General features: G+C 41.2%; 201 protein-coding genes, 1 tRNA gene and 1 riboswitch (1 of these 203 cut by a window edge). Of the genes, 139 read left to right on the top strand and 63 right to left on the bottom strand.

The genetic code is table 11. The features are described from left to right. On the bottom strand, positions 1-441 hold the 5' portion of the coding sequence (locus tag ACSLUK_RS12320) for a LysR family transcriptional regulator (RefSeq protein WP_448548955.1). Its footprint begins 390 nt before the window's first position; the window shows 441 of its 831 coding nt (coding positions 1-441); its start codon is at positions 439-441; the stop codon falls past the left edge of the window. Between the two features lie 173 nt (positions 442-614). Here ACSLUK_RS12320 and ACSLUK_RS12315 point away from each other — a divergent pair, with 173 nt between their 5' ends. From ACSLUK_RS12315 to ACSLUK_RS12285, 7 genes are all read left to right on the top strand, one after another. Next, positions 615-1,802, top strand: coding sequence for an acyl-CoA dehydrogenase (locus ACSLUK_RS12315; RefSeq protein WP_448548954.1), 1,188 nt, complete (start codon positions 615-617; stop codon positions 1,800-1,802). 60 nt (positions 1,803-1,862) lie between these two features. Next, positions 1,863-4,088 carry a dehydrogenase E1 component subunit alpha/beta gene (locus ACSLUK_RS12310; protein ID WP_448548953.1) on the top strand — a complete coding sequence of 742 codons (2,226 nt, stop codon included), beginning with the start codon at positions 1,863-1,865 and terminating at the stop codon, positions 4,086-4,088. Continuing rightward, positions 4,085-5,128 (top strand): ACP S-malonyltransferase, encoded by a 1,044-nt coding sequence (locus ACSLUK_RS12305; RefSeq protein ID WP_448548952.1) that lies wholly within the window; start codon positions 4,085-4,087, stop codon positions 5,126-5,128. Before ACSLUK_RS12310 ends, ACSLUK_RS12305 begins: the two co-directional genes overlap by 4 nt. A gap of 238 nt (positions 5,129-5,366) precedes the next feature. Further along, entirely contained in the window at positions 5,367-5,840 is a 474-nt protein-coding gene (gene argR, locus ACSLUK_RS12300; protein WP_448548951.1) for a transcriptional regulator ArgR, read from the top strand. Positions 5,841-6,008: 168 nt separating this feature from the next. Continuing rightward, positions 6,009-6,503 carry a hypothetical protein gene (locus ACSLUK_RS12295; protein WP_448548950.1) on the top strand — a complete coding sequence of 165 codons (495 nt, stop codon included), beginning with the start codon at positions 6,009-6,011 and terminating at the stop codon, positions 6,501-6,503. Positions 6,504-6,506: 3 nt separating this feature from the next. Next, positions 6,507-6,842 (top strand): helix-turn-helix transcriptional regulator, encoded by a 336-nt coding sequence (locus ACSLUK_RS12290; protein WP_448548949.1) that lies wholly within the window; start codon positions 6,507-6,509, stop codon positions 6,840-6,842. Positions 6,843-6,890: 48 nt separating this feature from the next. Further along, positions 6,891-7,022 (top strand): hypothetical protein, encoded by a 132-nt coding sequence (locus ACSLUK_RS12285; protein WP_448548948.1) that lies wholly within the window; start codon positions 6,891-6,893, stop codon positions 7,020-7,022. 286 nt (positions 7,023-7,308) lie between these two features. Here ACSLUK_RS12285 and ACSLUK_RS12280 read toward each other — a convergent pair whose 3' ends face one another. The 3 genes from ACSLUK_RS12280 to ACSLUK_RS12270 form a co-directional block, all read right to left on the bottom strand. Next, on the bottom strand, positions 7,309-8,886 hold the full coding sequence (locus tag ACSLUK_RS12280) for a sodium/sugar symporter (protein WP_448548947.1): 1,578 nt from the start codon (positions 8,884-8,886) through the stop codon (positions 7,309-7,311). Positions 8,887-8,993: 107 nt separating this feature from the next. Further along, a complete protein-coding gene (locus tag ACSLUK_RS12275) occupies positions 8,994-10,088 on the bottom strand; it encodes an aldose epimerase family protein (protein ID WP_448548946.1) in 1,095 nt (364 codons plus the stop codon). 174 nt (positions 10,089-10,262) lie between these two features. Beyond that, positions 10,263-11,321 (bottom strand): ketoacyl-ACP synthase III, encoded by a 1,059-nt coding sequence (locus ACSLUK_RS12270; RefSeq protein ID WP_448548945.1) that lies wholly within the window; start codon positions 11,319-11,321, stop codon positions 10,263-10,265. 281 nt (positions 11,322-11,602) lie between these two features. On the opposite strand from ACSLUK_RS12270, the gene ygjK reads away from it, so the two are divergent. The 23 genes from ygjK to lpxC all read left to right on the top strand — a co-directional run bounded on the left by ygjK (position 11,603) and on the right by lpxC (position 38,984). Further along, the gene (ygjK, locus tag ACSLUK_RS12265; protein WP_448548944.1) at positions 11,603-14,077 is read left to right on the top strand and encodes an alpha-glucosidase; all 2,475 of its coding nucleotides are present in this window, start codon (positions 11,603-11,605) and stop codon (positions 14,075-14,077) included. A 45-nt stretch (positions 14,078-14,122) separates the two neighbouring features. Beyond that, entirely contained in the window at positions 14,123-14,920 is a 798-nt protein-coding gene (locus ACSLUK_RS12260; protein WP_448548943.1) for an SDR family NAD(P)-dependent oxidoreductase, read from the top strand. An 80-nt stretch (positions 14,921-15,000) separates the two neighbouring features. Beyond that, positions 15,001-16,020 carry a collagenase gene (locus ACSLUK_RS12255; RefSeq protein WP_448548942.1) on the top strand — a complete coding sequence of 340 codons (1,020 nt, stop codon included), beginning with the start codon at positions 15,001-15,003 and terminating at the stop codon, positions 16,018-16,020. Between the two features lie 143 nt (positions 16,021-16,163). Continuing rightward, on the top strand, positions 16,164-16,652 hold the full coding sequence (locus ACSLUK_RS12250; protein ID WP_448548941.1) for a YcxB family protein: 489 nt from the start codon (positions 16,164-16,166) through the stop codon (positions 16,650-16,652). Positions 16,653-17,176: 524 nt separating this feature from the next. Next, positions 17,177-18,190, top strand: coding sequence for a Fe(3+) ABC transporter substrate-binding protein (locus tag ACSLUK_RS12245; protein ID WP_448548940.1), 1,014 nt, complete (start codon positions 17,177-17,179; stop codon positions 18,188-18,190). Further along, a complete protein-coding gene (locus ACSLUK_RS12240; RefSeq protein WP_448548939.1) occupies positions 18,187-19,815 on the top strand; it encodes an ABC transporter permease in 1,629 nt (542 codons plus the stop codon). The genes ACSLUK_RS12245 and ACSLUK_RS12240 overlap by 4 nt, the downstream gene beginning before the upstream one ends. After that, a complete protein-coding gene (locus tag ACSLUK_RS12235; RefSeq protein WP_448548938.1) occupies positions 19,812-20,852 on the top strand; it encodes an ABC transporter ATP-binding protein in 1,041 nt (346 codons plus the stop codon). The genes ACSLUK_RS12240 and ACSLUK_RS12235 overlap by 4 nt, the downstream gene beginning before the upstream one ends. Before the next feature lie 318 nt (positions 20,853-21,170). After that, positions 21,171-21,629 carry a division/cell wall cluster transcriptional repressor MraZ gene (gene mraZ / locus ACSLUK_RS12230; RefSeq protein ID WP_448548937.1) on the top strand — a complete coding sequence of 153 codons (459 nt, stop codon included), beginning with the start codon at positions 21,171-21,173 and terminating at the stop codon, positions 21,627-21,629. Positions 21,630-21,660: 31 nt separating this feature from the next. Further along, positions 21,661-22,602 carry a 16S rRNA (cytosine(1402)-N(4))-methyltransferase RsmH gene (gene rsmH / locus ACSLUK_RS12225; protein WP_448548936.1) on the top strand — a complete coding sequence of 314 codons (942 nt, stop codon included), beginning with the start codon at positions 21,661-21,663 and terminating at the stop codon, positions 22,600-22,602. 2 nt (positions 22,603-22,604) lie between these two features. Then, a complete protein-coding gene (gene ftsL / locus ACSLUK_RS12220; protein WP_448548935.1) occupies positions 22,605-22,919 on the top strand; it encodes a cell division protein FtsL in 315 nt (104 codons plus the stop codon). Further along, entirely contained in the window at positions 22,916-24,652 is a 1,737-nt protein-coding gene (locus tag ACSLUK_RS12215) for a penicillin-binding transpeptidase domain-containing protein (protein WP_448548934.1), read from the top strand. Before ftsL ends, ACSLUK_RS12215 begins: the two co-directional genes overlap by 4 nt. Further along, positions 24,645-26,177, top strand: coding sequence for a UDP-N-acetylmuramoyl-L-alanyl-D-glutamate--2,6-diaminopimelate ligase (locus ACSLUK_RS12210; protein WP_448548933.1), 1,533 nt, complete (start codon positions 24,645-24,647; stop codon positions 26,175-26,177). The genes ACSLUK_RS12215 and ACSLUK_RS12210 overlap by 8 nt, the downstream gene beginning before the upstream one ends. Beyond that, the gene (murF, locus tag ACSLUK_RS12205; RefSeq protein WP_448548932.1) at positions 26,174-27,571 is read left to right on the top strand and encodes a UDP-N-acetylmuramoyl-tripeptide--D-alanyl-D-alanine ligase; all 1,398 of its coding nucleotides are present in this window, start codon (positions 26,174-26,176) and stop codon (positions 27,569-27,571) included. The genes ACSLUK_RS12210 and murF overlap by 4 nt, the downstream gene beginning before the upstream one ends. Beyond that, positions 27,571-28,653 (top strand): phospho-N-acetylmuramoyl-pentapeptide-transferase, encoded by a 1,083-nt coding sequence (gene mraY / locus ACSLUK_RS12200; RefSeq protein WP_448548931.1) that lies wholly within the window; start codon positions 27,571-27,573, stop codon positions 28,651-28,653. The genes murF and mraY overlap by 1 nt, the downstream gene beginning before the upstream one ends. Before the next feature lie 12 nt (positions 28,654-28,665). Further along, positions 28,666-30,027: a UDP-N-acetylmuramoyl-L-alanine--D-glutamate ligase gene (gene murD / locus ACSLUK_RS12195; protein ID WP_448548930.1), complete on the top strand. Its 1,362-nt coding sequence runs from the start codon at positions 28,666-28,668 to the stop codon at positions 30,025-30,027. After that, the gene (ftsW, locus tag ACSLUK_RS12190) at positions 30,024-31,223 is read left to right on the top strand and encodes a cell division protein FtsW (RefSeq protein WP_448548929.1); all 1,200 of its coding nucleotides are present in this window, start codon (positions 30,024-30,026) and stop codon (positions 31,221-31,223) included. Before murD ends, ftsW begins: the two co-directional genes overlap by 4 nt. After that, entirely contained in the window at positions 31,220-32,308 is a 1,089-nt protein-coding gene (murG, locus tag ACSLUK_RS12185; protein WP_448548928.1) for an undecaprenyldiphospho-muramoylpentapeptide beta-N-acetylglucosaminyltransferase, read from the top strand. The genes ftsW and murG overlap by 4 nt, the downstream gene beginning before the upstream one ends. An 11-nt stretch (positions 32,309-32,319) precedes the next feature. Further along, positions 32,320-33,768, top strand: coding sequence for a UDP-N-acetylmuramate--L-alanine ligase (murC, locus tag ACSLUK_RS12180; protein ID WP_448548970.1), 1,449 nt, complete (start codon positions 32,320-32,322; stop codon positions 33,766-33,768). Next, on the top strand, positions 33,768-34,697 hold the full coding sequence (locus ACSLUK_RS12175) for a D-alanine--D-alanine ligase (protein ID WP_448548927.1): 930 nt from the start codon (positions 33,768-33,770) through the stop codon (positions 34,695-34,697). The genes murC and ACSLUK_RS12175 overlap by 1 nt, the downstream gene beginning before the upstream one ends. Positions 34,698-34,701: 4 nt before the next feature. Continuing rightward, a complete protein-coding gene (locus tag ACSLUK_RS12170; RefSeq protein WP_448548926.1) occupies positions 34,702-35,475 on the top strand; it encodes a cell division protein FtsQ/DivIB in 774 nt (257 codons plus the stop codon). A gap of 5 nt (positions 35,476-35,480) precedes the next feature. Continuing rightward, complete coding sequence (gene ftsA / locus ACSLUK_RS12165) at positions 35,481-36,716, top strand: cell division protein FtsA (protein WP_448548925.1); 1,236 nt, start codon at positions 35,481-35,483, stop codon at positions 36,714-36,716. A gap of 74 nt (positions 36,717-36,790) precedes the next feature. Further along, the gene (gene ftsZ, locus ACSLUK_RS12160; RefSeq protein WP_448548924.1) at positions 36,791-37,954 is read left to right on the top strand and encodes a cell division protein FtsZ; all 1,164 of its coding nucleotides are present in this window, start codon (positions 36,791-36,793) and stop codon (positions 37,952-37,954) included. 112 nt (positions 37,955-38,066) lie between these two features. Further along, positions 38,067-38,984: a UDP-3-O-acyl-N-acetylglucosamine deacetylase gene (gene lpxC / locus ACSLUK_RS12155; protein ID WP_448548923.1), complete on the top strand. Its 918-nt coding sequence runs from the start codon at positions 38,067-38,069 to the stop codon at positions 38,982-38,984. A 64-nt stretch (positions 38,985-39,048) separates the two neighbouring features. Here lpxC and ACSLUK_RS12150 read toward each other — a convergent pair whose 3' ends face one another. Then, a complete protein-coding gene (locus tag ACSLUK_RS12150; RefSeq protein ID WP_448548922.1) occupies positions 39,049-39,519 on the bottom strand; it encodes a DUF721 domain-containing protein in 471 nt (156 codons plus the stop codon). Between the two features lie 86 nt (positions 39,520-39,605). On the opposite strand from ACSLUK_RS12150, the gene ACSLUK_RS12145 reads away from it, so the two are divergent. The 3 genes from ACSLUK_RS12145 (at position 39,606) to mutT (ending at position 43,923) form a co-directional block, all read left to right on the top strand. Further along, positions 39,606-40,457: a M23 family metallopeptidase gene (locus ACSLUK_RS12145; protein WP_448548921.1), complete on the top strand. Its 852-nt coding sequence runs from the start codon at positions 39,606-39,608 to the stop codon at positions 40,455-40,457. 88 nt (positions 40,458-40,545) lie between these two features. Further along, positions 40,546-43,221: a preprotein translocase subunit SecA gene (gene secA, locus ACSLUK_RS12140; protein ID WP_448548920.1), complete on the top strand. Its 2,676-nt coding sequence runs from the start codon at positions 40,546-40,548 to the stop codon at positions 43,219-43,221. A 303-nt stretch (positions 43,222-43,524) separates the two neighbouring features. Continuing rightward, positions 43,525-43,923 carry an 8-oxo-dGTP diphosphatase MutT gene (gene mutT, locus ACSLUK_RS12135; protein WP_448548919.1) on the top strand — a complete coding sequence of 133 codons (399 nt, stop codon included), beginning with the start codon at positions 43,525-43,527 and terminating at the stop codon, positions 43,921-43,923. Positions 43,924-44,016: 93 nt separating this feature from the next. Here the strand turns inward: mutT and yacG are convergent, their stop codons facing one another. The 10 genes from yacG to ACSLUK_RS12085 all read right to left on the bottom strand — a co-directional run bounded on the left by yacG (position 44,017) and on the right by ACSLUK_RS12085 (position 52,746). Next, positions 44,017-44,253, bottom strand: a complete 237-nt coding sequence (yacG, locus tag ACSLUK_RS12130) for a DNA gyrase inhibitor YacG (RefSeq protein ID WP_448548918.1) — start codon at positions 44,251-44,253, stop codon at positions 44,017-44,019. 105 nt (positions 44,254-44,358) lie between these two features. Next, a complete protein-coding gene (zapD, locus tag ACSLUK_RS12125; protein ID WP_448548917.1) occupies positions 44,359-45,105 on the bottom strand; it encodes a cell division protein ZapD in 747 nt (248 codons plus the stop codon). A 112-nt stretch (positions 45,106-45,217) separates the two neighbouring features. Beyond that, the gene (coaE, locus tag ACSLUK_RS12120) at positions 45,218-45,832 is read right to left on the bottom strand and encodes a dephospho-CoA kinase (protein WP_448548916.1); all 615 of its coding nucleotides are present in this window, start codon (positions 45,830-45,832) and stop codon (positions 45,218-45,220) included. An 18-nt stretch (positions 45,833-45,850) separates the two neighbouring features. Further along, positions 45,851-46,735 carry a prepilin peptidase gene (locus tag ACSLUK_RS12115; protein WP_448548915.1) on the bottom strand — a complete coding sequence of 295 codons (885 nt, stop codon included), beginning with the start codon at positions 46,733-46,735 and terminating at the stop codon, positions 45,851-45,853. Between the two features lie 148 nt (positions 46,736-46,883). Then, the gene (locus ACSLUK_RS12110) at positions 46,884-48,134 is read right to left on the bottom strand and encodes a type II secretion system F family protein (protein WP_448548914.1); all 1,251 of its coding nucleotides are present in this window, start codon (positions 48,132-48,134) and stop codon (positions 46,884-46,886) included. A 56-nt stretch (positions 48,135-48,190) separates the two neighbouring features. Further along, positions 48,191-49,897, bottom strand: a complete 1,707-nt coding sequence (pilB, locus tag ACSLUK_RS12105; protein WP_448548913.1) for a type IV-A pilus assembly ATPase PilB — start codon at positions 49,895-49,897, stop codon at positions 48,191-48,193. 101 nt (positions 49,898-49,998) lie between these two features. Continuing rightward, on the bottom strand, positions 49,999-50,373 hold the full coding sequence (locus tag ACSLUK_RS12100; RefSeq protein WP_448548969.1) for a pilin: 375 nt from the start codon (positions 50,371-50,373) through the stop codon (positions 49,999-50,001). Between the two features lie 93 nt (positions 50,374-50,466). Further along, positions 50,467-50,907: a pilin gene (locus ACSLUK_RS12095; protein WP_448548912.1), complete on the bottom strand. Its 441-nt coding sequence runs from the start codon at positions 50,905-50,907 to the stop codon at positions 50,467-50,469. A gap of 398 nt (positions 50,908-51,305) precedes the next feature. Next, a complete protein-coding gene (nadC, locus tag ACSLUK_RS12090; protein ID WP_448548911.1) occupies positions 51,306-52,205 on the bottom strand; it encodes a carboxylating nicotinate-nucleotide diphosphorylase in 900 nt (299 codons plus the stop codon). A gap of 22 nt (positions 52,206-52,227) precedes the next feature. Further along, positions 52,228-52,746, bottom strand: a complete 519-nt coding sequence (locus ACSLUK_RS12085) for a retropepsin-like aspartic protease family protein (RefSeq protein ID WP_448548910.1) — start codon at positions 52,744-52,746, stop codon at positions 52,228-52,230. A gap of 154 nt (positions 52,747-52,900) precedes the next feature. On the opposite strand from ACSLUK_RS12085, the gene ampD reads away from it, so the two are divergent. The 9 genes from ampD (at position 52,901) to acnB (ending at position 67,323) form a co-directional block, all read left to right on the top strand. Beyond that, the gene (gene ampD / locus ACSLUK_RS12080) at positions 52,901-53,449 is read left to right on the top strand and encodes a 1,6-anhydro-N-acetylmuramyl-L-alanine amidase AmpD (RefSeq protein ID WP_448548909.1); all 549 of its coding nucleotides are present in this window, start codon (positions 52,901-52,903) and stop codon (positions 53,447-53,449) included. An 18-nt stretch (positions 53,450-53,467) separates the two neighbouring features. Further along, entirely contained in the window at positions 53,468-54,304 is an 837-nt protein-coding gene (gene ampE, locus ACSLUK_RS12075) for a beta-lactamase regulator AmpE (protein ID WP_448548908.1), read from the top strand. Positions 54,305-54,774: 470 nt separating this feature from the next. Continuing rightward, positions 54,775-55,545: a pyruvate dehydrogenase complex transcriptional repressor PdhR gene (gene pdhR, locus ACSLUK_RS12070; protein WP_448548907.1), complete on the top strand. Its 771-nt coding sequence runs from the start codon at positions 54,775-54,777 to the stop codon at positions 55,543-55,545. A 125-nt stretch (positions 55,546-55,670) separates the two neighbouring features. Then, entirely contained in the window at positions 55,671-58,346 is a 2,676-nt protein-coding gene (aceE, locus tag ACSLUK_RS12065; protein WP_448548906.1) for a pyruvate dehydrogenase (acetyl-transferring), homodimeric type, read from the top strand. Between the two features lie 22 nt (positions 58,347-58,368). Beyond that, on the top strand, positions 58,369-60,033 hold the full coding sequence (gene aceF, locus ACSLUK_RS12060) for a dihydrolipoyllysine-residue acetyltransferase (RefSeq protein ID WP_448548905.1): 1,665 nt from the start codon (positions 58,369-58,371) through the stop codon (positions 60,031-60,033). 209 nt (positions 60,034-60,242) lie between these two features. Further along, complete coding sequence (gene lpdA, locus ACSLUK_RS12055) at positions 60,243-61,673, top strand: dihydrolipoyl dehydrogenase (RefSeq protein WP_448548904.1); 1,431 nt, start codon at positions 60,243-60,245, stop codon at positions 61,671-61,673. Positions 61,674-61,832: 159 nt separating this feature from the next. Further along, entirely contained in the window at positions 61,833-63,782 is a 1,950-nt protein-coding gene (locus ACSLUK_RS12050; protein ID WP_448548903.1) for an alpha/beta hydrolase family protein, read from the top strand. A gap of 306 nt (positions 63,783-64,088) precedes the next feature. Continuing rightward, entirely contained in the window at positions 64,089-64,427 is a 339-nt protein-coding gene (locus ACSLUK_RS12045) for a hypothetical protein (RefSeq protein WP_448548902.1), read from the top strand. A gap of 307 nt (positions 64,428-64,734) precedes the next feature. Next, on the top strand, positions 64,735-67,323 hold the full coding sequence (gene acnB / locus ACSLUK_RS12040) for a bifunctional aconitate hydratase 2/2-methylisocitrate dehydratase (protein WP_448548968.1): 2,589 nt from the start codon (positions 64,735-64,737) through the stop codon (positions 67,321-67,323). A 113-nt stretch (positions 67,324-67,436) separates the two neighbouring features. Here the strand turns inward: acnB and ACSLUK_RS12035 are convergent, their stop codons facing one another. Next, positions 67,437-68,198: a hypothetical protein gene (locus ACSLUK_RS12035; protein WP_448548901.1), complete on the bottom strand. Its 762-nt coding sequence runs from the start codon at positions 68,196-68,198 to the stop codon at positions 67,437-67,439. Positions 68,199-68,429: 231 nt separating this feature from the next. Here ACSLUK_RS12035 and ACSLUK_RS12030 point away from each other — a divergent pair, with 231 nt between their 5' ends. From ACSLUK_RS12030 to ACSLUK_RS12015, 4 genes are all read left to right on the top strand, one after another. Continuing rightward, a complete protein-coding gene (locus ACSLUK_RS12030) occupies positions 68,430-68,807 on the top strand; it encodes a YacL family protein (protein WP_448548900.1) in 378 nt (125 codons plus the stop codon). 107 nt (positions 68,808-68,914) lie between these two features. Continuing rightward, a complete protein-coding gene (locus ACSLUK_RS12025) occupies positions 68,915-70,186 on the top strand; it encodes an efflux RND transporter periplasmic adaptor subunit (protein WP_448548899.1) in 1,272 nt (423 codons plus the stop codon). A 5-nt stretch (positions 70,187-70,191) separates the two neighbouring features. Continuing rightward, positions 70,192-73,341, top strand: a complete 3,150-nt coding sequence (locus ACSLUK_RS12020; RefSeq protein WP_448548898.1) for an efflux RND transporter permease subunit — start codon at positions 70,192-70,194, stop codon at positions 73,339-73,341. Beyond that, positions 73,338-74,459 carry a PQQ-dependent sugar dehydrogenase gene (locus ACSLUK_RS12015; RefSeq protein ID WP_448548897.1) on the top strand — a complete coding sequence of 374 codons (1,122 nt, stop codon included), beginning with the start codon at positions 73,338-73,340 and terminating at the stop codon, positions 74,457-74,459. The genes ACSLUK_RS12020 and ACSLUK_RS12015 overlap by 4 nt, the downstream gene beginning before the upstream one ends. Positions 74,460-74,532: 73 nt before the next feature. On the opposite strand, the gene ACSLUK_RS12010 is transcribed toward ACSLUK_RS12015, so the two are convergent. Beyond that, a complete protein-coding gene (locus tag ACSLUK_RS12010) occupies positions 74,533-75,369 on the bottom strand; it encodes an HDOD domain-containing protein (protein ID WP_448548896.1) in 837 nt (278 codons plus the stop codon). A 219-nt stretch (positions 75,370-75,588) separates the two neighbouring features. Between ACSLUK_RS12010 and ACSLUK_RS12005 the strand changes: the two genes are divergently transcribed. Further along, positions 75,589-76,659: a beta propeller repeat protein gene (locus ACSLUK_RS12005; RefSeq protein WP_448548895.1), complete on the top strand. Its 1,071-nt coding sequence runs from the start codon at positions 75,589-75,591 to the stop codon at positions 76,657-76,659. Between the two features lie 122 nt (positions 76,660-76,781). Here the strand turns inward: ACSLUK_RS12005 and ACSLUK_RS12000 are convergent, their stop codons facing one another. Further along, complete coding sequence (locus ACSLUK_RS12000; RefSeq protein ID WP_448548894.1) at positions 76,782-79,679, bottom strand: M16 family metallopeptidase; 2,898 nt, start codon at positions 79,677-79,679, stop codon at positions 76,782-76,784. Between the two features lie 352 nt (positions 79,680-80,031). Between ACSLUK_RS12000 and ACSLUK_RS11995 the strand changes: the two genes are divergently transcribed. The 3 genes from ACSLUK_RS11995 (at position 80,032) to ACSLUK_RS11985 (ending at position 84,409) form a co-directional block, all read left to right on the top strand. Continuing rightward, positions 80,032-82,671: a reprolysin-like metallopeptidase gene (locus tag ACSLUK_RS11995; protein ID WP_448548893.1), complete on the top strand. Its 2,640-nt coding sequence runs from the start codon at positions 80,032-80,034 to the stop codon at positions 82,669-82,671. After that, positions 82,664-83,017: a hypothetical protein gene (locus ACSLUK_RS11990; RefSeq protein WP_448548892.1), complete on the top strand. Its 354-nt coding sequence runs from the start codon at positions 82,664-82,666 to the stop codon at positions 83,015-83,017. The genes ACSLUK_RS11995 and ACSLUK_RS11990 overlap by 8 nt, the downstream gene beginning before the upstream one ends. A 90-nt stretch (positions 83,018-83,107) precedes the next feature. Then, positions 83,108-84,409, top strand: coding sequence for a sensor histidine kinase (locus tag ACSLUK_RS11985; protein WP_448548891.1), 1,302 nt, complete (start codon positions 83,108-83,110; stop codon positions 84,407-84,409). 147 nt (positions 84,410-84,556) lie between these two features. Here ACSLUK_RS11985 and ACSLUK_RS11980 read toward each other — a convergent pair whose 3' ends face one another. Beyond that, positions 84,557-84,925: a PAS domain-containing protein gene (locus ACSLUK_RS11980; RefSeq protein ID WP_448548890.1), complete on the bottom strand. Its 369-nt coding sequence runs from the start codon at positions 84,923-84,925 to the stop codon at positions 84,557-84,559. 326 nt (positions 84,926-85,251) lie between these two features. Further along, complete coding sequence (locus ACSLUK_RS11975) at positions 85,252-86,217, bottom strand: hypothetical protein (RefSeq protein WP_448548889.1); 966 nt, start codon at positions 86,215-86,217, stop codon at positions 85,252-85,254. 312 nt (positions 86,218-86,529) lie between these two features. Between ACSLUK_RS11975 and ACSLUK_RS11970 the strand changes: the two genes are divergently transcribed. Further along, positions 86,530-87,657 (top strand): S8 family peptidase, encoded by a 1,128-nt coding sequence (locus ACSLUK_RS11970; RefSeq protein ID WP_448548888.1) that lies wholly within the window; start codon positions 86,530-86,532, stop codon positions 87,655-87,657. A gap of 410 nt (positions 87,658-88,067) precedes the next feature. Next, a complete protein-coding gene (locus ACSLUK_RS11965) occupies positions 88,068-88,238 on the top strand; it encodes a hypothetical protein (RefSeq protein WP_448548887.1) in 171 nt (56 codons plus the stop codon). On the opposite strand, the gene ACSLUK_RS11960 is transcribed toward ACSLUK_RS11965, so the two are convergent. Further along, positions 88,239-89,051 carry a hypothetical protein gene (locus ACSLUK_RS11960; RefSeq protein ID WP_448548886.1) on the bottom strand — a complete coding sequence of 271 codons (813 nt, stop codon included), beginning with the start codon at positions 89,049-89,051 and terminating at the stop codon, positions 88,239-88,241. Positions 89,052-89,252: 201 nt separating this feature from the next. Here ACSLUK_RS11960 and ACSLUK_RS11955 point away from each other — a divergent pair, with 201 nt between their 5' ends. From ACSLUK_RS11955 to ACSLUK_RS11915, 9 genes are all read left to right on the top strand, one after another. Then, entirely contained in the window at positions 89,253-89,582 is a 330-nt protein-coding gene (locus tag ACSLUK_RS11955) for a hypothetical protein (RefSeq protein WP_448548885.1), read from the top strand. 163 nt (positions 89,583-89,745) lie between these two features. Beyond that, positions 89,746-90,666 (top strand): LysR family transcriptional regulator, encoded by a 921-nt coding sequence (locus ACSLUK_RS11950; RefSeq protein ID WP_448548884.1) that lies wholly within the window; start codon positions 89,746-89,748, stop codon positions 90,664-90,666. Between the two features lie 30 nt (positions 90,667-90,696). Then, positions 90,697-92,250, top strand: coding sequence for a glycerophosphodiester phosphodiesterase family protein (locus ACSLUK_RS11945; protein WP_448548883.1), 1,554 nt, complete (start codon positions 90,697-90,699; stop codon positions 92,248-92,250). Positions 92,251-92,259: 9 nt separating this feature from the next. Beyond that, a complete protein-coding gene (locus tag ACSLUK_RS11940) occupies positions 92,260-93,216 on the top strand; it encodes a uracil-DNA glycosylase (RefSeq protein ID WP_448548882.1) in 957 nt (318 codons plus the stop codon). 359 nt (positions 93,217-93,575) lie between these two features. After that, entirely contained in the window at positions 93,576-93,902 is a 327-nt protein-coding gene (locus ACSLUK_RS11935) for a hypothetical protein (protein ID WP_448548881.1), read from the top strand. A 289-nt stretch (positions 93,903-94,191) separates the two neighbouring features. Next, the gene (locus ACSLUK_RS11930) at positions 94,192-94,839 is read left to right on the top strand and encodes a hypothetical protein (RefSeq protein ID WP_448548880.1); all 648 of its coding nucleotides are present in this window, start codon (positions 94,192-94,194) and stop codon (positions 94,837-94,839) included. Between the two features lie 132 nt (positions 94,840-94,971). Continuing rightward, positions 94,972-95,361: a hypothetical protein gene (locus ACSLUK_RS11925; protein WP_448548879.1), complete on the top strand. Its 390-nt coding sequence runs from the start codon at positions 94,972-94,974 to the stop codon at positions 95,359-95,361. Positions 95,362-95,485: 124 nt separating this feature from the next. Next, positions 95,486-96,013 (top strand): hypothetical protein, encoded by a 528-nt coding sequence (locus tag ACSLUK_RS11920; protein ID WP_448548878.1) that lies wholly within the window; start codon positions 95,486-95,488, stop codon positions 96,011-96,013. A gap of 124 nt (positions 96,014-96,137) precedes the next feature. After that, complete coding sequence (locus ACSLUK_RS11915; protein WP_448548877.1) at positions 96,138-97,391, top strand: DUF3644 domain-containing protein; 1,254 nt, start codon at positions 96,138-96,140, stop codon at positions 97,389-97,391. A gap of 165 nt (positions 97,392-97,556) precedes the next feature. Here ACSLUK_RS11915 and ACSLUK_RS11910 read toward each other — a convergent pair whose 3' ends face one another. The 3 genes from ACSLUK_RS11910 to ACSLUK_RS11900 form a co-directional block, all read right to left on the bottom strand. Then, on the bottom strand, positions 97,557-98,003 hold the full coding sequence (locus ACSLUK_RS11910; RefSeq protein WP_448548876.1) for an integrase arm-type DNA-binding domain-containing protein: 447 nt from the start codon (positions 98,001-98,003) through the stop codon (positions 97,557-97,559). Positions 98,004-98,175: 172 nt separating this feature from the next. After that, positions 98,176-98,252 (bottom strand) — tRNA-Ile (locus ACSLUK_RS11905). A gap of 159 nt (positions 98,253-98,411) precedes the next feature. After that, positions 98,412-101,171 (bottom strand): choice-of-anchor B family protein, encoded by a 2,760-nt coding sequence (locus ACSLUK_RS11900; RefSeq protein WP_448548875.1) that lies wholly within the window; start codon positions 101,169-101,171, stop codon positions 98,412-98,414. A 193-nt stretch (positions 101,172-101,364) separates the two neighbouring features. Between ACSLUK_RS11900 and ACSLUK_RS11895 the strand changes: the two genes are divergently transcribed. Further along, positions 101,365-102,174 carry an MbnP family copper-binding protein gene (locus ACSLUK_RS11895; RefSeq protein WP_448548874.1) on the top strand — a complete coding sequence of 270 codons (810 nt, stop codon included), beginning with the start codon at positions 101,365-101,367 and terminating at the stop codon, positions 102,172-102,174. Between the two features lies 1 nt (position 102,175). Further along, the gene (locus tag ACSLUK_RS11890; RefSeq protein WP_448548873.1) at positions 102,176-103,318 is read left to right on the top strand and encodes an MbnH family di-heme enzyme; all 1,143 of its coding nucleotides are present in this window, start codon (positions 102,176-102,178) and stop codon (positions 103,316-103,318) included. A 21-nt stretch (positions 103,319-103,339) separates the two neighbouring features. Here the strand turns inward: ACSLUK_RS11890 and ACSLUK_RS11885 are convergent, their stop codons facing one another. From ACSLUK_RS11885 to rpsU, 5 genes are all read right to left on the bottom strand, one after another. Beyond that, complete coding sequence (locus ACSLUK_RS11885; RefSeq protein ID WP_448548872.1) at positions 103,340-103,942, bottom strand: outer membrane beta-barrel protein; 603 nt, start codon at positions 103,940-103,942, stop codon at positions 103,340-103,342. Between the two features lie 120 nt (positions 103,943-104,062). Next, on the bottom strand, positions 104,063-105,913 hold the full coding sequence (gene rpoD, locus ACSLUK_RS11880) for an RNA polymerase sigma factor RpoD (RefSeq protein ID WP_448548871.1): 1,851 nt from the start codon (positions 105,911-105,913) through the stop codon (positions 104,063-104,065). 153 nt (positions 105,914-106,066) lie between these two features. Next, positions 106,067-107,824: a DNA primase gene (gene dnaG, locus ACSLUK_RS11875; protein WP_448548870.1), complete on the bottom strand. Its 1,758-nt coding sequence runs from the start codon at positions 107,822-107,824 to the stop codon at positions 106,067-106,069. 176 nt (positions 107,825-108,000) lie between these two features. After that, the gene (locus tag ACSLUK_RS11870) at positions 108,001-108,447 is read right to left on the bottom strand and encodes a GatB/YqeY domain-containing protein (protein WP_448548869.1); all 447 of its coding nucleotides are present in this window, start codon (positions 108,445-108,447) and stop codon (positions 108,001-108,003) included. A 40-nt stretch (positions 108,448-108,487) separates the two neighbouring features. Further along, complete coding sequence (rpsU, locus tag ACSLUK_RS11865; RefSeq protein WP_448548868.1) at positions 108,488-108,703, bottom strand: 30S ribosomal protein S21; 216 nt, start codon at positions 108,701-108,703, stop codon at positions 108,488-108,490. Positions 108,704-108,918: 215 nt separating this feature from the next. Here rpsU and tsaD point away from each other — a divergent pair, with 215 nt between their 5' ends. Continuing rightward, the gene (tsaD, locus tag ACSLUK_RS11860) at positions 108,919-109,932 is read left to right on the top strand and encodes a tRNA (adenosine(37)-N6)-threonylcarbamoyltransferase complex transferase subunit TsaD (RefSeq protein WP_448548867.1); all 1,014 of its coding nucleotides are present in this window, start codon (positions 108,919-108,921) and stop codon (positions 109,930-109,932) included. A 22-nt stretch (positions 109,933-109,954) separates the two neighbouring features. Here tsaD and plsY read toward each other — a convergent pair whose 3' ends face one another. After that, positions 109,955-110,572 (bottom strand): glycerol-3-phosphate 1-O-acyltransferase PlsY, encoded by a 618-nt coding sequence (gene plsY / locus ACSLUK_RS11855; protein WP_448548866.1) that lies wholly within the window; start codon positions 110,570-110,572, stop codon positions 109,955-109,957. Between the two features lie 175 nt (positions 110,573-110,747). Between plsY and folB the strand changes: the two genes are divergently transcribed. The 3 genes from folB to ACSLUK_RS11840 are packed head-to-tail and all read left to right on the top strand — an operon-like array spanning position 110,748 to position 112,516. Next, positions 110,748-111,104, top strand: coding sequence for a dihydroneopterin aldolase (gene folB / locus ACSLUK_RS11850; protein ID WP_448548865.1), 357 nt, complete (start codon positions 110,748-110,750; stop codon positions 111,102-111,104). A gap of 2 nt (positions 111,105-111,106) precedes the next feature. Further along, complete coding sequence (folK, locus tag ACSLUK_RS11845) at positions 111,107-111,670, top strand: 2-amino-4-hydroxy-6-hydroxymethyldihydropteridine diphosphokinase (RefSeq protein WP_448548864.1); 564 nt, start codon at positions 111,107-111,109, stop codon at positions 111,668-111,670. Between the two features lie 33 nt (positions 111,671-111,703). Beyond that, on the top strand, positions 111,704-112,516 hold the full coding sequence (locus tag ACSLUK_RS11840) for an undecaprenyl-diphosphate phosphatase (protein WP_448548863.1): 813 nt from the start codon (positions 111,704-111,706) through the stop codon (positions 112,514-112,516). An 85-nt stretch (positions 112,517-112,601) separates the two neighbouring features. Here the strand turns inward: ACSLUK_RS11840 and ACSLUK_RS11835 are convergent, their stop codons facing one another. The 3 genes from ACSLUK_RS11835 to ACSLUK_RS11825 are packed head-to-tail and all read right to left on the bottom strand — an operon-like array spanning position 112,602 to position 114,083. Beyond that, a complete protein-coding gene (locus ACSLUK_RS11835; protein ID WP_448548862.1) occupies positions 112,602-112,997 on the bottom strand; it encodes a DUF6463 family protein in 396 nt (131 codons plus the stop codon). Continuing rightward, the gene (locus tag ACSLUK_RS11830) at positions 112,994-113,554 is read right to left on the bottom strand and encodes a TetR/AcrR family transcriptional regulator (protein WP_448548861.1); all 561 of its coding nucleotides are present in this window, start codon (positions 113,552-113,554) and stop codon (positions 112,994-112,996) included. Before ACSLUK_RS11830 ends, ACSLUK_RS11835 begins: the two co-directional genes overlap by 4 nt. A gap of 28 nt (positions 113,555-113,582) precedes the next feature. Then, positions 113,583-114,083 (bottom strand): DUF2867 domain-containing protein, encoded by a 501-nt coding sequence (locus ACSLUK_RS11825; RefSeq protein WP_448548860.1) that lies wholly within the window; start codon positions 114,081-114,083, stop codon positions 113,583-113,585. 162 nt (positions 114,084-114,245) lie between these two features. Between ACSLUK_RS11825 and ACSLUK_RS11820 the strand changes: the two genes are divergently transcribed. The 3 genes from ACSLUK_RS11820 (at position 114,246) to ACSLUK_RS11810 (ending at position 116,232) form a co-directional block, all read left to right on the top strand. After that, a complete protein-coding gene (locus tag ACSLUK_RS11820) occupies positions 114,246-115,094 on the top strand; it encodes a tetratricopeptide repeat protein (protein ID WP_448548859.1) in 849 nt (282 codons plus the stop codon). Positions 115,095-115,233: 139 nt separating this feature from the next. Continuing rightward, positions 115,234-115,695, top strand: coding sequence for a DUF1810 domain-containing protein (locus ACSLUK_RS11815; protein ID WP_448548858.1), 462 nt, complete (start codon positions 115,234-115,236; stop codon positions 115,693-115,695). Positions 115,696-115,719: 24 nt separating this feature from the next. Continuing rightward, on the top strand, positions 115,720-116,232 hold the full coding sequence (locus ACSLUK_RS11810; protein ID WP_448548857.1) for a SixA phosphatase family protein: 513 nt from the start codon (positions 115,720-115,722) through the stop codon (positions 116,230-116,232). Between the two features lie 17 nt (positions 116,233-116,249). Here ACSLUK_RS11810 and msrA read toward each other — a convergent pair whose 3' ends face one another. From msrA to ACSLUK_RS11795, 3 genes are all read right to left on the bottom strand, one after another. Beyond that, a complete protein-coding gene (gene msrA, locus ACSLUK_RS11805; RefSeq protein WP_448548856.1) occupies positions 116,250-116,786 on the bottom strand; it encodes a peptide-methionine (S)-S-oxide reductase MsrA in 537 nt (178 codons plus the stop codon). Between the two features lie 279 nt (positions 116,787-117,065). Continuing rightward, positions 117,066-118,178, bottom strand: a complete 1,113-nt coding sequence (locus ACSLUK_RS11800; RefSeq protein WP_448548855.1) for a DUF3083 family protein — start codon at positions 118,176-118,178, stop codon at positions 117,066-117,068. Positions 118,179-118,282: 104 nt separating this feature from the next. After that, complete coding sequence (locus ACSLUK_RS11795; RefSeq protein ID WP_448548854.1) at positions 118,283-120,166, bottom strand: GGDEF domain-containing protein; 1,884 nt, start codon at positions 120,164-120,166, stop codon at positions 118,283-118,285. A 124-nt stretch (positions 120,167-120,290) separates the two neighbouring features. Here ACSLUK_RS11795 and ACSLUK_RS11790 point away from each other — a divergent pair, with 124 nt between their 5' ends. Together ACSLUK_RS11790 and rmf are read left to right on the top strand one after the other, a co-directional pair. Then, the gene (locus ACSLUK_RS11790) at positions 120,291-120,509 is read left to right on the top strand and encodes a DUF3820 family protein (RefSeq protein WP_448548853.1); all 219 of its coding nucleotides are present in this window, start codon (positions 120,291-120,293) and stop codon (positions 120,507-120,509) included. Positions 120,510-120,797: 288 nt separating this feature from the next. Further along, positions 120,798-120,974: a ribosome modulation factor gene (gene rmf / locus ACSLUK_RS11785; RefSeq protein WP_448548852.1), complete on the top strand. Its 177-nt coding sequence runs from the start codon at positions 120,798-120,800 to the stop codon at positions 120,972-120,974. A 148-nt stretch (positions 120,975-121,122) separates the two neighbouring features. Here rmf and ACSLUK_RS11780 read toward each other — a convergent pair whose 3' ends face one another. From ACSLUK_RS11780 to moaA, 7 genes are all read right to left on the bottom strand, one after another. Next, positions 121,123-121,869, bottom strand: a complete 747-nt coding sequence (locus ACSLUK_RS11780; RefSeq protein ID WP_448548851.1) for a HesA/MoeB/ThiF family protein — start codon at positions 121,867-121,869, stop codon at positions 121,123-121,125. Between the two features lie 7 nt (positions 121,870-121,876). Then, positions 121,877-122,335 carry a molybdopterin synthase catalytic subunit MoaE gene (moaE, locus tag ACSLUK_RS11775; RefSeq protein WP_448548850.1) on the bottom strand — a complete coding sequence of 153 codons (459 nt, stop codon included), beginning with the start codon at positions 122,333-122,335 and terminating at the stop codon, positions 121,877-121,879. A 1-nt stretch (position 122,336) separates the two neighbouring features. Beyond that, entirely contained in the window at positions 122,337-122,585 is a 249-nt protein-coding gene (gene moaD / locus ACSLUK_RS11770) for a molybdopterin converting factor subunit 1 (protein WP_448548849.1), read from the bottom strand. 14 nt (positions 122,586-122,599) lie between these two features. Further along, positions 122,600-123,091, bottom strand: a complete 492-nt coding sequence (gene moaC, locus ACSLUK_RS11765) for a cyclic pyranopterin monophosphate synthase MoaC (RefSeq protein WP_448548848.1) — start codon at positions 123,089-123,091, stop codon at positions 122,600-122,602. A 2-nt stretch (positions 123,092-123,093) separates the two neighbouring features. After that, positions 123,094-123,615, bottom strand: coding sequence for a molybdenum cofactor biosynthesis protein B (gene moaB, locus ACSLUK_RS11760; RefSeq protein ID WP_448548847.1), 522 nt, complete (start codon positions 123,613-123,615; stop codon positions 123,094-123,096). A 3-nt stretch (positions 123,616-123,618) separates the two neighbouring features. Beyond that, positions 123,619-124,176, bottom strand: coding sequence for a molybdenum cofactor guanylyltransferase (gene mobA, locus ACSLUK_RS11755; RefSeq protein WP_448548846.1), 558 nt, complete (start codon positions 124,174-124,176; stop codon positions 123,619-123,621). A 4-nt stretch (positions 124,177-124,180) separates the two neighbouring features. Beyond that, positions 124,181-125,152, bottom strand: coding sequence for a GTP 3',8-cyclase MoaA (gene moaA / locus ACSLUK_RS11750; protein ID WP_448548845.1), 972 nt, complete (start codon positions 125,150-125,152; stop codon positions 124,181-124,183). Continuing rightward, a riboswitch (molybdenum cofactor riboswitch) is annotated at positions 125,139-125,343 on the bottom strand. Its footprint overlaps the gene before it by 14 nt. A gap of 240 nt (positions 125,344-125,583) precedes the next feature. On the opposite strand from moaA, the gene moeA reads away from it, so the two are divergent. Further along, positions 125,584-126,789 carry a molybdopterin molybdotransferase MoeA gene (gene moeA / locus ACSLUK_RS11745; RefSeq protein WP_448548844.1) on the top strand — a complete coding sequence of 402 codons (1,206 nt, stop codon included), beginning with the start codon at positions 125,584-125,586 and terminating at the stop codon, positions 126,787-126,789. Between the two features lie 16 nt (positions 126,790-126,805). Then, complete coding sequence (locus ACSLUK_RS11740) at positions 126,806-127,510, top strand: alpha/beta fold hydrolase (protein WP_448548843.1); 705 nt, start codon at positions 126,806-126,808, stop codon at positions 127,508-127,510. A 57-nt stretch (positions 127,511-127,567) separates the two neighbouring features. Here ACSLUK_RS11740 and ACSLUK_RS11735 read toward each other — a convergent pair whose 3' ends face one another. Then, entirely contained in the window at positions 127,568-127,906 is a 339-nt protein-coding gene (locus ACSLUK_RS11735; RefSeq protein WP_448548842.1) for a DUF3718 domain-containing protein, read from the bottom strand. Between the two features lie 402 nt (positions 127,907-128,308). Between ACSLUK_RS11735 and ACSLUK_RS11730 the strand changes: the two genes are divergently transcribed. The 10 genes from ACSLUK_RS11730 (at position 128,309) to ACSLUK_RS11685 (ending at position 139,533) form a co-directional block, all read left to right on the top strand. Next, positions 128,309-128,620 (top strand): YebG family protein, encoded by a 312-nt coding sequence (locus ACSLUK_RS11730; RefSeq protein ID WP_448548841.1) that lies wholly within the window; start codon positions 128,309-128,311, stop codon positions 128,618-128,620. Between the two features lie 24 nt (positions 128,621-128,644). After that, the gene (locus ACSLUK_RS11725) at positions 128,645-129,325 is read left to right on the top strand and encodes a M48 family metallopeptidase (protein ID WP_448548840.1); all 681 of its coding nucleotides are present in this window, start codon (positions 128,645-128,647) and stop codon (positions 129,323-129,325) included. A 695-nt stretch (positions 129,326-130,020) separates the two neighbouring features. Next, positions 130,021-130,386, top strand: coding sequence for a response regulator (locus ACSLUK_RS11720; RefSeq protein ID WP_448548839.1), 366 nt, complete (start codon positions 130,021-130,023; stop codon positions 130,384-130,386). Then, entirely contained in the window at positions 130,383-130,991 is a 609-nt protein-coding gene (locus tag ACSLUK_RS11715) for a chemotaxis protein (RefSeq protein ID WP_448548838.1), read from the top strand. Before ACSLUK_RS11720 ends, ACSLUK_RS11715 begins: the two co-directional genes overlap by 4 nt. After that, entirely contained in the window at positions 130,991-131,947 is a 957-nt protein-coding gene (locus ACSLUK_RS11710; protein WP_448548837.1) for a GGDEF domain-containing protein, read from the top strand. Before ACSLUK_RS11715 ends, ACSLUK_RS11710 begins: the two co-directional genes overlap by 1 nt. A gap of 330 nt (positions 131,948-132,277) precedes the next feature. After that, positions 132,278-134,734, top strand: coding sequence for a bifunctional aspartate kinase/homoserine dehydrogenase I (gene thrA, locus ACSLUK_RS11705; protein ID WP_448548836.1), 2,457 nt, complete (start codon positions 132,278-132,280; stop codon positions 134,732-134,734). Further along, on the top strand, positions 134,734-135,717 hold the full coding sequence (thrB, locus tag ACSLUK_RS11700; RefSeq protein WP_448548835.1) for a homoserine kinase: 984 nt from the start codon (positions 134,734-134,736) through the stop codon (positions 135,715-135,717). The genes thrA and thrB overlap by 1 nt, the downstream gene beginning before the upstream one ends. Positions 135,718-135,739: 22 nt before the next feature. Next, positions 135,740-137,026: a threonine synthase gene (gene thrC, locus ACSLUK_RS11695; RefSeq protein WP_448548834.1), complete on the top strand. Its 1,287-nt coding sequence runs from the start codon at positions 135,740-135,742 to the stop codon at positions 137,024-137,026. A 67-nt stretch (positions 137,027-137,093) separates the two neighbouring features. Next, positions 137,094-137,780: a uracil-DNA glycosylase gene (ung, locus tag ACSLUK_RS11690; RefSeq protein WP_448548833.1), complete on the top strand. Its 687-nt coding sequence runs from the start codon at positions 137,094-137,096 to the stop codon at positions 137,778-137,780. Between the two features lie 241 nt (positions 137,781-138,021). Next, a complete protein-coding gene (locus ACSLUK_RS11685) occupies positions 138,022-139,533 on the top strand; it encodes an aminotransferase class V-fold PLP-dependent enzyme (RefSeq protein ID WP_448548832.1) in 1,512 nt (503 codons plus the stop codon). 60 nt (positions 139,534-139,593) lie between these two features. On the opposite strand, the gene ACSLUK_RS11680 is transcribed toward ACSLUK_RS11685, so the two are convergent. Further along, positions 139,594-140,169, bottom strand: coding sequence for a GNAT family N-acetyltransferase (locus ACSLUK_RS11680; RefSeq protein ID WP_448548831.1), 576 nt, complete (start codon positions 140,167-140,169; stop codon positions 139,594-139,596). Between the two features lie 393 nt (positions 140,170-140,562). Here ACSLUK_RS11680 and ACSLUK_RS11675 point away from each other — a divergent pair, with 393 nt between their 5' ends. Continuing rightward, positions 140,563-141,900 (top strand): NAD(P)/FAD-dependent oxidoreductase, encoded by a 1,338-nt coding sequence (locus ACSLUK_RS11675; RefSeq protein ID WP_448548830.1) that lies wholly within the window; start codon positions 140,563-140,565, stop codon positions 141,898-141,900. 102 nt (positions 141,901-142,002) lie between these two features. Here ACSLUK_RS11675 and ACSLUK_RS11670 read toward each other — a convergent pair whose 3' ends face one another. Further along, on the bottom strand, positions 142,003-142,962 hold the full coding sequence (locus ACSLUK_RS11670) for a D-2-hydroxyacid dehydrogenase (protein ID WP_448548829.1): 960 nt from the start codon (positions 142,960-142,962) through the stop codon (positions 142,003-142,005). A gap of 15 nt (positions 142,963-142,977) precedes the next feature. Further along, positions 142,978-143,220, bottom strand: a complete 243-nt coding sequence (locus ACSLUK_RS11665) for a DUF2164 domain-containing protein (RefSeq protein ID WP_448548828.1) — start codon at positions 143,218-143,220, stop codon at positions 142,978-142,980. A 306-nt stretch (positions 143,221-143,526) separates the two neighbouring features. Between ACSLUK_RS11665 and iscX the strand changes: the two genes are divergently transcribed. From iscX to ACSLUK_RS11605, 12 genes are all read left to right on the top strand, one after another. After that, entirely contained in the window at positions 143,527-143,727 is a 201-nt protein-coding gene (gene iscX / locus ACSLUK_RS11660; protein WP_448548827.1) for a Fe-S cluster assembly protein IscX, read from the top strand. Between the two features lie 176 nt (positions 143,728-143,903). Next, a complete protein-coding gene (locus ACSLUK_RS11655) occupies positions 143,904-145,595 on the top strand; it encodes an NAD-dependent malic enzyme (RefSeq protein WP_448548826.1) in 1,692 nt (563 codons plus the stop codon). 170 nt (positions 145,596-145,765) lie between these two features. Then, entirely contained in the window at positions 145,766-146,197 is a 432-nt protein-coding gene (gene ndk, locus ACSLUK_RS11650; protein WP_448548825.1) for a nucleoside-diphosphate kinase, read from the top strand. A 264-nt stretch (positions 146,198-146,461) separates the two neighbouring features. Beyond that, entirely contained in the window at positions 146,462-147,610 is a 1,149-nt protein-coding gene (gene rlmN, locus ACSLUK_RS11645; protein ID WP_448548824.1) for a dual-specificity RNA methyltransferase RlmN, read from the top strand. Between the two features lie 26 nt (positions 147,611-147,636). Continuing rightward, a complete protein-coding gene (pilW, locus tag ACSLUK_RS11640; protein ID WP_448548823.1) occupies positions 147,637-148,836 on the top strand; it encodes a type IV pilus biogenesis/stability protein PilW in 1,200 nt (399 codons plus the stop codon). A 5-nt stretch (positions 148,837-148,841) separates the two neighbouring features. Next, a complete protein-coding gene (locus ACSLUK_RS11635; RefSeq protein WP_448548822.1) occupies positions 148,842-149,807 on the top strand; it encodes a RodZ domain-containing protein in 966 nt (321 codons plus the stop codon). A gap of 34 nt (positions 149,808-149,841) precedes the next feature. Further along, positions 149,842-150,960 carry a flavodoxin-dependent (E)-4-hydroxy-3-methylbut-2-enyl-diphosphate synthase gene (gene ispG, locus ACSLUK_RS11630; protein ID WP_448548821.1) on the top strand — a complete coding sequence of 373 codons (1,119 nt, stop codon included), beginning with the start codon at positions 149,842-149,844 and terminating at the stop codon, positions 150,958-150,960. 117 nt (positions 150,961-151,077) lie between these two features. Continuing rightward, complete coding sequence (hisS, locus tag ACSLUK_RS11625) at positions 151,078-152,358, top strand: histidine--tRNA ligase (RefSeq protein ID WP_448548820.1); 1,281 nt, start codon at positions 151,078-151,080, stop codon at positions 152,356-152,358. Positions 152,359-152,360: 2 nt separating this feature from the next. Then, complete coding sequence (locus ACSLUK_RS11620; RefSeq protein WP_448548819.1) at positions 152,361-152,993, top strand: YfgM family protein; 633 nt, start codon at positions 152,361-152,363, stop codon at positions 152,991-152,993. 55 nt (positions 152,994-153,048) lie between these two features. Beyond that, positions 153,049-154,260 carry an outer membrane protein assembly factor BamB gene (gene bamB / locus ACSLUK_RS11615; protein ID WP_448548818.1) on the top strand — a complete coding sequence of 404 codons (1,212 nt, stop codon included), beginning with the start codon at positions 153,049-153,051 and terminating at the stop codon, positions 154,258-154,260. Positions 154,261-154,347: 87 nt separating this feature from the next. Continuing rightward, on the top strand, positions 154,348-155,820 hold the full coding sequence (der, locus tag ACSLUK_RS11610) for a ribosome biogenesis GTPase Der (protein ID WP_448548967.1): 1,473 nt from the start codon (positions 154,348-154,350) through the stop codon (positions 155,818-155,820). Between the two features lie 183 nt (positions 155,821-156,003). Next, positions 156,004-156,687 (top strand): flagellar brake protein, encoded by a 684-nt coding sequence (locus ACSLUK_RS11605; RefSeq protein WP_448548817.1) that lies wholly within the window; start codon positions 156,004-156,006, stop codon positions 156,685-156,687. A gap of 117 nt (positions 156,688-156,804) precedes the next feature. Here ACSLUK_RS11605 and ACSLUK_RS11600 read toward each other — a convergent pair whose 3' ends face one another. Genes ACSLUK_RS11600 through xseA form a run of 3 tightly spaced genes read right to left on the bottom strand, consistent with a single transcriptional unit; the run spans position 156,805 to position 159,074 of the window. After that, positions 156,805-157,164, bottom strand: coding sequence for a VOC family protein (locus ACSLUK_RS11600; RefSeq protein ID WP_448548816.1), 360 nt, complete (start codon positions 157,162-157,164; stop codon positions 156,805-156,807). A 35-nt stretch (positions 157,165-157,199) separates the two neighbouring features. Then, entirely contained in the window at positions 157,200-157,709 is a 510-nt protein-coding gene (locus ACSLUK_RS11595) for a GNAT family N-acetyltransferase (protein WP_448548815.1), read from the bottom strand. Between the two features lie 33 nt (positions 157,710-157,742). Beyond that, entirely contained in the window at positions 157,743-159,074 is a 1,332-nt protein-coding gene (xseA, locus tag ACSLUK_RS11590) for an exodeoxyribonuclease VII large subunit (RefSeq protein WP_448548814.1), read from the bottom strand. Between the two features lie 263 nt (positions 159,075-159,337). Here xseA and guaB point away from each other — a divergent pair, with 263 nt between their 5' ends. From guaB to ACSLUK_RS11565, 5 genes are all read left to right on the top strand, one after another. Then, positions 159,338-160,807 carry an IMP dehydrogenase gene (gene guaB, locus ACSLUK_RS11585; protein WP_448548813.1) on the top strand — a complete coding sequence of 490 codons (1,470 nt, stop codon included), beginning with the start codon at positions 159,338-159,340 and terminating at the stop codon, positions 160,805-160,807. Positions 160,808-160,898: 91 nt separating this feature from the next. Continuing rightward, positions 160,899-162,476: a glutamine-hydrolyzing GMP synthase gene (guaA, locus tag ACSLUK_RS11580; protein WP_448548812.1), complete on the top strand. Its 1,578-nt coding sequence runs from the start codon at positions 160,899-160,901 to the stop codon at positions 162,474-162,476. A gap of 75 nt (positions 162,477-162,551) precedes the next feature. Further along, positions 162,552-162,899, top strand: coding sequence for a RidA family protein (locus ACSLUK_RS11575; protein ID WP_448548811.1), 348 nt, complete (start codon positions 162,552-162,554; stop codon positions 162,897-162,899). Between the two features lie 98 nt (positions 162,900-162,997). Further along, positions 162,998-163,720 (top strand): glutathione S-transferase family protein, encoded by a 723-nt coding sequence (locus ACSLUK_RS11570; protein WP_448548966.1) that lies wholly within the window; start codon positions 162,998-163,000, stop codon positions 163,718-163,720. Between the two features lie 16 nt (positions 163,721-163,736). Next, positions 163,737-165,671, top strand: coding sequence for a RecQ family ATP-dependent DNA helicase (locus ACSLUK_RS11565; RefSeq protein ID WP_448548810.1), 1,935 nt, complete (start codon positions 163,737-163,739; stop codon positions 165,669-165,671). Positions 165,672-165,764: 93 nt separating this feature from the next. Here ACSLUK_RS11565 and ACSLUK_RS11560 read toward each other — a convergent pair whose 3' ends face one another. Both ACSLUK_RS11560 and ygfZ read right to left on the bottom strand, forming a co-directional pair. Continuing rightward, positions 165,765-166,253 carry an FKBP-type peptidyl-prolyl cis-trans isomerase gene (locus ACSLUK_RS11560; protein ID WP_448548809.1) on the bottom strand — a complete coding sequence of 163 codons (489 nt, stop codon included), beginning with the start codon at positions 166,251-166,253 and terminating at the stop codon, positions 165,765-165,767. Positions 166,254-166,269: 16 nt separating this feature from the next. Next, on the bottom strand, positions 166,270-167,241 hold the full coding sequence (gene ygfZ, locus ACSLUK_RS11555) for a tRNA-modifying protein YgfZ (protein ID WP_448548808.1): 972 nt from the start codon (positions 167,239-167,241) through the stop codon (positions 166,270-166,272). A gap of 238 nt (positions 167,242-167,479) precedes the next feature. Here ygfZ and ACSLUK_RS11550 point away from each other — a divergent pair, with 238 nt between their 5' ends. Together ACSLUK_RS11550 and ACSLUK_RS11545 are read left to right on the top strand one after the other, a co-directional pair. Further along, complete coding sequence (locus tag ACSLUK_RS11550; protein ID WP_448548807.1) at positions 167,480-167,731, top strand: FAD assembly factor SdhE; 252 nt, start codon at positions 167,480-167,482, stop codon at positions 167,729-167,731. 22 nt (positions 167,732-167,753) lie between these two features. Then, positions 167,754-168,164, top strand: a complete 411-nt coding sequence (locus tag ACSLUK_RS11545; protein WP_448548806.1) for a hypothetical protein — start codon at positions 167,754-167,756, stop codon at positions 168,162-168,164. Between the two features lie 21 nt (positions 168,165-168,185). Here the strand turns inward: ACSLUK_RS11545 and nadB are convergent, their stop codons facing one another. After that, positions 168,186-169,787, bottom strand: a complete 1,602-nt coding sequence (nadB, locus tag ACSLUK_RS11540) for an L-aspartate oxidase (protein ID WP_448548805.1) — start codon at positions 169,785-169,787, stop codon at positions 168,186-168,188. A 206-nt stretch (positions 169,788-169,993) separates the two neighbouring features. On the opposite strand from nadB, the gene rpoE reads away from it, so the two are divergent. From rpoE to ACSLUK_RS11480, 12 genes are all read left to right on the top strand, one after another. After that, positions 169,994-170,572 (top strand): RNA polymerase sigma factor RpoE, encoded by a 579-nt coding sequence (gene rpoE, locus ACSLUK_RS11535; protein ID WP_448548804.1) that lies wholly within the window; start codon positions 169,994-169,996, stop codon positions 170,570-170,572. A gap of 70 nt (positions 170,573-170,642) precedes the next feature. After that, positions 170,643-171,242 carry a sigma-E factor negative regulatory protein gene (locus ACSLUK_RS11530; protein WP_448548803.1) on the top strand — a complete coding sequence of 200 codons (600 nt, stop codon included), beginning with the start codon at positions 170,643-170,645 and terminating at the stop codon, positions 171,240-171,242. Continuing rightward, positions 171,239-172,195 carry a MucB/RseB family sigma factor regulatory protein gene (locus tag ACSLUK_RS11525; RefSeq protein ID WP_448548802.1) on the top strand — a complete coding sequence of 319 codons (957 nt, stop codon included), beginning with the start codon at positions 171,239-171,241 and terminating at the stop codon, positions 172,193-172,195. Before ACSLUK_RS11530 ends, ACSLUK_RS11525 begins: the two co-directional genes overlap by 4 nt. A 2-nt stretch (positions 172,196-172,197) precedes the next feature. Continuing rightward, the gene (locus tag ACSLUK_RS11520; protein WP_448548801.1) at positions 172,198-172,674 is read left to right on the top strand and encodes a SoxR reducing system RseC family protein; all 477 of its coding nucleotides are present in this window, start codon (positions 172,198-172,200) and stop codon (positions 172,672-172,674) included. Between the two features lie 88 nt (positions 172,675-172,762). Next, positions 172,763-174,553, top strand: coding sequence for a translation elongation factor 4 (gene lepA / locus ACSLUK_RS11515; protein WP_448548800.1), 1,791 nt, complete (start codon positions 172,763-172,765; stop codon positions 174,551-174,553). Between the two features lie 9 nt (positions 174,554-174,562). Beyond that, complete coding sequence (gene lepB, locus ACSLUK_RS11510; protein ID WP_448548799.1) at positions 174,563-175,483, top strand: signal peptidase I; 921 nt, start codon at positions 174,563-174,565, stop codon at positions 175,481-175,483. Continuing rightward, positions 175,483-176,175, top strand: coding sequence for a ribonuclease III (rnc, locus tag ACSLUK_RS11505; protein ID WP_448548798.1), 693 nt, complete (start codon positions 175,483-175,485; stop codon positions 176,173-176,175). Before lepB ends, rnc begins: the two co-directional genes overlap by 1 nt. 2 nt (positions 176,176-176,177) lie before the next feature. Beyond that, a complete protein-coding gene (gene era, locus ACSLUK_RS11500) occupies positions 176,178-177,086 on the top strand; it encodes a GTPase Era (protein WP_448548797.1) in 909 nt (302 codons plus the stop codon). Positions 177,087-177,124: 38 nt separating this feature from the next. Continuing rightward, positions 177,125-177,808: a DNA repair protein RecO gene (gene recO / locus ACSLUK_RS11495; RefSeq protein WP_448548796.1), complete on the top strand. Its 684-nt coding sequence runs from the start codon at positions 177,125-177,127 to the stop codon at positions 177,806-177,808. Between the two features lie 2 nt (positions 177,809-177,810). After that, complete coding sequence (pdxJ, locus tag ACSLUK_RS11490) at positions 177,811-178,545, top strand: pyridoxine 5'-phosphate synthase (protein ID WP_448548795.1); 735 nt, start codon at positions 177,811-177,813, stop codon at positions 178,543-178,545. A 4-nt stretch (positions 178,546-178,549) separates the two neighbouring features. After that, a complete protein-coding gene (acpS, locus tag ACSLUK_RS11485; RefSeq protein ID WP_448548794.1) occupies positions 178,550-178,933 on the top strand; it encodes a holo-ACP synthase in 384 nt (127 codons plus the stop codon). Positions 178,934-179,086: 153 nt separating this feature from the next. Further along, positions 179,087-179,335, top strand: a complete 249-nt coding sequence (locus tag ACSLUK_RS11480; protein ID WP_448548792.1) for a hypothetical protein — start codon at positions 179,087-179,089, stop codon at positions 179,333-179,335. A 43-nt stretch (positions 179,336-179,378) separates the two neighbouring features. Here ACSLUK_RS11480 and barA read toward each other — a convergent pair whose 3' ends face one another. Beyond that, a complete protein-coding gene (barA, locus tag ACSLUK_RS11475; protein ID WP_448548790.1) occupies positions 179,379-182,279 on the bottom strand; it encodes a two-component sensor histidine kinase BarA in 2,901 nt (966 codons plus the stop codon). A 271-nt stretch (positions 182,280-182,550) separates the two neighbouring features. Between barA and relA the strand changes: the two genes are divergently transcribed. From relA to ACSLUK_RS11460, 3 genes are all read left to right on the top strand, one after another. After that, positions 182,551-184,746 (top strand): GTP diphosphokinase, encoded by a 2,196-nt coding sequence (relA, locus tag ACSLUK_RS11470; RefSeq protein ID WP_448548788.1) that lies wholly within the window; start codon positions 182,551-182,553, stop codon positions 184,744-184,746. A gap of 3 nt (positions 184,747-184,749) precedes the next feature. After that, positions 184,750-185,544: a nucleoside triphosphate pyrophosphohydrolase gene (mazG, locus tag ACSLUK_RS11465; RefSeq protein ID WP_448548786.1), complete on the top strand. Its 795-nt coding sequence runs from the start codon at positions 184,750-184,752 to the stop codon at positions 185,542-185,544. A 68-nt stretch (positions 185,545-185,612) separates the two neighbouring features. Further along, positions 185,613-186,434, top strand: a complete 822-nt coding sequence (locus ACSLUK_RS11460) for an enoyl-CoA hydratase-related protein (protein WP_448548784.1) — start codon at positions 185,613-185,615, stop codon at positions 186,432-186,434. 74 nt (positions 186,435-186,508) lie between these two features. Here the strand turns inward: ACSLUK_RS11460 and ACSLUK_RS11455 are convergent, their stop codons facing one another. From ACSLUK_RS11455 to ACSLUK_RS11440, 4 genes are all read right to left on the bottom strand, one after another. Then, positions 186,509-187,234, bottom strand: a complete 726-nt coding sequence (locus ACSLUK_RS11455; RefSeq protein WP_448548782.1) for a YebC/PmpR family DNA-binding transcriptional regulator — start codon at positions 187,232-187,234, stop codon at positions 186,509-186,511. A gap of 161 nt (positions 187,235-187,395) precedes the next feature. Continuing rightward, on the bottom strand, positions 187,396-187,884 hold the full coding sequence (locus tag ACSLUK_RS11450; protein WP_448548780.1) for a GNAT family N-acetyltransferase: 489 nt from the start codon (positions 187,882-187,884) through the stop codon (positions 187,396-187,398). Between the two features lie 24 nt (positions 187,885-187,908). Beyond that, complete coding sequence (locus tag ACSLUK_RS11445; RefSeq protein ID WP_448548778.1) at positions 187,909-188,550, bottom strand: hypothetical protein; 642 nt, start codon at positions 188,548-188,550, stop codon at positions 187,909-187,911. A gap of 533 nt (positions 188,551-189,083) precedes the next feature. Further along, a complete protein-coding gene (locus ACSLUK_RS11440) occupies positions 189,084-189,491 on the bottom strand; it encodes a VF530 family protein (protein ID WP_448548776.1) in 408 nt (135 codons plus the stop codon). A 686-nt stretch (positions 189,492-190,177) separates the two neighbouring features. On the opposite strand from ACSLUK_RS11440, the gene ACSLUK_RS11435 reads away from it, so the two are divergent. Both ACSLUK_RS11435 and ACSLUK_RS11430 read left to right on the top strand, forming a co-directional pair. Continuing rightward, entirely contained in the window at positions 190,178-191,029 is an 852-nt protein-coding gene (locus tag ACSLUK_RS11435; RefSeq protein WP_448548774.1) for a choice-of-anchor L domain-containing protein, read from the top strand. A gap of 449 nt (positions 191,030-191,478) precedes the next feature. Next, the gene (locus ACSLUK_RS11430) at positions 191,479-194,289 is read left to right on the top strand and encodes a TonB-dependent receptor plug domain-containing protein (RefSeq protein ID WP_448548772.1); all 2,811 of its coding nucleotides are present in this window, start codon (positions 191,479-191,481) and stop codon (positions 194,287-194,289) included. A 54-nt stretch (positions 194,290-194,343) separates the two neighbouring features. On the opposite strand, the gene ACSLUK_RS11425 is transcribed toward ACSLUK_RS11430, so the two are convergent. After that, positions 194,344-195,333: a substrate-binding domain-containing protein gene (locus ACSLUK_RS11425; protein ID WP_448548770.1), complete on the bottom strand. Its 990-nt coding sequence runs from the start codon at positions 195,331-195,333 to the stop codon at positions 194,344-194,346. Positions 195,334-195,544: 211 nt separating this feature from the next. Here ACSLUK_RS11425 and ACSLUK_RS11420 point away from each other — a divergent pair, with 211 nt between their 5' ends. Together ACSLUK_RS11420 and ACSLUK_RS11415 are read left to right on the top strand one after the other, a co-directional pair. Next, entirely contained in the window at positions 195,545-196,273 is a 729-nt protein-coding gene (locus ACSLUK_RS11420; RefSeq protein ID WP_448548768.1) for a hypothetical protein, read from the top strand. A 162-nt stretch (positions 196,274-196,435) separates the two neighbouring features. Then, positions 196,436-198,772, top strand: coding sequence for a S9 family peptidase (locus tag ACSLUK_RS11415; protein ID WP_448548766.1), 2,337 nt, complete (start codon positions 196,436-196,438; stop codon positions 198,770-198,772). Between the two features lie 80 nt (positions 198,773-198,852). Here the strand turns inward: ACSLUK_RS11415 and ACSLUK_RS11410 are convergent, their stop codons facing one another. Both ACSLUK_RS11410 and ACSLUK_RS11405 read right to left on the bottom strand, forming a co-directional pair. Continuing rightward, entirely contained in the window at positions 198,853-199,614 is a 762-nt protein-coding gene (locus ACSLUK_RS11410) for a class I SAM-dependent methyltransferase (protein ID WP_448548763.1), read from the bottom strand. Continuing rightward, the gene (locus ACSLUK_RS11405; protein WP_448548761.1) at positions 199,592-201,010 is read right to left on the bottom strand and encodes an MATE family efflux transporter; all 1,419 of its coding nucleotides are present in this window, start codon (positions 201,008-201,010) and stop codon (positions 199,592-199,594) included. Before ACSLUK_RS11405 ends, ACSLUK_RS11410 begins: the two co-directional genes overlap by 23 nt. A 232-nt stretch (positions 201,011-201,242) precedes the next feature. Between ACSLUK_RS11405 and ACSLUK_RS11400 the strand changes: the two genes are divergently transcribed. The 14 genes from ACSLUK_RS11400 to ACSLUK_RS11335 all read left to right on the top strand — a co-directional run bounded on the left by ACSLUK_RS11400 (position 201,243) and on the right by ACSLUK_RS11335 (position 217,770). Further along, positions 201,243-203,711, top strand: a complete 2,469-nt coding sequence (locus ACSLUK_RS11400) for a S8 family peptidase (protein WP_448548759.1) — start codon at positions 201,243-201,245, stop codon at positions 203,709-203,711. A gap of 164 nt (positions 203,712-203,875) precedes the next feature. Continuing rightward, positions 203,876-204,712 carry a DUF6689 family protein gene (locus ACSLUK_RS11395; protein ID WP_448548757.1) on the top strand — a complete coding sequence of 279 codons (837 nt, stop codon included), beginning with the start codon at positions 203,876-203,878 and terminating at the stop codon, positions 204,710-204,712. 100 nt (positions 204,713-204,812) lie between these two features. Continuing rightward, on the top strand, positions 204,813-205,715 hold the full coding sequence (locus ACSLUK_RS11390) for an FHA domain-containing protein (protein ID WP_448548755.1): 903 nt from the start codon (positions 204,813-204,815) through the stop codon (positions 205,713-205,715). An 18-nt stretch (positions 205,716-205,733) separates the two neighbouring features. Continuing rightward, positions 205,734-209,069 (top strand): protein kinase domain-containing protein, encoded by a 3,336-nt coding sequence (locus ACSLUK_RS11385; protein WP_448548753.1) that lies wholly within the window; start codon positions 205,734-205,736, stop codon positions 209,067-209,069. Continuing rightward, entirely contained in the window at positions 209,059-209,766 is a 708-nt protein-coding gene (locus ACSLUK_RS11380) for a sensor histidine kinase (RefSeq protein WP_448548751.1), read from the top strand. The genes ACSLUK_RS11385 and ACSLUK_RS11380 overlap by 11 nt, the downstream gene beginning before the upstream one ends. Before the next feature lie 5 nt (positions 209,767-209,771). Beyond that, positions 209,772-210,410 (top strand): response regulator transcription factor, encoded by a 639-nt coding sequence (locus ACSLUK_RS11375; RefSeq protein WP_448548749.1) that lies wholly within the window; start codon positions 209,772-209,774, stop codon positions 210,408-210,410. 134 nt (positions 210,411-210,544) lie between these two features. Continuing rightward, a complete protein-coding gene (locus tag ACSLUK_RS11370) occupies positions 210,545-213,010 on the top strand; it encodes a S8 family serine peptidase (protein WP_448548747.1) in 2,466 nt (821 codons plus the stop codon). Between the two features lie 152 nt (positions 213,011-213,162). Beyond that, a complete protein-coding gene (locus ACSLUK_RS11365; protein ID WP_448548745.1) occupies positions 213,163-213,921 on the top strand; it encodes a substrate-binding periplasmic protein in 759 nt (252 codons plus the stop codon). Between the two features lie 288 nt (positions 213,922-214,209). Then, positions 214,210-214,437, top strand: a complete 228-nt coding sequence (locus ACSLUK_RS11360) for a hypothetical protein (RefSeq protein WP_448548743.1) — start codon at positions 214,210-214,212, stop codon at positions 214,435-214,437. Between the two features lie 171 nt (positions 214,438-214,608). After that, entirely contained in the window at positions 214,609-214,743 is a 135-nt protein-coding gene (locus ACSLUK_RS11355) for a hypothetical protein (protein WP_448548741.1), read from the top strand. A 14-nt stretch (positions 214,744-214,757) separates the two neighbouring features. After that, complete coding sequence (locus ACSLUK_RS11350) at positions 214,758-214,880, top strand: PEP-CTERM sorting domain-containing protein (protein ID WP_448548965.1); 123 nt, start codon at positions 214,758-214,760, stop codon at positions 214,878-214,880. A gap of 308 nt (positions 214,881-215,188) precedes the next feature. Further along, a complete protein-coding gene (locus tag ACSLUK_RS11345) occupies positions 215,189-215,848 on the top strand; it encodes a PEP-CTERM sorting domain-containing protein (protein WP_448548739.1) in 660 nt (219 codons plus the stop codon). Between the two features lie 178 nt (positions 215,849-216,026). Next, entirely contained in the window at positions 216,027-216,398 is a 372-nt protein-coding gene (locus ACSLUK_RS11340) for an aminoacyl-tRNA deacylase (protein WP_448548737.1), read from the top strand. A 700-nt stretch (positions 216,399-217,098) separates the two neighbouring features. Then, positions 217,099-217,770 (top strand): PEP-CTERM sorting domain-containing protein, encoded by a 672-nt coding sequence (locus tag ACSLUK_RS11335; protein ID WP_448548735.1) that lies wholly within the window; start codon positions 217,099-217,101, stop codon positions 217,768-217,770. A 568-nt stretch (positions 217,771-218,338) separates the two neighbouring features. On the opposite strand, the gene ACSLUK_RS11330 is transcribed toward ACSLUK_RS11335, so the two are convergent. Beyond that, entirely contained in the window at positions 218,339-221,191 is a 2,853-nt protein-coding gene (locus tag ACSLUK_RS11330; protein ID WP_448548733.1) for a M14 family zinc carboxypeptidase, read from the bottom strand. 214 nt (positions 221,192-221,405) lie between these two features. Between ACSLUK_RS11330 and ACSLUK_RS11325 the strand changes: the two genes are divergently transcribed. After that, positions 221,406-223,469 carry a winged helix-turn-helix domain-containing protein gene (locus ACSLUK_RS11325; protein ID WP_448548731.1) on the top strand — a complete coding sequence of 688 codons (2,064 nt, stop codon included), beginning with the start codon at positions 221,406-221,408 and terminating at the stop codon, positions 223,467-223,469. Positions 223,470-224,774: 1,305 nt separating this feature from the next. Here the strand turns inward: ACSLUK_RS11325 and ACSLUK_RS11320 are convergent. After that, positions 224,775-228,521, bottom strand: a complete 3,747-nt coding sequence (locus ACSLUK_RS11320; protein ID WP_448548729.1) for a hypothetical protein — start codon at positions 228,519-228,521, stop codon at positions 224,775-224,777. A gap of 266 nt (positions 228,522-228,787) precedes the next feature. Here ACSLUK_RS11320 and ACSLUK_RS11315 point away from each other — a divergent pair, with 266 nt between their 5' ends. Then, a complete protein-coding gene (locus ACSLUK_RS11315; protein WP_448548727.1) occupies positions 228,788-230,137 on the top strand; it encodes a hypothetical protein in 1,350 nt (449 codons plus the stop codon). The last annotated feature ends 549 nt before the right edge of the window (positions 230,138-230,686 follow it).

Below are 230,686 nucleotides of genomic sequence, written 5' to 3'. Positions count from 1 at the left end.
AGGTACATACTCTTCAGTAGTCTTTAACTCTTCTCGGGTAATTATTCGGGCTTCGCATGTGTCATCTGGCGGTACGAGCGTTAATTCAAGCTGTTCCGCATTATTGGTGAAGTCTTTGAGCAGCAAACTCATGCGCTGTACGCCTAACCCTTTAGTGACGCCGAGTTTAAAGTGACGTTTTTGCTTATCTTTAGCAAACAGGGTTTTAATGGCTTCGGTTTGCCCAACCAGTTGAGTCGCCAATGGATAGAGTTGTTTGCCTTCTTCTGTGGGAAGTACGCCGCGGGCATGACGCTGAAAAAGCTCTTGTCCCAACTCTTGTTCTAAATGCGCAACAGCGGCAGAAATAGAAGGCTGCGCGACAAAACAATGCTTGGCGGCTGCGCTAAAACTTTGTTGTTCATAAACACTGATAAAATAACGTAGCGATCGAATATCCACTCAAATTCCTACTAAATCTTCGTTTTACCAATTGGCTGCAATTGACAAATCAATTGCGAATTTAGATATAGCTTAAATCTATAGCTGTTCAAGTTAAAGTATATTTTACCTTTGTATTGGCGTTGGATAATCTGTGACCACTTTATTTTTGGTTTAATTGAATAGGACTTGGTATGACTACTTCGCAATCTCGCCCAAGCTTTAACTGGCAAGACCCATTATTACTAGATTCATTGTTATCTGAAGAAGAGCGAATTATTCGCGACAGTGCTCACCAATACTGTCAAGAAAAGCTGATGCCTCGCGTACTTGAAGCCAACCGTAATGAGCATTTTGATGTAGAAATCATGAAAGAGCTTGGCGCACTTGGCTTGCTAGGCGCAACGATTGAAGAGAAATACGGTTGTGCAGGCGTTAACTATGTAACGTATGGGCTTGTAGCGCGTGAAGTAGAGCGAGTTGATAGCGGTTATCGTAGTGCCATGAGTGTGCAGTCTTCATTGGTGATGCACCCAATTCACGCATATGGTAGTGAAGAGCAGAAAATGAAGTATTTGCCGAAGCTTGCTACGGCAGAGTACATCGGTTGTTTTGGCTTAACTGAGCCTAATTCGGGGTCTGATCCAGCGAGTATGGCAACCAAAGCGGTGAAAGTAGACGGTGGCTACCGTGTTACTGGCACTAAAATGTGGATTACCAACTCACCAATTGCCGATATTTTCATTGTTTGGGCGAAACTTGACGATGTGATCCGTGGCTTTATTCTTGAAAAAGGCATGGAAGGACTGTCAGCCCCTAAAATTGAAGGAAAATTCTCATTACGTGCGTCTATTACAGGTGAAATTGTCATGGACAACGTATTCGTGCCTGAAGAAAACATGCTACCACATGCTAAAGGGTTATCAGGGCCGTTTGGTTGTTTAAACAAGGCACGATATGGCATTGCATGGGGCGCTTTGGGGGCGGCTGAGTTTTGTTGGCATGCAGCTAGACAATATACGTTAGACCGTTGCCAATTTGGCAAACCATTGGCGTCGACTCAACTTATCCAGAAGAAATTGGCTGACATGCAAACTGAAATCACTACTGGCTTGTTTGCGTGTTTACAGGCTGGTCGTTTAATGGATGCGGGTCAACTCGCACCAGAGGCAATTTCACTAATTAAGCGCAATTCATGTGGTAAGGCATTAGATATAGCCCGTGTTGCTCGCGATATGCACGGCGGTAACGGTATTGCTGATGAGTTTCATGTGATCCGTCATGTGATGAACCTTGAAGCGGTAAATACCTATGAAGGAACACATGATATTCACGCCCTTATTTTGGGGCGTGCGCAAACTGGCATTCAGGCGTTCTTTTAAAGAACGCCTTGGCTTCCTAACACTTCGCTAACGACAATAATTAAAGGTAGAGGAAACTTGATGTCAGACCGCAATCAATTGGTAAAAGATAACTTTATTCGCTATGTGCTTTCAGGCGAATTACCTGTTGCTACAAACGATTTAACCCCAGAGGAAATTGGCTTAAGTCATGAAGCAATCATTGACTTATTTGAGTCGCAGGTGATGAGTCGTCATCTGGATTTGCATTCACGGGTTATGCAAAAGCAGGGGGAGAGTTTCTATACTATCGGTAGCTCAGGTCATGAGGGCAATGCTGCGGTGGCTAAAGCGTTTCGTGTGACTGACATGGCATTCTTACATTATCGTAGCGGTGCTTTTGTGGTGCAACGTAGCAAGCAAGCTGATGGCGAAACACCACTGCATGATATGTTGCTGTCATTTGCCGCCTCTAGCGAAGACCCAATTTCTGGCGGGCGTCATAAAGTGTTAGGGAGCAAGTCGCTTTATATTCCACCGCAAACCAGCACCATTGCTTCTCATATTCCAAAAGCAATGGGGGCTGCCTTTAGTATCGGTTTAGCGCAGCGCACAAAAATCAAACCGAAATTGCCACTCGACAGTGTGATCGTTTGTAATTTTGGCGATGCGTCATCGAATCATTCAACTGCTCAAGGTGCGATTAACAGTGCAGCGTGGGCGGCGTATCAATCTATTCCTATGCCTATTGTTTTTATTTGTGAAGACAATGGTATTGGCATTTCAACTGCGACTCCTCACGACTGGATAGCCGCAAACTTCAAAAATCGTGCTGGGCTTACTTATATTGCTTGTAATGGTCTTGATGTATTAGATACCTATCAAGCCAGCCAGAAGGCAGCAGCTATTGCTCGTGACAAACAAATGCCGGTGTTCTTACACATTAAGGTGGTTCGCTTGCTTGGTCATGCGGGTTCTGATGCTGAATTTGTCTATCGTAAAATGGAAGATATAGAAGCAACGGAAAAACAAGATCCATTGCTACATACTGCTGCTACGATGATAAGACACGGCATTATGACAAATACTGACATAATCGCCCTCTACCAGCAGATTGCTGAACGTGTGCAGAACATTGCGCAAGATATTGTGACGCGGCCTAAGCTCGAAACGGCTGAGCAGGTCATGGAAAGTTTATTGCCAGATTCATTGCCAGTGCATCAGGCAACCGCAGTAAGTAATGAACGCCGATTAGAATTGTTCAAGCACGATAAGCATAATCTAGATAAAAAACAACACTTAGCTAAGCTGATTAACTGGACCTTGTTGGACTTGATGGCCGAGCATGAAGAAATTGTGATGCTTGGCGAAGACATCGCCCGCAAGGGGGGTGTATATAACGTAACCACTAAATTATGTGAGCGATTTGGTAAAAATCGCGTGCTCAACACTTTGCTTGATGAACAGTCAATTTTAGGTGGCGCGATTGGTTTAGCGCATAACGGCTTTTTACCGATGCCTGAAATTCAATTCCTCGCGTATGTGCATAATGCGGAAGATCAAATTAGAGGAGAGGCGGCAACACTGTCCTTTTTCTCTAACAAGCAGTACACCAATCCAATGGTTATTCGAATCGCAGGTTTTGCTTATCAAAAAGGTTTTGGTGGCCACTTTCATAACGATAATTCGTTTGCTGTTTTCAGGGATATTCCTGGCATTGTCATCGCTACACCGTCAAATGGTGGCGATGCGGTGGAAATGCTGCGTACCTGTGTACGTTTAGCCAAGGAGCAACAACGTATCGTGGTCTTTTTAGAGCCGATCGCCTTATATATGACTAAAGATTTATTAGAAGAAGGCGATGGGCAGTGGACACATCAATACCCAACACCTACTGAACGCCCTGCGACACTTGATATGTCTGTGTCTTGTTATGGAGAGGGCGAAGAAGTATGCCTATTGACATATGGCAATGGTTATTACTTATCTCGACAAGCAGAAGTTACGTTAAAACAAAAAGGCATCAACTGTAGAGTCGTTGATTTACGCTGGTTAGCACCGTTAGATGAGCAGGGCATTATCGAACACGTTGCCGCGTGTAAGAATGTACTCATTGTAGATGAATGTCGTGAAACTGGATCTATTAGTGAAGCGTTGATGACACTAATGGCAGAAAATTCTTTGATAACGAAAGAGCGTCAAATACAGCGATTATGTGCCAAAGACAGCTTTATTCCGTTAGGCAAAGCGGCGTACCATGTGTTGCCTTCTAAGCAAGACATTATTGATCGCGTGATTGAAATGACAACAGGGGAGGTGCAAGCATGAGTGAATCAAAACAAAGAGTAGTAGTGATATGTCCTGGACGTGGTACATATAACAAAGAAGAGTTAGGTTACTTGCAGCGCCATCATGCTGATCGTACAGATATCATTGAATTGGTAGACGCTTATCGTGCCTCAGTAGATCAACCGTCTATTTCATCGCTCGACAGCATGGAAAAATTTAGCATGCGCTTGCATACGGCTGGCGAAAACGCGTCTGCTTTGATTTATGCTTGTGCATTGGCCGATTATCAGGCTATCAATCAGGATAAATACGACATTGTAGCGGTGACAGGTAATTCAATGGGCTGGTATATCGCATTGGCGGTGAGTCAGGCACTTAATCAAAACAATGCGATTAAACTTATCAATACTATGGGGTCAATGATGGCTGACGGCGTGATTGGCGGCCAGCTTATCTATCCGATTATTGACGATAATTGGCATATTGACCCAGATAAAGAAAAACTGGTGCTTGATGCGCTTGCTAAAGTCACCCAAGAAACTGAACACAAAGTGTATGTATCAATTTATCTTGGTGGCTACATCGTGTTGGGCGGTGAACAAGAAGGGCTTAAAGTGCTCGCAGATTTATTGCCAATGGTACAAGATCGATACCCAATGAACTTGTTTAATCATGCGGCATTTCACACACCTTTGTTGCGGGAGGTGTCTGAAAAAGCACAAACTATGTTAGCTAAAGATATGTTTGATAAGCCTAGCGTGCCTTTGATTGATGGTCTTGGCAATATCTGGCAGCCTTATTCTGCTGACACTCATGCATTGTATCAATATACTTTAGACACCCAAGTTGTAGAGCCTTATGATTTTTCAACCGCAGTGGAAGTTGCGATTAAAGAGTATGCGCCAGATAAGTTGATTATCTTAGGTCCAGGTGCCACGCTTGGCGGCTCAGTCGCACAAACTTTAATTAAACATCAGTGGCGCGGATTGACGGATAAAGCTGCTTTTATCGCGCAACAAAAGTCTGAACCACTCATTCTGGCAATGGGGTTAGAAGATCAACGTCAGTTGGTGCTGTAAGCTAGTATTCATAATTTATCGCAGGATTAACCTTTCTGTTAAGCCAGTGTTAAACGAATTGTATAAATATTCGTCTTTAATGGCTAGTTATACTAAATTTATGAATGACCAACATATTTTTGGGAAGTGTAGCTTAGCCATTCGTATTCGTTAGTGAATAAAATTGATAGGCGAATATGGGAAAAATGAGTAGAATAGCTTGGTTGCAAACCCGCATTGAACAGATTAAAGAGAGATTATGACATCTATTCGTAAAAAAAATGAAGCTGAACTAATTATTGCCTTTAAAGCATTGCTGCACGAGCAGTGTTATGGCTCACAAAGTCAACTTGCTGAAGCACTATCAGAGCAAGGCTTCAAGAATATGTCGCAGGCGAAAATTTCTCGATTACTTTCAAAACTTGGTGCGGTTAAAATGCGCAATGCAAACAACCAAGTTGTATATATCTTGCCGGATGAACTTGCTATTCCAAAATCCAAACAAGCAATACAATCAGTGGTGATGAGCGTTAAACATAACAACATGCAAATCATCGTGAAAACAGGTATTGGTGGTGCGCCACTCATTTCAAGAATGTTAGACAGCCTAGGTGAATCAGCAGGCATATTAGGTACACTTGCTGGCGACGATACCATCTTTATTGCCCCTATTGATGTCAATCGCATTGACCAAATTTGTGAAGATATTCATAAATTGCTTGGTTTGTCTTAGAAATTCGTATTTAATAATATTTAATATAAAACAACGTGTTATCGTGATGTGACACCTGCTGTCATATGACAATTAGGGGGCAGTAAGGGTAACTGTCACATCACTGACGCCGCAATGATTCAAAAAACTTGATTAACTGAGTGCACTTAACAACACGAGGTTAGTTTCATGACAAATAATAATCACATCACAGATCAACAATTAGACGAAAGCATGCCATTAACAGATGACAATATTCAGGAAGACGCGCTAGAAAGCAATGTGACATTTGCAGACGGATATACATTTACCTTTCATCACAAAGGACATGAAATTGTTGCGTATGGTTCTGCTAAGTCAGGCAAAGAGTCGCTCACTATTGACGGCAAGCTATTATCTGAGAAAAGAAGTTTTGGTCGTCGCTCTACACATTCATTTACGTTAGACGGAGTCAATTACGAAATAGAATTCTACATGGCCAATATGTTCACGGGCGAGTTGCATTGTATGTTGATTGAAGAAGGCACACACGTAAGCACGCAAAAGAAAGCCTTGAAGAAAAGTAACCAAGTAAGTTCACTAAAAGGATTGCTAATAATGCTTTTCGCTTTTATTGGTGGTGGCATTGTGGGATTTGTTTCAGTATGGCAGGGCTTTGATTTGTTAAGCAAGTTTTGGGGTTAAGTGATGGAAGTAAACGCCCAAAAAATAAAAGCAATGCGATCAGATAAAGGTTGGACACAACAGCACCTTGCAGACGCTTGTTCGATTAGCTTGCGCACGGTACAACGTGTTGAGCGATACGGCACTGCATCTAATGAAACGGCTATGGGATTATGTGCAGTATTTGAAGTGGATCGCGGTGACATTGTGTTGCCAGAAATACCGGTTGAAGCTATTGTTTCTGAGTTTAACAACGAGCACACATACCACACTAAGTCACACGTAACCGCATTGGCAATTGGCATGGGCATAGGTTCACTCGTTACATTGGTTATTGTATTTCTACTAGCGTGGCGCTAGGTAGGTACTATCAAGCGAAAGTATGAGAATTAAATTGAGGAAATTAACATGAGTATTAGAACATGGTGGGCAAATGTGCCTAAAAAAGAAAAGCCGGGCCTTATTGTATTAGGTGGAATTGTTGGATCAATTTTACTATTTGGGCTAGGTTTTCAGCTTGGCCAGTTGATGTATAGCTAACGGTTTTTCTAAACAAATCCATCCGTTCATACTTCGACTATATTCGCTCATCCTGAGTTTATCGAAGGGCGCGCTCAGCACGTATATGGTCTCCATAGTGAACCAAGAGAATGACGTGCTCAGCATAAATGTTAAAATACTCCGTTCGCTCTGAGTGCGAGGTACGAGCAATCGAAGCGTGTAAACCTGAATTATAGCACCTCGGTTGGCACTTTGAATGGTGATCAATGTATCGGGAAATAAGGGATAATATCATATTATCCCTTTTTCTTTTCTTACCCGTAACTTACCACCAGCTAATATAAAACGCTGACAAAATCGCAGTTACCGCTATGGTTGCATAATTATACGATGCGGTGGTTGCAAAGCTGATACTCGACAACTCAATGGATTTAGGCTTGCTGATCTCATGACCATCACCTTGGGTAACTATGGACACAACTATGGCAAGCAATGCACATGCAATAAATACATAGCCCACACGATCCATAAACGGTAATTCTGGCAACCATAGCCAAAAAGCAAATGACAACACCGCCGAACCTAGGGCTGCAGCCAACGCACCGTTGGCATTAGTTTTCTTCCAGAACATACCAAGTACGAATAGTACAACAATGCCTGGGGTAAAGAAGCCGGTGAATTCCTGAATGTATTGGAATGCCTGGTCAAGTTCACCTAGTAGTGGACGAGCCGTAATAACTGCAATGATCATGGCAGTTAAGCTCACGATGCGGCCAACTTTTACGTAATGAGCATCACTCTTGTCTTCGCGATAGTTCTTGTAGATATCCATAGTAAATATGGTTGATATACTGTTTGCCATTGAGCCAAGAGACGACACGATTGCTGCTACCAGTGCTGCAAAGACTAATCCCTTAATGCCTACAGGCATTAAATTCATCATGCTTGGATAGGCTTTATCGGCAGGGTCAAGCCCTGGCATAAGAATAAAGGCAGCAATGCCCGGTAACACGACGATTACCGGCATCAGTAATTTTAAGAACGCCGCAAATATAATACCTTTTTGTGCTTCCTTGGTATTTTTGGCGGCTAGCGCGCGTTGGATGATATATTGGTTACAGCCCCAATATGAAATATTCATGATCCACATGCCACCAATTAGCACAGATAAACCAGGTAGGCTGGCGTAATGTTCATTATCTGGCGACAGAATCATATCGAACTTTTCAGGCGCTTGTTGTATTAGCTGACTAAAGCCTTGAACAACACCATTACCGTCACTAATCATGTTTAAGGTAATGTAGCTCAAGAATAAACCACCAAAGACCAAAAGTACGACCTGAATAATGTCGGTATAGGCAACCGCTTTTAATCCACCATATAGCGAGTAAGCAATCGCAAATAAGGCAAGAAATACCGTGGCAACCGACATATCGACACCTGTTACCGTATTTATTGCCAAAGCGCCTAACCATAAAATGGCGGTAAGATTGACGAACACATAAACACCTAGCCAGAAAAAGGCGAGAATCATGCGCACACGATGATCATAACGCTGTTCTAAAAACTGCGGCATGGTATATATTTTGTGCTTGAGGAATATAGGCAAGAAATACTTACCCACCAAAATCAAGGTGATTGCAGCCATCCACTCATAAGAAGCGATAGCCAGACCCATGGCGTAACCTGAACCTGACATACCGATGATTTGCTCTGCTGAAATATTGGCAGCAATGAGTGATGCGCCTATCGCCCACCAAGGAAGTTGGTTACCTGCGAGAAAATAATCGCTCGTGTTTTTCTGATGGCCTGCTTTTTCTCTGGAAATCCAAAAAGCCAGAGCAATTAGGGCAATCACGTAGACCGCAAATACCCCAGTATCGAGGGAAGACAATTGATTCATTATACGCTCTTTATAATCATTATTGTTCATTCGAGAATCAACAAAAGCGTTAAATTACCGTTAGTTATTCAAGTGCTAATGCAATTACTCAAATTGTATATTGTTTATCAATCTTTGATAGTAACATCAAAATGATATGAAGTTTTACTATAAAAAGCTGAATTCGATTGCAAAAGGGTGGTCGTAAAGTTGTTTTTGCCATGGATATCCACAGCGCGTTGGGGTTCCAAACAAAGTGCGGCTCGTTTTTGGTAGCAATAGTTGTCTTTGCCAACATGGTTACCGTCTATATAGTTGGCGGTGTATAAAATAATGCTGGGCTGATCGGTAAATATGGTTAATCGACGACCCGAATGAGGGGCGACAACCTGTGCAGCAAACTGATTTTCGTAATCAAAATTGTCTTCAAACACCCAATAATTATCGTATCCGTGACCAATGATGGTTTGTGGGTGCTTACTATCGATGTTGTTGCCTATTATTCTTGGTGTGTTGAAGTCGAACGGGGTGTTACGTGTATTGCAAACTTCGCCTGAAGGATACGCTTGTTCGTTCATGGGCAAATAGTATGGTGTATTAATTTGCACCTGGTGGTCGTGAATATTGCCGCTGGCATGACCATTCAAATTGAAATAACTATGCTGCGTTAAGTTAATCACAGTGTCTTGGTCGGACTTTGCAAAATACTCGACCGACAAACAGCTATGGTTATCTAGTGTATATATCACTTCAAAATTTACAGTGCCGGGAAAGCCTTCTTCACCATCTGGGCTGGTATAGCGAAGTATTAGCTGAGCTGCATCTGGCAGCGGTTTGCATTCTGCCTGCCATAATTGTTTATTAAGCGCTTTCTTACCACCATGCAATTGGCTATCGGGGGCATTCAACTCGAGTTGAATTTGTTCACCGTTTATGGAAATTTTGCCGTGCTTGATGCGTCCAGCGTAACGGCCAATAATAGCGCCCAAATAGTATGTGTCTTGTTCATATTGCGCCACGTTATCATAGCCAAGAACAATGTCAGCCATCTTGCCTTCATGATCTGGGGTGATAATTGAAGTAATTATGCCGCCATAGTTGGTGATAGCAACAGTGCAGTTTTTACTACGCAGTGTGAACAAGTCGGCATGTCGGCCGTCACTTAGTTGACCAAAATTACGTTTTTCGATGGAAACAGAAGAGTGGCTTCTTACGCTGGACATACAACACCTTATTTTTGGGAACGTGGCGGCACCGAGCCTAAACAAATCAAACGCGTTTAGGTTGTCAGAATTATGGCGAGTTTTCAATGAAATGTAGAGAGCAGGCTGTTATAAGATATGCTTAGACTATTTGTCATTAGCAACAGCCTGCGTTTGGTATGTATGATTAGACAACTATCTACGGTAGTCTGCAATAATCTCTAAACCTGATTTATCACATTGTGGCAGTGTAGCTTGAGATGTTTCTAGCGCATGAACGCGTTCGCCCCACTTGATCAAGTGAGCACTCCAGGTTAACCCACCACCGAATGCAGGCATCAATATCCATTGATTGGCTTGGATTTTTCCTTCTTCTACCGCTTCAACCAATGCGACCAACGCCGTTGCCGCTGACATATTGCCGTAGCGTTCAATGTTGACGAAAACGCGCTCTTTGTCTAATTGTAGTTTTTTCGCAAGCGTATCAATAATGCGCAAATTCGCCTGATGCGGCACGATAACATCAATTTCATCAGCCGTTTTTTCTGCCTTAGAAAGAGTTTTTTCGCAGGCTTGCGCCATACCTGATACAGCCTTTTTGAAGATTTCTTGACCTAAAAAGTCCCAAGACGTATCACCAGAAAGTTGTCCTTGATGCATATACTTAGCACCCCAGCCTTTAACCGCTAGTATATCGCGTGATTCGCCATAGCAGCCAAGAGATTCTGCTACAACGCCAACGGCTTCACTGCATGCTTCAAGATAAAGTGCAGCTGCACCATCGCCAAATAGCACGGCAACGTCGCGATTGTCCCAATCCATAAGCCTAGATACACACTCTGCACCAATAACAATGGCTGATTTCACCACTCCACTTTTAATCATCGAAGTGGCAACGGATAGGCTGTACATGCCACTTGTACAGGCGGTGTTAACGTCCATACAAGCTGCCTTATGTGCACCTAATAATCGTTGAATGTTAGACGCGCCATTAGGACATATTTCATCAAATGTTGTGCTGCCAAATACGATCAATTCGACATCTTCTGCTGATTTTCCTGCCGCTGCCAGCGCATTTTCTGCTGCAATGTGCCCCAATTCTGACACATTAACGTGGGAAATTCGGCGCTCTTTCATACCTGTACGTGTAGTGATCCATTCATCATTGGTATCTAAAAAGGTTGCCAAATCATCGTTGGTTAGCTTGGCTGGAGGCATACACTTTCCCCAGCCGGTAATTTTTGCGTAAGTCATTTTATTCTCTAATTCATGTCACTGTCCGTGGTTTAACATGAATATTAATGTAATCAATGTGCGTTTATTCAGTGCAATAGACCTTTACTAAACATCAAAGATCAGCACGTATTAGTATAGGCACAAATTCACTAGCCGTCCTGACGGTGGAATTACTGCTTGTCTTAATGGCTATTAGCATAATTATACTGGTCGGGCTTGTCTATAACCCACGGGCTTCTTTTACATTAATTCGAAAAATGATAGTTTATACAATATACAAAGTTTAGGTGGGAATTTACGTGAAGCTAATTAGAGAGAGTCTTGTTATTTGTTTGCTAATGCTATGTGCTGAATCTGCTATAGCGTCAGATTCAGCACAACTTTGTAAAGCAAATAGTGAGCAGGTCGACAGAGAGTGGCAAATAAACGCCATTGATAGGTTCGGTACGCCATCTGCTTATAAAGACTATGATGAGTATCAAAATCAACGCTTCAACCCTTTTATAGATAGTGGCGCTTGGCATGGCTTTTTGTTACCTGAACAGGCACGTCATTTTGGCAGTTTTAATGGGCCATTAATTATTGCGGAAGAATATGGTCTATATCTAGCAACACAATTAGAAACACTAACGCTGTCCGATACGCAAACAGGGAACATACATGATTGGTCAACAGCGCGTTCGATTCGCTATGCCACGCCTAGCAAACTAGTTCAGCGCTATTGTTTTGAAACTTTTAGTGTCGAATTAACATTGGCTTTTATTAGTGCTAGAACCGCAATTGTGACCACGAATATCGTTAACTTAAGTGATTCGCCATTAGCGCTAAATGTACAGTGGCAAGGTCAACTCCAATCTAAATGGGACAGTAATACCCCGATCAAGCAAATTGACTTCCTTGACAAGCGTGAATTACTCAGCGAACCAACAGGGATTCGAATTAAACACGGTGAAGTGCGACAACCATGGCATATGATGTCAGCAGCAGGTGCGGAGTATCAGTTGAAACGTTCAATCAGTGCACGTGTTGAAAGAATGCCTGCCGTTAATGATGCTTATATTCATCATGCAAACCTGACAATCCCTGCTCACAATTGCAAACGAATTTACACCACGCATTCATACTTTCATTCAGCAAAAGAAAAACACGAAGAACAGCCCCTCATCCAAGCTGCTCTTAACCAGCCCAGCCCTTACATTTTCGCGACAGAGAAACGGTGGCATAGACATTTAGACACGATTAAGAAACTAGAAGATAAGGACAAACGCATAGCCGTTAAGGCTATCAGTACCTTACTGACGAACTGGCGCAGCCCGGCGGGAGCTGTTAAACACCAAAGTGTAAGTCCATCGGTTACTGCACGCTGGTTCAACGGCTTTTGGGCGTGGGATACATGGAAACATTCATATGCTTTGGCTCAAATTGCCCCAGAAATTGCCAAAGATGGCATTCTTGCAATGTTTGACTATCAGATTACTAAACATGATTCTGTGAGGCCACAGGATGCAGGGATGATTGTTGATGCCATTTTTTACAATAAAGATGAAGTACGTGGTGGAGATGGCGGCAATTGGAACGAACGCAATACTAAACCAGCGCTTGCCGCTTGGGCTGTATGGCAAATCTATCAAAAAACGCATGATGTTGAGTTTGTTGGTGCGCTGTTTGATAAATTACTTAAAGCACACCTTTGGTGGTATCGCAATCGCGATCATAATCAAAATGGCCTCGTAGAATATGGTGCGACTCGTCATAGATTTCACAACACTGCTGACGGTGAGCTGACGTTTAAGATCAATACTGAATTTAGCGAACTGCCTAATCACATAAAGCAATTTTGTCCGGATAACAGTAGCCAATGGTTGTTATGTCAGGGTGATATTGCATATCAATGGGCGCTAGGCTCGCTTTCATTAAACAACATTGATATAGGGGCGCAACATGGCGCAGGTTGGGAATCTGGCATGGATAACGCGGCGCGCTTTGGTTTTATTAACGCCAAGCAACTATCCAGCTACGCTAATCAACACTATCACGGAGATACATTACGAGCGGCCCAAGACTGGCAAGTCGCCTTTCTCAAAAATGAATCTGCTAGTGGCGAACTACTCGGTTACTCGATCAATCAGGAGTCGGTCGATTTGAATAGCTATTTAGCATATGAGAAAACCATACTCGCAAAAATGGCTGCGCTGCTAAATAGAAAAGCATTGGCTAAACAGTTAACAGATGATGCTACTAAGTTGGCCCAACGAATCAATGCGTGTTTTTACGATAAGTACAGCGGTTATTATTACGATAGGCAGATTTCCATAGAATCTAACGTTGAATTAGGAGCCAGCGCTAAGACGTGTGCAGGTAAATCACTTGTGGCTAGGGGTAAAGGGCCAGAAGGTTGGACGCCATTATGGGCAAAAATTGCAACCAAGGAACAAGCGGACCGCGTTATCGCGAATATGCTATCTTCGCAAGGGTTTAATACGTTCGTACCGTTGGCCACTGCAGCGCAAGACAACCCTGCTTATCACCCTGATATTTATTGGCGTGGTCGAGTGTGGTTAGATCAGTTTTATTTTGGCGTTAAAGCATTGAAGAACTACGGGTACGATGAACAAGCAGCACAATTTACGCAGGCGTTATGGCACAATGGTTATGGACTCCTGACTCGGGATGCCATTCGTGAAAACTATCACCCTGAAACGGGTAAACAGCAAGGCGCAACAAATTTTAGCTGGAGTGCTGCCCATATTTTAATGTTACTCCAGAATGATTGAGTTAGTATCTAGCTTACACATTTAAGTAACATACTGAAAATCATCATGGACCTAAAAAATAAAACAATGTGGATTACTGGCGCGTCTTCTGGCATAGGTGAAGCTGTGGCAAGAGTTTGTGCTGCAAAAGGCGCTTTTTTAATTCTTTCAGCGAGAAACGAAGAAAAACTAGCTGCGTTGAAAGCTGAGTTACCAAATAGCGAGAAGCATCTCGTTGCTCCACTTGATTTAAGTCGCGCTGAAGACATTCCTAGCCGTGTAGCAGCTGTGTTGAAGAAAATAGAGAAGGTTGACGTGTTGCTTAATAATGGTGGGATTGGACAACGCGGTCCAGCAAGAGAAACCATATTAGATGTACAGCGTAAAGTGATGGAAGTGAACTACTTTGGAACAATTGCGTTAACACAAGCCATATTACCTAGCATGATTAAAGCCAAATCAGGCATGATAGCAACAGTTGCTAGCGTCGCGGGACTCGTTGGTGGAAAAAGTATGGCGGGCTATAGTGCATCAAAGCACGCCATCGTTGGCTATATGGACTGTTTACGTGCAGAAGAAGCGGAGCATGGTATTAAAGTGCTTAATATCTGCCCGGGATTTGTACAAACCCAGATATCGGTTAACGCTATGAAAGGGAACGGCGAGCAGTTTGCTGCAATGGCGAGTTCGATTAAAAATGGTATTCCTGTCACTGAGTGTGCTGACAAAATTGTTGCTGCAATTGAAAAAGAAAAAGCCCAAGTGATAATTGGCAAAGGAATCAGTTACTGGGCCCCCACCATATATAAATTATTCCCTCATTTATTTAGAAAGATGGCTGCTGCTAAGAACTATCGGGAATAACATCATAGAACTTTGTTCTTTACATTTAATATCTATGACCATATATTGTATACATTATACCGATGTGACTATGTAAAATAATGATGTTTGAATATACTTCGCAACACAAAGTATTGTCGTTGTTAACGCAATCAATTGCTAAGGCAAGCAAAAGAGGGTTGCCACTATTGGCTTCATCAGTTTTGTTTGCATGCAGTCCTTTGGCTACTGACATATCGCAAAAGAGTCAAAACGCTAATGCCGCTAATGTAGCAAAGACCAATACTGCGGTAGTTGCGGTAGATTCTATTAACGATCAAGTTATTGCAAATGTTGATGAAGTTCTGTCTCAGTTGACCGAATGCAACGATACCATCGTCATTCGTTCGCAAGATTTATCTCAAGAGCAAGTAAAGCAAGCATGTGAGATGCTGATTGCACAAGAGCAAAAGTTTCATCAAATTTTTAATAGCGAAGGTAAGCCTGTTGCTGATGACAATAACGTGAAAATGCGCGCTAATGTTTATGCGCATCGTGATGAATTTGTTAAGTACGCTACGGCACATTTCAACATGCCGACTAATAATGGCGGCATGTACTTAGAAGGTTATCCAGACCGTCCTGATAATCAAGCCGAATTTGTTGCATATGAACGTAATGATCAAATCTGGAATCTACGTCATGAATATGTTCATTACCTTGACGGTCGCTTCAATAAATATGGTGACTATTGTAATGGTCTTCATGATGACCATGCTGGACCTGAATTTTGTCCAACACCACATCGAGCGTATCCACATATCGTTTGGTGGGCTGAAGGCGTCGCAGAATATATAGCCCATGGCGAAGATAATCCAGCTGCGATTAAATTAGCCAAAGAACAAACTTACACTTTATCATCGCTTTTTAATACCAGTAGTAACGAGAACACGGGCGCAGATAGGGTTTATCGTTGGGGGTACCTAGCGGTGAGATTTATGATGGAAAACCAACGAGATGAAATTGAAAAAATGCTAAGTCTTGTTCGCCAAGGCGATTGGGATGGTTATCAAACGTTGGTTAAATCGTGGGGTAGTAAATTCGATCAACAGTTTTCTTCTTGGTTGTTATCGCTTTCTTAAGCTTTGGCAAACTTTGACCGTTGGCCGCACTTAACGTTTGTTAATGTGCGGCATTTTTTTTCGTATACCTTTTTGGCAATATTAAACTAGCGGAGTTTGAAACTTTTGCTAGAATAGCGGTTTTTGCTGTTTAAAATTTGTCAATGACTCACGAATTCTCATATACCGCTACTTTCACACTAGACAAAGCACATTTTATTGAGTGTTTTGAACAATCGGTTAGTGGCAAGCCTCAATTAAAAGATTATCAAAAAGCAGGCTTCATGATGCTAATTGGTGCACTGTTAGTAATTTTTACAAGTGTTAATCCATATGCGTCTTGGTTTATTTTTGCTTTAGGTGTTATTGAAGCGCTCAGTGTTCACTATCGAAGAGGATGGTGGGTGGCTCGCCAGTTGCTGAGCAAAGCGGCGAACAGTGAAGTTACGCTTACCATTAATGACAAACTCATTAGTGCGAAATCTTACTATGGTGAATCAACATTTGAGTGGAGCGATAATCCGCTTGTAGTGGCAACAGAAAAGGGTTGGATCATTCAGCGTGGCGAACTTAGGAACTATATTTCAAATAGTTGTTTATCGGAGGATGCAAAAGCATATGTAGCGACTCACGCAAGTGACATTAAACTATAGAAAAATATGGTATTAGTTCAATGAGTAAATGCGCGTGTTAGTTAGCGACCAACGTTGGTAATAGCCCTTGCGTTATTTATATAACGGCTTTGCATCACACTTCTGACACTTTACTCATGTAACCTAGCTAAAACATACGGTGTTTTCAGTGGATAGGTATTTAATGGCGTTCACGCTGTGACAACAGACTTTCCTCAGTGCTTAAACTGCTATTGCTCACCATACCATGCAGCATTCGATGCATGTTGGAAGTGGTTATTTTTGCTGGGCTAGGTGCTGTTGTAGGCGGAATATTGGCCAAATAACTTGTGACGCATTCATCTACCACGAAGCTCAAAATGTTCTGTTTGCTTGTTGGTTACAGACCATTAATTCTATTGGTATTACTTAGTAACATTTTTTAAATGAGAATAGTTCTCAAAAACCTTGACACAAATGGTGAACTTAATTAGGCTAGCGTGCAGTTCTAATAGGTACTAGTAGGCGTTTCGTATTAGCCTAATACTTTCATTCGTAGGTAAATTATGATTAACAAAAAACTGATTGGAAAAATCATCATTGGCTGCGCAGTACTGCCAGCAATGTTTGCTCAAGCAAGCGAAGAGGTTAATGTCTACTCTTATCGTCAACCATTTTTAGTAAAACCACTTTTTGACGAGTTCACTAAAGAAACGGGTGTTAAAGTTAATGTCGTTTTCGCGAAAAAAGGCATGGCTGAGCGTCTGGCACGTGAAGGCAAACATAGTCCGGCAGACGTGCTACTTACTACAGATATTAGCCGATTGATTGAACTGCATGATAAAGAATTGTTACAGCCAGTAGCTTCACAGGTAATTGAAGCTGCTGTGCCAAGTCAATATCAGGCGAGTGACGACACCTGGTTCGCATTAACAACGCGTGTACGTAATATCTACTCAGCGAAATCGCTTGGTGACATTGAATTCGACTATGAAGATCTTGCTGATCCAAAATGGAAAGGTCGCATTTGTACGCGAAGTGGCAAACATCCTTATACGGTGGCACTTGTTGCGTCAATGATCGCTAAACATGGCGAAGTAAAAACATTGGAGTGGCTGCAAGGATTTAAGCAAAATCTAGCGCGCAAACCGCAAGGAAATGATCGTGGCCAAGTGCAAGCAATCCATCAAAAATTGTGTGATTTGTCATTAGGTAATAGCTACTACTTTGGCAAAATGTTAACAGATGACAAGCAAAAGGCTTGGGCTGAAGCGGTTAATATCAACTTCCCAAATCAAAAGAACCGTGGTGCGCATGTTAATATTTCAGGTATGGCAATGGCGAAGCATGCACCAAATGCTAAGCATGCTCGTGCATTGATGGAGTTCCTGGTGTCAGAAAAGGCACAGGAATTATACGCGACCACTAATATGGAATATCCGGTTCGAGAAGGCGTTAAGCGCTCGTCACTTGTAGCATCATGGGGCGAATTTAAGGCTGATTCATTACCACTTGAAACGATTGCTAAGAATAGAGAGCTAGCAATCAAACTTCTGGACAGAACGCAATTTGATTTGTGATAACGGGTAACAAAAGTAAGTCATGGACGACTCTCAGTTGGATAACTGCAACAGCGCTTACTGTGCCTGTTGCAGTTGTTTTATGGGCAGGGCTTAGCGCATCTGGCGACTTGTTTGGTCATTTATGGCAAACGGTACTGCCTCACTATATCCTCAATACCATACAATTAGCGATAACTGTTGTCGTTCTTTCTCTTGTTTTTGGTGTTCCAGCCGCTGCACTAATCAGTCATACCAACATCTTCGGCAAGCGTTATTTGCGTTGGTTGCTAATGTTACCATTAGCCATGCCTGCTTATTTGGTAGCGTATCTTTATACCGATCTGTTTGACTATGCTGGGCCAGTTCAACGATTTCTAAGGCAAATTTTTAACTGGCAGTCACCCGCTGACTACTGGTTTTTTGATATTCGCACTGTCACAGGGGCTGGCGTGATGCTGGCCTTAGTGTTGTTCCCTTATGTGTACATGCTGGCACGAACAGCATTTGAGACACAAGATGTTAACTTGGGACGTGCTGGCCGCACTTTAGGGCTCTCAACTAAACAGACCTTCTTTCGGATTACGTTGCCATTAGCGCGCCCTGCGATTGCCATTTCTGCGACGTTAGTATTAATGGAAACACTTGCTGATTTTGCCACTGTGCAATATTTCGCGGTTAATACGCTCACGACTGCAATTTATGATACTTGGCTCGGCTACAGCAATTTAGCTACTGCCAATGCTTTAGCGAGTGTATTGATGTTGTTCGTCTTGTTCGCAGTGATCGCGGAACAAAAGGCGAGAAGCAATCAACGACATCAATCAAATCGTGTTAATCGTCAATTAACTGTTGTGCCACTAAGTTTTTCGGGTCAGTGCGTTGCAATTGCTTTTTGTAGTTTATTAATAATTGCAGGCTTTTTATTGCCATTAGGTATGTTGCTAATGATGGCGTTTGAATACGCGGACGTATCACAGTTAGATGCATTACTAAACTATGGCATCAACAGTGTGGAAGTTTCATTCTATGCAGCGACAATAGCGACGTTGATCGCGATTGCACTCGCATTGTATAAGCGGTTGCATGCGTCGCGTTTTAGTGGTGTTCCTATACAGATGTCTGGTTTCGGGTATGCTGTACCAGGAACGGTACTAGCGATGGCAATGTTAGCAACGTTTGGTCCGGTAGATCATTGGCTTAACGATATTGCAGTGGCATTGTCATGGGAAGAGCCTGGACTAATTTTATCGGGGACTATTTTTGCTATTGTTTTTGCCCTCGTGGTACGATTCTCTGCAATTGCGAATGGCAGTATCGTCAGTGGATTAGCGCAGGTGCCACGTTCAATTGATCAGGCCCCTCAGAGCTTAGGAGTTCCATTGCGCCGCAGTGTATTGACCGTTCATGTGCCGATACTGAGGTCTGCTATTTTTAGTGCATGGTTATTAGTCTTCGTTGAATCGATGAAAGAACTACCTGCGGTATTGCTACTTAGACCATTCAATTTTGAAACGCTGGCAACATCGATATATCAACTTATTTCTGATGAAATGCTAGAACAAGGTGCTTTGGGGGCACTGCTTATTGTTGTATTTGGTTTGATCCCCATTATTTACTTAAACAAGAGTGAGAACAAAGGTTGAACAATCTGCTCGAAATAAAGGGCCTCGAAGTAATCCTGCAAGACAAGTCTATTTTACAAGATGTAAATTTTACTCTAGCAGAAGGCGATATTTTGGGGCTTGTCGGTCCAAGCGGTTGCGGCAAAACAACGCTCTTGCATGCGATAGCGGGCTTCATTGAACCGCACCAAGGCAGCATTTCATTGGCTGGATTGGAAGACATAACAGCGAGAAACATGATTCCGCCTGAAAAGCGCCACATCGGAATGATCTTTCAGGACTACGCATTGTTTCCTCATCTTACTGTGCGAGACAACATCGCGTTTGGTATTCACAAGTTAAGTAAAACGGATTGTGATACGCGAATACATGAGCTACTTTCACTACTTTCTTTAGACGAATTGGCTGATAGATTTCCTCATCAGTTGTCTGGAGGACAGCAACAGCGTGTGGCAATAGCCCGCGCATTGGCGACACGTCCTAAAGTGATCTTATTTGATGAGCCATTTTCAAATATTGATGCAAGACTGAGAAATGAACTGATCCAAGAAATTCGCCGTTTGCTTAAGTTACTTAACATGACGGCAATATTTGTTACTCACAATAAGGATGAAGTGTTTAGCTTTGCTGATCAAATGGCGGTGATGCATCAAGGCCGAATCCTACAATTTGACAAGCCTAGCCGCATCTTTCAGCAACCTAATAGTTGGCAAGTGGCTGACTTTCTTCAGGTTGGAAGTTGGTTACCTACAGCCATGATAAATGGCGAGGTTACCACTGGACTTGGTGTAATTGAGACAACCCAACCTATTGCAAATAATGCACAATTGCTGATTAAGCCTAAGTATTTAACATTGGATGATAAAGCTATCGCCAATGCAACGGTGAGTGCGGTAACGGCCACTGAGCATGGCTTTCATTATTTCCTTGATAGTCACAAGGTTGAGGGGCATGTACAATTCACAAACTTGTCATTTTTTAGTGCGCAATGTTTTGCTTTAGGCGAAAATATTGCCCTGAAAATTGAACCTCATGAATTCTTATTCTTCACGCCTTGAATTGTAGCTGGTAGTTGAATGATTTATTACGGTTTGGGCGCACACCCCATTGCTTGCCACACAAAAGGTTTAATTTGTCCGTCTCTTGGATAGATCTGGGCGAATTAAACAAAATTTACTTAAATTACGGGATAGCGATCCACAAATTCCCACAAATTCATCAACTTCCTTATAAGCCCTAATTTTATTGGTGATCCAAGCGATCAAAATCACAATTCTTTCCTTGACATAAGTTTGCATAACTCACTAAACTGTATCAATGTGGGAAAAAGTGGAGAATTGTGGATCGTAAAGATTCATCGTTAAATAAAAAGGGTTATGTTTAGAGGCACCAGCGCAATCACGCTAGATAGCAAGAATAGAATCACGATACCAACTAAGTATCGCGAAGAGCTATTGGATGATTGTAAAGGCAAAATGGTGTGCACAGTTGACATTCAACACCCTTGTTTATTGCTCTATCCCTTACCCGAATGGGAAGAAATTGAATTAAAGCTGTGTGGGTTATCAAGTATGAATCCACAGGAAAGAATTTTACAACAAGTATTATTAGGCAATGCGTCAGATTGCGAGATGGATAAGAGTGGCCGCTTATTGATCAATGGACCGCTACGACAACATGCCAGTTTAGAAAAAAGCATCATGCTTGTTGGACAACTAAAGAAGTTTGAAATTTGGAGTGAGAGCGCTTGGCAGGCACAAATGCAGCAAGGTATTGCGAAGATCCAGTCAGGCGAAATTGAACTTAACGACAGGTTACTTGACCTAGCACTGTAAGTGCGAAATAACATAAACGACATATAATAAGATGAAAAAAGATACGTCCCACATCTCGGTGTTGCTTGACGAAGCAATCTCCGGACTCGCGATTAACCCCAACGGTATTTATATCGACTGTACGTTTGGTCGCGGCGGCCACTCGGGGCTTATCTTGTCTTCACTTGGTGAAAATGGTCGTTTAGTCGCGATAGATCGCGATCTTACCGCCATCAAAGCTGCCGAAAAGTTTGCAGATGATAAACGATTTTCTATTGAGCATGAGGGTTTTTCTTCACTGGCTGAAATAGCGGAGCGTTTGCAACTTGTCGGCAAAGTTGACGGAATCTTACTTGATCTTGGTGTTTCTTCCCCGCAACTCGATGAGGCTGAACGTGGTTTTAGCTTTATGAACGATGGTCCATTAGATATGCGAATGGATATCACGCGTGGACAAACAGCGGCCGAGTGGTTAGCGGTTGCTGATGTTGAAGATATTAGCTGGGTCTTGAAAACGTTTGGCGAAGAGCGTCATGCCTGGCGCATTGCCAATGCGATTGTCGAAGCGCGTGAAGAATCGCCGATCACTCGTACAGGGGAGCTTGCAAAAATTATCAAGCAAGCAGCTCCACAACGAGATATCAAAAAGCATCCTGCTACACGGAGTTTCCAAGCTATTCGAATCTATATCAATAGTGAACTAGAGCAAATTGAAAAGGTATTAAATGCCTCATTAAATGTGCTTAAAACTGGCGGCAGGCTGGTAGTGATCAGTTTTCATTCACTGGAAGATCGAATGGTTAAGCAATTCATGAATAAGCACTCCAAAGGTAAAAAAGTGCCGCGTGGTTTGCCAATCAGTGAAGAAGAGATCAATAAAGGTAAGAAATTGCAACTTATTGGGCGAAAACAAAAACCCAGTAAACAAGAAGTTGAAGAAAACGTTCGGTCTCGAAGCTCAGTGATGCGTGTTGCCGAGCGTTTAGGAAGCTAAGTATGTCTACGCCAAAGGTTATCTTGGCATTCGATATTTGGCATGACATAAGACGACATCTACTTGTGTATGTGTTGTTAATTTTGGTTGTTGCTTCGTCGTTTGCGGTGATTTATTTCACCCATGTAAATCGGCAAACAACCAGTGAGCTGGAACAGTTGCTCACAGAGAGAGATGAATTAGATATTGAATGGCGAAATTTGTTGCTAGAGCAAAACAGTTTGGCTGAACACAGTGCAATTGAAAGTAAAGCGGAGCAGAAACTCAATATGAAAAGGCCAACGGCCGATTCGGAAGTGATTGTGCATTTACCATGAATAAACGAGTGAAGAAACAGTCTAAACAGGTATTGAATAACACTGTAGCGTGGCGTTTTTACGTCGTGCTAGGTGCGATTGTGCTTGTTTATGCGAGTATTGCCGCTCGCGCTGCTTACATTCAAGTTATTGAGCCCGACATGCTGAAAAAGCAAGGGAACATGAGAGCACTAAGAACAGCAGAACGCACTGTTCATCGTGGCACAATTACTGACCGTCATGGTGATCAATTAGCCGTTAGTGTGCCCGTTGAAACGGTATGGGCAGATCCTAAAGTCATCATGGACAACAATGCATTATCTATGGTGGAGCACTGGCAAGCGCTAGCAGATGTACTAGATAAAGACGTTAATAAGATTAAAGAAAGGGTGAGTAAGAATCCTGCTAAACGTTTTGTATATATTGAACGTCAGGTGTCGCCTGCTATGGCGGGGTATATTCGTCAGCTCAAGATTCCTGGCGTACATCTGCGCAAGGAATCTAAGCGTTTCTATCCAGCGGGCGAGATAAGTGCACATGTAGTTGGCTTTACTAATGTTGACGATCGCGGCATCGAAGGCATAGAGCGTGTGTATGACACTTTGCTTACTGGTGAGCATGGCTCGAAGAAGTTTATTAAAGATGCCAAAGGACGAAAAGTCGAAATATTAGATGTTGAGGAATCAACACCACCACAAACACTCGCATTGAGCATCGATCAGCGTATTCAGGCACTGGCATATCGTGAACTCAAAGGAGCCGTGCGTGCGTTTAAAGCGACATCAGGTTCTGTTGTTGTGACTAATGTTCACACAGGAGAAATCTTAGCGCTTGTTAACAGCCCATCTTATAACCCAAACAATCGTCGAAATACGGCAATTCACCGTTTTAGAAATCGCGCCATAACAGACATGTATGAGCCGGGTTCTATCTTAAAGCCGCTAACGGTACTAACAGCGTTAGAGTTTGGCAATGCAACGGCTGATATGATTGTTGATACGCACCCTGGTTGGATGCGACTCGGTGGTAGTCGTGTAAGTGACCCTATAAATCGTGGCAAGTTAAGTCTTGAAGAGATTTTGATTACCAGTTCTAACATGGGAACAACAAAATTAGCACTTGATATGCCTAAAGAGTTCTTACTGGATAAGTTCTTTGAATCTGGATTTGGTAGCGATACTGGCACTAATTTGATAGGTGAAAGTGTTGGTGTAATGCATGACCGTTCACGTTGGTCAGAGTTCGAATTAGCCACATTGTCGTGGGGCTACGGTTTAGCAGTAACACCGCTTCAATTGGCTAGATTGTACAGTGCTATTGGCAATGGCGGTGTGAAACGTCCGTTGTCGATTGTTAAGGCTGATAAGATTGCTGAAGGTGAAAGAATATTCTCACAGCAAAATACGCGAAGTCTGCTCACAATGCTTGAAGGTGTTGTTGAAGAAGGGGCGAAAAAAGCAAGAGTTCCAGGTTATCGTGTCGCTGGTAAAACGGGGACTTCACGGAAATCAGTTGTTGGCGGTTATGGTAACGATTATGTTGGTTTGTTTGGTGGTGTAGCACCAGTGAGCAACCCTGAGCTTGCGGTAGTGGTTGTTATTAATGAGCCGGGAGGTGACGTTTATCACGGTGGAGAGATTGCGGCACCCGTTTTTTCTCGTGTCATGAAAGGCGCGCTTCACTTGCTAAACATCGCACCTGACGCCCACGAACAAGTCGTCACACAAGCGAAAAAGGAGCGTAGCAATGTATAAGACTAACGCTCTCCAGCTTAAATCCGCGCTCGAACTATTCAGTATTGTTCTTCCAGACACTGTATCGGTAACTGAGTTTGGTGAGCTGGTTAACGATTCTCGTCAAATTGAACATGGTGATATTTTTTGTGCGGTCATTGGTACACAAGGTGACGGTAATGACTTTATTGTTAGTGCATTAGAAAGAAACTGCAGTTTAGTGCTTGCAGAGTGCACTGAACTGACCGAGCACGGCGATATTACGTGGTTGTCTAATAATGCAGGGCAAGCCGTAGCTAAAATCAGCATATTTCAATTAAACCAGCGTTTATTTGAATTTGCTGAAGTTTACTACCAGTCGCCGCAATCGAAGTTAAAAGTCATTGGTATAACAGGCACTAATGGTAAAACTAGTACTAGTCAGTTAATTGCGCGTTTAATGGACGAATGCAACCATTCGTGTGGCATTATCGGTACCAACGGTGCAGGTTTTTGTGGTGATTTAGTTCCCGTGTTGAATACAACGCCAGGAGCTAGTGAACTTCACCAATTGTTTAATCAGTTTATGGTGAAAGGTGCTTCGCATGTAGCGATGGAAATTTCATCACATGCGCTTGATCAAGCACGTATTAAAGCATCGGCACTTGATATCGCTGTTTTTACTAATTTATCTCGAGATCACCTAGATTACCATGGCAGTATGGCCAGCTATGCAGATGCCAAATTTCAGATCTTTACACAAGATAGTAGGCAGCTAGCCGTCATCAATGGTGACGATAATCATGCGAAAGTGTGGTTGAACAATTGGCCGAGTGAACAGCCCGTACTTGTTTATGGGTTTGATGATTCAATTGCATGCTACCAAGGCTTTATTCAAGCGAAAGACGTTTGTTACACAACTACTGGTGCGAGCTTCACGCTTGTTACTCATCTTGGTGATATTCACATTAATAGTCCTTTACTTGGGGCATTCAACGTAGAAAATTTACTTGCAGCAATAGCCGTTTTGATTGCTGAAGACATACCTTTAACTGAAATTGCTCGCGCAATAACGCAATTGACTCCTATCGAAGGTCGAATGGAGTCTTTTTCTTTAATTAATAAACCGTTAGCTGTCGTTGATTATGCCCATACCCCAGATGCACTGGAAAAAGCGCTGATCGCTTGTCGTAATCATTGTCAGGGACAGTTATGGGTTGTGTTTGGCTGTGGTGGTGACCGTGATAAAGGTAAACGCGCGCTTATGGGAGAAGTTGCACAACGTCACGCCGATCATATTTTTATTACTAATGATAATCCCCGTACCGAAGAGCCTGAGGCTATTGCCACAGATATTGCAAAAGGCATTACAAAACAAGGTGTTTACACCATTCTTTTAGATCGCGAAAACGCTGTGAAAACGGCTTTAAACGAAGCGAATGCAGGCGATGTGGTTTTGTTAGCGGGTAAAGGGCACGAAGATTACATTGTTATTGGTACAGAAAAACAAGCATACAACGAACGAGAACTTGTGAAGAACATTTATACATTACAGGTGCCAGCATGATTGAACTTACACTCTCAAAAATTGCTGAAGTAACGAATGGACAGCTCATTGGTGATGACTTAACTATCAATAGTCTGAGTACTGATACAAGAACAACGAAAACTGGTGATCTTTTTTTGGCGCTTCGTGGTGCTAATTTCGATGGGCATAAGTTCGTTAGCCAAGCTGAAACAGCGGGTTGTGCAGCCCTTGTCGTTGATCATCAGGTGGATTCTGCACTGCCACAACTAGTTGTAGAAGATACCCTAAAGGCACTAGGTCTCATCGGTGCGTATGTGAAACAAAGCATAGCACCAAAAACTGTCGCAATAACAGGAAGTTCTGGCAAAACAACAGTTAAAGAGATGGTAGCGGCTATTTTATCGCGTTTAGGCAACGTATTAGCAACGCAAGGGAATTTCAATAATGATATTGGTGTGCCACTGACGTTATTGAGATTAGCACCTGAGCATGATTATGCGGTGATTGAGTTGGGTGCTAACCATTTGGGTGAAATCGCATACACTACTTCATTAGTAAAGCCTGACGTCGCTATTATCAACAATATTGCAGCTGCTCATTTAGAAGGGTTCGGTGATTTATGCGGGGTCGCACGAGCTAAAGGCGAAATCTACCAAGGGCTTGATGAGCAAGGCGTCGCTATTTATAACCAAGACTGCAAATATGCCAGTAAATGGTTATGGCGTCTTGAAAATAAAAAAGTGAAACGTTTTTCATGTCAGGGAGAATCCAACTGTTACAGCACAGATGTAGTGTTAGATGATAACGGCTATGCCAATTTCACGTTGAATACAGATATTGGCCATACCTATATCAACTTAAAACTCCCTGGGAAACATAATGTCTGCAATGCGGTTGCAGCTGCGGCTATTACGTTGGAATTTGGTGCCAGTTTGCAAGATATTCAATTGGGCTTGGCAGACATGACGCCAGTTAAAGGGCGCACTAACCTTCATCAATTAGGTGACCAGTGGAAGCTTATTGACGATACCTATAATGCAAATGTTGAGTCAATCAAGGCAGCAATTGATTTGTTGGCGAGCTATCCGGGGCGAAAAGTACTTATTCTTGGTGACATGGGCGAACTCGGTAGCGAGGCGCGTAGTTATCATCAGGAAGTGGGTGAGTATGCGGCTAATAGCGATATTGATGAGCTCTTAACAATTGGCGTATTGAGTCAAAATACGTCTGATGCATTTACCAGAATTAGAGAAGATAAAGGCCTGCATTTTAGTGACAGAGCTAAATTAATGAACACTTTACAAACACTTTTACAAGACGAAGAGCAACAAGTCTCGATACTAGTGAAAGGATCACGCAGTGCACACATGGAATACGTAGTTAACGACATTTTAGCATGGCGTGATTGCCAAATAACAGAGGAAAACAACTAATGTTACTTTGGCTTGGAGAGTTTCTTACGCAGTATTTTAGTGCGTTTAACGTTTTTTCATACTTAACGTTTCGAGCGATTGTCAGTACGTTAACCGCGCTGGGTATTTCACTATATTTTGGGCCCAAGCTCATTAGAGCATTACAAAAAATGCAAATTGGCCAAACGGTCAGGGATGATGGTCCTGAGAGCCATTTATCTAAATCAGGCACGCCAACAATGGGCGGTATCCTTATCCTGGCGTCAATCATTGGTACTGTTTTACTTTGGGCTGATCTCAGTAACGTCTATGTATGGGTTGTACTCTTTGTTGTTGCAAGCTTTGGCTTGATTGGCTTTGTAGATGATTACCGCAAAGTAATTCGCAAAGATTCAAAAGGGCTTATTGCCAAGTGGAAGTATTTTTGGCAGACCATTATCGGTTTTTCTACGGCGTTGTTTCTGTACTGGTATGCACAAGGTCCAAACGAGACAGCTTTGATAATTCCTTTCGTCAAAGATGTTATGCCGCAACTCGGCCTGCTTTATATTTTTCTCACATATTTCGTGATTGTTGGTACGAGCAATGCGGTAAATCTGACAGATGGATTAGATGGCTTAGCGATTGTGCCAACGATAATGGTTGCTGGTGCATTTGCGGTATTTGCTTACATGACTGGCAACGTAAATTTTTCTGGCTATCTACATATTCCACATATTCCAATGACGAGTGAGCTTGTTATCGTGTGTACAGCAATAGTGGGTGCAGGGCTAGGCTTCTTGTGGTTTAACACTTATCCAGCACAAGTGTTCATGGGCGATGTTGGCTCACTGGCATTAGGTGCTTCTCTAGGTGTTATTGCCGTGTTAGTACGTCAGGAACTGGTGCTGTTTATTATGGGCGGTGTTTTCGTGATGGAAACGGTGTCTGTCATATTGCAAGTGGGATCCTACAAATTACGTGGTACGCGTATTTTTAGAATGGCGCCAATCCATCATCACTACGAATTGAAAGGCTGGCCAGAGCCTCGCGTTATTGTGCGATTCTGGATTATTTCACTAATGTTGGTACTCGTTGGATTAGCAACGTTAAAACTTAGGTAAAAGAGCATATTGATGACTAAACAGCAGCAAGTAATTGCGCGTTTGAAACAACAGTCAGTATTAATTTTGGGGGCAGGGCTTTCGGGTCTGTCTTGCCTAGAATTTTTACATGCTCAAAAAGTGACCTGTGCACTGAATGATAGCCGTGAAAATGCGGTTGATCGTGAACAGTTCGCTAAGCAATATCCTGAGGTTAATCTTTCGCTAGGTGCTTGGAATAACGAGCTGATAGCAAATGCCGATGTGGTTATTATAAGTCCGGGCATTGATCCCAATGCACCTGAACTTGTTAATACATTGCAGCAACATGACAATGTGATTGGTGATATCGAGTTATTCTGTCAGATGGTGGATGCGCCCATCGTGGCTGTCACAGGCTCAAATGGTAAATCTACTGTAGTGTCTGCGTTAGCGCATGTAGGACAAACACTTGGCCATAATGTGGTATTAGGCGGAAATGTTGGTTTACCGATCTTATCGCAGATGGCAGACGATGTAGATTGCTATATTCTCGAGCTATCGAGTTTTCAACTTGAGACAGTCAAAAGCCTAAGAGCGCGTGCAGCATCTGTTTTGAATGTTTCAGACGATCACCTAGATAGACATCAAACTATCGAAAACTATGCAGCAGTAAAACAACGTATTTACCAAGGTTGTGAGTTGGCGGTTACTAACGCTGATGACCCGTTAACTAAGGTTAAGAGCGAACAAAAACAAGTGTCGTTCGGTGGAATCAACAGTGTTGCTGATTATGTAATTGCGCAAGATGAAAATGAATTTAAGCTAGTCGTTAACGGTGAACCTATTGCGTTATTGTCAGAGTTACCGCTGGCGGGCATTCATAACGGTTTGAATTATTTAGCTGTATTGGCGTTAGGCAACGCTTTGGGCTGGAAATCCTCAGATATGTTGCCGTACTTGAAAACGTTCAAAGGCTTGGCTCATCGTTGTCAGGTGGTAGACACAGACGATGGTGTGTTATGGATCAATGACTCCAAGGCCACAAATGTCGGGGCGACCGTCGCGGCCATAGAAGGCATTGGACCGACAATTGGTAAAGAAAATAGACTAATCGTTATTGCCGGTGGTGATGGCAAAGGAGCTGATTTTTCTCCGTTGAAATTGCTATTCCAACAATATGTATCCCAACTTATTGTACTGGGTAAAGACGCATCGCTAATTGCGCCTTTAGCTGCTTCAGCTATTCGAGTTGAAACATTGGAGCAAGCGGTTGATTTGGCAAAAGGAACTGTTAGTCCCGGTGATGTCGTCTTGCTGTCGCCTGCATGTGCAAGTATTGACATGTTCAAAAACTTTGCAGAACGTGGCGATAGGTTTGCTAGTGCTGCTTGTGCTTCGGAGAAACGAGTATGATGTTCTCGATTTCTCAGCCTTTTAAAGCAATTCAGTTACCAACATGGTTAACACAAAGTAGCCATAGCGTAGATACGTTTGATCGTTCATACGTTGTGCTTGCGATTCTTATGTACATGATTGGTCTGGTGATGGTGGCAAGTGCCTCAATTCCGGTAGCAGAACGCTTATTTGATAACCCGTTTCACTTTGTGATTCGCCACTGTATTTATATTGTGTTGAGCATCATCATTGCCGTTTTTGCAATGCAAATTCCGTTATCTCGTTGGCATCAGCATAGTGGCATTTTCTTATTGATGGCGGTTGGCTTGCTAGTAGTGGTGTTATTGATTGGTTCTACACGTAATGGTTCTACCCGTTGGATTGTGTTGGGTCCAATCACGGTTCAGGCAGCAGAGCCCGCTAAGTTGTTCTTTTTCTGTTATTTATCTGCTTATTTGGTTCGCCGACGTGATGAAGTAAAAGAAAACGTCAAAGGATTCATAAAACCGTTAGTCGTGTTGGCAGTTTTGGCTGGTTTACTATTACTCCAACCAGATCTAGGCACGGTCGTGGTGATGTTTGTTACGACGTTTGGCTTGCTATTTTTGGCAGGCGCTAAGCTTTGGCAATTCATAAGCATTGCATTGGTGGGTATTTCTGCATTGTCAGCACTTGCGTATTTTTCACCATATCGCTGGGCGCGTGTAACCGGATTCTTAGACCCGTGGAAAGACCCTTTTGGGAGTGGCTATCACTTAACTCAATCCTTAATGGCGTATGGAAGAGGTGAATTGTCTGGTCAAGGATTAGGAAACAGTATTCAAAAATTAGAATACCTACCCGAAGCACACAACGACTTTGTTATGGCGGTAGTTGGTGAAGAGTTTGGCTTTGTTGGCGTTGGCTTTATTTTACTTATTAGCTTGGTAGTCGTATTGAAGGCGATGAAATTAGGCCGGGCGGCGATTGCGAAAGAAAAGTTTTTTGAAGGGTTTTTCGCTTACTCCATCGGTATTTGGATGGCCTTTCAAACTGCGGTAAATATTGGTGCTACGGTTGGTATCGTCCCAACGAAAGGCCTAACTTTGCCGCTGATTAGTTATGGCGGTAGCTCTATGATTATCATGACCATTGCGATGGTCGTACTGATTCGAATTGATCACGAATTGAGGTTAAGTAGTATTCAAGCAACAAGTAAAGGAGGGCGAAAATGAGTGAAGTACGTCGTCCGACAATATTAGTTATGGCTGGTGGCACTGGTGGACACATATTTCCAGGGATCGCAGTAGCAGAGTCATTGGCGAAACAGGGGTGGAAAGTTCATTGGTTGGGAACTGCTAAGCGTATGGAGTCAACGCTCGTTCCAGAGTACGGCTACCCTATATCTACTATCAACATTGCAGGTTTACGTAATAAGAATTGGAAAGCCTGGGTGAAGCTGCCCTTTAAGATGATGCAATCTGTCTGGCAGTCAATAAAAGTGATTAGAGCCGTTCAACCTGATGTGGTTTTAGGTATGGGCGGATATGCGAGCGTGCCCGGTGGCTTTGCGGCATGGCTGTTAAGAAAGCCCCTAGTACTCCATGAACAAAACGCCGTGGCGGGTTTGAGCAATCGATTGCTCGCTCGAATAGCAACGGTTGTTTTAAGTGCTTTTCCAAAAGCATTTAGCGACACGGTAAAGCATCAAGTTGTTGGTAATCCTTTACGTGAAGGCATTGTTAATATTAACACTGATATTTCTCAAGAGCCGAGTCAGAGTAAAAAGGTGTTAGTTCTAGGTGGCAGCCTAGGCGCCAAAGTGTTGAATGACACGGTACCGCAGGCGATCAATCAGATTAAATTGCAGAATATAGACGTGTGGCATCAGACAGGAAAGGACAATCAGCAAACGGTACTCGCAAACTACCAAAGCTATGGATTACCCGAAGAAAAAGTGAAAGTCGCTGAGTTTATTGATGATATGAGCGCAGCCTATGAATGGGCTGACGTGGTGGTTTGTCGTGCTGGTGCGTTAACGGTATCGGAACTGGCGATGGCAGGCAAACCCGCTATTTTTGTGCCGTTACCACATGCTGTTGACGATCATCAAACTAAAAATGCTATGTATTTAGTTGAGCGCGGTGCTGCTAAGTTGATTAAGCAACAAGAATTTAATGGAACCAGTCTAGCACAGACTTTAAACAGCTTGTTTATCTCAGACAAGGTTGTGCAGTCAATGTCAAAAGCAGCGAAAGACGCTGCGCATGCAGAGGCAACAAATACCGTTGCCAACTTATGTAAAGGATTGGTTCGCTAATGAGTAAGTTAATGAGTAAGAAAGAAGAACATTTAGCGCCGATTAAAGTGCCAGAAATGCGCCGCGTAAAATCGATTCATTTTGTCGGTATTGGCGGGGCAGGCATGGGCGGAATTGCCGAAGTATTATTAAATGAAGGCTACGCTATTACTGGCTCAGATATTGGTGAAAATCAAGTGGTTAAACGCTTGAGAAAGTTTGGCGCCAAGGTGTCAATTGGACACGCTGCGGAAAATGTAGAAGGTGCGAGCGTTATCGTAGTATCTACCGCGATAGATACGTCAAACCCTGAATTATTGCGTGCTGCAGAACTGAGAATCCCTGTTGTTCGTCGCGCAGAAATGTTGGCAGAGCTCATGCGTTTTCGTCATGGCGTGGCGATAGCCGGTACCCATGGTAAAACTACAACGACTAGTCTTATTGCGAGTATCTTTGCTGAGGCGCAACTAGACCCAACGTTTGTCATTGGCGGTTTATTGAATAGTGCTGGCACCAATGCAAGGTTAGGTTCGAGTCGCTATTTAATTGCCGAAGCCGACGAAAGTGATGCATCTTTCCTTCACCTACAACCTATGGTTGCCGTTGTTACAAACATCGATGAAGACCATATGGAAACATACCAAGGTGACTTTGAAAAACTAAAAGATACGTATGTTGAGTTTCTACATAACCTACCTTTTTACGGTGTTGCTGTGGTATGTATTGATAACCCAGTGGTGCGAGAAATTATTCCACGTATAGGTCGTCAGGTTATTACTTATGGCTTTTCAGAGGATGCTGATGTAAGAGCGTCCAACTATGAGCAACATGGTGGCAAGAGTTATTTTACCGTAGAGCGTCAAGGCCGAGACTCAATGAAACTGAGTGTTAATCTGCCTGGACAACACAACGTGTTGAATGCTTTAGCTGGGATTGCGGTAGCAACAGATGAAGGTGTCGATGACAGTGCCGTTATGGAAGCGCTTCAGAGCTTTGCCGGCATTGGTCGTCGCTTCGAACAATTAGCAGATCTTACGACAGACAAAGGTGACATGGTACTCGTTGATGATTATGGACATCATCCGCGAGAAGTTCAGGCAACGATTAAGGCGATGCGTAATGGTTGGCCGGAAAAACGGTTGGTCATGGTTTTTCAACCTCATCGCTATTCACGTACCCGTGATTTATACGAAGATTTTGTTGAAGTGTTGTCTGAAGTAGATGTGCTTTATTTACTGGATGTTTATGCTGCGGGCGAACAAGTGATTACGGGGGCTGATAGTAAGAGTCTTGCTCGTAGTATTCGCCAGCGTGGGCAAATTGAACCGATTTATGTGGGTGATCACACTAAACTTTCCGCGTTGTTACATACACAGCTTCAAGACGGTGACATGGTAATTACTCAAGGCGCTGGAAACATTGGCGCTATTGCGCGCTCACTGGCAACAGATGCCTTACTCACGGCAAAGGAGGCGCGTTGATGGCTGTGACGCAAAAGACTATTGCCGTTTTGTACGGTGGCACCTCTGCCGAGCGAGAAGTGTCGTTGAGATCTGGTCAAGCTATTGCCAAAGGTTTGGAAGCTTCGGGTTATGCGGTCAAGCTAATCGATACTCAAGATTACTGCTTATCAGAGTTGGCAAATGAAGCTGTGGATCATGTTTTTATCGCGCTACATGGACGAGGTGGAGAAGATGGCTGTGTGCAAGGAGCATTAGAATATTTAGGCATTCCTTACACTGGGTCAAATGTACTGGGTTCGGCATTATCCATGGACAAAATAAGAAGCAAAAAAGTGTTTGCTGCCAGTGATATACCAACTGCACCTTTTGCTGTTTTTGAAGCAGGCAAATATGACGAGTCTGCGTTGCAATTGGTCATGAATCGTTTAGGCGGCAAAGCCATGGTAAAGCCTGCTAACGAAGGCTCAAGTATCGGTATGTCGATTGCTGATAGCGCTGAGGCATTAGCTGAAGCATTGAATAATGCATTTAAATACGACAATGAAGTGCTCGTTGAAGCGTGGATAAATGGGCCCGAATACACGGTAGCTATTCTAGGTGAACAAGCTTTGCCTGCTATTCATATGGAAACACCGCGGACTTTTTATGACTATGAAGCAAAGTATCAGTCAACAACGACGCAATACCATTGCCCTTGTGATCTACCACTAAGTGAAGAGCAGGAACTTAGAGACATTGCACTAAGAGCGTTTAAGGCTACTGGGGCGTCAGGTTGGGGACGCGTAGATGTGATGCGTGATGAAAACAATCATTGGCAGGTGTTGGAAGTTAATACAGTGCCAGGGATGACGGAAACTTCACTTGTGCCAAAAGCTGCGAAAGTGCACGGATTATCTTTCAGTGAACTGGTAAGTGAAATTGTTAAATTAAGCGTAAAGGGGGCGTAGTTAAGTGTCAACTGAGCAAAGGCATCCACAACGATTACAGCTTAATCAACTGCACTGGTCTTTTTGGCTCGGTGTGAGTTTTTTTATTGCTGTCATTATTGGCATGTGCAGTCTTGCTTGGTATCTCACAGAAACTATGTCTGCAGAAGAGTCGGTACCGGTAACGTCTATCGTTATCAGTGGCGAAATGAATTATACCGTACAGCGTGACATTGAAGCGGCAATTGAAACCATTAATCTGGGCAACTTCTTTACTGTCGATGTTAATACGGTTCAAGAGCAAGTTTCTGCTTTGCCTTGGGTATATTCAGTTTCGGTCAGAAAGAAATGGCCAAACGAACTAAAGATATATGTGGTGGATCAAATACCCGTTGCATTTTGGAATGGTGATTTCCTGATCAACCATTTAGGCGACGCCTTTCAGGCTGACAAAGCTAGGGTAACGCATGCATTACCTGCGTTGTATGGTCCTGAAGGAAGTGAAAACGTTGCATTGAAAAGCTATCGAGATTTCAACCGACTGCTTGATTACGCATCGCTTAGCATTGATGAATTGGTATTGTCTGAGCGTTATTCGTGGCAACTAATTTTGAACGATGGCGTGACATTGAATTTAGGAAGAGAGAAAGGCGGTGAACGTATTCAACGCTTTATCGATGTGTATCCGGAAATTAGAGCACAAAAAAAAGAAACAGAGCAAGTTGATTATGTTGACTTGCGTTATGACACGGGACTAGCCGTTGGCTGGAAACCTCAAGAAAGTAAAGAAAGAGCTTAGAATTGATGCCCAAAGCAACTGAAAGAAATTTAATTGTTGGATTAGATATAGGCACTTCAAAAATATCGGTAGCGGTAGGTGAAGTTACGCCAGATAACCAATTGTCCATCGTCGGTGTAGGTAATCAACCTGCTAGAGGAATGGATAAAGGTGGCGTCAATGATTTGAATTTGGTTATTCAATCAATTCAACGCGCTATTAGTGAAGCTGAACTGATGGCTGATTGTCATATCACTTCGGTTTATCTGGGTATTTCTGGTAAACACATAAGTTGCCAAAATGAAAATGGCATGGTGCCCATTAATGACAAAGAAGTGGTACAGGAAGATGTTGACAATGTGATTCATACCGCTCGTTCCGTACCAATTTCGGCTGAACGCAGAATGCTGCATGTTTTGCCACAGGAATACAGCATTGATTGCCAAGATGGTATCAAAAGTCCGATAGGCATGTCTGGTGTGCGAATGGAAGCCAAAGTACATATTGTGACTTGTGCCAATGACATGGCGAAAAACATCGTTAAATGTGTTGAACGTTGCGATCTGAAAGCTGACCAATTGATATTTTCTGCGTTGGCATCAAGTTATGCCGTACTGACAGACGATGAAAAAGAACTCGGCATCTGTGTCGTTGATATTGGCGCAGGCACGATGGATATCGCTGTATTTACCGGTGGCGCATTACGACATACCGCGGTTATTCCGGTTGCTGGTAATCAAGTGACGAGTGATATTGCGAAAATATTCAGAACGCCATTAAGCCACGCGGAAGACATTAAAGTGCAGTACGCCTGTGCATTACGCCAGATGGTGAGCATGGAAGAAAATATTGAAGTGCCGAGTGTTGGGGGGCGTCCAGCACGGTCAATGTCTCGTCATACACTTGCAGAGGTTGTCGAGCCACGTTATCACGAACTATTTGAACTTATTCAAGAAGAGATTCGCGAGTGTGGTCTAGAAGACCAGATAGCTGCTGGTTACGTATTGACTGGCGGTACGTCAAAAATGGAAGGGGTAGTTGAGTTTGCAGAAGAAGTTTTTCAAATGCCCGTCCGTGTAGCACAACCAAAAGATATTTGTGGGTTAAAAGAGTATGTAAATGACCCGACATACGCAACGGTCGTTGGCTTATTGCATTACGGTATGCAGGCTAACGAACAAGCAGTGAATGAAACTAAACCAAGTGAAGGTGTTGCCGGGATAGGTTCACGAGTATTAGCTTGGTTTAAAGGTGAATTTTAGGCTAGTGAATAGCCATGTTAATTTTGTAAAACAATGTTTTGGTGGAACAAAACAAGTAAATCGGAGAGAGAGATATGTTTGAACTAATGGAAGATCATAACGAAGAAGCGGTGATTAAAGTCATTGGCGTTGGTGGCGGTGGCGGTAACGCTGTTGAGCACATGGTAAGCCAGACGATAGAAGGCGTTGAGTTTATTACGGCGAACACAGATTCTCAAGCGTTGAGAAATTCGTCTGCTAACGTAACGTTACAGCTTGGTAGTGATGTGACAAAAGGCTTAGGTGCAGGTGCTAACCCAGAAATCGGCCGTCGCAGTGCAGAAGAAGACCGTGAAACGATTAAAGAAACGCTTCAGGGCGCTGATATGATCTTTATTGCTGCTGGTATGGGGGGTGGCACAGGTACTGGTGCTGCGCCAGTTGTTGCAGAAATTGCTAAAGAAATGGGCATTCTGACAGTTGCTGTGGTAACTAAACCATTCCCATTCGAAGGTAAAAAACGCATGAACTATGCCGAGCAGGGCATAGAGTTCTTGGCTAAAAATGTTGACTCGCTAATTACGATTCCAAATGAAAAACTACTTAAAGTACTAGGCCCAGGCACAAGTTTATTGGACGCATTTAAAGCGGCTAATAATGTTTTATTAGGTGCTGTACAAGGTATTGCGGAACTTATTACGCGTCCGGGACTCATAAACGTGGACTTTGCTGACGTTAGAACGGTAATGTCTGAAATGGGAACGGCTATGATGGGGTCTGGTATAGCATCTGGTGAAGACCGCGCTGAAGAGGCGGCAGAAGCAGCAATTTCTAGTCCACTACTGGAAGACGTTGATTTAGCGGGTGCACGCGGCATTCTTGTTAATATCACTGCTGGTATGGATATTAGTATTGATGAATTTGAAACTGTAGGTAATGCAGTTAAAGCATTCGCTTCTGAAAACGCTACAGTGGTTGTTGGTGCGGTAATCGACCCAGAAATGACAGACGAATTGCGTGTTACTGTAGTAGCAACAGGTATTGGGGCTGAAAGAAAGCCTGATATTACATTGGTAAATCCAGCGCCAGTGGTTGAACAGCAAGTTGTAGGTGGTGATTACATCCCTTCTCCGCAAAGCGAAGTAAGTGTGTCACCAGCGGCAATGCCTGAAGTGACGGCACAGCCACAAAAAGTGACGGCGAATGATTTGGATAATTATTTAGATATCCCAGCGTTCTTAAGAAAGCAAGCTGATTAATTGCTAAAACGCTAGAGGTTTTGATCTTACAGGGCATTTTTGCTATATTATGCGCCCGCTCGTTTGTGGCGGGGAAATCATATCGCAAGATAAATGCTCCAGAAGGCTATTTATGATTAAACAACGTACGATTAAAGAAAGTGTTTCAACTACAGGTGTGGGTCTACATAAAGGTGAAAAAGTTCATCTTACTCTCCGTCCTGCGCCTGCAAATACGGGGATTATTTTCCGTAGAGTTGACCTTGAACCAGTAGTTGATATTAAAGCAACGCCTGAGTCAGTGGGTGAAACAACTATGTGTACCTGTTTGGTGAATGAGCAAGGTGTGAAGATTTCCACCGTCGAACATCTGTTATCTGCGGTAGCAGGCTTAGGAATTGATAACCTAGTTATTGATGTTGATTCTCCTGAGATTCCAATTATGGATGGCAGCGCTTTACCGTTTGTTTATTTGATTCAATCGGTAGGTATTGAAACCTCTAACGTTGCGAAAAAGTTTATTCGTATCAAGAAAACGATTCGTGTTGAAGAAGGTGATAAGTGGGCTGAACTTAAGCCTTATGAAGGATTTCGTGTAAATTTTGCGATTGATTTTGAGCACCCTGTTATTTCTAATACGTGTCAAACCATGACAATTGACTTATCGTCGTGTTCTTTTATCAAAGAAATTAGCCGTGCAAGAACGTTTGGCTTTATGCGTGATATCGAGTTCTTACGTTCTCATAACTTGGCCTTAGGTGGTAGCTTGGAAAATGCCATTGTATTGGATGACTACCGCATGCTGAATAAGGATGAGTTACGTTATGATGATGAGTTCGTTAAGCATAAGATTCTAGATGCCATTGGTGATTTATACATGGGCGGCGTGAGTATTTTAGGTGAATTGAATGCCTATAAGTCGGGCCATGCGTTAAATAACATATTACTACGCGAAGTGTTCAAGCAAACTGATGCGTGGGAATGGGTCACTTACGAAGATACTGCAGACTCTCCGATCCAGTATCAAGAAATCGTTTCGAAAGTTATTTAATTCGCTGAAATTTTAGTGAAAGCAAAAACCAGTCAAACGACTGGTTTTTTTGTACCTTGATTTTTTAATCTTGTTTTTTGTCTGCAAGTGCGGCCAGCTTCAGTAGCATTGCCTTTAATTTGTCAGGCGCACGCTCGGCCACTTCTCGTAGGTTTTCAGCGGTTTGTTGAGAAATAAATTGTGTTTTGTCGGGCATCACTTGTTTAATGACTTCCCGTTTGTTTCTATAAGGGGAAACTTTGATCTCAATCGATGTTAATTCGCCTTTAGTTATTTTTTCGAGTTGACGCGCAATGTTATTTTTTTCGAATTGAAGACGTTGGCTCCAAGCACTAGATGTCACTTCGATAACGACGATGTGCTGTTTGACGTTTGCTACCCACCACACATCTTCTGGCAGGTCAGGGCATATTTGACGTACAATAGTAGATATTTTAGATAAAGAGTTGGTTTTTTTTGCTATTTGTGCCAAAGTGCCCTGCGTTGAATGCAGAAGCGTAGACATATCTGAAGGTTTTTCGGTGCGTCTTTTCATCTCTGGATCACAAATAAGTTTGATAACAAGTCAGTCATAGCATGAGTTTAACATTACTATACCGCGGAAAAAACGTTAGATTTTCAATGAAGCTAAGTAAACTTCGTTGGTTGTCCGCATTGGCAATATTTGCTGCGATATCGGGCATCATTGGCCATCTGCTCATAACGGATGACGCACAATATAAAGCAACAGAAATTGTTGCTGAATCGCCTACAGAACCGGTCATTATAGAAGCCAAAGAGCAACAAATTGTTGCATTAACGATCAAGCTCGCTGATCTGCAAAGCCAGATATTGAGGTTGAATGCGCTTGGCGATCGCCTAGCTGAAGAAGCGAATATTCCGCAAAAGGAATTCAATTTCGATGAGATGCCGCCCAGTGGGGGACCTACAGAGCACACGCAAGCAAGTAATCTAAGAAGCTTAAACGAATTAGTCAATGACATTACGCTTCTTGAACAAGATATTAATTTCGAAGAAAAACAGCTGAAATTACTTGAATCTATTACATTAGGTCACCATATAGAAAATTCGAGCTACTTATCGGGGCGCCCGATTACGAAAGGCTGGCTGTCTTCGTATTTCGGTATGCGAAAAGACCCGTTTCATGGTCGCCCAGCTATGCATAAAGGTGTTGATTTTGCGGGTAAAGAAGATGCACCGATTATTGCTACAGGTGCGGGCGTAGTAACTTGGTCGAGCGAACGTTATGGATATGGTCAATTAATTGAAATTGATCATGGCAAAGGGCTAAAGACTCGATACGGTCATAACAAAAAGATTTTAGTAAAAGTTGGTGATGTTGTACGTAAAGGACAAATTATAGCAAAAATGGGCAGTACGGGGCGCTCTACAGGTCCTCATGTTCATTATGAAATTTTACGTAACAATGTTCACATTAATCCGATAAAATACGTTTATCGAAAAGCCAAGTAACGAGCTTGCTAGTTTTATTGTGATCGGTTTAAGCCGATCACTTTTATTTTTAGGTGCAGAGATTTTCTGCTAAAGATGGTTTAACAAGATGTTTGTAAAGTTAATGACAAAATTGTTTGGTAGTCGAAATGATCGCCTTATCAAACAAATGCAAAAAGAAGTCACAAAAATCAATGCAATGGAACCTGTTTTTGAGGCATTAAGTGACGAGGAATTGAAAGCAAAAACCTCGGAGTTTAAAGAGCGTGTCGAACAAGGACAAACACTCGAATCAATTTTACCTGAAGCATTTGCAGTTGTCAGAGAAGCAAGTAAACGTGTATTTGGTATGCGTCATTTTGATGTTCAGCTTATCGGCGGCATGGTATTAAACCAAGGTAAGATTGCAGAAATGCGCACCGGTGAGGGTAAAACTCTTACCGCAACTTTACCAGCATATTTAAATGCACTAACTGGCAAAGGTGTTCATGTTATTACTGTGAATGATTACCTAGCTAGCCGTGATGCTGATTGGAGCCGTCCATTATTTGAATTCCTTGGTCTTACCGTTGGCTGTAATATTCCTGGCATGCCACCTCAAGCAAAGCAAGAAGCATATCAGGCGGATATTACGTATGGTACGAACAATGAATTTGGTTTTGATTATTTACGCGATAATATGGCTTTTTCACCAGCTGAACGTGTGCAAAAACCACTTCACTATGCGGTTGTTGATGAAGTAGATTCAATCTTGATCGATGAAGCGCGTACTCCACTTATTATTTCTGGCGCTGCAGAAGATAGCTCTGAGCTATACAAAGCGATAAACCAAATTGTCCCTAGCCTTGTGCAACAAGAAGAAGAAGACAAAGAGGGCGAAGAAAGTACGGGTGATTTTACTGTAGACGAAAAGTCAAAACAGATATATCTCACAGAACGTGGTCAAGTTGTTATTGAAGAGATCTTTCAAAAGAAAGGCTTGATTCAAGAAGGTGAGTCATTATTCTCTGCGAGCAATATAACCTTGCTGCACCATGTGATGGCAGCATTACGTGCGCATAAATTATTCCAAAAAGATGTGGATTACATCGTTAAAGACGGTGAAATCATCATCGTTGATGAGCACACTGGCCGTACAATGGAAGGTCGTCGTTGGTCTGAAGGATTACACCAAGCGGTAGAAGCTAAAGAAGGTGTAAATATTCAGAATGAAAACCAAACATTAGCATCAATAACTTTCCAGAATTACTTCAGAATCTACGAAAAACTCTCAGGTATGACAGGTACTGCAGATACTGAAGCATTTGAATTTAACCATATCTATGGATTGGAAACCGTTGTAATTCCAACGAACAAACCTATGGTTCGTAATGATATGGCTGACCTTATTTACCTTACGGCTGAAGAAAAGTTTGAAGCAATATTGGAAGACATCAAAGATTGCGTTGAGCGAGGGCAGCCAGTATTAGTTGGTACGATCAGCATCGAAACATCTGAATTCTTATCAAACTATCTTAAAAAGGCGAAAATCAAGCATAAGGTACTTAATGCTAAGTTCCATCAACAAGAGGCGGAAATAGTTGCAGAGGCTGGGAAAGTCGGTGCGGTAACTATTGCTACTAACATGGCGGGTCGCGGTACAGATATCGTGCTAGGTGGTAACCTTGATGCAGCAATTGCCAAGTTAGACAACCCTACTGAAGAGCAGATTGAAAAAGCTAAAGCCGCGTGGAAGGAAGAACACGATAAAGTGCTTGAACTTGGCGGATTGCACATAGTTGCAACAGAACGTCACGAATCACGCCGTATCGATAATCAGTTACGTGGTCGTTCAGGGCGTCAGGGTGATCCAGGTTCTACTCGTTTCTACTTATCCATGGAAGATGGCTTAATGCGCATTTTCGCTTCAGAGCGAATCACAAACATGATGCGAAAGCTTGGCATGGAGCGCGGTGAAGCGATTGAACATGCATGGGTTACTAAAAGTATTGAAAATGCACAGCGTAAGGTTGAAGGTCGTAACTTCGATATTCGTAAGCAACTACTTGAATTTGATGATGTTGCCAATGACCAACGTAAGGTCATTTACGAGCAACGTAATGAGTTGATGGAAGAAGCTGATATTAGTGAAGTGGTTGATAATATACGTCAAGATGTTGTGACGAGTATCATAACTCAGCATATTCCACCGCAATCACTCGAAGAAATGTGGGATATTCCAGGTTTGGAAGAGCGCCTGAAAGGTGATTTAGCAATTGAATTACCAATTGCAAAATGGCTTGAAGAGGACAGTAAACTACATGAAGAAACGCTTCATGAGAAAATCTTGGAAGAAGTGACTAAAGCCTACAAAGAAAAAGAAGAAATGGTTGGTGCTGACGTTTTACGCCAGTTTGAGAAAGCCGTCATGCTTCAAAGTTTAGATTCTCATTGGAAAGAGCACTTGGCGGCAATGGATCATTTACGTCAAGGCATTCACTTACGTGGCTATGCACAGAAGAATCCTAAGCAGGAATATAAGCGTGAATCATTTGAGCTGTTTTCTGAATTGCTTGAAAACTTAAAGCACGATGTAATTGGAATTTTGAGTAAGGTTAGAATTCAGGCTGAATCAGATGTAGAAGCCGTTGAAGAGCAACACAGAAAATCTGACGAGACACCAAAATCTTTTAGTCATGAAGCTTCGGAGCCAGCAGGCGGAAATATGGCACGAGTTGGGCGTAACGAACCTTGCCCATGTGGTTCTGGTAAGAAATACAAGCAGTGTCACGGTAAGTTGACTTAATCAATACGCGCTAGTGTTGTAGCTATATTAAAAGACGAAATGCCAATCATTGATTGGCATTTTTTATGTCCATGGAAGGACGGTATGACGTGGTGCCATGGATGGCAAGGAACGTCGATGTCCATGGAAGGACGGTATGACGTGGCGCTGTGGATGGCAGTGAGCGTCGATGCCCATGGAAGGACGGTATGACGTGGCGCTGTGGATGGCAATGAGCGTCGATGCCCATGCCTCTTCGGTTACTGAATACAAAAGAACAGAAAATCTTGTCATATTATTAAGTTTAAGCAAGTAGAGGAATAGATGAATAAAGTTGTCCATGTCGCGGTAGGTGTTATTGTTAGCGGTGAGCAAGTATTTCTAACAAAAAGGGCTGACGATGCTCATCAAGGGGGAAAGTGGGAGTTTCCTGGTGGAAAAGTGGAGCAAGGGGAAGGGGTTGCAGCCGCTCTGCATCGGGAACTACAAGAAGAGGTGGGTATTGATGTGCTGTCTTGCATTCCGCTTATTGATATAACTCATGATTATAGCGACAAGGTTGTCAGACTTGAAACATTCATAGTAGATAATTATCAAGGTGAACCGAGCGCACAGGAAGGGCAAGAAGAGGCTTGGTTTGAAATTAACGCCATCGATAGCTTAGACTTTCCTAAAGCCAATGTAGCGATTGTAGAGGCTTTACAGGCGTACTATACGCAGTAGATCTAGCTGTCTTAAGGAACTAATTAGGGTTGAAAAGGCGAGAACAGGTGATTCGCCAAGTTCTCGCGCGTTTCATCAAATTACGAATGTAGATTATTCTGGTTCGACAAAAAACTTGTTATGTTGGATGAATTGTCCTTCTAATTCGTCTAACATTTCTTCTGTAAATTCAATATCTTCTTGAATTGGTTGAGAAATTGAATGATTTTCTTCAGCCCAATCGCCTAAATCTATTAATTGACACCTTTTTGAGCAGAATGGACGAAACTCATTATCTGCTACCCATTGAACATCTTTAGAACAAGTTGGGCATTTTACTGTTAAAGCCATGTTGTCAAATACCTCTGATTTATTTGGCAGAGATTATAACAAAATATTTGGGATGAATGATATTGTTCTTAAGTGTGAGAGGAGTTGGTACTAAGAAAGTGTGTATTAACACCGAGCTAATTCAAAGCTCACATCATCGCTCGTAAATCGTTTACCTTGAGACTCACATGGCAGCATGAAACGAATAGAGTATCGGAATTTGTTGCCACTTACTGTAGGAAAATACTTGGCGTTAGCCGCTAATTGCATTCTCAATAATACAATGCCTTCACCACTATCTTGAAAAAAGCCATTAGGTGCCGTAATCGCTGAGAAAGTGGCTCTTTGCCTTATAAATTTGAGTATGAGTATAAGTGCATCACGGATCTGGTTGAGTTCAGCTAACCAGCTAATAGCGTCGGTTTTTTGTTGATTATCCGGTTGTGACAGCCAGTATTGAAGTTGTGGAAGGTCAAATGTAGAGCTGCCGCCTTGAATTGCAAAGCGCTGTTTTAATCCGGCTAAAAACTTGTTGTCCTTTAAGACTAGCCAATTAGGTGCACTAGTTCTGAGTTGAGAAATGAGTTCTACAGTGCGCCTTAGGTTTTCTTGCAACACACTATTGTCAATATCAGGCGATTTTGACCATAAAACGAGGCTTTGTTCAAGCTTTTCGAGTTCCTTGATTAAGTCACCCCGAATATCGTTTCTTTCTAGCATGTCCAACATGGTGAACAAGGCGTTAAAATAAACTTGATGACTCACCGTTAAATTGCATGTCAAACTATCATCTGTTTGAGCTAGTAATTGCTCAATTTTCAAATAGTTACGTATACGCTCGTTGAGCGGATGTTCATACAATACAGTGGTCATAATAAAAAAACTTTAATACCTATCTAGTCTATACTACATAGCAAATATTGAAATGGCGAATTTTTTTAACAAAAAGTTTGATTTTTATAGATTTTTGTTATCAAAAACGCTATTAGTTGCGTGTGATTCTTAAATATTGTTCATGAAGTTGTGCTATCGTCGTCGATAATAAATCGCTATTATCTACCGAGTTATCGATAACGTCATCGGCTTTTGAAAGCCGTTCGTCGCGAGAAATTTGACTGGCCATTATCGCTTTGACTTCGTCGGCAGCGCGTTTATCTCGATGCGATGTGCGGGCAATTTGTTGTTCTTCGTTAGCGTCGATAACTAATACGCGATCAACTAGCTTATCCAAACCATTTTCTAGTAATAATGGGGCAACGAGAATGACATAGTTATCGCATGGGGCAGAAATTGCGGTAACTATTTCTTGCCGGATTAGTGGGTGCGTTAATTGATTAAGCCATTTCTTATCTTGTTCGCTCTGGAATACAATACCGCGAAGTTGTGCACGATCAAGTTGTCCATTGGCAAGTAAAATACCTGTGCCATATTTTTCAGTGATTTTTTGTAAGGCAACTGAGCCAGGTGCAACAATGTCGCGGGCGATAATATCTGCGTCGACAATTGTCGCCCCTAATGCTTTAAATCTATCGGAAACCGTTGTTTTTCCGCTGCCTATTCCGCCAGTAAGTCCAACCACCAAGTGTTGATAATTTTTCATGAATATCTCACTTTATACTTAAACGAGTAACCCGATATACCAATCCCAAATACGTTGCCCCCATAGTAATGTTATCCAGCCTGCAACGGCTAGATAGGGGCCAAATGGGATCGCTTGGCCACGTTTGTGTCCCTTAAATACCATGAGAGAAATACCAACAATCGCTCCAACTGCCGAAGCCATTAAAATAAGTAATGGGAGGAGTTGCCAGCCCATCCATGCGCCAAACACGGCTACGAGCTTGAAGTCCCCATGACCCATTCCTTCTTTGCCAGTAAGTAACTTAAATAGCCAAAATACCGAATATAAACTCATGTATCCAACAGCAGCACCTATAACTGCTTGGTCTAACGGTACTATTAGACCGTTAATGTTAATAAGTAAGCCCAGCCAAAGTAAGGGTAATGTTATTTGATCGGGTAACAGCATATGATCAAAGTCAATCATGGTGAGTGCAACCAGACCCCAAGTTAAAATCAACACGAAACAGGTGTCCATCGTCACACCGTATTCTGTTGCGACAACGAGACTTAGTAGCGCTGTAACCGTTTCAATCATAGGATAGCGAACAGAAATTTGGTTCTTGCATTGGCTACATTTACCGCGCAAAGCCAACCAACTCACAACAGGAATGTTCTCATAAAATCGAATTCGGTGTCCGCATTTAGGGCAGGTAGAACTAGGTTTAGACAAAGTAATCTCTGACTGTTCCTTAGCGGGAATATCTTTTATTTCATCCGCTAAAAATTCACGACATTCGTTATACCAGCCTTGATGTAGCATCTTTGGAAATCTTAATATCACCACATTTAGAAAGCTTCCAATGGCAAGAGAAACAAAAAGAACGGTTAGATAGAAAAACAGGGGGTATTGTTCAAAAGATAGGGTCAGGTCACTTAGCATAAGAGTTTGTTCTTAGTTATTGTTAGTTGGAGTGTATTAAAATTCTATGTAAATTGATATTACTGCGTTTTCAAACTGAGTGAATGCTGAGTTCAAATAACCAACGCGCGTTCAGCCTAACTATTGTTTACTGAACGCATGATGGCATCTACACTACTTGCCCGATTTGGAATATTGGTAAGTACATCGCAATAATAAGACCACCAATGACAACGCCTAGCACTGACATAATGAGTGGCTCTAATAAGGCTGTGAGTGAATCAACCGCATCATCAACTTGTTGTTCATATACTGTGGCAACTTTAGCTAGCATATCATCGACAGCACCTGATTCTTCACCGATTGCGACCATTTGAATAACCATATCAGGAAAAATATTACAGTTGCGCATCGCAAGGTTCATTTGCATACCTGATGATACTTCTGAGCGAATCTCTAAGATCGCGTCACGAAATACCGCATTACCTGAAGCTCCTGCAGCGGATTCTAGTGCGTCTGGAAGTGGGACACCTGCGGCAAAAGTAGTAGATAGTGTTCTAGCATAACGAGCTACAGCTGCTTTTTTAAGTAAATCGCCAAGCACAGGAAGTTTTAGAATTTGCTTATCGACCTTATCTCTAAAGTCCTGGCTATTTTGGTGGGCTTTTTTGAATAAAAATCCTGCGACAAAAATGCCAGCAAGAGCCAAGTACCAATATGCCTGCATAAATTCAGAAATACCAATGACCATTTGAGTAAATGCTGGCAGCTCTGCCCCAAAGCTATTAAAGATTTCTTGGAAAACGGGGACGACAAAAATTAACAAAATTGAAGTTACGATAGCTGCAACAACTAATACGGCAATCGGATAGGTCATTGCTTTTTTGATCTTGGCTTTTAATGCTTCTGCTTTTTCTTTATATGTTGCTATTCGTTCGTATATAGTTTCAAGGGCACCCGATTGTTCACCAGAATTTACCAAGTCACAATATAGACTGTCGAAATAACGAGGGTGTTCGCGTAAACACTCTGAAAGTGGAATACCTGCTTGTAATTTGTGGCTAATATCACCAAGCAACTTTTGAATATTACCGTTACTGTCACCCTTCCCAATCATTTCAATGGTTTGTACTAATGGCACACCAGCTCCTAACATTGTCGCGATTTGTCGCGTGATTACAGCAATATCAGCAGGCTGGATTTTTTTATCACCGCCTAATCCAAATAACGGCTTAGGTTTCTTCTTAATCTTGCCTGGGGTAATCCCTTGTTTTCTAAGTTGCGCTTTTAATTCTAAAAGATTGGCAGCAGATAATTCACCGCTAATTTTTTTCCCTTTACGATTGAGTCCCTGCCATTGAAATACATCTAATGGTTTGGTGCTTGTTTTTTTCGTTGCCCGTGCGGTAGAAGCTGCCATTGTTTATACCTGCTGTTGTAAATACCTGTACTATCTCAAGTTTAGGTGAATAATTATTAAGAGCTAGTTACTCGATTAATTTCTTCCAAACTTGATACGCCTTGCATGGCTTTTTGTAGGCCCGATTGCCTAAGGTTCTTAAATCCTTCTTTTTGACATTGTGCGGCAATGTCTAAAGAATTGCCACCTTGCATAATAATGCTAGATATTTCTTCTGAAATTTTAACGACTTCATAAATACCAACACGTCCCTTGTAGCCACCGGTACACTGATCACAGCCAACAGGTTTAAAAAGCTCGAAGGTTCCTATTTTATCTGGTGGAAAGCCTTGTTTTATAAGTTCTTCTCTAGGCACTTCTTCTACCGCCTTACATTGGTTACAAAGACGGCGGGCAAGGCGTTGTGCGATAATAATGGTTACTGAACTGGCAACGTTATAAGAAGGAACGCCCATGTTGAGTAAGCGCGTTAAAGTCTCAGGAGCAGAATTTGTATGTAATGTTGACAGGACTAAGTGACCTGTTTGTGCGGCTTTGATAGCAATTTCAGCGGTTTCTAAATCACGTATCTCACCAACCATGACAATATCAGGATCTTGACGTAAAAATGAGCGCAATGCACTAGGAAAGGTCAATCCGGCTTTATTGTTTATTTGTACCTGATTAATGCCTTCTAAGTTTATTTCTACTGGATCCTCTGCGGTAGAAATGTTTCGCTCAGCCGTGTTTAAGATATTTAAACCGGTATAAAGTGATACAGTCTTCCCTGAACCTGTTGGACCAGTTACCAGAATCATCCCTTGCGGTTGAGCTAGCGCATCCATATATATCTGCTTTTGCTCCGCTTCATAGCCTAGCATGTCAATACCGAGCATAGCGCTGGAAGAATCTAATATCCGCATTACAATTTTCTCCCCCCACATGGTAGGAAGGGTGCTTACACGAAAATCGATGGATTTCTTGCGAGAAAGTGCAAGCTTTATTCGGCCATCTTGTGGCACGCGACGTTCGGCTATATCAAGTTTTGACATAACTTTGAGTCGTGCGGCCATTCTTGACGCCAATGCAATTGGTGGTTTAGCAACTTCGGTTAAGATGCCATCTACCCGAAAGCGAATTCGATAGGCTTTTTCATAGGGTTCGAAATGCAAATCGGAAGCGCCTTTTTTTATCGCATCAAGTAAAATTTTATTGATATATACGACGATCGGGGCATCTTCTTTATCACCAGCTGCGCCGTCATCATCGTCTTGGCGTTCCTCTTGAACATCTATACCTGAAAGTTCTTCGGTATCAATATCGCTTATATCTAAAGCGTCTGATTCTTCTTCTAGTACCTTTTCAATACACTCGTTTAATGTCTTTTCATTAGCAATAACAAGTTCTGTTGAAAAGCCGGTATTGAATTGAATTTCTTCAAGAGCATCCAAATTGGTGGGATCTGACATCGCAACAAATAGCACTTTACCGCGCAAAAATAATGGAAGTGCATTATGTTTTCGGATGAGTTTTTCGTTGCGAATGCCTTCAGGTACTAGCGTGGTGTCAAATACACTAAGATCAATCAAGGGGTAACCGAAGCTTTTTGATAATATTGCAGCTATGTGCTGCGCATTGAAGTGTTTATCTTCTACTAAATAGCGAACAAAAGGTTTTTTTTGCTGGATGAACTCAGCACTAATTGTATCAACAAGTTCTGTTGGGACGAGATCGTGCTTAGATAATGCCGATAAAACACTTGATTGCTGATGTAGTCCTTTCATAACGCCTTGGTTACATTAAATAATTTTGCTTCAAATTACAGTGTAACGCATTTTAGCAAGGAAACACAAAAGAACTCTAAAATAACGGAATAATTATATTGTTAGCATAAGCTAGAAGATTTACAACCGCTTGTAGAGTCATCCCAACTAATAGTGCCATTCGCCACTGTGCCCACTAATATATATGTGTCTGTTCCAGTTATACCACCGACGGCAGTAGGTGTTGTTGTTATTGTTATGCTTGTCGCTGTTCCTGAGAAAGCAATCGTATCAACTAAAGCATTGGAAGACCAAATCGCCATAACGGGGACATTTACGCAGTTGGCTAGAGCGCTTGTTTGGATACACTCGTCAATAGCTTTTCTGGCTGGGCTAGCCGCTGCTATAACGGTAGCAAACCTAGCACGGTCTGAATATTTCTGGTATGCAGGGAGAGCGACAGAGGCCAAAATGCCGATAATGGCTACTACAATCATCAGCTCAATTAAGGTAAAGCCTTTGTGTATATTCATCATGACAGGCGAATCAGTATAGCCTTGCATATGCAAGGCTTTACTTTTAGGTGTTTATTAACATAAACCTGAGGTTTTACAGCCACCACCTTCAGTCCAATCAACAGTACCGTTAGCCACAGCTCCTGTTAACGTATACGTGTCAGTAGCAGCAATATTACCCGCTGCGACAGGCGTTACAGTAATAACCGGTGCTGCGGCTGTACCTGAGATCGCGACAGAAGTTATCATATCTGATGCGGCCCAGCCATTATCTACACCATCATTGCCATCATCTAAAGCTCCACAGTTAGCTAAAGCTGTTGTTTGTACACAAAGCTCCACAGCTGTTTTGGCTGGAGTCGCACCTAATACCACTTCAGAGAAGCGTGCGCGATCAGAGTATGTTTGATAAGCCGGTAATGCCACTGCCGCTAAAATACCGATAATAGCAACAACGATCATTAATTCAATTAAGGTAAAACCTTTCGTATTCTTAAGTGTGTTCAAATTTTTCATAATAAGTATTTTCCATACTAGTTATTACGGGGGCTAACTTCATAGTGCGACAAAAATTCGAAAATGTAAAACATTGTGTCGCATTTTTTTCCAATTATAGTGAATAATTTAAATGTTGGTTAATAAATGACAAAAAATACGTTGAATTTTCGTCAATTATGTTAAAAGTCAACTAGTCGGTCAAGAATGTTGAATAGGCTCAACGATATAACTTTAAACGGGTTTGAGAGGAGTTTTTACTGTTTTGCATGATAAATAACCTAAATTGCATTAGGTAGTAACAGTGCTGAGCAAAAAAGTGAATAAAAAGCTGGATAATTGAATAACCGTTCTTGATAGAAAACAGTGAAGCTAGAAGCTCGTCTCATTCCAATTGACGAGCTTCTTGATGCTACGCCTTAAACAAATCGCATTGATAAGTCGACTGCATGTACGTGTTTAGTTAAAGCGCCGACAGAAATAAAGTCGACACCCGCTTTCGCAAATTGCTGCATTTTCTCTAACGTCATATTGCCAGATACTTCTAGCTTGGTATGGGCATTATTAATGTTATCTCTATACGCAACTGCTTGTTCAATCATTTCTGGCGTAAAATTGTCGAGCATAATGATATCTGCATGGGCATTCAGCGCTGTAAGCAGTTCATCAAGGTTTTCAACTTCAGCTTCCACAGTGCGGGCAGGGTGATTTTGTCGTGCGGTTGCAATCGCTTGTTCAATGCCTCCGCATGCCGCGATGTGATTTTCTTTTATCAAAAATGCATCATATAAACCTACACGGTGATTCTGACCACCACCACAAGTGACCGCATATTTTTGCGCAAGTCGCATGCCGGGAATGGTTTTTCTGGTATCGAGTAATTTCGTTTTGGTGTTGGCTAACCGCGTCACATAGTCAGCTGTCACTGTCGCGGTACCCGATAATGACTGTAAAAAGTTCAATGCACTTCGTTCACCCGTTAAAAGCACCCGTGCATTACCAGAAAGCTCAAATAATGTAGTATTTGCTTTTACCGATTGTCCATCGTTAACAAACCAAGTGATTTTGGTCGCGTGTTCTTCTTTCAAGCCATAGGCTTTATCGAGAAGAGAAAATACTTCATTTACCCAATTTACACCGCAAATTACGCAGTCTTCACGACTAATGATGTTGGCAACGGCTAAACGTTCTTCAGGAATTAACTCTGCGGTAATATCTTTTGAATTGTCGAGTTGGCTAATGTCAGACAACCCCAAATCTTCACAAAGGGCTTGGCTTACGGCTCGTTGAATATCTTGTTGTATATGCTCAGATAACATGAAATAGGTTTCTCTTCTCTATTTATCGTTCTTTCAATATCAGGCGATTGCCACGTTGCGAGAATTCTACCCTTTTTAGGGCGCTCATGCCCAATAGAATTTCATCGCTACGCATGCCTGGGTTGATATGCGCATCAACGTTACGCAGCGTAATATTGCCAAATTGCAATTGTTCGATTTGGGTTTGTCGTACCATTACCGTGCCATTTGCCGTAGAAACGGGGTATTGACCATATAATGGCAAATTCAATTTTCGTGCAATATGCTCTGGAATTGATACTTGTGTGGCGCCAGTATCTAATAGAAATGTAACTGGGAAGCCATTGATTTCACCATTGACCAAATAATGTCCTTGACGATTTTGCTCCAAAACGACTTCTGCCATTCCTTCATTGTTATATGAAGACTCTGGTGATGTATTCGGATTGTATTGGCGATCTAAGTAGTCTTGAAAAACGAAAATCAATATAGCAAAGACAAAGATCCATGCAATCCATACAAAATAACGGCCGAGTTGTTGTGTTGAATCGGAATCACTCACAGTGTATTGCTCAGAAAATTTTGTTTAATCTAAACATATGTTGATCGCATGTGCCTAGATTGTCACGTATTTTTTTGTGTGCACTTATTGCTGGCAGTTTTATCAACGTTGGGTATTATGTGATTATTAATTCTAATGTCAGGCCAAAAACAATATGAAATTAGAATCAGGTTGGCTTACTTCGGTAGAGCGACAGCCTTCGCCTCATTTTGACGAAAGAGAATCAACAGCACCTATCTCTTTACTTGTTGTGCACAATATATCTCTGCCGCCGGGGAAATTTGGCGGACCTTATATAACTGACTTGTTTTTGGGGCAGTTGTCACCTGACGATGATCCATTTTTTAAAGATATTTATCAGCTGCGTGTCTCAGCGCATTGTTTAATCCGTCGAGATGGTCATGTTATTCAGTACGTCCCATTTGATAAACGTGCTTGGCACGCGGGCGTATCGAATTACCAAGGTCGAGAAAAATGTAATGATTTTTCTATCGGAATAGAGCTGGAAGGGACGGATGATATTCCTTATACTGGCAAGCAATACGATAAATTAACTGAGATAACTGCCTTAATTCAAAGGCATTATCCTCATGTTGTAAACAATATAGTTGGCCATTGTGATATTGCGCCAGGTAGAAAAACAGATCCCGGGGCGTCTTTTGACTGGGACCGTTTTCGTCAATCTATTAATAAATGCTCCTAAATAAGAGCAGGGAAAACTATGAGCTTAATAAGTTTGTTGATAGCACTCGCCGCAGAACGTTATTTGTCGGCACCAGCATGGCAGTTTAATACCTATTTCTTAAAATATGTGAAAATGTTTAATGGTTTCAGTCCTGTAGGTAAGGTGAATGCGAGCTTTCCTGCCAATATCGTGTTTGTATTGATTCCTGTTGTCGGTTGCTATTTTTTGTTGGAAGCTGTTAGTGATGGGTTACTACATCTAGTCATTTCGACGCTAGTTTTGATTGTCTGTTTCGGTTGTGTAAAAACACGAGATAGTTATAAACAGTACCTAATGGCGGCTTTTCGTGGTGAACCAACCACCTGTGATTTACATCATCAAGCACTAATGCAAGATAAGAACCTCAAAGACATGGGCTTCGGTCAAACACTTATATGGCTAAATTACCGTTATTTTATAGCGATAATGATCTTCTTCGTGATTTTTGGCGCCGCTGGTGCACTGTTCTACCGACTGCTAACCAAACTCAATGAAACGCCATGTCAGGAAGCGGCAGAATCTGAAAATGCGGTTGCTAATAACCAATTAGTATTGTTTTGGGTTGATTTTATTCCCGTTAGGTTGGTTGCGTTTGGCTATATGTTAGTGGGTCACTTTTCTCGTGCGTTACCTGTTTGGTTGGAAAACGTTTTTGATTTCACGCGTGTTCCTAGCAAAATCCTATCCTCTGTCGCGCAAAAATCGGAAGATTTCATGGTTGATGCGGAAGATTGTACCGCGGAGCCTTGCTTGCTAGTTCGTCTCGCAAAACGTACCTTGTTGTTGTTCTTAGCATTAAATGCGGTCTTGATATTAACAGGCACAATTAGCTAGTCATCACTAAATAGTTCATTATCACCAAAGAGCCAGTCATTTTGATTGGCTCTTTTTCTCTGTGTTCCGTCCTGAAATGCCTTCATACTTCGATTAAACTCACTCTTCTTGAGTTTATCGATGGACGCGCTTAATTCGAACGAAGTAAGTCATAATGACCTACAAGCTTGACATAGGGGCGCTAAGTGAGAACGCTTAAATACCCGTTCGCCTTGAGTAGGAGGCACGACGTATCGAAGGGTGATTAAGTTCGCTAACCAATCGCAAAGAAATCAGTAATTCTTGTTGAATTATTATTCATCTGAACTATGTTCTATTTACAAAATTTGAATATTTTGCTATTTTTACGCCAGTTTTATAAATGGTAATACCAATTTACCTTTGTTGCTTGTCTGGTCTAATCAGTGGGTTAGGCCAGTACTGTTAAGGCACAGATAAGGTAAAAGGACCAATAACGAGAAGATAACGAAGTGGCATTTACCAGCGTTAAACAAACGGTGAAACAACCAAAACTTTCCGATGTGATTCAGCAACAGCTCGAGTCAATGATATTGGAAGGCAGTTTAAAGGCCGGTCAAAAACTACCACCGGAGCGTGAACTGGCTAAGCAGTTTGATGTGTCACGTCCTTCATTGAGGGAAGCGATTCAGAAGCTTGAAGCAAAAGGGTTGGTTAATCGCAGGCAAGGTGGCGGCACGTTTGTGAGTTCGAAAATTTTGTCAGGGCTATCGGATCCGTTGTTTGAATTGATGTCGCAAAGTAATGAAACGCAGTTTGATTTACTTGAATTTCGTCATGGTGTTGAAGGGATGTCGGCTTATTATGCAGCGATGCGCGGCACTCAGGCAGATTTTGACGAAATACGCACCAAGCATGATGCCATTGGAACGGCGCAGTTAGAAAATGACTACCGGCAGGAAGCACAAGCGGTATTCGACTTTTACCTAGCGATTTGTGGTGCGTCGCACAATGCGGTGATTTTGCATTTAGCACGCAGCATGGCGAGTGTCATTATTGATAATATTGAACAGAACTTAACGATTCTAGCACAGAGGCCTGATATCTTTGCCAAAATTGCTGAGTATCGTAAACAACTTATGGCGACCATTATCAGTGGACAGCCACAGAAAGCGTGGGGAGCAAGTCATCGCCACCTCGCATTTATTGAAGAAGTACTGTTAAACCTAACAGAAGAACAAAGTCGCATGGAACGCTCTATGCGACGAATGCAACGTATATAGTGAGTAGCCAGTATTTTAAAAGCTTCTTACACGGAAATTTGGCAGATAAAAGCGAACTAGTCCTTTAGCTTTCTTTCATCTACAAATTTATAAATTTCATAACAATTGGAGACTAAGTAAATACTATGTCAGAGCTCCCTAATTTAGATATTGATTCGTTAGAAACCCAAGAATGGCTTGAATCAATGGAAGCAGTTCTTGAAAACGAAGGTCCAGAACGCGCACATTATTTATTAGAAAAGTTAATTGATCATGCCCGTCGTAGTGGCACACATTTACCGTTCGATGCAACAACTGCATATGTAAACACGATTCCTCCTGGACAAGAACCACACATGCCGGGCGACCAAACAATTGAAGCACGTATTCGTGCGGCGATTCGTTGGAATGCGTTGGTACTTGTACTTCGTGCTTCTAAGAAAAATCTAGAGTTAGGTGGTCACATTGGTAGTTTCGCCTCATCAGCAATGTTATACGATGTGGGTTTTAACCATTTCTTCAAAGCGGCTTCTCCAGAAGATGGCGGCGACTTTATCTTTGCTCAAGGCCATATTTCTCCAGGTATCTACGGCCGTGCGTTCTTAGAAGGGCGTTTAACTGAAGAGCAAATGAATAACTTCCGTCAAGAATGTGATGGTAATGGCTTGTCTTCATATCCGCACCCACATTTGATGCAAGACTTCTGGCAATTCCCTACAGTTTCTATGGGTTTAGGTCCATTACAAGCAATTTATACTGCTCGCTTCCTTAAATACTTGACTGATCGCGGTATCAAAGACTGTTCAGGTCAACGTGTATACTGTTTCCTCGGCGATGGTGAAACGGATGAGCCAGAATCACTAGGTGCAATTGGCTTAGCTTCTCGTGAAGGATTGGATAACTTAACGTTTATCATCAACTGTAACTTACAGCGTCTTGATGGCCCAGTACGTGGTAACGGCAAAATCATCCAAGAGCTTGAAGGTACCTTCCGTGGTGCTGGTTGGGAAGTGATTAAGGTGATCTGGGGTAGCTACTGGGATCCATTAATTGCCCGTGATACGTCAGGTAAGTTACTTCAGTTGATGAACGAAACCGTTGACGGTGAGTACCAAAACTGTAAAGCGAAAGGTGGCAAGTACACGCGCGAAAAATTCTTCAACAAGTACCCTGAAACTGCTGCTATGGTAGCGAACATGTCTGACGAAGACATTTGGCGCTTAAACCGTGGTGGTCACGATCCTGTTAAAGTTTACGCGGCATATGAGCGTGCAATGAAGACTAAAGGTCGTCCAACAGTCATCTTAGCAAAAACGGTAAAAGGTTTTGGTCTAGGTTCTGCGGGTGAAGGCTTAAATATTGCGCACAACGTGAAGAAAATGGATGTCGAGTCGGTTAAATACTACCGTGACCGTTTTAACATGCCTATTTCTGATGATGAAATTGCAGATTTACCATTCTATAAATTCCCAGAAGACAGCCCTGAATATAAGTACATGAAAGAGCGTCGTGAAGCTCTTGGTGGCTCATTACCTGCACGCCGTGTACAAGCAGACGAATCTTTGGAGATTCCACCGTTAAAATCGTTTGATGCGATTCTAAAAGGCTCAGGCGATCGTGAAGTTTCTTCAACAATGACCTTCGTACGCGTACTAAACAGCTTACTTAAAGATAAGAAAATTGGTAAGCGCATTGTGCCAATTATTCCTGATGAAGCACGTACCTTTGGTATGGAAGGCTTGTTCCGTCAGGTGGGGATCTATGCGAACGAAGGCCAGAAATATATTCCACAAGACGCAGACCAAGTCGCATACTATCGTGAAGACAAGCAAGGGCAAGTGCTTCAGGAAGGTATTAATGAATTAGGTGCAATGGCGTCATGGGTTGCTTCAGGTACATCGTACTCTACGTGTAATGCGACAACTATTCCATTCTACATCTACTATTCAATGTTTGGTTTCCAACGTGTTGGCGACTTAGCGTGGGCAGCAGGTGATAGTCAGGCACGTGGTTTCTTACTTGGTGCAACGGCTGGTCGTACGACGCTTAACGGTGAAGGTCTACAGCATCAGGACGGTCATTCTCATGTTCAAGCAGGTTTGATTCCAAATTGTGTTACATACGATCCAACGTATGGTTATGAAGTTGCGGTCATCGTTCGTGACGGTTTACGTCGTATGTACGAAAATAATGAAAACATTTTCTACTACCTAACTCTAATGAATGAAAACTATCAGCATCCGGCTATGCCAGAAGATAAAGATATTGCTGATCAGATCATCAAAGGTATCTATAAGCTTGAGTCTGTAGAAAGTGCTTCAGCTAAAGCGAAAGTACAATTGATGGGCTCTGGCACTATCTTATTGCAGGTACGCGAAGCGGCTCAAATTCTTGCTAATGATTATGGCGTTTCGTCAGATGTATACTCAGTTACTTCGTTTAATGAGCTAGCACGTGAAGGTCAGGAAGTTGTACGTAAGAACATGTTAAATCCTGAAGGTGAACAGCAAGTACCATACATTGGTCAAGTGATTACTAAGGAAAACGGTCCTGCAATTGCTGCTACTGACTATGTTAAAGCGTATTCAGATCAGGTGCGTGCATTCATTGATACAGAATACCGTTGTTTAGGTACCGATGGTTTTGGTCGTTCAGACAGCCGTGCAAACTTACGCCGTCACTTTGAAGTCAATGCTGCTTATGTTGTGGTTGCTTCATTATTTGAACTGGCTAACCGTGGTGAAGTAGAGCGTAAAGTGGTTACAGAAGCTATTAAGCGTTTTGACATTGATACCGACAAACTTAACCCGTTATACGCGTAATTAAGGACTAGAGGAAAAAAATATGTCTGACATTCAAAAAATCCTAGTCCCAGATGTGGGCGGTGATGAAGTTGAAGTTATAGAGATTTGTGTTGCCGTAGGTGACACATTAGATGCCGATGAAGGCATTGTGACAGTTGAAACAGATAAAGCGTCAATGGACATTCCTGCGCCAATCGCTGGCGAGCTAGTCTCGCTTAGCGTTAACGTAGGTGACAAAATTAAGGAAGGCGATTTAATTGGCGAAATGAAAGCTGCTGGCGCGGCTGAAAGCGTTGATGTTGCAGAACCTGCACCAGTAGCAGAGCCTGAAGCGGCAGATGTACAGCCTGAACCTGATGCTCCAACAGCTCCACAAGTAGTAGCACCAGCAGGTGGCAGCGAAGTGATTGACGTTGTTGTTCCTGACATCGGTGAAGACGGTGAAGTAGATGTTATCGATGTACTCATTGCCGTTGGCGACGAAATTCAAGAAGAAGATGGCCTGATAACTCTTGAAACGGATAAAGCAACCATGGATGTGCCTTCTTCACATGCTGGTATCGTAAAAGAAGTATTAGTTTCAACTGGCGATAAAGTGAAGCAAGGCTCGTTAGTGATTAAACTAGAAACTAACAGCGGTGCCCCCGCGGCAATTGAGCAGCCAGCAGCCCCAGCTGAAAAACCAGCGGCTGCCAAAGTGGAAGCGCCAGCACCTGTTGCACCGACAAAATCCGCACCAGTACCACATCATCCAAACGCGGGTGAATTTAAGTCGGGTAAAATCTATGCTTCTCCATCAATTCGACGCTTAGCGCGTGAGTTTGGTGTTGATTTAAGCCTAGTAAAAGGCACGGGTCACAAAAAACGCATCCTAAAAGAAGACGTACAATCATATGTGAAATATGAATTGTCTCGTCCAAAAGCCAATGCTGGCAGTTCTGTTGCTGGTGGCGCGGGTGGCCTACAAGTTATTGCACAACCAAAAGTAGACTTTACTAAATTCGGTGAAGTTGAAGAAGTTGCATTAACACGTATTCAAAAGATTTCTGGCCCTAACTTACATCGCAACTGGGTAACGATTCCACATGTTACACAATTCGATGAAGCCGATATCACTGAAGTTGAAGCGTTCCGTAAAGAACAGAACGTTATTTGTGAAAAGCAAAAAATGGGCTTCAAGATCACACCATTAGTATTCATCATGAAGGCTGTAGCTAATGCATTAGCGGCTTATCCAGTGTTTAACTCTAGCTTGAGCGAAGATGGCGAACACTTGATCATGAAGAAATACTTCCACATTGGTGTCGCGGTGGATACGCCAAATGGCTTGGTTGTACCTGTTGTGCGTGATGTTGACAAGAAAGGCATTTACGAATTATCTAAAGAGTTACTAGAGATCAGTGCTAAAGCTCGTGACGGTAAGCTTAAAGCAGCTGATATGCAAGGCAGCTGTTTCACAATTTCGAGCTTAGGTGGCATTGGTGGTACAGCATTTACACCAATTGTAAATGCGCCTGATGTCGCTATTTTGGGTGTATCAAAATCTGAAATGAAACCTAAGTGGAACGGTAAAGAGTTTGTTCCTCGATTAATGTTGCCATTGTCACTGTCGTACGATCACCGTGTGATTGACGGTGCAGTCGCTGCAAGGTTCTCAGTACATTTATCGTCGGTAATGACTGACATTCGTAAATTAGTCTTATAGCAAGAAGTTACAACAAGCGTAGGCTGTATTATGTCGGTAATAATGAAACCATCTAAGTAAGTTTCTATTATTACCGACATAAATTGATTAAAAGATAGCGATTTTTATTCAGTTTGAGTAAACTTCGTGCCATAAAAAATGATTCGAATTTAGTGTTTAGCGCTCTTTCTTAACAAACACTAAATAAACTAAATTAATTTGAGGTTAGCATGAGCAACGATATTAAAACTCAGGTAGTAGTTTTAGGTGCAGGTCCTGGCGGATATTCAGCAGCATTCCGAGCAGCAGATTTAGGTTTAGATGTTGTATTGGTAGAAAGCCGTAAAACATTAGGTGGTGTATGTTTGAATGTGGGTTGTATCCCTTCAAAAGCATTACTACACGTTGCTAAAGTTATTGATGATGCGAAAGAGATGGCATCACACGGTGTAACATTCGGTGCACCTGAAATTGATTTAGATAAAATCCGTGACTGGAAAGACAGCGTAATTGGTCAGTTAACTGGTGGTTTGGCTGGCATGTCAAAGCAACGTAAAGTAAAAACTGTTACGGGTTTTGGTAAATTCACTTCAGACAAAACACTAGCAGTTGAAGGTGAAGACGGTACAACAACAATCACATTCGATAATGCAATCATTGCGTGTGGTTCTTCAGTGGTTGATTTACCTTTCATTCCAAATGACGATCCTCGCATCATTGACTCAACAGGTGCACTTGAACTTCAAGACGTACCAGAAGAAATGTTAGTACTTGGTGGCGGTATTATCGGTTTAGAAATGGGTACGGTATACAGCTCTTTAGGTTCTAACGTATCTGTTGTTGAGTTCGCAGACCAACTAGTTCCAGCGGCTGATGCTGACATTGTTAAAGTCTACACTAAGCACGTTAAGAAGCGTTTCAACATCATGCTTTCTACGAAAGTGGTTGCTGTTGACGCAAAAGACGACGGCTTATACGTAACGTTTGAAGGTAAGAACGCACCTGAAGGTCAGGTTCGTTACGACAAGATCTTAGTTGCAGTTGGTCGTAAGCCAAATGGTCACTTAGTTGCCGCTGACAAAGCAGGTGTTAATGTTGACGAGCGTGGTTTCATTAATGTAACTAACGAATTACGTACTAACGTTCCACACATTTTTGCGATTGGTGATGTTGTTGGTCAACCAATGCTTGCACACAAAGCAGTACATGAAGCACACGTAGCTGCTGAAGTTATTGCTGGTAAGAAACACGTATTTGACCCTCGTTGTATTCCTTCAATTGCTTATACTGACCCTGAAATGGCATGGGTTGGTGTTACTGAGCGTGAAGCGAAAGAACAAGGCTTAAACATTGAAGTAGCTAACTTCCCATGGGCTGCTTCAGGTCGTGCGATTGCTTCTGCACGTACTGAAGGTAAAACGAAATTAATCTTCGAAAAAGAAACGGGTCGTGTATTAGGTGGTGCATTAGTTGGTATCAACGCTGGTGAAATGCTTGGTGAAGTTTGTTTAGCGGTTGAAATGGGCGCTGACGCTGAAGACGTTGCATTAACGATTCATGCTCACCCAACGTTGAATGAGTCAATTGGCTTAGCAGCAGAAATCTTTGAAGGTTCAATCACTGATTTACCAAATGCAAAAGCAATGAAAAAGAAGAAGTAATTTTTCTAAGTTATTTGAAGAAGCCGGCTAAATTAGCCGGCTTTTTCGTTTATGCTGTTTTTAATTGGAGCTTATGCAATTTGTCATTTCTGAACAATGTCTAGAAAATTGTAAATAAATCTTTAAAATACCTCCCGAATTAATAAAAATGGATTTAACATGAAATACTTAACTCTACTAATCACCTATTTGTGGTTATCAATTGCTTGCGCAAATGCTGCCAATTTGTCGCTTGGATATGAAAAGTTTGGTCATTTGCCCATGATTCAATCTCCTGTAATCTCCCCTGACGGTAATAAAATAGCAGCGGTATTTAATTCGCCAGATGGGCCGAGCGTTGTGCTTAGTGATTTTGGTTCGGATGAATTAACTACCATTGTTAAGCTGAAAAAATCACAAGACCGCATAGAGTACATCTACTGGGTAAATTCAACACGACTATTAGTCGCAGCTAGTTACTCTCAACGCATTGCAGATCGTAGATTTAGAACAAATCGAATTTTCTCGGTAAACACCGATGGTTCAGAACTCATTGAACTGAAATATAAAATGCCTAAGCAAATTCCTGACTGGGAGCGCCGTGCATCTGCTGATATTACGTTAACATCCCTTCTTAAATCGGATGATAAGCACGTTATATTGCAAGTCTTTGATCGTAGAGATCAAGGCCAAGCTGTCTTTAAAGTGAATGTCTATGAAAACAAGTTCACAAAATTATTCACCAATAAATACAATGTGCATACATGGGTAGCCAATGATAAAGGTGAAGTAACATTTGGCTACGGTACTGATGAGCATGAACCTGATGTGAATACCATATGGGTACGAGAATCAGGTAACGCTCCTTGGAAACTAATCAGGAAGGAAAAAGCATTCCAATCTGACAGTTTCTCGCCAATTTTCGTGAAAGGTGACGAGTTGTTCGTTATTTCAGACTATAAAACTCGTCGACAATCGCTTTGGAAGTACAATATTAAGACAGGGGAGTTCAAAGAAAAACTATTTGGTCACGACACGTATGACGTTAAAGGTGTTATTTACAATGCTGATCGGAATGACGTAATAGGTGCAATTTATTATGATCATCATAAAAAGGATCATTATTTTAATGCAGAACATAGTAGAACGTCGATATTAGTTAAAAATAGTTTTAAGAATTATCACACTAGCATATATACGAGAAGCAAAGATAACAAAAGAATGTTGATCCTTGCTTCAAGTGACAACAGTCCAACTAAGTTCTTCTGGCTGGATCTTACTGCTAAAAAAGCGGGAATGTGGTTTAGCCAATACCCATATCTAGAAGGCAAAGTGTTGCCACCTGTATCGCCAATTGAGTTCAGCGCGAAGGACGGCACTAAGTTAGCTGGATATTTAACATTACCTAACACCGAAGCTGATGAAAAGCCTCCGTTGATTATTTGGCCGCATGGCGGACCAATAGGTGTTCGAGATTACCAAACATTTGATCCATATGTTCAATTTTTTGCGAGCAAAGGGTTTGCTGTTTTACAGGTGAACTATCGTGGCTCTGGTGGTTTTGGATCAGACTTTGAAACTAGCGGATATCGTCAATGGGGCAAACTAATGCAAACGGACGTTTATGATGGTTTAGAGTATGTTAAATCGCTGAATTTGATCGACACAAACAAAATGTGCTTTGCTGGTTATAGTTACGGTGGTTACGCGGCGCTAACAGCTGCATTTCAGCGTCCAAATGAATTTAAATGTATCGTCAGTATTGCAGGCATAGCTGATTTATACGAACTAGCTGACAATGATTATCAGTGGAGAGGTAACATTCGGGCTCATATTGTAAATACGATTGGTGATCCAAATGATGAGAAGATAGAGTCAGAATTAAAATCACTGAGCGCATCATATAACATTGATAAAATTGTGGCGCCAATGTTATTAATACATGGTCGCTACGATACTCGGGTACGCGTATCGCAGTCATCTGAATTTTACGATTTAGCGAAAAACAGCGGTAAGACAGTCGAGTATATAGAATTTGAGCATGGAACTCATTTTTTAGATGAAGGAGATAATCGACTTGCGGCTTTTAAAGCGCTAGAGGAGTTTTTAATAAAACACCTTGGTGAATAAAGTTACATTGCGAATAGTTATAAAGCTAGCCGACATACTGTCGGCTTTTTTCTTTCAACTTTCTTGCGTGATTTGGATATTGAATTTTTTGATTAAGGTTGCTATTTGCTAATAATACGATTTAGCAGCTTGGGGCAAAACGTATTGTAAATGAGTGTAGATTGGCGTTCGTATTTTGATGTATGAATACTCGCAAACGCTAATCACTTCATAAAATTATGAATCAATACTACCAAACAACTCTTTGCTGCTATTTTTGAATAAGTGCGTGCTAGAATTAAGATAATTTAACTAAGGAGTGTTTTTATGTATAAGTTGTTAGCTTTGTCGGTGCTTTTTACTTTGGTTGGTTGTGCAACACCTACGATCTCAACTAATCAAAGCGAATGGGATTTTGATCATGAAGTACGCTTTGAACAGAAAAAACTATCAGAGAACAAATATCATTTAGTGGTTATTTCTAATGACAAGACACATTTTAGTCGCTTGGCTACCTTCTTGGTGCGCAAATCAATGAAACTGTGTAACCAATACGGCTTCAAGATTGAAATATTGAGCGGTATAGAAGAAATTGATGATCGCAAAGGTTTACCCAATATGATCATGCCATCACTCGCTGCTAATGTTGAGTGTCCGTCAAAATAGACTATGGTTAATAGATATCCTCGAACGGTCAAAAATTTAGACTGAAGTTTAAACTAGTATTTAAACGAAACTATCGAGGGACGTGAGCAAGATTTATTGGCAGCTGTTTAAAACAAGGTTGTAATTGTATGAATTTAATTGACTATTCATATTCCTTATATCAACTATAAGTTGTGTGATTGTCGGTTTTATTCTAATTGAAAAGTGAATGCCGTATAATCTCGGCGAAATTTTCTAATCAATGACTTTCAATGAGCTAAATGGGCTATTTGGTTTGTTGGAATCACATATCACAGAGGTGAATGCCGTGCTTCAAGAATATCGTAAACACGTAGAAGAACGTGCTGCTGAAGGAATTGTACCTAAACCATTGGATGCAACACAAACTGCTGCATTAGTTGAATTGGTAAAAAATCCGCCAGCAGGTGAAGAAGAGCTCCTAATTGATTTATTAACAAACCGTATCCCTGCGGGTGTTGATGACGCTGCATACGTCAAAGCAGCATTTTTAGCCGCTGTTGCTAAAGGTGAAGCAAGCTCTCCGATTTTATCAACTGAAAAAGCAACTGAGCTATTAGGCACTATGCTAGGTGGCTATAACATTCAACCAATGATTGATCTTCTTGATGATGCCAAGCTTGCAAATACTGCTGCAAAAGGTCTATCACATACATTGCTAATGTTTGATGCGTTTTTCGATGTCAAAGAAAAAGCTGACGCAGGCAATGAAGCTGCAAAGAACGTGATGCAATCATGGGCTGACGCTGAGTGGTTCACGTCTAAGCCAGCAGTAGCTGAAAAAATCACTGTTAAAGTGTTCAAAGTGACAGGTGAAACTAACACTGACGATTTATCGCCAGCACCTGACGCTTGGTCACGTCCTGATATCCCATTACATGCAAAAGCTATGCTTAAGATGGAGCGTGAAGGAATTACTCCTGACGAGCCAGGTGCCGTTGGCCCAATTAAGCAAATAGAAGCACTTCAAGAAGATGGTATTCCATTAGCTTACGTTGGTGACGTTGTTGGTACTGGTTCTTCTCGTAAGTCTGCAACTAACTCTGTACTTTGGTTTATGGGTGATGACATTCCATGCGTACCAAACAAACGCTCTGGTGGCGTATGTTTAGGCGGTAAAATTGCGCCAATCTTCTATAACACTATGGAAGACTCAGGTGCGTTACCGATTGAGTTAGACGTACAAAAAATGAATATGGGCGACGTAATCGACATTTACCCATATGAAGGTGTTGTTAAAAAAGGCGATGAGGTTATCGCTGAGTTTGAATTAAGCCCTGTACTTTTAGATGAAGTACGTGCTGGTGGTCGTATTCCATTAATCATTGGTCGCGGCTTAACAGGCCGTGCACGTGAAGCATTAGGTTTAGGTGAAACTGATTTATTTGCAAAACCAGTTGACGCTGTTGACACTGGTAAAGGTTACACGCTTGCTCAGAAGATGGTCGGTAAAGCGTGTGGTGTTGCTGGTGTACGTGCTGGTCAGTACTGTGAACCTAGAATGACGACTGTTGGTTCGCAAGATACAACAGGACCTATGACACGTGACGAGTTGAAGGATTTAGCATGTCTAGGCTTTTCAGCTGATTTAACTATGCAGTCTTTCTGTCATACATCTGCTTATCCGAAGCCAGTTGATGTACAAACGCATCACACATTACCTGATTTCATTATGAACCGTGGTGGTGTATCACTTCGTCCAGGTGACGGTGTTATTCACTCTTGGTTAAACCGTATGTTATTGCCTGATACAGTTGGTACAGGTGGTGACTCTCATACGCGCTTCCCATTAGGTATTTCATTCCCAGCAGGTTCTGGCCTTGTGGCATTTGCTGCTGCAACAGGTGTTATGCCATTAGACATGCCTGAGTCAGTGCTTGTTCGCTTTAAAGGTGAAATGCAGCCAGGTATTACCCTACGTGACTTAGTACATGCAATTCCTTACTACGGCATCAAGAACGGTCTATTGACTGTTGAAAAAGCAGGTAAAATCAACGAATTTTCTGGCCGTGTGTTAGAAATCGAAGGTCTTAAAGGCTTAACTGTTGAGCAAGCGTTTGAATTATCTGACGCATCTGCTGAACGTTCTGCAGCTGGTTGTACTATTAAGCTTGAAGATGACGCTGTTAAAGAATACCTAGAGTCTAACATTGTTATGCTTAAGTGGATGATCAGTGAAGGCTACGGTGATGTACGTACAATCGAACGTCGTATTCAAGCGATGGAAGCGTGGTTGGCTAACCCGTCATTGATGGAAGCTGATGCAGATGCAGAATATGCTCACGTACTCGAAATTGATTTGGCTGAAATTAAAGAGCCTATCGTTTGTTGTCCAAACGACCCTGATGATGCGAAGTTATTGTCAGACGTTGCTGGTACAGAAATCGATGAAGTATTCATTGGTTCTTGTATGACTAACATTGGCCACTTCCGCGCTGCTGGTAAATTGATCGATAACTTTGGCGGTGTATTGCCAACACGTTTGTGGGTTGCTCCGCCAACTAAGATGGACCGCGACCAACTAACGGATGAAGGTTACTACAGCATTTACGGTAAAGCGGGTGCGCGTATGGAAACTCCGGGTTGTTCACTTTGTATGGGTAACCAAGCACGTGTAGCTGACAAAGCAACGGTTCTTTCTACGTCAACGCGTAACTTCCCTAACCGTTTAGGTACAGGTGCTAACGTTTACCTAACATCAGCAGAGCTTGCAGGTGTTGGTGCAATCGTAGGTCGTTTACCAACGGTTGAAGAGTACATGAAGTATGCGAAAGAGATTGATGCGACAGCAGCTGACACATATCGTTACTTGAACTTCCACAAAATGGAACAGTACACGAAGAAAGCTGCACAAGTAATTATTCAAGAGCCAGCTTAATCGCTGAACTTATTTGAATATTAACTAAAAGCTAATATTGTAAAAACGCCGCTAACTAGCGGCGTTTTTTATTGGGGGGAGTCATTGTAATCATTGATGTCGAAGATAGGTTGCTATTTCGCTTTGCCATACCTTTCCCTGAATTTGGCCATATGCGCTTTAAAGGCTTTTTCCTGTTTTGTTAGCCCACACCTAAAGCCTTCAACAGAGGTAACGCCTGCCATACCAACGTGTGATAAGTCGCGTGTAATCGTACAGCTGCCATTGTCGCCTTTGACAACAGTAGCTCCACCGCCAACATCCTGACTGCGAGAGTTGATTATTTCTTCTTGTGTTGGCCTAACAACTGAGTGTGGGACGAAAGTAGGTTCACCGTGCATCACCGAGCCTGTATTCGGCCGAGTGCGGTTATATTCTTGAGATTGGAAGTATGCCTTATCCTGTTCTTCATTCAGTGCTTCAAGCATTTGCCAAGCATTAGCATTAGCATTAGATTCTTTGACAGGTTGCTGCGATGTACTCTCAATTTGTGGCGTTGATTCAACGGCTACTTCGTGCGTGACCGGCTCATTCGATTGATCACTGCTTATTATTTCATCTTGAGTCATTGAAGGCTTTGGCGGCTGTATTGACGAGACGGTAGAGTCGGCTACGTCTTGCGGTGTGGTGTTAGGCTCGATTTCAGAGTCAGGTTGCTGTTCTGGTTGAGGCTCAGGCTCAATTCGGGGGGGAGGCGAATAAATGTAACTATTGAGCGGTACTGGTTTTTCATCGGTACTTAGCGATGGAACGATCGTAGTTTTTGCCAAAAACATTAAAATCAATACATGAATTACAATCGAGATGATAATGGCGTTAAAACGTCCTGTAAGCACTTAACTGCGGCTCCTAGTTTTTTATTTCCACACAATAGACCTTGCTATCGTTCAATAGTTCAATTGCCCTCAGTAACAGCGATAAAGGATTGAAATAAATATGGTAAATTAGCAGGCGTAAAACGTAATTAATTATATCTGTATAAAATTGCGCCAGCCCTTTATTTTACAAGAGATTAAAACAATTTTCTTCTATAATAAATAGAGAAGAATTGACTAATTGGTTTACCCATGGAATACGAATTTATTCATGATACAACTACCGGAAACGCCAGCGCAAAGTTTTCGTTTGAACATCAGGCCATTGGCCCGTGGCTGGAAACAGAAATTGGACACGATACTGAAAAACTCACACAAATACTTACCGCAATAGACGATGTGGAAAAAGGCAAGCTGCTTGATGTGCTTATTGCTGGCAGAGAATATAGCCTGTCTTTAGAAGAGGGGGATGTTGTTGTTCAAGCAAACGTACTGTTTAACGGAGTACAAGGCATACCGGATGAGCTTATTGAAAACGAGTTATCAGTAGATGAGCATATGAGTGCTTCTTGTGGTGTTGATGATTTTAGAGAGCTGCTTTTAGCTTGGGCGCGATTTACTAGGTCTTAGACAATATTAAGTGCTAAGCTTTACTTAGTTAATTGACAATTCTTTACTGTAAGTTATTAATTTCAGTTGCTATATTCTTTATTGTCTTACCTCGTTACAGGATCACTATGACAATGCCAACACACAAAGTCGACCCCGCCTCCACGAATATTCATCCCAAAAAACGCGGAAAGCGCATGGTACCATTGCGATATGTGTTGATGCCCTTTGCCTTCATTTTTGCAGCGATCACCGTACTAATTATTATCGGTGCCTTTGCACCTAAACCAGCTAAAAAGCCCATTGATATAAAAGCGCCACTTGTCGAAATCAAACAACTCGTTAGAGGAGACGTTACTTTGCGCGTGAAATCACAAGGGAGTATTTTGCCTCGCACAGAAACCAATATTGTCGCTGAAGTATCAGGGCGCATTATTTTTGTCGCTGAACAATTTAATGCAGGTGGTTTCTTTCGTAAAGGAGACGTATTACTTAAGATCGATCCGACTGATTATGAACTAGCAGTACAACAGGCAGAAGCTAGACTAGATACGGCAAATGCGAATTTACTTGAAGAGCAGGCACGTACTGAACAGGCAAGAGAAGAGTGGTTGTTGTCGGGAAAGCAAGTTGAAGATGCCCCAATAATGGCACTACGTAAACCGCAAATGCAAAAAGCACAGGCGGACGTTAATTCTGCCAAGGCTGAACGACAAAAAGCTCAGGTGCAATTATCCCGTACGACGATTAAATCACCTTACCATGCTATGGTGAAGGTTAAACAAGCTGACATAGGGCAGTACGTAACACCAGGCTCCGTATTGGCGGGTACATTTGCCATTGATTATGCTGAAGCCAGATTGCCTATCAAGCAAAACGATATGCCTTATATTAATTTGCCTGATTTTTCCGAGGAAAATAACAAGGGCGATGAAGTCACCTTGTCAATGAACGTTGGTGGCAAGAAGCGTGAGTGGATCTCTTATATTTCCCGCTACGAAGGTGTAGTAGACACATCGAGCCGTGTACATTACGTCATTGCGAAAATTGATGACCCATACGCTTATAAGCGCGACGACTTTAAACATCCACTGCATATTGGCAGCTTTGTCAAAGCCGAAATAAAGGGAAAGATGATCAAAGATATTGTCGCTATTCCGCACAATGCAATTTATGGCGCAAACGAAATATATCAGGTATCTCACGATAACAAGCTTGTTAAAACGTTAATAGAAAGCGTTTACAGTGACAGCGAATATTTGTATACCGAACAGTCATTAGATTTAACTATGCCACTAGTTATGACCAAGCTTGAGACGCCTGTCGAAGGCATGTCACTTCGTATAAAAGGAAACGATAACGAGCAAATAGCCTTAAATACTAAAAACCAAGAGGAATAGTTACCGTGCAAACACAACAACCGTTAACGGGAATAATTGCTTGGTTTGCGCGTAATAGCGTGGCAGCCAATTTACTCATGGTTTTTATTTTGGCTGGTGGTTTCATTTCATACCAAAACCTAAATAAAAAAGCATTTCCAGACTTTAATCCTAATAGCATTCGTATCACTGTACCTCATCTTGGTGCGTCGCCTGAAGAAGTTGAAGAAGGCGTGTTGCTCAAAGTAGAAGAAGCGTTAGAAGACCTAGATGGTATAAAGCGCATGACTGCCGTGGCAAATGAAGGTGTCGGTATAGTTACACTTGAGCTGCAATCGGGCGTCTCGCTCGGTGAAAAACTCGACGAAGTACAAATGGAAATTGGTGCTATCACAACTTTTCCTGAACAAACGGAACGACCAAGTATCACCAAGTTAGAATTCAAATCACAAGTTTTGTGGTTGTCGTTGAGCGGTTCTATGGATCGCCGTACCCGTCAAAAATTGGCCCAAAATATTCGCGATGAAATACTCTCGTTACCGAGTGTCAATCACGCTGAAGTTGTCGGTAATCGAGACTATGAAATCAGTATTGAAGTTTCAGAACATAAGCTACTTAAGTACAACTTAACATTCGACGATGTTGCTCGGGTGGTACGCAATTCATCTATCGACCTACCCGGAGGTACCATCAAAACTGAAGGTGGTGACATTTTGTTGCGCACTGAAGGACAGGCGTATACCGGAGTGGAATACGGTAGTATTGTGTTAAAAACGGCGGCCGATGGCACTCGTATTTTGGTGTCTGATGTGGCCAATGTAGTTGATGGTTTTGTTGAGCAAGAAGACTTTGCTCGATTCGACGGTGTGAATACCTCTAGTATAATGGTGCAATCAAAAGGGGATCAGAACGATTTGGAAATCGCGGAAGCAGTAAAAGCATTTGTTGCCGAGCGTAACCAATCATTACCAGACGGCGCCAAGCTCGATGTCTGGGGAGATTCGTCTTATTACCTCGCTGCGCGGCTCGACATGATGCTCACCAATCTGTTAATGGGCGCAGTGCTTGTGTTTATTGTTCTGGCCTTATTTTTAAGGCTTCGTGTCGCTTTCTGGGTCATGTTGGGCATTCCGATTAGTTTTTTTGGCGCGTTCCTACTAATGCCCTTATTTGGAGAATGGAACGTCACCATTAACATGCTCAGCCTGTTTGCCTTTATTATGGTGCTGGGGATAGTGGTTGATGATGCCATCGTTATTGGTGAAAGTGCTTATGCTGAAGTAGAACAATATGGCCACTCAACCGAAAATATTATTCGCGGTACGATGCGTGTTGCAATGCCTGCCACCTTTGGTGTACTGACAACCATCGCAGCATTTGCGCCGTTGTTGTTTATTGATGCAACATTTTCTTCCTTTTTCCGAGCGATATCGCTCGTTGTAACCTACTGCTTAATATTCTCGCTAATCGAGTCAAAATGGATTCTACCTGCGCATTTGGCGCATATGAAATATCAACCACTGACTGAAGAAAATACTAACGCATTCGAACGTTTTCAAATGCGATTCCAAAAGGCGTTTGAGCGATTTGTTCATCAGCGATACAAACCATTCTTACTGAAAGCGCTAAAGATGCGCTACAACACGGTTGCTATTTTTATTTCGATATTAATCTTAGCCATATCCTTGTTAGTGGGCTCTTTGGTAAAAACCGAGGTGTTTCCTAATGTACCCAGTGACTTTGTTCAGGGTAATCTAGTAATGGTTGACGGCACTGCGCCAAAGGAACGTAACAAGGCGGTTGAACATATTTATCAGGCTGCGTTGGCAATTGCAGAAGAAAATAAACATCAAGGGGAAAGCTTTCTGAAGCATTCGATGGTATTTACCTCGGGGAATACGCAAGCGAGCTTTATTCTAGAGTTAGTTAAACCAGAGCATAGAAAGTTAACAGCGTTTGATATTGAAAAAATGTGGCGTGAACGAATAGGTGAAATACCCGGAACAAAAGAAGTGCGCTTTTATTCGGGCACCAATATTTCAGGCGATGCCGCATTAGAGTTTCAACTGTCCGGTAAAAACGATATGGAGCTAGAGGCCGCAGCAGAAGAAATTCAGCAACGACTAACAGAGTATGACGGTATTTATGATATTCGTAATTCGTTTAGTCGGGGCAGTCAGGAGATCCGTTTAGCCATTAAACCTGAAGCTGAAGCGCTGGGATTAACACTTAATGATTTAGCCCGACAAGTACGACAAGCATTTTATGGCGAAGAAGCCCAGCGAATTCAGCGTGGTCGTGACGAGCTTAAAGTCATGGTGCGTTATCCTAAAGAAGATCGTTTATCTGTTACCGATTTAGAGGGCATGTGGATAACGACTGCTCAAGGTAATAAAGTCCCATTTTATGACGTGGCCGACATTACTTTTTCTCAAGGTTTTTCTTCTATTACCCGTATCAATCAAAAACGAACTATCACCGTGTCGGCAGACATCGATCCAGACAAGGTTGAGACACGATTGGTTAATGAAGAAATGAACAACCGCCTTATTCCTGAAATACTAAGTCACTACCCCAGCGTTAGTTATGGCATGGAGGGAGCGTCGAAAGAGCAAGCAGATTTCATGCGACAAATTGGTATTGCAGCAATCGGCGCATTGTTTCTGATTTATGGTTTGATTGCGATCCCGACTAAGTCATATGTGCAGCCATTAGTGATTATGTCAGTCATTCCTTTTGGGGTCATTGGGGCAATAGTTGGTCATTGGTTACTAGGACGAACGGTTAACATGATGTCGATATATGGTTTTATTGCCCTCACTGGCGTGGTGGTTAATGACAGCCTCATATTGGTAGATTTTATTAACAAAGCGAAAGATAAAGGGATGGCGATGATTGACGTTGTCGCACAAGCCGCAACACAAAGGTTTAGGGCGATTGTATTAACCTCACTAACGACTTTCTTTGGTATTTTTCCACTGTATTTTGAAGGGAGTTTACAAGCGCAGTTTATTATCCCAATGGCGATATCATTGGGTTTTGGTATTGCATTTGCGACAGTAATCACGTTGTTTCTCATCCCTGCGCTTTACCTCATTAAGGAAGACTTGCTTAACTTACTTGGTTTAAGTAAAAAAGAAGTAATCCAATATCAGGAAGGAAACCCAAAATCATGAAGCAAGTAATCATCCTAGGGATATTGTCGTTCATTTTTTTCGCTGCACAGGCTAGAGATTCTCACCCATTAGATGTTCGTAGCCTTAGCCGCACATATTCGAGCGAATTGGTGGCAAAAGGTGTGGTTGTTCCGTGGGCCATGGTTCAATTACCTAACAATGATATTTTGGTAAGTGCGCGTAGTGGCGCGTTGCGTGTGATTCGCGACAACCAATTATTACCCGAAGAAGTTGCAGGATTGCCTAATATTGAGAGTCAAGGGCAAGGAGGGTTACTCGATTTAGCGTTACATCCTAAGTTTGCTGAAAATCATTGGTTGTATTTCACCTATGTAACTAAAACAAATGTAGGTATGAATACCGCATTGATGCGTGCCAAACTAGACATTGCTAATATGCTCTTGATAAATCAGGAACAGCTCTACGTGGCAGATGTGGAGGCTGGTAGTAGTCGTCATTTTGGCAGTAGAATTGCGTTTGATGACCAAGGGTTTGTCTATTTTTCTGTTGGTGATCGTGGTGAACGAGATGAATTTCCGCAAGATATAACTAAAGACGCTGGCAAAATATACCGACTTCATGATGACGGTAGCATCCCTAAAGATAACCCCTTTATACAACAGCCGAAAGCTAAGCCTGCCATATACTCCTTTGGTCATCGAAATCCGCAAGGCATGTTATTTGATCATGAAAGCAAAACGTTATGGATACATGAACATGGACCACGAGGTGGTGATGAAGTAAATCTTATCCAAGAAGGTGCTAACTACGGCTGGCCTGTGATTAGCTATGGAATAAATTACAGTGGTACACGTTTTACGGATTTGACGCATAAAGCAGGAATGGAACAACCTGCACTTTATTGGGATCCATCAATCGCCCCTTCCGCCATGATAAAAGTCACCAGTGACAAATATCCCAAACTCAAAGGTAAGTATTTGTTAGGTTCATTAAAGTTTGGCTATATCGTTGCGCTAGATGTTGACGGCAAACGCATTACTAAACAAACGCAAGTACTAAAAGGCTTAGGCAGAGTAAGAAGCTTAATGCAGGGACAGGACGGCTATATTTATATGGGATTAGATGGTGGCGGCATTCGTAAACTCGTTCACCAATGATTGAAAGTTGACGAGTGACTGTGTACACAAAAAGCTTCGTTAAAATAGATACTATTGCTGGCTATGTTTTACGTTAAATTGCCAGACAATCTTCCATCAAGTCGCACAAGTCGTCGTCATCAAAATCGAGCAATGTAAACACGGAATCTTTCACATAAGACCAATCAGCACTATCACGAAAATGTTTGTGATTGTGGACAATATTTTCAGCGAGCTTCAATACGGCAAAGTAGAGTTGCTCAGGCTTATTGTTGATGATATCAATAAATTGTCGGTCATGGTGGCTTAGCACTATTTGACAAATATCTTTCGGCAGGCGCCAAGAAGAAGCTACGTAGTAGCCGATTGTGGCATGATTAACCTGATAGACACTTTCTTCAATGTCAGTTAACGTTTCGCTAGGTGTTTGCAATGCATGCTCATAGGTATCTGTGTAATCAGCAAACTTACTGGCCATGACGGGAATCCCGCAATCATGAAACAACCCAATGGAAAACAACTTGTCTGAAGAAAGTGGTTGTTTCACTCTTTTACCAACCGTTACACAAGCATTAGCAATATTAGTCGCGTTATCCCAAAATTCTTCCAAAGCAATGCTGCAATCATTTTGATCAAAGCTTTGTCTAATAAGTGTATTGGTAACCAATGAAAGTACGCCGTGAATACCTATATAGCGAGTTGCTTTATGAATGTCTGAAATAGAACGAGATAGTCCATAAACGGGGGAGTTTATGGTTTTTAAAATCATGGCTGATACCGATACATCTTTGACAATGGTATCGGCAATCTTGTTGATGTCGGACTCTTTGCTAGTAATCAGTTGGCGCAATTCTAAAAGCAATTTAGGTTGAGGTGGAACCGAAAACCCGCGGCCAATATCGGCGAGTACTTTTTCATCAACAGTTAACATAGGTACAAATTTTTTCTAGGTTAATATTCAATTAGCCACTTATCGGCCAACTTCGGAACAGTTTCAAGTTTCTTCAAATACTATCGCTGATTATGCGACAAGATACAATGTTTAGCTGATTAATACTTGACCATAATGGGATAGTAGTTATTTTTACTTGTGAAATGACACTATTTATTGAATAGTTAGTTTTTCTTAATATTGTCAAAGGGTTGGCTAATGAATTTTCAACAAAGGTATAGACAAGTAGTACGGTGCGCAGTCATAGCTGGTGCGTTAAGCTGTACGGCAATGGCGGTCGAGGCGAACAACAAACCCATCGTCCCAACATTGAACACGTCTGTACTGCCCGGCGAACCATCATTGCGTGGTAGTGCGATGACAGCACAATCTATGTGGGTGACAGGTAGCAAAAATTCGGTATTTGTGAGCAATGATGGCGGAAAAAACTGGATTAATCGCTCTCCTAAACTAACAGAGGGAAGTGATTTTCGTGACATCGAAGTATTTAGTGATAAGCATGCAATTGTGATGTCGGTGGGTACCGGAGATGCGTCAAAATTACTCGAAACAAAAGATGGTGGTGTAAGTTGGCAGATACTCTATCAAAATACGAATGACCAAGGTTTTTTTGATTCAATTGGCTTTTGGGATGAAAACGTTGGATTGTTGTTAGGCGACCCTGTTGACGGCTACTACGTTGTTGAAAAAACTGAAGACGGTGGAAAAACGTGGCGTCGCATTGCTAAAACCAAACTGCCTGTAATGTTAGACAAAGAAGCGGCTTTCGCAGCAAGCGGCAATACTTTAATTGTTGGTGAGAAAGGGAACGCTTGGATCACAACAGGCGGATTTTCAGCATCTATCTATGTGAGCCATGACTATGGTGAATCATGGCAGCGGCAAACAGTGCCCTTATACAGTGAAACGCAAACAGCTGGTGGCTATGGTTTGGCGCTTAATAGCCAACAACAAGTTTTTGTACTCGGTGGTGATTACCAACAGCGTCCTAAAAATTATGCCAACATAGCGGCATTGTCTGGGAATGATTGGCAGGCCGTTAATGCCGGTAATCGTGGCCTACGCACGGCCATGTCGTGTTTACCTAATGTATGCTTAGCAACGGGAAAAACAGGCAATGACATTTCATACGATCAAGGGAAAACGTGGCAAGCATTTGACGCTAGTGAAGACAAACAAGGTGATAAAGGATTTTATACAGCGGCTACAGATGGTCAAATTCTGCTAACTGCTGGAGCCAATGGGCGAGTGGGGGTTTGGCGCTTTTAGCATACGTCTAGCTGTTTCCTCCTAAAATGACAAAGGGCTAACTAAATTGGTTAGCCCTTTTAATATGCTTACTGTCCTGTCCTCAAAGTGTTAACACATTTCAGGACGGAACATACAACTTGCTATTGGGTCGTCATTGGTTGTTCGATACGATTCCCATTATTGTCGAGCAGTATTGGCTCGCCTAGCCCTAACTCCTGCATACGAGGTAATTGCGTCTTAGCATCACCAACAACTAAGTACACCATCTTGTCAGGGTTGATGTAATTATTAATTGCAGCCTGTGCTTCTTCAATAGTGAGCGCATGCAATTGCTGCTGTTGCTCTTTAACGTAATCTTCGCTTAGGTCATAGCTACTGATATTTTCAAGCACGTTCAATAGGCTACCTGTGGTTTCAAATGCTCGCGCATTAGACTTTTTCAATACAGATTTCGTATTTTCCAGAGCGTCCTCATCAAATGCCTTGCCGTAGTTACCTAAGATTTCTCTAAAGGTTTGTAACGATTCTAATGTTACATTGGCACGAACACTTGAACGAGCGACGAAAGTACCGCCAAAATTACTGCGATTTAGACCTGAATACGCGCCGTAAGTATATCCTTTCTGCAAACGTAAAATTTGGAACAACTGTCCGGAAAAGCTTCCTCCTAAATTATGGTTTACCGCAACCGCATTATAGTAATCTTTGGCATTTGCTTTCATCGCTGGGCTACCAATGCGTATAAACGATTGCTTGGCATCTGGTACATCAACGAAGTAAAGAGTTGGCTTGTCGTAGCTGAGTACACCTGCATCTAGCGGTAGTTCAACTTTGCCATTTTTCAGCTTGTTTCCTAAGGCGCTTAATTGCTTCACTACCTCTTGTTGTTTAATATCGCCAGCCACATGAACTGTGGTGAGGTCAGCGATAATATTGTCATGATAGTAAGCCTTAACATCGTCAAGTGTAATGCTATTTACTTCGTCAATGTTGCCTGTTACAGGCGTGCTAAGCTTGTTGCTATTGGCGTACATTAACTTGGCATATACGTTATGTGCGATTGCACCAGGATTGGCTTGAGCTTGTTGTATCTGGGCAACGGTTTCAGCTTTTACACGATCCCACTCCGCTTCATCCCAACGCGGTGATAGCAGCACTTCTTGAGCTAAAGCAACTGCTTTACCAAAGTTCTTTGACAAAGTACTGCCTTCTAAGGTGATGAATTCTCCGTTGGTTGAGAAATGTAATTCAGCACCAATATCGCCCAACGCTTGTTCTAGCTGCTCAGGCGTCTTATCTTTTGTTCCTTCCATCATGATAGACGTTAGCAAGTTTGCGACGCCATTCTTATTGTCTGGGTCAAGTGAATGTCCGCCCATCACGCGAATAGAAAATGAGACAAGCGGCAATTCGTTATGCTCAATTCCTAGAACTTGTACACCATTAGCTAAGCTTGATTGCCAAATATCCGGCAGTTCAACAGCCTTACTTTTACCCGGTGCAGGCATTACTGAACGATCAAAAGAAGAAGGCGCTTGTGCAATTGGTGTTAGCGGCTCTTGCTCTGCGTTTCCTGCCATTTGCTGCTCAGCGCCTTGAACAATTTTTTCTTCCACTACATCAGCTTTAATCGCGCCAGTTAGGGCAAGATCTTTTTGGCCTTTAGGAACAAAACTGGTGGCAACGTAATGTTTGTTTTTCACATATTTTTGATAGACCGCCACCACGTCTTCAAGTGTCACAGCTTGATAGCGTTCGATTTCTTTTGTCACTAAACTTGGGTCACCGCCAAGTTCATTGTGTTGTGCGATAGCTGATGCTTTGTTAAATACACTGGTAAGATTGCGATAGAATTCTGTTTCTCGTCGAGTCTTAGCGCGAGCTAACATGCCTTCAGTTAGTGCATTTTCTTCAATTGTTTGCAGTGACTTTTCAATGCTGCTCTTGACCTTATCCAATGGCGTATTTGGGAATGCGCGTACTGTGATACTGAACGTGCCTGCAATTTGTGCACTATGATTGCTAGCACGAACATTCGGTGCCAATTTATCATTGATCACGATAGACGAGTACAGCGGACTATTCTTGCCATCAACTAATAACTCAGCCAATAAGTCTAATGCATAGGCATCTATATGATATTGCTCAATGCTAGGGAAAGTGAGCGTGAGCTCAGGTAATTGCGCGAAATTGTCTTCGTGGTAGAAAGACTTATTTGCTTTCAATACAGCTGGCATTGGTGGTAATTTTTTAATTTCATTACGTGGTTGCAGCTCACCAAAGTATTTTTCTACCCATGCTTTAGTGTCTTTTGTTTCAAAATCACCGGCGATAACTAAAGTTGCATTGTTAACCCCGTACCATTGCTGATAAAAGTCTCGTACATCTTGCAACGTGGCATTTTGTAAGTCTTCCAAACTTCCGATAACATCCCAATTATATGGGTGATTTTCAGGGTATAGCGCTTTTAACACCACATAGTCTGTGTGGCCATAAGGTCGGTTGTCGACACCTTGACGCTTTTCGTTTTTTACCACCTGTTTTTCGTTTTCTAGACCTTCTTGCGTTACGGTGTTAATAAAGTAACCCATTCGATCTGACTCCATCCACAACACGCTTTCAAGACCGTCGCTCGGAACTACTTCATAGTAAATGGTGCCGTCTTGCCATGTACCGCCATTCAAGGTGCCACCCATATCGCCGATGTTTTTAATGAAGTTACCTGGGCCGACATTTTCTGAATTCTGAAACAACATATGTTCGAAAAAGTGTGCAAAGCCTGTTTTACCTTGTTTTTCTCGGTTTGAACCAACATGGTATTGAATGGCAACGGCGACCACTGGATCGGATTTGTCTTGGTGTAAAACAACCTCTAGTCCATTTGCTAACTGATACTTCTCAAATGGAATAGAAAATTGAACTTGGCTGTTTTCTGTTACAGGAGTTAATTGTGTTTGCGTTACCGAGTTATCGCTAAGGCACCCTTGTACAGCGAGTGTAATTGCGCTAATGGCAAATAATTGGCTTAACTTTTTCATAGTAAGTTCTCTTTATTATGTTTGAACGAACACGCGCCCCCGGCATTGATAAAACGAACGATTGGAGGTGGGTTGTTAGAAAATAATAATCAAGTTGTAAACAAATGGAAACTAAACGGGAGGATAAGAATGTAACACACTGTGACTGCCGTAAATATAGTGATACTGTTATTGGCAAGAATTCCTAACAACTGCGATATTATCGCGGCTTCGGGCTAATTGTATCCGTTTGTATCCAAAAAATAGGATGTTGATACCTTTCGAATAAGAATTAATCGGCATTCTCTAATACACTTATTCCATATTGAAAATCATCGAAATCGACACCGATTGGTGCAAGTGAGAAATATGTATGAAAAAATCAGTGCTTAATATGACAGGAATTGTTGGTTTAGCGGGCTGTTCATTCTTGGCGTTCGCCAATGAAGGAATTGAATTGGGATGGCAAGCACTCCAAGCAAAAACAGCAATTAACGCACAAAGTAGAGTATCGTCAGGCGCTATGATGAGATTGTCAGAAGGACAACTAGCTATTTTGTTACAGACATTCGACGGTAATATTGAGCTAGATGTCCCGTTACCTAATGGCCAACTAGTGACATTTTCATTAACGCCTAATAGTGCAATGTCACCTGAACTAGCACGTAAATTTCCAAGTATTAGAACGTTTAGTGGTGTTCAGGTTGATAATCCTCAGAATTCTGGACAATTTGATGTAACGCCGAATGGTTTTCATGCCATGTTTTCTCATGATGGACAAACAGTCTTTGTTGACCCGCAACAGCAAGGCGACCGTGCTAATTATGTTAGTTATTATCGAAAAAATGCCGCATTGGGGTCGGCAAGTGCACCATTTAAGCAGTACTTACCTAAAAAGCTGATAGATAGCAGCTTGAAAGACGTGGCTCAAACGAGTGACAAACACCACCGTCAAAAGGCGCTTCAACAAATAAAAACATACCGCCTTGCCATATCAGCAGCAGCAGAATATACCGCATTTTTTGGAGGCACGAAAGAAGCGGGATTAGCGGCCATTGTTACAATGGTTAATCGACTGAATCAAGTTTATCTACAAGATATGTCTTTGCAGTTTGAACTTGTGGCAAACAATGACGCTATCGTATTTACTGATGCGAATACCGATCCATTTAACAACGATGGTGATGATGGCTCGTTAAATACCGGCGTCATTAATGATGCCATAGGTGTGGATAATTATGACTTAGGCCATGTAGTCAATACTGATGGTGGTGGACTGGCTGCATTTGGTGTGGCTTGTGATGCCAATTACAAAGGCGATGGTATGACTGGTGACTCTAACCCTGTAGGTGATGCCTTCCATATTGATTACGTTGCACACGAAATTGGTCATCAATTGCGTGCAGATCATACGTTCAATGGTCAACAAGGGGCATGTGACGGAAATAGAGCGAATGATTCTTCATATGAACCTGGCAGTGCGTCAACCATTATGGGTTATGCGGGAATTTGTGGTGAACAAAACCTACAAAATAACTCTGATCCGTTTTTCCATATTCATTCAATTGATCAGATGTCTGCATTTATTAATTCAGGCGACGGCGCGTCATGTGGCACAACATCGAACTCTTCCAATAATGTCCCGACAGTAGATGCAGGTAATGATTATACGATTCCAGCGCTTACGCCATTTGTTTTAACTGGACAAGGGAGCGATACCGATAGCAACGCTACCTTGAGTTATAGTTGGGAACAGTTTGATCTTGGACCTGCAACTGCTACGAAATCAGATGACGAAACGGATTCAGGCCAAGGACCATTGTTTAGAGCGCTGTCGCCCACTTCAGAACCTGTGCGTTATTTACCGAAATTAGCTGATGTTTTATTGAATCAGGTAAGTTACGGGGAAACGTACCCCGCAACATCGCGAGAGTTGAATTTTAGACTCATAGTGCGTGATGCATTGGGCGGCGTAGCTGATGATGCAATGAAGATTAATGTAGTGGATACTGGGTCAGCGTTCGCCGTTACCGTGCCTAATGGCAACGAAGCTTATACTACAAACCCGCAAAACATTACTTGGGATGTAGCTAATACGAATATTGCACCAATTAATTGTGCTTCGGTCGATATCAAAATGTCGACAAACAATGGCCAATCGTTTGAACATTCACTTGCGAATGGCGTTGCTAATGATGGTGAACATGCAGTTGAGTATCCTGAAGGAAATTTCCCGCAGAGCCGCGTTATGGTGTCGTGTAGCGACAACATCTTTTACGCGATGAATAAAGGAACTTTTACCAGTAATATAACGGGAGACGTTTCTTATAGTATTGTTGGTCAACAACCCATTAGCGTGAACGAAGATGACTCAATTGAGTTAACAAAGGCACTGTTTATTATCAGTGGTGATGCAGTATCGATCAAAGTTGCAACAGGTAATAACTATACCGTAGATAATACTTTGGTAACACCAGACGCTAATTTCAATGGAGAGCTGACTGTAAATGTAACTGCAGTATTTAGCGATCGCGAGAGCGAACCATTCCCAGCTAAGGTTTCGGTCAATGCGGTAAATGATGCGCCAGTTTTACAGAATGATTCGCTTAGTATCACACAAGATACGCAAAACCATACGGTTGACGTACTAGCAAATGATAGCGATGTTGATGGTGATACATTAACGATACAAAGCGCTACAACTAATGCGAGTGGTACCGTGTCATTAAGTGATAACAAGTTAGTGTATACCCCACAAAGCGGGTTTACCGGTACGGAAACAGTAAATTATGTTGTGACAGACGGCACTGTTACCGCCAATGCAAACTTAGTTGTGACGGTAAATGCTGCTTCTGGAAACTCGGGCAATGGTAATTCTTCGAGTAGTAGTTCAGGTGGCGGATTATATTATGGTGTTTTCTTGTTGCTACTTGCAGGTGTGTCACGATTATTTCAACGTGGAATGCGTCAGCAAAAATACCTTAATGTAAAAGGAGGTAATCGCAATGTTTAACAAGCGCATAGCTGCATTAGTGTCTGTGATTTTGATTACTGCGTGTCAGCCCAGTTCACCGAGTCAAACGACGGCTGTGGTATCGCCCGTTGACACCGAGGTTTTTCAGGCACGTAAGAATAATGATTTTCGGGTGTATGGAACGTCTGGCCGAAATATCACAATTCCAGGGATATCCAGTGAAGATAGAAGCTTTGCTGTAGAGCAGTGTGGCATCAAATTCATGAAGGGCACGGGTGATGTAATCAAAACCCCTGAACAGCGCCAAGAAAGAAAGGAAAAAGTGGCTTACATGAAATCTTATAATCAGCGTATTTTTGTGCTGTGTAAGCAGAAAAAAGCGTAGCGAATAAGCTAGATAGTGACAACGGGCATATTCTACGGCGTGAGAGCGGGTTACTATTTAGCTTGGAATGTTTGAGTATAGCGAGAGTATATGACTAATTTGGTAAAAGTGTTGGCAACGTTAACGTTAGGGTTTGTGTTTGTTTCGTTGCTAAGTTTTACGCTTTTGTACGATGTTGTAGACCGTGTTAGTTATGCACATGTTCAGCAGCAGTTGATTGATGCTAAAGAACAAGTCAATGAAACTTTAGAACAGCGAAAAAACGATGATTGGCATGAGATTTCAACACGCTTATCCGTAGAATTAGGTATTCCCGTTTACGTTGATGGGCGTAATACAGATACATTTACACTGGAGCAATTGGAAAACTTCGGATTGGAAAGTGCAAAGACGGGGCTAATTGACTCCTCTTCACTGCAACTCTACTTCCCAGTTTCAGAAAACTTTGTGTTAACTGTTGATGGTGTATCGAGTAATACTTGGATTGCGTACGCATCAGAGGGGGCAGCTTGGTTTCTTGGCTTTCTCATCAGTATTATTGTCGTGGTTTATTTTCATCGACAAGATCAAAAGAAATTGCGTGCATTAGCGGACGTATTTCAGTTGAATGTTTCTAGCGCTAATGTTTTACAAAGAGAGGTGGTGATAGAAGATATCGTCGAACTTGCAGCTAACTTAGTTAAGCAACAGCAGCAAAAGTCTCAATCCATCGAACAATTGTTAATGACACAGCGAGATTTATTGCATGGCGTCGCGCATGAGTTTAGAAGCCCGTTAGCACGTATGGAGTTTTCTATCGAATTGTTAGTTGCTGCTGATCAAGCTGAACGCGCCAAATTAGCTAAGCAACTCGAAACATCAATCCACGAACTTGACGAACTTGTACAGCAATTACTTAAATACTCCCGCCTTAAGCATGATAATTCTCCATTGTCACTTTCAACGTACAATTTGCTTGAATTGGTCAATGCTTCCATAAACAAAGTGCAATCATTTTATCCTCACATAAATTATCATCATCAAGACGATGCTGATTGTAGTATTGACTGCGACGAAACATTAATTGTGTTGGCGTTGGTGAACATCTTGCGTAATGCTGGTCGTTTCGCCAAATCACAGTGTTGTATTAATTGGCATACCACAGATGATAAGGTCATTATTCAAATTGAAGATGACGGGCAGGGATTACCTCCGGGAAGAACGAGCGATATATTCGAGCCCTTCATGCGGCTTGATCCTAGTCGCTCGCGTGACTCAGGAGGGCATGGTTTAGGCTTAGCGATAGTCAAAGCAATTGTTGAGCGGCACGACGGTTTAATTAGTGCGGATGATAGTGAGCTCGGCGGTGCTCGATTCACCTTGTCATTCAGCAACCGCCTGGAAAGTAATTAATGAGTAAACTGGCACTTATGCTCAATAACTAGCAGCTCAAAGTTAGAATTGCGTTTACCAATTCATTTACGTAGCAGCGGCTATCGCGTATGGCTAGACAAACACTAATTTACCGACGCTTGATGGCGAACTGTTAACACGAACTAACTAATGTTGAGCTTTTACACAAAGCCACTGTCGATCATCCTGTTTAAGTAATCGTAGCTTAACGCTCGTTGGTTTTAGTTGATAGGTAAGCACATAGTCTATGGTTTCATCGATAGGCAGGCAGGTATTTGCAACTGCTCGGTATTTGTGAGAAACCATATAGTTATCGGTACTTGGAACTAACTGAGTAAACAGGTTTTTATCTTTGACTTCACGTTGCGATAGTCCCGTGTTTTTCAGTTCGTGCTGATTGTAAAACAGCACTTCACCCGAAGAAGACAACTCGATGATGCCAAAGTCTGCGTTATTTAATAGTGCGGGTTTTGCTTGAGATAATGCGCTTGCTAAATCTTCCTGATTAAATTTCATTGTGGCCTCCATGTTTGCATTTGAGCTTGCAAAGTAAAATGCGAATAAAATCTAGCGCTTTCCCGATAAATTGTAGCTGAAAAATATCAAGTTGCTAAATCGATTTTCAATGAAATTCTATAAATTTTTTTTATTTAAATTTGGCGCAGGGAAATGCCGGCACTAGTGGCACTCACTGCTATAGCTTTGTATGCTCGCCAAAGTTATCTCATTAATCTTTCTTTGTATTTCATTAGCGACCGTCAATTACCCATAAACAATAAAAATAATTTATGGTTGGATGGTGCTAACTTTACTCTTACGCCTAATACCTGAATACGTTGCTGCTAAGCAATATTGTTGTTCATCTTTTCAATTGTATTTGTTAACTGTTGTTGTGCTTTTACACTGTCACCAAGTGCTAAGCTCGTTTCCATTGATTTTAATTCGCCAATTATATTGGCGTGAATCGTTTGCTTATGCTGCTCTAATTCCCGTTGCTGAAGTTGAGCTTCCGCTCTTTTAAGTGTTTGTTGGTCACCTTTAACCAGTGACTCAGCCGCCTCAACAAATCGTTGAAGTATGCGATATACCATGGTGGCAGAAAATCCCCCTAACATCGCAATAGCGGGCTTACCAAAGCTATTGAGTACATTGTTGCCATTCGCCTGAAAAATACTCGGTGGAATTAATTCCACAATGAATAGCCCTGCAATTACGCCAAGTAATAGCCGTATCCAATAAGTTGAATCGAATTTCGGATCATAATTGGCGTTGATGATGAAGCGATTAAGCCGAAAAAGTGCTGAAAAACAACCGCCAAGCCCTGCGCAAGCGAGAATAAACAACAAGTTTAAAAAGAGCTCGAGCCCTTGTGAGTTCAAAAATCCTTTGTTGATATTATTTACGTTTACCTCAGGGTGAAGTCCTACAGCAATGACCAAAAACAATAATAAAAGAGAGGTAAGTGTGAGGTGGCGCACCAAAGGTACTGGTCCCAAAAAATTAAGTGGGTGTTTTCGCGCTTTCTCTCTTTGTATTTGCAAAATGCCATTGGGCGTAGCGGGAGCGATAGCACGTGATAATTTTTTATGAATTGTTCCAAGTGTCCTGATTTCATCGTTCGTGTATTGATGGTTTTCTCGACACAGTAAAAGATGAAGGGCTTCAATTTTTGCCGGTTCAATAGATATACCTGACGACATTGAAAATTCAGCCATAGCCTGGCATTCGTCAATTAGGCCAAGAACTAACGCGCTCGGTTTATTTTCTGATTTTGATAGTGGACTGCTATCAATTGCACTTAATGTCATATTCAAATCCTTTTGTATACACTAATTAGTTGAGATTCACCTATATCCTCATAGGTGGATTGTTATTAAGTGTGTGCCATTCCATTGGCTTACGCAAGTACGGTTATTTTAAATAATATTTTTAACTTAAATATCGCAATTGAGGCTGATAGGGCATTCAACCTAGTTAAAAGTTACGTCATGTCGCACTCGTTCGAAAAACTGTCGGAATCTCTTTAATCCCTCCTTAATCTCGTGACTAGACTCTAAAAGGCCTGCTGTTAATGGCACAAAGCACAGATAAATAACAACAATTATTTTGGAGCAACACCTATGAACAGTAAAAAAACTTTTATCGTATCGGCAATTGCTATCGCAATTTCAGGAAACTTGTATGCCGATGACGGTGAACCCACCTATCAAACAAATGCAGATCTAATGGATATACAAAATAGCTGCATCGTTCGTTTCGATGACGCAACAGAGGGTGAAAAAGTCACAGGGTTAGCGCGCGCTATGGCTGCTCGCGCAAACGCAAATGTTAAGCACGTTTACAAGCATTCAATTAAAGGCTTTGCGCTCAACATGCCGTGTCATGCAGCCGAAAAAGCGTTTGGTGACGATGCCACTATTAGCTCGTTAACACCGGATAGTATTGTCTCTATAAGCAAAGGCAAGCCTGTAAAGGGTGGTGGTCCACAACAGGCATCTTACGGTACCACTCGCGTAGGTGGTCCAGTTGATGGCACAGGTTACACCGCATGGGTTATCGACAGTGGCGTTGACCTAGACCATCCAGACCTCAATGTCGACGCAAGCCGTGGTTTCAGTTCGATAAGTCGCGGTAGCATGGATGATCAAAATGGCCATGGAACGCATGTAGCGGGAACTATCGGCGCAATTGATAACTCGATTGGCGCGTTGGGTGTTGCTCCTAATACCACTATTGTGCCTGTTCGCGTGCTTGACCGCCGCGGTTCAGGGAGTACGTCAGGCGTAATTGCGGGCATTGATCATGTTGCTGCGAATGCCAATCCTGGCGATTGTGCAAATATGAGCTTAGGTGGTGGCGCAAGCTCCGCGTTAGATGATGCCGTAGTTGCTGCATCTCAAGCTTCTGGCGCATTTTTTGTTGTGGCAGCGGGCAACGACGGCAGCCACGCGGGCAATTACTCGCCTGCAAGAGCCAATGGTTCTAAGGTTTGGACTATTTCGGCAGTGGACTCCAATGACAATATGGCTTCTTGGTCAAACTATGGAAATCCGCCAGTCGATTATGCTGCACCGGGCGTTAGCATATTCTCACTGTGGAAATCAGGTGGAACCAACACCATTTCTGGCACATCAATGGCAGCTCCACACGCCTGCGCCGTAATTATGATGACCAATGGCCATCCAAGCACCAGTGGAAAGGCGAACAATGACCCTGATGGCAATGCAGATTCGATAATTCACCTCTAAATGCACGCAATCGTGCTAGCACACCAATAGCATGTAGATGAAAATTGGGGACATATACAAATGTACTTGTCCCCAAGCCTTTTTCTATCAGATTCTTTGGCAGACATAGCTAAAAGTGGTTGTGAGAAATGATAATGAGAACCATGTGTCAACGCCCCTATTTTTCTGTGTATTAACTGTTAAAGCAAGATAATAAACAACTCTCCCAAATGTGTCAGCTTGGAACTCTGGAGTGGAATATTTTTCTTCCTTCAATTTGTATCTTCATGATAGATATAATGTAGTCTTCCTTTTATTTAAGGCTATGCCAAGATGGTGGCTAATAACTTCGAAAGTTTGTATTTTTCCTCAAATACTTTAGAATATGTACGACTGTACAAAAAACATACACTTATAAAAGGATTTGCAATATGACGGACGCACAACTTGATCGGATCAAGTTCCTCACCGATATGTTTATTGTTGGCACCATTTCAGAAGACGAGCGTGTCGAGTTAGAAGAGCTGCAAAAAGAGTGGCTGCTCTATACCGACAAAGATTTCTCTGAAAATTACCATGTTCGCCGAAGTTATCAGAAATAGCTACACCTCGTTAATTAACTTTAAGTGCACTGGCGTTAACTGATTCTGGCGGCTAACACTTGCTAGCAAACGTACATCAAGATTATCGCCTGCTTGGACGTCAATCCCCTCATAAGGTACGGTATTGAGTTCGGGAACACTTCTTAACAAAGGCTTATCCGCTAGCATGGGATAGTTAAGCACAGGAGCAAAATAAGGAAAGAGTGATTTGCTAGACTTGGAGTGCTCCCAATACAAAATATAGTCTGCTTCACACACTAAAATGCTGCCGTCTATATCCAAAGCGTTCTGCTTAGACCACGCATCAATGACTGATTTTATATGTTTTGTAAATTCGGCCAATGAAATGTCTGGATGTCGTCTGGCACAATACACCTTTGTTTTTCCGTCACGCCAATCTATCTCATCATCTCTTAAGTAATATGGCGTACCTAATTCCAGTTCACCTTCGTACTTTTGAGGGAATGCAGACTTACTTTTCGGGATCTCACCGCCACGTGAAAAATTAAATACAGCCCCGTGCAAAGCGCCATAGGCACGCCCTGAAGTTGATTCTCTGGATGCGGTCTTGTAATCCTCTTGAGAACCATACAAAACAAGTGCTATCTCATCTGGGAGCTTAAAACCTGTATCCGGCAAAATGGCAGGGAAATAACCAATCAATCCTAACGGTTCCATCATTTGAACGGTTGCCGGAATAAAAAGGGTGCCAAGTTTTTCGACAAAATCATCTCGCCGGTTTAAATACCCCTCTGAGCGGTAGCCTTGCCAAACTCTAAAGCCGGTCGGTTTGCATTTTTTGTGTGCCATCATCTTCCTTCCTAAACATACTGACGCTTCAATCATGTGCGCTTTTATCACGCTTTGCAATGCGAATGCTAAATAATGCTATGCAAAATATTCATTGGCATTAGCAAGCCAATTAGCAGAATATGAATGCTATTGACGGAATGCAGTTTTAAACAAGTTCATTGAGAGATACTTGTTATAATCCATGTCGATAAGGAGAAATAATTGAAAAACAACGCGAAATGTTTTGTTAATAACACCAAGGATGATGTAACGGTGACGCTTTTTATTGCAGCGTTGTGTGAAGGTTCATTTCAAATGAATGAAACCCGCATTGTAACTATTAATGCGGGCGCTGCGGTTGACATTGAATATGGCGATATCCAAACGTCTTTTCTGATAGGTATTGAAATCAGTTCAAAGGTTGATGGGTGTCTGATGACTTCTTGTCAAACTACAGACGATGTCGACAGTGATTTTTGTATGACACTAAACAACAGTCACCTTTTTGAAATCAACAATGTGGTCACGCTAGACGTTGAAATGCTTGCTTGACTTAAGCACATAGAGCTTGATTAACACTCAAGTAAAATATCTATGTTACGTTGGTATCGCGTAACTGTGTTCATAAAGCAGTAAATGAATTTCATGGATGAAACAAGCGAATTTATGTGTTAGAAATACAATAACTAACTAAAACATAGGGATATCATTGTTCATGAAAGTTAATCCGCTCTCAAGTATCAACCCAAGTGTCTTTCCCGCTTTTTTAGCCGTTGCCGAGCATAAGAGTTTTACCACGGCAGCTGAGGTATTGTACAAAACCCAAAGTGGTATTAGCCGACATGTCAGTGAATTAGAAAAACAACTGGGCGTGCAGCTTTTTATTCGAACACAAAAAGAGGTCGAATTAACAGAAATTGGACATTCTTTTGTTGACCTAATAAAGCAGCATTTAGATTCCTTGGATAGACTGTACGACGAGGCACAGAATGAGCGGGAAGGGTATCGGGGAAAGGTGCGGTATGCGATGCCTCCCAGTTGCCTATTATCCCCTCATTTCCCTATCATTCTCGATAAACGCAAAGACTTCCCTGAATTAGAAATCAATGTTGAATTAATGCCAAATGACGATATTTTTGATTTGGTACTAGGTTCACATGCAGATTTTGGTTTTGTGACAGAGCGTATTAATAATCCAGCACTACACTATGAACCATTTTGCCAAGAAGAATATGTATTGGTGGGTTCACCAGAATATGTATCGGGATTGACTTCAGATAATGTGACCGAACAAAAATATGTATCATACCCTGGTATGGATGTGTATTTTGATTTTTGGATAAATCATTTCTTACCATATGAAAAGTTTACCAAGGCGCGTTCCCTTTATTATGCTGGCGCGATCAATGTTATTGAAGGGGCGATCACCATGGTTAAAAAAGGGGTAGGGCTCTCTGTATTCCCTCGACATTGTGTTAGCCAATATCTCGACTCCGGTGAACTAGAAATCTTTCTTCCTAGTGAAACAGGGCCATTGACCAACTGGATTTATATCGTACAACCTAAAAGTAACGCTACACCACGTAGAGTATCTATGGTCATTGAATGGTTTTTAGAAATGCATAGAGACGATTAACTTCTTACACCACATGAATAAGGACATTGTATGTTTAACATTTCAGCGCTTAATGGGGATTGTTGGTCAACACCGGCAAGTACGATAGAGGCATGCTGGTCAGCACTTGGCGCAGGAGCTAATGGCTTAACGCTAACGGTGTATTTGACTAGTGATAATCAGCTTGTTTGCGCACCTGATGAGCAATTGCTTAATTATACTGGCCAAGATGTTTGTATAAGTGACGCATCATTGGCAGATATCCAAAAATTAGATGCGGGGGCTACTTGGCGCTCTACCGAGTTAAAAGACGGACAGCCAACAGGCGCGGTTGGAGAAGATACCCCTTGGGTAGCCCCTAATGATTGGCAACGCGTTTATTTCCCTGAATTAGCACTGGTGCTCCAAACCTTTGGACGAAGAACAAATTTTCAGCTTAAGCTTGCTGACGACGCTAATATTGCAAACCACCTGATCCCTTTACTACAACAATTTGGCTTAATTAATCGAATCAATCTTATTACTAATCAGGCTCAGATAGTACAAATATCGATGCAAGCCAAAGATTGCCGATGTGTGCTTGATATTACAGCCCTTACCAGTGATACCATTTTGCCACAAATAAATGAATCAACTTCCATACGCAGCTTTTGGATTTTATACGAGCAACTTGACACATTGACCTCAGCTGAGCGAGAGGACTTGGCGCAACTCCTCTATGTAAACAATCAGTCTTTACAAGTAACGAGTAATCATATGCCTTATGCGTTAACTCGTATTGCTTACGAAAATTTAAGTGCTTGGAAACTACCTATCGATGTGCTTGTCGCAAAAGGGGCGCTGCCAAGTGTCGAGCAACAAACACCAGCATGTCCTGTCTTTTCAGAAGACTTCAATGGTCCGTCCGTAAACCCAACACAGTGGGCTTTAGGTTACTCACATGATAATGATGATACACAGATTTCGATAAACGATGGGTTAGTGATAGATATTAAGCAGGGCGGACATTATTCAGGTGGCGCTGCGGTGATGAAAATTCCAACCCATGGTGATTTTGATGCACAAGTTGGCTTTAGCGTTGCGCACCCTCACCAGGGAACGACGTTTGAGATGGCCGCAATATCGATTAATCCGAGTTACAAGAAAACAAACTTGACCTTCGATGTGCACGGGGCGCCACCTTATGCGTCGAGCGAGAGAGATGAAGATGATGGCTTTCGTTGTGGCTGGAACAATGGCTTGTCAGTAACCAATTTTATTTTATCCAGTGACGACATCAAAGCGGCTGCCAATTCAGGGAGTGATTATAGCCTTTGGGGGGAGCCATATTCGTCTAACATTTACAATTGCTACGGTAGGGATGTTGGTTACGGCAAGATAGATTCACCAGATGGTTACCTGCGCCTCGTTCGACATAAAGAGGTGTTTAACACTTACTATCGCGATAAATTTAACAAAGCGTGGGTTTGCTCAGGAAGTATGCTCGTGACCAATCTCCCAGATGATGTGTTTATTCGTTTGGCAGCTAAGCACTGGAAAAAGAAAAATCCCGAGCCGCCACGCAATACTGTGGTATTCAAAGAATTCGTGATCAAACAATACTAGGGAAAGCACATGAATATATTACGCGTTACCATAGTCGTCGCTATTTTTTTAGTTGGCGGCTGCGCCAGTCAAACGAACACAGTTACTAATAATACACTAGCGCTCCAAAAAGAATCTTCTCTATGCCACAACCTTGATGGGCTAACTTGGGAAAAATATTCACTTTATGATGTGACCTATACGTGTATGCCAAAGGGATGGGAGCACTTTTTTAATACACCTGAAGTAAAAGCGTCGGTATTAACCATCTCTCAGGAATTGGATAAACAAATTAAAGACGGCTGGGAAATAAGTCCAAGTGTCGGGGCGACGTTTAGAGCATTATATATGGTACCGCCAACGTTAGCTCAAGCTGTCATTTTAGGACAAGATCCAGCACCGCAACCAGGGCTGGCCACAGGATTGTCTTTTTCATTACCACAGGGCACGCCAACGTCAGATGTGGCATCTGTCCAACGGGTATTTTTAGAAGCGAACAATGAAGGTATCTGTACTGATCTTAATGATGGTGACGCATCTCAGTGGGCAGAAAATAATGTGTTATTGCTAAATATGGCGCTGACAATCCCATGTCCGAAAGATGGGTTTTGTAAAATAGCTAAACATGTCCCACTGTGGGAAGATTTTACAGGCTACTTGATGGCTTATATTGATACGTTAGAGCAGCCAATGTCCTTTATCCTTTGGGGTAGTAAAGCCAAAGCCTACGCGAGTACTGTAAAAAATGAATTGCACAAAACTTTCGAAGGTGGACACCCTTCGCCAAAAGCGCATTCATCTAACTTCTTTTGTAAAAACTATTTTAATTGTGCCAACAATTGGCTGGTAAAAAATGAAGCTGATCCCATTAACTGGAATTTAGGTCGTTCATGCCAAGTACAGCCCACCTGTGAGTGGGAATGGGATTCTGAGACGCGCACCTCTTCTTGTACAAAGGTTTGTGAAGAAGTCGCGTGTCCGATCTAGGCTGGGCGTATTTAATAGTTGGACTTAGTTATAGGAAAATGCCAAACAACCCAAATAAAACACTTAAACTCAAAATAGCTCTGTCCAACTCGGTTTGCTGTAGTAAATTATCAAGAGAGCATATTGTACAACGTATGAATACCTACATGTCAGAAAGTATGAAATAAAATTGGCTACTTACTGATGATCTTTGGGGCATTTCTTTATTTACAGCATTTGCCCAAACATACGATGAGACTTCGTATTTTTCAGGCGAAAAAAACTTTTTAAAGATCAAAGATGTAAATCGTCAAAGTGAAGCTTGGGGTAAGTTTTCTGCTATCTATAAAATTACTGCAAATATAGTGAGGAGTAATAGTGTGCAATCAAAACAGTTGTTAGACCTTGCGCGAGGAGCTGAACTAGCGATTGTTATGGCTTATGTGTCCACGTCAATTTCAGATGAAACTAGCGTAGAGCAATTTGACGCAATATGGAAATCTTCAAAAGCTTTTAGTAAGTCTGTCCCTGAGTCTATGTTGACCAGTATCTTAGCTGATGCTGAAAGAATGCCGGACCAAGACAAATTAATTGAAAAACTATCTGAATCAATGAAGGTTTGTAGCGATAATTTAAAAAATCGACAAGACTATATTGATCTTTGGAGAGAGTTATCCAAAAGTTGTATATTAAGCCTTCCTAATTAGAAAAGCGTCCAATAAGCGTCCAAATATTAGCTATAAATGAATCTTTATAACGTTTTTTAAGTTTAAGTTTTTGAGAAATATTTGAAATAAAATGGTGGCCCCTCCCAGACTTGAGTTTATCTGCTAAATATTTGTAATGTAAATGCATTTTTATTATCTTAAAGTGTATGTGTTACGACTCTTGTTACATAAAATAACAGCAATGAGAACTTAGGCGTTCATCTTAAAGTTGTAAATGGAGTTCGTTGACATCGCAACTATTAATCCAACTTTTAGGTATCTAGATAAAATGGAATCAGCATTTAGTATTTTTGAAAAGCACTACAAATCTATACAAGATTTGATTAGGACTGCCGATATTTATACTATTCATGCTTTTGCAAAGCTTAAAGGTACAGAAGCAGATCTAGAGTTAATCAACAATATTATGAATGACCATAATTGTCATAGTACATTAGTAAATGCGTGGTATTTTCATATGTCTAAAGAAGAAAATGATTTGCTTCGCCAAGATCCACACATTAAAACTATTTGTGAACAAATAGTTACTTCGTCTTTTGTTTCAGTTGAGTACTATTTGGTCAATAGATTTAAGGAACTAATTCATAAGAAAGTAACAAATAAGAATATTGCCAATTCGGTATGTAAATTATCTAATGGCACTAGCTTGCAAAAGCTCCATGAAAAATATAAAAATTTTCTTGATATTGATTTGTCGAAATTTGAACAAGATGTATGCTTATTCGAGAATAACTGGTTCAATCCAGATAACTGTTGGCAGGCACTAAATATGATGTCGAAGGTTCGTAATGAAGTAGCTCATACGGGTAGTTCTAATACATATCAGATAACATACTTACTTGACGCATATTCTCCTTATCATTTCATATGGCGCTGGGTAGGATTGTTTGACTCTAAGAGTATGAGTACCGAATAAGAGAATGAATTGTGATTCACTAAAGTTTTTCATTTTTAGTTGCAAACAACGCAATAAAATTGCCAAACTAAGCTCACACAATATTCAAGCTTTTAGTGCCTTTGAGTTCCGCAAATATTAGGAGACTTAGTTATGGATAAACAAGACGAAAAAAATAAGTACGATGAATCTAGTCTTTACATTTCAGCCCCTTGGGGGAATTCAAATATCATGCAGGGGGTTTCACGAGTTTCAAGAGACAATCCAGTTGATCCAAACCTCTTTGTTTCGGAAAGATCTCGAGTTCATGAGGCGTATATTATCGAACAAGAGAAAACCAAACGGCTAAGTTTAATACTTTCAGCTGTATTGCTCTTAGCTGCTTGTTTAATCTTTATCTTCGCGCCAGAGGGCCGAGAACAGGTTTCCACTTGGATTGGAGCTGCCCTTGTCGTAACTGCTGCGGGGGCTGCGGGTTATAAGCGGGTATGGGGTAAATCCAAAATCATCTCTTTTGGCGCAGATAATGGTGCTAATAAATAAGTGCACCTAACCAGTGCCTAAACCAAAGAGGCGCAAAACAGAAGGCTGCGCTCATTCGTCGCTTTGTTTAGCCTGCTATTTTGTGCCAGCCAAGCGTTATAAGTAATCTTAAATTCGGTGTAAAATGTTTGACATTAGTGAGTTATCAATTGCGTTGCAGAAAGAAGACGAGGTCGGCCGTGTTATTCGGACTCATTTACATATCGAAAATTTGATAAATCAATTTTTACATCTTGCCACTCCATGTCCAGATTATTTATCTCCACTAAAATTAGATTATTTTGGTAAAGTTCAGCTTTCTTTATCTTTAGGGTTACCTGAAAAATTTAAACAGCCCTTAAATTTTTTGGGCACAATACGCAATAATTTCGCTCATAAACTTAATCTAAAAATTGATAAAAATATCGTAAATAATTTTTTTGATACATTTGATGAGAAACAAAAAAAAGACATTATTGAATCATCGTCTGTAAATACACTTTCGTGGGTCGCAGAAGGAAAGTCTTGGAAAGCAATATCTCCATCCGATCGGTTTATGATTATGAGCTTCGCTCTCTATTACGGCTTGAAAATGAGTATTGTGGAATTTAAAACTGATATAGATATACGTGCATATCACGAGCAAATTGGAAAGCTAGCTAAAACAGAATAAATTACTTATAACAAACGCATTTAGTACGGACACAAAAAGCTTGGCTTGTGCTCGTGCTTCGCTTAGTTTAGCCAAGCATTTTGTCCCGCTTGTGCAGGCGTTTAATAGCTTATGGAGTATTGTCTTGAATCGGAATCAAAGAGTAGAGCTAGCTTTTAATTTTATGCTAGCAAAGGAGAAAGCCGGAGAAGCTTTCACTATGGCTGAACTTGTTGAAGCATCTGGTTGGGCACTAAGTAGCTGTCAAACGTACCCAACTAAAAGGTGGCACCAATTCGTACAACGGGATGGTAACCAATATACGTCTACAGGCCTTATCTACCTTAGTCTGGAAGAGTTTAGCCTTATACACTCACAAAAACTTCAAGACCCTAATAAACTCTCATCAAAAAGCATACTACTTCACAAGGCTAGAGAGTTTGCTTTATTAGCAGTATCTACATACAACAACCCGTATACAGAGTTCAAGACTTATGGCTTCATCGTTAATATTGTTATCGCCTATACAGCGTTATTTCACGCGATTTTTGAAAAAAAATCACAAAACTATTTTTATCTTGATGATGATGGTAACCCAAGATTGATTGACGGAGAAGAAAAGGCGTGGGAGTTATCTCGATGTTGCTCTGAATATTGGGGGGGACAAGCCAACCCTGAAACTAAGAATTTGAATTTTCTTATCGGACTTAGAAATAAGATTGAACATAGAAGCTTACCGGCAGTTGATCTTGCGACTAGTGGTGAATGTCAATCTGCGCTCAACAACTTTGAGAACTTATTAGTAGAAGAGTTTGGAGATAGCTACGCACTAATGGCGAGGCTAGCTATTGCAATGCAATTAACACGAACGTCGGAACAAGCTCAACTGGAAGCGTTAAAACAATTTCAAACTGAGAATTATCGAGTCGTGCGAGAATACATGGAAACATATAAAAATGATTTGTCAGATGAAGTACTTGAAAGTCAAAAATACAGGATAAGAGCGTTCTTAGTTCCAAAACTCGGGAATCATGCCAAATCCGCTGATTTGGCCGTAGAATTCATTAATGTTAATAAGTTGAACGATGATGAGATGGCTAACTATGAACAGGGGGTAGCTTTTATTAAAGGAATTGAATCACCATTTAAATTGAAACCTAGTAAAGTTATTCCTATCGTAAAAGAGAAAATTAAAGATTTTAATCCAACATTACATACAAAATGTTGGAAGTATTACAATGCGAGGCCACGCGAACTTGTTACTTCATATAAAGGTGAATATGCTGCATATGTTGAAGGATTTGATGGCTATTTATACTCTAAGCGTTGGGCTGAGTTTTTAGTTAGGCAGCTAAGAAATAAAGATGAGCTTGCAAGAGTTCGTAGACAAGCTATTTAACAAGTTGCTCAAAAGGAGGAGTTACAATTACGTGCTGCTGGCATTTTAACGACGTTCAGATATGTTTAATTTATTTAAACCTGATTTGTTAGTTTAAACTAGCGGAGAATTTTTTACTTGAAGTAATTAATGAAGTAGAAGTACATCAATTTATTATTTCTGTGTCTATTTGTCGCAGTCATCTTTAATAAGCTCTAATATGTGCTTTTCTAAAGAGCGATATTGCTTCTCAATTGTTTCTTGTTTGACTTGCTTTAGTTTTAACTCTTTCCATTTAAGCGCATATACTCCAAATGTATTGGTGAGAGCTTCGAGTAATTCGCTTTCTTGCTTTGAATAGTGTTCTTTTGGATCCAGCTTCTGTGCTAAAAGAGATCTCGCCTCCTGCCTCTTTTGTCTTGCTTGGGCTAAAGTTATCTCGGGATAGCAACCAAAGCCTATATTTGTTCTAGATTTGGTGAGTGGTTTAATGTAGTTAAACAAGAATCGCTTTTTGCCATTAGGCATTACCCTTAGAAATAAACCGTTACCATCCGAAAGGTTATATTCCTTTTCTTTGGGTTTAGCTGATTTAATTTTGGTATCAGTAAGTGGTTTAGGTATCTTGGGCATGTAACACTCCTGAACGATCATATTTAACGATGTTAAGAATAATGTTACATAAAACGTGAGCTGTCACTAGAATATGTCAGAATGTTTCGTAGAAAAAATGTAAGAAAATGTGTTAAAAAATAAGCAGTTATTATAAATATTAATTCTGCTAATAATTGTTCGTAAGAAAAAATGGTGGCCCCTCCCAGACTTGAACTGGGGACCTACCGATTATGAGTCGGGTGCTCTAACCAACTGAGCTAAAGGGCCATTTTAGAAATTCTGCACAGATCGTACAAAACGGCGAGCAGTATAAGCATTTTTTATTTTGATGTCACGCGCGTTAAATCAAAAATTATCGATATTTTGCTTGTTCGCTTAATTGTTAGTCAATCCTGAGCACGTTGCGTGCTCAGGATATCAGATTAGTTACTTCCGGCGAAACCTGAATAGGCCTGCAAGTAGTAATAGCGCACCATAGCCGAAGCTTCCACCTCCGCTGCCACCACTATTGTTATTAGGTGGTTCAGTCGGTGTAGGGGGCGTTACAGGCGCCACTACAGTGATGGTAATGCTCTTTGTTGTACTGGCTTCTCTAAAGTCGGTGGCAGTGAAGTCAAATGTTAATGTAGCGGCTTCACTTGGTGCAACAAAGCTAGCATCTAATGTCGTTGCATCTGTTAGGTCAACACTTGGTCCTGAGGTTTGTTGCCAAAGGAAAGTAAGTTCATCGCCGTCCATGTCGCTTGCTTGTGCAGTGAGATTGACAGTTTGTGTGGTATTAACAGAAAAGTCTTCGTTCAATGTCACAGTCGGCGGATTATTGGTATCGTCATCAGCAATATTGACCGTTATTGATGAAATCGCGCCAATCGAAGTTAAGCTCGGATTGGCTAAATTGATAGTAAATGATTCCAGCTGTTCTTCTAGTTCATCGTCTATCAGATCAATAACAATGCTCTTGTTGCTATTGTCGTTAGCGTTCCAGTCTAAACTACCTGATGCAAGTACAAAATCATCACCTTGAGTAGCACTGTCTGCAGTGATGGTGTAATCAATCGAAATCGTATTGTTGGTATTACCGTTGCGAGCTACAGATATGGTAGTTTGGCCACTATTTTCAGCGACGGTAATAGACTGCTGAACAAAGCTCACCGAGCTGTTGTCGGCGTCACCGGTAATATTGACTGTTAAATAACTTGGTGCCGACAAAGACGCGCCACTTTTAGGGTCAAACAAGCGCACAAAGAATTTTTTGGCGGTTTGATCACCGCTATCTAACAATGCGATGTTGATAGATTGGATACCATTACTGTTATCTTGCCAATCTAGTCGTCCAGTTACCGGTGTGTAATCAGTATTGGCTTTGGCACTGCCATCTAAGATTTCATAGCCAATTGAAACTGAACTGGCATTCGCATCAACATTTTGGCGCATGACAGGCAATGAAAGTACTTCACCTGGTAAGCTATCAATCTCGCTTTGGGTAAACGAGATGTGACCTTGCGTATCGTTGTGCGTGTTATCTTTAAGTATGTATAAACCACTATCAATATCGCTTACTAGTATATTGCCTGATGGAAGGAATGGGTAAGTACCCCAAGCACCATCAAAGCCAGCACTATTTCCCGGCGTATAGGTATCGAAGTAACCGATTGTTTGAGGTGTTGTTGGGTCAGTAATGTCGAGTATGGTCAAGCCTTTTTGATAATTCGACATATAGTAACGGTTACCGCGAACAAAACCGTTGTGATCAATAGCTCTTGACGTGCCCGTCCAGCTGCCTACAAGTGTAGGAGTGTTTAAATCTTCAATCGAAAATACCCGAACGGTAGTCGATACCCCAAGGCGAGATTCATCGAGCTCATCATGCAAGAAAACAAACATGTTATCTTCCGTTGACCATCCTGAATGCACGTACTGAGGATTGCTGTAGGTGCCTCTACCAAGTGAGGTAACGTTGTCAGTGTCAGAGATATCCCATAACAACATCTCAGTTTCGTTGAAGTCGATAAACACGGTACATGAGCTATTTGAATTTACACAGTCACGATTTTTGCGCTCGTCATCTATGGTGATTGATGCGCCATCATGAGTGTATGGTCTATTACCAGTATCTACGGTTGTGTTGTAATTGTCAGAAAGTGGTGTCAGCGTGCTTGGCGTTGCTAATGAATAATTTTGATATTGGCCGGTATTGCGTTCAGTCCCTATAAGGTGTAGTACTGGGGTCGCATTAGGTCTGGCGATGTTATAGGTGTAATCAACATTAGAGATGTAAACATTGTGTGCATTATTCACTGTCTCATTGTTTTCAACTACGTTGATAGAATGTGGCAAATTATTTAGGTTAATGATAGTGACGTGATCGGTCACACTCGGGCTAGCGCCATCTAAGGTCACATAGGCATATGCTTGCCATAAATTAAGATTTTCATCGAAATACTGATAAACCTTAATATCGCGCCAAGTTACAGATTGACCAGAGATTGCACCGACCTCTTGAGGCGAGCTTGGATCGGAAACATCAACAACAACTGTACCGTTTCTAAGTCCCATAATGGCATATTCTTTACCAGTATTGAGATCAACGTGACCCCAAATGTCACTGGCTTCAGCTGGCGCTATGCTAATTGCACTTAATGGCATATGGCTAATTAAATCGACATTGTTGCAATCAAACACATCGGCTTTGCCGTCAACACATTCGATGTTGGTGTGCGCTTCATTTAAGCTTGCATAGCTGGCGAGTTTTTTCGCTAGTTTCTTATCGGTTTCTTGAGATTTACCGTCAGCGATTACATTAAAACCTTGATTACTTAGTTCTTTAGCCATATCCATTGGTACGCCAATAAGCGTAGTACGGTTAGAAGCAGGGCTTTGGCTTTGGAAGTGATCAAATCGGTTATAGCCTCCTCGTACAGGTACGATATTGCTCTTTAGGTAAAATATTTCGTCGACATTATTAATGCTATATGTACCGCTGCTTACTAGTACCTTGTCACCTTTATTTGCTCTAAGTACAGCGTAGCCAATTGATTTACATGGACGTAATGGATTGTCGCAGTCGCCTTTGTCTACCCCGTTTTCAGCAACAAATCGTGCTTTGTCGTGTTCAGAATGAGCGGATAAGTTGAAAGTTACTCCCAGCGAAAGCGCTAAAATGGATAACTTCAAAACATTATTCATTGGCAAAATCCTTGTCTAATCGGTCAACGGCACTGGCATAAAATAGTGGCAATGGTGCTGTTTTCATAAAATTTAAGTGTTATATTTGTGTAAATTAACATAGATTCATTTAACAAATATACAAAAAATTGTCTGAAAATTAGCCTGGTAACATAATTGGCTGCTTAGTTTCATGCAAAATAAGAGGTACAGAGTGAGAGTTCTTGTATATTCAATTATTGTGGTACTCACCGTTTTGCTAGCGGCATGTGAAACTCATAAGAAACAGTCAGATATTCCTATGGTGTTGACGTATAAGGGGAAGAACTTAACTTGCGATGCGTTAAATAGTCAATCTGGTTGGCAAGTTGAGCAAATTCAGTTTTTTATTAGCGACTTGTCTATCAAAGATCATCACAATCAATGGCATCAGCTTGAATTTGAATCTGGTCAATTTCAAAGTGAAAATGTTGCGTTGTTGTCGCTGATGTGTGAGCAGGGAAATGTTGCTGAACAAAACCTTCAATTGGCCCTTACTAGCAATATTGTGCCTGCTGATATATCCGAAATCGCGTTTGATTTAGGGGTACCATTTGACCTAAATCATCAAAACCCGCTCACGCAGCCTTCACCATTGAACGAAGCCAGCATGTTTTGGGTTTGGCGTACGGGGCATAAGTTTATGCGCGTTGAAATGAACAATAGCAACGATGCTTGGTGGTTTCATCTAGGCTCTACCGGCTGTAGTTCGGCAAGCCCAGTAAGATCGCCCGTCGAATCTTGTCGACAGCCAAACCGCTTTCGTTATCACATAGCAACTAACACGCATGAGCCAATAAACATCCATTTTGCATTGGATGCTTTATTGTCAAACATGCCGTTAAATGAACGCAATAGTTGCCAGTCTGAACCGGACAATGCAAGTTGCCATGCATTGTTTAGCAATGTTCAACGCGCTTTCAGTATAGGAACTCTCGCGCCAGCGACGAATACTCACGCGAGTCTTGCCGATAATGAAAGCTAGTATGCCCAAACAAAAGTACTTGGCGGGTGTGTTGGCAGTGCTAAGCATTGCATTTGTTGGCGCGTGCTCGGAACAAAAAACACCAACGCCTTATAAATGGCCGGTAGTTGAAGGTTTTCCACTACCACAAGTACCCGCTGACAACCCGATGACGCTGGAAAAAATAGAACTAGGGCGTCATCTCTTTTACGACAAGAATCTATCATTTAATCAAACGCAGTCTTGCGCAAGTTGTCATGAACAGGCATTTGGCTTTGGCGAGAATAAACCTACTTCGGTAGGTAGCACCGGACAAGCCCATCGCCGCAATGCTCAGGCGCTTGTCAATATTGCCTACAACAAAACACTGACGTGGGCGCATGATGGCATCACGTCTCTTGAGCAACAAATATTGTTACCCATGTTTGGTGAGTCTCCGATTGAATTAGGCATTACTGGTCATGAAGCAGAAATTTTACAGCGCTTCAATAGTCCAGAATATCAAGCACTGTTCCAAGCAGCATTTGCTGATCAAGCCATTAGCTACGATTTAATTGTTAAGTCGCTTGCCAGTTTTGTTCGTAGTCTTATCTCGCTTAATGCACCATTCGATCGGTATGCATACTACGGTGAAGACAATGCGCTTAATGCGTCAGAACTTAGGGGGATGAACCTGTTTTTCTCTGAAAAATTAGAGTGTCACCATTGCCATGGCGGCTTTAATTTTACGCAATCAACGAGTCATGAAAAACAGCAACTAGACCGAAGGCCGTTTCACAATACTGGTTTATACAATGTTATTAATGAAAATGGTGAGGCGGGGTACCCCAAAAAGGATATTGGTTTAGCGGAAATCAGTACCTTAGCGCGTGATAATGGACGCTTTCGTGCACCTACGTTAAGAAATATCGCCGTTAGTGCACCGTATATGCATGATGGTAGCATCGCTACCTTGGGTGAAGTAATAGACATGTACGCACGTGGTGGGCGCGATGTTTCCTCAGGTGAATTGACTGGTGATGGCAAGCTAAACGCGCTCAAAAGTCAATTTGTTAAAGGGTTTGAGCTAAGTGAACAAGATAGAACCGATTTGTTGGCGTTTCTGCATACGTTGACGGATGAGCAATTTTTAACGGACGTTAAATTTCAAGCGCCGTCTCAATAAGCGGCGCTCTACAATAACGTGTTAAAAGGTGAAGCTTATGCCGGAATATACTTCACTTTGAATCCACAAATCCCCTGTCACTGAAAGGCTACATTCAGACTCGTTACAGAGAAACTCTCCTTCATTATTAAACAGGGTTGCATAAACACGGCCACCGAAAACAAAGTTGAGATTGTCTGCAAGCTTAACTTTGGTTGACAGCCCTAAATTGCCTGATAATTTCGTTTCACTGTCATAAGTATCGTTACTTGGAGAGAAAAATGTCGCGCCAATTCCCCCCGACAGCAAAATAGGAATGTCACCCGTCGTTAATGGGACATTACCGCCCAAGTGTAGGTAACTAACGCTCAGCTCGGTGTCAATTGCCGCTTGTTTTTCGAATGGCGTTTTGTTGTGACTAAATAAAATTTCGCCCTGACGCGATTGATCGAATGGCCACGCGAAAACTACACCATAACTGGATTGGTCATCTAGGTTTAAGCTTGAGGTGTCACCGTTAATGCTAACGTCGAAATCACCACCAAAACGATAGCCTGCAAATGGCGTTATTTCATATTCAGTTTGCGCAATTGATTGTGTGGAGGTTAACAGTAATATCGCCGATAGTAATAAACCTTTCTGCATCATGCATCCTTAGGTAAGTAAACTTGTATAACAAGCTCGTAAACTATGAGATCCCATTATAAAAAAATCCAGCACAAAGGCTGGATTTTTATTGTTAATAATCGTAACGCTTAGCGCTAATTACTCACCGTCTAAGAAACTCTTAAGTTGTTCAGAACGAGAAGGGTGGCGTAGTTTACGAAGCGCTTTTGCTTCGATTTGACGGATACGCTCACGTGTTACGTCAAACTGCTTACCAACTTCTTCTAGCGTATGGTCGGTATTCATATCAATACCAAAACGCATTCTTAACACTTTCGCTTCTCTTGCAGTTAGGCCAGCAAGTACTTCATGAGTAGCGTGCTTCAAGTTTTCAGACGTTGCTGAATCTACAGGTAATTCACCGCTGCCGTCTTCAATGAAGTCACCTAAGTGCGAATCTTCATCATCACCAATTGGCGTTTCCATTGAGATTGGCTCTTTGGCGATCTTAAGTACTTTACGGATTTTGTCTTCCGGCATTACCATACGCTCAGCTAATTCTTCTGGCGTAGGTTCACGACCCATTTCTTGTAACATTTGACGAGAAATACGATTCAATTTGTTAATCGTTTCAATCATGTGTACAGGTATACGGATGGTACGTGCCTGGTCTGCAATCGAACGAGTAATTGCCTGACGGATCCACCATGTTGCATACGTCGAGAATTTGTAACCGCGACGATATTCAAACTTGTCTACCGCTTTCATCAAGCCGATGTTACCTTCTTGGATTAAGTCCAAAAATTGTAAACCACGGTTGGTGTATTTCTTGGCGATTGAAATTACAAGACGTAAGTTTGCCTCTACCATTTCTTTCTTCGCACGACGTGCTTTGGCTTCACCAATTGACATACGACGGTTGATGTCTTTAATACCGTGTACGTTTAGGAACGTTTCTTGTTCAAGTTGGTTCAACTTGTAAATACAACGCTCAATTTCTGGTTCAACATCTGCTAAGCGTTTTGCATAAGGCTCGCCAGAAGCCATTTGTGCTTCTAACCAGTCTTTCGAAGTTTCATTGCCCGGGAAGATCTTGATGAACGTAGCTTTTGGCATACCTGCACCAACAACACAGTGCTTCATGATCAAACGTTCTTGAACACGTAAACGATCCATTACCTCACGCATGTTCTTCACAAGGCGGTCGAAAACTTTCGGTACTAAACGAAACTCTTTGAAGACGTCAGCTAATTCATCAATAGCTTTTTCGGCGTCTGCATGACCGCGGCCTTTATTACCAATGATTTTGTTGGCGGCTTCATATTTGTCACGTAACGCAGTAAATTTCTCGCGTGCTAGCTCTGGATCTGGACCTGTATCTTCCTCTTCATCACTATCGCTATCGTCATCGCTATCTGCATCATCGTCTTCGTCATCTAAATCTTCTTCAGAGAGTTCAGAGCCGATATGTGTAGCAGCAGCTGGAATTTCGTCTTCTTCAGCGTCAGGATCTTGGAAACCAAGAATAATATCGCTTAAGCGACCTTCTTCTGCTTCAAAGTTATCCCATTGCTCTAGTAAGTAGTTGATGGCAGGTGGATATTCAGCAACTGAGCGCTGAACTTCTTTGATACCTTCTTCGATGCGTTTAGCGATAACGATTTCGCCTTTACGGGTTAACAGTTCAACTGTTCCCATTTCACGCATATACATTCGAACAGGATCGGTAGTTCTCCCAATCTCGCTTTCAACCGTTGCAAGGGCTTGCGCGGCAGCTTCAGCGGCATCTTCATCGGTATTTGCTTCACTCATCATTAGAGTGTCGCTATCAGGTGCATTTTCAAATACCTGAATACCCATATCGTTGATCATGCGAATTATATCTTCAACTTGATCAGAATCGATAATATCTTGTGGGAGGTGATCGTTAACTTCAGCAAAAGTTAAATAACCTTGTTCTTTACCTTTGGTTATTAACTCTTTGAGTCTAGATTGTGGGGCTTGATCCATTGACGAGTGTCCACCTTAAATTGACTTTCAAAATTGGCACAGTAAAGCCGAAAATTTTAGCAAAATGCATATTAAATTACCAGCAATAAAGTGCAGTATCTAATCTTACGCTTGGAACAATTATAGCAGTATTCCTATGTTGCGTATGACTCTTTAAGCGTTTAACAACGCTTGTAGTTCTTGCTTTTCTACTGGGGTTATCTGCCCAGTACGCGCTTTTTGTAATAATATTTCTGTACGTTGCTCGACGAAATTATCCAAAAGCTTTTCAATACTATCTAGAAAGACGCCTTCCGCGGCTTCTTCAACAATGTGGTGTTGCCAACACAGTAATGTTGACAAGTGCTTACCATATTCACTGTCTCTAAAGTATTCAATTATTTGTCCGCTGTTCAACTTTTCGTGTTGCAAACAAAGCGTAATAAGTTGATTTAGCAAGGGAACGCCTGGTAAATCAAGTTCAGCGATCACACGTGGATCGGGTAACGCCTTTACTATATGGGGATACTCTAGCAATAATGCAATAGCTAATCGTATTGGCGTTACTTTGGGTTGTTTTTTATTTGCTAATTGCGCTGGCTGGCTGGGCGTCGCCTGACTTAGTCTAGCAAGTTGCTTTTCGCTGCCTGCACCGAAATTATTGGCTAGTTCGGTGATAATGCCGTCTTTTAGCGTGCCGTCTGGCATTTTATTTAAATAGGGTTGGAAAGATTCAATGAGTGCCGCTTTACCTTCTAAGGAATTCATATCCACTTGTGCAAGTAAGTGCTCGAACAAAAACCTTGAAAGTGGTGTTGCTGAGTCTAATATCTGTTCAAATGCTTGCTGCCCTTGTTGCCTGATCAAAGAATCAGGATCTTCACCGTCAGGTAGAAATACAAACTTCAATGACATGCCGTCTTTGATTAACGGCAAGGCATTTTCCATTGCGCGCCAAGCTGCGTCGCGGCCAGCACGGTCACCATCGTAGCAACAAATCACTTCTTTTACGGTACGAAATAGCACTTGTACCTGATCTTCGGTCGTAGACGTACCTAGCGAAGCTACAGCATAATTAACGCCATGTTGTGCCAACGCGACAACATCCATGTAGCCTTCAACTACGACCAAACGCGTTAATTGTTTATTGGCTTGCTTAGCTTCATACAGACCATAAAGCTCTTGGCCTTTGTGATAGATACGTGTTTCTGGAGAGTTGAGGTATTTAGGCGTGCCGTCACCCAACACACGACCACCAAAACCGAGTACGCGACCACGCTTGTCGCGAATTGGAAACATAATGCGCCCACGAAAACGATCATAGGGGCGGTTTTTGTCGCCTTGAATTGCCATGCCTAAGTCTACTAACTGCTGACATTGCTGAGGCGTGCGACCGAACACTTTCATCATGTTGTCCCACTGGTCGCTGATGTAGCCTATTCCAAATGTTTTCGCGATTTCGCCGCTTAATCCTCGGCCTTTTAAGTAATCAATGGCAACGTGTTTGTCTTCAGCTGTTTTTAACTGTTGTTGATAAAATTTGCTGATGCTCGCCATGATTTCATAGTCATCTTGCTTTTGCTGATAAACTTGCTGTTGCTGTTTTAATTGTGCAGGTGTTTGATGGTTGTTTTCACGCGGCACCTCTAAATTGTAGAGAGAGGCAAGTTCTTCAATAGCATCGGGAAATTCTAAACGATCAAATTCCATTAAAAACGAAATGGCATTGCCATGAGCGCCACAGCCAAAGCAATGGTAGAACTGTTTGTCTTGGCTAACAGTAAAGGAAGGCGATTTTTCAGTATGAAAGGGGCAACATGCCTGATAATTCTTACCGGCTTTTTTCAATGACACACGACTATCTACAATTTCAACGATATCAGCTCTTGCTAACAAGTCATCGATAAACTGTCGAGGGATCATTCCGGCCATTAAAAATAACTACCTACATCAAAATGCACAAAGTACAAGTTTACTATTAGCTTGAAATAATGCGCAATCATATTTGTAATTGCACTCATTCAAGCCGATTAAATTTGCTATATGTCAGACACAAAAAACGCGAGACATCACAAATGGCTCGCGTTTTGGCTGCAACGGTTGTGAACTTAGCTATTTAGTGCTTTACGAACTAAACCGCTAACCGCGCCTAAGTCAGCTTTACCTTGCATTTGAGGTTTTAATATCCCCATAACTTTGCCCATTTCAGCCATTGAACGGGCACCCGTTTCAGCAATAGCCGCTGCAATGAGCTGCGCTATTTCATCATCGGTTAAAGGCGAAGGTAAAAATTCTTCCAATGTTGCAACTTCTGCCGCTTCTTTAGCAGCCATATCTTCACGGCCACCTTCATTAAACATAGCGATTGAATCTTTACGTTGTTTTACCATTTTAGTTAAAACAGCAATAACGTTTTCGTCGGTTGTTTCGACTCTATTATCAATTTCAGCTTGCTTAATAGCAGACAACGCCATGCGAATAGCGCCAAGACGTTCTTTGTCTTTAGCTCGCATAGCGTTTTTCATTTCGTCTTTGAGTTGTTCAAGCAGTGTCATGCTGCAGACTCAATCAATTGTCTAAATTTACTAAGGTAAATTAGTACAAACGAACGCGACGTGCGTTTTCACGAGAAAGCTTTTTAGCAGCGCGCTTAACAGCAGCAGCTTTTTTACGCTTACGTTCCCATGTTGGTTTTTCATATGATTCGCGACGACGTACTTCTGATAAAATACCTGCTTTTTCACATGAACGTTTGAAACGACGTAGTGCTACGTCAAATGGTTCGTTTTCTCTTACTTTAATTACTGGCATGTTGCCTCTTACCTTAGAAATTTATCTATATAAATCGGCGAATATTTTAAACATAAAAACTACTTATACTGTCTAATATTCACCCGCTCTATTAAAAATGGGTGACGCATTCTATTCCTATCATAGTTTATTGTAAAGTCTTAATGTGTTTTTACTGGCGAAAAACTCACAACAACGGTAAAATCGCCGCCGAAATTAACCGGGGTATTAAAAATATGCGAATTTTAGGTATCGAAACATCTTGTGATGAAACGGGTATTGCTATTTATGATGAAGATAAGGGGATTTTATCGCATCGCTTATATAGTCAAATTGCCGTTCATGCTGATTATGGTGGTGTAGTGCCTGAACTTGCGTCTCGCGACCATGTCCGTAAAACCATTCCTTTGATCAAAGAAGTGTTCGCTGAATCAGGGCTATCGCCTCAAGACCTAGATGGCGTAGCTTACACCGCTGGGCCAGGGCTTATTGGTGCGTTACTCGTTGGGTGTTCAATTGGTCGAAGTTTAGCTTATGGTTGGGATTTACCCGCCGTGCCTGTTCATCACATGGAAGGACATTTACTTGCCCCAATGCTTGAAGATGACGTGCCTGAATTTCCTTTCGTTGCGTTATTAGTATCAGGCGGTCACACCATGTTAGTACGTGTTGACGGCATTGGGCATTATGAGTTGTTAGGCGAGTCTGTCGATGATGCGGCGGGCGAAGCGTTTGACAAAACAGCTAAGCTGCTTGGGTTGGATTATCCTGGCGGTCCTGCACTGGCTAAAATGGCTGAATCTGGCACTAAAGGGCGGTTTAAGTTTCCGCGCCCAATGACTGATAGGCCAGGACTTGATTTTAGTTTCAGCGGTTTAAAGACCTTTGCCGCAAATACGATTCGCAAAGAGGAGATGTGTGAACAAACACATGCTGACGTTGCATACGCATTTCAAGAAGCTGTTGTTGACACCTTAGCCATTAAATGTAGACGCGCATTAGAGCAATGTGGCTTAAAGCGGTTAGTCATTGCAGGTGGTGTGAGTGCAAATACGTCTTTGCGGGTCAAACTCGAACAAATCACAGCTAAATTGGGCGGCAAGGTTTACTACCCACGTCCTGAATTTTGTACTGACAATGGCGCGATGATCGCCTATGCGGGAGTGCAACGCTTAAAAGCAGGTGTGAGCGCAGATATGACATTCAAAGCTACGCCTCGTTGGCCGCTCGATACACTTGAAGCCATTTAATTCTGTATATATCGTTTAATGATTAAGACTCATCATTAGGCGAAGTCTTACGCGAAAACTTAATTTTAGTTTCGGTGCCTTTAAGTAACCGCATAATATTGGCGCGATGTCGAACGACGATGAGCGCTGACAACATCAATACCGGATACGTATATAGCGGTTTTAACAGGTAAGTATAAACAGGAGCTAAACTAACGGTAACTATGGCTGCTAAGCTTGAATACCTAGAAGTTTTGGCAACAAGAATCCAAGTTAATACTAGCAACCCTGCTAAATCTAAGCCGATTGGTAACAGTACACCAAAGGCGGTCGCGACTGCTTTGCCCCCTTCAAAATTGAAAAACACTGGGTACATGTGACCTAAGCAAACGGCAAGAGCAATTAACCCTAGCGATAGTGGTGGTAAACCTAGGAAATATGCGCCCCAAACAGGAAAGGTGCCTTTTAATATATCGAAAGCTAACACGCTGGCAGCGGTCAGTTTATTGCTAATACGCAACACATTGGTTGCACCGGGATTATTTGAGCCTGTTGTTCGGGGATCTGGCAGCCCCAACATTCGACAGATCAATATGGCACTGGAAATTGAACCAATGAGGTAGGCAACTACAATCATAACCAGTGTCAAAAAGACTATCATCTATCAAAACTTCCAGGTCGGGTGATAATTCGGATTTTTGTGTATTGTATCGTTATGTAATCTAGTTTTTCCACTCTCACACAGGTAAACTCTGCACTAATTTGTAAATTAATGCCAAATTTGTGCAATCTGGTCGACCTGATCAGCTAACAGCGACCATTTGAGGAAGTAAAAAATGGATAAAGTGTTTATCCAAGGTTTAAGCATACAAACAACAATCGGATTTTATGCGTGGGAAAAAGAAATCAAGCAAACATTGATTTTTGACTTGTCACTGGGCTGGGACATTCGTCCTGCTGCGGCAAATGATGAATTAGCGAAAACACTTGATTACGCTGATGTTTCTCAAGAAATAGAGCGATTCGCCAATGCTAATCCTGTTGACTTATTAGAAACATTAGCCGAACGAACGGCAAGTCATTTAATGGACAAATACCAGATTAGCTGGCTGAAGCTTCGTATTGGAAAGCCTGGTGCGGTATATAATGCGCAATCTGTGGGCGTTGAAATTGAACGCAGTAGGGCAGAATAGTTGTGTCATTGTGTGCAGTTGAAGCCGAACAGGCTATCTGTGAAATGGAGGGGAAACAGATTAATCGCAATCAGTCTCTAAGCACACCTGTCTACGTTTCATTGGGCTCAAATATCGACAAAGAGAACAACCTGCGTGCTGGAATTGCACAAATCAAGCAATTATATGGTGACGTGATTTTGTCCTCTGTATATGAAAGTGACCCAGTTGGCTTTGTGGGCGACGCTTTTTACAACATGGTGTTGCTATTTCACACTGAGCAAACACTTGAACACGTGGCCAAGCAACTCCGTGAGATTGAATTTGCGCATGGCCGTCCAAAACAGGCACAAAAGTTCAGCTCACGTACGTTAGATTTAGATATTTTATTGTTTGGTAATACCGTTTGTCAGACGCCCATTACACTTCCCAGAGAAGAAATCTGTTTTAATGCCTTTGTGCTGTGGCCTTTAGCTGAAATTGCTCCGGAGTTAAAACACCCAACTACCCAATTAACCCTACAGTCAATGTGGCAAGTATTTGATAAATCAACACAAAAATTAAGGAAAATACCGTTCAATTTTTAACATCAATCGATGTCAAAAATTAACCTTTGCATTATGAGTATATTAGAGATTTTTTTACTAGCGCTAATCCAAGGATTAACTGAGTTCCTACCTGTTTCAAGTTCTGCACACTTAATACTGCCTTCGGCTATTTTGGGATGGACTGATCAAGGTTTAAGTTTCGACGTTGCAGTGCATGTTGGTACGTTACTGGCTGTGATGATTTATTTTCGTAAAGAAGTAGGTAGTATGCTAGTTGCTTGGTTAGGCACTATGAACATAGGGCCAGCTAAAAATAAACCAACTTTCGACGGGCAGTTAGCGTGGTGGATCTTGTTAGCGTCAATTCCTTTAGGGTTATTTGGCTATTTGAGCGCCGACTTTATTGAAGCTAATCTTCGCACTGCGGGCGTAATAGCAATTACTACATTACTGTTCGGTGTGTTATTAGGCATTGCTGACGTAAAAGCTAAAGAAAATGTGTCTGTTGAACAACTTGGCTTTAAGGGCGCTATGATGATAGGTTTCGCGCAGATGTTGGCGATAATTCCGGGGACGTCACGCTCAGGCGCAACCATGACACTAGGTTTAATGTTAGGATTGAGCCGTGAGAATGCAGCTCGATTTTCGTTCTTGTTATCAATTCCTGCTGTTGCCATGGCTGGTGGGTACCTTACGTTAAAAGCAATAACTTCTACTGAAGCTTTTGATTGGAATGCGATTGCAATTGGCAGCGTATTATCATTTATTGGTGCCTATGCGTGCATCCATTACTTCCTTATCTTGGTCGCACGTGTAGGTATGATGCCGTTTGTTATCTATCGCCTAGCGTTAGGCGGCGTGTTGCTGTGGTTTATTTATATGTAATGCGGTAATTATTCTGTGATAAAGCCAACTCATTCGAGTTGGCTTTTTTCTTATTCTGTTACTATTTCTTTGTCGATTTAATGCTCTATGGTTGGGAAAGTGCTTGTTCTTTAGTTTCATTTCTCGAATAGAGAATCATCAGGCTTACAACGATAAACAAATAAGCGCCAGAAACCGGCATGATGATAATCATCACGGCGGCCATTCCTAAGAAATTCCAGCCTAAATAACGTGGTAGCTCAACCCCATGCTTAACTAAGGTGATCATTAGCGCACCTAGCAATAACCAAAAGTAGCCAGATAATAAAAACCAAGTTATCGCTTCACGGCTCATATCAAGCTTTCCGTTTACCATCGTACTGGCAAGCCAGCCATCATGATGCATAGCGGTTAGTATTGGCCAACCAAGGACAATACCTAGCGTGCTGTGTATGATAGCGATTGCGATTAATGCGTGTCCTGCATATTTTGATGTCTTCATTCTATATCTCCTAAATTTCCTATTAATTTTTTGCTAGCTAAAGCTGAAATTCGTAGTGCGGTGTCGATGCTTGGCTGTGGGTAAATAAACAACATGCCGAGAAAATTTGAATATGTCAGGGTTGCGATATCGCACGCTTTTTCTGCGTCAAAGCCTAGTCCTTGATAACACTGAGCCAAATACTGACAACGTTGCTCATCGATTTGTTCAAGATGAATAACAATCGAGGGCTCGCGCAATGCCCAAGCCCTAATATGGCGTTCAGCGTCAATATTACTTGCAGCTATCACTTGATCTAATCGTTGCAGTCGCTCTAGCGGAGAGCTGCCTTCATTGGCGATTTTGATGAAATCAAGCGTCGTAGTTTGATACCAATGCGCCATCAATTGGCTGATAAAGTCGTTTCTATTGCTAAAGTGATGGTAAAAGGAACCTTTAGTTACCTTAAGTTGTTCGCATAATTTGGCGATGGTTAACACCGAGGGGCCAAAACTGACTAATTGCTTAAGGGCAAAGTCCAGCCAATCTTCTCGTGTAAATCTGCTATTTTTTTCCATACTAAGGTCTTCTGTAGATTAATGGCCGTTATATCCGGTTATTAGTTAAGGCGTCTTTGATCACTGCTCGGGCAATGAAGTAGTGAAATGGAATGATAAAGTTGACATAGCAGCGACCGATGAAGGTTTTCTTATTAACGAGCGTCGATAATACAATGGCATCGTTGTCGATTTTGGTCGATAGATAAAATGCCATGTGCCTATCTTCAGCATAACTAATAATTTCAGTGTCACTTTTTTTAATCACACGCATGAAGCCCACCTGATCACCGACATTAAGTACATTATTAACGGGTTTAACATTGAGTTGACCTACTTCAAAACCAAAGCTTTTTACGAGGGTATTTCTTACGCGCATCATGGCTGATACCCATTTCGGCATATGTCCAAATATCGCCAGCTGTGCTTGATCTGGTTTAGTGACTGATTTTTTTGGTGTTATGCAAATAGCATCTCTAAAGAATGGTGAACGGGAAACCGAGGCTAAATAATCCTGAGTGGGTGGTGTCATGCTCTTTATTCGTTTCATCACATTCCCTAAATCGATGTTGAGTACAAACATACCATACCTTATGGTATGTTTGTACTCAAGTGATAAGTTCTGATTTTTGCTGTGTATTTATTATTGCGACTTGTTTTTGTTTATTTCATCCCAAAATTAAATGACATATAGATAATTTAGGAAAAACTTGTGGCAAATAATACCATCGCATTAACGTTAGAGAACTTTCAGCAAGTAGTGCTGGAGGAATCGAAAAGCAAACTTGTATTTGTTGATTTTTGGGCTGACCAAGTGCCTGAGAGTGTCGAGCTTCGCGATAAACTAGCGGTTGCTCTTGCACCGTTTGAGAGTGAGTTTGTTCTGGCAACTGTCGATTGCCAAAGCCAACAACAAATCGCAATGCAATTTGGTATTCAAGGTTTACCTACCGCTGTAGTTGTTAAAGATGGTCAACCAATCGACGCAGTTTCGGGTCCACAAACAGATGAGTCGATTAAGAGCTTTCTGGAAAAATATTTACCTAAGCCTGAAGATGGTTTGCTGAACCAAGCGCAGGAGTTATTGGCAAACGGGCAAATCAATGAAGCGTATGCGGCAATAACACAAGCGCATCAAATTGACGAACAACGTGCTGATATTGCTATGGTGTTAATTGATATTAATATTCAATTAGGCAAGATTGATGATGCTAAAGCATTACTGGCTACCATCAAGATGGTTGATCAGGATAGCCAATATGAGGCGCTAGTGGCTAAACTTGCTCTGGCTGAACAAGCCGCAGATTCACCAGAGATTCAACAGCTGGAAGAGCAATTGGCGGCCTCGCCTGACGATGTAGTGCTCAAGCAAAAGCTAGCGGCGCAGTATCATCAAGTGAATCGCAACGAAGAAGCGTTATCGATGTTGTTTTCTTTAGTCACCAGTAATGACCCTGATGGCACGAGCAAACAGCAGTTACTTGATGTGCTAAAAGCACTACCCGATAGTGACCCTCTAGTAAAACAATATCGTAGAAAGCTATATACCCTTATGTACTAACTGGACAATATCGTTCAATCCTGAGTTTATTGCATGAAAATAGACTCAGGTGTCCCTTGCTTCAAATTCCTCATAAGTTCAAACACAAAATAGAAAGAATTAATTATACTTAACATACTCTTGTTTGTTCGGGGTTAGCATGACTGGCGATACATTCAACCTTGTGCGGTTTGAACAAGCTCAAAAAGATTGCTATCAGCAAGTAATTACCGAGTTAACGCGTGGACGTAAGCAATCTCATTGGATGTGGTACATATTCCCTCAGCTGAAACAATTAGGAAGAAGTGAAGTATCACAGTTTTACGGGATCAGTTCACTAGCTGAAGCGCAGGCATACTTAAATCACAACATGTTAGGGACGCGGCTTAAAGAATGTATTGGATTAACGAATCAACATGGCAACAAACGAGTTAGCGATATATTTGGTTGGCCTGATGAATTGAAATTTCACTCTTGCATGTCGTTGTTTTCCATTGCTGCGGAAGCTGAAGATTATGACGGCAATCGCGAAATAGTTGAAGATACTAAACAGGCTTTAGCACTATTTTTTAATGGCACGCTCGATAGGCAAACGATAGAGCTATTGCGCCAACACTATTAACTAGCTCAAAAGCTGTGATTCGCTATGAAAACACTCCATTTACTCCGACATGCTAAATCTAGCTGGAAAGATAAGCAACTAAACGACATTGACAGGCCGCTCAGTCAGCGGGGCAAAGACGCTTGTCATACCGTTGGCAACTATCTCACTGGCATTTCTATAGGGAGTGCGCTGGTGCTATTGAGCCCTGCTAAACGCGCACAACAAACGTGGTCTCTCATTTATTCGCACTTAATTGGAGTCAACCAAGCCGCCAAGCAAAGCCAAACCTTAGCGGCTTTGTATACCTTTGATGCTGAACAATTAAAGCAAGTAATCAAGCGTATAGACAACGCCGTGGCACAAGTAGTAATAGTGGGGCATAACCCTGCCATTAGCGATATTCTTTACCTTCTTACAGGGCAAAACATAGCGCATGTACCCACTTGCTCATTTATTACACTTACGAGCGATATTAGAGAATGGCGAGAAGCAGAAGACGCAACCTTCAAATTAGCTAATATGGTTACGCCTAAATTGCTAAAAAGCTCTCATTAGGCCAAGTATTACAATTGTTATTCAGGCTTTAATAAATGTGAATAGGTCGCCAAGAACTTTTGAATTTTCTTTGCAACAACCAACTGGCAGTATCGGTTTTCAGGGTTATTGTCATAATACTCCTGATGATAGTCTTCAGCAGCGTAAAACTGAGTTAACGGCTCAATTGTTGTAACCACAGGGCGGTCATATTTAGTTGCATTTTTTTCCTTTTCCAGCGCTACTTGTACTAATGCTAATTGTTGCTCATTGTGCGGCATTATAGTAGAACGATATTGTGTGCCAACATCGTCACCCTGCTTATTTAAGGATGTGGGATCATGAATAGCGAAAAACACTGTTAACAAGGTGTCCAGTGAAACCACCGCTGGATCAAAAGTAATTTGAACTACTTCTGCGTGATGAGTTGCACCTGAGCACACCTGTTCATAGGTTGGGTTTTCGTTAGTGCCACCGGCATAACCACTTATAGCGCTTTGCACACCATTTATGCGATTAAAAATATTTTCTACACACCAAAAACAACCGGCGCCAAGTGTTATTGTGTCATTCATTTAAGTGTTCCTAAAGTGGTTGCTAGCAATTGTGCTTTTTTTTCCGCAGAGCTTAGCGATTAAACTACGCTGTATTTGAGAATTTAAGCACTATAGCGTCGATTCTCCAAGGCTACAATTACTTTAGTTGTTGAAAATCCTAACTCATGTTCGAGCGGTTCTTCGTTTGAAAAAAGAAGACCTCTAAAATAAAAAAAATCGTTCAAATAAATGAGCATGAGTAAAGCTACATTACAGCCAGTTTTGGCTGCAATGTAGCAAAAGGGCAAATAAGCGTGACTAGATATCGTAAGCAATATGTTGATGAAATCGCAATGTGAGTTCCTCTCTGGTTGCCGACATTTCCAGTTCAGTAGCCATTAAACGCACCGCTTGTTCAATTTGATTAAGAAAGCGGCCATACCCATAGTCGTCACTGTTTTCAGTGGTGGCGACGAATATCAGCTGAATATTGTCTACTAGTACATTTGCTTGCCATTTGCTTACAAGGCCACAAGGGCTTGCAGCCGGGTTATAACCCAACATTTGTAGTTCACCAACCCGTGAAACAGTTTCTTGCTCACTAAAACGTACAATTGGAACTAATCCGTTGGCAATCAAAGCACCATTATTTAGGTTGAATCGCTTGGCCGCCATTGAAAACGAGTCGGTAAGAAAAGTATACAAAGGGTTGTATGGATCACTCGAATGCGGATCAATTTCAACCATATCTAAAATACGGTTGTTTACGGCTAGATTAATAACCGCATAGGTTATGGCTGAATGTTGCTCGGGTAATTGCGTTTTTTGGCTGGCATACCGTTCTTTAATTGGTCGCATTTTATAGGCATGAGTGCCTAAACAGCCTTTATGTTTGGCAAATAAATCATAGGTAATGTGCTGATGGTCTCTTAAACGAATATCACCCTTAGATAGCCCGAGCTGCTGACGGTAATCTTGTACTAAATTGCGAACTCTTTGGTGGAAAGACGCCGCATTGACACGAATGTCATCGCCAGTTGCCAAAAATAACATAGAAATTTTTTTTGCTTTGATATTTGCATCAAAAAACGAGTTTTGTAGGCAATGTGTATGTGGATCGTAATAGAACAGTATTTGCTGACTGGTTTGCCATTGGTGCATTTCCTGACTATATCGAACACGTACCAACTTGTCGTTGGCGACGAATACGCTGCTTTGAATATTGTAGTCATTACAAAGAGTGGTTAGAAGCTGCGAGAGACTTTGGTAAAAGTGGAAGTAGGCCTGATTATGGTCGAGCGAAAAAGAAGGTGAAATACGTTGAATGAGTTCATCAGTAATTTCAAATTCGGCAAGTAGATATTGATTATCGCGTGCATTTGTTGGCAAGTACGCCTTATGTGCAGCACTGCGCTTACGTACAATAGACATGTGGTTATCCTGCATTTGTCAGTTCATTTCAATTTTTCGGGAATTATAGAAGTGAAGCGTGACAGATTTATGTCATGGATAACCAAAGCGAGGGTTTGTGTGAATTAGAACACCATTTCAGGACTAAAACTTGATAAGCGATTGCGGCCGTTTTCTTTGGCATGATATAGCGCAAAATCAGCATCAATGATTTGTGATTTCAACGAGACGCCATCTTCTGAAGAAACAATTCTTAGTCCTGCACTCGCTGTAACGGGTTTATCGGTACGTAATCGTGAAACAGGAATCTGACTAATTTTGTCGATAACTGTTTGCATTAGCGAATTGATCGACTGGTGATCGTTGCTGGCACTTGCTATTAAAAATTCTTCCCCGCCCATGCGACAAAACACATCATCTTTGCCGATTACTTTGCTTATTTCTGCTGCTGTCTCTATGAGTACCGAATCACCAACATCGTGGCCAAAGGTGTCATTTATTCGTTTGAAATGATCAAGGTCCAATATAGAAACGCCAATAGATACATTTTTGGCTAGTGCCTTTTTAGCGAGCTTTTCAGCTTTTTTCAGACCACATCGTCTGTTATGAATGCCCGTTAATGCATCTCTATTGGCTAGGCGTTTATTTCTTTTTAACAGGTATAGCGACCAAACCATTAATACCACAAGCAATACACAAAATACGGCTAAAATCCGTAAATATTGATTCTTAGCCGTGAGTAATTGATTCGATGTATCTAATGCTTCCGATTTCTCAATATTCTCTTGTGCAAGCTCTTCTACCACTTTAGATTGCTCTTCAGCATGAGCAATTTTGGCTGAGCGTTCCACCCGTCGCTTGCCTTGGTTATCATCATAGTTAGTGATGCGATCAATGAGCTCTTTTGTGGTTTGATATAGCTTTTCGATGTCTTTCTTATTATAGAAAATATCAATGAGTACCTGCTCGGTTTCAAACAATCCAAATTGATTGTTCATTCCGTCATATATTTCTCTACTTTGTTTGATTAATGCTTCTGCTTGCTCGTGATTACCCAGTTCATTGTGTGCCTTGGCCATCATTGACATTAAATAAGCAGATAATCCTGGTGTTTTCTGCACGGGGAGATTCAGGCTTTCCTGTGCGAGATCTATCGTTCGTTGAAATTCATCTGCATTAAAGGCAGCATAGGCGGTGTTATTTAATACGCTCTGATATTTGTCGTGATCTGGCGTGATGGTATTGCTAACTAACAAATCATTAAGGATATCAAAGGCTTCTCTGTGTTTTTCTTGTGCAAGTAGAATGTCAGACTTTAGTTCGATAATACCAATATTCATATTGGCTGCTTCTAGCTTTTCAGCTTCTAGTTTAGCCATGTCTACGGCTTCTGATGCGCCTTCTAAATCTGAGAGATTAAGACGGTAGCGAGCTATGCGAACAAGTACTTCCAATGCATAGTAATATTGTTCTAACTGAATCCATTCTTTTCGGTTAACGATTGCCATATCTAAAGCAAAATCAGGCATACCATTTACTGAGTAAATGAAAAATAGCATATTATGAAAAAAAGCTGTCAGAAAGGGCTCATTCACTGCAATGATTTCTTTTTCGAAAGATTGTAGAACAGGGAGAATGTCTGCAAATTTTCCTTCAATGAGCTGTTGTTGCATTTGAAGCAATTCAATCCAATACTTGTCGCCTTTTTCATTTGTCGACAGCAAGTTGGGAACTGTATCAGCTAGTGTTAGTACGCCTTGATAATTACTGTGATCATAAGCGGCCGTGAGCATAAGTAACAGCCAACGCAGTTTCGTTGTACGGTTACTAGTTTTTATTTCATCGGCTAAGTTGTTCAGCTCGTTAAATGCTCGTCCCGCATCTTGATAGGCTATTTTTTCTAGATCTGTCAACTTGGCAGAGATAGATTGCCCTTTTGTTACAGGCGCGATAACTAATAACAATATGAATGAAATAGATCTTAACTGCAGTAATCGTTTCATTAACATAAAAGTAATTTACCCATTTAAATATTAGCGTTTGAGTCTTTAAGCCAAACCTGTAAAATTCGTATGTATCTATAGCGTTAAGTGTAGTTGTAAAGTAATAAATAGCGATTCGTCAAGCAGTATTATGGAATTAGACCAACAAAAAATGTTATTAGCCATTAACCAAGTCATGCCATTTGGCAAGTATGCAGGGCAAAAGTTACTCACCTTACCTGAACCTTATTTAGTGTGGTTCAAGCAAAAAGGCTTTCCTGAAGGACCTCTAGGCCAGCAATTAGCGCTAGTGTATGAAATTAAACGCAATGGATTAGAAAAAATGCTAATGCCTTTGCTGTCACCATAAAATGATTGGTTGTTTTTAAACCAATTTTTTATATAAAAAATGCGGTTTATTTAGATGCGATCTATAGCAAAATAATTAACGATCTGTTTTGTATACGTATTATAGAATTGTATGAATTTTGAACTGGTGTTCCAATTATTATAACGACATTTTATGACATTTGGATGACACTTTTTCGCTTGCAATGACTTTTCAATTGTTCTTAAATGAGTTGTCGAATGTTTATAACAAACGACCGTCAAGTTTCTAATAAATTTATACTTATCAATAATATATGGAGACTCGCTTATGAGAAGACAAAAAAGAGATCGGTTAGATAGAGCTTATTCGAATGGCTATCAAGCCGGACTGTCTGGTAAGAATAGAGAACACTGCCCTTATCAAGGAAACAATAATGCTAAGTCAGAGTGGTTAGGTGGCTGGCGAGAAGCAATGACAGATCGAAGTATGGGGCTTTATAAGTAATTCACACACGCTAATTCTAATTGCCATTATTTCTAATATATATATAGCAACAAAACCCTTTTAAAAGGGTTTTGTTGTATTTGTACCAATTGAAATGAATATTTAGTTCAATTGATATTATACGGATTGGTATTAGTCGCTAAAACTATTATCTATGACAAACGGGGCAATCACTTTGCTTGTTCACTGCGAAGCTGCGCCATTGATTTTGTAATCCATCATACAGTTGCAATTGGTTCGCTTGTGCAGGAATTTGACATATTAGCTTAATGGTTTGCAGCGCCTGCATACCTGCTATTATGGGTAGGACAGGGCCTACAATACCGTGTGTTTTGCAGTTTGTTACCGGACGTTTCTCAGCTTTAGGAAATAAACATTGATAACAGGCATTTGTTGTTTCTCGAGGATCTATAACAATTTGCTGGCCATCAAACCCAGTAGCCGCCCCAATAACTAAAGGAGTCTGCAGCTCAACACAGGCACGATTCATTAGGTAGCGCGCTTCAATGTTATCGGTGCAATCAACGACAATGTCCACTTGATCAACGTAGTAAGCCATAGACTCATCATCAAGCATTTCGTCAATAACTTCTATTTCTACATCAGGATTGTTTTGTAGTAAACGCTCGCTAACTTGCTGAGCCTTGTTTTGGCCGATATCTTCGGGGGAAAATAGCACTTGCCGTTGTAAGTTTGACAAATCAACGGAATCGCCATCTGCCAAAAATAGCCTTCCAATGCCAGCTGCCGCCAAATACATGCTGACGGGGTTGCCTAAACCGCCCAAGCCAACGATTAGCACGCTGGCGTCTCTAAGAGCAAGTTGTCCGTCTTCACCTATTTGTTCTACGATTGTTTGACGGCTATAACGAAGTTTTTCCTGATGTGTCAGCATGACTTAGTTAGTTTTCCCATTGTTGTGCTTTTTTATGATCTGTCGATTTGGCATCTAACCAACGTGTACCAGCTGTGGTGATTTCCTTCTTCCAAAAGGGCGCTTTGATCTTCAGAAAATCCATGATGAATTCGTTGGCTGCATAGCAGTCGCCCCTATGAGGGCCAGTAACGCCAACAAATACAATGTTCTCACCGACCTTCAAATCGCCAACTCGGTGAATGACAATGACTTTGCCAATTGCCCATTTTTGTCTTGCTAACGACACTATATCTGCAATCGTTTTTTCGGTCATGCCGGGGTAATGTTCAAGTGAGAGACCAACGACATCATCACCGAGGTTTCGTTGTCTTACTTGGCCTGTGAATGTCACTATGGCGCCGTCTGCGACATTACCTTGTTGTAGCTCTTTGTATAGCTCGCTTTGATCAAAGTTGGCTGTTTGGATCTCTACGGTTGTTTGCACATTAGCCTCCTGTAACGGGTGGAAAAAATGCAACTTCATCACCTGATTTTACGGGCGTATTTACATCTACCATTGTTTGATTTACGGCAGCTAACACTTGATACGTGCTTGTTAACTTGTGCCAGTCGTCAAACTTTTCTGCCAAATGCGCTGAAATATCGGCAACGGTACTGAGCTCTTGTGCGTCTAGCTCGATGCGATCGCAATTTAGTTGTTCCCTAAATAGCGCGAAAAAGTGAACTGTGATCATAGTCAAACTCCGACTTATTGCTGGTCAAGCTGCCAGTCGCCAGATTTACCTCCAGCTTTACTGGTTACGTGAATGTTACTTATTGTCATGTGAGGATCGACTGCTTTACACATGTCGTAAAGTGTTAAGCAGGCAACAGAAACTGCTGTTAATGCTTCCATTTCCACGCCTGTCTGGCCCGAAAGTTTACATAGACTCAACACATGAATCTGGTTGTTATCGTGGTCAACTTCAAAGTCGATGGCCACTTTTGATAACATGAGCGGGTGACACAAGGGGATCAAGTCACTGCACTTCTTGGCCGCTTGAATCCCCGCAATACGCGCAACGGCAAATACGTCACCTTTCTTATGACTACCTTCAACGACTAGCTTAAGTGTTTCTGTTGTCATGGTAATCGTGCCCATAGCAGTTGCTGTGCGAGAAGTAACAGCTTTGGTGGTGACGTCAACCATATTGGCATCACCTTGTTCATTTAAGTGGGTGAGTTTGTTACCAGCAGCCATTACTAACCCTTAGCCAAGTTTAAATGTGGAACAAAGTTACATGGGCGATGACTAGCGTCTAGTTGCTCTTGAATTACTTTTTGCCACGCCGTACGACAGGCATTTGTTGAGCCAGGCACACAGAAAATAACAGTTTTATTAGCCATGCCTGCTAATGCACGTGATTGCATCGTCGATGTGCCTATTTCATCGAGCGATACTGTGCGAAATACTTCACCAAAGCCTTCTATCGCTTTATCAAACAGTGGGGACATAGCTTCTGGTGTATTATCTCTGGCAGTGAAACCCGTTCCGCCAGTTGAAATGATGACATTAACGGCAGGGTCAGCAATCCATTGCGAAGTGACCGCTCTAATTTGGTAAACATCATCGATGACAAGTTTCCTTTCATACAAATGATGGCCTGCCGTAGTAAGTTCGTCTATCAGTAATTGTCCCGATGTGTCAGTAGATTCGTCTCGAGTATCAGAAACTGTTAATACTGCGATTGAAAGCGGTTTAAAGTCTGAAATTGGCATCGACATGCGTTAAATCCTCTTGTCGTTAAAATGCGTTTGAATTTGTTGCCACTGAGATGGCGTATTGACATTAGTTAGCGATTTAGGCTGCGTAATTTCAATCGCTTGACTGGGAATTTGCCCTAACATCATTCTAATTGACGGGCCTTTCTCTTGCGAAAATAGACTCTGTTTGGCAAAAAAGTTTTCAACAAATCCGTTAATTGGTAGGTACAAAGGCAAACTATGACCTTGGAAACAAACTGCTTTATTGCTTAGCTCACCAATCGTTTTTAGTTGGCCGATATCTGTTGCTGTTAATAAAGGTAAATCGACAGGCACGATAAGCATGGAATGAGGGCGACACTGTTTGAATACGCTGTATATTCCGCCAACAGGGCCTTGATGATCATAAAGATCGCTTACTTGATCTTTGCTACTGATGACAACTTTGCCCAACCCACAGTCATGCAAAAGCGCTGAAGCACGTTCAAGCAGAGTTTGCTTACCAAGTTGTAAGTTGGCTTTATTGGTTCCCATGCGACTGGATAATCCGCCAGCAAGGACGACGCCTAAACAATCTGCCATGTTACTAACCTCCTAGCATCGACAAATTCGATGTTGCGCCAGTCATACGCTGTTGTAGGAAGTGAGTTGCTTTTTTGTTGGACATAAGCTCGGTAATAGCAGCTTGAACTTGTAGGGGGTCATTAGACGCTAAAGCTTCTTTCAATGAAATGCCATTTTCGGAAAACAAACAAAGATGAAGTTTGCCCAGTGAACTCACGCGTAAGCGATTACATGTTTGGCAAAAATTCTTGTCGTACGGCATGATCAAACCGATTTTACCAGCGTAGTTGGGGTGATAAAATTCTTGAGCCGGCCCTGAAGCGCGATCTCTAATACACGGTAGCCAGCCTTCATTGAGTAACTTTGCTTTGATACTTTGGCCTGACACATGCTGCTGGTCAAAAAATATAGCATTGTCCCCTGTCTCCATCAGTTCGATAAAGCGAAGCGTAATTGGTGTGTCTTTTATCCAATCAATAAACTGGTCAATTTGATTGCTGTTGTGTTGCTTAAGCAAAACGGTATTAACTTTGATACGCGTAAAATCATTACGTAACGCTAAGTCAATGCCCTTCATAATTGTGGCCAGCTTATCTTGGCCTGTAATGGCGTGAAATTGGCGTGCATCTAGACTGTCAATGCTAATATTTAAGGCATCTAAACCTGCATCAATCCAATGTGGCAAGTGGTACGGCAACTTGTAACCATTGCTTGTAAGCGCAACTGTCTTGATGCCAGTGGTTTGCTTACAAGCTGAAATAATTTCCGGTAAGTCTTTGCGCAGTGACGGTTCGCCACCGGTGATGCGAATCTTTTCTGTGCCTAATCCTGCAAATGAGCTTGCTAAACACTTAATTTCATCAAGAGAAAGAAACTCGCGGTCATTAGTGCACTGATAGCCGTCAGGCAAACAGTAATTACACTTGAAGTTACAAACATCAGTAATCGAAAGCCGGAGGTAATAAAACCTGCGACCAAAATTGTCAGTTAACATCTCACCTTTCCAAATATCGGGAGGCTAAGGCGTTTCCACCTATAACCCTGGCAACACGTTAGCGGTTGTTGAACTTTGCTGTACATTTTTGTACCTCAAAGCTCAACAACCCCTAATTAAAGTTATTGTTGCGGCTAAAGCCACATGCTGACAATCAGTTTAGCGACAGAAGCTCGGCGTCATTATCTTTACATAGTAGACTGTGCTTCATAAATCAAGTAATAAAGCAACAAGACACTACAGCGTAGGGTTTTTATACCTAAATTTCATAGTAAAAGCGAATGCTTTGCTGACCAATTGCGAATTAGTTGATTTAGATCACTAAACGTAGGAATTGCCCTGTAATCGGCGTATGCTTTAGCCAATAATATTATTCGTTCTTGGATTAAGTAATAAAGCATATGAGTGATTGTTGTTCCTACGGGAGTTTGATGCCCCACGAAGTTGCTGTAGAGCAGCTACTAAGTATTATTAAACCGCTATCTGATGTTGAAAATGTGTCAATTGCTAATGCCTTAGGTAGAACGCTGGCCACAGACGTTGTAAGTCAAGTCAATGTGCCGCCTTACCATAATTCAGCGATGGACGGTTATGCGTTTGCATTTGATTCGTTAACAGCTGATCAGCCACTTGAAATGGTAGGCACGTCACTTGCAGGTCAACCATTTGATGGGGTTGTACAGCACGGGCAGTGCATAAGAATTATGACTGGGGCGAAAATGCCAGCAGATTGCGACACCGTGCAAATGCAAGAAAAGTGTCAGGCAAATGGCCAGATGATTTCGTTGGAGCTTCCTACAAAAAATGGCAGCAATGTACGCCTGGCTGGCGAAGATATTTCACATGGACAAGTTGTCTTTACTCAAGGCCGTCAGCTTAAAGCCGCTGATATTGGTGTATTGGCTTCATTAGGGATAGCCGAAGTTAACGTTATTCGTCGTGTTAGAGTCGCTGTAATCTCAACCGGAGATGAGCTTACGCCAGTGGGAGAAGCGCTTGCAGAAGGTGCCATTTATGAGAGTAATAGCTATGCGTTAATTGCTTATTTTAAGCAATGCCAGTGTGAGGTGTTTGATTTTGGCATTATTCCAGATGATCCTGATGCGATAGAACGAGCATTTGTTGAAGCAGATGCCAAGGCCGATATTGTTGTTTCCTCTGGCGGTGTCTCTGTAGGGGATGCTGATTACACCAAAGCCGTTTTAGATAAAATAGGTAATATTGCTTTCTGGAAGGTAGCTATTAAACCTGGTAAGCCGTTCTCTTGTGGTCAGCTGACGAATAGTTATTTCTTCGGTTTGCCTGGTAACCCTGTGTCTGCGCTAGTCACTACCGACAAAATTGTTTTGCCAGCGTTGCAGAAGTTGCAAGGGCAAAATAAGGCTGAGCCTTTGCTACTGTCAGCGATTACAACACACGACATCAAGCGAGGGAAAGGGCGAAAGGAGTATCAACGCGCTACACTACACAAAAATGAAACTGGCGATCTCCTAGTCACTGCGACCGGTAGTCAAGGTTCTGGAATCATGACGAGTTTGGCGTATGGCGAGTGTTATATAGTAATTGAAGCTGAGCAGGGGCGGATTGAAGCTGGCTCTCAGGTCAATGTCGAGATGTTTGGGCCACATATGTGCTAACAATCATATGAGTAATATGAAAAAAAGGGTCTATTTTATTCCTGGCACCATGTGTACGAAACAGCTATGGACACAATCGTGGGGGTTACTTGATAACCAAATTTACCGAGAATATGACTTCATTCATTTGCCCATTCCAGATAAAGGATCGCTAGCAGAGGTTATCGATAGGCTAGGCGCTCAGCTTAACCATGCTCCAGGTTATGTTGTTGGCTTTTCATTAGGTGGTTATATCGCCGGGATGCTGGCGTTACAATTTGCAGATGCCATTGAAAAATTGATGATAGTTTCTAACTCCCTTAAAGCTTTACCCGTTAAAGAAATAGAGATACGGCGTAATGTGCTCGATTGGATGGAAGAAAATGAATATCGTGGGGTAACGTCTAAGCGCATTGCGGGGCAACTCCATTCAGATTGCGCAGAAGAACAGTCTATTATTGATTGTATGAAAGCTATGGATAAAGCATTAGGCGCTAAAGTTTTTAAACATCAGTTGTCGGTTTCTACTGAGCGGTCAAACATTTTAGAAGCAGTCTGCCAGAAAACGATTGATTTGACTTTTTTGCTAGGAAATGACGATCCGCTGGTTAATCGCAGGGAGTTGGTTGAAAGCGTTGAGTGTTATCAAGTGCATCAAGTGCTCACAGTGGCTCAATGCGGACATATGCTGCCGTTGGAACATCCATCGGCGTTTGCTCAAGCACTTGCGTCTTGGTTGTAACGCCAATCAAATACGATTATTGTATTTGATTGGCTCGAATCAATTGATCTTGTATATCTAGAAATTTACAGACCATTTGTCTAAAGCGGCAATATCTGTAATGGTTACTTTACCAACACGGCGTTTTAATCTTGCGGCTGTTTTAAAAGCATTATGTTTCTCTGCGAAAGCGATCACGTTATCGCCATTACACATAAGACGATCCACTATCATTTTATCCCTAAACCTATAAGAACGCATTGTGGTTGAATATTTTATTAGTTTGTTTGATTTGACTGCTTTACAGACGTCAATCAAAGATTTTTCTAAGTAGGGATCCATTGCGGCTGATGTATTGAAGCTAGCACCAGCTAAAAATGCAGACGCAATAATAAGAGAAGTCAATTTAGTTTTCATGGTCGATACCTTAGCAGTAGATGCTGCGTTTTCTTACGTGAGTCCTAGTGTAATAGTGGATCATTCCTGCGAAAAAGTGACATCAAAAATTCAGCTGAATGTAAACATTAATGTATGCCTAGTTTGCTTATAAATTCAGGGAGTGCTTGAATAAACTAGTAAATCTGAGAAAGGGAAAATTAAGGCCGTTACGAGCTTTTACATCTAGCGCAAAATAGAAATATTTTGACATGATTTTTTGCTAGATATGTGGCTTTGAACGCATGGCCAACATGGCAGTCCGTACGAATTTTACACACAACACTTGCACTATTTACTAAATGCAGTATCATACTGTATTTGTATACAGCTCTGGTGTTTGCGCTGAGCATTGATCCTGGTGAAATTTAGTAAGGGAAAAGCATGGCAGTTGAAAGTCGATTTGTCGTAATTAGACATGGTGTGGAGGTTGAAACATTTATGGACAAGAAAGCCGCAGATGAATACGATAAAATGCTCGATATGGCGGACAATTTGTCTGAAATGTTTGAGTCTGCTCCGATTGAGTTGACTGAGAGTGCTCGAGAAGAACTGAGTATTTATTTAGCGAAACATAGGGAAGATGTTTTGATCGCTTTACAAGCTAAAAAGCCAAAAGTTGTCAAAAAACCAGTAAAGAAAAAAGCGGCAGTATCAGGTACAGAGCAAGAAACTGATAAAGAAGATGCGGCTTAACTCGCGCATTCAATTTACCACTTAATGGAATATCAAATTGTTCGTAGTGCTCGGCGTAAGAGCATTGCTATTCAAGTACGCAACCAGCAGATTTTTGTGCGGACGCCAGTCAGTATAAGTGACGCCTATATTGCCACGTTGGTGGCAAAAAAGCGCCGATGGATAGAGCAACACCTTAAGTCACAGAGCCAAAATTCACATCTGTATTGCAATTTCTGTGATGGTGATTCAATACTTGTTGCCGGTATTTTCAAAACTCTCCGTATTCAACGGGCTAACAAATCAAATGTTATTGAATTAGCTTCAGAAGTAACCGTATTTATTCGGTCAAATGAAACGAGTCTTGATAAGGAGAAGATCAAAAAGCTACTCGAACGATTTCTGCGAAAAAAGGCCGAAGATTATATCCCTTCAAGGGTAGACGCATTTGCCAAGAGTATGTCAACAAACTATCGTGAAATCCGGATTCGTAAATACAGTGCCCGCTGGGGTAGTTGCAGCAATCAAGGGGTATTGAGTTTTAACTATCTGCTGATGATGACACCCGCGTGGGTAGTCGACTACGTTATAGTGCATGAACTCGCGCATCGGTTCTATTTAAATCATAGTCAGAAGTTTTGGCAAAAAGTCGCTGAATATTACCCCAATTATCAAGAGGCTAAAGACTGGTTTCGTACTCATCGAACCCCATTAAACTGGTCTTGATCAATACAACCCCTACTTAAGCCCCTGTCTCACCCTTTTCAAATTACACATTAATACTGAATTTAACGATTCAGCCGCAGACATAGCATCACATCTGCTATTAATATTGGCTAGCATGGTGACGTTAAAGCAATAGCAAATAAACATTTTTCATGTTTGGCATAAATATTGTTTGATCTTATCTGAATAGGGTAAGTGTCTGTTTATTGACGATTTACCAAATAATGTGAGGGGGAAGTTATGAAGATTAACAGTGATAGCCTTAAAATTGCGGGATTATATATGTTTTCTGCAATGCTTTCGTTGGTGTCGTTGAACATCTTGCTAGGTGCATAGGTATGTATATAAATTTAAACTTAGCATTATCTAATAATACCAACGAGCGATGTTCAAAAGTGAAGCAAGGACGCTTTTGTTTAACCTATTTGTTCCTCTCTTCATTTTATCTCTTCATTTCACAGTGAAATTTTCATCGGCTACTTTTCATCGGCATACGTTATGCAATTCAAACTAGATTGCTAGCGGCAAAAATCCAAATAAGCTATTTTGCGCAAATTTGACAGCAAGCTAACCCTAAATAGCGCAACTTTTACAAAAAAGTGTGTAATTTGTTCGATTTTTCATTAACACTTTCGTAAATTTAAGGTAAATTAAGGCAATCAATAATAATAATAATTGCAAGGACTACCCCCACGATGAGTCTGTCAGTCTTAATTTGCGATGACTCTAATTTGGCTCGTAAGCAAGTCTTAAGAAGCCTCCCGGAATCATTATCTTCTAATGCCCAGCTTGCTACTAATGGTGAAGAAGCATTAGAAGTTCTCAAAAACAACTCCGTCGACCTCTTATTTCTCGATTTAACTATGCCTATATTAGATGGTGTCGGAGTGCTTGAAGGTATTAAAGCAAATAACATTGATGTCAGTGTTTTTGTTATTTCTGCAGACATTCAGCCCGAAATGCAGAGTAAAGTGCTCGACTTAGGTGCGAAAGCTTTTCTAAGAAAACCTGTTCAATTAGATGTTTTAACTAGTCAGTTACAGCAAAATGGATTTCTATGAACTCTCTTAATCTTAATGAAGATCAGCAAGATTGTTTGCAAGAAATAATTAATGTCGCGATGGGGCAAGCGAGTGATCAACTAGCTCGCTATTTGGATACGTTTGTTTATCTTCGTGTGCCCAGTATTGAGCAAGTAGATTCTGAGTCCTTGACCAATACTTTGTTTTCAGAAGAGTGTGAAGTAGCAGTGGTCAGCCAAGGCTTTTTTGGTTATGAAGGCATTCGCGGTGAAGCTTTATTGATGTACCAGCCAGAAGATTCTGACAAACTTGCAGATATTCTGGGGTATGAGCCAAATGAGATTTCGACTGAAGAACAAATTATTGATTTAAGCTCGATACTTACAACGACATTCTTAAATGTGTTTGCGAGTCAAATTGATAATCAAATGTCATATAGCGCACCGCGACTCATTTCAGCATCGGAATTGACATTGTCTCAGCATTTGGCGCAGCAAGCATTTAATTGGGATTTGGCATTGAAAGTAAAAATAAGCTATCAAGTGACTGATTATTCATTCAATTGTGACATGATATTACTTATCCCTGAATCTGCCATTGTTAATATTAAAACGGTGATAGACCGTATACTAGAAGAGTTCTGATGGTAAACGACGAATTTTGCAACATAATCAACAATCAAATTAACACCGGAGTGTTGATTGTTGACTTAGAATATAAAATCGTTACATGGAATCGTTTCTTAGAAATTCATGCCAACAAGTCGCCGAAAGACGCTATTGGCAAGAGCATCTTTAGTGTATTTCCTGAATTACCACAACGATGGTTTGAGCGAAAGTTAAGTAGTGTTGTTCAGTTAAACACTCAGTCATTTTGTTCTTGGGAGCAGCGTCACCATTTATTTGAGCTACCCCATACACGTCCTATCACTACAGACAGCCATTTTATGGCGCAAAATTGTACATTTTTACCTGTACAAAAAAATGGTGAAACAACTCATATTTGCATCATGATTGAAGACGCTACTGACGTTTGTCATTACCAAACGCGACTCGGTAAAGTACTTGATGATTTAGCACAAGCCAATCGTATTGATGGATTAACGCAAATCTTTAATCGCAAACATTGGGAAGAGTGTTTAGCAAAAGAGTTTTCAAGGGCGCGTCGATACTCGCATGGGTTAGCGCTTGTGATGTTTGATTTAGACCACTTCAAAAAATTAAACGACAACTATGGGCATTTATGTGGCGACACTGTGTTGCTTGAAACAGCAAATGCGATCAAGTCGTTGTTACGGTTATGCGATTTATTTGGCCGATATGGCGGTGAAGAATTTGCCGTGATATTGCCTGAAACTGATCTTACTGGTGCGAGTGATGTTGCTGAACGTATCCGTAACGCCATTGAAAAGTTAGTCATAAAGTATCAGCATCATGAAATCAGATTATCAGCCAGTGTTGGCGTTGCTGTTTTGCGTGATGATCAATCACGTTACGAAGATTTAATTAGCCAAGCAGATACCGCACTTTATACGGCTAAAGCTGCTGGCAGGAATCAAGTTTGTTTGGCCCCTTCACTCATTGAGGAATTAGTTAAGTAGGGCGAACACATCAGCTTTTTACTTATGATAAAGGGCAATAGCAAATGAAAGTGGTTATTGCCTGTTATTCCAAATCCTGTTTGATTATTCAATTTTGTTCTTTAGTTATTCACTACGAAGCGCGTTTATGCAAAATAAACGGTTGACAGCTATTTCTCTATCAGGCATTTTAATAGCCATGAATACATTTTCTCGTCAAATCACCATTATTACCACTACCACCCTTATTGGGATGGTGGTTGCTGGCTGACGTGTAAAATAAACAGATTTTTCAAAGCCCGTGACCCATAAAAAGGTCACGGGCTTTTTTCGTTTTTAGGGGAATAAAAAATGCGTGTATTGAAGTTTGGGGGCTCATCATTAGCCAATGCTGATCGATTTAGGCAAGTTGCCGATATCGTCTGTCAAGCGAGTGAAGAATCATCGGTAGCGGTCGTGGTGTCAGCACCGCAAGGGGTGACTAATCATTTGGTTGCAATGGCAGAAAACATTACAGATGAAGCCAAATTGCAACTAGACTTAGCGCATTTTACATCAGCCATAGAAAGCATAATCTCAGACCTTGAGCAAAGTGTTGTGGGCTTTAAGGCAAGCGATGTGGTTGCTACATTAGCCCACTGGCGCGAACAGTTGAGCCGATATTTGCATGGTGCCAACATGCTAACTTACTGCCCAGATCATATACGTGCAATCATTATCAGTATTGGCGAGCGCTTAAGTGTAGCTATGCTCAACGCTTTATTTGCCGCTAAACAACAAGATGTGTCATTGCTTGCACCGGAGAACTTCTTGCAAACTAATGACTCTTCACTTAATGCCGTGGCCGAATTGACTGTTTGCAAATCACGTTTTCAAAAAGCTTATCCGCAACTAGCCAAAATTGCCTTAATGCCAGGGTTTATTGGCGTGAATAAAGCTGGTCAGGTTACTACTCTTGGCCGAAATGGTTCAGACTATTCCGCGGCAGTTCTAGCCGTTTGTGCCGAAGCTGAATGCTGTGAAATTTGGACAGATGTTGATGGCGTTTACAATGCCGACCCGCGTATGATCAAAGATGCAAAATTACTCGATTACTTGTCTTACCAGGAAGCGATGGAACTATCGTATTTTGGCGCTAGCGTTTTGCACCCAAAGACAATTGGACCAATTGCACAGTTTCACATTCCTTGTTTAATCAAGAATACGGGTAATCCAAGTGCGCCAGGCACACTTATTGCCAACGAAAATGATCAGAAAAAGCAGGTTAAGGCGATTTCAAACCTTGATAACCTTACAATGATCAATGTGTCAGGCCCTGGCATGAAAGGCATGGTGGGCATGGCGAGCCGAGTTTTTGCGACAATGAGTCGTGAAAATATATCCATCGTTCTAATTAGCCAGTCGTCAAGTGAATACTGTATCAGCTTTTGTATTCATTCCGCAGATGCTGCATGCGCTGCACAAAGCCTTAATCAAGAGTTTGAATTAGAATTACTTAATGGCTTATTAGAGCCCGTTGATTTAGTGAGTGAACTGTCAATCGTTTCATTGGTCGGTGACGGCATGCATCATCAACAGGGGGTTGCGGCGAAATTTTTTAGCTCCTTGGCACAGGCTAGAGTGAATGTTGTAGCGATTGCACAAGATTCATCAGAGCGCAGTATTTCAGTAGTGGTTGAGCAACGTAAATGCACAGACGCGATGAAGGTCAGCCATCAAAACTTCTTCTCACACAAACCAGCGATCGACGTGTTTATTGTCGGTTGTGGCGTAGTAGGGAGTGAACTAATTGACCAGATTGCACGTCAACAGCCAAAACTTAAGTCTGAACAAATAGCGTTGCGAGTATACGGCGTCGCCAATTCACAAGGTATGGTATTTGATGAAAATGGTATCGATCTTGACAACTGGCGTTCAAAATTAGGCCACAATGCTGTTGAAGTAAATGCAGCCAACGTAAAAGCGTTTGTGCGAGATAACCATCTCATCAACCCTGTGTTGGTAGATTGTACGTCCGATGAACGGTTGGCAATGAGTTATATCGATTTTATCGAAGAAGGCTTCCACGTGGTGACTCCAAACAAAAAGGCCAATACAGATTCATGGGAGTACTATCAAGCATTGCGTAAGGCAATGCGTGAAACCAATCGTCGTTTTCTCTATGAAACAACTGTTGGCGCAGGTTTACCTGTTATCGATACATTACAAGGCTTGATAAAAGCTGGCGATGAACTATTGCAATTTGAAGGGATTCTTTCAGGGTCTTTATCATATATATTTGGCAAATTGGAAGAAGGTATGTCATTGTCTGACGCAACGGCAGTAGCGAAAGAAAATGGTTTCACTGAACCAGATCCTCGTGATGATTTAAGCGGTATGGATGTTGCCCGTAAACTATTAATTATGGCGCGCGAGTCAGGCATGCAACTAGAGTTAAGTGACATCGACATTGAATCAGTATTACCTGCGGAATTTGATGCTAGTGGTGATGTTGGCACGTTCATGGAAAACTTGAAACAGCTAGACGAACAATTTAAAACGCGCGTTGAGCTCGCCAAAGAGCAAGGCAAAGTGTTGCGGTATGTAGGCACAATCGTTGATGGCCAATGTAAAGTATCTATAGAAGCGGTAGACAAGTCACATCCATTGTTTGCAGTGAAAGATGGCGAGAATGCACTTGCAATACATAGTCGCTATTATCAGCCACTACCATTTGTATTGCGTGGTTATGGGGCTGGTGCTGCAGTAACGGCTGCTGGGGTATTTGGTGATTTATTAAGAACATTAGCTTGGGAGCAACAACATTAATGAGTGTTTCAGTATTTGCCCCAGCATCAATCGGCAATGTTAATGTCGGTTTTGATGTGTTGGGGCTGGCAGTTAAACCTGTCGATGGTACGTTTCTCGGTGACGTAATATCGGTAGAAAAAGCTGAACTAGATCAGTTAACAGTAACTGGTGCATTTGCCGATAAACTCCCAAAGGAAAACAAACAGAACATCGTTTGGGATTGTTTATTGCTATTTAACCGACATTTAGCACTCGCAGGGCATCGCACAGTGCCTGTAGCAATTACGCTAGATAAAAAAATGCCTGTTGGCAGTGGGCTTGGATCTAGTGCCTGCTCTGTTGTTGGCGCAATTAAGGCACTAAACGAGTTTTACCGCCAATATTATGATGTGAGTTTTGACCAGCAAACCCTACTGCGGATGATGGGAGAAATGGAAGCGCAAATTAGTGGCAGTTTACATTATGATAATGTCGCGCCTTGTTTTCTTGGTGGCTTACAGCTAATGGTGCCAAATGATAACGTGATAGCCAGAGCACTGCCTATTTTTGAAGATTGCTTTTTTGTGATGGCATACCCCGGTATTAATGTCTCTACCAAAGCGGCAAGAGAGGTATTACCAGACGCCTATCCTAAAAGCGATGTAATTGCCTTTGGTCAAAATCTAGCGACATTTGTTGATGCGTGTCATCGACAAGATAAACAGCAAGCATTTTCGGTATTGAAAGATGTTATCGCAGAACCTTATCGTCAAAACCTTTTACCTGGCTTTAAAGAAGCGTGTGATTACCTTACTGCGGAACAGTGTTTAGCTGTGGGGATCTCTGGTTCGGGACCAACATTATTTTGCGTGACCGACAACCAAGATAAAGCAGAGCAATATGCAGCTTGGTTAGCCGACAATTATTTAGTTAGCGATGCTGAGGGTCATGGAGATGGCTTTGTTCATGTATGCAAAGCAGATGCAGCTGGTGCAGTGTTAATCGAAGCTAGTGCACAATAGAAGAATTAATAGGAAGTAAGTAGTGAATTTTTATAATCTAAAAGATAGTAGTGAAGTTGTCAGTTTTTCCGGTGCTGTAAAACAAGGGCTTGGAAGAAGTCAGGGGCTTTTCTTTCCACAAGAGATCCCTCAATTTGAAGATGTTGAAGCGTTATTAGCTATGCCGCTAGTGGAGCGTAGCGTTACGATTTTATACCCGTTTGTTGAAGGCGATCTTTCTCGTGCTCAGCTTAGCGATATTGTCACTGAAGCATTTAACTTTCCTGCACAGGTTCAGCCTATTTCAGAAAACCGTGCCATATTGGAACTATTTCATGGACCAACGTTGGCGTTTAAAGATTTTGGTGCGCGTTTTATGGCGCGATGCCTACAGACATTTAACCAAAATAAAAAGCTTACTATTCTCACTGCAACTTCCGGAGATACGGGCGCTGCGGTTGCACATGCATTTCACGGTATCGAAAACATTCGCGTGGTTATCATGTACCCTAAAGGTAAAATCAGCTTGTTGCAGGAAAAGATGTTTACGACGTTGGGCGGAAATATCGAAACACTGGCGGTTGATGGCACATTTGATGATTGTCAGGCATTGGTAAAAGCATCATTTGATGATCAGGAACTCAAAGATACTATTGGCTTGAATTCCGCTAACTCTATCAACATTAGTCGTTTGCTCGCGCAAATTTGTTATTACTTTGAAGCCGTAGCACAACTCTACCGCCAAAAAGGCAAAGCAGCCTTACAGGATTTAGTGTTTTCTGTGCCAAGTGGCAATTTTGGCAATTTAACCGCAGGCCTATTTGCTAAAGCGATGGGCTTGCCCATTCAACGTTTCATTGCGGCAACTAATGCCAATGATACTGTACCTCGCTACTTGGAAACAAAGCAGTGGGCACCTAATGACACCATTGCAACGATGTCGAATGCAATGGACGTGAGTAACCCTAACAACTGGCCACGCGTAGAACATATGTTGACGTCGGGAATTGTCCCTAGTGATTGTGTATCGTCAGTATCCATTGATGAGGAACAAACACAAATGACGATGATTCATTTGGCTAAGTTGGGTTATATTTCAGAGCCGCATGCAGCGGTGGCCTATAAAGCGTTGTATTATTTGGCCAAAGAACATGAGTTTGGCGTTTTCTTAGGAACGGCGCACCCAGCTAAGTTTAAAGATGTAGTAGAAAGCACGTTGGGACAGCCAATAGGGTTGCCAAAAGAATTAGCAGATTGTGCAAGTGAAACCATTTTATCTGAAGACATGGCACCAGACTTTGCACAATTGCGAGATTACCTGTTGAAGTAGCGTTGCTAAAGCTTGAATTATTTAAAGGCAGTTTTATACTGCCTTTTTTATTGATGATGACCTAATTATGACTTCAACAAACTGGCGCAACATACTCGAACAGGAAGCTGGCAAAGCTTACTATCAGCAAATGCAATCCATTATTTCGGAGCAAAGACGGGCTGACGAGGTCATTTATCCGGTAGAACAAGATGTATTTAATGCGCTCAGTTTTACCGATGTTGAACAAGTCAGCGTGGTGATCTTAGGTCAAGATCCCTACCATGGTGAAGGGCAGGCGCATGGCCTCGCGTTTTCAGTACCTTATGGCGTTAAAGTGCCGCCTTCGCTGGTAAATATATACAAAGAATTACAACAAGATATTGACGGTTTCGAGATCCCCGATCACGGTTGTTTAGTTGACTGGGCGAAGCAAGGCGTACTTTTACTCAATACAGTGCTTACCGTAAAACAGGGACAAGCTCATTCACATGCCAAGCTTGGATGGGAAACATTTACTGATCGCTTAATAGAAGTAATAAACGAACAAAATCAAGGGTGTGTATTTATTCTTTGGGGGAGTCATGCTCAAAAAAAAGGTCGAGACATTAACAACAATAAACATCTCGTTGTTTCCGGGCCGCATCCCTCACCATTATCTGCTTATCGAGGTTTTTTCGGTTGCCAGCATTTTTCTAAGGCCAACAAGTGGCTAAAAAACAAAGGGCAGCCAGAAATAGATTGGCGTTTATCTCCAATGCAAATGAACTTATAAAAGAATTCGACAATTATTTTTCGATTTCTGTGCCTCAAAAACAATGTGATTTTGAATTCTCTTAAAATGTGAAATAGCATTTTAATTCGCTGTTTGTTCTATGTTAGAAAAGGTGTGGTTTTTTCGTGTTGTTATCGTTTTTGAAATTATATTGCTAGTTTTTTTAAAATTGTAGATTCGTGTTGTGACAGTTTGCGTATTTGCTAGAATCTAACTAGTTTAATTTATCGCAAATAGTCTTATGAAATTAGAATCGCACTTCTTACCTTTTCGCCGTCACATCATTGGACAGCAATTGAGCCATCAAATTGGCGACCAAATGTTAGATATCATTTACGCGGATTGGACTGCAAGTGGTCGTCTATATCAACCTATCGAAGACTACATAAGTGCGACGTTAGGTCCGTATGTGGCAAATACACATACCGAAACTAACTTAACGGGTAGCGCAATGACACATGCGTACCATGAAGCACAACATGTGATCAAAAAACACGTTAATGCCAGCGAAAACGATGTGTTAATCACTGCTGGCGCAGGTATGACTGCGGTAATCAACAAGTTCATTCGCATTTTAGGCTTGCGTGTACCTGAGCGCATGCAAGGGCAAGTGAATTTTGCAGATCAAGAAAAACCCGTAGTTTTCATTACCCATATGGAACACCATTCTAACCAAACAACTTGGTATGAATGTGATGTTACATTGGAAATTGTTGCGCCTGATGAAAATGGCTTACCTTCACTCACACATCTACAAGCATTGCTTGAAAAATACGAAGATCGTAAATTAAAAATCGGTTCATTTACTGCGTGTTCAAATGTGACCGGAATTAAAACGCCTTATTATCAAATGGCAGAGCTTATGCACGAGCATGGTGGTGTGTGTTTTGTTGATTTTGCGGCGTCAGCCCCTTACGTTGACATCGATATGCATCCAGCTAATCCAAAGCAGGCATTAGACGCAATTTTCTTTTCTCCGCATAAATTTTTAGGGGGGCCGGGGTCTTCTGGTGTGTTGGTATTTAATAAAGCCCTTTATCAGAACCGTGTGCCAGATCACCCAGGCGGTGGCACAGTAACGTGGACCAACCCATGGGGGAAACATAGTTTTTTCAGTAATATTGAAATGCGGGAAGATGGCGGTACACCAGGGTTCTTGCAATGTATCAAAACTGCGTTAGCCATAAAATTAAAAAATGCGATGGGTGTTGAAAACATTGCTGAACGCGAGTCAGATATAACGCATTACGTTATGGACGAGTTAGCCAAAAATGATCGCGTAGTAATGCTTGAAGCACAGATGAGAGATCGTTTGGCAATTGTTTCGTTTTATGTGCCTAATGTTCATCATAACCTTGTGGTACGTTTACTAAACGACAAGTTTGGTGTGCAAACGCGCGGCGGTTGCTCTTGCGCCGGTACTTATGGTCATATTTTATTGAATGTTGATGAAGAGACCTCGTCGAAAATTACCCAAAAGATTGATTCTGGTGACTTAGCTGAAAAGCCTGGCTGGATTCGTGCTTCTTTCCATCCGACCATGTCAAACAAAGAAGTGACTAATGTAGTTCACGCCATAAATGAAGTGACAAAGCATGCAGAGGAATGGAGTAAAGATTATCGTTTTGATCCTGCAACAGGCGACTTTACCCACGCTAAAATCGATGTAACATTTCCTAACTTGGCATCATTTGACCCGTTGAGTGCACAACAGCCACCTAAAACATCGCTATTCAAAAGGTTATTGGGTTAATGGCTGAGCATTAATTTGACAGTATATTCGGGTGCAACTAGCACCCGAGTGTTCATCAATTCACTTTACTTCACTAAAATCAATCAACATTTCAGCTGCTGAACAATGACAATCGTGATGACAAATCGGGCAGTCATAGCCTTGAGTACTCATTTCATGCCAGCGGTCAGGGTGAACTTTGATAAGTTCTCCACCACATTTTGTAAAATAGCGAACCGCACTGTTACCCGGACTTTGCATCCAAAGGTGACTTACGCCAGCTTTGGCGCCTTGCTGTCTTAAAGCTGCAATTGAATGATAAAGCAACTTGCCACCAATGGCGTGGCCTCTATAGTTTTCATCGACGGTATTACATTTAAAATAGCTGACTTCATTCGGTGAAAACGGCCATAACTCTGGACTACACCACTCGTCGATTTGCCATTGCTCGGCCGCATAGGTCATGCGAAAGCCAACGAGCTTGTCGTCATGATATGCGACATAGCTGGCGTTTACGCCATTTTTAATGCCTTTATTAAACCAATCAACAATACTATGTTCATCGACATAGCCATTGCCATGCACTTCTGTGGCTAAAATAATTATTGCCGGAAAGTCGTCTTCCGACATTTTTTGATAACGAATTTCAATTGTCATTCGGGTTATTCTATGAAATATTGCTGTTGCTGACTTAATACCAATCCGCATAAGAGATTGCTCACTTAGCGAGAGTTTAAAGGCTTAGAGGCAAGGCATTGATTGCAAAGAATGGTAATTCTCGGTAACTGCGTCCTGCGTTGCCCTACTATCCTACATCCATGTAGGAACCTTGTTTAAATCAATAACGCAGCATATAAGCCTTTAAAACTCGCCCTTTGGGAATGCATGGGCAACATGATAACTGCACAAAATAAGCTTAATGTAGAACGACTATATCTACACTTATTTCGTTTGTTCTAATGGCGCCCATGTCATTCTAAGTGGGTAATTCTTTATACGGATTGGTATAGTAGCATAAATGAATACAACAACAATGATAAGAGAACTTTGATGTACGACCCCCTCCATGATACCTCGCCTGGTGAAAATGAAGTTTATCCCGACAGTTATTGGGCAAGTGTCGCAGGCACGCCACCACCACATGATGGCCCGTTAGAGCAAGACAAGCAGGTTGATGTTGCAATAGTGGGAGCCGGATACACTGGATTGTCGTGTGCGTTGCATTTGGCTCGCGAACATGGGATTAAGGCGCATGTATTTGAAGCCAATCAAGCGGCATGGGGATGCAGTGGCCGCAATGCAGGATTCATATTGAAGTCGTCAGGCCGTAAATCTTTTTCTGCCATGCAGCAGCAATGGGGTGAAGAAGTAATGCGGGGCATTTACGATGAAATGTGTGCAGGTGTTGCTACCGTTAATTCGTTAATTGCTGAAGGCATTGACTGTGATGTGCAAGAAAAAGGCTACATTAAGGTTGCACACAAAGCATCTAAAATGAAAGAGCTGGTGGCACAGGCTGAGTTGCAAAGACGCATGTTTGGCTACGACATTCAAATTCTCGAGCAAGATACATTACGACTTCAATACATGGATGATCGCAATGCATATGGCGCGATACGTTATCAGGATGGTTATGGATTAAACCCGTTAAAACTTGCATTTGGTTATCAAAGGTTGGCGCAACAAGCAGGTGCTAAAGTTCATTGTGGAACGCCTATTCTTTCTATTGAAGAAATTAATGGTAAGCAGGTACTCACTACTCCGAAAGTAAGAATCACAGCTGACAAAGTGGTGCTAGCCACTAATGGCTACACGCCGAAAGGGTTTCATCCACTCATTAATAATCGCACGTTACCCGTACTGTCTCAAATCATTGTGACTGAGCCACTGAGCCCAGCACAACTAGATGCCTGCAACTTTTTAACATCCAATGTCGTGATGGATACCAGAGCGCTAAAATACTATTACCGTAAGTTACCTGACAATAGAATTTTATTTGGAGGACGTGGCGCAATAACAGGTAAAGAGGCAAATAATCCCTACTATGCGCAGCGATTGTTACAGGTGTTAAAAACCAGCTTTCCTGCACTTGCCGATATTAATTATCAATTTGCTTGGTCAGGGTGGATTTGCGTGGCGTTGGATGATTTACCGCACATATACCAAGACGACAAGCATCAGGTATTCTATAGCATGGGCTACTGTGGGAGCGGTGTTTCTTTCTCTGTGCAAGCAGGAAAGCGCTTGGCAGACAAAGTGGCAGATAAGCCAGTGCCTGATTTACCACTTTTTAATAAGGCTTTACCGAAGTTTCCATTCGCACCGTTACGGCGTGTAGGGCAGTGGGGCTATTTTCATTACGGAAAGATTAAGGACAACTATTTTTAAATCTGGCGATGTCTTCTTCAAATTTTCTGTAGGTATGCCACAGGCAGTGTAGGAACAGCTAAACTACATTGCCTGCAAGCGGGGATGATGCTGCCGACGTCACTATTTATCAATTCTATTGAGCGTTCGACCTTGGCAAAAAGCCTCGATGTTGTCAGCAATACCAGATATCAAGCGTTGTTGTGATTGCTGAGTTGCCCATGCAATGTGACCTGTAAGCTTGAGGTTGTGGGTTTTTGTATTGAATACGGGATGACTTTCGCTCGGAGGTTCCTGCTCTAAAACATCAAGCACGGCGTAGGCAATCTGCCCCTGTTCTAAGGCGTTAACTAAATCAATGTGATTGATAATATCACCACGAGCCGTATTGATTAACGTCGCGCTTGGCTTCATTAGCGACAGTGTCTTCTTGTTAATTAAATGCTTAGTGTCGGGAGTAAGCGGACAATGCAAACTGACGATGTCCGACTGTTTTAGCACTTCTTCGAGTGGTAGCCGATCGGCTCTGATAGTCTGCTGGTTATGACGTTCTGCAATTAGTACATTCATATCGAAGGCGCGCGCAATTCGGGCGACACTTTGTCCTAGATGACCGTAACCAATAATACCTATCGTTTGTCCGGCAAGTTCATTACTGCCATTGCCGTGTAAGCAAAAAGAATGATGTGCCTGCCAGAGTCCAGCGGTAGTATTGGCGAGATGGTGACTCGTTTGACTGTAATATTCTAATATCTGCGCGAACACATATTGGGCGACGGCAGTGCCTGTGTAGCCCGCAACATTGGTAACTGCTACACCATGGGCTCTTGCACTTTCAATATCGATGTTGTTGTATCCCGTTGCCGCGACGCAAATTAACTTGAGTTGTTTAAGATAAGGAATGATATGGGCGTCAATGATCACTTTGTTGGTGATAATTATTTCGGCATCAGCACAGCGTTCAATGACTTGTTCTCGCGTGTTGGTTAGTGCATAAGTCGTAAGCTTGGTCGCTGCTTGTTCAATTGACGCGAGCGAGATGCTTGGGGAAAATGTTTGCACATCTAGAAATACGGTGTTCATTGTATGGGATCTCGTTTATAACGGCTTTTCTAGCTCGTAAATTGCGTCGGTGATCAGGTCTACACGGTTGGCAACCATCGCTTGTGCATCATAGAGCCCTTGATTATAAAAGTGTGCGCCAAATTTTTCGCTGATAAAATCAAATAAAAATTCGGCTTCAAATTGGCCAAGCTCTCTGTCTAGTTCTTGTTCGAAATAGCTCTGTAATAATTGAATTAAGTGCTGTTTGTCTTTGTTGTCGAGTGAAATCATTGTCATGTCAGGTGTTTAATTATTTAGCTAGGGCAAAGCCGCTGAATTTTCAGTGGTGATTAGTGTATCCTGAAAACTATGTGCAGGTAAAAGGAGAAAATACGCAATGAAGGAGCGTAAGTGGTATCACAAGCTGCAATTATGGTGGCAGTCAGATTGTGCCATCTGTCTGAAAACCCGTCGATTACTTTTGTGGTTGTTGTTAATGCTACTCGCCGATTATTTTTGGTTTCATCTTCTGTTTAAGTGAATTATCCAGATTTTTGGCTAATATACATTGTAAAGAAACTCGTTACTTGAAAGGTTAAATATATGGGACACCGCTGGACAGATTCATTAGAAATAGCATTAGATTTGATGGAAGAACATCCTGAAGTTGATCCAATGAAACTTCATTTTCCGGAATTGATGAAGTGGGTACTGGCACTTGAGTCTTTTGATGATGATCCAAAACATTGTGGTGAAAAGGTACTTGAAGCCATTCAAATGGCCTGGATTGCTGAAATGGACTAACAAGCGTTATTAACCGCTATTTATTTTGGTGAATAATTATCTATTTTAACTCGATTTTACGTCAATATACGAAGAGCATCTTTTTTGTATTCTCTGCTTGGCTTATACTCTTGGTTATTAACGCGGTGAATTTTCAATATTCATCAAATTCATAAACTTCATACACAGCGTATATTATGACAAACAACAAAAAACGTCCTCTTTATATCCCCTACGCGGGGCCAACCTTATTAGAAACGCCGCTACTTAACAAAGGCAGTGCATTTTCAGCAAAAGAGCGCCAAGACTTTAACCTTACCGGGTTGCTGCCGCCGCGCTATGAAACCATTGAAGAACAGGTTGAACGTGCTTACATGCAATACAGTAGCTTTCATACTAATTTGAATAAGCATATTTATTTACGCGCGATTCATGATAATAATGAAACACTATTCTTCAAGTTAGTACAGGCACATATTGAAGAAATGATGCCGATCATTTATACGCCTACAGTAGGCGATGCCTGTGAACAATTTTCTGATATATATCGTAGTTCGCGAGGACTGTTTGTTTCTTATGAAGAACGCCATCAGCTTGATGACATATTGCGAAATGCCACAAAAAATAAAGTAAAAGTAATCGTTGTTACCGATGGTGAACGTATTTTAGGTTTGGGCGATCAAGGCATCGGCGGCATGGGCATTCCAATTGGTAAATTGTCTTTGTATACCGCTTGTGGCGGCATTAGCCCTGCGTATACACTGCCTGTAATGCTAGATGTGGGTACTAATAACGAGAAGCTACTCAATGACCCTATGTATATGGGATGGCGTCATCCTCGCATTGGGCAAGAAGAGTACAACGAGTTCGTTGACATGTTTATTCAGGCTGTTAAACGTCGCTGGCCTCATGTCATGCTTCAGTTTGAAGATTTTGCACAGCCAAATGCCACACCATTATTGGAAAAGTATCGAGACGAAATTTGCTGCTTTAATGATGATATTCAAGGGACAGCGTCTGTCACTGTGGGGACACTACTTGCAGCGTGTCGCACTAAAGGCGTAAAACTGTCTAGTCAACGTGTCACATTTGTTGGCGCAGGATCTGCTGGCTGCGGCATTGCAGAGCAAATCATTTCACAAATGGTTAGTGAAGGTATTTCAGCTGAACAGGCTCGTAGCCAGGTGTACATGATTGACCGTCATGGATTGCTTACCGAAGGCATGGAAAACTTAAGAGACTTTCAACAGCGCCTAGTTCAAAGTAAAGCCAGTGTCGCGAATTGGTCAGTTGATGGTGAATATGCGTCGTTACTAGAAGTAATGAATAATGCTAAGCCAGATATTCTTATTGGGGTGTCTGGCGTTGCAGGACTCTTTACCGAAGAAGTTATCCGTGCGATGAAATCTCATTGTCAAATGCCGATTGTTTTTCCATTAAGCAATCCGGTAAGGCAAGTGGAGGCAACCCCTGAGCAAGTTATTAGCTGGACTGACGGCGAAGTTATTGTTGCGACAGGTAGCCCGTTCGAGCCTGTAGAGTTTAAAGGTAAGTTATATGCGATTGCACAGTGTAACAACAGTTATATCTTCCCAGGATTGGGTTTAGGCGTAGTTGCCGCTAATGTTAATCGTATTACCGATGAAATGTTGATGGTGGCGAGCAAAACGCTTGCAGAAGCATCGCCGCTTGCCAACAAGGGAGAAGGTGAATTACTACCACCGATTACGGAGATTGCAAACTTGAGCAAAAAGATTGCTTTTGCCGTTGCAAAAGTCGCCATTGAACAAGGGCTAGCATTACAGATTGATGATGAAAGCCTTGTTGCCAAAATAGACCGTAATTTCTGGCATCCAGAATATCGCCAATATAAGCGTATCAGCATTTAATCGCGCTATCACTTCAGATTATTAAGTGCCAACAACTTTTGCGTTGATGGCACTTCTTACAGTAATTCAACCTTTCAATTGGTATAACAGTAGGCTTTTGTGACTAATTGGTCTATAATCGCGCCCAAAATTTTATTGTTAAATTATTTCGAGTTTAAAGAGGGCTTAAAATGGCTATCGAACGTACTTTTTCTATCGTAAAACCAGATGCAGTTGCTAAAAATGTAATCGGTCAAATCTACAACCGTTTCGAAACTGCTGGTCTTAAAATCATTGCATCAAAAATGGTTCACCTTTCTAAAGAACAAGCCGAAGGTTTCTACGCTGAGCACAGCGAGCGTCCTTTCTTTGGTGCTTTAGTTGAATTCATGACTTCTGGTCCAGTAATGGTTCAAGTACTAGAAGGTGAAAACGCTGTATTGAAAAACCGTGAAATCATGGGTGCTACAAACCCTGCTGAAGCATTAGCTGGTACTTTACGTGCTGATTACGCTAATTCAATTGACGAAAATGCTGTTCACGGTTCAGACGCAGTTGAATCAGCAGCACGTGAAATCGCATACTTCTTCAGCGACGAAGAAATCTGCCCACGTACTCGTTAATTTACGGTACGCGTATTTAAATAATACGCTTTGTTTGCATACTTAAGATGGGTATGTGGAACAGTACAAAGAAAGGATTTTGCTTTTCGGGCAAAATCCTTTTCTATTAATTAGTGTTTTTATTCAAGTGATTAGATAATTGCTTTGTTTGAACCTTTAAGTGTTCGTTTGAATAAACGCATTTTGCATTTGTTACCTTTGGTTGAAAAGTGTACAATTTGCGCCCCAGATTTTTAGTGTTATTAGTTTTTTGAGATTTTCTGCATGACCGACGTTGTACAATCGACAGATTCAAAAGTGAATTTACTGAATTTAGATCATCAAATGATGCGTGAGTTTTTTGCCTCAATTGGTGAAAAGCCGTTTCGTGCTGATCAAGTGATGAAGTGGATCTATCACTTTGGTTATGACGATTTCGAAAAAATGACTAACCTCAATAAAAAGTTGCGTGAGAAATTAGAGCGTAACTGTGAAATCAAAGCCCCCGAAATTTCGAAGAAGCAAGTATCGAATGATGGCACAATTAAGTATGCATTAAAGCTTGAAGGTGGTCAGGAAGTTGAGACGGTTTGGATACCTGAGAATAATCGCGCTACTTTGTGTGTTTCATCGCAAGTGGGCTGTGCGTTGGAGTGTAGCTTCTGTTCAACCGCACAACAGGGTTTTAACCGTAATTTATCAATGGCAGAAATTATTGGTCAGGTTTGGCGTGTTGCAAATGATATCGGTGCAACTCGTATTGCCGGTACGCGCCCAATTACGAATATTGTCATGATGGGCATGGGAGAACCTTTGCTCAATATGAAAAATTTGATCCCTGCGCTCGACACCATGCTAAACGATTTAGGGTATGGGTTGTCTAAACGACGTGTAACGGTGAGTACTTCAGGTGTGGTACCTGCGCTAGACATGCTAAAAGAAAAAATTGACTGTGCATTGGCTATTTCTGTGCATGCACCTAATAATGAATTACGTGATGAATTAGTACCAATTAACAAAAAATATCCACTTGAAGACTTCTTAGCTGCGTCACGTCGTTACATTGATGGTTCTAAAGCTAACAAACAAGTGACGGTTGAGTACGTGATGATAGATCATGTAAATGACAGCACAGATCAAGCACATGAACTTGCACATGCACTTAAAGATACGCCAAGCAAGATTAACTTGATCCCATTTAATCCGTATCCTGGGTCACCGTACAAACGTTCGAGCAATTCGCGCATTGATCGTTTTGATAAAGTGCTTCAAAGTTATGGCTTAACTGTAATCACACGACGCACTCGTGGAGATGATATTGATGCGGCTTGCGGCCAATTAGCGGGTGACGTTTTGGATAGAACTAAACGTACGCAAATAATCGCAGGAAAAAAACAGGTGAAAGCTGAGGAAATATCAGTAAAAATAGTTTAAACACCTTAATATAACTTGGAGAGTATATGGATACCAACTCATTTAAGCCAGTAGCAATTGCTGCTATTTTATTTGCAGCAACTGGATGTGTTACGCAGAGCTATGAAAATGATAACTCTACTCCAGTTATACAAAATGAAGCGACCAACAATGAAATAGCCATGACTCGAATTTCACTCGGGTTGGGTTATTTGAAAATGGGAAACACTACCCAAGCTAAGCTAAATTTGGAAAAGGCAAAGCGGTTTGCACCAAACTTGGTGCAAGTGTACACAGCTTTTGCTCATTATTACGACACGGTAAGTGAGACGGAGTTGGCGATAGCGTCTTATGAAAAGGCTTTGTCGTTGAAAAATGATGATGCAGACACGCTGAACAATTATGGGGTTTTCTTATGTAAACAAGAAAACTACCAAGAAGCTGAGCGACAATTTCTAAAAGCGATTGCGGTTCCAAGTTATTTGCTTGTGTCACAAAGTTATCAAAACTTGGCACTTTGTCAGTTAAAGGCACACAAATTTGAAAAAGCCGAACAATATTTGGTAAAAGCGATTCAGCATAGTCCTTCTAGTGCTACGGCGCTGTATCAAATGGCACGTCTTCAATATATAAAAGGTGATTACGAGCAAGCAAAGCTGTACTTTAAACGCTATGAAAAGGCGACGCGTCGCTTTTCTGCCGAAGGATTAACTTTGGGCTATAAAATTCATCAAAAACAGTTTGATAAAAAGACCGCCAAAAACTACGCGACGATGATGGTCAAAATGTTTCCCGCCTCTTTTCAGGCGAAACAATATTTGTTAAATGAATTAGAAGAAATTGAAGCAGATGAAGTTGCAAAGATTTATCGAGCAACATTACATGATGCAAAAGATAAAAAGAAGCGTGTTGTGCGCTTAGCGCCTAAAACAAACAGTGAACCTTTACCAGCTGAGCGTTCAGAATCTCAACGTCAATTAGATAAGCCCAAAAGTGCTGAGACAATCACAGCCAAGAAAAATATCGAGATGAAGCAATCGTCTCAAGCAAATGCAAGTGACAACATTGTTAAGGTACCGATGCACACGGTTGAAAAAGGTCAAAGTTTGTTCGCGATCTCAGTCATGTACAATATTCAAATGAAAACACTAGAGAAGTGGAACCATATTAGTCGAAATGACGTCCTAAGTATTGGTGACATTATCTATCTGGCAGATCCTAACCAGTCAGCTGCCACGCAAGAGTGAGAAAGATGAGTCAAGAAGTAATGACAAGTGAGTCTGTCGAAGATATTGAAGTAAAGAGCCCAGGTCGTTTATTGGCGCAAGGAAGAGAGCTGTTAGGGTTCACACAAGAACAAGTTGCAGAGAAGCTAAACTTTAGAAGTACGCTTGTTAAAGACATCGAAAATGATGTATTTGATCGCAGTTTACCAGCAACATTTAATCGAGGTTATTTAAAGAATTATGCCAAGCTTGTAGGTATAAATATCGATGAAGTGTTGGCAAGCTATGAGTTGTTAGAAGACGAAGAAAAGCAAAATGCTAAATTGCAAAGCTTTTCTAAAGGCACGGAAAAACAAGCACAACATAATCGCATCATGTGGGTTAGTTACCTGATATTGGCTGCATTGTTCGGATTAACACTGTTGTGGTATTTTCAAAATGATGGCACGGTTGAGCCAGTTGTTCCCAGTACATCAGTCGCACCCGAAGTAACAAGTGAGCCGGCGATTGAACAAGATTTATTAGCATCAAATGAGGCGGTGGTTGAAGCAAGTACAGCATCCTCAGAGACTGACTCGGAATTAACCGACGCGAACGACAATGTTGAACAACCTGCAATTGTTGATAGTGACACAGAAATAGTTACTTTAGCGGATACGCTTAAACCACAAACTAATACCGAGCAAGTGGAAATTAATACAAACGATAACGCCAGTTCTGGCACATCGGTTGATAGTACTTCCCCTACGTTAGTGGTGTTTAATTTTAGTGGTGATTGTTGGGTTAATATATATGATGCCACGGGCGAACGTGTTGCCTGGGGCGTTAAAAAATCTGGTTATGAAATGAAAATTGAAGGGGTTGCGCCGTTTCAAATTACATTGGGCAAGCCAGAGTTAGTTTCGATTAATTTCCAAGGTAGTCCGGTTGATTTATCTGCCTTTAGCAAAGGCAACATTGCTAAGTTCACATTGCCATTTAGTGAATCATAATCGTCTATTTTGTAAGTAATAGTAGTGAGAAGTTATGTTTAAAGAATCTCCAATTATCCGCCGTAAATCACGCCAAATCATGGTTGGTAATGTTCCCGTAGGCGGAGATGCACCTATTGCTGTGCAGTCAATGACCAACACGCTAACAACGGATGTCGAAGCAACGGTTAAACAAATCAAGTCACTTGAAGCTGTTGGCGCAGATATTGTTCGCGTAAGCGTACCGACAATGGATGCAGCCGAAGCGTTTAAACAAATCAAGCAACAAGTAAATATTCCGCTAGTGACCGATATTCACTTTGATTATCGCATTGCTTTGAAAGTTGCAGAATACGGCGCTGATTGCTTACGTATTAATCCTGGGAATATTGGTAAAGAAGAGCGAATTCGTGCGGTAGTAGAGTCTGCTCGCGATAAAGGCATACCGATACGTATCGGTGTCAATGGCGGTTCCTTGGAAAAAGACATTCAAGAAAAGTATACGGAACCGACCCCTGAAGCTTTATTAGAATCAGCTATGCGTCATGTTGAAATTTTAGATCGTCTTAACTTCCATGACTTCAAAGTAAGCGTGAAAGCGTCAGATGTTTTTCTTGCTGTAGGGGCATATCGTTTGTTAGCTAAACAAATTGATAATCCACTCCATCTTGGCATCACTGAAGCTGGTGGACTTCGCTCTGGCTCAGTAAAATCATCTGTCGGTCTGGGAATTCTTCTTTCAGAAGGGATAGGTGATACGTTGCGTGTTTCTTTGGCAGCTGATCCGGTTGAGGAAATCAAAGTCGGTTTTGATATTTTAAAATCGTTAAAACTGCGTAGTCGTGGTATTAACTTTATCGCTTGTCCTAGCTGCTCACGACAAGAGTTTGATGTTATCTCTACTGTTAATGAACTGGAACAGCGAGTTGAAGATATTTTAACGCCTATGGATGTTTCTATTATTGGTTGTATTGTTAATGGGCCTGGCGAGGCGACAGTATCCGATCTTGGCCTTACAGGTAGTAGTAAAAAAAGCGGCTTTTACTTGGATGGCATTCGTCAAAAAGAACGGTTTGATAATGACAACCTAGTGAACCAATTAGAAGAGCGTATTCGTGCCAAGGCTAAATTGCTTGACAGCAAAAATAAAATTGACGTGAAAGAAGTTGAATAGGTAAAGGTTGGCACAGTCATCGAGGAAACGTCGACATTGTTTACGTTTTCTCCTAATCTGCCTATAATGCGCCCTGCATTTCCAAATTATGACTATTTTGTAAAGAGAGTTTCTTAAGTGAGTAAAGCTATTCAGGCCGTACGAGGCATGAACGATTGCCTGCCATCTGATACCAATATATGGCAAAAAGTAGAGTCTATTTTACGTCGTGTGGCGAGTAACTACGGCTTTTCTGAAATACGCATGCCAATTGTTGAGTCAACGGCATTGTTTAAACGGTCAATCGGCGAAGTTACCGACATCGTTGAAAAGGAAATGTACACTTTTGATGATCGTAACGGCGATAGTCTAACGTTACGCCCAGAAGGCACTGCATCATGTGTTCGTGCAGGTAACCAGCACGGCTTGCTATATAACCAAGAACAAAGACTTTGGTATATGGGGCCGATGTTTCGCCATGAGCGTCCTCAAAAAGGGCGTTATCGTCAGTTCCACCAATTTGGCATTGAAGCATTTGGTATTGCGACACCAGATATTGACGCAGAAGTTATTATGCTTACCGCTCGATTATGGAAAGAATTAGGTATTGCTGAACATGTCACATTAGAGTTAAATTCTCTAGGGTCGAATGAAGAGCGTGCGGCTTATCGTGATGCGTTAGTGGCATTTCTAAAAGAGAAAGAAGATCTATTAGACGAAGACAGTAAACGTCGAATGCATACCAACCCATTGCGTGTATTGGACAGCAAAAACCCTGATGTACAACAAGCCTTAGAAGGTGCTCCAAAGCTTAGTGAATATTTTGGTGAAGAGTCACAGGCGCATTTTGCTGGCGTATGTCAACGATTAGAAACCGCGGGTATTGCATATCGATTAAATGATAAGCTAGTGCGCGGTCTTGATTACTACAATCGTACGGTGTTCGAATGGGTAACAGATAGTTTAGGCGCTCAAGGTACAGTTTGTGCGGGTGGGCGCTACGATGGGTTGGTTGAGCAACTCGGCGGCAAGTCTACGCCAGCATTTGGCTTTGCTTTAGGCATTGAACGTTTAGTGTTGATGCTGACTAGCCTAGAAAAAACTGGTTTCGTACGTCCACCTGTTGAAGCGTATGTGATCAGTTTAGGTGAAGGCGTTGATACTCACGCGTTGATGCTCGCTGAGCAGTGGCGTGATGCGGTACCTGAAAGTCGCATTCAAAATCATTGCGGTGGCGGTAACATGAAAAAGCAAATTAAGCGTGCTGACAAATCAGGCGCACATGTTGCCATCATTTTGGGTGAAGATGAATTAGCAAAACAAGAAGTCACGGTAAAATATTTACGTGGCCAGCAAGAACAACAGAGTATGGCCTTTTCGCAAGTGCCAGACTTACTAGCAAGTTTAATAAAGGGTTAGTTGTGGATATTAATCAAACAGAAGAACAACAAGTTGAAGCTATTAAAAAGTTTTGGCATGAAAATGGTAATTCGATAATCGCTGGAGTAGTGATTGGTTTAGGTGGCTTTGTTGGCTACAACCTATATCAAGATCATAAACTTGAGCAAGAAACGGCAATTGCTGATGCTTATCAAGCTGTCGTTGAGAAAGCGGCGGAAGATAGCAGCACTTTTACTCAGTCAGCTCGTGAATTTATTGATGCTAACGGTGATTCTGGCTATGTCTCATTGACGGCGCTAGCACTTGCAAAAACTGCGGCTGATGCGAAAGATTGGCCAGAAGCAGCTAAGCAATTAACGTTGGCAGCAGAAAAGGCGCAAGCAGAAGGTATTAAGAGTATCGCATTGGTACGTTTAGCGCGTGTTTTGATTCAACAGGAAAAGTACACCGAAGCTCTTGATGTGTTAGCTAAGCCGATGGCAGCGTCGTTTACTGCAGCTGTTGAAGAATTAAAAGGTGATGTATATCTAGCGCAAGATAAGAAAGAGCTTGCGAGAAACGCATACCAAGCAGCGTTGGGTGTTGAAAGCCAAGCTGGCAATCAAGCGTTACAAATGAAATTGGATGATCTCGCTGAAAGTGTAAACCTTTAGGTAATACTGTGGTCGTACTTGCGTTGTTAAAAAATTCACATAAGCGGAGCTAAAATTGCCAATCTTTAGAAAAACTAGAATAACAAACAAACTTGCGCTTGCTTGCGTATTAGCTTTGGGGATCAGCGCTTGTTCATCAACGGATGAAGAAGATGAAGAAACGTTGGTTGCGGAGCTCACAGAAATACAACAGCAGTTCGAACCCAAAGTTATATGGGACAGCTCTGTCGGCGATGGTGTTGAAGATTACTTCTCTCGACTACAACCAACAATTGCTTATGGCAAGCTATATTCGGCTAGCCGAGAAGGTGAAATTGTTGCGTTGGATGTTCAAACCGGTAAGACAGTCTGGGAAATTGACGTTCGTGATGAGACAACTGAATCCAGCTTTTTCTCTAGTCGACCTTCTGCAAAGTTAGCAGGTGGCCCGTCTACAGGTATTGAAAAAGTCTTTATTGGCTCTGAGCACGGTAAGGTTTATGCGTTTGAAGCTGAAACTGGCAGTTTATCGTGGCAAGGAAAAATCAAAGGTGAGGTTATAGCCGCACCGGGGCACGAAGCAGGAACATTAGTCGTTAACTCTGCGTCTGGTGTATTGAAAGCTTTTAATGCGTCTAATGGTGAAGATGTTTGGCAAATAGAGCAAGACGTACCACCTTTATCGCTAAGAGGTATCAGTGCACCTGTAGTGGCAGCTGGTGGCGCAATTGTTGGTACGGCTGAAGGTACTGTAACTGTTTACATTCTTGAAAATGGTCAACAAGGCTGGACCGCTGAAATTGGTGAGCCTGCTGGTTCTACCGAACTCATGCGTGTTATCGACGTAGATTCAACACCAGTCATCTTTGGCGATAAGGTATATGCGGTATCGTCTCGCGGACATATTGCTGCCATGGATTTACGTACTGGACGAGTATTGTGGAAACGCCAATATTCGTCATACGAAAACATTGCAGTAGAAGGAAACATGATTTTCCTTACCGACATTAAAGGTCATGTATATGCGATTGACCGTTTGAATGGGCTGGAAAAATGGAGTCAACTTGCGCTAACCAATCGCAATGTAACGGGTCCTGTCGTGGTTAAAAACAAAGTGATTGTTGGTGATTTAGACGGTTACTTGCACTGGCTAGATGAAGAAACGGGTCAGTTTGTCGCGCGAATGCAGGTGGATAGCAGTGGTATTTATGCTACGCCAGTTGTGCATGATGACGTGATTTATGTACAGACGAGAGACGGTGAACTAACCGCAATCAAGACGCCTTAAGAATTATAGGCTAGAATTATTAACGGCTCTTAAGCGTTTAGCTTAGGAGCCGTTGTTTGTTATTTGAAAGAAAATTTAGAGGTGTTCATGCTTCCTGTTGTCGCACTTGTTGGGCGTCCAAATGTTGGAAAATCTACATTATTTAATCGGTTAACACGAAGCCGGGACGCATTGGTTGCGGACTATCCAGGTTTAACGCGTGATCGCCAATATGGCCAAGCCTATGTAGATGAACATCCGTTTATCGTCATCGATACGGGCGGAATTGTGGGTGACGAAACCGGCATTGATGCTTTGATGGCTGAACAGTCGTTAATGGCAATTGATGAAGCTGATGCTGTTCTATTTATGGTTGATGCGCGTGCAGGCCTGACATCGGCTGACGAAGGGATTGCTGACTACCTGAGAAAACAAAACAAAACTGTGTTCTTAGTCGCAAACAAAGTAGACGGTATAGATGCAGATAGTGCGGTTGCTGAGTTTTATGCACTAGCATTGGGCGATCAAGTTCATCAAATAGCGGCGGCTCATGGGCGAGGCGTTACACAATTATTAACGCTTGCACTTGCGCCTCATATCGAAGCGTTGGGGCAAGAACGCGAAACAAGTGATGACGAAGCAAATACTGACGTAAGCGAAGCGCTCGAGCAGTCTGACGAAGAAAATATTGCCCAAGCACCAGAAGAAAGTGACAAGATAAAGTTGGCTATTATTGGCAAGCCCAATGTTGGTAAGTCAACCCTGACAAACCGTATTTTAGGGGAAGAAAGGGTTGTTGTTTACGATATGCCAGGAACAACCCGCGATAGCGTGTACATTCCAATGGAGAGAAATGGCCGAGAGTATACGTTAATTGATACGGCAGGTATTCGTCGTCGTAAAAACGTATCTGATGTAGTGGAAAAGTACTCAGTTATCAAAACACTACGAGCCATTGAAGATGCCAATGTTTGTTTATTGATTATCGATGCTCGTGAAGGCATTACCGATCAGGACTTGAGTCTGCTTGGTTTTATTCTTGAAGCTGGTCGTTCATTAGTGCTAGCCGTCAATAAATGGGATGGTATTGACGAGTATGTGAAAGAAAAAATAAAAAGTGAGATTGATCGTCGTTTAGGTTTTATCGACTTTGCCAGAATTCACTTTATCTCAGCGTTACACGGTACAGGTGTAGGCCATCTTTATGATTCAGTTGAAGAAGCCTTTGTATCGGCGACTAAGCGAATTTCAACGTCGATGGTAACGAAAATATTAGATATGGCAGTATTTGATCATCAACCGCCTATGCACAATGGCCGCCGTATTAAATTGAAATATGCTCATGCCGGTGGTTATAACCCGCCTATTATCGTTATTCATGGTAATCAAGTGAAGCATTTGCCTATATCATATAAGCGATATTTGATGAACTATTATCGCAAGTCGCTCAAGATCATGGGAACGCCAATTCGTATCGAGTTTCGAGAAACTTCTAACCCGTTCTCTGGGAAAAAGAAACTAAGCTATACTGAACAAAAGAAACTGGCGCGCAAAACGCAGGGATATAAAAAAGACGATTAAATTGACTGATACAGCTTAGTCTCGGTAAGAGTATCATTACAAATTTGATTTTCATTCCCGCGAAAAATACTAAAGCCAACTGTCGTTGGCTTTTTTTATGTGTTTATTTGCATTTACGTTGGTATTATTCGATTATACCAATTGGTATTATTCAATAACGAATTCATAGCTTTAAGGGATGTCATGCCTCGTGGCCCAATAAAAGTCGATACTTCTGACAGATTAAGCCGAAATTTAGGGCTATTACAGGCTGGTTCAGTGGTGACACTGGATATTGCAACTCCGGCCGGGCAAAGGGCAAAGTTTAAATCGATATTTGTTGGGTATCTACCCAAGCAATATGTACTGGTTCAATACCCAGATGCTAGCAAAATGGGTAGCTTTTCTCAGCATATTAAACAAGGTACCAATGTAACGGTTCGTGGACTCATTGAAGGTCATGAGGGATCAATCGTCGCATTTGCGTCACACATTAAACAGACCTTACAACTGCCTTCTAAATTAATTGCATTAGCGTTTCCTAAATCAGTTAGTTTGCAGCAATTAAGAGCGTCACTTCGTATTGATACCGACATTTCCGCCAAGCTTAATATCTCTAATGAATATTGGGCGTCACATATCACAGATATTTCGATTAGTGGTTGTCAGTTATCTGTTGATAATGGCGACTCGTTAGCTTTGGTCAAAGACAAAGACATCGAAATTGTAATTGAAGATTTTGACGAGATTTCCAATATTAAAATCAAAGCAAATATTTGCTCGGTTAAGCCTAGCTATAAAGGTGTAACCATAGGTGTGAAATTTGTGGAAGGCACAAAAGAAGCTACAGAAAAATTACTTAATCATATTGTCACTTCTGAGCAATGATAAAAACCTCAAAAGAAAAGAAGTTATAGGACTAAAGTCGATGCTTAATTTACTCTAGGACGGTGTAGATTACTGTTAATGAATCCACTCAATCTGTTCAAGTTATTAAAGTGATAACTAAGCAAACCATTCCATCACCTCAAAAACAATGCCTGAAGGATCTTTAAACGCGATGTAGCGACCCCATTGGTTTTGATTGGGCGAAGAGTGAATAAATTCCACTTTATTAGCGCTAAGTCTATTTATTGCTTCGTCTATGTTCTCTACAGGAAAAACGACAGTGGAGCTGGCGTTGTATCCATGCTCATAATCAGCAGCGTCTTTAGAGCCTTGGAAAATAATAAATGTGTGGTTTCCTAATTTCATTTTTAGGCTATGGGTGAATTCTTCCACTAGCTCGAAATTCAAAACATCTAGGTAGAACTTTTTTGAGGCTTGTAAATTACTTACAACCAATAATGTTGCTGGGTTTTTCATTTTCAATTAACTTATGATTGGTATAATGCACAGTTTTAAGCAACATCAGCATCAGGTATTTTGAGCTTGCAATATATATGATTGTCATAAAATTTGTTGCTCTTAAACATAGCCTGTTTGTGTATCGCTTCGAGCGAATAACCGCATTTTTTTAGTACATTTGCCGATGGCGTATTAGCCGAAAATACTGCTGCAAATACTCTAACAATATCAGTGTTCTCAAATATATATGACGTAAATTCATTAATCGCACGAGTTGCGATGCCTTTGCGCCAATAGTCCTGCGCTATCCAATACCCTAGCTCGCCTGAGCGACTGTATTCAAACTCTCCGCGATCTACACTGATGCAACCAACTAATTGACCTTGATACTCGATCGCGCGAGTTATACCAATCTGGCTGCCAGTGGTAATCCACCATTGAGCGTCTTGCTCGGTATACGGCGTGGGTATTTTCGCTGATAAAAATTTGGTGACATTGGCGTTGTTTAAGATTTGGACTAAATCTGATGTATCTTCTTGTTTGAATTCTCTGAGTGTTATCATAAGAATGTTACTGCTCTCAATTATATGGGGAGACTACTGAGTTTGTTGTACTTTGGCAACGATGTTACCTTTGTGCAATTGAATCGAAATTTCCTCTCCAACTTTCACGCATTGGCTGTTGTTAATAATTTTGCCTGCGCTATTACGAGTAACGCTGTAACCACGCGCGAGTGTTGCCAACGGACTCACCATGTGAAGTTGCTCTACAGCATTAACAAACCTCTGAGTTTTTCGTTCTTGGTATCTGTGAATCTGATGTAATAGACGTTCAGTGAGCCTACTCAGTTCGATTTTTCCTTGCTCGACAGCTCTTGCAGGAGAACTTTGGTGGAGCCTTTGGGCTAAATGCCTAAGGCGAAGTTGGGAGTTGGACATTGTTAGCTGTTGTTGTCGCAGTAAGCGACTAGTTAACTCGTCTGCTCGTTGTTGATTAACTTGTATTTGTCTGGTTGGCTCTAGTCGATTCAATCGTTGTGTTAGCGTCTGCCAGTTAAGAGCTTTGTTTTTTACCTCACGCAAAAGTGCTTGCTTGCATTGCCAAGCAAGTTTATCTATGCGCTTGATAATCTCTAGCATATCCTGTGATAGGATTTCAGCCGCAGCAGATGGTGTCGGTGCGCGATAGTCTGCGACATAGTCTGCAAGCGTAGTATCGACCTCATGACCTACTGCGCTAAGGATGGGCAACTCACTATTAAAGATCGCACGCACAACAACTTCTTCGTTAAAACACCATAGATCCTCAAGCGAGCCACCACCACGACCAACAATAAGTACATCACATTCTTGTCTAAGATTGGCAGTTTCGATTTGTTTTACGATATCGACTGCTGCTAGTTCGCCTTGAACTAGGGTAGGGTAAATTACAATGCGTGTTTGTGGGCTACGACGTTTAAATACCGTGAGAATATCGTGTATTGCAGCGCCTGTTGCTGAGGTAACAACGCCGACTGTATTTACCACATTTGGCAGAGGTTGTTTGTATCGTTGGTCAAATACCCCTTCGGCCAGCAATTTTGCTTTAAGTCGTTCGAATTGTTGTTGTAAGAGGCCGACACCTGCGTCATCCATTTGTTCAATAATGAGCTGAAAGTCTCCCCTTGGCTCGTATAGAGAAACGCGCGCTTTCACCAGCACTTGTTGACCATTAGCAGGTTTAATGCGTACAGAACGATTATTGCCCTTAAACATGGCACACTTTACTTGTGAGAATTGGTCTTTAAGTGTCAGATACCAATGACCAGAGCCTGCCGCCATAAAGTTAGAAATTTCACCGCAAAGCCAAACTGTGCGCATTTCGCTCTCAAGTAAAAAACGGACTTTCTTGGTCAACTCACTGACCTGCATTACATGTTGTTGGCTCATTGTTGAGTTTCTTAAGTTGGTTTATTGGTGGAAAAAGGCATAATTCAGCACATTTCAGTTTAATCTATGTGGTTTTCTTTGTGCCAGAATTAAGTGATTCTAACTAAGATATACAAATAAATCATGGCATTGAATCAAAGAATATCTGAAAGAACTATTTTATTCGTAGATTTTTACAAAATTAAGTTTACCTGATTTAATAAAACGGTTAAAATTCTGCCGCAATATTTCCTCCTGAACCCAACTTTTTGTGAGATGTTGCGATGCTACGAATTGCTCAAGAAGCTCTAACTTTCGACGATGTTCTATTAGTACCTGCTCATTCGACGGTACTTCCTCATACGGCTGACTTATCAACGCAATTAACGCGTAAAATTAAGCTTAACGTTCCTATGGTATCTGCGTCTATGGACACGGTTACCGAAGCACCACTTGCAATTACCTTAGCGCAAGAAGGTGGTATCGGCTTTATTCACAAGAACATGACCGCTGAGGAGCAAGCAAAAAATGTTTCTCAAGTGAAAAAGTTTGAAAGTGGTATTGTGACAGATCCCGTTACTGTTTCGCCTGATGCACCTATTGAATCTGTTATCAGCTTGGCGAAAGAACTTGGCTTTTCTGGATTTCCTGTCGTAGATGCTCACAATAATTTAGTTGGTATCATTACGGGGCGTGATTTACGTTTCGAAACAGACCTCAAAAAGACAGTAGCTGAATTAATGACGGGCAAAGATGAGCTAGTCACAGTAAAAGAAGGTGCTGAGCGCGAAGCAATTCTAAGTTTAATGCATGAGCACCGCATTGAAAAAATTCTGATGGTAGATGACGCCTTTAAACTGACAGGCATGATCACGGTTAAAGACTTTCAAAAAGCTGAAAGCAAGCCTAATGCATGTAAAGATGAATTTGGTCGTTTACGTGTAGGTGCTGCGGTAGGAGTTGGTGCTGGCACTGATGAGCGTATTGATGCGCTTGTTGCAGCTGGTGTAGACATTTTGCTTATCGATACTTCTCACGGTCATTCTCAAGGCGTAATTGATCGCGTAAAAGCAACGCGTGCTAAATACCCTGATTTACAGATAGTTGCGGGTAACGTAGCTACTGCAGCTGGCGCAACTGCATTAGCTGATGCCGGTGCTGATGCGGTGAAAGTAGGTATTGGCCCTGGTTCAATTTGTACAACGCGTATTGTTACTGGTGTAGGTGTGCCACAATTGACGGCAATTTCAAATGCGGTTGAGGCGTTGAAAGGACGTGATATTCCAGTTATTGCTGATGGCGGCATTCGTTTCTCAGGTGACATTGCTAAAGCATTAGTGGCTGGCGCACACTGTGTAATGGTGGGTAGTATGCTTGCTGGTACAGAAGAAGCGCCTGGTGAAGTAGAGCTATATCAAGGTCGTTACTATAAATCATACCGTGGTATGGGCTCATTAGGTGCAATGAACCAAAAAGAAGGTTCAAGTGACCGTTATTTCCAAAAATCAAACGAGGCAGACAAACTGGTACCTGAAGGTATTGAAGGACGTGTAGCTTATAAAGGACCTGTATCGGCTATTGTTCACCAGCAAATGGGCGGCCTACGTTCATCTATGGGCTTAACCGGTTGTGCAACCATTGATGAAATGCGCACAAAGCCAGAATTCATGAAGATTACTGCGGCAGGTATGGGCGAGTCGCATGTACATGACGTAACTATTACTAAAGAAGCACCAAATTACCGAATGGGCTAAGCTCTATATAGGTAACTTAGCTATTAAACATAACGAGCAGGCTGATTAAGATAATCAGCCTGCTGTTTTTTAACATTACATAGGGTTTGCTATGAGCAAAGATATCCATGATTCCCGAATACTCATATTAGATTTTGGTTCGCAATATACACAGTTAATTGCTCGTCGTGTTCGAGAAATTGGCGTTTATTGTGAATTATGGGCGTGGGATGTAACTGAAGAACAAATTAAAGAGTTTAACCCAACAGGTATTATTCTTGCGGGTGGTCCAGAAAGTGTTACTGAAGAAAATTCACCTCGTGCGCCAGAGTATGTTTTTAATGCCAATGTACCTGTACTAGGTATCTGTTACGGCATGCAAACCATGGCCGAGCAGTTAGGCGGTGGTGTTGAATGTTCTGATCACAAAGAATTTGGTTACGCAGCAGTTGAAGTGGTTTCTCAGTCTCCATTATTCAAGAACATTGAAGATCATTTAGGTACTAACGGTAACCCACTGTTAGACGTATGGATGAGTCATGGCGATAAAGTGTCAGAAATTCCTGAAGGTTTTGTTACTGTTGCGCAAACATCAAGCTGTAAATATGCGGCAATGGCAAACGAAGAAAAGAATTTCTATGGTGTGCAATTTCACCCAGAAGTTACGCATACTAAACAAGGTATGCGTATTCTAGAACACTTTGTTGTTGATATTTGTCAATGTGAGAAGCTTTGGACATCTGCGTCAATTATTGAAGATGCGATCGCCAAAATGAAGGCGCAAGTTGGCGATGACGAGGTAGTATTAGGCTTATCTGGTGGTGTTGATTCATCTGTTGTAGCGATGCTATTACACCGCGCAATTGGCGACAAGTTGACCTGTGTTTTTGTTGACAATGGCTTATTACGTTTGAACGAAGGCCAGCAGGTTATGGAAATGTTTGGCGACCATTTTGGTTTAAACATTATTCATGTAAGCGCAGAAGATCGTTTCCTCGATCGTCTGGCAGGTGTCGATGAGCCTGAAGCTAAACGCAAGATCATTGGTAACGTGTTTGTTGAAGTCTTCGATGAAGAAGCGAGCAAATTGAAAAATGCTAAATGGTTGGCACAAGGCACTATTTATCCTGATGTAATTGAATCAGCAGCATCTAAAACAGGTAAAGCACATGTCATCAAATCTCACCACAATGTAGGTGGTTTGCCAGAAGATATGGAATTGGGTCTTGTAGAACCATTGCGTGAACTTTTTAAAGATGAAGTGCGCAAAATTGGTCTTGAGCTAGGCTTACCTTACGACATGTTATATCGCCACCCGTTCCCAGGGCCAGGTTTAGGTGTACGTGTACTAGGTGAAGTGAAAAAAGAATACTGTGATTTACTTCGTCGCGCAGACGCTATCTTTATTGAAGAACTGCATAAAGCTGACTTATATCACAAAGTGAGTCAGGCATTTACGGTATTCTTACCTGTTCGCTCTGTAGGCGTGATGGGCGATGGACGTAAATACGATTGGGTGGTTAGCTTACGTGCAGTTGAAACTATCGATTTCATGACCGCACATTGGGCACATTTACCTTATGATTTCCTAGGATTGGTTTCAAACCGTATCATCAATGAAATCGACGGTATTTCACGTGTGGTTTACGATATTTCTGGTAAGCCTCCTGCTACCATTGAATGGGAATAACCCTTTCTAAATTAGAAAGCCCCTTTACCGTGAGGTAAAGGGGCTTTTTCTTTCGTATTGTAAGGAAAAAGAATAATGATTGAACGGATAGAAACTAAAGCTAGAATGAGCAAAATCGTTAAGCATAACGGTACAGTTTATCTCTGTGGGCAAGTATGCGAGGATGCGATTGATGATATTACAGGTCAGACGCAAACCATGCTAGCAAAAGTAGAGTCGTTATTGGAGCAGGCCGGTAGTTCAAAAGAACATATGCTTTCTGCCACCATTTATCTCAAAACCATGGCTGATTTTGCCAAAATGAATGATGTTTGGGATGCATGGGTACCTGAAGGCCATGCGCCAGCTAGAGCATGCGTACAAGCAGCAATGGCTAGAGATGTTTTGCTGGTCGAAATCTCTGTTGTCGCAGCACTTAAGTGACAGTCCGATATTTCAATTTAAAATACTGTAAAAATTGACAGTGTTTTTTGTTTGGTTATACTCAACACTTCAAATTTAGACAGGGAAAAATCTTGAGTATGATTAAATTGCATAGCTTTGGCCAAGGATTTGGCTTGATAGATCCAAGTCCATTTGTAGTGAAAGTGGACTTATTTATGCGTATGAACGAATTACCGTTTGTTTCAGATGCTAACGTTAACCATTTAAAAACGGCGCCTAAAAATAAGTTGCCGTATATCACCGATGGCAATTTAACGATTGGTGACTCTCACTTCATTCTAGAATACTTAACTGACAAATATCAGTTGACGCTTGATGAGCACTTAACCCAAGAGCAAAAAGCGCAAGCGCAGCTTTTTACGAAAGCTATTGATGAAGGATTATATTGGTGTTTAGTTTATTCTAGATGGGTGCATCCAAGCACTTGGCCTCTTATTAAAAACACTTTCTTTGGCGCTCTGCCCATTCCTTTAAAATGGTTTGTACCTGCCATGTTGCAAAGAGGGGTGAAAAAGAATCTTATTGCACAGGGGACAGGCAGACATTCAGAAGACGAAATCTTAAGTTTAACCTCGAGTTATTTTAGCAGCCTGTCGACACTATTAGGAAATAGCACTTATTTTTTTGGTGATAAGCTGTCGAGTTTTGATGCGATAGCCTACTCAACACTTGCGCAATTTATTATTTCGGATATTGATAACGAATTTAACCAAAGCGCAAGAACCTTTGATAATCTCGTCGCGTACTGTCAGCGCCTCGATGTGCAGTTTTATCAGACTGATACGTTAGCAAATGAGTAACTAGGATATTTGATAAATGAATTTAACAGTGCAGTTACAACAGTATTTTGGTTATCCGAAATTTAGAACAGGTCAGCAGGAAACCATAGAATATATTCTTGCTGGACATTCAGCATTAGCTATTTTCCCGACGGGCTCTGGAAAGTCGTTATGTTATCAATTGAGTGCATTAAATTTACCTCACTTAACATTAGTGGTGTCGCCGCTACTTTCGCTAATGCACGATCAGTTATCGTTTTTGCATGAAAAGGGAATTCCCGCAGCGAGTTTAGACTCGAGCCTGTCGAGAGAAGCGTATGCACAAGTGATGGAAGATGTACGTAGCGGGCGGCTCAAAATTCTGATGATTTCAGTCGAACGTTTTAAAAACGAACGATTCAGACAGTTCATTGAGCATGTTGCCATTTCGCTGCTGGTAGTAGACGAAGCGCATTGTATTTCAGAGTGGGGTCATAATTTTCGGCCTGATTACCTTAAGTTACCACATTACATGAAAGCGCTTAATATTCCTCAAGCGCTACTACTGACCGCTACTGCGCCAGTGAAAGTTAAAAAGGATGTCCAGGAAAAATTTAACATTCAAGATAAGCATGTAGTACAAACAGGCTTTTATCGCTCAAATCTAGATATTGCTGTTGAGGCTGTAGAATCTGAAAGCAAACAGCAACGTCTTATTGAAATTGTCCATAGTAATGCTTGTCCCACTATTGTTTATGTTACGCTGCAACAGTCTGCTGAACATGTCGCGCAAGCTCTTATAAATGCTGGCGTTAAAGCAGCTGCATACCATGCTGGTTTAGCGAGTGATTATCGCCAGTTAGTGCAATCTCGATTTATGAACGATGAATTGAGCGTGGTGGTCGCAACAATTGCCTTTGGCATGGGAATAGACAAATCTAATATCAGCCAAGTTATTCATTATGACCTGCCTAAATCGATCGAAAATTATAGTCAGGAAATTGGCCGTGCAGGGCGTAACGGCGGAGCATCGAGATGCGTTGTTCTTGGAGATCTTTCAGGCGTATCAACACTAGAAAATTTCATTTATGGTGACACACCTGAGCCACAAAGCATTAAGTTGGCGTTAGAGCATATAGTTGCCAACACGTGCAATGGACAGTGGGAATACCAAGGAATGGCATTAAGTACGCTGTCTAACATTAGACAATTGCCGCTTAAGACTTTACTGGTTGCATTAGAATTACATGGTGTTGTTGAACCCATGTATAGTTACTTTGCAGAATATCGTTACAAATTCTTAGAAGACAAGTCAGAGATTCTTCAGCGTTTTAATCAAGAGCGTCAACACTTTCTAACAATGCTATTTGAGCAGTCTGTTTGCAAAAAAGTATGGTGTGAGCCACCTTTAGGTGCTAATACCCAAGTACAGTTTTCAGAACGTGAAAGAGCCATTGCTGCGCTAGAATATCTTGATAATCAAGGGTTAATTGAGTTGAGTGCGAAAGGCAGCACAGAAGTTTATCGCGTAAACACTGATTTACTTAGCCAGCATGGGCTGGTAACAGAGCTTGCAGACTACTTTGCCCACAAAGAGCAAGCGGAAATAAACAGAATCAACGAAATGATTTCATTTTTAGGTAATGACTCATGTTTGACCGCAGCCTTGTGTGGTTATTTTGATGATGATAATGCACCGGCGCATTGTGGTCATTGTTCTGCTTGTCGAAATGGTAGGGTATTACTTACCCAGACGAATATGAATGTTGATATTGCCGATTTGGAATTGGCCGAAATCTATCAGGAGTTTAAACAGGCTGTCGAGCAAGCGTCAGAACTAAACGCGTCTCATACTTTGTTTGCCAAATTTTTAACAGGTCTCACTGCACCTTTGTTTACTAAAATTAAAGCGAAGAAAATGCGAGGGTTTGCGCAGTTAGAATTGCACCGATTCCAACAGGTATTGGCAAAAGTTAATGCTGCAATAGCCTAATAGGCCTGCGCTATTTAATTTGGGTATAAAAAAGGAAGGCATAATGCCTTCCCTTGATTATTCAGCTGTTTATATCACTCACATTGCTAAAAATTAGTGATCGTGGCCACAGCCGCCTTCGCCATGTACATGGCCATGTGCCAATTCTTCTTCTGTGGCATCTCTCACTTCGATAATTTCAACATCAAAGTTTAAGTCGATGCCTGCCAGAGGGTGATTGCCATCTACTGTGATTTCATCGTCGCTGATATCAATTACGATAACAGTCTGCTCTCCGTCATCAGTAGACGCTCTTAGTTGAGAGCCAACCTCAAGGTCTTCAATGCCTGCAAACATTTCTTTAGGTAGACTTTGGATAAAACCTTCCTGACGTTCACCGTAGGCATCTTCTGCTTTTACATCGACTTCAAACTTATCGCCAGCTTGGCGATCTGCCAATGCGTTTTCAAGGCCTGGAATTAGGTATCCAGTACCATGAATCACGGCTAATGGCTTGTGATCATATGAACTGTCGATCAATGTGCCTTCGCTATCTGATACGGCGTAGTGTAAAACTACAACTTTATTTGCAGAAATTTTCATTTAATATCCTAGGGTACTACTCTTGAGTACTTATACTGTATGGTAGGTCAACGATTGATAACGACGCCGACTCGTGTTCTTTAACCCGCAATGCTGTGGTGCTATCAATATCGTTGGCAAGTACTGCCTGAACATATAAATCACCAGATGCTGATTGGTAATGACATATTATATCACCGGCTTTACGCCAATTCTCCCCAAGTTGCTTTTCTACGGCACTAATTGATGAAAGTTGCTCATCGCTTTGCCCTTTTAAGCAAAATAAGGCGCGTTTGTTTTTACCCAAATACTGCATGCGCGCGACAGTTTCTTGCCCTAGATAACAGCCTTTAGTAAAACTTATGCCGTTTATCGCCTGTACATTCAGCATTTGTGGCACATATTCACCAATGCTTGAGGTTTGCAATGCAGGAATACCATTAAGAATTTCCAATAAACGCCAAACGTCGGCTGGATATTGCGTCAATGAATCTTCATTTAGGACACTAAGCTCTTGAGAATTGGTGGACACGACAATGTAGCGTGATGAATGTCCCGGCAAATAAAGTATGCTTGTATCTTCATCATGTACTACTGGGGTCAGTGCGTCTGGAAGTCGTGCAAAATGTTTACTTAAAACTTGCTCTATCGCATTGCCGCCAAATCCATAAAGTACATAACTTTTCGCTAATTCAATATTTACTTTCGAGAACACGCCAAACTTTTTAAGTTCTGCGAAAGATGCTTCAGTAGCTGCGCTTGATTGCACTAGACATAATGCGTTGTTCTTTTCAAATAATCGGAAGGTAGAATGAACTTTGCCTTTGGCATTGCAATGTGCACCGTTTAGGAGGTGCTTATCCGCCAAACTCGCCACATCACAAGTAACTTGCCCTTGTAAGTATTTGATATTTTCTTCACCTGCAAGCGTAATGATATCAAAATGCGTGAGGGGAATAGCGTATGCGTCAGCTAAATTGTCATGTTTAGGTAATTGGTCAACCAGCATAAAAACGTGATCAAAGTAAGTGAAAGATGGTTATGTTTATAAGGGCTGATTTTGTAATTTCAAGGTTTTTCTTAAGATGTAACTTTTCTGAGTTTTTTATTTTTTCTGGCAAAAACAGCACGTTTAGCTACAGTTATCTGCTGTTGCTAAAGGGATTTGGGTTTTAAGCTAATTTTGCATGGCTATTCTATGATTCAGTTTGTAGAATACGGCAGTTTTCAAAAAATCTTGGTGATATATGACGCAAATAACGAATAAAGCACGTTTAAAATGGGCTTGCAGACGAGGAATGCTAGAGCTTGATGTATTGTTTATGCCATTTGTTGATGAGGCATATGATGATTTAACTCATGATGATCAAGTGTTATTTGAACGGTTACTTACGTGCCAAGACCCAGAACTTTTCGCTTGGTTTATGGGACATGAAGAGTGTGAAGACAAAGAACTTAACAGAATGGTGCAATTTATTCTCAATCGAGTCAAAGTATAGCGTTATAATCGAGCTTTCGAATTTGCAACGAAAGCTCGTCGCATTCGAGTTATCGCTGATTCTTGCAGCAGTGATTATAGTCATTCTTAAGTACAATCAAGCGTTGCCATATAGTTATATCTTGGCACTAATTGCAACCATACCCACTCATTTTCTCATTGCCAAATTTCTACCACCTCAGCACTATTGCCAAAACTTTGAATTAGATCGCTTTGGTCTGATGCACACTGCCGATAATCAGCTTTATCAGTTAAGTGCGTGCTCAAGAGTGGGGTGGTTCGGTTGCTTGTTAGTCTTTGAAGTAACAGCAAAATATTCAAGTTCGTCTTCAATGTTTATTTATAACGACAGTGTTTGCCCGCAGACATTGTCTCGTTTAAAAAGAACCATTTATTATCTGCAAAAACATGGACGTGCGTCTGAAGCAACATAGTATACTCCATTGTTAACTATATTAGTGTTTTGTATCGCTAGGCGTAAGTATTGTGATATTAGCTGTGTCGTTTGTTTCTGGATAGTCTAACGTATAGTGAAGACCACGACTTTCTTTTCTAGACAATGCACTCTTTATGATTAATTCTGCTACCTGCACTAAGTTTCTTAGCTCTAATAAGTTATTACTCACCCTAAAGTTTCGGTAATACTCATCAATTTCACGTTGTAGCAATTCTACTCGATGCAGAGCACGTTCTAAGCGTTTGGTTGTTCTAACAATTCCAACGAAGTCCCACATGAATAGTCGAAGTTCGTGCCAGTTATGCTGAATAACAACTTCTTCATCAGAATCCGTTACGCGACTTTCATCCCATTCAGGTAAATCGATGATTTTCGCGTTGGGCACTAGTTTTTCTTCTATATCTTGTGCTGCTGCGCGCGCGTATACAACACACTCTAACAAAGAGTTACTCGCCATACGGTTTGCACCATGTAAACCTGTATATGCAACCTCTCCAATGGCGTACAAATTGCCAAGGTCAGTCTTACCTTGCTTATTCACCATAACGCCACCACAAGTGTAATGAGCTGCCGGAACAATTGGCATTGGCTGCTTGGTAATATCAATCCCCAAACTCATACAGCGTTCATAAATGGTAGGAAAGTGCTGCCTTATGAACTCTGCAGGTTTGTGGCTAATATCTAAGTACATGCAGTCTGCACCTAATCGCTTCATTTCGTAATCTATCGCACGAGCGACAATGTCACGAGGAGCCAATTCCGCACGCTCATCAAAATCCGGCATAAATCTAGAACCGTCAGGCCTACGCAATTTTGCACCTTCACCTCTCAACGCTTCAGTCAACAAAAATGTGCCAGCATCAGGATGAAACAAACAAGTCGGATGAAACTGATTAAATTCCATATTGGCGACGCGACAGCCAGCACGCCATGCCATGGCAACACCGTCACCACTGGCAACATCAGGGTTTGAAGTATATTGGTAAACTTTGCTAGCACCACCTGTGGCTAAAATTGTTTTTTGTGCAAATATGCGCTCCACTTTCTCGCTATTTCGGTTCCAAATATATGCGCCAACACAAGCCTTTCCATACTTGTTTTTCTTAGTGATAAGGTCAATTGCGTTATAGCGTTCGAACATGCGTATACGGCTATGTTCTTTTACTCTATCAACAAGCGTGGTTTGAATTGCTTTGCCCGTAGCATCTGCAGCATGCAAAATTCGGCGATGGCTGTGACCGCCTTCACGTGTTAAGTGGTACTTCTTATTGCCAGAGTTCGATTCTTCCTGATCGAAATCAACCCCTTGCGAAATTAACCATTCCATACATGAACGGGCATTTTCAGCCGTGTATTGAACAACGTCCTCTTCGCACAAACCAGCACCAGCGATTAATGTATCCTGTACGTGTGCATCGATACTGTCGCCTTCATCAAAAACTGCAGCGACACCACCTTGTGCGTAGTAGGTAGAACCCTCTGTGATGTGGCTTTTTGACAAAATAACGACATCGGCGTTCTTCGCCAAATGCAAAGCCAGTGATAGACCAGCCGCGCCGCTACCAATAATTAATACATCACAGTTGTGTTGTTGATTCATAAATGTCTAGTTTTGAGGTACTCTATATGGAAATGGATTCTAACGTTTATTCGGCCTTTGAAATAGCCCAAAAAACGAGATTGTCCAATCAATTTTAAATTTTTTTGCATTTTTTTAGAACTTTTTGATACAAGTCTAGTCATACTTGTGCGTTTGCTTTGAGCCAGTTGTAAAAAGTTAAGCAGTAATTAGGAGAAATGGCTCGGATGAGCGAACAGAACGTAGACCAATTGTTGGTAGAAAAAGTACAAGGTGGTGATAAAAATGCTTTTAACCTACTTGTTACTAAATATCAGCATAAAGTGTCCAATTTAGTATCTCGTTATGTAAAAAATCAAAGCGATGTGCCAGATATAGTGCAAGAAGCCTTTATCAAAGCATATCGTGCGTTGCCTAACTTTCGGGGTGACAGTGCATTTTATACATGGCTTTATCGGATTGCGGTGAACTGTGCTAAAAACCATATGGTCGCTAGCGGAAGAAAACCACCGGGATCTGATGTAGAAATTGAAGATGCCGAGATTTACGATGCAGGAGACGCTTTACGCGAAAACGCGTCACCTGAAAAATTATTATTAACGAAAGAAATAAAAAAAGTTGTCTTTAACACGATTGAACAATTGCCTGATGATTTAAGAACAGCAATAAATCTTAGGGAATTGGAAGGGTTAAGCTATGAAGAAATAGCTGCCATCATGGAGTGCCCGGTGGGAACAGTTCGCTCGAGAATTTTTAGAGCAAGAGATGCCGTGGATAAAAAAATTAAGCCGTTACTCCAACGCTAGTTGAGTTATGTCCTTAATTTAATGATGTAAAAGATGACATTTGCGCTAATATTGTGTAATAGGTGTATTTATGAGTGAAGATAAGTTCGAAACAATTTCTTCGTTGGCTGATAATTATCAGCTAAATGATTCCGCTATCAAAGAAATTGTTGATGACCAAGAACAAAGCGAGCAATGGTCACGCTATCACTTGATTGGTGATGTGATGCGTGATGACGTGCCCTCGACTATAGACACAGAGCTATCAATGCGAATTGCTGACGCGATTGCTGACGAGCCGACTGTTTTAGCTCCTGTTCACAAGCCAGGTATTTCACAGCAAGTTAAAGCAAAAGTTATCTCTTTTGTTAAACCTATGGGGCAAGTAGCAATTGCTGCCTCTGCTGCGGGGTTGATGGTACTGGGTGTACAGCAAAATGTGGCGCAAAATGATGTGACTTCACCAAGTCAGATCATGCAAACTCGTCCGCTAATCGGTACTGCACAACCTGTCAGTTTAAATTATCAGCAACCTGATCGTAAGTCACAACAGCAGGTGATGGTTGAGCAGCAACGTAAGTTTCAAGCCTTACTTCAAGATCACAAACAGCAAGTGAAATTCTCTTCAATGAATGAAAAAAGTCATGCCGATGATGCTAAAGAACAAGAGGCATTAGACACGCCTCAATGAGAATTATAATTTTACTTTTGTTGCTAGTATCGCCTTTGGTACTGGCAACATCCGATGAACAATTATCGGCTGAATCTTGGCTCAGTCGCTTATCTAAGTCTCTTAAATCACTAAATTTCAGTACATCTTTTGTCGTTGTGAAAAACAATCAGGCAGAGCCTTATCATTGGTTTCATGGGGTTAATGAGCAAGGGGTTGAACTAGAGATTCTTTCATTGCTCAATGGACCTCGGCGTGATGTCTTGCGTAAAGATAATGTGATTAGCTATATAGAGCCTGAATTACCACCATATTCTGTATTATCAACAGAACTTAAAGGACCTATCCCAAATGTCCTTAGCGGCGATGTAAATGAGATCGCTGCGACTTATGATTTTGTTTCAATTGGCAAGAGTCGCGTCTTGGGGCGAGGTGCACAATTGGTGCGAATCGTACCTAAAGATAATCACAGGTTTGGCCATTGGTTGTGGCTAGATTCCAAAACAGGCATGTTATTGAAGCTCGTCATCGCGACCAAGCAAGGTCAGCTATTGGAGCAAATCCAATTTACACATTTAGAAATTGCGGACAAACCATCAGAGAGTATCTCACAACTAGAATCTACGGAATTGCCGCGCGTATTAGAAATTCCCGAAGGTTATCAGCAACAAGCACTGTCTTGGGAAGTCAACTGGCTGCCTGATGGGTTTAAATCGGTTAACACCAATCGACATCGCTTAAGTGCTACAAAACAAGCGGTTGAATTTATACTGTTTAGTGATGGTTTAGTTGATATTTCGGTTTATGTTAACCCGAGCAGAGAATCACAGCGTGCAACCGATTTTGTTTTTGATGGGGCAACTGTGGCCCTCAATCAAGTGGTCAATGGTATGGAAGTGAGCGTGGTTGGCAAAATACCTTCCGGAACGGCAAAGCGGATTGCTGACTCGGTAGCTTTAGGCAACGGACGTTAGTCATGGTTGAAGAGCAAGCTACCGTAGTTGCAATTGAAAATAATCTAGTAACCGTATCGAGTGATCTCAAAACGGGGTGTTCTGGCTGCCAACAAGTTGATAATTGTGGTACAGGGCAAGTTTCTAAGGCATTTCCACAAAAAAAACTCACCGTGCAAATCACCTCTGACCTGCCGCTTAAAGTTGGTGATAAGGTAGTGTTAGCCATTCCAGAGTCGCCACTCTTAAGTACGGCATTTCAAGTATATATTTTACCCCTCATCGGGCTAATGACATTTGCGTGGTTGGCTCAAATGCTAGTTGAACATCAAGTGCTTTCCCATGAAATTTGGGCTGTGCTATTTGGATTTGTGGGCGGCTTTGCCGGCTACAAATTGGCCAAATATCGCCAGAATCAACCAAATGTTGTTAAGTCTTTGCAACCTGTTATTAAAAAAATCCTTCCACAATCGCTTCCTGTTACACAAATACCGCGCTAATCCGTAACAAAAGATAGCCGAAGAGCGCTAAATTAGCTAAAATCTCGCCATTAGTATTTTGACTTTGTATTTAACTGAATTTTCTTTTATGAAACACATCCGAAACTTTTCAATTATTGCCCATATCGATCATGGTAAATCAACTCTTTCTGACCGTTTAATCCAACATTGTGAAGGTTTGTCGGATCGTGAAATGGAGGCGCAGGTTTTGGACTCCATGGACTTAGAGCGTGAACGTGGGATAACCATCAAGGCACAAAGTGTTACGTTAAATTACAAGGCAAAAGACGGTGAGACATACCAGCTTAATTTTATCGACACTCCTGGTCACGTAGATTTTTCGTATGAAGTGTCACGTTCATTGGCGTCGTGTGAAGGTGCATTGTTGGTAGTAGATGCTGGCCAAGGGGTTGAAGCTCAAACTGTAGCCAACTGCTATACCGCGATTGAAATGGACTTGGAAGTATTACCAATTCTTAACAAGATTGATTTACCTCAAGCGGATCCTGAACGTGTTTGTGAGGAAATTGAAGACATTATTGGCATTGATGCTGTTGGCGCAGTAACTTGTTCAGCCAAAACAGGCATTGGTATTGAAGATGTGTTGGAAACCATCGTTGCCAACGTACCTGCGCCAGTTGGCGATCCTGACGCCAATTTACAAGCACTCATTATCGACTCTTGGTTTGACAATTACCAAGGTGTTGTATCACTAGTACGTGTGATGAATGGTGAAGTACGTGCTGGCGATAAAATGGTTGTCATGTCAACAGGTCAAACGCATATCATCGATAAAGTCGGTATATTCACACCAAAACAAACTGAAACTGGCGTACTTAAGACTGGCGAAGTGGGCTTTATTATTGCTGGTATTAAAGAAATTCACGGAGCGCCTGTTGGCGATACACTAACAATTGCCAAGAAAGAAGCTGCTAAGCCTCTCCCTGGATTTAAAAAAGTGCAGCCGCAAGTGTATGCCGGTATTTTCCCGATCAGTTCTGATGATTATGAGAATTTTAGAGATGCGCTTAATAAACTGAGCTTAAACGATGCTTCGTTGTTTTTTGAACCTGAAAACTCGTCGGCACTTGGTTTTGGTTTCCGTGTTGGTTTCCTTGGTATGTTACACATGGAAATCATTCAGGAGCGATTAGCGCGCGAATATGATCTCGATTTGATTACAACAGCGCCAACCGTAAATTACGAGATTGAAAAAAATAACGGTGAAATACTATCAATTGATAATCCGACGGATCTACCGCCAATTAATGAAATCAACGAAATTCGTGAGCCTATCGTTGTTGCGGACATTTTAGTACCACAAGAGTATTTAGGAAATGTTATTACGCTGTGTATTGAAAAACGTGGTGTACAGAAAGATTTGATCTATCACGGTAATCAGGTAGCGGTAAAATACGAGTTGCCTATGGCTGAGGTGGTAATGGACTTTTTTGATAAATTGAAATCAACCAGTCGTGGCTATGCGTCGCTTGATTATCATTTTATTCGTTTTCAACCTGCAGATATGGTGCGCGTGGATGTGATGATCAATGGTGATCGTGTAGACGCCTTAGCGATGATTACTCACCGCGCCAACTCAGTGCCTCGTGGTCGAGACTTAGTGGATAAATTAAAAGAGCTTATTCACCGTCAAATGTTTGATATTGCAATTCAGGCTGCGATAGGCAATAACATTATTGCCCGTACAACGGTTAAGCAAATGCGTAAAAACGTAACCGCTAAGTGTTATGGTGGTGATGTTAGTCGTAAGAAAAAGCTGTTGCAGAAGCAAAAAGAAGGTAAAAAACGTATGAAGCAGTTAGGTAACGTTGAAGTGCCACAAGAAGCGTTTTTAGCTGTATTGAAGTTAGATAAGTAAAGGAAAATTATGGCTGTATACTTTTCAATATTACTTGTAGTAATAACAGTAGTCACAGGGATTGTGTGGCTAGCTGACAAGTTTTATTTAGCACCGCAAAGACAATTAAAACTCGCTAATGCGCAAGAACAGTGCAATGACAGTTTAACAGAAGAAGCTGCCAAAAAAATCACAGAACCATCCGCAATGGTTGATACAGCAGTGCAAATTTTTCCTGTTATCGCGTTCGTGTTGATTTTGCGTTCGTTCTTATACGAACCTTTTCAAATTCCTTCCGGTTCAATGATGCCAACATTGCTTGATGGCGATTTCATATTGGTTAATAAATATAACTATGGTCTACGTGATCCGGTATTTAGGCACAAGTTTTATGAAAACGGTCAGCCGGAACGTGGTGATGTAATGGTATTCAAGTACCCTCGTGAACCACAGATTGACTATATTAAACGCGTAATTGGCTTGCCAGGTGATCGTGTTATCTATCGTAATAAGCAATTGTATATTAAGCCTGCTTGCCAAGAAGCTGATACTAAGTGCCCAGAGTATCAACAAGTAGAGGCGGAATTTGTAGAGCAAGGCACCTATAGTGATGATACTGGCGTGTTGACACGTTACGTGTCGAAAATGCCTGAAAAAACACACGAAATTTTGGTTAACAATAAAGTTATTCCAAGAACGCCACACTATTTTCCACAAGCGGGTACTCAAAGGGATGAATTTGTTGTTCCTGCGGGTCATTATTTTGTTTTAGGTGATAACCGTGACAATAGCCTAGATGGTCGTTTTTGGGGATTTGTACCTGAAGAGAATATTGTAGGCGAAGCCGTTGCTATTTGGATGAGCTTCGATTTTGATCGACCTAGCGATAGTTTCTTACCACGTTGGATTCCAACGGGCGTTAGATTTGAGCGCTTAGGTGGCATCAATTAATGGTAAAGAATACTCCGATTGCTCTGGCAAAATTGAGCAAAAGACTTGGCTATACCTTTAATAATGAAAAACTGTTACTACGAGCATTGACTCATCGTAGTGCTAAAGGCGCTCACAACGAGAGACTAGAATTTCTGGGAGATTCAATTTTAGGTTTTATTATTGCCCAGGAATTATTTGAGAAATTTCCTAAGCAAAATGAAGGCGATTTAACGCGAATGCGTTCTAGTCTTGTCAAAGGCGTAACACTGGCAGAATTAGCGCGTAATTTTGATTTGGGCGATCACTTGATCCTTGGCCCAGGCGAATTAAAAAGCGGCGGACATCGCCGAGAGTCTATACTTGAAGATGCAATAGAAGCGATTATTGGTGCTGTTTATTTAGACTCAGATATCGAAACCTGTAGAAACTTAGTGTTGGGGTGGTTTGCGAACCGACTGGCTGAAATTAAACCAGGTCAGGAGCAAAAAGATCCAAAAACGCGATTACAGGAATATCTTCAAGGTCGTAAAATTGCTTTACCACAATACGAAGTTATTGATATTAAAGGTCAATCCCATAATCAAGAGTTTACCGTTCGCTGTTCTACTGATGTTATTGATGAGGCTGTGACTACTAAAGGTAGTAGCCGAAGAAAAGCTGAACAGGCGGCGGCCAAACAAGTACTCAAACTCATCTCGGCGGGTAAATAGTTATGTCAGATAAAACATTTTGTGGCTTGGTGGCTATTGTCGGTCGACCAAATGTAGGGAAGTCGACACTACTAAACGCATTACTTGGCCAAAAAGTCAGTATTACTTCGCGTAAACCACAAACAACGCGTCACCGTATTCTTGGCATTTTAACGGAAGGGCAGCATCAAGCGGTGCTGGTAGACACTCCGGGTTTGCATAGTGAAGAGAAACGAGCGATCAACCGACTGATGAACCGCGCCGCTACTAGCTCTATTTCTGAAGTAGAGAGCATTCTATTCTTGGTCGAAGGAACACACTGGACTAAAGATGACGAACTGGTGTTGCAGCGGGTAAAAGAGAGCAATGTCCCATGTGTCTTAGTTATTAATAAAGTTGATAACGTACAAGATAAAGAGGCACTGTTGCCGCACTTGCAAACTTTGTCTGCATTACACGACTTTGACGATATTATTCCTATTTCCGCCAGTAAAGGGGATAACGTTGATAAAATAAAATCGTTATGTCTTTCTAGGCTACCTGAAAGTGAGTTTTGGTTTCCAGAAGATTACATCACTGATCGCTCAAGTCGATTTATGGCGTCTGAAATTATGCGTGAAAAACTCATGCGCTTTACCGGTGATGAATTACCGTATTCTACAACGGTTGAAATTGAACAATTCAAAGTGGATCACAATGGTGTTTTGCACATTAATGCATTAGTACTGGTTGAGCGCAATTCTCAAAAGCGCATGATCATCGGTAACAAGGGTGAAAAACTCAAAACGATTGGTCAAGAAGCAAGACGTGATATGGAAGAGTTGTTTGGTGCTCAGGTCTTTTTGGAAACTTGGGTTAAAGTGAAATCTGGTTGGGCAGATGATGAACGTGCGCTACGCAGCTTAGGGTATGGTGATGATTACTCGGGGTAGTCATTCGATCATAAGATAATAGAGCCAAATTCTGAACCATGATAGCCACATTGCAGCGTGCTTTCATTTTACATACACGACCTTATCAAGAGCATAAGTTGCTAGTAGATTGCTTTACGCGCGAACAAGGTCGGGTTGCAGCAGTGGCTTATTTACCCAAATCTCTAAAAAGTGACAAAAAAGGGCTATTACAGCCCTTTTATCCGTTGAAAATGAGCTTCACCGGACACTCTAATCTAAAGACAATTAAACAGTTAGAAAGTGCCAGTAAATCGATTAAACTATCTGGGAATGCATTGTATAGTGGATTCTACCTAAATGAATTATTGGTTCGTTTACTGCCAGAACAAATGCCATGTGAAGAGTTCTTCATGGTGTATTCGGAGACACTAAAGCATCTAGCACGGGGAGAATCTATTGAACCTGCTCTAAGGCTGTTTGAAAATGCACTATTGTCAGAATTGGGTATGAGTTTGGATTTCTCGGAAATTTTCGCTCAACAGGAACAAGATTGGGTTTACTTAGCTGAGCAAGGGTTTTTTCCAGCTTCGGCATATCCGCATTTACCTTCGTTTAAAAGTGACCACTTAATGGCAATAGCTAATCAACAATTAATCGATAAGCAGGTATTATCCTGTTATAAGGTATTAATGCGACAAATATTTAGCGGATTGCTTGGTGACAAACCTTTAAACAGCCGCGCTTTATTTAAGAGAGAATAACAATGAATGATATTTTACTTGGTGTAAACGTTGATCACATCGCAACGTTGCGACAAGCAAGAGGAACAACTTATCCAGATCCTGTACATGCTGCAGCCGTAGCAGAGCATGCTGGTGCAGATGGTATTACTATTCATTTGCGAGAAGACAGACGTCACATTACCGACCGTGATGTTTATTTGATGAAAGACACGATTCAAACGCGTATGAACTTAGAAATGGCTGTTACTGAAGAAATGCTAAGCATTGCCAGTGAAGTGAAGCCAGCATTTGTTTGTTTGGTGCCTGAAAAGCGTGAAGAGCTAACCACTGAAGGTGGCTTAGACGTTGCGGGTCAACTTAGCAAAATTACCAGTGCTGTTGAACGCCTTTCTGTAAACGGTACACAAACAAGCTTGTTTATAGATGCCGACAAAGCGCAAATAGAAGCAGCAGTTGCATCTAAGGCACCCTATATAGAGATACATACAGGTCAATATGCTGAAGCAACGTCAGAGGCGGAGCAGCAAGCGGAGTTAGTTAAGTTGATTGATGGCATCCAATATGCGCATTCGCTAGGGCTAAAGGTGAATGCAGGCCATGGTCTCACTTATTTCAACGTTAAACCAATTGCAGCAATTCCAGAAATCATTGAACTAAACATTGGTCATGCCATTATTGCTCGCGCAGCGATAGACGGGCTAGAAAAGGCGGTACGAGACATGAAGCGCCTAATGCTTGAAGCAAGACAAGGTTAAGTTCATGTCAGTTATTGGGGTAGGCACCGATATTGTTGAAATTGCCCGCTTAGAGGGAATGCCTGATAAGTCTCTTGATAAGTTGGCCAAGCGTGTACTGACACCAAGGGAACTTGAGCACTTTGAACAGTTGAACTTTCCAATTCCTTATTTAGCAAAAAGATGGGCGGCAAAAGAGGCCGCCTCTAAAGCCTTAGGTACTGGGATTGCAAAGGGAGTTTCATTTCAACATTTTGATATTATTTCAGATATCAATGGTAAACCTGAGTTAAAGATGTCTGGTGAGGCTTTGGCGAGGGCAGAGCAGCTCTGCGCTAATCAGTTTCATTTATCGATTTCAGACGAACGTCATTATGCCTTGGCCTTTGTCATTTTATCAAAAAATTGATAGACCAATTATCAAAGAGTTAGCATCATATAGCCTGTAAAATGAGAAACTAGGGCGCGTATCAGTGAATCGGCAAAGTTAAATTTACCTGTTGAATGTGAATTTATCTTCTATACTAAAAGTAGTACGCCTTATTCATTGGACGGAAGTGTCATGCAGCCTATCAAGCAACCGATAGTTGAAAGGAGAAAGGAAGCTCCAGAAAAATCAGTGTGGTGGAATAAATTGTCACTAGCACAGAAGTTTTCTGCCAGTAGCCTTGGTAAATTTGGTTATGAGTTGTCATTTGTTCGCAATGACAATGGCCGTAGCATAGCTGTATTGATGTGTGATACCGGAATGGCTACTATCACTGAAGATGGCGACATAAATACCTCACCCAATATTCAATTACGCGATTAGGTTACCTATTCTATATTATGCTAATTCGCTAGCATAAGGTGCGTCATGCCATTACTTTCTCTATTTCCGTAAAAACGGCTGGCGCATAACTTATAATGTTATCGATGTGTTCGAATAATTCAAAAAACTCAGGCTCTAAATCATCTACTGTCATACCACGTTTGATTTCAGTTTCAATTTGATGGACAACTTTTCCTAAACTTGGCACACCAGAATAACAGCAAGCACCATTGAGCTTGTGAACCAGTGTCGCTAACTTCTCAATGTCTTCTTGTGTAAGCGCCTCGGTAAGCGCTTCTTTCGTTTCTGGCAGACTGTCAACAAGCCCTACAAGCATATCACGAGCAAGCTCTACTTTGCCGCCTGCACGAGTGATGGCGAGTGGCCAATCAATAATGTTACGGGCATTTTCATGCGGCTTAGGCTTAGTTGGCGGGATTAGCGGAGCTTGTTCGTTAGTTTGACCGGTTTCTGCTGGTGACTCTTGCTTATCAGCGGTACCTGATGTGAGAGGTGTTTGACCAATTAATGCAACAGTCGACTCTTGAGTTTGGTGTGATGCCTCTTTGCCAAGTAAACTAATATCACAATATTCGTAAATCGTATGGCGTAACATTGCTTCATCAATTGGCTTAGTCATATAAGAGTCAAAGCCTTCTTTAAGTAACTTATCTTTTTCTCCGGTAAGCGCATGGGCGGTTACCGCGATAATAGGTACGCTTTCATTTAAAGATTGTGATCTAATATGCTGTAGCGCTGTAATACCATCCATCACTGGCATTTGAATATCCATAAATATCAGCGCAAAACGTTCGCTATTACATAGGTTTACAGCTTCTTTACCATTGGTCGCTATGATTACTTCATCTACTTGTTCAAGTAGTAATGCTTTGATGAGTTTCAAATTTGCATCGTTATCATCAACTGCTAATACTTTAATTGGCACCTTGGCGTTTAATTGGTTTAAGCCTTGAGCATCGAGTTGTGCTTGATCTGGCAGGAACGCTTTTGCTAATTTTTCGCCGGTTAGTGGTTTACTCATACAGTGCTTAGCACCAGCTGCAATCAAGGCTTCTTGTAAATTTGGTGAGTTGCTATTAATTGCTAAGTATATGTATTGAATATTGCGTCTAATCTTTTTAACGATTTCTTTAAGCTGATTTAGGGATGTAGGAGAAACATCGTAACCGATCAAAGCATATTCAAATGACTTGTTTTGAGCGATAACATGATTAAGTTGCTCAAGGCTAGTGACAGGAGTTACTTTCATTCCCCAGCTTTCTAAAATTTCACTACAGGCAACTCGACTATGACTATGTTGTTCATAATAAAGTACATGCTTATTCGCTAATCCTAATGGACCTGAAGGTAAGGCGTCAGGGACAGGGTTAATTTCACATTCAAACGTAAACCAGAATATAGAACCCGCATTCTCTTCACTATTTAATCCTATTTCACCGTTCATTTCTTTTACTAGCCGCTGCGATATCACTAGGCCTAAGCCTGTGCCGCCGTATAAGCGAGTAATACTACGGTCTGCCTGGCCAAACGCTTCAAATAAGGTTTTTTGTTGGTGCTCACTAATGCCGATGCCCGTGTCGTGCACGGTTACCCTAATAATCGCCTTATCATTGTGTACTTGCTCTTCTTCAATATCGATATTTACTGAGCCTTTATCAGTAAATTTTATTGCATTATTTGCGAGATTTATGATGATTTGCTTAATCCGCATAGCATCACCAATAAATGAATCAGGTAAGTCCTGTGCTATTCGTAAAGATAATTCGATGTTCTTCTTATGTGCGCTTGGCGCCAATAATGTCAGCGTTTCTTCTACAGACTCCCTAAGTGAAAATGGTATTTTTTCAATGACCATTTTCCCGGCGTCAAGTTTAGAAAAATCGAGAATATCATTAATGATTGCGAGTAGGTTTCCGGCTGAGCGTTCAATCGTATGAAGGTAGTCTCGCTGGGTATCAGTCAATGGCGTTTTAAGCACTTGGCGGGTGAAGCCAATAACTCCATTGAGCGGCGTCCTTAATTCATGACTCATATTGGCTAAGAATTCTGATTTTACTTTATTAGCTTCTTGCGCTTTGCGCTTGGCAATGTCTAGTTCAACGTTTTGGATTTCAAATTGTTCTAAACTTTCACGTAGGTCAATTGTTGCCTGATCAATGCTGCGCTGCATTTCATCGTGGTAATCGCCTAGTGATTGCGCCATGGCGTTTACACCGTTTTTAAGAAAATTGAGTTCACCAATGAGTTGCCCACTGATACGACTTTCAAGTTTGCCTTCTCTGATGCGATCAACTGCTTGAACCATTGACGAAATTGGGCGGGTAACATTTTTTATCAATCGAATTGAAAAAATGGCGCTAATCAATACTCCAAATACAACGATAGTGAAAGCAACAAGTGCCTGACTTTGTTGATCAAACTGAACACGTTTTTTATCAATTTGCATCGCAATATAACCCACATTTACTTGCGGTAATGGGGCGTTGCCAATAACGCTTAGGTCACTTTCTTCGTGGATAATAGGTGTACGAAATATTAAGTAGTCATCAACTTGTTCAACGGTGGTTGAATTTGGTAGCATTTGCCCGGCTTTTAATCGCATTAAATTGGTATCACCATGATACGCACTGGTTACATACACTTGATTGTCTTTTGTAAATACCGTAATGCTCTTAATGATTGCTGATTGACTTCTGTGGGCAAAACCAACTAAATGACGTAATTTTTCTCGTTGATTACTGATAATGGCGTCGGTACTGGCGATAGCAATGGGCTCAATAATGCTTTGCGAACGCTCGATGAGATATTGGTCAAGCTCGGTATAACGACTGTAAGAAAAATAGCCGGCGATAATCAAGCCGATAATTGCCGTTGGCAATATCGTAATGAGTATAACCCAATCTTTGAGGCTAATTTTTTGCATATATCGTGAGGTTGGCCATGAGAAATTATTAAATTATTGACCGTATCATGGCATATCATTAGCAAAATTTGTAGCGCTGATATGGAATTATAGTTACTCGTTCACTATTTGGCTGGTATTAAACTGGTAGCGCCTTGGGACTTGGTTATATGGATGTGGTGATTGTCATAAGCATAAATCTAAGGTGTTTTATCGAGTGAAGCTGCGATACACTTAAGTTAATCTCTTTTCTTATTTTACGCGCATTCAATTCACGGAGATTGCAACTATTATGGTTTCAGTGAGAAAATCACATCAAATGACAACGACCAACTTTGAAAAATGGTTGGTTAGTTTAGACATATCAGACGCTAAAGCTAAGGCAATTGAATCACTTTGGAACGAGGTGAAGCCTTTCTATAAAGATAACGATGAATGCGTTGTTAAGTCGTTTGAAATGGTTGAGATTTTGGCGTCGTTAAATCTTGATAAAGACTCTCTCTGTGCGGCATTTTTGTTCCCGTTAGTTGAATATCAGTTACTTGATATTAGCTACGTCGAAGAAAACTACAACAAAGCCATTTTCAAACTATGCTGTAGTGTTGGTCAGATGGATGCAATTAGGGCACTTCAACAAACCCATTCCAGCAATGTCGCAGCTAACCAAATCGATAATATTCGAAAGATGCTGCTGGCGATGGTGGAAGATGTTCGTGCGGTAGTGATCAAACTTGCTGAGCGTCTTTGCTATCTAAGAATCGTCAAAAATGCTGATGAAGAAACCCGAGTATTAGCGGCGAAAGAAACCGCAAACATATACGCGCCGCTCGCGAACCGTTTAGGAATTGGTCAACTTAAATGGGAACTTGAAGACATTTCCTTTAGGTATTTACATCCTGATGTGTATAAACAAATCGCCAAGCTACTTGATGAAAAGCGTCTTGATCGCGAACAGTATATGGCTGATTTTGTGAAGCACCTGTCGACAGAGCTTAAATCAGCTGATGTAAAAGGGGAGGTGTATGGACGCCCCAAACATATTTACAGTATTTGGAAAAAAATGCAGAAGAAATCTCTGGATTTCGATCAGTTATTTGATGTTAGAGCGGTACGTGTTGTCGTTGAAAAATTACAAGATTGCTATGCTGCGTTAGGGATTGTACACACCAATTGGAAGCATTTACCCAATGAATTTGACGACTATGTTGCAACGCCAAAACCCAATGGTTATCAATCAATTCATACTGTGGTTCTAGGGCCAGAAGGGAAATCAGTTGAGGTGCAAATTCGTACTCAACAAATGCATGATGATGCTGAGTTAGGGGTTGCGGCTCATTGGCGTTACAAAGAAGGCACCGCAAGTGGAAAGACCACAGGATTTGATGAGAAAGTCAGCTGGCTAAGAAAAATATTGCAATGGCAAGAAGATGTTAGCGAAGGTGGTGAGTTACTAGATGAACTACGTAGCGAAGTCTTTGAAGATCGTATTTACGTATTCACGCCAAATGGTGATGTTATGGATCTGCCAAATGGCTCGACTCCGTTAGATTTTGCCTACTATATTCATTCGAATGTCGGACATTGCTGTATAGGTGCTAAGGTATTTGGAAGAATCGTACCTTTTACACATCGCTTGCATACAGGTGACCAAGTTGAAATCTTAACGAGCAAGAATCCTAATCCGAGTCGAGATTGGTTAAACCCTAACCTTAACTATATACATACTCCAAGAGCGAGAGCGAAAGTACAGCATTTTTTCAAGTTACAGGATAGAGATAAACACATTCTGTCAGGAAAAGAGTCGCTAGAAAATGAGTTAACAAAACACGGGATTGAGCGCTTCGATGTGTCTGAAATAGCCGAACGTTTTAATGTTAAAACAGTCGATGATTTGTATGCAGCGATTGGCTCTGGCAATGCACGGTTACAGCAAGTTGTTAATGCCATACAGCAGAAAGTAGAAAAGCTAAATCCGCCTGAAGAAGTCGATCCGCAGTCGCTAGTTCGCCAAGCGAGTGTATCGTCTAAAACTAACGTAGACAGTAATGGTATTACCGTTTCTGGTGTCGGAAACTTGCTGACGCACATGGCAAAGTGTTGTTCTCCTGTACATGGTGACGATATTTCAGGATTTATTACCCAAGGGCGTGGCATATCAATTCACCGCAGTGACTGTGAGCAATTTTCTCATTTGTTAGTGCAACAACCCGAGCGTGAAGTGGAAGTGCAATGGGGTGAAGCCAACAAACAAGTTTACCAGGTAACACTTCATATATTGGCGTATGATCGCCAAGGATTAATGCGTGATATATCTACGATTATCGCGAATGAGCGTTTATCAATTATTGGTTTAGAAAGTCAGTTCGATCGCGCCAAACAAGTAACGAATATGTCGATTTCATTAGAAATTAGTAATCAAGAAGAATTAACTCGTCTGATTAATAAGTTTATGCAGTTAGACGACGTTATCGATGTAAAGAGAAAATAATTTATGTTAGATGCGCCGGCGTCAATAGAGAAGCTTCAATGGATCATGTCACAGTTGAGAGATCCTGAGCATGGATGTCCATGGGATTTGAAGCAAGATTTTAATTCGATCGTACCTCACACTATAGAAGAGGCTTACGAAGTAGCCGATGCTATTGAACAACAAGATTTTCCTGAGTTGGAAAAAGAGCTGGGTGATTTACTATTTCAGGTCATCTTTTATAGCCAATTAGGTAGAGAGCAACGACTATTTGATTTTGACAAAGTCGTGGCTGCTGTATGTGAAAAACTGATTCGACGTCATCCTCATGTGTTTTCTGACGCTAGTTTAGCGACTGACGAACAAATAAAAGCAAATTGGGAAGCGGAAAAAGCAAAAGAACGGCAAGCACGAAATAGTAACGAACAAGTTAGTGTATTAGCTGATATTCCTAAGAGTTTACCAGCACTATCACGTGCAGCCAAAATTCAAAAGCGGTGCGCCAACGTGGGGTTTGATTGGACTAATATTCACGATGTTGTAGATAAAGTTGAAGAAGAAATACAAGAAGTGAAAGAGGAGCTTCAAGGAGATCGTTCAGGGTTAGCGGAAGAGCTTGGGGATCTAATGTTTGCGGTAGTGAATATTTGTCGTCACGCAAAAGAAGATCCTGAGGCACTGTTAAGGCAAGCAAACGAAAAGTTCACGCAGCGTTTTCATGTGGTTGAAGCCCAAGTAGCACAGTCTGGTCGAGAATTTGAGCACCATTCGTTGGATGAGTTAGAGCAATATTGGCAAGTGGCCAAAGGTAAGCAGTAACTATTGTTTGGCATAGCGTCATTAATAAGTGAGGTTATGTTAGTTGTTTTGCATCAATTGGAAAAAAAATGTTTAAAGCGCCGCTAGTAAAAGATTGTAGTTTAGAGATAAATGATGGCATCGCTTGTTTAACGATGAATCGTCATGACGTTAGAAATGCACTAACCGGAACCGCTATAGTTGATGATATTGTTAGTGTTGTTGATTGGATTAATCAATCTACGGAAATCGCTGTACTTGTGATTACTGGCAATGGCACCGCGTTCTCCGCAGGCGGCAACCTAAAGGATATGCGTGATAAGGTTGGCGATTTTTCTGGCGATGCAATTACGTTGCAAAAGAAATATCAGCAAGGTATTCAACGAATGACGTTGGCGATGGACCGATTAACTGTACCTGCAATTGCTGCCGTTAACGGTCCTGCCATCGGAGCTGGTTTTGATCTTGTTAATATGTGCGATATTCGGATCGCCTCAACGCAGGCTCGATTTGGTGAAACTTTCATAAATCTGGGCCTTATTCCAGGTGATGGTGGCGCGTGGTTGTTACAACGCATTATCGGTTATCAAAAAGCTGCGGAACTTACGTTCACGGGTAGAGTGATTGATGCGGACACAGCGCTAAATTACGGCATTTTGCTAAAAGTCGTGCCCGAAGATAGACTTATGCCGGCTGCGTACCAACTTGCCGAAGAAATTGCCTCTAAGCCTCATTATGCGATTAAAGCGACTAAGCAACTCATGAAAACAGCACAATCGGATAATATTACGGAACACCTACAGTTGTGTGCTCATAAACAAAGCTTATGCCATCAGGAACCTGAACACATCGCAACGGTTTGCAAATTAATCGATGAAATAGAAATGAAAAAAGCGCCTAATAATCGATAGTAGTAGGCGCTTTCATGGCATCGCTTGTATACAAGCTTATGTTAAATTTTCACTTGGTATTACTTGAATAGGTATTATTCGTCAGCAATTTCCGCATTGTGATATACATTTTGTACATCATCGCAGTCATCTAACATGTTAAGAAATTTCTCAAATACCTCAACATCTTCACCTGACAATTCGGTAATTGTTTGAGGAACCCAAGTAATTTCTTCAGAATCTAACGTAACGTCTGGGAAGGCATCTTGTAGCGCGTTTTTCGTGTTATAAAACTCAGTTTGTGGCGCATAAACGGTAACGATACCGTCTTCAACCTTTACATCTGTTACGTCAACATCAGCCATCATTAACGCTTCTAGAACTGCCTCATCGTCATCACCTTTAAAGCTAAATACCGCTAGATGATCAAACATATGTGAAACAGTGCCGGTAGAACCAATCTTTGAATTTGTCTTCGTGAAACATTGACGAACGTCTTTGATAGTACGGTTACTGTTGTCAGTAAGGCAATCAATGATTACCATGCAGTTACCAGGGCCAAAGCCTTCATAACGTGCTGACTCATAGTTTTCACCGCCACCACCATTCGCTTTGTCAATTGCTTTATCTACAACGTGTGCAGGCACTTGATCTTTCTTTGCCTTGTCGATCATGCGGCGTAATGCTAGGTTACTGTCAGGGTCAACACCACCATTTTTAGCACATACGTATATTTCTTTTCCATACTTTGAATAAAGCTTAGTCTTCGCACCTTGCGTTTTCGCCATAGATGCTTTGCGGTTTTCAAAACTTCTGCCCATCTGAAATGCTTCTCATCATATTAACAATCTATTTGCGCTAGATTCTAACAGTGAACGAAAAGGCTTTCTAGTGGGGAGGCAATAATGAAGGACATTTCCTTTAAACAGACGCTTATAGCGTGTCAGTAAATAATATCGTTAGCTTTGCAATTGGTATTACACTAATTGCAAGTTTTCGCCATGTAAATTACGTCAACGTATTTGCCATCTTTAAATGCGTAATCTTTGGCAATGCCTTCTTGTTCAAAACCAAGCTTTTCATATAGAGCAACAGCTGGAACGTTATCGGTATAAACTTCCAATTCTATTCTTCGAATTGCTAGCCAGTTAAATGCTAAGTCTATTGCTGATGACAGTAACTTTTCTCCAATGCCTTGGCGTTGATGTTTATTGTCGACAGCCATGCCTATATTAGCCACATGTCTGCGTCTTGGCGATTGAAAACACTCCATTCCGAGTTGCCCAACTATTTGTCCATCTCGCTCGGCGACCAAACTGTAAAAGTTGTCTGAAGAGGAAGACATAAACTTTTGCCACTTTTCTAGTGAAGGAAAAGGCAACGGCAATGTCTGTGCATAGTTTTCAGGTTGTTCGTAAATTTCTTTGATCTGGAGAATGTCTTCAGTGTTGCTGTGTCTGACTAATATCATGGGATCCTTCTTGAAATACTTACCCTAATTCATATTTTCTTGTAGTTGTTTACTTTTTCTTGTCATGGCAGCATGTTCACTGTGTTTTACCCAGTAAAACAAGTACATCATCACCAATTTTGTTATAGCACTCGTAATTGCTAACACAAGTAAAGGCCAGCCTAAAGATAACCCCATGCTAACGGCGAATGCAATAGTCGACAGATCCATTGCAAAAATAAACTGACTCATTTTAAGGTTTATAGCGCCAGTTTGACCACTTCTAATTATCAACAGAAATTGATGCATATAACCTTGTGCAATCAATGCGCTAATAATGAGAATCATGGCGGTTGATATCGCTTTACTGTCATCTCGAACTGACTCTGTCATTAGAGCACCTGCTCCGCCTAGAACAATGATGAGCAATGTTGTTAGTAGCATTGCATACGAAAGCTTACAGCGTTTATCTCGCCAGATCTCAATAATAACTAGTGTCACGACTAACGCCGCAATCAATCGTGGCCACACGATAAAGTGATTGAATGGCTCAACACTGTAGCCGTAGATAAAAAATGAAAAATACGCCAAGAAGGAAATGAAAAATTGATTCATAGATAGGATTGCTGTCGGGCTATTAGCTGATTGTTGATGCTTTTTGTGCTGGAGTATTGTTCGATATTGCATTATTACCCCAATAATGCTGATTGAAATTAAGCAAGTGTTGAGTGAACCAAAAAAAGTGTATGCCGTCACGTGTATATCCTTAAAAATCATATTGTCGACAATTATTGTTCTAAATTACTCTTGGTGCAACGTTTTACGGCTATTTATTGTCGTTTGTCGACAATGTGCGTGTTGAGTTAATTGGTTATTTGTTGGGAAAATGATGGGGGGGAAGTTTTACAGAAATCCAACAAGTTGTGTGTTGGTCTTGTGCTAGCTTAGTTCAGAAGTTAAATGGAACTAACGTGATTGATTAAGATGGAAAAATGTAATTTGGAGAAGGGCAGCACGCTATTTCACTATTGGCGAGAAATATTGCAGGTGCTGATAGTTGGTCTATATTCGGGTGTACTTTTTAGGATCGGGCTCAAGCAATCGCCATGGAATGATACCTATTTGGGATACTTAATTGACGCCGCCTTATGCGCAGCGGCTACCGCTATAATTGTTTCTTATTTGTTTAATTTCTTGCTAAGTGGGCCCTTAAACGCCCCTTAGCAGTTATCCCATGGGTTTTTAGCTTTTGCTGCAAACTTTCTGGTTGTTTGTGCTCTTTTTTGGCGCAACCTTTCAGCATCTTCTAACGAGAGACTAGCTGGCGTGCCAGGTTTTTGGTGTGAAGGAATTATACGATCACGGGGAGGGCGTTGAAATTGCTCGTTATCGGCTCTAGGTAAGTTCTTGAATTGGTATAAATAAAAAGCTTCAACTTTTTCTCTAGCCCAGTCAGTTTTTTTCAAAAACTTGATACTGGCAGGGATGCTGGGATTTTTATTAAAGCAGTTTAAATTCAAATATGCATGGAGAATTTCAAACCCGTAATGATCAACGAGTTCTGTTAACACCTGTTGTAGGCTTTTTCCATGTAATGGATTGTTCTTATATATTTCTTCTGAAGACATATGGCTAATAGATGTATCTATAGTAGGTAAGTAGTCACTGCCATTATAGTCGAAACATGGTTGAGCATTAAAGGAATTTATCGCAAGTAAAACTAGTGTAAATGCTATTTACATTAGAGCGTGTTGATCTTTGAGGTACAAATTTTGTTCAACTTGAGCGTGCTTTGATCGCGGCGCTCGGTTTGTAGCATAGTTGTTCTACGTAAAAATCGTGCACAGCTACCGCGTCCTGCTATCGCTAAGTACCTACATCCATGTAGGCAACAATTAGCAAAGCGCGCTCAATTGAACCCTTCGGGCAGCGCCCGTTTGGCATTTATACTGTGTTATCGCCTTACTGGAGGACGACTGCATGGATGCAGAAGGTAGGGCGACGCAGGATGCCAAAGCCGAGAATAACTACACGACGAAGGCTCTGCCTAGTCTAAATGCCAAACTGTCAGCTGCAAAAATGAACAGCAAAGGTCAACACGCTCTAGTTTTACTATATCTAATGAAATTGGGGATTGACGTGATTGTCGGGCAATTTTACACAATTGAATCACTTAAAAGTAGCACGTGTTATAGGTTGCTAAAATATTGTTCAATTTTTATTTTGGTATGTTTTTTGTACAAATATCCTCAGTCTCTTTTCGACTATTCAATTAACTAACATTCCTGAGACGTTTATCAGGAGGAGGTGTTCAGTGAATCCTAAGTTAACAAAATCTTTACTTGCAGGTTTGGTTGGTGCAATTGCACTCAACTTAAGCTCCGCCAATGCAAGTTTAATTGTTACACAAAACGATACTGCAACGGATTTAGTGTCGAGTATTCTTGGTGGAGGCATAACCACGTCTGCTGAAACGGTTACTGGCGCCGCGGATGCATTTGGCACTTTTACTGGCGGTATCGCTGCCGGTATAGGTATTGAATCGGGGATCATGTTATCTTCTGGCGACGTAGCCGATGCGCCTGGGCCAAATTCTGCGCCTGGTACAACTACGATACATGGCACACCAGGCGATCCAGATTTAGATGTATTAGCTGGAGTGCCTACATTTGATGCAGCCTTCTTGACTTTTGATTTTGAAAGTGACGGCGGAGATTTATTCTTTCGATTTGTTTTCGCATCTGAAGAGTACAATGAATTCGTGGATTCGGGTGTAAATGATGTGTTTGCATTCTTCTTAGATGGGATCAATATCGGTGTTATACCTGGCACTGCAACGCCTGTTTCAATTGATACTGTCAATCTCGGTGATCATCCTGATTTGTATAACGACAATGAGGGAGGGCTATTTGATATTGAATATGATGGTTTTACCGACGTATTTACCGCTTCTTTCCTTGGACTAAGCCCCGGCATACATACCATTAGAATGGGTATTGCAGATGGTGGTGACGAATTATTGGATTCGACAGTATTTATTGAAGGCGGCAGTTTTTCCGATAGCGAAGATCCTCAAATTGATGTACCTACCAATTCAATTCCTGAACCTTCGATTGTTGTCCTTTTAGCTTCTGGCTTATTGCTACTTGGTAAACGCCACCAATAACTTGCTGACTCTTGAGCGACGCAATCAGTGTCGCTCAATTATTCTTGGTACTACCTATTGTTTGGCAGAAGAATTCTCCATATTTCATCTTTGGTTACAAATTCACCGTTATGCCGCAATTTTATACTTTATAACTAACAAACCAATATCTATGCACATCTGATGGTTTTCTATTTAATCGATTGCCTCCTTAATTTTTCAAATCTTCTTGAATTTACTTAGTTATTTGATGCTCATTAAAAAATTCGAATGAGCATATTTATTATTGTATACATTTCTTAAGGCCATTGGTTACAAGGGCTGCAGTCAATTCTAGATTGACATTAAAAACTTTGTGTGTATTGTATATTGTATATTCTATATTGTGTTCTTATTTGTTTTATGGATAAAAAAATAAATCTTTATGGAAGTTAAGAATAACTAGAAAAGTAAAAATTTAAGGGGATATCATGTTTAAATTAAAGCCAGTCGCATTGGCATTGCTTGCGACGTCTTCGTCAACCTATGCCTACGCGCAGGAAAATGTTGACCAAGAAGCACAAGAAGAAGAGCGAATCGTGGTCACGGGATCGCGAATTGCTCGACCAGGAGTGGAAACTGTTTCACCGGTTGTTTCATTGGATGTAGAAGACCTTGCTATAACAGGCAATATGAATGTTGCACAAGTGCTAGCTACCTTGCCTCAATTTGCGGTGGGAATTGAAGCAAGTGATAATTCATATAATCCAGGTAATGCAGGCTTAGCTACTGCAAACTTGCGTGATCTTGGCTCACACCGTACTTTAGTACTCATCAACGGTCATCGCCCTACGCAAATGGTCGATAGTGGTGGTCGACTGGTTTCAGATTTACAAAACATTCCAGCCTCGCTTATTCAAAATATTGAAGTTCTGACTGGTGGTGCTTCAGCTGTTTATGGTTCAGATGCGGTTGCTGGCGTAGTGAACGTCATTCTAAAGAAAGATTTTGAAGGATTTAACGCCAACCTACAGGGGTTCTCCACAGAAGAAAAGGACGGTGAATCTCAGTCGCTGTCGTTAAGCTATGGTGCGAATTTTAACGACAATAAAGGCAATGTTGTATTTAGCCTTGATTACTATAATCAAGAGGAGTTAACGTACGCATCTCGACCTGGCTCTAATGGACAAACCGCCTACATCGACAACCCTAATGGTGATATTCCAAATCAAGTCATTTTACATAATGTTGGCTGGGCTGATTACAACATTCCCAGCAATCGACCAACGTTTATGTCTGGTTCATCATACGATTACTTCCAGTTTGATAGAAATAGCGATGGTACGTTGGGCGAAGGCTATCGTGCAATCTTAGATTCTGAATTACATGAATACTACATGCAATCTCATGATTTGAATCCAAACATGTACTCAAGCGTTGGGCCACAACAAGCGATGCAACCTTATACACGTTTAAATCTAAACTTGCATGGTGGTTACGAGCTTGCAGATGATATTTATTTAACAGCAGACGTCAATTATAGCCGTGTCGAGACAGAACATACGATTGATCCTGAATTCGTTTTCTCTTGGAATGGTTGGGTTAATGTTTATGATGCGCCATTTGAAGTGCCACAAGTGGTTATTGATGCAGCTGAATCTGACGGTACCAGCTGGATCGCTATTCCTTATACATTTAATGATTTAGGTAACCGAATTGGTGAAGTTGACCGTGAATATGTTTCCGTTTCATTTGCACTAGATGGTGACTTTGATAATGGCTGGAGCTGGGATGCCTATATTGCAGGCGGTAAAACTACAGTTGATGAAACATCGTTAAATAGACTTAATACAGAGCGTTGGGACAACTTTGTTCTCTTTGGAGAGTGTGAAGCCACAAATAGTTGTGCGGTAATGAACCCATTTGAGCCACTTACGCAAGAAGTTATTGATTACATTAAGCTTGATCCATTTACGGATACATCGGAAACCTACCAATATACCCTTGCGGCTAATATTTCTGGTGATGTACTTGAACTTCCTGCAGGTGAGTTAATGTTTTCTGCAGGTTTTGAAATTAGAAAAGAAGGGTTGGAAGTTTCACCATCACAAGTATCACTTGAAGGGACAAACCGCGGTAACACTCGTGGTGCAACTGACGTAGATCGTGATATTCAAGAAGTATACATCGAGTTTATTGCGCCGATTGTGACAGACGCTGTTATGGTTAAATCGTTAGAGGTTGAAGCGGCGTATCGCTATGCAAATTATACTTATGCTGGTAGTAATAATAGTTGGAAATTGGGCGCCAACTGGGCAATTGATGACAACCTTCGTATAAGAACAAATTACTCTAAGGCTGTTCGTGCACCTCAATTGACAGAACTATTTAGGCCTGAGGAAGTCGTTTTTGCTCGCTATATCGATCCCTGTGATAGTGATGAGTTAGACGAAGCAGTAGATGAAAATTTACGTAGAGCTAACTGTGCAGCGTTAGGCTTACCTGCTGATTTTGAATCTGAGATGCGTATTACTGGTGGCTCGTACATTACAGTGAAAGGCAATGAAGATCTCAATGTAGAAACAGCGCACACATTAACTGCTGGCTTCGTTTTTACGCCAACGTTTATCGATGATTTTAGTCTTTCAATTGATTATTTCGATATTGATCTAGAAGATGGGATCACGCGCTTTGGTGCTTATACAACAGCTGCTATGTGTGTAGATGCAAGCAGCATTGACAACGTGTTTTGTCCGCAAGTAACACGTAAAGCTGACGGTAATATCAGTAACATCAATGATACGTACGTTAACGCAAACAAAATGCGTCGTAGGGGTTTAGATATTCAGAGTTACTATCAACAATCCTTAAATGAATATGGCGAGATTGATTATAGTTTATACGTAACACACTTGCTTGAGAGCTCATTTACAGAGTCTGACCTAGCAGGTGCAGATAAACGAGAATGGGTAGGCGTTAATGGAACACCTGAATGGAAGGCTTCATTTATCGTAGCTTATACTCTAGAAGCATTACGTGTTAGCTGGCAAACGAATTATTCGTCTGACGTGTTATATGCACGCGAGGCGACAGCTGAAGACTATGAACGTTTCAACATTCCGTCGTCAGTCCTACACAATTTAAGAGTAGGGTATGACTTATCAGAACAAACCAATATCTACTTCGGTATTAATAATGTAACTGATAAAGATTGGCTAGGTACTCCAGGCGCAAGTCGTGGAGGTTCAACTTACCCGATTGCAGGACGCGGTTACTTTGCTGGTGTTAATGTTAGCTTTTAATAGTTTTTATTAACCCTTAGATTAAATAAAAGCATAAGCACTCGCTTGTGCTTTTTACTTTTGAGTGCAGGTATCAAAATTCTCTGTGTGACAGTAATGGAAATCGAGAAAGTACATGTCTTTTTCCGGTAATGTATTTTGGGTGAGATAATTGAAAAGCAAATCAGCTGATAAGCGACCCATCTCAAACGGATTTTGTCCAATATTAATGGTAGATAGTCGCTCTCTCAGTGCCGATAATTGTAGCGGTTCCGTGTCAGCTGATACAAAAACGACTTCCTCAGTTTCAAGCAATTTTTTATAGGGTTTAATTGCCTCGATATATTTTGGAGAGAATTGCGCAAAGCCTGCAACAGCGATATTAATTGGTACTTTGTTATCAAAGCTATTTATCAGTTGTGACAGCGCCTGGTCTCGCTTACCTAATGAATAGTATGGACACCGCTCTATTTCAAACCAATCGTTTTCGCCATGTAGTCTAGAGGCTGTTTGGTTATTAGAAAGAAAAAGTCTTACGCCTTTGATCCTATCGTTGAGATTAGGAGTTGTGGGATGGCCAGAATAGATGCAGACATGATTAACTCCTGGCCGCTTAAATTTTGTAGCGTATTCGCCCAACGCCTTGCCAAATTCGACATTATTTGTACCAACATAAGTTAAGCGATGATGGTGGTGCGCCGAGAGTAAATCAGAATCAAATGTTATAACGGGAATATTTAATTTAGCTAATTTTGGAAGTATATAGTCGGCTAAATATGCTGAGTCAGTGACGGAAATAATGAGCCCATCAATTCCTTTTGCCAAAACGCGCTCTACAGCAAAGCCTTGCGAGCGAATATCTTGATAATTTAATGGGCCATCATAAATGCAATCAAGGTTTTTTATCGTAGCCGCAAAATGTAAACAACCATCAAATGATTGTTCATAAAAGCTATCGTTTAGGGTTTTACCTATGACAGCAAACGTTAGTTTTTCCTGCGCTGAAGTTAGGTGCGAATACACGATGAAAAATAGTAGCAACAAATGCGGCCGACCTATTGTCAATTTCAGCCCCTTGCAAGACGTTTGTTTTCTATCTTTTAGTATATTGTTTAACTGAGAATTAGAAAGCTATAGGGCTGTTTTACTCATAAAACGTGAATAACACCATTAGCAATAAAAATACAGTTCGCAACTCAATTGATACTCCACTTCACAATGTTTTCACAACCTTTTTGGTAGCGTTTTTGTTCTTTGAATGGATAAGGACAACATAATGTACAAGCCAAATTTTATAGGCTCGCCATTGGCGCTAACACTAGCGTTGATATGTGCCGCTTTTTCTAATGTTTCAATTGCCAAAGAGTCTCAGGTTACTGATATTCAAAAGAATGTTGAGCAGGCGATTTCTCGATTTGAAAATCGTATTCGGGATAAGATTTCCTTTGTTGTTAAACGTTTCGAAAATGAAGAGGGTGATATTAGTCAGCGGGTAGAGCGCTATGATCCAAGTAATAACGGCAATGCAAATTGGCAACTTATCAGCGTGAATGGAAACACGCCATCCACGAAACAACGACAACAATACTTAGAGGAAAAGCTTAATAGGCAAAAAGAAGGCAAGGCAATTTCAATTAGGCTGAGAGAGCTTATTGAGTTTGAAACGTTAACCGTAACTCATGAAAATGGAACTACTTCTACAGCGGCCTTTGAAGTGAATACCAAACCGCTAGGCATAGATGCATCTGGAAAGTTAGCAGGAAAGCTGCGTTATAACAAACAACTTGCCTACATAGAAGCGATTAACATTACGAACAAAGAAACATTCTCGCCAATGTTTAGCGCTGAAATTACAGATCTTGATGTTTCACTTGAATTTTCTTTATTCAATGATGAAGTTGTCATTCAAAAGCAAGCGATGGAAATGAAAGGAAGTTATGCCTTTTTTGCTGAGATAGAAGAAGTATCGACCGCAACCTATTCAGACTACAAGCTACTTTTCTAGTTACCGAGAAAATACGCTCGTATTACAGTTTTACTTACGTGATAAATGGTATACAGTATACATTTATTTGTGTGTAAGTTCGGATATGTTTCGATATATCAAGTGTATTCATCTGGATATGCGCACAAGCAGTTGGTCGTATTTCTAGGTATCAGTGCAAAAATGAAGAATCAAAAACGAGCAGTCGTAACGAAAAATAATTTACAACACTATGGTGGTTTATCGGCAGCATTGGTGCCGCTGATCGGAGCTATGGTAACGTTAACAGGGTGTCAATCACTTAACGATAGCAATGCTATAACCGTTATTGATGTCGAAAGAAAAATTGCTAGAGCGAAGCAATTCGCACCGGAACAACTTCGTCAAAAGGCACATAACATCTGGTTAGAGCCTAAATGGTTGAGTGTTAACGCTAACCAGTTTTGGTTTGAGAGCTACGCTGCTAATAGCGGTCAAACATTTACGTTGGTAAATACAGAAACTAATTCCAAGCAGCCATTGTTTCTTCGAGAAAGACTCACAGAAGCTTTACAAGTGCAACTTGGCATTGCAGATGAGTTATCTTGGGATACGTCACCATTGTCATCTGTGTCATATGATGGGGTAAATTTGGCGTTCTCGACAAAACAACAATCATTTACCTGCAATATTTCTAACGCAGTTTATACATGCGCAGGGAGTGATTCACAAAGTAACGATGTAAATTCGAAGGAAATGCCTCAATATGTGTCACCTAATGGTGAATATTATGTGCGAGTGAAGGATTACAATTTACAATTATGCACAACGGTTAATCACGCATGTAAGCCATTGACACAAGATGGTAATGAACAATCGCCTTATGCGGTTAAGCATCCATATCCTGAGTCAAAGCTGGCGGATCGCCACTATGATGAGCAAACCCAACTGGATGTAGATTGGTCTGAGAATAGCCGCTACTTCGTAAGTTACAAACTGTTTCGTCAAGGTGTAAATAAACTGACGCTCACTGACAGCACAGCCAACGAAAACTATCAGGTGAATACCGTCGAATACTACTATCCACAAGCTGGCGACGACATATTACCTATGGCCCAGCCTGTACTAGTAGATACTGAGTTAAATCAAGCATTCCTGTTAGATGCGCCAAAAGTTATGCAAACGTATTATGGTGGTGCAATTTGGGGGCAGTGGCACGGCGATAATTACTATTATCATGATCGTCGTCGTGGAAACCAAGAGTATTATCTGCGAAAACTGGACGCTAAACAGCGCAAAGTTATTTCATTAGTTAAGGAAACAGATGCTCAGTTTATCGATCCTTGGGTACAAACACTTCATCCACTAACTGAATCAGCGCAAATAATTTGGAGCTCGCAACGTACCGGTTTTCAGCACCTATACTTGTATGATGCTAAAACAGGAAAGTTGCTGAACCCGATCACACAAGGAGAGTTTACCGTACGTGTAATTAGGGGCGTGGACGAAAAAAATGGGGTGTTGTATTTTGAAGCATCAGGACGTGAACCCAATCGCGATCCATATCTTCGCCACCTTTATCGAATTAACTTAGACGGTACAAATTTGATTTTGCTCACACCAGAGCCATTTGAACATAGTACCCAACTATCGCCCGATTATACTTACTTTGTCGACAGTTATTCTGATGCGCAAACACCGACACAAAGTTGGCTAAGAAGTACTTCAACAGGTGAAAAGCTTTTACAGCTTGGCCAAGCTGATGTTAGCGAACTAGAAGCGCTGGGATGGCAACCACCTGAGCCATTCTCAGTGCTAGCCAATGATGGACAAACGTCTCTGCACGGCTTGATCTATAAACCTACAAACTTTGATCCCAGCAAAAAGTATCCGGTTGTCGATGATACCTATACGGGGCCTCATAACTTTTTTACGCCTAAATCGTTTTACACATTTGATAATCAACGACCTGCGTTGGCAGAGCTTGGCTTTATTGTGATTAAAATGGATGGACGGGGTACAAACAAACGTGGCAAAGATTTCCACCGCTTTAGTTATAAAAATCTCGCTGCGGGAACTGATGATCATGTCTGGGCGATAAAGCAATTGGCTAAATCGCGTTCATATATGGATATAGACCGTGTAGGCATTTTTGGTTTTAGTGCGGGTGGATACGATGCGATGCAAGCTATGTTGCGCCACAGTGACTTTTTTAGCGTTGGAGTGAGTGCGTCTGGCAATCACGACTTTCGTGTCGACAAAGCAGGCTGGAATGAAATTTGGATGGGATGGCCGGTCACTAAACATTGGGATGAACAATCTAACTATACCCACGTAGAGCGCTTAAAAGGCAAGCTGCTGCTAGCTCATGGTGAGCTCGACAGTAATGTGCATCCATCGGCTACTTTACGCCTTGCTGAAAAGCTGATTGACGCGAATAAAGATTTTGATTTACTCATCATGCCTAAAATGGGACATGTATTAGATGAAAGTCCGTATTTTGTTGAGAAACGTTGGCGATTCTTTTTAGAACACCTCTAACTCAATTTAAGCTGAGCACGTATAAAATTGTGGCTGCAGGTTATGCAGCCACACCATCTACAATTTAGCTGTTTCTCACATTAAGCTTTTTTAAAACGAAAGACAAAGCGGTCGGTTTTGCCACGCACACTCGGATCAAATACCATTTTGCTGTAGTCGTCTTTTGGGTTTCGTAAGAAGTCGCCTTGCGCTTCTAGAACAAACCCGGCAGCCTTAAAATCTTCAATGACTAATTCTTGGCTGATTCTGTGTAATTCTTTTTGGTTACCATTGGATGATTCCATATCGATCAAGCCGATAACGCCATCTTTTTTAAGTGCTTTCTTCATTTGGCTTAGCACTTTCATGCGGTGCTCTTTTGGGGCGTTTGAATATAAGTCATGATAATTAAGCACGATAGTGATGACATCAATTTGGTTTTCTAAATCAAATTCACCAAATTCTTTTACGTAATGTTTTACGTTACTTAGGCGGTTGTTCTCAAATCTTGCATCAAACTCTTTGCCAAAGCGACCGTCGAAAACGTCTAGTATGAATCGATTGTTTTGTGCGTAGACTTTTCCGGTATCACCAACTTTTTGAGAAATTACTTCTGTGTAGTAGCCTCCGCTTGAGAGTACTTCTAATACCGTCATCCCTGGCTTGATACCAAAGAAGTCCATCACTTTCGCGGGCTGTCTTCCTGCGTCTCTGGTTTTATCTGCTTCTGGTCTGTCACTTGTTGCAAGTTGCTGAGCAAAACTATTAACGTCTGACATTCTTGCTGAAACCTGATAGCTGGTTATTACACTTGAAAGAGCAAGCGCTAACATGGCGCAATTAACGAGAGTAGTTGTTTTCATGGGTGATTCCTTCTGTAAGAATTTGGTTGTTTGAGTTGTCTTGTTTACGTAAGTAGCCAAAACGGCTAAGTAAAAATATAACGGGGATAATGGCGGCTAAGTGGCCTAAAAAAAGTCCTTGATAAAAACCGACATCACTGAAAGTTAGTGCACCTATTGCGGCTAACGGCAATATGAATAATAGGCGATGACTAATCGCTAAAAGGGTGGCTTGCAAGGCTTTCTTTTTCGCATTCAGGCATGATTGAAAAACTATCACAATACCCGCAGTAGCATATCCCCATGGTACCCAATTGAGGTAATTATCCAAATGCTGTGCAATTGCTTCATGTGGGCAAACGAAAGACGACAGATAATGGCTTTGAGTCATTAATAGCACTGCAATAGCAATTTGTATTAGGAATACTGCGCTAAATGCAACTTGGTAGAGCGATTTGACTCGTTCTTTTTTACTGAGCCAGTAGTTGGCGCCTACTAATGCTGGCATAGAAGTAGTGAGTGCCATCGGGACGATAAGGAATATGGCTTCCAAGCGAAATAAAAGTGCAAGAGCTGCTACATAGTCAGTACTTAAGCTAGCTGCAATCGCTGTTAACGCAGCCATGCTTATGGGGGGGATAAATTGCTGAAGGACAATTAACAGGCTTTCAATTCTTATCATTGAAACTGTCAGTGATAATTTGCGAAATTGTGGGCGAACAAAGGCAACTTTTGTAAAGAGGTAAAGGAGGGAGATAACAGCAAATAAAATGTCAGCTAACACATGTACCATCGCTAAATTTGAAAGCCCTTCGGCAAAGAAAGGGCTTTGCGGAGTGAGTACTACAGTGGCTAGAAGTCCCTTAGTCAATGCCCAGCCTAGCATTAGGTAGCTTGCAACTTTCATCCAACCTAAAGCTCTAAGCACCGCATTTATTTGCCAAAAAAGTGCCATGAATATCCAACCTAAATAGCGAAGGTGCATATAAGTAGATTGTTCCTGAATACTTTGCTGGTGTGTAGTTGCAAGTGTCCAGTTGGCATTACCCGTAACAAACAGCAATTGTTCATTTCCTAACATGAATAAAAGTGAGAATACCGCTACGACGATAGTGTTTGTTATTAAGGTGGTTACTATGGTTTGCGCTAACTTTTCTTTTTCTACACAGTTGCAATGCACGGTCTTATTGTTGGCGTGGATGCTTAAACCTATCGCTAAAGCCGTCATTGCAGCTGTAATCGGTAAAGTAAAACCAAATGCAGTTAGCGTGCTTTCATCTTGAAAAGCAAGTAGCGTTGATTCCAGCAATTCGTAGGCAAACAATGCAAGAATTGCGCTTAACATCGGTGCGCTATTGCGCCATAGCAGCAGAGCAACTGGTGCAGTTGTGAAGGATTGACTATTACAGGTGGACATGTTTCCCAGCAAATCATTATTGTTGTTGTCATTAATAGATACCACGCGACATAAAAGTATTTCATCTGAGGATGTAACAATTAGTGTCACTAGCAACGTTATGCTGTTAATGATAGGGAGTAGGGGTTTTCCCCTGTATGATCTGGGGACTGATCCCGATAGTGTCTTCATTGAATTTCTATTCCAATGATTGTGTAAATAACACACTTTCTCAAAACGAGTGGATAGAATCATGAAATCAATTATTAAGAACATGGCAATGACCATGACAATCGCGGGCGTTAGCCTTAGTGCTACTGCTTCAGCGGTTATTGGCTCACAGTTAGAGCAGAAATTAAAAAATATGTCGTTAACTGACAGTGCTATGGTGGTCGTTTCTTACGATCAGCTAGATGCACTTTCAACATCACAGCTACAATCACTTTTGAATTTGGGTATTACACAGGGTGTTCAGTTTAAATCGTTGCCAATCATAGGCTTGGTAGCGAACCCTGCGCAAATTAATCAAATTGCGCAAATGTCTGGAATACGTTCAATTTTCGCTAACCGAGATCTAAGATATTTTAACGCGGAAGCTAGAGAACTTACGGGTGTGGAAAAGCTGCAATCCAATGAATTTGAAGCAAATAATGGCATCAAATATACCGGTAAAGGCGTAACAGTCATTGTCAACGATTCTGGTATAGATGCAACCCTTGAAGATCTGGCGTATGGCACTAAAGTTGTTGAAAATGTTCAAGGAGCAACACATGCTCAAGCCATATCGTTAACTGGCGTTGATGGCGTTTGGATTGAAGGGCAACTTAATACCGATTTGAACGTTGGACACGGAACACACTGTGCTGGAACAGTAGGCGGCTGGGGAACCCATTCAAATGGCAAATATAAAGGCGCAGCCGTTGATGCTGACATTGTTGGCTACGGTTCAGGTGCTGGTTTGTCTATCCTTGATGCATTAGGCGGATACGACTATGCAATAAGCCATATTTGGGATTTCAACTCACCGATTAGAATCATGAGTAACTCTTGGGGTTCTAGTGGTAAGTATGATCCTGCTGGCCCTATTTCACTCGCATCATATAAAGCATACAAACTCGGCATGATTTCAGTGTTTGCTGCAGGTAATGACGGTTCTGGTGAAGATACTCACAACCCTTACGCTCAGATCCCGTGGGGCATGTCAGTTGGTGCCAGTACTAAACAAGGTGACCTTATCGATTTTTCTTCAAGAGGAAAGCGCGGTGAAACTGGCGATTTCACTATGCCAGATGGTACTTCTTGGACGTATAAGAATGAAGTGACTATTGTTGCTCCGGGCGTAGATATAATTTCCACGAGAGCTAAAACGAATTTGGCGTCAAATGGTGGTGCTAATGACGTTGATGCAATTGAAACAGAATATTTGCCGTACTATACAATGATTTCAGGTACGTCAATGGCCACACCACACGTAGCGGGTATCATCGCAATGATGCTGGAAGCGAATCCTAACTTGACTCCATTACAAATCAAACAAATTATTCAAGAAACAGCCACCAATATGCCGGGATATGAATCTTGGGAAGTAGGTGCAGGCCATGTTAACGCTTATGCGGCAGTAGCGGGAGCGTTAGGGTGTGACCAACAAAATCGCACAACAGTCAATAACATCAATAGCTTTAACGCCAATGCAATCGTTGTCGAAGATGGGGCACCGGAAGCCTTTGAATTGTTTTACTCTCCGGTTGGTGAGCCAGAAGTTCATTCATTTACCGTTGGAGAAGACGCCGCATGGGTAAGTGCTTCTTCTGAGACATTGGCAAACACTGCAAAACTTAAACTTGAAGCGCCAGATGGTACGGTTTATTTTGGCAACCTTACGTTACCTGTGCTGGGTACGTCTATGCGTGTGTCTGCGCCAGCGCAGCCGGGAGAATGGAAACTTTCTGTGTTCGGAATGACGTCGCTTTCAGGTGTACAAGCTGATCCAACAGGTGCTACTAACGGTCCTGGTATTCCAGAATTTATTAGCGGCGAAATTTCAATCTTGAAATCAGGTGGATATCAAGGCCTTGATGATATTGCTGGACACCCTGCGCAAAAAGCGATTGAGTACGCTGTGAGCGAACGATTAGTTGACAGCAAAAATGATCGTGTTTATCGCCCTGACGCTAAATTGCAACGAAAAGATCTCGCGAAATTTCTTGTGATGGGGATGTCAATTAGACAACAACGCGACATCTTGAACGAGCAAAAAGTTGTATTTGAGGACGTAAACAGTAGCTACCTACCATTTGTAAATGCTGTAACTGAAACTGGTTCTGCGCTTAAAGATCGTGTTCAAGCGCAAGCACCTGTGATGTTAAGTGCTGATTCTTCATTTTCGCCTAATGCTACAGTTAGCAAGCAAGCGCTGGCTTATTCCCTTGTTCAAGGGCTTGGCTTAGAAGCGCAAGTGGCTGATGCACCTCAACAATTAACTGTAGAGTATAATGGTGAGCGAATTCCTGTTATTGATTCTGACAGCATCGATCCTCAATTTAAAGGTCATGTGCAAGCAGCTATCGATATGTCTCTCATGCAAGTGACATTCGGATTAGAACAAGGGCCTTATGATTTAATGCCTAAGTTAGTCGCCAAATTTAATCCAGAAGTCGCAGTAAAAAGAGGTGACTATGCGGTTATTATTGGTCGCGCCTATGATGGGTACTTACGTAATTAATACTTCAACAACTCAAAAACCAACCTCTGATTAGGTTGGTTTTTTCCGTTAAGGATTTCTTGCAAAACTTGCTTATTTTGTCAGTTCCAAGTAGCTTCTAGATGAATATAACTACAAAAGTATTGTCTAGTTTATGCATTGGACTCAAATACAGAGGATAAAACATGTTGCACTTTAATAAGTTAGTAGTAACAGTCTCGCTAATAGTATTTATGCTCGTTAGTACACTTGTACAGGCTCGCGAAGCAATAACACTCGATGTTCAAGGAAATAAAGTAGAGGCGACTATACATTTAGCCGGAGAAATTTCAGCAGATATTACGCTGGAGTTTGATAATGCAGTAGGCCTAACAGAAGACAGTATTGGAATTAGTGCGGAACTAGTCGATACTTCGGCTCTTTCGTTTATAAGCAGAATGCCAGATTTACTCAATGTATCACCCGCAGCTGCTTTTCCGATGTTGATTACTATAGAGCCATTAGCGTCATCAGGCTTTGCTTTTTCTGGCATGGCGACGATTGATATTCACACACATAATTTGGAATATACTGCTGGTACACCACTTAGATTTTTTAAAGCGCCATTAGATGGTGAGTTTCGTGATATAACAATGACAATGGGATCAGGGAGTTACCGTGCGAGAGGTTCAATTGGGCGATTTTCGCAGTTTATTATTGTCGCAGATTTGCGAGATCCGTTTACGGTGGTGAATCAAAAGCTGGGAGATTTGCAAACAGCGTTAAATGCTTTTTCCCCACAAGTTGAGGCAAGTGTTTTTACTAAGTTGCTACAAGATATCAATCAAGTACAGCAGTTAATCAATAACCAAAATTATATCGCTGCGGGCAATAGACTTAATGAATTTAATCGTTATGTTAATCAACACTCTGGACACTCAATTCCTGATGTTTGGCGCTCGAGCAGAGACATTGATAATGTTGCTGGCGAGCTGATGGCGTACGCGAATACGCTTAGGTTTAGTTTACGTTTGGTAAATTAGATTATGTGGATAAGAACTAGCAATTGGTATTTAAGATCGAATTGTTAGTTCATCTATTAAACAAGATTCATCCAATTAATTATGTGCCAATGGGGGAGTGATGCCAGCTAAAATTACGGTTTGTTATCATGATAGACCCGTGAAAGAAAGAATACTTTGTGAAGATAATGGCTATCGAATGGGGCGCGCGCAAGAGTGTGAACTAATATTAGAGCACCCAACGGTATCGAGAAATCATGCACGAGTTGCACATCAAAACAAAGTCTGGTCGTTGAGTGATGAACGCAGTAGAAATGGTACTAAGGTTAATGGCATTGCGGTTACGCATTCTTCTCTGACAGACGATGCGCTTATTTCTGTTGGCGCACTTGATTGCTTGTTTGAATTCAAAACCAATACACAAATTACAGCTATTACATCTCATGATAAGTGGCGCGAAGAGCAGTGCCAACGCTTTGACTCTCCAACCATTGTTCAAAATTTAAAACAACACTTAACTTCCCAACTTCAAAATATTATCCATATTACCGGAACACAGCGTGGTATTTTATTGCTTGGAGAGGATATCGAATCCATTCATGTGGGTGTTTCTGTAGGAATGCGGGTAACAGATTTTAAGTCGAGTGAGTTTGAAGGAAGCGTAGGTGCCATAAGTCGATGCTTAGTTTCAGAACGGCCAGTAATTGCAATGGATGTTTCTAAAGATAAACTACTTCACTTGAGGAAAAGTATTGAATTAAAAGAAATTTCTGCGCTAGCTTGCATTCCTCTATTCCATGAAGATAAAGTAATTGGTGTGGTTTATACCGATAGTAAAATGTCTGATAAATTACTAACGGAACTGGATATAGAGATATTAAAGGCGATGAGCCAGCAATTTGAAGCTACGGTACAAGCTTTATTGTTACAGCAATCGATAGACGCATTGCAACTTTCGATGAGCGAAGGATTGATAGGGAAATTGGAGAAAAACAGCAATCATTTATTAACTTTGTGCCACTAAATATTCTACAAAGGTGATATGAGCAGACCTGAAGACCAAAACGATTCATCAAATAGTGATGATTCACTTAATGAAACACAAGAATTATCACTTGCTCCCTCATTTGAGCCAGGGGACTATCTTGCTGAGCGATTTCAGATTCAAGATTTTCAGGGAAGCGGGCGATTTGGTACTGTGTACCGTGCCATAGATAAGCAGCTAAATTCCCAAGTCGCCATAAAAGTGCTAAATACAGCGCTTAGCCAACATATTGAAGCCATTAACAGCTTCAAACGTGAATTGCTTCTAGTCCGTCAACTTACTCACCCTAATATTATTCGCGTCCATGAATATTATCAGCATGGTGATATTCATTTTATCACGATGGATTGGATTGAAGGCCAAAGTTTGGAATCTGCACTAGCAGACAATGAACTGATGCCAAACCAAAGAATCAATATCATTAGGCAATTACTGGATGCTGTAGAGTATGCTGAAAGTATGGGCGTCACACACGGTGATATCAAACCTGACAACATCTTACTAGACAAAACAGGTAATCTGTATGTCGCTGATTTTGGCTTGTCTGTGTTATCCACGTCGGATGCTAATAGATCGATTTCTGCCACACCTTACTATGCGCCCCCCGAGTATTTGCAAACAGGGAAAATAAATACCACAACCGATTTGTACGCTATTGGTGTTATTGCTTATCAATTATGTTGTTTGCATTATCCATTCTCTGGTCAAACGATTACCGAATTAATAGGCAATAAATCTCTATCTAAGCTAAAATTTAAACCTTACTTGGCAGAATTGTCATGGCTGGATTCGTGGTGCGTTGCTTTGTTATCGCCTTACCCTGAGGCCCGTCCTCAGAACGCGAAACAAGCAATAGAAGCATTTGTTTCATCTCAAAAAAATGCGACACAAAGTAATAATAAACTTACTTCATTTGCTCTGTTGTCAAGTATTGTGGTTATTTTCGTATTCGTGAGTATCTGGTTTTTCGAAAGTGAAAGTCCAATTAAGCGCAAAGAGCATTATGCCATTGCCGTGTTACCTACCGTTAAAGATGAAAGTCAATTTGATAACCATTTTGCTAGTTATCTCAGTCACCAATTAACGGACGTATCTAGTTTACGTGTGATAAATCATGAACGTATACAGCAGTTGATAAAGCAACTAGGTATTAAATTGCCCGCTTCGGAACCTAAACTTGAACTACTTGCAGACCTATTAAAAGTTGATGTACTGGTTGAAATTGACAAGGTTACTAGTGGTTCTGAGCAAATAGAGGTACATTACGATTTATTATTCATCGACGGTTTCAATATTAAAAGAGAGTCATTTTTAAATGTCGACTTTGATTCTCAGCAATGGCAAAACGTAACAACCCCTTTCATTTCCAAGTTCAAAGCTAAACTCAATGTGACGGAAGAGCCAGAATTAAATTTGTCGGGTGGACAATCAACGCTAAAGGCCCTAACGCCTATAAAATCGAAAATGGCGAATGGCGAATTTTTGTTAGCTCAAGAAATGCTATCTGAGTTATTGCGAGAATTACCTGAAAACCCGCATGTGTGGTTACAGCAAGGTGAATTACATTTGTCTCAAAATAATATCATTGAAGCTGAGCAAGCATATAGCAAAGCACTAAGTTTAAGTGTTCCAAATAGCTATAGTGAATTGTTTGCAAATGCACGATTAAACGATATAGCGGGCAAAATTGATCAAGCGCAAGAAGACTATCTGGCACTTGTTAATACTTTTCCCTATAACATTGAACTTAAGATCATGTTAGCTGATTTCTATATGCTCATTGAACAGCATAAAGAAATGGAATCTATACTCAAGCAAGTAGCAGCAATCGATCCAAATCACCCTAACGTTTGGTTTATGTTAGGGAAAGCTGCATTCTTGCAAGGTAATTTTGATATTGCGTTAAACGAGTACTTTGTTAGAGCTTTAGTTACTGCGAAAAAATTGAAAAATATCTACCAAAAAGGGGAGGCACTAAATGCGCTTGGCGTAGTGTATGGTCAACAGGGAGAAGTTCAATTGGCATTTGATTACTACCAGCAAGCGTTAGAAGTTCGACAAAAAGCGGGTAATTTGGCTGGCGCTGCTACCACCATGACCAATCTGGCGGCCATGCATTTATCTATTGGTGAATACTCAAAAAGCAGTGAATATTTGACGCAAAGTCTCGAGATTTATCAAATGCTCAATGATCAAGAGGGGCTGTCGAATTCTTATAATGAACTAGGTGTACTCGCAGAAGAACAAGCGTTATATCAACAAGCGCTGGAATATTATCGCAAAGCGTTAAACATTCGAATAAATTTGAATCATCAGATGTTACAAGCTGAAAGTATGAATAATATTGGATTTATGTATTTCATGTTGCAGGACACAGAGCATGCTTTGGTATATTGGCGGCAAAGTGAGCAGTTGTATCAACAGGTTCAATTTCCATTGGGCATCGTTCATGTTAGGCAAAGCTTAGGGCAAATGGAATTGGCAAAAGGAAATTGGCGGAATGCTTTTCATTTGTTCAACAATACGCTCAATGATGCGGAGAAACTAGGAAGCATTGAGGAGTCTATCGTTTCAAAAAGTTATTTGGCAAAGCTCGGATTTTTACAAGGGAATTTCAAGCAAAGTATTGCTGACCTTATCTTAGTTTATGAAAAAGCTCAATCTATACAAGACGTACGAGCGATGGCTGAATTTGGTTTGTGGTTAGCTGATTGGTCTATTCAAATTGGTGATAAACAGCAAGCACAACGTTTTCTTCACGACATAAATGATGTGCTCACGGAATACAGTAATCAAGAGTACAAAACTAGATTTAACTACCTTAAGCAAGCTATCGAAAACAATTACCAAACATTGACTGACAATAATCAAAAGACAGATATAGCCCATGATGCACTCTTAATTAGCCAGTTAATTCGTCAGTCGAGAGCAGCATTGCAAAGCGATGAGCGAGATATTAGTTCATATCTTGGATTGCTTGAACAAGTTGATTTTACCTTACATCAATATTTGTACGTTGAATATTTGGAGCTTAAAGGCATTCAACATTTTTTGGCGTCAGACTGGCAAAATTTGCAACAAACGCTTAGACAAGCAGAATTGTTGATGAGAAAGATGGGCGGGTATTGGCGTGGTTTCCAATTTGACAGGTTGCGTGCCCAGCTAGCTATAGCGAATCAACAGCCATCCGATAAATATCAAACAATGATCATACAAAAAGTATCAGGCTTAGTTGATAACTTACCTCAAGAAAAACGTAGCTTATTCTTAAAAGAGCAAAACTATTATCCATTGAATGACGCAATAACGGAGTACATTGATAGTGAACGATAAGGCGGATGTGTCGACGCTTATTGCTGAGCTTAATGAGAAGCAACGCCAGATTTCTCAGCAATTGGATTTAGGGAACGACAAAATGCGAGGGCTTGCAAAAAGAGTTTGGCGTGTTCAAGAAGATGAACGAAAACATATTGCTCGCGAACTACACGATGGTGTTGGGCAATTACTCACTGCGCTAATTAATCAATTACAGCAAACAGAACAATTATCGTCGCATATAGACCTGACAGAAAGTATTACTTTAGCAAGACAAGCACTCTCTGATACACGAACGATTTCGCGTTTAATGCGACCGCGAATACTTGATGATCTTGGTTTGATTCCTGCACTGGAATGGTTAGTAAGAGTCATGTCAGAATCGGCGGAACCACATATCAGTTTTCATCATAAAGTTAATGGTAATATCAACTCTGACATGCAAATATTGGCATTTCGCGTGATTCAAGAAGCGCTGACAAATGCAATAAAACATGCGAGAGCATCACTCATTACTCTTAATGTAATTGCATCTGATAATTTCTTAATGATAAAAGTCAAAGATAATGGCATCGGGCTTGAGGTTCAGCCTGATGGAGCAGGATTTGGCTTGAGTGCAATGGAAGATCGAGTAAACGCATTTGGTGGTCAATTAACGATTGAATCTGAACCCGGTCTAGGGTGCGAGATTAAAGTGTTAGTGTCAGGCAGGTAACTAAAATGATCAATGTACTTATTGCAGACGACCACACGATTTTAAGGCATGGATTAGTGAGTTTGCTAACACGTGACGAACAGATAAGAGTAGTTGCTGAAGCTGCTGATGGATTAGAAGCAATAAACAAAGCGTTAGCAATAAAACCACACGTTATTGTTATAGACATTAGTATGCCAGAGCTCAATGGCATGGAAGCTGTGAAACGGCTTAACGAACAGTTACCTGAGTCTAAAGTTTTAGTGTTAACTATGCACGAAGAGCAGGAATATGTGATTCACATGGTTCGTGCAGGCGCATCAGGCTATTTGCTTAAAGATAGTGCCAGTGACGAACTAATTGATGCAGTTAAAGCGCTGGCACTTGGTAAAACATATTACAGCCAATACGCTGCTAGTGTACTTGCTTCGCAATACAGTCAACCGATGCAAACATGGCAAGATCCATACAAAAATTTAACTAGCCGCGAGCGTGAAGTTTTTCATTTAATCATTCAAGGAAAAACGACCAAAGATATAGCTAGAAGTTTAGATATTAGCGTAAAAACTGCTGAAAACCATCGAGGAAAAGTGCTCGACAAACTTGATGTAGCGAACGCAGCTGAACTTGTAAGGTACGCAGCGAAAAACAATCTATTAATGTAAGGAAGCCTCTAAGTTTCTAATAGTTTCAACCGCTAAGGTTTTTAACCTTGGTATTGTAGGGGATTTCCCTGATTCTTATTTGCCTTGTCATTTGACATGCTCCCTGTGTTGAATATGAATTAAGGTAATCACTCATGCGAAAAATAAAACTAAAGCACAAAGTTTTGCTAGCTAGCTTATTGGGAGCCAGCCTTAGTGTACTAGCGCTAAAATCATCAGCAAAATCAATTGGGCCAGAATTAACGCAGTTATTAAATAAAGCACAAGCTCACGAAGTTTTTGAAGTAATCGTGACATTTAACGGTAATGGCTCTGTTAATAGTGAGCAGTTAACTATTTTAACTTCTGAAGGTATTTTAGGAGGCGTTAGCTTTCGTCAGTTGCCTATAGTTGGGATAACTGCGACTAAATCGCAAATAGAAGCGATATACGCTTCACCATCAGTTCGTTCGGTATGGCACAATGCACCGTTAGCGTTGGAAAACGACGGAGCTAATCAAATTACAGGTGTCGATCGCTTACGTGATGATGCGGAAATGAGACACTTAGGTATGCCGTATTCTGGTCGTGGAATAGGTGTTGTAGTTAATGATTCAGGTGTTGATGGTTCTCATAGTGACATCAAGTTTCCAAACCATGTTGTACAAAACGTCTTAGCGCAAACTAATCTTCATTCATTGTCTGAAATTCTACCGATAACATATCAAGAAGATACCGCCAATACTGATATTGCTGGCGGGCATGGCTCGCATGTTGCGGGTATTATTGGTGGCAACGGTGCAATGTCGAGTGGCAAATATCAAGGTGTGGCGCCTGGCGCTAAAATAGTGGGGTATGGCTCAGGCGCTGGTTTGTTCATACTTGATACGATAGGCGGTTTTGACTACGCATTAACTCATCAGTTCGACTATAACATCCGAGTCATTTCAAATTCATTTGGTAGTACTGGCGATACAGGTACAGACTTTAATCCTGACCACCCAACTAACGTTGCTACTAAAGCGCTGTCAGATAGAGGCGTCATCGTCGTTTTTTCTGCTGGAAATTCGGGGAGTGGAGAAGCAACAATTACAGGGAACTTTAAGAAAGCACCTTGGGTTATAACGGTAGCTGCTGGCGATAAGCATGGGAAACTTGCTGATTTTAGTTCACGAGGTGTTAAGGGTAATGGTGGTGAAGTTACTGTTGATGGCGAAACGTATTATTGGGAGGATAGACCAACGGTAACGGCACCGGGCGTTGATATTATTTCTACTCGGGCTTCGCTTTCGAGCTTAAGCGCACTTAGTATTAGTGATGACAGTGAAGTTATGGATCTGAATCACGTGCCTTATTATACCTCAATGAGTGGAACCTCCATGGCTGCACCACATGTTTCTGGTATTGTCGCTCTTATGTTGGAAGCAAATCCGAACTTAACATGGAAAGAAGTTAAACAAATCCTTCAAGATACAGCTACTAATATGTCTGGACGAGAAACATGGGAAGTAGGGGCTGGCTATGTGAATGCGTACGCAGCAGTAAAATCCGTAGTGGACTCTTCGTTAACTTTTGGTCAAACCGTAAATAGCAATCGCCAATTCAATAGTTACGCAAAAACCTCTGTGCAAGCAGAATATGCCGATAGTGTACCTTTTAGCCCAATAGGTGATAACGAAGGCATCACTATTCCGGTAAATAGTGAAGCTTCAATGCTTATGGTAAGAGCCAATGTGGAAGATAATACTATTGGATTGTCATTAGTGAGTCCGTCGGGAAAGCGATACAGTTCAAGTATTGCTCTACCTGTGCTTGGGCAAAATATTGCAGTTACCGCTCCTGCTGAAGCAGGTGATTGGCAACTTAAAGCGCATGGTATTGGTGGAGTATCGGGCGTTGATGTTGATCCTACAGGTGCCACCAATGGCTATGCAGTACCTGGGGATATCAATGTAACGGTAAAAATAGTGAAAACTGACGGTTATGAAGGGTTAATTGATACTTTGAACCATCCAGCACAGAGTTTTATTGAATATGCCGTTAGTGAATTACTTGTTGATGCCAACAGTAATGGCTTCCAACCTGACGCATTGATGACCCGCAAAGAATTAGCTGATTTTCTTTCACTTGGTGCAGGGGTGCGACAATCACATCAAGCAGCGAACAAGCGCTTTCAAGACGTAAGCGGTTTATATTCGGCAGCGATTAATGCCGTAAGCGAACAAGGAGCAGCACTTCGTGATACTGCCCAAACATTTGCTCCTGTTATGTTAAGTGAAGGCAATTTCTTCAAACCTGAGCAGTTAGTAAGTAGAGCAGAGTTAGCCTATTCACTTGTACAGTCCTTAGCACTACAAGAGCAAACCGAGGCGTTTAATGGTGATGTATCTGTTGTTTATAACAATAAGCGTGTATTAATTGCCGATCAAAATGAGATCCCTGCGCATTTAAGAGGGTACGTGCAATTGGCTTTGGATCTAGGAATATTAAATGCATTTTTCGATATTCACCAATCTCCTTTTGCGCTTGAGCCTGAGATTACAGCATATTTTGATAGTAACTCATCAATTACTAGAGCTGATTATGCCGTTGCAATAACGCGGTTTTTAGCACACCACTAATTTTGACAGTTTCCACTGAGCCTTGCCCACTCGCAGTATAGTGGGCTTTTTTGTTATTGCTCGCTTTTGAGCCGAAATTCTTTTATTGTTAATTACAATTACAATTACAATTACAATTACAATTAAAGTTAAACATAAGGTGGATTAATTTAATGAGGGGACTGGTTAGTTTGTTTCTTTTCATTATTGCAGCATTCTCAGTGTCTGCCCAAACCATTACGGTGGCTTTTCCTGAGCATATTCCACCTTGGGTGATTCAAACTGAAGAGCGTGGAATTAGTATTGATATAGTCAGTCAGGCACTTGCTAGTGAAGGAGTCACCGTTATTCCGTATTATATTCCTTTTACTCGGATGGCCTCTGTCTTAAATCAAGAGAGCGTTGACGCCGTAGCTATGGTAGAAGGGCGGAAAATTAAGAATGGGTGTTATTCCGATATAACCACTTACTTTTCAACGTCATTGATCTCATTAGAAAAAAGTAATTTTCAACTATCTCGTATTGATGAATTGATAGATAAACGTACACTAGCATTTCAGGATGCTAGTAAGATATTTCCTGACTTAAAGTTACTGGCAGAAAAAAGTAGCCAATATCAGGAAATTGCCAATCAAGAGAACCAAGTTGCCTTGTTATTTAAAGAACGCGTTGATTTTATTGTCGTTGACGAAAACATCTTTCATTTTTGGCGTCATGCGCTGACCAAAGTTGATAGCAGTAAACCAGTCGTATTCCATGAGCTCGATCTCATTAGCTCCATTCAAGTAAAGAGTCCAACGCGCGTGGTGTTTAAAGAGCAGTCGTCATGTGATGCATTTAATAATGGATTAGCAAAGCTAGTTGAGAGTGGTGAGTACCAACACATAATTGATAGCTACATAAAACCTTCTGTTCGGTTATTACAACGATAAAAGTGCAACTTTTAACACCAAGCCATGCACGCATCACAATAGTTAATTATGTTATTTAAGGCACTCATGCTTAAAAACTAGTGAATGTCTATAAAATTTACACATGCGTAAACAATGTAACTCGATTTTTATCCAATTCATTGAACTTTAAGACTGTTTCAATTTTGGTTTAAATTTTTCTTTCTGTAGGTAAATTTGAAATTGTCGTTGAATCCCTGAACATAATTTTATGGAAAAGGGCAAAGTAAATATAAATGAAGTCAAAATCATTAAAAGGTTTATTTGCAAGTGTTGCATTGTCAGCTTCTTGCGCCAACTAACGCTGGTTTAATCAATGTAATATATACATCAGATGCATTGGGTTATGCTGATGCCAATGCTGTAATTGCCGCACTAGGAGATACTGTCTTTGAAGCCGATGCAGCATCTTTTAATGCCCTAACGTTGACTGATTTGAGCGCATACGATTTACTTGTTATCGGTTGGTTAGGATCTAGTAGCTTCAGCTTAGACTAGGAAACAGTTTTACTTCCTTAAATTCAGGCTAGCGGTAGCTTGATTTTTGAAGCTCCGAGTGAAATTGGCGACTAAACCAATACAGGTTTTACCATCACTGAATAAAATACTAGAAATGATGTTGCGAGTTATGACAAATTCTTTGGCCCTGCAGTTTTTACAAATACTCATATGTCTATTACTGATATGACAGCAGATTGGGCATGCCATATGTTAAATACCGTGGGTAACTGTAACCTTGCTATAGGTGAGTTTGGTGCTGGTAGAGCGATTATTGGTGGTTATGACTCGTTTACCATGAAGTAGGTTCAACTGATTATATTATCAACCAAGCGAATTGGGTTACTAGTAGTATTACTGATATTCCAGAGCCTTCAACTTTAGCTATTTTTGCTTTAGGTGCGCTAGGATTAGCTTGTCGTCGCATTAAGAAGCAAGCATAAATCGAACTTATTTGAATGCTTCAAAAAGCACCACATTCATTCGTTGGTGCTTTTTTTGCGCCTATAACCTTACGTTTCGACTAACCACATAGCAGTAAATCGTTGTTAATAAATATAATAAATACAATGGAACGTGTCGGTATACTTTACATTAGCTGTTCCTAGGGGGGCTGATTTTTACTGCAAGTTATTGAAAGGTAAGTGTAAATGTAGTTTGGCTTGATTGTTGCTGATGATACGTTTGTTATTGGAACGATAATCATATGATTATTATAAGAAAAATTATAATGGATAAAAAGGATAAAGGTATGAGCGTAAAATTTCTAGGCGCCATTTTGCTCTTAGTTAATAGCTATGCCAGCCAAGCGAGTCTTATAGTTCTTGACTTTGAAGGGGTTGGTGATACTTCAAGTATTAGCAGCTTTTATAACGGTGGAACTGATAGTGAAGGAAATTCAGGAACTAATTACGGTGTTGAATTTAGTCCTAATGCTTTAGGGGTGGTAGATTCAGATGATGGCGGTGCAGGAAACTTTGCTAATGAACCAAGTGGTTCAACGGTTATGTACTTTGTACAAGGTACTGCCATTTTGAATTATGCTGCCGGATTTGATACAGGGTTTTCGTTCTATTATTCTTCATCACAAAGTGCCTCTGTTAGTATTTATGATGGACTAAATGCTTCGGGAAATTTATTGGGACACATATCGCTTAGTGCTAATCATAACGATAACAATTGTGTGGGAGATCCTGATGGCACGTATTGCAATTGGGATAATATTGGTGCAAGTTTTGCCGGTATGGCTAAATCAATTGATTTTGGCGGTACGGTCAATAAAGTCGCGTTTGATAATATTACGTTTGGTTCATCGACTGCGGTAAATGACATTCCAGAACCAACTACATTGGCAATCTTTGCTTTGGGCGCGCTAGGGTTAGCTTCTCGCCGCAGTAAGAAACAAGCATAAATCACAATTTAATTTATCGCTCAAAAAGCACCAACTATTGTTGGTGCTTTTTTGTGCTTGCAACCTTCTGCTTGCCGCATTAGACATTCAATCTTTCTTGAAGTAGCCGTCTTTGACGCATTTGGTCAATAATCAACTAAACTTAGTGGTGCATCAGTACGATTGATGGGAGATTATTATGACCATTGCAATCACACTCGAGGAATTTTTTGCTAGAGAGCATGTCAATTATGAAGTAATAAAACATCGCCCTACAGCAACCGCTTTAGATAGCTCTATATCTGCCAAATTACCGCCTGAACAGGTTGCCAAAGCCGTCATATTAGAAGACTCAGATGGAGGGTTTCTGATGGCGAGTGTACCAGCTAAACGCAGGGTATCGGTTAACCAATTAAATACTTTAACAAATCGCCACTATAAATTATTGAGTGAAACGAGATTGATTGACTTGTTTCCTGACTGCAAGAAAGGGGCGATACCTTGCGTTGGCAAAGCATATAATTTGAAAATGATGGTTGATGATGAGCTACTCAAAGCTCCGTATGTATAAATTGAAGCTGGCGATCACCAACACATGCTGAAAATCAAAGGAAATGAATATCGACAGCTAGTTGCTAAAATGCCACATGGCGAGATTCACAGCGATTTATTAAGCGTTAGGCATGATAAAGCCAAAAGATCAGGTTGGAAATGGATTCCTTAGTTGATAGCCACAGCACAAGTAACAAGTGTCATTGGAGGGAGATAGTTGTTACTGGGCTTGCTTGATATAAATTGTGATTGTCTGGATTTAATCGCTAAACTTCTTAACTAATGATTCTCGCTCCATAGCAGGTAAATTGATGGTACTAATATACTATGCGATAGCGGTGTTGAAGTAATGTATCAGAAAAATTGCAGTTCGGAGTGTTTAAGCTTATACATACCCTTTAAACTCTAATCAATCGGAGCTGTTTCTATAGTCTTACATTGAAATTTAATCACTTAACAGTGTTTTCTGTTTAAAATATAATTCAAACTTAAATTATTAGAAAATAATCCTTATAATTCAACTGGTTGATGAGTTGGTTTGTGTCGGAATGCTTTACAATACCCAAACGTAAATTGTTGCTTGATTCATTGAACTTATTGAAATCATTTTGTTTTTTTGTTTTGGTATGATTTTTGAATATAAGGGCGTTAAATAATAATTTACTATTTTTATGATTAACTATCTAAACTTATGGCAAGTGGTTAAAAGGAAGAGTTAAATGAGTTTCAAGTTTTTAAAGGTTTCTTTTGTTTGGTTAATTCTATCCCTAACGAGTATAGCCAATGCATCTCTGATTACTATTGGTGGCTCCGAAGTAAATACTCCGGACTTCATTTTTGGATTTGAAATGGAATCATTGTCCAATGGAAATTGGGAGCCATTAACTAATCAGTTTTCTTCGAACGGCCTTACCGTGGTGAATAATTCTGGATATGCAAACTTATCTGCTGGCTATTGTATGCCTAGCAAATTCAACGAAACCGGTACAGGTTACTTGATGATAGGGGTATCGCATGGTTGTACTGTGTCAGATACTATTGATGATGTTACATTTATTTTCTCAAGTTTTGTAAATGCTATGTCGTTTGATCTTTATACACACAGTACAACACATCAGTTCGAAATATTTCTTTACGATAATACCACCCAAGTTGGCTACCAACAATTTAACGGAACAAAGGGCGCTACAGAGGTATTTAGTGCGACGGGGGCTGTTTTCAACTCTTTTCAGATAAGAGAGTTTGGCTCTTCTAGAGAGTGGTTATGGCTCGATCAATTAGCTGTTAAATTTGAGCCATCGCAAAAAGTTCCAGAGCCATCAACACTGGCGATATTAGCACTTGGGATGATCGGACTAGCGTCACGCCGAAATAAAAAGCCTGTTCTATAATCCAAATTTATTGAATTGTGAAAAACACTGATCAATGCGGTCAGTGTTTTTTTATTTCAGGTAAATTGATAATGTTACTTTCTATGTAAACAAGCATCTATTTACAGCGCAAATTTAATACTTTTCAACAGAACAATCCAAATTTACTATTTGCATGATTTATTTTCGTCATACCATCTCAAACCTTAACGAGAAAACAAGCTCAAGTAATTTCATTACGCATCATCTTTCTTCGAGCCAAAATTTTCAGCGCATTTTCATATATGCAGCACAGTAAATTGTCACGATTTTTAACACATTCGTATATTGGCTAAGTGGGGGGTACGCAGGGGCCTGAAATTATTGTGTATTTATTGTACGACATGGTTCTTGTGGTGATGCTTGCTCACTGGCATTGGTAGCATAAGTCGCATTTCTGATGTCTTCAGGATAGCAAAACAAGGCACCTGTGTTTTATCGGTTATTACATCATGAACGAGAGGTATTGGAGTATTGGCTGTTCCGACATTACTCCAGTATTCTAGCGTCATTAGGGCTTCGACATTCGTTACCGACCGATTAGTACATTCTAGTATCTTTTCATTTTGATAAATCTTATACAGCAAAAACAAAGCAACGCGATTAATACTAGTCGAGAAGTGCTACCACCAGAGGGTTTATCCTTAGGTTCAATTTCAGGTTGTGGTTTCGCTTTAGTTGCCGCCAATTGGATGCTAATTGTCTTATCTATGCCTCCAGTATCGCTTGCTTGGCCATCCGTATTTTCGTAACCACTCCAGCCACCGTCTAGCCAGTCAACAACGGTTTGCGGATTAGCGTCGAGCTGCATGCCTGCGAGATCTTGCACATTCAACTCAAGATTGATTTGTTGCTCTTGGTCTGAACCAAATGAGCTGGGCAATGAAAATTCAACCAAAAAGCTATCGTCTTGATACCGTTTATAACCTAATGCAGCGTTTGTTGCTTGGTTATTTAGCCATTTACCTGAATTTGTTGATAACGCAATCAGAGAGCCATTTGCTGATCTGACAATAATCTCCGGTAAAAGTGGAATATCAACGCCTGGATGATTGACTATTTCTCCGTTAGTATTGCGATAACGCATTGGCTTATTAAATGACAGCTTTAGTTGGTAATTAGTGTCGGCAGTAATAGGAGTCAGTTGATTGAACTGCCAGCTTCTGTCGTTCGCTGAGCTGGCTTGCCAACTTCCGGTGAAAATATTCTCTTTTGTTTCTGTATTATAAATCTCAACGGATTCGACAATAGCCGGTCCAGCTTGGTGATAAAAAGCCAACAACGTCGTGTTAGTGATTTTTTGTGCCAAAGCGCGTATTTTTGTTTCGGCGAGCATGAAGCCATTGTAAAAAAAGAGATCAGCATCGTAGGGTTCTACTTCCAGAATATAGGAGGGGATTTGATATACTTCGGCGAAATGCTCAGCGGCAAAGCCCGCTTTGCTATAACCTACATCATCAAAATAGTCATAACGACGTGGAGAATCTTCTTGCGCATATGTTGACTCAATCATCAATTGTGCCAAATTTTCGGTGAGTCGATTTCGCCTGTCATTGCTTGTGTATGGCACTGAATAAAAAGAAGAAAATGAATGGGTGTTGGTGTAGTAGCGTAATCGATTCGCTGGGCCTAGTTCCGCAGCGGCTAAAACTGCTTGAGTTTCCGGCTCTGAGTACGCAGATTCTCCCCGATATTTGATATGATCTTTAAGTGGTGAAGACTCTTCACTATCAATTCCCCAGTCAGAGCCAAAATTTCTATTGATATCGACACCGAATCGATTATCACTAAAACTAGACAATGAGTCATCGACATCATGGCGATTCTTACGACGAAATCTACCGTCAGCTATTCTCAGGCGGGTTGGGTAATCTGGATCGCCTGTTTCTACCTCAAAGACCATAAATTTATCTGCGTACTTTTGTGTATGGATAAAACTATCAACATTGATCACTGGCGTAATTAGGATGTTGAGGTTCTCTAACAAGTATTGATTAACCCCTTTATCTTTAGCATTTGCAGCTAGGTACTCTAAGGTTGATGACACAACTTCCGGCGTTTGCCATTCTCGGGCATGAATGCCGCCATCTATCATAACCGCTGGCTCAGGTATCATACCTTCTGCTGTTGTGGTATTGTTGTCACTCAATGCATAGCTCCAGATAGTTTCACCATGAATACTGGTGCCAACATTGTGTGCGCTGACATAATCATTATTTTCGGCGATGCTCTGGTGGTAGGCTTTTAGGCTTTGGTAACTTCTAAAGCCATCTAAGGGGGTTAATGACTCCTGCGGTATAAGTACATTGACGCCAATTGCTAAATTGCCATCGGACGGGTCGTTTTCGGTAAGCGTCCATATTTGAGGGTATAGCCCTTCTTCATTGCGTAAAGTTGAGCGCTGGCTCGATCTTTGTGTGTGTTCCGTATTATTTTCTATTCTGGCAAGGGCATATGCAGCCGCATCGCGTGCTTCTTGATTTATTAGTTGTTGCTCAAGATAGGCGGTTACTTGCGCTGTGTCGGTTACTTTACTCATTTGCGAGTAAGCCAACGAGCGCAATGCTGGATTTGAACTGGCCTGCTTTAATAGAGAAAAAACCGATTCTTGAGGGAAGTGAGCGATCAACTGGGTTATGAATTGTTGGGCATAATAATCATTGTTAGCCAGTAACAATTTAGCAAGGTCTGTGTCGGCTAGCGCCAGGCTGGTATTTAGTAAAACTGGGTGCAATCGGCGATTAGCATTTCTTTTATATTCTGCCGAGAGTAAACTCTTAAGTGTTACTAACTCGTGCGTGGCGACGGTGAATATTGCTTCCAGCGCCCCCTTTTTTTCTGGTGTCAGGTGTTCATCATCAGATAAGAATAAATCGATTATTTTTTTGGGGTGACTTACCAGCAACTGCGTAAACAGCGCTTTGGCATCATTTTGTCGCCACATAGTCAAAGTAGCCTTGGCCTGACCTGCAATATTAAATTGCAATGCGCCTGAACGAGATGAAACGTCGTGATGAGGTAAACGAATAGTTGCTTGAAATTCAGATAAACGCTCCAATGCGCTTCTTACAATTGGAGTATCTGACACTGACGCTAGCCGATTAACCAGTTGATAAAGCAACTGCTCCTTCTGAAACAAGGGAAGAGCTTGGTTATTAATAATATTGTCAATTGCATGAATCGCTTCAACATCCTGCTTGTTCTGAACGTACTGAGCTATTATTCCAATTTCACTTTGTAGTGAATCATTGGTTCTACTTATTGACAATGAGTGCTCGGCGTTGGTTATTGGTTTTATATCAATTGCTAATACTTGGGCTGATAAAAATAGACCAACTGAACCTGAAACTAAAACTAAGGAAAATACACTTACTATTATTTTTGTTCTGAAGTTATTTTTCATACTTTATTCCAACTAAATATTCTCGATTTTGCGTGTTTGAACCTGGCTGAGGTTTTATATATCATCGGAATAAGTTAAGTCTTTAATATCGCGTTTAATTCACTATGATTTTTTTCTGATAGCATAAAAATCAAAGGTTTAGGTGATTTGGGTTTATTTGGTTTTAAGTGTTTATCAGCGTTTGAGAATTGATTTGAATAATAAAAATCACAATATGGAATTTAAGATTGGTGAAATAAGGGTTAAACCTGCGCACAACCAATTAATTGTTGCTCACCAAGTTGTGGTTTTAGAGCCATTAGCCATGGCAATGCTGGTTAAACTTGCTCAAAGTAATGGTGACGTTATTTCTCGTCAACAGTTAATGGAGCAACTTTGGCAGGCTAAAGTTGTGACAGATAATGCGTTACATAGGATCGTGACCTTATTACGAAAAGGGTTGAACGATGATCCTAAAAACCCCAAATTTATTGCAACAGTGCCTAAAAAAGGCTACAAACTGATCCATCCGGTAGAATGGCAAAACAAGGCACAAGCAAATGGCCGGAACGTAAAAAATAGGGCGTTTTCATCTGTTTTTGCATTTATTTTACTGTTAGGTTTAGTTTACTTCTGGCAAGCCAACCAAGAAATAACTACGTATCAGTTTGGAAAAGTGCAGCAGTTAACCAGTTTTATCGGTGTTGAGCATAGTGCCATTTTTTTGCCAAGCTCGAGTGACGCCAAGTCTTCTTATCTTTTTGTCTATCAGGATGAACAGCAAGCTCGTAGTACGATCGCGATGAAAACTGTTGATGATAGTACTACCTATGATTTAGTTTCAGAATCCAACCAGTTAAGCCAGTTAGCGTTGTCACCTTCAGCTAGCAAGCTAGCGTTTGTTCGTAGCGAGAGTGGTCGGTGCGAACTCATGGTTGCAAATTTTTCCATATTGGAAAAAAATGTTGTTGATTTCAAAATGCTAAGTAGCTGCCATTCTGCTTCGTTCGTAACTCCTCAGTGGCTTGATGATGAAACCATTGCATTTATAACTACTGACTATAATACCTTCAATAGTCAAATCATGACGGTAAACGTTGTTAACAATAACGTTGCACCATTAATGCCTAAGCGACCAGTTAATGCCGATGACTATGCCTTTGCGGTTGACCCTCAAGGTCATCGGTTGGCTTATATCCGTCATTATTATGCTGATGCTAAATTGTTAGAAGACAAATTTGAACTTTATCTTTTTGATATAAATACTGGTACAAGTCAATTGATCTCTCCCGAGCAGCCGGGAAACATCTATAGTATTAATTGGTTTGCGGAGCAGCCTGACACATTGTTGGTCCACTATAAAGATGGCAAGAAACTACTCAACGTTAATGGTGAACTTACTAATATTCACGCTTCCGAGCTTAATAAGGTAAATCGATTAGAAACTAATTCCCATTCGCAAATTTTATACACCCAATATCAACGCAAGAGGGCATTAGTTGAATATCAGCTGGCGCAGCTACAGCTTAGTAAGCAACAAGTTATTGCACCTTCGAGCGGCAACGAATATCGCGGCAGCTATTCTGTTGATGGCCAGTCAATCGCATACTTTTCCGATAAGGAGCATTCAGGCGCTCGATTGTGGTTACAAAAAGGTAATCAGCAGCAGTTGGTTAATATTGGTGTAGAGCCGGTGAGTCACATGCTTGAGTGGTCCCCAAAAGACAGTGAATTACTAATGCTAAAAAGCAAGGAACATCGGCTATTTAGCTATCACCTTGCTACCAATGAACTCATTTATCTAACCGGAGAAGATGAAAAAATAAGACGAGGCATATGGGGTCTGGAAAGAGATGTTATTTATTACGTCCAAGATAACGAGCTTGATTACAATATTTATCGCAAAAACATCGTTACTCAAGAAGTTAGCGAACTTACAGAAAAAGGGGCGAATTATATACAACTATCGCCAGACGGTAATTTTCTTTATTTCAGTATTTTTGATAAAAAAGGATTGTGGCGAATAGATCTTAGTAGTGGTCAAAAAGAATTGTTGATGCCAGATTTTAGTGAGAAAAACTATGAATTTTGGCAATGCGGCAAAGAAGGAGTGTATTTTACCCAATTCGATAATAAAGCAGGTTTGTTTTATGCTGATTTTGAGAATTTTGAAGTGGTAACCTTATTGGCTGGTGTCGATGTTAAACATTTTCATGTGCAAGGCGGACGACTATTAGTGAATATGCTTGAGCAAGAAGAAGGTGACATCTACTTAGTTGAACTAGTTAAGGCAGACTGATGCCGTTAAAACTGTTAATCGAACTGCCAGACTTACTTAGCTACTGATTCATCAGTAGGCCAGTTCACTAATTTTTTTCCAATAAAAAAGCCTCAACATAAATGCTGAGGCTTCGTTATGAATGGTGCCGACTGCCGGAGTCGAACTGCCAGACTTACTTAGCTACTGATTCATCAGTAGGCCAGTTCACTAATTTTTTCCAATAAAAAAGCCTCAACATAAATGCTGAGGCTTCGTTATGAATGGTGCCGACTGCCGGAGTCGAACTGGCGACCTACTGATTACAAGTCTTACCTATAATGACCACTTAACTATTTGTTTCTAAATAAATAGTTTGCTTAAACATATCCTACAAAAAATCCGTTTTTGAATAAAAACGGAGACATTTCATTAATGTTTAAATTTCTAAAGGGCTAGAAACGAGAAAACCGAGCAAAGCTCGGTCTCGTGGAAAGCCAATTAAATAAATTAAAAGACTTCTCTAAATCTGTTCGTTGGCGCGGTCAGATTGTTTAATCAGCTTCATTTTTGCTGAGGGGCTCCCCTTTGTCAAGTAAAAGTCGAGAAGTCTTCAAATCAATGGCTGGCTTTCCAATGAGCTCTTTCTTTTACTTTTTTAGGTGTCACAAAGTGTATTGAAATATGCGTGCTAGCCCTTAACCAACGGGGAGCGATCGTTTGTATGCTTTGGCTTACCATTTTGAAATCAATATTTTTTATCGACTAACAAAATGGTATCTGCGTGGAATTTTTCTGCGTCGCGGTTCTGAAAGTAAAAGTAAGAAAGCTGGAGAACTGGGAAGCAACGTAACCAATACCAGCAAACGCAAAACCGAACTAGAGTAGTGCTTAGCGCAACTGACTTAGAATGAGAACGCGAAGACGAAATCTCTCTAGTGGCTCGCAGCGTGGTTATATCCTTGTGTGAGGATTGCGAGCTAGTTAAAGCCACTCACATGGACTTTAGCCCTTGAAGTGACTGACCGACCGACGGCTAGTTGATTGATAGGTAAATCGGCACCTTTTACGAAATTTCGTGGAGGGTAGCCGCCGCTTTGCCTTTTCGCTTCCTTTCCCTTCACTCAAGCTAGTGCAAAGTATGGTTTAGAAATTAAAGTTTGGTGTAAAGCTAAACATTTAAATAAAGATCTATTTAAAAGATTATTATTTATTGATTGTGAAATATGGAGAATTAATGTTTAAAACTTGTGGTCAAATCTTTGATTTGTCCATCATGTTTTGAACATGGTGAACGAAGTGAAAATTCCCATAATTCACAATATTAATGAGGTCCTCTGATATATCTTAGTCTAGTTCATCACCAAGTTTTGCTTCGTCATCTTCTTGCTTGGCTTGATATTCGTAATAGTTGGCTATTTCAATTAATATCTGTGCTGTTTTTGGGTAAATATCATTAACCTTTTCAGCAAAGCATTTGTATTTTGTTGCTAAGTCACGCTCTAGGCTTCCGCCACCTCTATAAGCTCTAGTAACAACACCTCGGTTGTTGTGTATCCCTGTTGCAAAAGCTTTTCTAATATTCGATGCATCACTTTTCTCCAGTAATTCGCAGACTGGGTAACACGGCCATACACCTTCTTCTTGTTCTGGGCACTTAGACAACCACTGACCTATGGACTGGTCAGTCATTGTTTCTCTATCCATACTTCGCCCTGCTTCTCTTACCTCGTTTACCCAGTTATTAAACACATCTATATCTATGCTTCTATCTTCCCGCATACCAGGCATACCGCGCCCATAATGCAAAATTTTCCATGCATTTGTTCTCGCATATTCATTTGAATTAACATCGTCTTTCAAATGGTATTTACCTTCCGCTTTATATGTAAGGCAAACTAATTCTACAAATGTACTTGGGGAATTAAGTAATTCATCATGTAGGTTTTTAGGTATAGATTCTGGGTTGTTAAATACTGGATAATACGCATATTCTAATCGTGCTAAGTCTTTTTGATTAATTTCATCTGTATCAGAAATACACTTAATTGCTTTTTTTATCCAGGTGCCGTTTGAATATGTTGCTCCCTCTTCTTGTACCGTAAGCATATTATGCAATATTTCGTACACAAGGCGAGGAGGTACTTTTTTAACGTCATACTCTATGAGTGAGAATGCTGAGTGGTATCGATTTAAAGATATGTATTTGTTCAATATGAACTCAAATAATTTTTCATCCATTCGGTAATAAAACGAGATTTTTTGCCAATAAGCGTCCGACGTTTCGTCACCTATACCATCGATGAAAGCAAAAACATCAAGGTTTGGAGGCAGGCAGGCCAGTAGTGATACTTGTTGCTCAATAGTGAATTGATTTTTATTAAAATATGATTCTAGTACATTTAATAATGAAGATTGTTTAGTTAGCGTTACATAATTTATTACACCATTCAAAAACGAGTCTTGATACTGGTAATTATTATTTTTAAATACCGTTATGGCCAAAGACACTAGCTTATTGAAGTGCTCCTCTGTTAGGAGTTTGGCAGTATAGTTACCAACTTGCCATTTATCTTCAACAGAACTAATAAGCCTTTCAATACCTTCCTCTGCTAGTTCATCCCAAATATGTGTTATGGCGTTAAATCTATATTCGTGGCGCAGTTGCTCCGTTTTTTCATAATCTCTTCGCTCTCCTTCTGGCATGTCGATCCAGCGCTCTCGAAACAACCAGCGATAACGCACGATTAGGTCATTAGGTTGGCTGTCATAATAAGTGGCTATTAGTTGGTCTACGTATTTATCTTTATCGTCGATATCATCTGTCTGGTGGAAGCTAATATGTCTTCTGAGTCTATCGATAATTATTTCTTTTCCTGCGTCATCGAACTCCCTTACATCATTTATTAATGAAAGAAGACGTTCCTTGTACTCACCGTCAAACGAAGAATAACAATCCATTAACTTTGCTATTCTTTTTGGCTTGCCTTTCGCTAAATTTAAAACAGTGTTACCAATCCAAGATAGATAATGGGGATAGTAAACACCTTGTTCACACTCACTTCCTGCGTCATCATCTCTCCAGTTAGGTCGAGAATTGTTTAAGCCGTAAGAGCCACCTCCTCTAGGGATTAACGAAATAATAAACTTCCAAGCAAATTGCTCATTACTTTTAATGACAGATTCTAAAATTTGAATTTTTTGATCTACAGTTGCCAGAGCTTGAGGTGAGAATGCCCTATAGAAACTTTGTAGTGTAGCAAAAGGTTTATTACCCCAATTAGTATCGTTTGGAACATTATCGAGTTCAATAAGGATGTTTGTTACTCTTCGTAATTTACTAGGGTTCCAAGCAATCGTTTCCAATGCCCATAACAGCCCTGTATACCAGCAACGACTATTTAACCCTGATGCAGCAGTATTCTTAATTAGGCAAGTGATAGGTTGTTCAGCCTTACTTAAGCTCATTTCAACGCATCGCATAAATATATCAGGTGAAGCTTCAGCTAGGCTTGGTAAATAGCTGGCTAATGACATCCACACTTCTTCGTTTGCATCACATAGAAGTTCATAAATAAGCGTATCGACATTGCTTTTAATATCATGTGAAATACTTAAATCGGTTGATTCACCGTAAACTTTTAGTTTAATTAACGAATTTAAAAGTGAATTAATTACAATCCCTGATTCATCACGAACTTTTCCATAGATATTTGCCATCCATCTGTCGTTTTCAGGTAGCTCAAGTGCGGGATCTGGTTTGCTGAGTACAGCTTTTGCTAAAGTAATAAATCTAAGTAATTTTGATTTCGATAGTTTAGGAGCAACCTGGTAGAGCAATTCAACGGGTGACTTAGCTTTCCATATATTTCGAATGTTAACGACTGGTGAATCATCCTGAGTCACTAAGTTGCTTAAAGAGTCTTCAATATCTTCATAAGGTTTTTGGGTTAACTCTTCAATCATTGCTACATCGCCTTGTGATGAAGAATTCCAAGCTCCAACGAGAAGTAAAACAACTAAACTGTCTTTATCAACACCATCTAACCAAGCAGGTTTACTAATTAAAGGATTTACAGCCTTTAATCGGCGATAAACAGACCAGGATCGACCCGAAGATGAAGTCAATCTTCTAGCGTCGTTCTGTTCTTCTCCTAGTTCTATTAGAGCAAGTTTAAATGCATCTGGAGATACCCTAGGTATCGACACATTTTCAGCATTATCGTTTCGTAATTTAGTATCATCGCCGTGACATATAGGCTGAATGACAGTAAACCCATCTCTTGGCGCTTTTCTTAAAGATAAGTCTGTCGATGCTATTATCACTATTTGAATTTCTGGGTTGGCATCAATCCACCTCCAGCCATTATTACTAGTAATACAGGCTGCTCTTTTGCTTAAAGGGTGGGACATTATAATAGAGCTACAAAAAGCCGCAGCTTCTTCTCGGCTATCGGCTTCAATCGTGATTAACGGCGATAGGTTTTCAAGTAGCTCTATGAATTTATTTTGAGCAGTTTCTCTATCTTGCTGAATAGCAGAAATAGAAATACATGGGGATGATTGTTCACTCCAATTTTTCCAATAACTTGTGACAGATTCAGCTCCATTGCCTGAAATACCAATCTGTTCACCGAATTCCAAGGCAACTGCTGGTGCATTTTCAAACCAGGTTTCTATATCATCAGCATCGAGGACTCTAATTTCTTTCCAATTACCTAGCTTCTTTTTTTCATTTAGCCATTCTTCTTTTTTGTGCCAGCGGTGCGGCGTCACAAAGACAAAACTATTATTTTTTTGAAATTCTATGCACATGTCTTTAGTGCGTTTGTTAAAGTCACTATTAGCCTTAGATGTTACTTTGCTATTGCAACCCATTTCCCAAACAGACTTTCCTTCAGGAACCCAAGCACTAGTGTTGCTTGATACTATTTTTCCGTCCCAGCCTGGCCTATATACCGAATCTCCACCAGGCATAGATAGCTCTGATAATGAATTTGTAGCAGATATTAATTTTCTAATCCAAATGGGCAGTTCTGCTTGCGCTTGTCTGGTTTGTGCCCAATTTTCAATATGAGTAGCAGTAATTCTCATAAGTTAAATCTCGTTCCTTTTTAACTAGATTACTAGTTGGATAAGATAAGGTAAATGAGCTTTGTCAGCTAAGTTAACTTTACTGGATTAAATATTGCTTTTAATAAGTTATCTGTATCCCCCCTCAAGCTTCTTTTATCATAATAAATGTGATAAAACTTAATGAAGTTAATATCTTACAAATGTACGTTACACATTATAGGAGTCAATGTCAGCTTGTTAGCTGAATTTCAAGTTACTAAAATAAAAGCACAAGGAAAATTTAGATGTTAAAAATAAAACGTAGTACTAATTTATCGTGGATTGCTGGTTCTTTATTATTACTTCAAGCGTGTGGTGATAGTTATCCAGGAGTAGGCAAATACGAGGGCAATGAATTAGCCGCAGCTAAAAGTATTTCTCAATATTCAACTGTTTATGCACTCGAGCCTTCATCATTTGCAAAATGGAAAGAAGAGCGTAGCAACTTATCTGATATTTCAAAACTTTCGGAAACTGAACTTTTAGAGTTGCAACAAAAATTCGCAAAATCCTCACTTATTAAAAAGGCCTTTTCATCGAAAAAACTACTCGTTACCGAAGTTCTTGATTTGGAAGCATTTGTAGATGAAGAATATGGTCTAACTGAACAACAAAAAGAGAAGGTTAAAGCGACATTAGTTGATATTGAAAAGGCTATTTCTCAGCTACATGATAAAAAGGTAAAAGCTGATAATGCTAAGGTTGAGCTAGAAAGAATTAAAGCTGAATTTGAAGCAGAAGAAAAAGCGTTACTTGATAATTTTAATAGTCTTAAGAGGAAAAGTGTTCAAGTATTTAATCGATTTACTAAAGCTGATGTTGGATCTAGATATGAGCCATCGAAAACAGTTGGTGATGGTAAACCTTTTGATTATTTAACATATAAATCAACAGACTTATCTTGTAAAGAGTACGCTATTAGCAAAAATGGTTGGCGTAAAAAGAGTTATCAGACATACATTTACGCTTCTCCAATTAAACTAGCTGGAAAAACATACTGTCCTATATTTAAAACTTTAGGTGGGAAAGTGGCTCAACGAGAAGCCATTTTAGCAAAATTATCTGATGCTGATGTTTCTATTTTAAAACAAGCTGCTACAGCTAATGTGAAATACAAGAAATTAAAGAGTGAACTAAGATCTAAGCAACGGAATGTTTCTCGCGATAATCCTGCTTTATATGAAACGGCTAAAAGCTTTTCTTTTAGCGATACCAGGCAATTAGCTAAGTTAGAACGTGGGGTTGAACAAGCAAACCAAAAACTTGCTGTACTTGCCAAAACGACTAAGGAAGGGATTAAGGCAAATAAAGTTAAGCAGTTAGCCGCTTTGCTTGAACGAGCTAAAAGTTATTACTTATTTGAGGCATTGCAAAATCAATTAGAAAAAGAGTCTATGATTCAACCTGATGGTACTTTTACTTTACAGTCAGGAGAAGATTTTTATTTGGTTGAGATAGATTTGAGTGATAAAACTCAACCGAGTGCCACGCAATATGCCTTGATCCGGATGGAACAGTTTAAAAATCAGGAGCTGGTACCATTATCTAGTAAGGAGTTCTTTTCATTTTCAGATTTAGCAGGGATTACGTTGTAGAAAATTTAGGAGCGTAGCAATTAGACTAATTCTTAGATTGCTTTTATGTGTAAGCTATTTGTAGTGATCTATTTGGCTTGATCACTACAAATTTGGTTACACTAGAGTAATCAAATTAGTTTGCAACAATACAGGGGAAATTATGACTTACGAAGGCTTTATCACTGGTTTAGTTATTGTTGGATGCTTTTTCCTTCTTACGTTTTATTTGTCTAGAAATAATAAAAAATAACCAATTAATAATTTCCCCTTTTTCTATCTAAATGACCCGTCCTAAATAAGGTTGCCACGTGGCAACACCAAATTGAAATTGTATTGCACAATACAAATTTTTAATGCTTCTTTATATTGAGATTAAGATGTTGCCACGTGGCAACGCTTTGTGTCCCCATAGAATTTATTATTTTTTATCGTGAAAAACTTACTTTTTTGGTGACTAAAACAGTCTTTGAGAATTATACAATTATAGGGATATATGCGGGGGTTGATTGATTGCAGGATACGCAAACTGTGTTACAAATACACAGTTTTCAATGAAAAGCCCCCCCC

The organism is Thalassotalea fusca (assembly GCF_053485835.1).
This window is presented reverse-complemented; position numbering and strand designations above follow the sequence as displayed.

Excerpts from the sequence above, each read along its gene's own strand:
- ACSLUK_RS12315 (WP_448548954.1), top strand. The coding sequence starts at position 615 with ATGACTACTTCGCAATCTCGCCCAAGCTTTAACTGGCAAGACCCATTA.
- ACSLUK_RS12310 (WP_448548953.1), top strand. The coding sequence starts at position 1,863 with ATGTCAGACCGCAATCAATTGGTAAAAGATAACTTTATTCGCTATGTG.
- ACSLUK_RS12305 (WP_448548952.1), top strand. The coding sequence starts at position 4,085 with ATGAGTGAATCAAAACAAAGAGTAGTAGTGATATGTCCTGGACGTGGT.
- argR (WP_448548951.1), top strand. The coding sequence starts at position 5,367 with ATGACATCTATTCGTAAAAAAAATGAAGCTGAACTAATTATTGCCTTT.
- ACSLUK_RS12295 (WP_448548950.1), top strand. The coding sequence starts at position 6,009 with ATGACAAATAATAATCACATCACAGATCAACAATTAGACGAAAGCATG.
- ACSLUK_RS12290 (WP_448548949.1), top strand. The coding sequence starts at position 6,507 with ATGGAAGTAAACGCCCAAAAAATAAAAGCAATGCGATCAGATAAAGGT.
- ACSLUK_RS12285 (WP_448548948.1), top strand. The coding sequence starts at position 6,891 with ATGAGTATTAGAACATGGTGGGCAAATGTGCCTAAAAAAGAAAAGCCG.
- ACSLUK_RS12280 (WP_448548947.1), bottom strand. The coding sequence starts at position 8,886 with ATGAATCAATTGTCTTCCCTCGATACTGGGGTATTTGCGGTCTACGTG.
- ACSLUK_RS12275 (WP_448548946.1), bottom strand. The coding sequence starts at position 10,088 with ATGTCCAGCGTAAGAAGCCACTCTTCTGTTTCCATCGAAAAACGTAAT.
- ACSLUK_RS12270 (WP_448548945.1), bottom strand. The coding sequence starts at position 11,321 with ATGACTTACGCAAAAATTACCGGCTGGGGAAAGTGTATGCCTCCAGCC.
- ACSLUK_RS12260 (WP_448548943.1), top strand. The coding sequence starts at position 14,123 with ATGGACCTAAAAAATAAAACAATGTGGATTACTGGCGCGTCTTCTGGC.
- ACSLUK_RS12255 (WP_448548942.1), top strand. The coding sequence starts at position 15,001 with ATGATGTTTGAATATACTTCGCAACACAAAGTATTGTCGTTGTTAACG.
- ACSLUK_RS12250 (WP_448548941.1), top strand. The coding sequence starts at position 16,164 with ATGACTCACGAATTCTCATATACCGCTACTTTCACACTAGACAAAGCA.
- ACSLUK_RS12245 (WP_448548940.1), top strand. The coding sequence starts at position 17,177 with ATGATTAACAAAAAACTGATTGGAAAAATCATCATTGGCTGCGCAGTA.
- mraZ (WP_448548937.1), top strand. The coding sequence starts at position 21,171 with ATGTTTAGAGGCACCAGCGCAATCACGCTAGATAGCAAGAATAGAATC.
- rsmH (WP_448548936.1), top strand. The coding sequence starts at position 21,661 with ATGAAAAAAGATACGTCCCACATCTCGGTGTTGCTTGACGAAGCAATC.
- ftsL (WP_448548935.1), top strand. The coding sequence starts at position 22,605 with ATGTCTACGCCAAAGGTTATCTTGGCATTCGATATTTGGCATGACATA.
- ACSLUK_RS12215 (WP_448548934.1), top strand. The coding sequence starts at position 22,916 with ATGAATAAACGAGTGAAGAAACAGTCTAAACAGGTATTGAATAACACT.
- ACSLUK_RS12210 (WP_448548933.1), top strand. The coding sequence starts at position 24,645 with ATGTATAAGACTAACGCTCTCCAGCTTAAATCCGCGCTCGAACTATTC.
- murF (WP_448548932.1), top strand. The coding sequence starts at position 26,174 with ATGATTGAACTTACACTCTCAAAAATTGCTGAAGTAACGAATGGACAG.
- mraY (WP_448548931.1), top strand. The coding sequence starts at position 27,571 with ATGTTACTTTGGCTTGGAGAGTTTCTTACGCAGTATTTTAGTGCGTTT.
- murD (WP_448548930.1), top strand. The coding sequence starts at position 28,666 with ATGACTAAACAGCAGCAAGTAATTGCGCGTTTGAAACAACAGTCAGTA.
- ftsW (WP_448548929.1), top strand. The coding sequence starts at position 30,024 with ATGATGTTCTCGATTTCTCAGCCTTTTAAAGCAATTCAGTTACCAACA.
- murG (WP_448548928.1), top strand. The coding sequence starts at position 31,220 with ATGAGTGAAGTACGTCGTCCGACAATATTAGTTATGGCTGGTGGCACT.
- murC (WP_448548970.1), top strand. The coding sequence starts at position 32,320 with ATGAGTAAGAAAGAAGAACATTTAGCGCCGATTAAAGTGCCAGAAATG.
- ACSLUK_RS12175 (WP_448548927.1), top strand. The coding sequence starts at position 33,768 with ATGGCTGTGACGCAAAAGACTATTGCCGTTTTGTACGGTGGCACCTCT.
- ftsA (WP_448548925.1), top strand. The coding sequence starts at position 35,481 with ATGCCCAAAGCAACTGAAAGAAATTTAATTGTTGGATTAGATATAGGC.
- ftsZ (WP_448548924.1), top strand. The coding sequence starts at position 36,791 with ATGTTTGAACTAATGGAAGATCATAACGAAGAAGCGGTGATTAAAGTC.
- lpxC (WP_448548923.1), top strand. The coding sequence starts at position 38,067 with ATGATTAAACAACGTACGATTAAAGAAAGTGTTTCAACTACAGGTGTG.
- ACSLUK_RS12150 (WP_448548922.1), bottom strand. The coding sequence starts at position 39,519 with ATGAAAAGACGCACCGAAAAACCTTCAGATATGTCTACGCTTCTGCAT.
- ACSLUK_RS12145 (WP_448548921.1), top strand. The coding sequence starts at position 39,606 with ATGAAGCTAAGTAAACTTCGTTGGTTGTCCGCATTGGCAATATTTGCT.
- secA (WP_448548920.1), top strand. The coding sequence starts at position 40,546 with ATGTTTGTAAAGTTAATGACAAAATTGTTTGGTAGTCGAAATGATCGC.
- mutT (WP_448548919.1), top strand. The coding sequence starts at position 43,525 with ATGAATAAAGTTGTCCATGTCGCGGTAGGTGTTATTGTTAGCGGTGAG.
- yacG (WP_448548918.1), bottom strand. The coding sequence starts at position 44,253 with ATGGCTTTAACAGTAAAATGCCCAACTTGTTCTAAAGATGTTCAATGG.
- zapD (WP_448548917.1), bottom strand. The coding sequence starts at position 45,105 with ATGACCACTGTATTGTATGAACATCCGCTCAACGAGCGTATACGTAAC.
- coaE (WP_448548916.1), bottom strand. The coding sequence starts at position 45,832 with ATGAAAAATTATCAACACTTGGTGGTTGGACTTACTGGCGGAATAGGC.
- ACSLUK_RS12115 (WP_448548915.1), bottom strand. The coding sequence starts at position 46,735 with ATGCTAAGTGACCTGACCCTATCTTTTGAACAATACCCCCTGTTTTTC.
- ACSLUK_RS12110 (WP_448548914.1), bottom strand. The coding sequence starts at position 48,134 with ATGGCAGCTTCTACCGCACGGGCAACGAAAAAAACAAGCACCAAACCA.
- pilB (WP_448548913.1), bottom strand. The coding sequence starts at position 49,897 with ATGAAAGGACTACATCAGCAATCAAGTGTTTTATCGGCATTATCTAAG.
- ACSLUK_RS12100 (WP_448548969.1), bottom strand. The coding sequence starts at position 50,373 with ATGATTGTAGTAGCCATTATCGGCATTTTGGCCTCTGTCGCTCTCCCT.
- ACSLUK_RS12095 (WP_448548912.1), bottom strand. The coding sequence starts at position 50,907 with ATGAAAAATTTGAACACACTTAAGAATACGAAAGGTTTTACCTTAATT.
- nadC (WP_448548911.1), bottom strand. The coding sequence starts at position 52,205 with ATGTTATCTGAGCATATACAACAAGATATTCAACGAGCCGTAAGCCAA.
- ampD (WP_448548909.1), top strand. The coding sequence starts at position 52,901 with ATGAAATTAGAATCAGGTTGGCTTACTTCGGTAGAGCGACAGCCTTCG.
- ampE (WP_448548908.1), top strand. The coding sequence starts at position 53,468 with ATGAGCTTAATAAGTTTGTTGATAGCACTCGCCGCAGAACGTTATTTG.
- aceE (WP_448548906.1), top strand. The coding sequence starts at position 55,671 with ATGTCAGAGCTCCCTAATTTAGATATTGATTCGTTAGAAACCCAAGAA.
- aceF (WP_448548905.1), top strand. The coding sequence starts at position 58,369 with ATGTCTGACATTCAAAAAATCCTAGTCCCAGATGTGGGCGGTGATGAA.
- lpdA (WP_448548904.1), top strand. The coding sequence starts at position 60,243 with ATGAGCAACGATATTAAAACTCAGGTAGTAGTTTTAGGTGCAGGTCCT.
- ACSLUK_RS12050 (WP_448548903.1), top strand. The coding sequence starts at position 61,833 with ATGAAATACTTAACTCTACTAATCACCTATTTGTGGTTATCAATTGCT.
- ACSLUK_RS12045 (WP_448548902.1), top strand. The coding sequence starts at position 64,089 with ATGTATAAGTTGTTAGCTTTGTCGGTGCTTTTTACTTTGGTTGGTTGT.
- ACSLUK_RS12030 (WP_448548900.1), top strand. The coding sequence starts at position 68,430 with ATGGAATACGAATTTATTCATGATACAACTACCGGAAACGCCAGCGCA.
- ACSLUK_RS12025 (WP_448548899.1), top strand. The coding sequence starts at position 68,915 with ATGACAATGCCAACACACAAAGTCGACCCCGCCTCCACGAATATTCAT.
- ACSLUK_RS12015 (WP_448548897.1), top strand. The coding sequence starts at position 73,338 with ATGAAGCAAGTAATCATCCTAGGGATATTGTCGTTCATTTTTTTCGCT.
- ACSLUK_RS12010 (WP_448548896.1), bottom strand. The coding sequence starts at position 75,369 with ATGTTAACTGTTGATGAAAAAGTACTCGCCGATATTGGCCGCGGGTTT.
- ACSLUK_RS12005 (WP_448548895.1), top strand. The coding sequence starts at position 75,589 with ATGAATTTTCAACAAAGGTATAGACAAGTAGTACGGTGCGCAGTCATA.
- ACSLUK_RS12000 (WP_448548894.1), bottom strand. The coding sequence starts at position 79,679 with ATGAAAAAGTTAAGCCAATTATTTGCCATTAGCGCAATTACACTCGCT.
- ACSLUK_RS11995 (WP_448548893.1), top strand. The coding sequence starts at position 80,032 with ATGAAAAAATCAGTGCTTAATATGACAGGAATTGTTGGTTTAGCGGGC.
- ACSLUK_RS11990 (WP_448548892.1), top strand. The coding sequence starts at position 82,664 with ATGTTTAACAAGCGCATAGCTGCATTAGTGTCTGTGATTTTGATTACT.
- ACSLUK_RS11985 (WP_448548891.1), top strand. The coding sequence starts at position 83,108 with ATGACTAATTTGGTAAAAGTGTTGGCAACGTTAACGTTAGGGTTTGTG.
- ACSLUK_RS11980 (WP_448548890.1), bottom strand. The coding sequence starts at position 84,925 with ATGAAATTTAATCAGGAAGATTTAGCAAGCGCATTATCTCAAGCAAAA.
- ACSLUK_RS11975 (WP_448548889.1), bottom strand. The coding sequence starts at position 86,217 with ATGACATTAAGTGCAATTGATAGCAGTCCACTATCAAAATCAGAAAAT.
- ACSLUK_RS11970 (WP_448548888.1), top strand. The coding sequence starts at position 86,530 with ATGAACAGTAAAAAAACTTTTATCGTATCGGCAATTGCTATCGCAATT.
- ACSLUK_RS11965 (WP_448548887.1), top strand. The coding sequence starts at position 88,068 with ATGACGGACGCACAACTTGATCGGATCAAGTTCCTCACCGATATGTTT.
- ACSLUK_RS11960 (WP_448548886.1), bottom strand. The coding sequence starts at position 89,051 with ATGATGGCACACAAAAAATGCAAACCGACCGGCTTTAGAGTTTGGCAA.
- ACSLUK_RS11950 (WP_448548884.1), top strand. The coding sequence starts at position 89,746 with ATGAAAGTTAATCCGCTCTCAAGTATCAACCCAAGTGTCTTTCCCGCT.
- ACSLUK_RS11945 (WP_448548883.1), top strand. The coding sequence starts at position 90,697 with ATGTTTAACATTTCAGCGCTTAATGGGGATTGTTGGTCAACACCGGCA.
- ACSLUK_RS11940 (WP_448548882.1), top strand. The coding sequence starts at position 92,260 with ATGAATATATTACGCGTTACCATAGTCGTCGCTATTTTTTTAGTTGGC.
- ACSLUK_RS11930 (WP_448548880.1), top strand. The coding sequence starts at position 94,192 with ATGGAATCAGCATTTAGTATTTTTGAAAAGCACTACAAATCTATACAA.
- ACSLUK_RS11925 (WP_448548879.1), top strand. The coding sequence starts at position 94,972 with ATGGATAAACAAGACGAAAAAAATAAGTACGATGAATCTAGTCTTTAC.
- ACSLUK_RS11920 (WP_448548878.1), top strand. The coding sequence starts at position 95,486 with ATGTTTGACATTAGTGAGTTATCAATTGCGTTGCAGAAAGAAGACGAG.
- ACSLUK_RS11910 (WP_448548876.1), bottom strand. The coding sequence starts at position 98,003 with ATGCCCAAGATACCTAAACCACTTACTGATACCAAAATTAAATCAGCT.
- ACSLUK_RS11900 (WP_448548875.1), bottom strand. The coding sequence starts at position 101,171 with ATGAATAATGTTTTGAAGTTATCCATTTTAGCGCTTTCGCTGGGAGTA.
- ACSLUK_RS11890 (WP_448548873.1), top strand. The coding sequence starts at position 102,176 with ATGCCCAAACAAAAGTACTTGGCGGGTGTGTTGGCAGTGCTAAGCATT.
- ACSLUK_RS11885 (WP_448548872.1), bottom strand. The coding sequence starts at position 103,942 with ATGCAGAAAGGTTTATTACTATCGGCGATATTACTGTTAACCTCCACA.
- rpoD (WP_448548871.1), bottom strand. The coding sequence starts at position 105,913 with ATGGATCAAGCCCCACAATCTAGACTCAAAGAGTTAATAACCAAAGGT.
- dnaG (WP_448548870.1), bottom strand. The coding sequence starts at position 107,824 with ATGGCCGGAATGATCCCTCGACAGTTTATCGATGACTTGTTAGCAAGA.
- ACSLUK_RS11870 (WP_448548869.1), bottom strand. The coding sequence starts at position 108,447 with ATGACACTGCTTGAACAACTCAAAGACGAAATGAAAAACGCTATGCGA.
- rpsU (WP_448548868.1), bottom strand. The coding sequence starts at position 108,703 with ATGCCAGTAATTAAAGTAAGAGAAAACGAACCATTTGACGTAGCACTA.
- tsaD (WP_448548867.1), top strand. The coding sequence starts at position 108,919 with ATGCGAATTTTAGGTATCGAAACATCTTGTGATGAAACGGGTATTGCT.
- plsY (WP_448548866.1), bottom strand. The coding sequence starts at position 110,572 with ATGATAGTCTTTTTGACACTGGTTATGATTGTAGTTGCCTACCTCATT.
- folB (WP_448548865.1), top strand. The coding sequence starts at position 110,748 with ATGGATAAAGTGTTTATCCAAGGTTTAAGCATACAAACAACAATCGGA.
- ACSLUK_RS11840 (WP_448548863.1), top strand. The coding sequence starts at position 111,704 with ATGAGTATATTAGAGATTTTTTTACTAGCGCTAATCCAAGGATTAACT.
- ACSLUK_RS11835 (WP_448548862.1), bottom strand. The coding sequence starts at position 112,997 with ATGAAGACATCAAAATATGCAGGACACGCATTAATCGCAATCGCTATC.
- ACSLUK_RS11830 (WP_448548861.1), bottom strand. The coding sequence starts at position 113,554 with ATGGAAAAAAATAGCAGATTTACACGAGAAGATTGGCTGGACTTTGCC.
- ACSLUK_RS11825 (WP_448548860.1), bottom strand. The coding sequence starts at position 114,083 with ATGAAACGAATAAAGAGCATGACACCACCCACTCAGGATTATTTAGCC.
- ACSLUK_RS11815 (WP_448548858.1), top strand. The coding sequence starts at position 115,234 with ATGACTGGCGATACATTCAACCTTGTGCGGTTTGAACAAGCTCAAAAA.
- ACSLUK_RS11810 (WP_448548857.1), top strand. The coding sequence starts at position 115,720 with ATGAAAACACTCCATTTACTCCGACATGCTAAATCTAGCTGGAAAGAT.
- msrA (WP_448548856.1), bottom strand. The coding sequence starts at position 116,786 with ATGAATGACACAATAACACTTGGCGCCGGTTGTTTTTGGTGTGTAGAA.
- ACSLUK_RS11800 (WP_448548855.1), bottom strand. The coding sequence starts at position 118,178 with ATGTCTATTGTACGTAAGCGCAGTGCTGCACATAAGGCGTACTTGCCA.
- ACSLUK_RS11795 (WP_448548854.1), bottom strand. The coding sequence starts at position 120,166 with ATGTTAATGAAACGATTACTGCAGTTAAGATCTATTTCATTCATATTG.
- ACSLUK_RS11790 (WP_448548853.1), top strand. The coding sequence starts at position 120,291 with ATGGAATTAGACCAACAAAAAATGTTATTAGCCATTAACCAAGTCATG.
- rmf (WP_448548852.1), top strand. The coding sequence starts at position 120,798 with ATGAGAAGACAAAAAAGAGATCGGTTAGATAGAGCTTATTCGAATGGC.
- ACSLUK_RS11780 (WP_448548851.1), bottom strand. The coding sequence starts at position 121,869 with ATGCTGACACATCAGGAAAAACTTCGTTATAGCCGTCAAACAATCGTA.
- moaD (WP_448548849.1), bottom strand. The coding sequence starts at position 122,585 with ATGATCACAGTTCACTTTTTCGCGCTATTTAGGGAACAACTAAATTGC.
- moaC (WP_448548848.1), bottom strand. The coding sequence starts at position 123,091 with ATGGCTGCTGGTAACAAACTCACCCACTTAAATGAACAAGGTGATGCC.
- moaB (WP_448548847.1), bottom strand. The coding sequence starts at position 123,615 with ATGTCGATGCCAATTTCAGACTTTAAACCGCTTTCAATCGCAGTATTA.
- mobA (WP_448548846.1), bottom strand. The coding sequence starts at position 124,176 with ATGGCAGATTGTTTAGGCGTCGTCCTTGCTGGCGGATTATCCAGTCGC.
- moaA (WP_448548845.1), bottom strand. The coding sequence starts at position 125,152 with ATGTTAACTGACAATTTTGGTCGCAGGTTTTATTACCTCCGGCTTTCG.
- moeA (WP_448548844.1), top strand. The coding sequence starts at position 125,584 with ATGCCCCACGAAGTTGCTGTAGAGCAGCTACTAAGTATTATTAAACCG.
- ACSLUK_RS11740 (WP_448548843.1), top strand. The coding sequence starts at position 126,806 with ATGAAAAAAAGGGTCTATTTTATTCCTGGCACCATGTGTACGAAACAG.
- ACSLUK_RS11735 (WP_448548842.1), bottom strand. The coding sequence starts at position 127,906 with ATGAAAACTAAATTGACTTCTCTTATTATTGCGTCTGCATTTTTAGCT.
- ACSLUK_RS11730 (WP_448548841.1), top strand. The coding sequence starts at position 128,309 with ATGGCAGTTGAAAGTCGATTTGTCGTAATTAGACATGGTGTGGAGGTT.
- ACSLUK_RS11725 (WP_448548840.1), top strand. The coding sequence starts at position 128,645 with ATGGAATATCAAATTGTTCGTAGTGCTCGGCGTAAGAGCATTGCTATT.
- ACSLUK_RS11720 (WP_448548839.1), top strand. The coding sequence starts at position 130,021 with ATGAGTCTGTCAGTCTTAATTTGCGATGACTCTAATTTGGCTCGTAAG.
- ACSLUK_RS11715 (WP_448548838.1), top strand. The coding sequence starts at position 130,383 with ATGAACTCTCTTAATCTTAATGAAGATCAGCAAGATTGTTTGCAAGAA.
- ACSLUK_RS11710 (WP_448548837.1), top strand. The coding sequence starts at position 130,991 with ATGGTAAACGACGAATTTTGCAACATAATCAACAATCAAATTAACACC.
- thrA (WP_448548836.1), top strand. The coding sequence starts at position 132,278 with ATGCGTGTATTGAAGTTTGGGGGCTCATCATTAGCCAATGCTGATCGA.
- thrB (WP_448548835.1), top strand. The coding sequence starts at position 134,734 with ATGAGTGTTTCAGTATTTGCCCCAGCATCAATCGGCAATGTTAATGTC.
- ung (WP_448548833.1), top strand. The coding sequence starts at position 137,094 with ATGACTTCAACAAACTGGCGCAACATACTCGAACAGGAAGCTGGCAAA.
- ACSLUK_RS11685 (WP_448548832.1), top strand. The coding sequence starts at position 138,022 with ATGAAATTAGAATCGCACTTCTTACCTTTTCGCCGTCACATCATTGGA.
- ACSLUK_RS11680 (WP_448548831.1), bottom strand. The coding sequence starts at position 140,169 with ATGACAATTGAAATTCGTTATCAAAAAATGTCGGAAGACGACTTTCCG.
- ACSLUK_RS11675 (WP_448548830.1), top strand. The coding sequence starts at position 140,563 with ATGTACGACCCCCTCCATGATACCTCGCCTGGTGAAAATGAAGTTTAT.
- ACSLUK_RS11670 (WP_448548829.1), bottom strand. The coding sequence starts at position 142,962 with ATGAACACCGTATTTCTAGATGTGCAAACATTTTCCCCAAGCATCTCG.
- ACSLUK_RS11665 (WP_448548828.1), bottom strand. The coding sequence starts at position 143,220 with ATGACAATGATTTCACTCGACAACAAAGACAAACAGCACTTAATTCAA.
- iscX (WP_448548827.1), top strand. The coding sequence starts at position 143,527 with ATGGGACACCGCTGGACAGATTCATTAGAAATAGCATTAGATTTGATG.
- ACSLUK_RS11655 (WP_448548826.1), top strand. The coding sequence starts at position 143,904 with ATGACAAACAACAAAAAACGTCCTCTTTATATCCCCTACGCGGGGCCA.
- ndk (WP_448548825.1), top strand. The coding sequence starts at position 145,766 with ATGGCTATCGAACGTACTTTTTCTATCGTAAAACCAGATGCAGTTGCT.
- rlmN (WP_448548824.1), top strand. The coding sequence starts at position 146,462 with ATGACCGACGTTGTACAATCGACAGATTCAAAAGTGAATTTACTGAAT.
- pilW (WP_448548823.1), top strand. The coding sequence starts at position 147,637 with ATGGATACCAACTCATTTAAGCCAGTAGCAATTGCTGCTATTTTATTT.
- ACSLUK_RS11635 (WP_448548822.1), top strand. The coding sequence starts at position 148,842 with ATGAGTCAAGAAGTAATGACAAGTGAGTCTGTCGAAGATATTGAAGTA.
- ispG (WP_448548821.1), top strand. The coding sequence starts at position 149,842 with ATGTTTAAAGAATCTCCAATTATCCGCCGTAAATCACGCCAAATCATG.
- der (WP_448548967.1), top strand. The coding sequence starts at position 154,348 with ATGCTTCCTGTTGTCGCACTTGTTGGGCGTCCAAATGTTGGAAAATCT.
- ACSLUK_RS11605 (WP_448548817.1), top strand. The coding sequence starts at position 156,004 with ATGCCTCGTGGCCCAATAAAAGTCGATACTTCTGACAGATTAAGCCGA.
- ACSLUK_RS11600 (WP_448548816.1), bottom strand. The coding sequence starts at position 157,164 with ATGAAAAACCCAGCAACATTATTGGTTGTAAGTAATTTACAAGCCTCA.
- ACSLUK_RS11595 (WP_448548815.1), bottom strand. The coding sequence starts at position 157,709 with ATGATAACACTCAGAGAATTCAAACAAGAAGATACATCAGATTTAGTC.
- xseA (WP_448548814.1), bottom strand. The coding sequence starts at position 159,074 with ATGAGCCAACAACATGTAATGCAGGTCAGTGAGTTGACCAAGAAAGTC.
- guaB (WP_448548813.1), top strand. The coding sequence starts at position 159,338 with ATGCTACGAATTGCTCAAGAAGCTCTAACTTTCGACGATGTTCTATTA.
- guaA (WP_448548812.1), top strand. The coding sequence starts at position 160,899 with ATGAGCAAAGATATCCATGATTCCCGAATACTCATATTAGATTTTGGT.
- ACSLUK_RS11575 (WP_448548811.1), top strand. The coding sequence starts at position 162,552 with ATGATTGAACGGATAGAAACTAAAGCTAGAATGAGCAAAATCGTTAAG.
- ACSLUK_RS11570 (WP_448548966.1), top strand. The coding sequence starts at position 162,998 with ATGATTAAATTGCATAGCTTTGGCCAAGGATTTGGCTTGATAGATCCA.
- ACSLUK_RS11565 (WP_448548810.1), top strand. The coding sequence starts at position 163,737 with ATGAATTTAACAGTGCAGTTACAACAGTATTTTGGTTATCCGAAATTT.
- ACSLUK_RS11560 (WP_448548809.1), bottom strand. The coding sequence starts at position 166,253 with ATGAAAATTTCTGCAAATAAAGTTGTAGTTTTACACTACGCCGTATCA.
- ygfZ (WP_448548808.1), bottom strand. The coding sequence starts at position 167,241 with ATGCTGGTTGACCAATTACCTAAACATGACAATTTAGCTGACGCATAC.
- ACSLUK_RS11550 (WP_448548807.1), top strand. The coding sequence starts at position 167,480 with ATGACGCAAATAACGAATAAAGCACGTTTAAAATGGGCTTGCAGACGA.
- nadB (WP_448548805.1), bottom strand. The coding sequence starts at position 169,787 with ATGAATCAACAACACAACTGTGATGTATTAATTATTGGTAGCGGCGCG.
- rpoE (WP_448548804.1), top strand. The coding sequence starts at position 169,994 with ATGAGCGAACAGAACGTAGACCAATTGTTGGTAGAAAAAGTACAAGGT.
- ACSLUK_RS11530 (WP_448548803.1), top strand. The coding sequence starts at position 170,643 with ATGAGTGAAGATAAGTTCGAAACAATTTCTTCGTTGGCTGATAATTAT.
- ACSLUK_RS11525 (WP_448548802.1), top strand. The coding sequence starts at position 171,239 with ATGAGAATTATAATTTTACTTTTGTTGCTAGTATCGCCTTTGGTACTG.
- ACSLUK_RS11520 (WP_448548801.1), top strand. The coding sequence starts at position 172,198 with ATGGTTGAAGAGCAAGCTACCGTAGTTGCAATTGAAAATAATCTAGTA.
- lepA (WP_448548800.1), top strand. The coding sequence starts at position 172,763 with ATGAAACACATCCGAAACTTTTCAATTATTGCCCATATCGATCATGGT.
- lepB (WP_448548799.1), top strand. The coding sequence starts at position 174,563 with ATGGCTGTATACTTTTCAATATTACTTGTAGTAATAACAGTAGTCACA.
- rnc (WP_448548798.1), top strand. The coding sequence starts at position 175,483 with ATGGTAAAGAATACTCCGATTGCTCTGGCAAAATTGAGCAAAAGACTT.
- era (WP_448548797.1), top strand. The coding sequence starts at position 176,178 with ATGTCAGATAAAACATTTTGTGGCTTGGTGGCTATTGTCGGTCGACCA.
- recO (WP_448548796.1), top strand. The coding sequence starts at position 177,125 with ATGATAGCCACATTGCAGCGTGCTTTCATTTTACATACACGACCTTAT.
- pdxJ (WP_448548795.1), top strand. The coding sequence starts at position 177,811 with ATGAATGATATTTTACTTGGTGTAAACGTTGATCACATCGCAACGTTG.
- acpS (WP_448548794.1), top strand. The coding sequence starts at position 178,550 with ATGTCAGTTATTGGGGTAGGCACCGATATTGTTGAAATTGCCCGCTTA.
- ACSLUK_RS11480 (WP_448548792.1), top strand. The coding sequence starts at position 179,087 with ATGCAGCCTATCAAGCAACCGATAGTTGAAAGGAGAAAGGAAGCTCCA.
- barA (WP_448548790.1), bottom strand. The coding sequence starts at position 182,279 with ATGCAAAAAATTAGCCTCAAAGATTGGGTTATACTCATTACGATATTG.
- relA (WP_448548788.1), top strand. The coding sequence starts at position 182,551 with ATGGTTTCAGTGAGAAAATCACATCAAATGACAACGACCAACTTTGAA.
- mazG (WP_448548786.1), top strand. The coding sequence starts at position 184,750 with ATGTTAGATGCGCCGGCGTCAATAGAGAAGCTTCAATGGATCATGTCA.
- ACSLUK_RS11460 (WP_448548784.1), top strand. The coding sequence starts at position 185,613 with ATGTTTAAAGCGCCGCTAGTAAAAGATTGTAGTTTAGAGATAAATGAT.
- ACSLUK_RS11455 (WP_448548782.1), bottom strand. The coding sequence starts at position 187,234 with ATGGGCAGAAGTTTTGAAAACCGCAAAGCATCTATGGCGAAAACGCAA.
- ACSLUK_RS11450 (WP_448548780.1), bottom strand. The coding sequence starts at position 187,884 with ATGATATTAGTCAGACACAGCAACACTGAAGACATTCTCCAGATCAAA.
- ACSLUK_RS11445 (WP_448548778.1), bottom strand. The coding sequence starts at position 188,550 with ATGCAATATCGAACAATACTCCAGCACAAAAAGCATCAACAATCAGCT.
- ACSLUK_RS11440 (WP_448548776.1), bottom strand. The coding sequence starts at position 189,491 with ATGTCTTCAGAAGAAATATATAAGAACAATCCATTACATGGAAAAAGC.
- ACSLUK_RS11430 (WP_448548772.1), top strand. The coding sequence starts at position 191,479 with ATGTTTAAATTAAAGCCAGTCGCATTGGCATTGCTTGCGACGTCTTCG.
- ACSLUK_RS11420 (WP_448548768.1), top strand. The coding sequence starts at position 195,545 with ATGTACAAGCCAAATTTTATAGGCTCGCCATTGGCGCTAACACTAGCG.
- ACSLUK_RS11415 (WP_448548766.1), top strand. The coding sequence starts at position 196,436 with ATGAAGAATCAAAAACGAGCAGTCGTAACGAAAAATAATTTACAACAC.
- ACSLUK_RS11410 (WP_448548763.1), bottom strand. The coding sequence starts at position 199,614 with ATGAAAACAACTACTCTCGTTAATTGCGCCATGTTAGCGCTTGCTCTT.
- ACSLUK_RS11405 (WP_448548761.1), bottom strand. The coding sequence starts at position 201,010 with ATGTCCACCTGTAATAGTCAATCCTTCACAACTGCACCAGTTGCTCTG.
- ACSLUK_RS11400 (WP_448548759.1), top strand. The coding sequence starts at position 201,243 with ATGAAATCAATTATTAAGAACATGGCAATGACCATGACAATCGCGGGC.
- ACSLUK_RS11395 (WP_448548757.1), top strand. The coding sequence starts at position 203,876 with ATGTTGCACTTTAATAAGTTAGTAGTAACAGTCTCGCTAATAGTATTT.
- ACSLUK_RS11390 (WP_448548755.1), top strand. The coding sequence starts at position 204,813 with ATGCCAGCTAAAATTACGGTTTGTTATCATGATAGACCCGTGAAAGAA.
- ACSLUK_RS11385 (WP_448548753.1), top strand. The coding sequence starts at position 205,734 with ATGAGCAGACCTGAAGACCAAAACGATTCATCAAATAGTGATGATTCA.
- ACSLUK_RS11375 (WP_448548749.1), top strand. The coding sequence starts at position 209,772 with ATGATCAATGTACTTATTGCAGACGACCACACGATTTTAAGGCATGGA.
- ACSLUK_RS11370 (WP_448548747.1), top strand. The coding sequence starts at position 210,545 with ATGCGAAAAATAAAACTAAAGCACAAAGTTTTGCTAGCTAGCTTATTG.
- ACSLUK_RS11365 (WP_448548745.1), top strand. The coding sequence starts at position 213,163 with ATGAGGGGACTGGTTAGTTTGTTTCTTTTCATTATTGCAGCATTCTCA.
- ACSLUK_RS11355 (WP_448548741.1), top strand. The coding sequence starts at position 214,609 with ATGTCTATTACTGATATGACAGCAGATTGGGCATGCCATATGTTAAAT.
- ACSLUK_RS11345 (WP_448548739.1), top strand. The coding sequence starts at position 215,189 with ATGAGCGTAAAATTTCTAGGCGCCATTTTGCTCTTAGTTAATAGCTAT.
- ACSLUK_RS11340 (WP_448548737.1), top strand. The coding sequence starts at position 216,027 with ATGACCATTGCAATCACACTCGAGGAATTTTTTGCTAGAGAGCATGTC.
- ACSLUK_RS11335 (WP_448548735.1), top strand. The coding sequence starts at position 217,099 with ATGAGTTTCAAGTTTTTAAAGGTTTCTTTTGTTTGGTTAATTCTATCC.
- ACSLUK_RS11330 (WP_448548733.1), bottom strand. The coding sequence starts at position 221,191 with ATGAAAAATAACTTCAGAACAAAAATAATAGTAAGTGTATTTTCCTTA.
- ACSLUK_RS11325 (WP_448548731.1), top strand. The coding sequence starts at position 221,406 with ATGGAATTTAAGATTGGTGAAATAAGGGTTAAACCTGCGCACAACCAA.
- ACSLUK_RS11320 (WP_448548729.1), bottom strand. The coding sequence starts at position 228,521 with ATGAGAATTACTGCTACTCATATTGAAAATTGGGCACAAACCAGACAA.
- ACSLUK_RS11315 (WP_448548727.1), top strand. The coding sequence starts at position 228,788 with ATGTTAAAAATAAAACGTAGTACTAATTTATCGTGGATTGCTGGTTCT.